Raw genomic sequence first — 227,435 nt, forward strand, 5'->3', positions numbered from 1 at the left:
AGCTGCGGAAGCTAGGAGCGCTGCGCCTCGACCTGCTTGAGGTCGGCCTCGAGAGCTACCCAGCCGAGCATCGCGCACTTGATCCGCATGACGAACTTGGAGACGCCCTGGAGCGCGACCGCGTCGCCGAGCAGTTCCTCGTCGGGATCGCCTTCGCCGCGCGCCTGGATCATCTCCCGGAATGCGTCGATGCGCGTCCGAGCCTCGTCGACGGTGAGGGCGTCGTCGCGCACCAGCTGCGACAGGATGGAGGCCGATGCCATCGAGATGGAGCACCCCTGACCCTGCCACGCCACCTGTCGGATGAGGCGGGTCTCGGGGTCGACTGAGATCGACAGATCGATCTCGTCGCCGCAGCTCGGATTGAACTCATGGTGCGACGCGGTCAACGCGGCCGCATCCGCCTCGAGTTCGCCCTTGCCGATCGGTCGCTTGGAGTGATCGAGGATCACCTCCTGGTACAACCCGTCCAGTGCACTCATGCCGAAACCTCCGCCCCGAAATACCGCTGAGCGCCGCGGAGCGCGTCGACGAAACGATCGACTTCGTCTTCGGTCGTGGTGACGTGCACGCTCGCGCGCGTACTCGACGTCAGGCCGAGCGCGCGATGCAGCGGCTGGGCGCAGTGGTGCCCGACGCGCACCCGCACCCCCTGCTCGTCGAGATACTGCCCCACATCGTGTGCATGCACGCCCTCGACCGAGACTGCGGCCAGTGCCACGCGCTGCGCCGTATCGGCCGGCCCCAGCAGGTGCAGACCCGGCGTTTCCAGGATGCCGGCGACCAGCCGCTCGACGAGTTCGTGCTCGCGTGCGGCTGCGCGGCTCATGCCGATCGCGTTCAAGAAGGAGACCGCTGCGCCCATGCCGACCGCTTGTGAAACCGGCTGCGTTCCCGGCTCGAAACGCTGCGGAGCCGGCATGAACTGCGCCGACTCCATCGTGACCTTCGTGATCGCGGAGCCGCCGGTTCGTGCCGGCGGCAGTGCGTCGAGCATCTCCGGGCGCCCGTAGAGCACTCCGATGCCGTTCGGACCGAACATCTTGTGCCCGGAGAACGCTGCGAAGTCGACGCCGAGCGCGGTGAAGTCCACGGGGATGTGGGGCACCGACTGGCAGGCGTCGAGCACGGTGACCGCCCCGACCGCGTGCGCGAGCTCGACGAGCTCCGCGACGGGTGCGACGTAGCCGGTCACATTCGAAATGTGCGCGAATGCGAACACCCTGGTGCGCTCGGTCACTGCAGCGCGCGCGTCGTCGATGGTCCAGGTGCCGTCCGCCCGCACCGGAATGTACCGCAGGCTCGCTCCCGTTCGCTTCGCGAGCCGCTGCCAGGGAATGAGGTTCGCGTGGTGCTCGGCTTCCGTGATCAGGATCTCGTCACCGGGTTCGAGTCGGAAGCGCTCACTGCCGGAGACGCCGAGACCGGCGTTCGCCTCGCCGATGCCGGTGGCGACGAGGTTGAGCGCGTCGGTCGCGTTCTCCGCCCACACGATCTGCTCGGGCGCCTCCGCTCCCACGAAGGACGCCACGGCGGCGCGAGCACCCTCGAACGCCTCGGTGGCGGCTCCGACCGCGCCGCTGGTGCCGCGATGCACTGCGGCGTTCGACGACTCGATAAACCGGCGTTCGGCGTCGAGCACCCGGCCCGGGCGCTGCGACGTGGCGGCGGAATCGAGGTAGGCGGGAGCGAACTCGAGCGCGTCTTGCGCGACGAAGTACGGGAACTCCGCGCGCAGCAGCGCGACGTCTTCGGGGGTGAGCGCGGGATGCAGCGCGAGGTCAGGCATGTTCTCCATTCTTCCACCTCTCGGGGTGGCGGTACCGGCCTGCAGTGCAACGCCGCCGAGCACCGCGCTATTCCGCGTCGAGCGTCACCGGCGCAGTGTTCGGACCGTGCCCGGCGCGATCGTCCGCTCCGCTCAGCCACCAGTTGATCGCGCCGGCCGCGAGCGCCAGCACGGCGGCCGCGAGCGGCAGCACGAGCGCCGCGCGCGTGCCGAGATCGGTCGCGACGACGCCGGTCAGGGCGGCGGCAGCCGACTGGCCCACCATGAGTCCGGAGCCGAGCATCGTCATGACGGTCGCCGAGCGGCCGACGGGACTGCGTGCGGCGCCGAAACTGTAGAGCGTCACGAGGAGCGGCCCGACGCCGATGCCCATGATCGCCAGGCTGAGCAGAATCGAGGGCACGTCGTGCGACCACTGCAGCAGCACGGCGCCAGCCACGATGCAGACCGCGAACACGGGCCACCGGGCGCGAAGCGAGAAGCGCGGGGGAAGCGCCGCGACCCCGATGGCGAAGATCGCGGAGCCCACGCCCATCGCCCCGTAGATCAGACCGGCACTCTCGGGATCGCCGCGATCCTGCATGAACGACGTGAGCGACGTGAGCATCGAGCCGAAGAACAACCCAACGGTCACGATGCCGAACACCGTCACGAGGAGCGCGGGTCGTGCGAGTTCCGACGCGGGAGCGAGCACTGCCGCGCGCTGCTCCGGGGATTGCGCGGGCGCGCTCGTCCGGTGCAGGGCGAAGGCGGTGACGAAGAGCAGCGTGAGCACGGCAGCGCCCACGATCGGCGCCCACGCGCCGATCGTGGTGGCGAGCACGCCGACGATCACCGGGCCGAACACGAAGATGACCTCGTCGGCGGCCGACTCGTAGGCGAGCACGTTCGACAGCACCCTCGGCCGCCGCTGCGCCGGCAGATCGTGCGCGACGATCGCGACGAGCCTCGAACGCGACATCGGCGACGTCTGCGGCACCGTGGCGCCGGCGAGGAATGATCCGAGGAACAGCACCCACGTCGGCAGCGGGCTGAACGCGATCCAGGCCAGGGCGCCGAGCAGTGCGCTGTTCGCGATGGCGGCGATGAGCAGTGTTGGCCGCTGCCCGTAACGGTCTGCCGCCGCGCCGATGAGGGGCCCGACGCAGGCGACGCCCAGCCCGACCATCGCCGAGTTGAGACCGCCGAGTTCAACGGAGCCGCGCGCGGAGACGACGAGCGTGAGCACGCCGATCACCATCATCGCGAACGGCAGACGCGAGACGAGGGCGAGCGGGTAGTACAGCTTCCCGGTTCGACTCAGGAGCGTGACCCCGCGGGGCGACGTGTCAGGGACCGGGTGCTCGCTCGTCTGATGCATAGCCGGCCGAGTCTAGCAGCTCGTTATGAGACGGATCCCACGGCGACTTCCTGCTCGGCGAGGAAATCGGTGAACGCCTGCGCGTCACCGGGGGAGCCCGTGAAGGGAACGCCGTCGACGACGACGAACGGCGTGCCGGTCACGGCGAGCTGCGGATCCTCAGCGCCCGGCACGGGATTGTCGAACACCCACTCGTTGAGCGCCTGGGCGAAGGGCACGAACCGCTCTGACTCGATGCACGATCGCACGTCGTCGTTCGCGCCGCCCGCCGCCTCGTCGACCGCGTCGATCAACGCACCGTTGTCGAGTCCGCCGGTCGTCTCCGCCGGCTGCACCGCCGGATCGAACAGGTGGCGGTGCACCTTCCATGCGGCTTCCGGCTGCGCTTCCGCCACGCACGCCATGGCGGCCGAGGCGCGCGACGAGTACTGGTCTGGGGAGATGCGATCGAGGAATGTCAGCGGAGTGATCTCGACCGATGCCTGGCCGCTCTCCATCAGCCGCTCGAGCGTTTCCCCGTTCGTGGTCTCGAAGACGGAGCAGGAGGGGCAGCGGTAATCGACGTACACGCGAACCGCGTGCGCCTCGGCTCCCGCCTCCTGCGGTTCGGGGGCGCCGCTGCTCGGAATCTCGGATCGGACCACGCCGTCCTGATCGAACACGATGCCTCCCGTGGCCATGTTCTCGGGCCACGACATCGGATCCTCCGAACCCTGTGGCTCGTCTGCAGCGCCGGGGGCGCCGGAATGGGAGCCGGACGGGGCGGTGATCGAGCCCGCGAGAGTCACGGCCGACACCACGCCCAGCACCAGCGCGACGAGCAGCGCGAGCGCTCCGGAGGCGAGCCCGACGACCGCCGGAGCACGGCGGCTGCGGGAGATCACACCGACGATGCCGAGCACCACCGCTGCGACGGCGAGCAGCGCTCCGAGAATCGCACCGAGACCGAAGTAGAACGCGGAGACGATCACCGTGACCAGAGCGGCGAGACCGAGCGCCATGGCTGCGATCGAGAGGTTGCCCTTGCCGCGTCGCCGCGATGCCGAGCCCGATTCGGCGTAGGGGTGGGGCGGTGCTGGCACTGGTTGCTGTGGATCGGTCATGGATTCATTCTGTCAGCAGGCCCACGCCAGGGCGCCGCACCCGCCGCACCCGCCAGGTGACGCGCGCGCATACGATTGAGGCATGATCCTTCTCGCGGCGACGCCGATCGGAAACCTCGGTGACGCCTCCGCGCGGCTCCGCAGCACCTTCGAGGAAGCGACCGTCGTGGCCGCGGAGGACACGCGTCACACCGCCCAGCTGCTCCGTCTCCTCGGAATCGAGAATCGACCGGAACTCATCGCGCTGCACGATCACAACGAGCACGAGCGGGCGGCAGCGCTCGTCGAACGCGCGCAGACTGAAGACATCGTGCTGGTGAGCGACGCCGGCATGCCGACCGTTTCCGACCCCGGGTTCCGAGTGGTGCAACTGGCCGCCGAGCGCGGGGTCCCCGTCAGTGCGATCCCCGGCCCGAGCGCGGTCATCACGGCCCTCGCCGTAGCCGGCCTCCCGACCGATCGTTTCGCCTTCGAGGGCTTCCTGCCCCGCAAATCCGGCGAGCGCGCGCGTGCCGTCAGCGCACTCGCCGCCGAACGGCGAACGCTGGTCTTCTTCGAGTCGCCCAGCCGGCTCGCGGCGTCGCTCGGCGACCTCGCCGACGCGTTCGGGGATGATCGCGCGGCGGCGGTCTGCCGCGAGCTCACGAAGCTGCACGAGGAGGTGCGGCGGGGAGGTCTGCGCGAGCTCGCCGCCTGGGCCGCAGACGGGGTGCGAGGAGAGATCGTCGTGGTGGTGAGCGGCGCGGCGTCGAGCGCTGCATCGCCCGAATCGGCGCTCGTCGAGGTGCAGGCCAGAGTGCAGGCGGGAGAGCGTCTCAAGGACGCGACTCGGGCCGTGGCCGAGGCCACCGGTCTCTCATCGCGGGAGCTGTACGCGGCCGCGCTCGCCAGCCGTCGGTGAAGCGCGGCGTCTGCGCGTCGGCTCGCGATCACAGGCGAAGGTCGGAAGCCTCCCAGCCGCCGGGCAGCGCAATGCGCCATACTCGAAACGCATTCATGGCCGCGCGCCCACCGCACCTCCTTGTGCATCGGAACGGACGCGGCTCCTCGCGACTCGAAGGACTCCTATCACCGTGAAACTGACGCGCGCCATCGCCCCTGCCGCCCTCGTTGGCGCACTGCTCCTGGTCGGCTGCTCGAGCGGCGGCGGATCGGCGAGCGCCGATGCTTCCGGCACCGATTGCCTCGCTTCCGGTTCGGCCAGTTCCAGTGTGAAGGTCTCCGGTTCGGTCGGCGAGGATCTCGAACTCACCTCGGACACCCCGGTGGAGGCTGACAAGATGCAGCGCTCCGTGCTGGAAGCGGGCGAGGGGGACGTCGTCGAGGAGGGGCAGTCGGTGCTCACATCGATGACGCTCTTCAACGGTGCCGACGGGTCGGCGCTGCAGCAGCTTCCCGCGAGCGCGATCCCGGTCGAGAAATCGGGGCTCGCCGAGTGGGCGTACGACGGTCTGCGGTGCGCCACCGCCGGCGAGCAGATCGCGCTCGCCGCTCCGTACGCCGACGTCTTCGGCGAGACGCCGCCCGAGCAGACCGGTCTCGAGAACATCACCGCCGACGACTCGCTCGTCATCGTGATGGAGTTCGGGGAGATCACCGATGCGGGCGACGCTGCCGCTGCGACGGGCGAGCCGGGAACGCTGAAGAGCGATGAGCTGCTCTCCAAGGCGGAGGGCAAGCAGGTCGCCGCGCCCGACGGGTTCCCGACGGTCAAGCTCGCCGAGGACGGCGAGCCGACGATCACCGTCCCGGACGGCCTCGAGGCACCCGACAAGCTCGAGATCGCCACGCTCGTCGAGGGCGACGGCGAAGAGGTGCAGCCGGGCGATCGCGTCTACGTGAACTACCGCGGCGTGATCTGGCGCACCGGCGAGGAGTTCGATTCGAGCTGGAGCCGCGGAGAGCCCACCGACTTCCTCACGACCCAGGTCATCGGCGGATTCCAGAAGGCCCTCGAGGGCCAGAAGGTCGGTTCCCAGGTCATCTCCGTGGTGCCGGCCGAGGACGGCGGCTACGGTGCGGCGACGCTGGAGCAGCAGGGGCATCAGGGCGACGACGTGATGGTCTTCGTGCTCGACATCCTCGGCACGGTGCACGCGGACGCGCCCGCCGAGTAGCCTGGAGCGATGAAGCGCGTCATCGTCCTCGGTTCCACCGGATCCATCGGCGAGCAGGCGCTCGACGTCATCCGCAAGCATCCTGCGAAGTATCAGGTCTCCGGCCTCATCGCAGGGACGCAGGCGGATCGCCTGCGCGAGCAGGCGGACGAGTTCAACGTCGAGCACACCGGTCTCGGCGCCGACGCCGCGGTGCAGCTCATCCGCGACGTGCAGGCGGATGTCGTGCTCAACGGCATCACCGGCTCCGTCGGGCTCGGCCCCACCATCGCCGCGCTCGAAGCCGGGCGCACGCTCGCGCTCGCGAACAAGGAATCGCTCATCGTCGGCGGCGATCTGGTGACCGGGCTCGCGGCTCCCGGGCAGATCGTTCCGGTCGATTCCGAGCACTCCGCGATCGCGCAGGCGCTGCGGTCGGGCAGCCGCGACGAGGTGCGCCGCCTCATCCTGACGGCGTCTGGCGGACCATTCCGGGGTCGCACACGCGAGCAGCTGCGCGATGTGACGCCCGCCGAGGCGATGACTCACCCCACCTGGAACATGGGCCGCGTGGTGACGACGAACTCGTCGACGATGGTGAACAAGGGGCTCGAGGTGATCGAGGCTCACCTGCTCTTCGGTGTCTCCTACGGCGATATCGAGGTCGTGGTGCACCCGCAATCGGTGGTGCACTCCATGGTGGAGTTCATCGACGGGTCGACCATCGCCCAGGCCTCGCCCCCGGACATGCGGCTGCCCATCGCACTGGGGCTGTCATGGCCGGATCGCATGGGCAATGTCGGAGTTCCGCTCGACTGGCGGTCGGCGACGGCGTGGGAGTTCGAGCCGCTCGATTCGGCCGCGTTCCCCGCCGTCGACCTCGCCAAGGAGGTCGGTCGGGCCAGACTCACGTATCCGGCGGTCTACAACGCCGTGAACGAGGAGGCGGTCGACGCGTTCCACGCCGGTCGCATCGGGTTCTTGGACATCGTCAACACCGTGCGCCGGGTGGTCGAGGCGCACGAGACGCCGGCGCAGCTCACGCTCGAGTCCCTCGCCGAGGCCGAGCGCTGGGCGCGCGAGCGCGCGCAACTGGCGATCGACGCGCGCGGGCGCTGACGCGAGCCGCAGTCGAACCGCGCTGCGACCGACGGTGATCCTGAGAAGGCCTGCGGCTTCCCCGAAACTCCCCAGCGGTGCGCAGTAGCCTGAGCGGGTGACTGAGGTACTGCTCTACGTGCTCGGCATTCTGATCTTCGTGATCGGTCTCGCCGTGTCGATCGGCCTGCACGAATTCGGGCACCTCATCCCTGCGAAGCTCTTCGGCGTCAAGGTGACGCAGTACATGCTCGGGTTCGGCCGCACCATCTGGTCGAAGCGCAGGGGCGAGACCGAGTACGGCGTGAAGATGATTCCGCTCGGCGGGTACATCGCGATGTCGGGCATGTACCCGCCGGAGCAGCCCGGCGCGGCAGCGCGGCCGTCGACCACGGGGTTCTTGAACTCGGTCGTGCAGGAGGGCGCCTCGTTCGGCAAGCCCGACGCCGAGCCCAAGCGAGGCATGGCGGCGGTGGTCGAAGACGCTCGGCTGGCGAGTGCCGAGTCGATCGATTCTGGGGAGGATCACCGCACCTTCTACCGGCTTCCCCCGTGGAAGAAGATCATCATCATGCTGGGCGGGCCGCTGATGAACCTCGTGCTGGCGTTCGTGTTCTTCGCGATCGTGCTCGTGGGGTTCGGTGTGCCGCAGAACAGCACCACGCTCGGTCAGGTCAACGAGTGCCTGGCGCCGGCGAACAGCAATGCGTCCTCGTGCAGCAGCGATGATCCGGCCGCGCCGGCCGCCGCGGCCGGACTGCGCCCCGGAGATCGCGTCATCTCGGTCGACGGGACGCGGATCACCAGCTGGGATCAGTTCCGCACGATCATCGGAGAGTCGCCGGGCGAATCGCTCTCCGTGGAGATCGAGCGCGGTGGCGCAGAGCAGACCGTCTCGTTGGAACCCGTGGTGAATACGCGGACGGTCACCGACGCCGACGGAAACGCGGTGACGCGCGCCGACGGCATGGTGCAGACCGAATCGGTCGGCATGATCGGTGCGGTTCCGGCGAGCGAGAACGTCGCGCAGCCGATCACCGCCGTGCCGGCGTTCGTCGGCGAGAACGTGCAGCGGGTCGCCGGCATCATCATCCGCATGCCCGAACGCATGGTCGACGTCTGGAACGCCGCGTTCGGCAGCGAGGCGCGCGATCCGAACGGGCCGATCAGCGTCGTGGGTGTCGGCCGCATGGCCGGGGAGATCGTCAGCCTCGACGACGCGCCGGTCGCCGCCCGTGCGCAGACGATGATCGGTCTGCTCGGCTCGCTGAACGTCGCGCTCTTCGTCTTCAATCTCGTGCCGCTCCTGCCGCTCGACGGCGGCCACGTCGTCGGCGCGGTCTACGAATGGTTGAAGCGCGGCATCGCCAGGCTGCGGCGGAAGCCGGACCCCGGGCCGATCGACACCGCCAAGATGGTGCCCGTGACGATGGCGGTGGCCATTGTGCTCGGCGCGATGACCGTGCTGCTCATCTACGCCGACCTCGTCAAGCCGGTCTCGCTCTTCGGGTAGCGCCGGACCGCGGTGCTCCGACGCCTCTGCCGGTGGGACTCGCCTCCGGCACGCAGCCTGCGCGAGTAGACTCGGCCCGTGCCAGCAGTCAATTTGGGAATGCCGCAGACCGTCGAAGTGCTCGCTCCGCGGCGTCAGTCGCGCGCCATCAAGGTCGGGTCGGTGACCGTCGGTGGGAGCGCTCCCGTCTCGGTGCAATCGATGACGACGACGCCGACCACGGACATCAACGCGACGCTGCAGCAGATCGCGGAGCTCACCGCGTCGGGCTGCGATATCGTGCGGGTCGCGTGCCCCAGCCGTGACGATGCTGAGGCGCTGCCCATCATCGCGATGAAGAGCCAGATCCCGGTCATCGCCGACATCCACTTCCAGCCGAACTACGTGTACGCCGCCATCGATGCGGGGTGCGCCGCGGTGCGTGTGAACCCGGGCAACATCCGCAAGTTCGACGATCAGGTCGGCGAGATCGCTCGGCGCGCGAAAGCCGCCGGAGTCTCACTGCGCATCGGCGTGAACGCCGGATCCCTCGACCCTCGGCTGCTCGAGAAGTACGGCAAGGCCACCCCAGAGGCCTTGGTCGAGAGCGCCGTGTGGGAGGCGTCGCTGTTCGAGGAGCACGATTTCCACGACTTCAAGATCTCCGTGAAGCACAACGATCCGATCGTGATGGTCAAGGCCTACCGCCAGCTCGCCGAGCGCGGCGACTGGCCGTTGCACCTCGGCGTGACCGAGGCGGGCCCCGCATTCCAGGGGACCATCAAGAGCGCCACGGCGTTCGGCATTCTGCTCTCCGAGGGCATCGGCGACACGATTCGCGTCTCCCTGTCGGCGCCTCCCGTCGAAGAGGTGAAGGTGGGGTTGCAGATTCTGCAGTCGTTGAACCTCCGCGAACGCAAGCTCGAGATCGTCTCCTGCCCCTCGTGCGGGCGCGCCCAGGTCGACGTGTACACGCTCGCAGAGGAGGTCACGAAGGGCCTGGAAGGCATGAGCGTGCCGCTCAGGGTCGCAGTGATGGGATGCGTGGTGAACGGGCCGGGCGAGGCGAGGGAAGCCGACCTCGGCGTCGCCTCCGGCAATGGCAAGGGGCAGATCTTCGTCAAGGGCGAGGTGATCAAGACCGTGCCCGAGAACGAAATCGTCGCGACGCTGATCGCCGAGGCGAATCGTCTGGCTGCCGAGATGCCGGCTTCCGAGGGGACGGGGACGCCAGAGGTCGTGACCGCCTAGCGCAGCGCCTCAGGCGGCGCTGACGGCGGGGCGATCGCCGGAACCGTCCGTGAGCGGCGCGAGCTCGATCGTGCCGCTCGCGACGTCCGCAGCGGTGACCCGCACGTCCACTCGGGTCCCGGCGGTGTATCCGGCAGACGCGACCTGCGCGGTGACCGCGGGGTCGTCGAGCTGCACGCGGGCGCGCTCGCCTCGGACTTCGACCACGATCGCGGGGAGCACCTCTCCGACGCGGTCTCGCAGCAGCGCGGCTTCGACGCGATCGAGCGCCTGCGATCCCAGCTGACCGGCGAGCTGATTCGATGCGCGCATCAGCGCGGGCAACTCGTCGAGCGACGCCCTGGCCCACTCCGGAATCGGCTCATCCGCGCAGATCGCGGCGCAGATCACGAGCCCCCAGCGGTCCACCAGGCGGCGGAGCGGAGCGGTGACGTGGGCGTACGGCGCGGCGATCGCGGCTTGCATCGTCTGCTCCGGAACGACGCCGTCGAACGGCGTGTAATCGGCGCCGCGGAACAACGACGCTGCTGCCTGCAGCACCCCGGGCGTCGTCGGTGACGCGTGATCGAGCTGCTGCAGGTACTCGCCGTATGTCGTGTCCGCGGGCCAGGGGTGCCCGAGGCTGGCGACCCGCGCACGAAACGCGGTGAGCGCAGCCTCGTCGGGCGCCGGCATCGTGCGCAGGATCCCGACGCCGGCATCGAGCATCATGCGACCGGCAGCCATGCCGGTGAGGAGCGAGAGCTGAGCGTTCCACTCCTCGATGGGACGCGCGAAGCTCCGCACGATGCGGTAACCGTTGGGCTCCCGCACGATCTCCTCATCCGGCATGTTCAGGCTCGCACCTCCGCGCGAGCGCTCGTGCTCGGCGCGCAGCAGGCCGACGTCGCGCAGCAGTTCGAGCAGCGGGCCGCCGGTACCAGCGTCGAGCGCGGTCTGCGCCGTCGCGTAGTCGAGTTGCGCTCGGGAACGCACGCGGGCGCGTTCGACGTCGGCGCTCGTGACAGCGCCGGACGCGTCGAGGTCGAGCTTCCATACGTACGCGACACGATCGGCGCCGGGAAGCAGTGAGGCGCGGCCCTCGCTGAGCTCCGCGGGATGGAGTGGAATACGGCCGTCCGGCAGGTACAGGGTCTGTCCGCGACGCCGTGCCTCTCGGTCGAGCGCGCCTCCCGGTCTCACGAACCCCGGGAGGTCGGCGATCGCGTAGCGCACGCGGAATCCGTCGTCGCGGTGCTCGATGTGGAAGGCCTGATCGAGGTCCTTCGCACCGGCGGGATCGAGCGTGACGAACGGAATGTGCCGGAGGTCCTCACCGGGCTCCGACGTCTCGGCGGTGCTCGCCTCCGCACGAGCGTCAGCGGGAAAGTCGGACGGCACGGCGTTGTCCGTCCGGAGCGCGGCGAGGGCGGCCGCGAGCTCGCCGTGTGCGGTCTGGGGGGAGAGATGGGCGCGCCGGTTCGGCATGCGGCCAGCCTACTGCGGTGCGCTCGTAGACTGTGAGCGTGAGGACCGGGAAGCAGCAACACTCAGAAGATGCGCAGGCCGCGGAGCTGCGCGAACGACTCGATGCAGTGATCGCCGATGCCGGCGCTTCGGGCCACCGCGGGTTGATCCGTCGCATTCTCTCGACGGGAATCGGGCTCGGCACCGACGGTGCGACGCGGCTGGATCTGAAGATCACCGCGACGGCGGTCGAGGAGATGCGAGCGGCGTTCCGACTGTTCGCTCCCTTCGTCGGCGTGCCCAAGGTGACGATTTTCGGATCGGCCCGCACCCAGTCTCACGATCCCCTCTGGGTCGGCGCCGAAGCCGCTGCCCGAGGTCTCGCGGAGTTGGGCTGGATGGTGGTGACCGGAGCCGGCCCCGGGATCATGGAGGCGGCGGCGACGGGAGCCGGACCCGAGCGATCGCTCGGCATCTCGATCCGTCTGCCGTTCGAGGAGGCTCCACTCGATGTCGCCGCCGATGACGGGCACCGCATCGCGATGAAGTACTTCTTCACGCGCAAGCTGATGCTGGTGAAGGAGTCGCGGGGCTTCATCTGCCTGCCAGGGGGGTTCGGCACGATGGACGAGACCTTCGAACTGCTGACGCTGCAGCAGACCGGCAAGATGGAACCGATGCCGATCGTGCTGCTCGATCGTGCCGGGGGCACGTACTGGCAGGGTTTCGCGCGTTTCGTCACCGAAGAGCTCGCGGGTTCCGGGCTCATCGCGGTCGACGATCTCGATCGCGTGCTCGTCACCGATTCGCCCGACGCGGCGATCGCGGAGGTGACCGGATTCTGGCGCAACTACGATTCGCTGCGCTGGCAGGGCGAACAGCTCGTGCTCCGGGTGCGCGCCGAACCGAGCGATGCGGAGCTCGATGACCTGAACGAGCGATTCTCGGGTCTGTGCGAGGTGGGGGCGATCACCGGCTCGGGGCCTCTCGCGTCGGAGATCGCCGACGACGATGCGCTCGATCTGCCGCGTCTCGTGCTCACCCCACGTCGTCGTGCGGTGGGGGATCTCTATCGACTGATTCGGGCGCTGAATGAGCTGGATTCCGCGCCACGGTGACGTGTGACCGCGGCGCGGGGCCTGCCCCGTGAGACGCGCCTCACGCTGCCACGTACTCTGCGAGGTGCTCCCCGGTGAGCGTCGCGCGTGATGCGACGAGGTCGGCTGGGCTTCCCTCGAACACGATGGTGCCGCCTTGCTGCCCGGCGCCGGGCCCGAGGTCGATGATCCAATCGGCGTGCGCCATGACGGCCTGGTGGTGCTCGATCACGATCACGCTCTTGCCGGCGTCGACGAGACGGTCGAGCAGTGCGAGCAACTGCTCGACGTCGGCGAGGTGGAGCCCGGTCGTCGGCTCGTCGAGCACGTAGACGTCTGCCTCGTCGAGCATGTGGATGGCGAGCTTGAGTCGCTGCCGCTCGCCGCCCGACAGGGTCGAGAGCGGCTGGCCGAGCTTGATGTAGCCGATACCCACGTCCACCAGGCGATCCAGAATCTTGGCCGCCTTCGGGATGCGCGTCTCCGGGGCGGAGAAGAACTGCTGCGCCTGCGCGATCGACAGGTCGAGCACCTCGGCGATGTTCTTGCCGCCGAACCTGTACTCGAGCACGGCGGCGGCGAAGCGCTTCCCCTCGCACACTTCGCACACGCTCTCCATCGTCGCCATCATGCCCAAGTCGGTGAAGATGATCCCCGCACCCTTGCACTCCGGGCAGGCACCCTCGGAGTTCGCGCTGAAGAGCGCCGGCTTCACGCCGTTGGCTTTCGCGAACGCCGTGCGCACCGGATCCAGCAGGCCCGTGTAGGTCGCCGGATTCGAACGCCGAGAACCCTTGATCGCCCCTTGGTCGACCGCGACGACGTCGTCTCGATTCGCGATGTAGTTGCCGATGAGCGTGCTCTTGCCGGAACCGGCGACACCGGTCACCGCGCACAGCACGCCGAGGGGCACATCGACATCGATGCCCCGCAGGTTGTGGCGATCAGCGCCCCTGATCTCCAGTGCAGCGCTCGAGGTGCGCACCGAATCCTTGAGCTTCGCACGATCGTCCAGATGCGTGCCGGTCAGGGTTCCCGACGCCCGCAGCGCCGCGACTGTGCCCTCGAAGCAGATCTCGCCCCCATCGATGCCCGCTCGAGGACCGAGGTCGACCACGTGATCGGCGATCGCGATCATCTCCGGCTTGTGCTCGACGACGAGCACGGTGTTGCCCTTGTCGCGCAGCTTGAGGAGCAGCTGATTCATTCGCTGGATGTCGTGCGGATGCAGGCCGATCGACGGCTCGTCGAAGACGTAGGTCGCGTCGGTGATGGGGGAGCCGAGGTGCCGAATCATCTTCGTGCGCTGGGACTCGCCGCCCGAGAGCGTGCCGGTCGGGCGGTCGAGGCTCAGGTAGCCGAGCCCGATCTGCACGAACGAGTCGAGGGTCTCGACGAGCTTCTCCACGAGCGGGGCGATGCCGGCGTCTTCGATGCCGCGCACCCACTCCGCGAGATCGGTGATCTGCATCGCGCAGACGTCGGCGATCGACTTCCCCGAGATCTTCGAGGAGCGCGCGGTCGCATTCAAGCGCGTGCCAGCGCATTCGGGGCACGCCCGGAAGACGATCGCGCGATCCACGAACGCACGAATGTGCGGCTGCATGGCCTCGCGGTCCTTCGAGAGCATCGACTTCTGGATGCGCGGGATGAGCCCCTCATAGGTGACGTTCACACCATCGGCCTTGATCTTGCGCGGCTCTTCGTGGAGCAGGAGGTGGATCTGCTCATCCGTGAAATCCCGGATCGGAGTATCCATCGGGAGCAGGGCCGCGAAGATGCGCCCGTACCAGCCGTCCATGCTGAAGCCCGGCACCTGCAGCGCGCCCGCGGCGAGCGACAGCTCAGCGTCGTAGAGCTCTTCGAGGGCGAAGTCGCTCACGGAGCCTCGTCCTTCGCAGGTGGGGCACATGCCGCCGAGGATCTCGAAGCTGCGACGCTCCTTCACCTGCTTGCCGCCCTTCTCCAGAGTGACAGCGCCCGCGCCGCTGATCGACGCGACGTTGAAGGAGAACGCGTTGGGCGAACCGATGCGGGGGCTGCCGAGCCGCGAGAAGATGATGCGGAGCATCGCGTTCACGTCGGTCGCCGTGCCCACCGTCGAACGCGGGTTCGCCCCCATGCGCTCCTGATCGACGATGATGGCGGTGGTCAGCCCTTCGAGCACGTCGACATCGGGTCGGCTCTGAGACGGCATGAAACCCTGCACGAACGCGCTGTAGGTCTCGTTGATCAGGCGCTGCGACTCTGCAGCGATCGTGCCGAACACCAGGGAGCTCTTGCCGGATCCGGAAACGCCCGTGAACACCGTGAGGCGGCGTTTGGGGAGGTCGACGCTGACGTTCTTCAGGTTGTGCTCGCGCGCGCCCCGCACACGGATGCGGTCGTGCGAATCTGCGATGTGCGTGGTGGTCATGCAGTCAGAGTAGTGGGAGCCGCCGACATCCGCGCCCCGACTTCCGCTCGGTTGCTAGGCTCGCAGCATGACCCTTCCCGAGACGTGGATCGCGCACCGTCGAGAGGACCGCGAGCTCGTGGGCTGGATCGAACCGGAAAGCGACGGCTTCACGCCCTACGACCTGCTGGGTCGCCCGCGGTCGCCCGAGCCGATCGACTGGCTCACGGCCGAGGAACTGCTCGAAGCACTCGGGATCAGGTACCTCGCGGATGCCTACGCCTTGCGCACCGAGAGCGGGGAGTGGGTCCGCGTACGCATCGTCGAGGCGTCTGCGACCGGAATCGGGGTCAAGGAAGACGACTTCGGCGACATCGGGGCCCCGGTCTCCGCGTACGGGGTGCCGTTTCCCATCGATGATCGACTCGTCCCGTTGGCGGCGGCCCCCGGCCCCGTGCGCAGTCGCTTCCTCTGATGCCGGCAGCGGAGTGGGCGCAGCGCCCGGAAACGCGGCGCCCGAGCCCCCTCGCGATTTCGGCGGCCGTCTGCGTGTGCGCCATGGCGCCCGTCTGGTTCGTGCTCCACTGGATCTGGGCAGGGATCGCCCTCGGCGTCACCGGGCTCGCGCTGGCCGCGCTCGCGAGTCGGACGCGAGACGGGCGCGCTGCGCCGCACGTCCTCATGCGGGTGGGCTTCGAGCCGGACCGGTCGCAGCGGCCGCCGTCCCTGCTGCGCGACCTGTCACTCATCGTCATGGGCCTCGGAGTCGTCCGCTTGATTCCGCTCGCCGCTCACCTCGACAACTGGTCGATGGTGAAGTTCACGCTGGCGCTCGGCGGCGCCGTCGCGCTGCCCTACGTCGTCTCGCGCTTCATCTACCGCGATCGGGCGACGAGCTTCCCCTGGCGGGGCGCCGGGTCCGCGCGGGGTGAGCGCTGGGGTCCTTATCACTGGGCGTGGCTCGTCGCCGTGATCGTGCTCGCCTGGGTGATCCTGCCCTGGTACTTCATCTCCTCAGGCGTCTACACGAACTGGCCGGTCGTCGACACCCCGGAACTCGTGGCGCGGCTCTTCGTCGGAGTGGGCGCGGTCGGCATCTGGGACGAGCTGTTCTTCATCTGCACGGTATTCGCCGTGCTGCTGCGGCACTTCCCGGTGTGGCTGGCGAATCTGCTGCAGATGGTCGTCTTCGTGTCGTTCCTCTGGGAGCTCGGGTACCGCTCGTGGGGGCCGCTGCTCACGATTCCGTTCGCACTGATCCAGGGCATCATCTACCTGCGGACCCGTTCGCTGTCATACGTGGTGACCGTGCACCTGCTCTTCGACGCGGTCGTGTTCGCCGTGCTCGTGCACGCGCACCAGCCGGCCGTCTTCGATTGGTTCCCCACGGCTCCGTAGTCGCCCGAGGGCCGGGCCCCGGTTACTCGGCCAGCAGCGACGCGATCCTGCGCACCGCGAACTCGTACCCCTGCACCCCGCAGCCCACGATGACGCATGCGGCGATGTCGGAGAGGTAGGAGTGCTGACGGAAGGCCTCGCGGGCGTGCACGTTGGAGATGTGCACCTCGGCGGTGGGCAGCGCGACGCCCGAGATCGCGTCGCGGATCGCGATCGAGGTGTGCGTGAAGGCGCCGGGGTTGATCACGATCGCCGCGCAGTCCTCGCGCGCCGCGTGAATCGCGTCGATGATCTCGCCCTCGTGGTTGCTCTGCACCGCGCGCACCTCCAGCGAGAAGTCCCGCGCCGCCCGCGTGACCAGCGATTCGACGTCGGCGAGCGTCGCCGACCCGTAGATCTCCGGCTCGCGCGTTCCGAGCAGGTTGAGGTTCGGTCCGTTCACCAGCAGGATTCGTGCGGTCATGTTGCGCTCCTTCGCTCGGCCACGGGTCGATGCAGTCGGTTCCATGCTAGCGGCGGGTCGATCCTGCTCCGCTCCCGGCCAACCTGCTCCGCTCCCGGCCCTCCCGCTTCGCGACGGCGCCATCCCGCTTTGCCCCCGGCCGCAGCCGCGACTACCGTTATGGGGTGACCGAGCAGCAGCCACTTCCGCCCAAGAGCTTCGACCCGACGACGTTCCGGGAGAAGCCCGTGTCGTTCGTGCGTCGGAGCGGCCGCATGACCCCGTCGCAGGAGCGCGCGTGGACCGACCACCATGAGAAGTACGTGCTCGACATCGCGCACGGCCCGGCGGCCACGAGCGTCGCCGATGGGGAGACCGGCGACCCGGAGCAGATCTTCGGGCGGACGGCGCCGCTCATCGTGGAGGTGGGGTCCGGGCAGGGGCATGCGATCCTGCACGCATCGCAGACCCGGCCGGACACGAACTTCCTCGCGATCGAGGTGTTCCGCGCGGGGCTGGCCCGCACCATCATCCGGGCAGAGGCGGCGGGCGTCGAGAACCTGCGCCTCGCAGAGGTGAACGCGCCGGAACTGCTCGAGAAGTACCTGCCAGCAGGCTCGGTCGACGAGATCTGGGTGTTCTTCCCGGACCCGTGGAAGAAGGTGCGGCACCACAAACGGCGCCTGGTGAATGATGACTTCGCGCGCGTGGCCCGTCGCGCGCTGCGGCCCGGCGGCGTGCTGCGGCTCGCGACGGACTGGGAGAACTACGCCGAGCACATGCGGCAGGTGCTCGATGCCGCCGAGGGCTTCGAGCGCGACTTCTCGGGGGAGTGGGCCGATCGCTTCGACGGGCGCATCCTCACCGCGTTCGAGGAGAAGGGCATCGACAAGGATCGCCGGATCCGCGACCTGACGTACCGTCGCGGGACGGCGACATCCGCGATGACTGCGACCATCGAGGAGACACCATGAGGACCGCCATGAGGCGCGGAGGAATCGTCGCGGCGGCCATCGCGCTGACGATGGGCGCGGCGGGGTGCACGGCGCTGATCCCATCGTTCACGGACGACGCCGCGCCTGCCCCGGCGCCAACGTCGCAGGCCGAGCAGAGCCTGGACGGCGCGTGCGAGACGGTGAATGCCGAATGGGGGTTCGCTCTCGACCCGTGGGTGGCCCTCGAGGCGGATACCGAGAGCAAGGATTTCGAGAGGAAGCGAACGGAGCACCAAGCGGTGATCTCCACCCTGCAAGACATCGCCGAACGCGTCGACGTTCCCGAACTGCACGACGCCCTTGACGCGTCGATCGCCGCGCATCAGCAGTACGCCGACACCATTTGGACGGGCCTCGCCGATATTCCCGAAGGGTACGTCGCCAACCCCGACGACCCTGCGAATCTCGTCCTCATTCTGGGGAAGCAGAAGAGCGCCTTCGAGCAGCAGATGTCCGATGCCGACGTGCGGCGCTACGAATTGTGCGGCGTGATGCAGAGCGGTCAAACTGCAGCGCAGGCGTGCGAGGTCGCCAATGGCGACTGGGTCGATGCCGGCCTGGTGTTCAGCGGCGCCTCCAATGCCGCGGCGAGGGGTGACGTCGCCGCGGCGCAGCTCCAGGCGGCCGACGGGCTCGCGCAGCTCACGGCGGCGCTGGCGCAGGTGACCGATCCCGAGGCTTACGCGGAGATGGCGCGCATGTATGACGCCTACGAGACCTACTACGAAGACGTGGTCACCACTCTGCTCACGGAGGAGCAGGCGCTCCAGCTCCCTGCCGACGAACTCGATGCGTACATTGCCGAAGCAGACGCAGCGTTCACCGTCTGGGACGAGGCGCTCACCGCTGGCGAGGAGCGGCTGTCGACCTACTGCGCCGGCCAGGAGTAGTTTCCGGCGCGACCGCGCGGCGGTAGCCTGGGCGGCATGAGCAACGGCAGACTCACCGACTGGGCCCGCTCCCTGGGACTGTCCACCCCGATCGTGTGCGCACCCATGGGGGGTGTCGCCGGCGGACGACTGGCCGCCGCCGTGTCGCGAGCAGGCGGGCTCGGGATGATCGGCATGGGCAGTGCGGGTTCCGTCACCGCACTCGAACGGGAGCTCGGGGCTCTCGGAGAAGGAATCGGCGCCGGAGGAGCGCCGTTCGGCATCGGGCTGGTCGCCTGGGGCATCGCGCGGGATCCCGAGCTGTTCGAGCGCGCGCTCGCCGCAGGGCCAGCGCTCGTCTCGGTGAGCTTCGGCGAATGGGGCGACGCGCACGCCGACGCGTCGTGGGTCGAACGAGTGCACGCCTCCGGTGCCATCGCCGTGACGCAGTCGGCGACGGTCGACGAGGCGATGCGCGCCGCGGCCGCCGGCGTCGATGCGATCGTCGCCCGCGGCAGGGAGGGCGGCGGTCACGGCGATCATCAGCACCCGCGGGATGCGCTGCTCGCCGAGATCATCGCCGCCGTCGACGCTCCGGTGCTCGCAGCAGGGGCGATCAGCACGTCGAGCGACGTGGCCAGGGTGCTCGACGCCGGCGCCGCGGGAGCGTGGATCGGCACCGCATTCGCCGCGTGCGAGGAGGCGCTGACCCCACCACCGGCTCGGGACGCGCTGCTCCGAGGATCCGCCGCCGACACGCTGGTCACCCGGGTCTTCGATGTGGCGCTCGAGCGGCCCTGGCCAGAGCGCTTTCCGGAGCGGCTGCTGCGCACGCCCTTCATCGATCAGTGGCATGGGCGCGAGGACGAACTCGCGGGCGACGCCGAGGCGCGCTCCGCGTTCGCGGCCGCCGCAGCGGCGGGCGATTACTCGATCGTTCCCGTCGATGCCGGCGAAGGGGTCGGGCATCTCACGCGCGTGCGATCAGCGTCGGAGGTCATCGCGAGCCTGCGCTGAGCCGTGCAGAGCGCGGCCGTCCTCGTCAGTGCCTCGTGAGGAACCCGCGCAGCAGCGCAGAGGAGCCTTCGACGTGCTCGAGCATCGCCTCCGCCGCCGACTGCGGTCGCCCGGCGAGAATCGCCGACACGATCGCTTCGTGCTGATCGTTCGAGTGCACGATGTTGGGCTGCAGCATCGGAATCGCTTCGAGCAGCGCATTGACGCGCGTGCGCAGGTTGGCGACGAGCGGTACGAGGCTCGTGGAGCCCGAGAGCTCGGCGATCAGCAGGTGGAGGCGCGAGTCGAGCCGTCGGTGATCCGCCGCTTCCGAGCTCGAGCACTCCTCCAGTGCGTGAGCGAGCGCGGCCCGCTCCTCCGCGGAGAGCTCTCGCCCTGCCGCTTCGCGCGCCGCCCCCACCTCGAGCACGCGGCGCAGCGTCGTGACGTCCTCGATCTCCGCAGCGCTCGGCAGGGTCGCGGAGCCGCCTCCCAGCGCGGAGTCCTCGGGAATGCGGTCGGCGACGAACGTGCCGCCGTACCGGCCCCGCCGAGAGACGACGTATCCGGCGTCGGCGAGCGTCGCGAGCGCCTCGCGCACCGTGTCGCGGCTCACCTTGAGCATCGTCGCCAGGTCGCGCTCCGCCGGGAGCCGCTCGCCCGGACCGATCATGCCGAGGCGGATCGATTGCAGCAGCCGCTGCATCGTCTCCTCGTACGCATTGGTGGGCCGCGCCGCCCTGATGAGCAGCTCGATGCCCTCTGCCGCTTCCATCGTGCGGCGCTCAGAGCGGCGTCGTGTACGCGCTCGTCAGCCCGCCGTCGACGAGGAAGGTGGAGGCGGTGATGAAGGAGGCGTCGTCGCTCGCCAGGAAGGCGACGGATGCGGCGAGCTCCTCCGGCTGAGCGAAGCGGCCGACGGGAACGTGCACGAGACGTCGGGCGGCGCGCTCCGGATCCTTCGCGAAGAGCTCCTGCAGCAGCGGAGTGTTCACCGGCCCGGGGCAGAGCGCGTTCACGCGGATGCCCTGCCGCGCGAACTGCACGCCGAGCTCGCGCGTCATGGCGAGCACGCCGCCCTTCGACGCGGTGTACGAGATCTGCGAGGTGGCCGAACCCATGATCGCGACGAACGAGGCCGTGTTGATGATCGATCCGGATCCCTGCGCCGTCATGTGGCGGAGCGCCGCCCGCGAGCACAGGTAGACGCTCTTGAGATTCACATCCTGCACCTTCTCCCACGCGGGCAGTTCAGTGACCTCGATCGAGTCGTCGTCGTCCGGGGAGATGCCGGCGTTGTTGAAGGCGATGTCGACCGCGCCGTACTCGCGCGCTGCCGTGTCGAAGAGATGGTTGACCTGCGCTTCGTCGGTGACGTTCACCTTGACGAAGAGGCCGTCGACTGCGGCGGCGGCCGCTGCGCCGCTCGTCTCGTCCATGTCGCCGATGACGATGCGCGCCCCTTCGGCGCGCATGCGTCGGGCAGTGGCGAGACCGATGCCGCTTCCGCCGCCGGTGATGACGGCGACCTTGCCGGCGAGGCGCTGCGTGAGGTCGATGGGGGTGATGTCGCTCATGACGGATCCTTCCTGAGGAAAGCAGGGTACAGCGTGGGAGATGCGGGGACGGGCGGGCCCGGGGTTACTCGCTCGCGAAGAACACGTTCTTCGTCTCGGTGAAATGCTCTGCCGCGTCAGGGCCGAGCTCCCGCCCGAGCCCCGACTGCTTGAAGCCGCCGAAGGGCGTCGTGTACCGCACCGACGAGTGCGAGTTGACCGAGAGGTTGCCGCCCTCGACGCCGCGGGCGACGCGGATGCCGCGGCCGAGGTCGGACGTCCAGATCGAACCGCTCAGCCCGAAATCGGAGTCGTTCGCGAGGTGCAGCGCGTCGGCCTCGTCTTCGAAGGGCAGGACCGAGACGACCGGCCCGAACACCTCCTCAGTGGCGATGCGCGAGCCTCGCTCGGGAGTGACCACCGTGGGAGCGAACCACGCGCCTGGCCCGTCCGGGCAGGAACCCCGGAACGCGACGGGCACGTCGTCGGTGAGGAAGCCGGCGACGCTCTCGCGGTGCGCCTGCGTGACGAGGGGCCCGACCTCCGTCGATTCGAGCGTCGGATCGCCGACCCGCACACCCTGCACAGCCCGTTCGAAGTGCTCCATGAAGCGGTCGTAGACGCTGCGCTGCACGAGCAGTCGGCTTCGGGCGCAGCAATCCTGGCCGGCGTTGTCGAACACCGAGTACGGCGCGGTCGCTGCGGCCCGCTCGATGTCGGCGTCGGCGAACACGATGTTCGCGCTCTTGCCGCCGAGTTCGAGCGTGACCCGCTTCACCTGATCGGCGCACCCAGCCATGATGCGCTTGCCGACCTCGGTCGACCCCGTGAAGACGACCTTGCGCACCGACGGATTCGTCACGAAGCGTTCGCCGACGACCGAGCCGCGCCCGGCCAGCACCTGGAAGAGGCCCTCCGGCAGCCCCGCTTCGAGCGCGAGCTCGCCGAGCCGCAGGCTCGTGAGCGGCGTCCACTCGGCCGGCTTCAGCACGACGGCGTTGCCCGCGGCGAGCGCCGGGGCGAAGCCCCACGAGGCGATGGTCATCGGGAAGTTCCAGGGCGTGATGACGCCCACGACGCCGAGCGGTTCGTGGAACGTGACGTTCATGCCTCCCGCGACGGGAATCTGCTGGCCGATCAGGCGCTCGGGCGAGCCGGAGTAGTACTCCAGCACGTCGCGCACGTGCCCGGCCTCCCACCGCGACTGGGTGATGGGATGACCGGAATTGGCGGTCTCGAGTTGTGCGAGGTGCTCGACGTCGGCATCCACCGCGTCGGCGAATCGTCGGAGCACGCGAGCGCGGTCGGCGGGTGCGACGGACGCCCAGTCGCGCTGAGCTCGGACCGCGTGCGCGATCGCGGCGTCGGTGGCGTCGACGTCGAGGTGGGCCACCTCGGTGACCGGGGCTCCGGTCGCGGGATTGATGACGGTGTAGCTCACGGCTGCTCCTTCGATGCGTGCTCGGATGACGGGACGGGTGACGGGATGACGCTCTCGCGCCGGGAACGGTACGTCGCCGCGGCTGAGACGAGGCCGGCGAAGAGCCGGCGATCCTCACGGTTCTCCTCTGGATGCCACTGCACGGCGACCCCGAAGGGCAGGGCGTCGATCTCGATCGATTCGATGATGCCGTCGACGGTGCGACTGGTCGCGGTGAGCCCGTCGGCGAGCGCATCGATCGCCTGGTGGTGATACAGGTGCGCGCGGGCGTTGCGGTCATCGCCGAGCAGCTCTCCGATGCGCGACCCGGCGTCGACCTCGACATCGATCTCCGTGAACACCCCCTGGCCGGCCTGGTACCGGTCGTCGCCGACGATGTCGGGGAGATGCTGGATCAGCGTGCCCCCGAGCTCGACGTTGATGACCTGCGCTCCCCGGCAGATGCCGAGCAGCGGGAGCTGCGCGTCGATGGCCGCATCGAGCAGCGCCGCCTCGAACGCGTCGCGGTCGGTGCGCGGAGCTCCGGTGCGCTCGTGGGGGTCGGCCCGGTAGCGCGCAGGATCGACGTCGGCGCCGCCCGAGAGGATGAGCCCGTCGAGCCGAGAGACGATGCCCCGAGCGACACCGGGCGCGACCGGTTGCGGGGGCAGCACGATCGCGACGCCGCCGACGTCGGTGACCGCATCGAGATACACCTGCGGGAGGAAGGAGGCCGGGACATCCCAGACCCCCGTTTGAGCCTGCTCGAGGTAGCTCGTGATGCCGATGAGCGGCGGAGCCGGCGCGTCAGAGTCGTTCGAAGCCACGGACCCGCTCCCAATCGGTGACGGCGGCGTCGTAGGCTCGCACTTCCACGCGAGCCGCATGGGTGTAGTGCTCGACCACCTCGTCGCCGAAGATGTCGCGTGCGAGCGAGGACTGCCCGAAGAGGTCGGCCGCCTCGCGCAGGGTGGTGGGTACCCGGGCGACGTCGCTCGTGTAGGCGTTGCCTCGGAGCGGCTCACCGAGTTCGAGCTGCTGCTCGATGCCCGCGAGGCCGGAGCCGAGCATGCCTGCGACGGCGAGGTACTGATTCACATCGCCCCCTGGCACGCGGTTCTCCACGCGCATGCCCTGGCCGTGCCCGACGACGCGGAGCGCGCAGGTGCGGTTGTCGTGGCCCCACGCGACCGCGGTGGGCGCGAAGCTGCCGTCGACGTAGCGCTTGTACGAGTTGATGTTGGGTGCGTAGAGCAGCGTGAACTCGCGCATCGCCGCGAGCTGCCCCGCGATGAAGTGGCGGAACGTCTGCGACATGCCGTCGGGAGCGTCGTCGTCCGCGAAGACCGGGTCTCCTGCGGTGTTGCGCAGGCTCGCGTGCACGTGGCAGCTGTTGCCCTCGCGCTCGTTGAACTTCGCCATGAACGTGATGCTCTTGCCGTGCTTCTCGGCGATCTCCTTCGATCCGCTCTTGTAGATCGAGTGGTTGTCGCACGTCGGCAGTGCGTGCGTGTAGCGGAAGGCGATCTCCTGCTGCCCGAGGTTGCACTCGCCCTTGACGCCCTCGCAGTACATGCCCGCGGCGTCCATCGAATTGCGGATGTCGCGCAGCAGCGGCTCGATCCGGGTGGAGCCCTGCAGAGCGTAGTCCGTGTTGTAGTCGCTCGCCGGAGTGAGGTCGCGGTAGCCGCTGCGCCACGCGCTGCGGTAGTCGTCGTCGAAGACGAGGAACTCGAGCTCGGTGCCGATGAAGGGCACGAGGTCGTGCGCGGCGAGGCGATCGATCTGGTGCTTCAGGATCTGGCGCGGAGACACGGAGATGGGGGAGTGGTCGCTCGCGAGCGTGAGATCGGCCATGACGAGGGCGGTTCCGGGCAACCACGGGATGCGTCGCAGCGTGTCGAGGTCTGGGATCATCGCCATGTCGCCGTAGCCGCTCTCCCAACTGGTCAGGGCGTAGCCGTCGACGGTGTTGAGCTCGACGTCGACCGCGAGCAGATAGTTGCAGCACTCGGCGCCGTGCGCCATGACGTCTTCGAGGAAGAGCCGGGCCGAGACGCGCTTGCCGACGAGGCGTCCCTGCATGTCGGTGAACGCGACGATGACCGTGTCGATCTCGCCGGCGGCGACCGCTCCGCGAAGTTCTTCGGGGGTGAGATTGCCGCTCGCGGGAATCATGTGCTCTCCTTGTGCTCGTCGTCGAGGTGAGAATGCGTGCTCCGCCTGCCCGGCGCTGCAGCGCTGAAAAGGTAGGTTTCAAGACCATTACATCATGAAGCCCGGGGCTTGATGCAAGCTTCCCGCCGCAGCCAGCGCACAAAGGTGGTTGCAAACGACCAATAGCTCGCTATAGTCGGCAGTGGCGCACCGCTCAGCCGATTCCCAGCGACGGGCATCGCAACGCAGCATCTCGTATCCATCACACCGTAGTGAAAGAGGTCGACATGGCCAAGGACACCCTGAAGGTTTCAGGTGCCACGTACACCACCGCAGAGTCGGGGTACTTCGAGAAACGCAAGCTCAAGCGATCGGCCGGCGTGTGGGGGCTCTGGGGCCTCGCCGTCGGCGCCGTGATCTCCGGCAACTTCTCCGGATGGAACTTCGGCATCGAGGCCGCCGGATTCGGCGGCATGCTCATCGCCTTCGCCATCCTCGTGGTCATGTACTACGGGCTCATCTTCTCGATCGGCGAGATGGCGGCCGCGATGCCGCACACCGGCGGCGCGTACTCCTTCGGCCGGGCGGCGCTCGGCCCGTGGGGCGGGTTCGTCACCGGTCTGGCTGAGACGATCGAGTACGTCGCCACAACCGCGGTGATCGTCTACTTCTCCGCGGGGTACGCGAACGGCGTCACCGAGGGGCTCATGGGCTTCAGCCTGCCGACGTGGCTCTGGTGGATCATCCTCTACGCCGCCTTCGTCGGCCTGAACACGGCCGGCGCGGCCATCTCACTGAAGTTCGCCATCATCGTCTCGCTCATCTCCATCGGAGTGCTCGTGCTCTTCGCCGTCATGGCGCTCGCGAGCGGAGCCATGAACTGGGGCAGCCTCTTCGACATCGAGCCCGACCCGGGCCAGAGCCTCTTCCTGCCGCACGGGGTGCTGCCGATCCTCTTCGCCATGCCGTTCGCGATGTGGCTCTTCCTCGGCATCGAGGAGCTGCCGCTCGCCGCCGAAGAATCGCACAATCCCGTGCGCGACATCCCGCGAGCCGGGCTGTGGGCTCGCGGCACGCTGATCGTCACCGGCCTGCTCGTGCTGGTGCTGAACACCGGCGTCCTGGGATCCGAGACGACGGGAGTCGCCGGCGAACCGCTGCTCGACGGCTTCCGCGCGATCCTCGGCGACGACCTCGCGTGGGTCGCCGGCCTCCTCGCACTCTTCGCGCTCTTCGGCCTCCTCGCCTCGCTGCAGGGCATCATGTTCGCCTACGGGCGCAACATGTACTCCCTGTCGCGCGCGGGTTACTACCCGCGATTCCTGTCCCTCACCGGCAAGCGCCAGACCCCGTGGGTGGCGCTGATCGCCGGCGCGCTGATCGGTCTGGCCGCGCTGATCATCGTCGAGCTCACGGGTGGAGACAGCGGCGTGGGCGGCGCGATCGTGCTCAACATCGCCGTCTGGGGCGCGGTGCTCGCGTACTTCATGCAGATGCTCTCCTTCGTCATCCTTCGACGCAAGTATCCGAACGTGAAGCGCCCGTACCTGAGCCCGTGGGGTGTGCCCGGCGCCATCATCGCCGCCGTCATCTCGGCGCTCATCTTCGTCGGCTTCCTGCTGAACGAGACCTTCCGGCCCGCCATCATCGCCATCGTCGTCGTCTACGTTCTGGGTCTGATCATCTTCGGCGTCTATACGCGCCACCGGCTCGTGCTCTCCCCAGAGGAGGAGTACGCGGTCTCGGGGGGCCTGCACGGCGATCCGCAGAGCGACGGGTACGGCGGAACGGTCGAGGATCAACTGCTCGCGATGGACGGGAGAGACGAGGATCGCTGATGCGCCGCTCGGGGCGGGCGCTCACCCGCCCCGAGCCGCTCCGGCGGCGACCGCGATGCGGCGCTGGAACGTCCGCGCCGCGATCCCGCCCCGATGCTAGAGTGAGCACACATTGTGAATACCGGCCATCAAGTTGTGGCGGGAGAGTTCAGGGCAGAACGATTCGACCCTGGCGCCGTAGGAGCAATCCCTCCCCGGGAATCTCTCAGGCCCCCGTACCGCCCCAGCACGGCAACTCTGGAAAGCAGCTGACGCGTGCGTCGGCTCACCGACGGTGCAAGGGACCCGCTCTGGCGGCGACCGAATCTCTCAGGTCCCATACAGAGCGGGGAGGATCCCAGTACATCCGCGCGTTCGCGCGCGACAGCCCTCGGAGATCCTCGTGACAGCCCTTTCCGCACCCCGCACCTTCCCCGATCGACACATCGGAGTCACCGACCCGGCGCATGTCGCGACGATGCTCGCCGAGCTCGGTTACGAGTCGCTCGACGCACTCGTCGACGATGCGGTGCCTGCCTCGATTCGCAAGTCCGAACCCCTCGACCTGCCCCAGGGCCGCAGCGAAGAAGAGATTCTCGCCGACCTCCGGGCGCTCGCCGCGAAGAACGTCGTCAAGACCCAGATGATCGGACAGGGATTCTCCGGAACGCACACCCCGCCCGTCATCCGGCGCAACGTGCTCGAGAGCCCGGCCTGGTACACCGCCTACACGCCGTACCAGCCCGAGATCTCGCAGGGGCGTCTCGAGGCGCTCCTGAACTTCCAGACGATGGTCTCCGATCTCACCGCTCTCGAGATCGCGAACGCCTCCATGCTCGACGAGTCGTCGGCCGCGGCCGAGGCCGTGCTGCTGATGCGGCGCGCCAATCGCGCGCCCGCCGCCGCACGCGCCGTGATCGACGCGAATCTCTTCCCGCAGACCATCGCGGTGATCCGCGGCCGCGCGGAAGCGCTCGACTTCGAGGTCGAAGTCGCCGACCTGTCGCAGGGGCTGCCCGAGGGCGACATCTTCGGCATCGTGCTGCAGCAGCCGGGCGACGACGGTGCCGTCGTCGATCATGCCGCAGTGATCGCAGCGGCGAAGGAGCGCGGCGCGATGGTCACGGTGATCGCCGACCTGCTCGCACTGACCCTCATCGTGCCGCCAGGGGAGCAGGGGGCCGACGTCGCCGTCGGCAACACGCAGCGTTTCGGAGTACCGCTCTTCTACGGCGGACCGCACGCGGCGTATCTCGCGGTGCGCTCAGGGCTCGAGCGGGCGCTGCCGGGCCGGCTCGTCGGCGTATCGAAAGACGCGGCCGGCCGCACCGCCTACCGTCTCGCACTGCAGACCCGAGAGCAGCACATCCGCCGTGAGAAGGCCACGAGCAACATCTGCACCGCGCAGGCACTCCTCGCCATCACCGCATCGATGTACGCCGTCTACCACGGCGCCGACGGGCTGACCGAGATCGCGACCCGAGCGCATCGACACGCGCGCACGCTCGCCGCCTCGCTCGCCGCGGCGAGCATCCCGCTCGCCGCGGAGTCATTCTTCGACACGGTGCGGGCGAGCGTGCCGGGACGGGCCGACGAGATCATCGCGACCGCGGCGGAGCACGGCGTCAATCTGCGTCGGGTCGACGCGGACACGGTGAGCGTCTCCACCGACGAGACGACCACTCCCGAGCATGTCGCGGCCGTGGTGCGCGCCTTCGGGGCCGAGATCGTCGAGGCCCCCGAGGCCGAATCGGAGCGCTTCGGCTTCGCCGCGGAACTCACGCGCACGAGCGACTTCCTGACGCACCCGATCTTCACGACCATCAACTCCGAGACCCAGATGCTGCGCTACCTGCGTCGGCTCGCAGACCGCGACCTCGCGCTCGACCGCACCATGATCCCGCTCGGTTCGTGCACGATGAAGCTCAACTCCACCGCCGAGATGGAGGCGATCTCCTGGCCCGAATTCGCCGGGATCCACCCGTACGCGCCCGAAGACCAGACGCGCGGCTGGCGCGAGCTCATCGCCGACCTCGAGGGGCGACTCGTCGAGATCACCGGCTACGCGGGCATCTCGTTGCAGCCGAACTCGGGCGCACAGGGCGAGTACGCGGGTCTCCTCGCGATCCGCGGATACCATCGCTCGCGCGGCGACGACCAGCGCACGGTGTGCCTCATCCCCGCTTCGGCGCACGGCACGAACGCTGCCTCCGCGGTGCTCGCGGGGATGCGCGTCATCGTCGTGCAGAACACCGAGACGGGGCACATCGACCTCGCCGATCTCTCGGCGAAGATCGACGCGCACCGCGACGAACTCGCCGCCATCATGATCACGTACCCCTCAACCTACGGCGTGTACGACGACGACGTGCGCGAGGTGTGCGACCAAGTGCACGAGGCGGGCGGCCAGGTCTACATCGACGGCGCCAACATGAACGCGCTCGTCGGCCTGGCCCAGCCGGGGCGATTCGGGGGCGACGTGTCTCACCTGAATCTGCACAAGACCTTCGCGATTCCGCACGGCGGCGGCGGGCCCGGCGTCGGGCCCATCGGGGTGGCCGAGCACTTGCTGCCGTTCGTGCCGAACGACCCGACGGGCACGTACTCGGTGAGCGGCGGCGTTCCCGTGGTCGCAACGCTCTTCGGCTCGGCCGGCGTGCTTCCCATCTCCTACGCCTACATCTCGATGATGGGCGCTGATGGGCTCACCCTCGCGACGAAGACGGCGCTGCTCAGCGCCAACTACATCGCCGCGAGGCTCACCGAGCATTTCCCGGTGCTCTTCACCGGGGCGACCGGGCTCGTCGCGCACGAGTGCATCCTGGACCTGCGCGCGCTCACCGCTCAGTCTGGAGTGACGGCGGAGGACGTCGCGAAGCGACTGATCGACTTCGGGTTCCACGCCCCGACGCTGGCGTTCCCCGTCCCCGGCACACTCATGGTGGAACCGACCGAGTCCGAGGACCTCGCCGAGATCGACCGGTTCATCGAGGCGATGGTGACGATCCGTGCGGAGATCGACGCGGTCATCGCAGGCAGGATCGCCGTCACCGAATCGCCGCTCCGTCTGGCGCCGCACACCGCGGAAGCGCTGATATCCGGTGCATGGGACCGCGCCTACGGCCGGGAGCAGGGCGCCTACCCGGTCGAGGCGCTCCGCATCGACAAGTACTTCCCGCCGGTCGGGCGCATCGACGGCGCCTACGGCGACCGGAACCTGATCTGCGCGTGCCCCGCGCCCGAAGCCTTCGAGAACTGAGGATGATGACCATGAGCTCCCCGAAGCGGACCGCCCTGCACGCCGAGCACGCCGAGCTCGGCGCGGCATTCACCGATTTCGGCGGTTGGGACATGCCGCTCAAGTACGGGTCCGAACTCGCCGAGCACCGCGCCGTGCGCAGCGCAGCCGGGCTCTTCGACCTCTCCCACATGGGGGAGATCCGCGTCGCCGGGCCCGATGCCGCCGTCTTCCTGAACACCGCCCTCGTCGGCAACCTCGGCGCCGTCAAGGTCGGACGGGCGAAGTACTCGCTGATCTGCGATGCCGACGGCGGGATCATCGACGATCTCATCAGTTACCGGCTCGCAGAAGACGTGTACCTCGTGGTGCCGAACGCCGGAAACACCGGCACCGTCGCGGCGGCCTTCGCCGAACGGGCGGACGGCTTCGACGTCGAGATCGAGGATCAGTCGGACGAACTCAGCCTCATTGCCGTGCAGGGTCCGAACGCCGCCGCGATCGTGCAGGCGCTCGTGCCGGAGGAACAGCGCGAACTCGCGTCGGGCATGAAGTACTACGCTGCCGAGCAGGCGGTCGTGGCCGGTCACCCCGTGCTGCTGGCCCGCACCGGGTACACCGGGGAGGACGGGTTCGAGCTCTACCTCCCCAACGCTGAAGCGGCGGATCTCTGGAACGCACTGCTCGCCGCAGGGGAGCCGCAGGGTCTGATCCCCGCGGGTCTCGCCTCGCGCGACTCGCTGCGCCTCGAAGCCGGTATGCCGCTCTACGGCAACGAGCTCAGCCGCGAGGTGACGCCCTTCGAAGCGGGTCTCGGCCCGGTCGTCTCGTTCGTCAAGCCCGAGGCGTTCGTCGGCCGCGCCGCGCTCGAGACGCGCCGGGAGCAGACCCCCGAGATGCAGCTCGTCGGTCTGCGCGGCGACGGCCGCCGCGCGGCGCGCTCCGGGTACGCAGTGCACGCGGGTGACGACGCGGTCGGGCGCGTGACCAGCGGCCAGCCGAGCCCCACGCTCGGGTACCCCGTCGCCCTCGCCTACGTCGCACCTGAGCACGCCGCTGCCGGAACGCGCCTGCAGGTCGATCTGCGCGGCAAAGCCGAGCCGTTCACCGTCGTGGACCTGCCGTTCTACCGCCGTGGCCGGTAGCGCGCGAGCGCATTCCGCAGCAGCATCCCGCATCATCCCGATTCCACCCGCACCCGACAGATAGGAACTTCGCATCATGAGCAACGTCAAGGCCGGACTCCGGTACTCCGCAGAGCACGAGTGGGTCACGAGCGACAGCCCGGCCGTCGTCGGCATCTCCGAGGTCGCCGCCGACGCGCTCGGCGAGATCGTGTACGTCGAGCTGCCCGAGGTCGGCGCCTCGATCACCGTGGGAGCCGTCGTCGGCGAGGTCGAATCGACGAAGTCGGTCTCCGAGATCTTCTCGCCGGTCGCCGGCGAGGTCGTCGAGGTGAACGAGGCCCTCGTCGCCGACCCGGCGCAGCTGAACGCCGATCCCTACGGCGCAGCGTGGCTGTTCAAGGTCGCCGTCACGGAGGAAGGGCCGCTGCTCGACGCCGAGCAGTACGCCGCCGACAACGACGCCGAGGTCTCCGGCGCCTAGGCGCACACGGAGCGCGCTCGTGGCCGTCAGCGTCTTCGACCTCTTCACGGTGGGCATCGGGCCGTCGAGTTCGCACACCGTCGGGCCGATGCGCGCCGCGAAGGAGTTCGTCGAGCGCATCGCGCGGAGCAGCGACACCGGCAGCCGCGAACTCGGCCGCATCGCCTCGCTGCGGGTCGACCTCTACGGCTCGCTCGCGGCGACCGGCCGCGGGCACGGCACGTTCACCGCGGTGCTCCTCGGGCTCGAAGGGTTCGACCCGGAGACGGTGCTCCCCGAGCAGGTGGACGCCGCGCTCGACCGCTTGGAGCGCACTGGCGAGCTGCGCGTGGGCGAGCAGTTGGGCGGAGCCCCGGCGATCCTGCGCTTCGCCGTCGGCGACATCGTGCTGCACCCCCTGACGCTGCTGCCACGGCACACCAACGGGATGCGCTTCGCCGCGGACGACGCCGCAAGCGCATCGATCGCCGACGAGACGTACTTCTCGGTGGGCGGAGGGTTCATCGTGCGCGACGGCGCCGAAGCATCGCTGCACGACCGCCTCGAGGAGCGATCGGCGCAGCAGCCGTACCCCTTCACGACGGCGGCCGAACTGCTCGCGCACGCGGAACGGGCCGGCCTCACCATCGCCGAGGTGATGCTCGCGAATGAGCGGGTGCAGCGGCCGGAAGCCGAGATCTACGCGGGCCTCGCGCACATCTGGGACGTGATGGAGGCCTGCAAGAACTCGGCGCTCGAGCGCACGGGAGTGCTCCCGGGAGGACTCGAAGTGCGACGCCGTGCGCCGGAGTGGCATCGTCGTCTCACCGAACGCGATCCGCATCGCGACCCCGTGTACTGGCAGGAGTGGATCAACCTCGTCGCGCTCGCCGTCAACGAGGAGAACGCGACCGGCGGGCGCGTCGTCACCGCCCCGACGAACGGGGCTGCGGGGATCATCCCGGCCGTGCTCTTCTACGCCACGCACTACGCGCCGGGGGCTCAGACCTGGTCCGACGCGGAACGCCAGGGCGCAGTGGCCGACTTCTTGCTCGCGGCCGGCGCGGTCGGGGTGCTCTACAAGGAGCAGGCGTCGATCTCGGGAGCCGAGGTGGGGTGCCAGGGCGAGGTCGGTTCTGCCTCGTCGATGGCTGCGGCTGGCCTCGCCCAGGTGCTCGGCGGAACGCCAGAGCAGGTGGAGAACGCCGCTGAGATCGCGATGGAGCACAACCTCGGTCTCACCTGCGATCCGATCGGCGGGCTCGTGCAGATTCCGTGCATCGAGCGCAATGCGATCGCCGCATCGAAGGCCGTCAACGCGGCGAAGATGGCGCTCATGGGCGACGGCGACCACCACGTCAGCCTCGACCAGGTCATCGCGACGATGCGCGAGACCGGGCGCGACATGAGTGACAAGTACAAGGAAACGTCGATGGGCGGGCTCGCGGTCAACGTCATCGAGTGCTGAGGCCGGCGCCCGGGAGCGGCGTCGCTCGACGGGTGCGCGAAGGGGGCGTGAATGTCGGTGGTTGCCGGTTGACTGGGGGCATGTTCTCCCTCACGATCGGCACCATCCCGGCGGAGGTGCCAGACGCGCCCGCTGATGCGGTGGCTGATGCGAGTCTGTCGCTTGGACAGGTCGTGAACCTGCTCGAGCAGATGGAGTATCGGCAGCGCGCCCTCGACGCGTTCAGGTACGAGCTCATGGCGGTCGCGGTGCAGATGGCGACCGGTGCCGCGCGTTCCGGCGCCGCGCGTTCCGGCTCCGCGCCCGCCGGCGAGAACGAGCTCGCCTACCGCTCGGTGCGGGCGGAGATCGCGACCGCGTTGAACGTGAGCGAGCGCGCAGCGGAAGCCCAGATGGGCGCGGCGTGGTCGCTGCGAAACGACTACGGGATGACGCATCAGATTCTCGCGGCTGGCGAGATCTCGGCCGCGCACGCGCGCGTGATCGCGGATGCCGGGCGACGTCTCGGCGTCGGGGCCGCTCCTGAAGTCGTCGCGAGGCGGGAGGCGTATCAGGCGGAGGTGCTCGAGTACGCGCGTCGGGAGTCGGTGAACCGGCTTCGTCCGATCGCGCGCAGGATCGCCGAGCAGTACGCCGGTGACACCCTCGACGAGCGGCACCACGAGGAGGCGCGCAGGCGTCGAGTAGTCGTGCAGGAGCGCGAGGACGGGATGTCCGATCTGCTGGCGTATCTGCCCACCGCGGAGGCGTACGCGATACACGACCGGTTGACGCGGATCGCCCGCGAAGTCGAGCGCAGCGAGCGGGCCGGGTCGGCCGAGCGGGCCGGGTCGGCCGAGCGGGCTGGACGGCATGAGCGTGACGGGGGCGCCGAGCGGGGCCAGCGGGCGGCGGCGGAATCTTCGGCGCGACGCTCGCGCGATGAGATTCGGGCCGATGCATTCACCGAACTTCTCCTCGGCTCAGACGCGAGCGCTGTGACCTCGTGTGCGAGCAGCGAAGCGATACGGGCTCGGGTGCAGGTCATCGTGCCCGTCACGGCACTCGCCCCCTCCCGCCGGAGCGCTGCTCCTGTGGCAGAGCTCGTCGGAGCGGGGCCCATCCCGCTCGCCTCTGCCAGGAACCTCGCAGCGGCGACGCCGGTGTGGGAGCGGGTGACGGTGGATGCGGAATCGGGTTCGGTGCTCCAAGTCGATCGCTACCGTCCGAGCGAAGCGATGAAGCGCCGACTCGGGGCACGCGATCAGCACTGCCGGTTCCCGGGGTGCCGTGTGCCGGTCGCGCGGTGCGATCTCGACCACACGGTCGACGCGGCCTTCGGCGGCCCGACCTCGACGGCGAACCTCGCGCACCTGTGCCGTGGCCATCACGTGCTCAAGCACCACTCCGAATGGAGCGTCGGCCAGGGCGACGACGGCGAGTTGCACTGGGCCAGCCCCACGGGCAGGCGCTACGTCGATCGACCGCCGAGCCGCGTGAGGTTCGCGCAGACCTGCCCGCCGGTCCAGCCGGTCCGGCCGGTCCCGCCGGTCCAGCCAGTCCGGCCGGCCCCGCCGGTCCAGCCGGTTCCCCCGCGCTCGCAGGGCCCGCCTCGGAATATCGAGCGCAGCGACCGCGATACACCTGATCGGCAGCCGTTCTGACCATCGATCCGCCCGGGCACGACAGGCGGTGGCTCCGATGCACGCAGCAACGGAGCGCACTGTCGCGCCCTGTAGCGCCCTGCCTCTACGATGAGTCCATGCATGGAACTCCGACGGCCGAGCGGCGCTCGCTCTCGCAGCGCCTCGACGCGCTGCCCTTCACACGCAAGCACGGCAAGGTGCTCGGCGGATCGGGCATCGGGTGGGCACTCGATGCGATGGACGTCGGACTCATCTCGTTCATCATCGCCGCGCTGGCCCAGCAGTGGGGCATCGACAAGGGCCAGAGCGGGCTGATCGCATCGATCGGGTTCGCCGGCATGGCGATCGGCGCCAGCCTCGGCGGCCTGCTCGCCGACCGCTTCGGACGTCGTCAGGTGTTCGCCGTCACCCTGCTCGTCTACGGCGTCGCGACCGGCGCGAGCGCCCTGGTCGGCGGCATCGGATTGCTGCTGGTGCTCCGGTTCTTCGTCGGACTGGGCCTGGGGGCCGAGCTCCCGGTGGCGTCGACGTACGTGAGCGAGTTCGCTCCGGCGCGTATCCGCGGTCGCATCATCGTGATTCTCGAAGCGTTCTGGGCCGTGGGGTGGACGGCTGCCGCGCTCATCGGCTACTTCGTGGTTCCCGCGTCCGACGACGGATGGCGCTGGGCGTTCGCCCTCGGCGCCGTTCCCGCGGTGTACGCGCTCATCGTGCGCTGGGGGCTTCCGGAATCCCCGCGCTGGCTCGCCGGCCGCGGGCGCACGGAGCAGGCCGAGACGATCGTTGCATCGTTCGAGAGCGCTGCGGCCTCCCGGGGCGGCAGAACCGCCGCGTCCGAGCCGGCACCTGCTCCGGCTCCCGCAGCGACACCCGATGCCGGTGGGCCCGCCGCCGCGCCGATCGCGATCTCCAGCGGCGGCCGCCTCGCGGCGCTGTGGTCGGCGGAGTTCCGCGGCCGTACGCTGTCGATCTGGGTCGTCTGGTTCTGCGTCAACTTCGCCTACTACGGCGCGTTCATCTGGATTCCGAGCATCCTCGTCGATGCGGGATTCAGTCTCGTGCGCTCGTTCGGCTTCACCCTGATCATCACCCTCGCGCAGCTTCCCGGCTACGCCGTCGCCGCATGGCTCATCGAGGTCTGGGGTCGGCGGCTCACACTGTCGGTCTTCCTCGTCGGCTCAGCCGTTTCGGCGATCGTGTTCGGCACCGTGCACGCCGAAGCGGCGATCATCGCATCAGGCATGGCGCTCTCGTTCTTCAACCTCGGCGCATGGGGCGCGCTGTACGCGGTGACGCCGGAGATCTACCCCACATCGCTGCGGGCGACGGGCGCGGGCTGGGCCGCCGGCGTGGGAAGGATCGCGTCCATCGTCGCTCCGCTGCTGGTGCCCGTGCTGCTCATCGCGGGCGGCTCGGGGCTGACATTCTCCGTGTTCGCCGTCTTCTTCGTCATCGCCGCGGGCGCCGCCTGGGGTCTCGTCGATCGCAGAGGCACAGCGCTCGACGACCGTTAGACCCGACTCACCGATAGCGTTCGCGGTAGCGAGCCCGTGCATCGCGGTGCAGGGGCACCTCGCCCGTGTCGATGAGAGTGTCGAGGGCCAGATACTGCAGCCCGACCGACCCGGTGGGCACGAGCCTCCTGGCATCATCCACGAGCACGTCGACGAGCGCACGCGCTGCATCGCGTGCGAGGTCCGCGCGACACATCAGCAGGTTCGAGATGCCGATGGTCGCGGTCGACCCCTCCGTGCCGTACACGCCAGCAGGAATGCGGGCGTCGAGGTACTCCTGCGGGTGCGCCGCGCGGAGCGGGTCGACCACATCCCCGAGATCGATCACCCGAAGCGGAGTGACCGCCGCGACGTCGGTGATCTCCGGCGTCGGAATCCCGCCCGACCAGAACAGTGCGTCGATATCGCCCGTCGCGAGAGCGGTCAGCGCGGCGGAGAGCTCCAGTTCCGTCGCCGCCGGAGCACCGCCGCCCGATGCCCGACCGGTCGCTTCGAGCAACCGTCGTGTGGTGCGCGTGCTCCCCGAACCCGGGGCGCCGATCGACACCCGTCGTCCGGCGAGATCCGCGAACGATCGGATATCGCCGGCGTCGCGCACGAGGCACTGCAGGTAATTCTGATACACCCGCCCGATGGCTGTGAAGTCGTGCGATCTCGCGCTCTCGTTCGCCGAGTCCGCGAGCGAGAGCGCGAGATCGACATCGCCGCGGGCGAGCATCTCGAGATTCTCCCCGCTGCCATGCGTCACGCGGAGCTCGAGCGCTACCCCCGAGCGATCCTGCAGCGCGGCACCGAGCAGCTCCCCGAATTGCAGGTAGGCGCCGCCGGGCTCGCCGCACGCCAGCGCGATCCGCTCAGTCCGGGCGGGCGCGCACCCGGCAAGCGCGAGAGTCCACGCGGCCGCGCCTCCGATGAGCACGGTCCGGCGGCTCAGACCCGCTTCAGGACGCCGGGTCACGCCGCACCCGCGATGATCATGATGCGGAGGCCGCCCTCGGGTGCACGATCGACGGCGACCTCTGCGTCGTTCGCCCGCGCGAGCTGCTCGACGATCGCGAGCCCGAGACCGCTGCCAGGCAATTGCGCGTGAACGGCAGCGCGCCAGAATCGCCTGCCGACGAGCGGGATCTCCGAAGAGGCGAGCCCGGGGCCGGAGTCGCTCATGACGAGCACCGTGCGCGTCCCATCGCCCTGCCCCCGCAGTTCGATGCGAAACGTCGAACCGGCGGCGTACTTCGCGGCATTGTCGGTCACGAGCTCGACCACTTCCTCGAGATCGCTCCGGCGGAAACGGACGGGGCGCGAGTCATCGTCGGCGACCACGGAGATGCGGGCGTCGGCGAGCCGCTCGCGGTGCGGGGCGATGAGGCGGGCAGCCGACGTCGTCACCAGCGCATCATCGTTCGGCCGCGGCGATGCGTCGTTCGCCGCCCCTCCGTGCCCGCTGCCGGCGGCCGTCGCACGATGCTCGGCGTTCGCGAGCGCGAGCATGCGGGCGACGGTGTGCTCCAGGCGATCCAGATCTCGTTCGATCGCCGCCACCTCGGCATCGCTGCCCGGGTCACCGAGGCCGCGCGGCAGGCCGTCGATGCGCAACCGGATGGCTGCGAGTGGATTTCGCAACTGATGCGATGCGTCGGCGACGAGACCGTGCTGCTGGTCGAGCGCGAGCTCCACGCTGCGCGCCATGCGCGCGAATGAGCGGGAGAGTCGGCGCAGTTCGGGCGGTCCAGCATCGGCGTCGAGGGCGTACTCGCGGTTCTCTGCGAGTGCGTTCGCCGCGGTGTCCAGCGAGGAGACCGGGCGCAGCACCCATCGCGTCCAGAACACCGAAGCGAGGAGCACCGCGAACAGGAGTGCCGCTCCGATGGCCACGATCGACGCCCATCCCGCTCCGACATCGCGCTGCGCGACCTGTTGATCGATGCGGAGCGCCACCGCTCCTTCGGGCGTGCGGCCGTCGAGTGTCACCGGTGCGGCGAGCGTCGCGGTTCGGGAGCTCCACGGCGTGACGGTGGCGAGATCCCGCTGCGGCACTCCGCGAAGTGCGCTGGAGATGACGGCGAAGGTCTCCGGATCGCTCGCGAAGTCGCCCGAAGCCGCGATGCGCTCGCCGGCGCCGTCGACCACGATCGCGGTTTCGCCGAACGTCTCGGTGAAGCGATCGAGGTAGCTCTCGAGCTCGCGAGCGTCTCCCGATTCGAAGGCCGGGGTCGCTCGCTGCACGATCTGCTGCAGCGCAGCGCCGCGTTGGAGCTGCAGTTCCTGCGTGCGCGACTGCGCGATCGCGGCGCCGACGGGGATGAGGATGGCCGTGACGGCCAGCACTCCGAAGAGGAACAGGGGGAGCAGCACGCGAAATCGCATCAGGGCCTCTCGAGGCGGAACCCGCGGCCTCGGATCGTGGTGATCCGAAGCATCGGCACCTTCTGCCGGATGCCCGCGAGGTGCACATCGAAGGCGCGAGAGGTTGCCGAATACGCTTCGCCCCACACGGCGTCGAGCAATCGCTGACGGCTGACGACCGCACCGACGTGTCGCGCCAGCATGGCGAGCAGTGCGCACTCCGTCGGGGTCAGCGCGATGGTGGCGCCGTCATGCAGCACCTGCCGCTCCGTCTCGTCGATGATGCAGTCGCCGAGCTCGATGCGATCGACGGCGAGTCCCGCGTAGCGGCGTGCAACGGCGGCGAGCCTGGCGAGGAGTTCGTGCAGGCGCACGGGCTTCACGAGGTAGTCGTCGGCGCCGAGCCTGAGTGCTTGCACCGTCGAGCGCTCATCTCCGCGAGCCGTGACGACGATCACGGGGATCTCGCTCAGCGCGCGCAGCTGTTCGAGGGCGGTGAGACCGTCCATGTCTTCCAGGCCGAGATCGAGCAGCACGATGTCGGCGCTCCGGTACTGCTGCAGCAGCGCGGCACCGCTCGCCACCCGGTCGCACGTGTGCCCGGCTCGGGTGAGGGCGCCGGCGAGTGCAGCGGAGACCGACGGGTCGTCTTCGGTCACCAGTACGCGCATGCCATCCAGTATGCCGCTGCCGATACCAGCCGCGAGTGTTAAGGCAGTGTTAAGAGTTTCGCTCGCGGAGGTGTCGCCGCTCGCAGAATGGACCTGCTGCTCGAACTGAGCTTCCCCCGGTTCCTCCCATGATGATTGGACTGTCAATGTCAACGTCGACAGCGACCTCACCGACCCTGCGCAGGTCGATCTCGAACACCCTCAAGGGCTCGGCGGGCAACCTCGTCGAGTGGTACGACGTCTACGTCTACTCGGTATTCGCAACGTACTTCGAGTCGCAGTTCTTCGCGGCGGACGAGAAGAACTCGTCGATCTACATCTGGGCGATCTTCGCCGTCACCTTCCTCATGCGCCCGATCGGCTCGTGGTTCTTCGGCCGCTTCGCCGATCGCCACGGGCGCCGACTGTCGCTCACCGTCTCGGTCTCGCTCATGGCTGCGTGCTCGATCCTGATCGCGCTCGCGCCGACAGCCGAATCGATCGGCGTCGGCGCGGTCGTGATCCTCGTCTTCGCACGTCTGCTGCAGGGCTTCGCGACCGGTGGGGAATACGGCACGAGCGCGACGTACATGTCCGAGACCGCCATCTCCGGTCACCGCGGGTTCCTGTCGTCCTTCCACTACGTCACGCTCGTCGGCGGGCACGTGCTCGCGCAGCTCACGCTCATGATCATGGTGCTCACGCTGCCCGAAGCAGCGATCGCCTCATGGGGATGGCGCGTCGCCTTCGTGATCGGCGGTGCGGGAGCGCTCGTGGTGATCTGGCTGCGTCGCACCATGGACGAGACCCTGGAGACCGCGACGCTCGAAGCGGTGCGCTCGGGAGCGTCCCGCGAATCCGGCTCCATGCGCGAACTGCTCGTGCACCAGTGGCGTCCGCTGCTCACCTGCTTCCTCGTCACCGCTGGCGGTACGGTGGCGTTCTACACCTACTCCGTGACCGGCCCGTCGATCGTGAAGAGCGCGTTCGCGGGGAGCGACGTGCTGGCCGGAACCGTCATCAATCTCATCGCCCTGACGATCCTCATGCTGCTCCAGCCCCTCGGCGGCTGGATCTCGGACCGCGTCGGCCGCAAGTCGCTGCTCGTCTTCTTCGGGATCGGGGGAGTGCTCTACACCTGGGTGCTCCTCACCCAGCTGCCGCAGCAGCAGAACCCGATCATCGCGTTCACGCTCCTCGTCGTCGGCTTCATCATTCTGACGGGGTACACCTCAATCAACGCGGTGGTGAAGGCGGAGCTCTTCCCGACGCACATTCGCGCGCTCGGCGTCGGGTTCGGGTACGCCCTCGCCAACTCGGCATTCGGCGGGACCGCGCCGCTGCTGTACCAAGCGGCCGGCGAGACGGATCGCGTGACCTGGTTCATCGTGTACGTGACCGCGGTGATCGCCGTGTCGCTGCTCGTGTACATCTTCGTGCTGAAGAACAAGAGCTCGAACTGGCTGGATGACGAGGCCGGGATGCGCTCTCGTGTCCGCGGTGCATCCGCCGCTCGCGCGGGCGAGATCGCAGACACCGCTTCCGCCCGCGCGTAGACTGGCCGCCTCACTCGCTGGGGAAGGAGTCGATCATGCAGCTGGCGCGCGTGCACAATCTCGCCGTCTCGCTCGACGGGTTCGGTGCGGGGGCGGACCCTTCGCTGGACGCGCCGTTCGGCCATGCTGGGATGCGACTGATGGAGTGGTTCTTTCCGACGCAGACCTTCCAGGCGCAGACCGGGCAGCGGGAACGCGTGGACGTGCAGGGGGCGAGCGATCCCGATGATCGGTATGCGAGGCTATCGTTCGTCGGGATCGGCTCCGAGATCATGGGCGCCGGTAAATTCGGCCCGCCCGGCTGGCAGCACGACCCGGCCTGGACGGGGTGGTGGGGCGATGAGCCGCCCTTCCACTCACCGGTCTTCGTCTTGACGCACACGCCTCGGCCGTCCGTGACCCGCGGCGACACCACGTTTCACTTCATGAGCGCTTCGCCCGCCGAGGCTCTGGAAGCCGCACGCCAGGCCGCCGGCGGCCTCGACGTGCGCATCGGCGGCGGCCCCACGACAGTGCGCGAGTTCCTCGCCGCCGGCCTCATCGACCACCTGCACGTGGTCCAGGTGCCGATCCTGCTCGGGCGAGGGGCGCATCTCTGGCGCGGCCTCGAAGGGTGGGAGCGCGAGTACGATGCTGTCTCGGAGACCACGCCGAGCGGGGTCACGCACCTCACGTTCACGCGGAAAGACGCCGCTCGTTAGCTATCGCCTGCGTCCCTGTCTCTCACCGCTCGCGCGCGGGGAGAGACGGGGAGAGACAGGGAGAGACGGGGAACCCAGAGCAGGTCTCGTCAGTAGTTGGAGGGCGGATCGCTTCCCGGGAACGACTCCTCGCCCCATTCGTCGGCCAGAGCGTCGTCATGCTCCCCGCGCAACCGCCGCGCCGCGCTCGATGCGCTCTCAGGCGCCTCGGAACCACCCTCCGCTGCAGCATCGGGATCGGCGGGAATGGCCGGCGTCTCATCGACGGCATCCGCGTCGGCGCCGAGCGGTGTAGCGCCGGACGGGACTGCGGCGTCCGCATCGCTGTCCTCGCCGAACACATCCCGGTCCTCCCGGAACGCGCGACTGCGGGCGTAGGCGTGCGCGGCACCGAGCATTTCGGCTTGCGCCAGCGCGCGCTCCCCGAGCTCGTCGAACACCGCGGCGTCGAGGTCGAGGTCGGCGGCGTGCTCGCTGAGCACCTGCCACAGGCCGAGCTTCCCGATCACCGCACTGCGCAGCAGTTCGAGCTCCAAGATGAGGGAGAGCGGCGAGCGCGTGAACGTGCGTCCGTTCAGCTTCAGCCTCCCGACGCGCTCACCCACCCACGACGCGGCCTGACGGTAGAAACGGCGCCGCACCTCGAGGTCGTCGATGAGGTGAGCGAGGAAGGCGCGCTCGAGCCGGAGCTCTTCGGCGAGTTCTGAGAGCCCGGCGTAGACAGGAGTGTCGATGTACGCAGCAGACATGCGCTCCATGCGCTCAGCCCCTGCGGTCGCCCCGGTCAGATGGTCGGAGAGATAGAGGCCGAACAACTCCCAGTCGAGTTCGCCGGCCTCGTTCGAGACGCCTGCGGAGGGGTCGTCCGCGGTCGCCGACGGCTCGTCGGACGTCGAGGCAGCCTCGGCGCCCGCTCCCACACGTCCGTCGAGTGACGAGAGACGCGCCTCGTCGACATCCCGAGCTCGAAGCGGCAGCGATCCCGTCCCTCGACCGTCGATCATGCCCTCGAGCAGCTCTCGCAGGGCATCCGCAGCCGAGTGCTTCGGCTGCCAGCCGAGCTCGCTCTTGGCGCGACCGTTGTCCATGTGCGGCGCCCCCAGCGCGAGGTCGAACCAGCCCGCGTCGACCGACACGATTCCGGCGCGGTACGCAGCAGTGACGAACCCGCGCACCACCGCTGTCGGAAGCTCGAAGAAGCGTCCGTGGTCGATGATGTCGGCCAGTTGTTGCGCTCCGAGCACGTCGTCGGCGCAGATGTTGAAGGCCCCAGGAGCGCGCTGCACGATCGCGGCGAGGTACGCGTCCGCCGCGTCATCGGCGTGGATCGCCTGGACGCCGCGCAAGCCCTTCGGCAATGGGAGGGCTGGCGGTTTCGCCCGACCGAGTGCCTGCACCGGGACGGCGCTTCCGAGGAAGTACCTCTGAATGGACGATGCAGCATCGCCCTGGAAGGTGAGCGCCGGTCGCATCCGCGTGATGGTGAGAGCAGGGAACTCGCGGGCGAACTCGTCGAGCACCTCCTCCTGCGCGGCCTTGTCGACGCTGTACTGCGACGACTCGATCCCGCCCCGTTCCCAATCCTCGGTGCGGAGGGACCGTGACGGATCGGCGGCATAGACGCCGACCGACGACGCGACCACGACGTGGCCGACCCCCGCCTCGGCCGCCGCGCGCAGCACGCGGCGGCTCCCATCGACGTTGACGCGGCGCAGGAGTTCGCGTTCGGCGATGGGTTGGATGAGCCATGCCAGGTGGACGACAGTGTCGACTCCGGAGAACGCCTCCCGGAGGGCTTCGACAGCCGACTCCTCTGACGAGGCCGCAGCGATGTCGATGGAAGACCATTCGCACGACGCATACGGATCCACCGTGAGATCGGGCATGCGCCGAGCGATGCCGAGCACCGACCCGACGTCCGGGGAAGCGGCGAGTGCGCGCAGCAGAGCGGTACCCGCGTTGCCCGTGGCTCCGACGACCGCTACGCGGAGCGGCTCGCTCGCGTCGTCCGCGCGGCCGGCATCGGCGGCGCTCGCCTTCGAGGGTCGCGCTCCGTTGACGGGTACTGCAGGAGTGGCCGGCACCGCGTGCGCGGCTCCGGCCGATGCATCTTGAGACTGGGGTCGTTCGGGCATTGCTGTCCTCCTCGAATCGCTCGTGTCTTCAGAATGCCTCGTCGACGACGTGGTCGACAGGGGGTTGCGTGCTCTCGTCGGAGGCGTCAAGGCCCCTGCGGCGACGATTCTCCCCCCGTAACGTCGGCAATTGCGCCGTAGATCTCATCGGCGCGGAAGGAGCGAAACTCGATGGTTGAATCCGCTATTCAGGGCCGCGTCGACGACCTCGTCGAGCGCATCGCCGAGCGTGCGTCGGATGCAGGTCGGTCTGTCGCAGTCGCCGAGTCGTTGACGGGGGGTCAACTGAGCGCGGCGTTGTCCGCGGCGCCCGACTCCGGCACCTGGTTCCACGGAGGGATCACGGCATACCATCCGGAGGTGAAGTACTCCCTCCTGGGGGCTCCGAGGGGGCCGGTGGTGACGGAACCGACGGCGGTGGCGATGGCGGAATCCGCCGTACGTCTGCTGCTGGCCGATGTCGTGGTCGCAGTGACCGGAGTCGGGGGACCGGAACCCGACGAGGGCAAGCCTGCGGGGACGGTCGTGCTCGCGATCACCGGAGGGGACTCGCCGACGAGCGTCGAGCACCTCTCGTTCTCGGGCGATCCGATCGAGGTGATGCAGAAAACCGTCGAGGCCGCCCTCGAAGCGGTACTCGGGCGCCTCGCCCCGACGGACTGAACCGGGGTCTCGCCCGTCTCGGTGCGTCGGGCACGCGGACCGCACGAGCACCGATCCAGAGCAAGAGCAACAGCGATGAGCAGAGGAGCACATGATGCGCGCAGTGACGTGGCAGGGCAAGCGGAAGATCTCGGTCGAGCAGGTGCCCGATCCGGTGATCCAGGAACCAGGGGACGCGATCGTTCGAGTGACTTCGACGGCGATCTGCGGTTCGGACCTCCACCTCTACGAGCTGTTCGGGCCGTTTCTCGACGCCGGCGACATTCTGGGCCACGAGACGATGGGCGTCGTCGAGGAGGTGGGCCCGGGCGTGACCTCATTGCAGGTGGGGCAACGGGTGGTGATCCCGTTCAACATCTCGTGCGGAGCATGCTGGATGTGCACGCGCGGCCTGCAGTCGCAGTGCGAGCGCACGCAGGTGACCGAGTACGGTTCGGGGGCGGCGCTCTTCGGCTACACGAAACTCTACGGTCAGGTGCCCGGCGGGCAGGCCGAGCTGCTTCGGGTGCCCATCGCGGACTACAACACCATCCCCGTCGGCGAGACCCTCCCGGATGAGCGCTATCTCTTCCTCAGCGACATCCTCCCGACAGCTGCGCAGGGCGTGGCCTACGCAGGAGTCGGGCGCGGAGACACGGCACTGGTGCTCGGACTCGGCCCGGTCGGTCAGTTCGCAGCGCGTCTCGCCGCGCATCGCGGGGCGCGGGTGCTCGCCGTCGACCCGGTGCCGGAACGCCGGGAGATGGCTGCACGCCACGGCATCGCCGTATGCGAGCCCGGTGACGTCGACGAGGCCGCCGTCGACTTCTCCGACGGGCGCGGGCCCGACGCCGTGATCGATGCCGTCGGCATGGAGGCGCACGGGAGCCCAGGCGTGCACGCAGCGCACACGGCCATCGGTGCACTGCCCGACGTGCTCGCGAAGCCGATGATGGAGCACGCCGGCGTCGATCGCACAGCCGCCCTGCTGCAGGGGATCGATCTGGTGCGCCGCGGCGGGACCGTCTCGATCAGCGGAGTCTACGTCGGCAACGCCGACCCGCTGCCCATGAAGACGCTGTTCGACAAGCAGATCACGATCAAGATGGGCCAGTGCAACGTGAAGCGGTGGATCGACGATCTACTGCCCCTCGTCGAACAGCACGACGACCCGCTCGGCACGGCCGATCTCACCACCCATCGGGTTCCGCTCGCGAGTGCCCCGGAGATGTACGAGCTCTTCCAGAAGAAGGAGGACGGGTGCATCAAGGTGGTGCTCGATCCGGCGGCGGACTCCGCCGATACCGGCTCGGCGCCGGGTCGTTAGAGCTTCGCGAACCGCGCGCGGAAGAAGCAGAACACCCCGTATGCCAAGAACCCTGCACCGATGAGCACGATCCAGACGGGCCCGCCCGGCAGGTCGTAGAGCGAGGTGATGGCCGAGTCGAGGGCTCCGGCCGAGCTCGAATCTCCCCGGACGCCGGCGGCGGCCAGGAGCACGGCGACGACGAGCAGGGCTCCGCCCTTGGACACGAACCCCACCGCGCCCAGGGCAGCGATCGCGTGACCGGCGCGGCCGGACGGGAGCTCCATCTGCTTCCGGAAGCTCCGGGACACGCCCATCCAGATCCAGGCGATTCCAACACCGGCCACCCCGAGGCCGACCAGGACGAGCAGGACCGTTCCGCCCGGAAGGGTGAGCAGCCCGCGGCTCGCATCGCGAGTGGTGCGGTCGGGATCGGGGCGTGCGCCGACGGCGATCGCCGTCGCGATCCCGCCCATGACGCAGAACGCGATTCCCTGCCCCCACTCGGCGAGCCGGCGCCCCCAGCGCTGCTTCCGAGAGTTGCGGCTGAGGGCGAAGCCGTCGACGATGTGGAAGATGCCGAGGGCGAAGAGGAGCAGTGCGACCGCCCAGAGGCCCGCGAGACCGAACGGAGCCTCGGCGATGGATGTGAGAGCTCCCACCTGATCGGCTTCCGCGCGGCCCTGGCGCACGACGAGGGCGATTGCGAGGACCCCGATCAGCCCGTGCACGATGCCGGTCGCCACGTACCCTCCCCGCGCCAGTGCGCGAAAGGTCGTGGTGCTCTCGGTTCTGCGAGCAGCAGATTGCAATCGGTCGTCCATGGGTCGAGGCTAACGGATCAGAGCGCACGGACCTGCGCTGCGCCGTTCGCCGCGCGTATCGTGGTCTCATGGACCATCGCATACTCGATCGCGTACCCACCGCTGCCGAACACGCTGCCCTCGCAGCAGCGGTCGGATGGCAGTCCCACTTCGATGACGAGGTGCGCGGTGCCTCGCTCGCCGCGTCCCTGGCCGGTGTTGTGTGCGTCGACGAGCACGGGTCGGTGATCGGCATGGCGCGAGCCGTGGGCGACGGACTGCAGTACGCGTACGTGCAAGACGTCGTCGTCGATCCGGAGCACGAGGGAGCGGGGATCGCGACCGATCTCGTCTCACGTCTGATCGAACTGCTGCAGCCGGAGGGTGACATCGAGCTCTTCGTCGGTCTCTTCGCGAGCGATGCCGCGGTCGGCGTGTACGAATCACTCGGATTCACCACCGATGACGCGACCGGCATGCATCGGAAGCTCCGAGGCTCCGGTTCGTGAGGAGCGCAACCCCCTCGTCCGAAATGGAAGCGTTTCCTAGGCTCGACGCATGTCAGTGAACAAGCTCAAGCTCGTAGCCACCGGTGCCATCTCGCTCGCGCTCCTCGGCGGAACCGCCGGGTGCGGCGGAGTCTCCCCGACCGAGGGCTCAGGGGAAGTGCGCGACCAGCACGACGCACCGAACGGACTCGCGGACGAAGTCGAGGAGCAGATCGATGATCGTCTCTCGAACGGCGACCCCGAAGGCGTCAGCGCGGACGAGACCGACCTTCTCGAGCAGATCGACGAGTACGAGAACGTCTCGACGGACACCATTCGCGTGCTCGTCGAGGGCGAGCTCAGCGAGGCCCAACGCGACGACCTCGCCTCCGCCGTGTTCGCCGCTACGGAGAACGACGCGCTCGGCACCGTGCTGATCGTGGATGCGACCGGTGATGAGACCGAGCACACGAGCTAACGAACAGGGACCGCGGGTGTCAAGGGGCGTGCGGGTGACTTCTGCGCGACTCTAGGCTGGCGGGATGACGCGTGAACCCGAGGCTGCCTCGCAGCCCCTCGATACGAAGCTGCGCCGCTCGGTCTCCGGCCTGCTCCTCTTCGCCTTCATCCTCGGAGATGTGCTCGGAGCCGGCATCTACGCACTCATGGGGGTGCTGTCTGCAGAGGTCGGCGGCATGCTGTGGGCACCGCTCCTGCTGGCTCTGCTGCTCGCGCTCCTCACGGCGGGCTCGTACGCGGAACTCGTCACGAAGTATCCGAAAGCGGGAGGCGCTGCCGTCTTCGCGGAGCGGGCCTTCCAGAAGCCCGTCATCTCATTCCTCGTCGGGTTCTGCATGCTCGCGGCGGGCGTCACGAGCGCTGCCGGCCTGTCCATCGCCTTCGCAGGGGAGTACCTGCACACGTTCGTGGAACTGCCGACGACGCTCGTCGCGATCCTGTTCCTGGTCGTCGTGGCCCTGCTCAACGCTCGAGGCATTCGCGAATCCCTCGGCGCCAACCTCGTGATGACGGCGATCGAGGTCAGCGGCCTCGTCATCGTCATCGTGGTGGTCGGCCTGCTCGTCGGGAACGGCGGAGGCGATCTCTCGCGAGTGGTCGAAGGGCCGGAGGGCGTCGGCACGGCGGCCGCGGTGCTCGGTGGTGCCATCATCGCGTTCTACTCCTTCGTGGGTTTCGAGACCTCGGCGAACATGATCGAGGAAGTGCGCAACCCGTCTCGAACCTACCCGAGGGCGCTCTTCGCCTCCCTCGCAGTCGCCGGGATCGTCTATGTGCTCGTCGGGCTCGCGAGCGCGATCGCCCTGCCCGCCGATGAACTCGCCGAGTCGAGCGGCCCCCTGCTCGACGTAGTGGAAGCCTCCGGCTCGCACGTGCCGTCGTGGGTGTTCAGCGCGATCGCGCTGATCGCCGTAGCGAATGGTGCATTGCTGACGATGATCATGACGAGCCGACTCGCCTTCGGGATGGCCGAGCAGGGGCTGCTCCCCGCCCAGCTGGGGCGGGTGCTGCCGAAGCGGAAGACGCCGTGGGTGGCGATCATGGCGACCACCCTCGTCGCGGCGCTGCTCACGCTGGTCGGTGACCTCGCCACGCTTGCGGAGACGGTCGTGCTGCTGCTGCTCTTCGTGTTCTTGAGCGCCAACGTGTCAGTGCTCGTCCTGCGCCGCGACCGCGTCGAGCATCAGCATTTCCGAGTGTGGACCTTCGTGCCCGTGCTCGGCATCGCCTCGTGCATCATGCTGATGACGCAGCAGAGCGGAACGGTCTGGCTCTTCGGGGCCGCCCTCGTCGGGGTCGGTGTTGTACTGCACCTGCTCGCACGCTGGAATGCACGTCGGAACGCGAGTCGGAGCGACGAAACTCCTGAGGTCAAGGCATGATGGGGTGACCGCGAACGCCGATGGAGGGGGCCGAAGATGACGTCGACGAAGAGCGCGGCTCGCGCCCCAGTCGTATCGGTGGGCCGCAGATTCGCCGTATGCGCCGCCTCCGCGGCAGTGCTGATCGCCGCCGCTGTGATCGGACAACTGGTGTTCAGTCTGAGTTTCGAACCCGATGAGCCGCTGTTCTTCTTCACGAACTTCTTCAGTTTCTTCACGATCCTGTCGAATGTGCTCGCGGTCATCGTCCTGACGGCGTCGGCCGTTGTCATATCCCTCGGGAAACGTCCCCCGCTCTGGTTCTGGGCGGTGTTCACGGCGATGTCCACCTACATGGTGACGACGGGGATCGTGTACAACGCCTTGTTGCGGGGCGTGTCGCTCGACCAGGAGTCGACTCTCGGATGGTCGAACGAGGTGCTGCACCTCATCGGGCCGCTCTTCGTTGCAGCGCTGTGGTGGTTCGCGCCAGCGCGCGCGGGGCTCTCTTGGAGGCATCTGCGCCTCGCGGCCGTATTCCCCCTTGCGTGGGGGGTCTACACGGTGCTGCGCGGCGTCGTCGTCGGCTGGTATCCCTACCCATTCATGAATCCCGCTCAGCCCGGCGGGTACGGCGCCGTACTCGGTTACATGGCTGCCATCGCCGCGGTGATCATCGGCGTCGACGCGCTGCTCGTCGGGCTGAGCCGCAGGACGCGCGAGCGCGCCTGAAGCTCAGCCCGACGACGGAGCAGTTACTCCTTCCTCAGGACATCCTGAGCCCGGCCGGCGATCTTCTCGGCCAGGTTCGGCACGTCGGTCGTGCCGTAGAAGCGCGCGTCCGGGTGCGTGGGCGGCGGCATCGGCACTCCGGCCTCCGGGGCCTCGTGGTAGCTGAACTCGCCGAGTCCATCGGGAGTCGGTCCCGATGCCCAGCTGCCCTCGCTCGCGGCCGCTCCGTCGGAGAAGTTGATGTACTGGTACGACACGTCGCGCTCCTCCTTGCTGATCGGGAAGTTGCTCGGAACCGGAAGCGATTCGACGCCCTCTTCCTGCAGTTCCGCGGCTGCCGCGAGCCACTGATTCTGGTGCATGGTGTCGCGGGCGAGCAGGAAGCCGAGCAGATCGCGCACTCCGTGGTCGTCGGTCATGTGGTAGAGCCGCGCGACCTGCACGCGCCCCTGCATCTCGGCGTTCGCATTGGCCTGGAAATCGGCGAGCAGGTTGCCGCTGCTCGTGATGAAACTGCCCTGCCACGGATTCCCGTTGCTGTCGACCGGGCGCGCGCCTGCACCGGCGACGATGCCCTGCTGCACGTCGGTGCCGCCGATGATCGCGGCCACGGTCGGATCGCTCTGCACCGCCTCATCCGTGATGCCGAGCGGCGACTTCTCGAGGAGCTGCGCGATCATCACGGCGAGCATCTCGACGTGTCCCATCTCCTCCGCGCCGATGCCGAAGACCAGGTCGCGGTACTTCCCCGGGATGTGCATGTTCCATGCCTGGAATTGATACTGCAGAGCGACCGTGATCTCGCCGTACTGCCCGCCGAGCACCTCCTGCAGCTTGCGTGCGTACACCGCGTCCGGCTTGTCCGGGCTGGCCTTGTGCTGGAGTTCCTGCCGGTGAAAATACATCGTCCGTTTCCTCTCCGTCGCCGGTCGGAGGGCCGCGGCTCGGCTCTGCTGCGACCGACGATGCCACCCAGCCCACACCGGATGCGGCGTGATCACGACGGGGTTGCAATCGGGAGAAGCGTGACGTAAACGCGGGGGCTCAGGGCGAGACGTCGAAAGCGTGCAGCCGGAGATCGTCGCTCAGTCGCGCACTCGCCAGATGACCGCGGACGCTCGTCCCTTGTTCGTCGAGCGGTGGGCTGAAGACTGCGGCGCCGAGGGCGCCGGGAGCCGAGAGCACGATGGCGCCCGAGACGCTCGACTTCGCCGGAACACCCACTTCGCGCATCCAGCGCCCGGAACCGTCGTACACGCCGCACGTCGCCATGACGGAGATGACGTCGCGCGCGACCTCTCGGGAGATGACGCGTTCGCCGGTGCACGGATTGACGCCTCCCGCTGCGAGTGTCGCTCCCATGACCGCGAGGGCTTCTGCGTCGACGAGCGTGGCGCACGCGCGGGCGTACACGGTGATCGCATCGTCCGCTTCGACACGCAGCGTCCCCTCCGAGCGCATGAGATGCGCCAGGGCGAGATTGCGGTCCCCGAGTCGCTGCTCCGCCTCGGCGATCTCCTCGTCGACGCGCAGCGACCGCCCCGCGAAGGCCGAGAGCCCCGCGGCAATGCGCTCGGCGCGGGCAGCGGCATCGTCGCCGTCGACGATCGAGCTCGTGAGGAGCGCGCCGGCGTTCACCATCGGATTCGGCGGCCGGCCGGTGCCGCTCTCGAGTTTGATCGCATCGAAGGCCTCACCCGTCGGCTCGATGCCCACCCGCTCAAGGGCGGCGCGATTCGTGTCGTGCAGCGCCAGCGCGAACACGAACGGTTTCACCGCCGACTGGATGCTGAACACCACGTCGGACTGCGCGCTCGAGCGAAGGTCGCCGTCCAGGGTGACCAGGGCGACGCCGCAGAGCCCGGGGTCGGCTTCGGCGAGCTGGGGGATGCTCTCGGTCACGGCACCGCCCCGATGGGGAAGCATCTGCTCGCGCAGTGCGTCGAGGTCGTAGCTGCGGGCGTCCGGGGCTCGGTTCATTCCTCTAGCTTGCGGGAGAGCCGGGCTCCGGAGGCTCGATCGTGCGGCGCGGCGTTGAAGCCGGTCACGGCGCCGGCGCCTGCATGCAGAAGCGTCGCTCCTCCCAGGAGAATCAGGAGGAGCGACGCTCCGGTGATGTGCGACCGCGTCAGAGCAGATCAGGATTCTTCTTGACGAACTTCTCCGCTTCTTCCTCCGTGATCGCGATGAGACCGCGCGGTGTATGCGCGAGCGAGTTGAGCGCCCGCACCCACGCTTTGCTGAGTTCCGGCTCGCGGCTCCCTGAGAAATGGAAACCGATCGAGACGTACGGCGACAACCAGACCGACAAGCGCCCATCGCCCTGGTCGTGCGGCTTGTGCCAGCTGAGGAAGAAGCACTCCTGCTTCTTCAGTTTCTGCCCGATGACGAACTGCAGGTGGGCCAGCAGTCGATCCTCGAACTCGTATTCCCGTTCCCCGTGTTTCAAATACCCCATGATCAGCAGTTTGCCAGTGGAAACAATTCACGGCAGGGCTGTCTTTGCGGCGTTGAATGTGGTACCCCGGTTCGGTCGAGCCGGCTACTTCACGGGTTCTGCGCGGAGGTTTCCGGGATAGCTGTTTCCAGTGGCTTCGGCGACGGCCAGGGTGCCGTCCTCTTTCGTCACGATCAACCCAGTCGTCGAACTCGCCGATTCCCCGAGTCGCTGCAACCACTCTTTATTGATCTCCGGTACACGGCTCCCCAGGAACTTGAACGTGAGCGTCGTCTGGGGCGAGACCCAGATCGCCGTGCGACCGTCGCCCACGCTCATGCTGTCCTTCCACGACATCAAGAACGCCTCGTCGCGCATCAGCTTCTGCACGATGATGATCTGGAGGTGCGCGAGCAGTCGGTCCTCGAAGTGGGTGGTGAGGCCGTCGTATCGAATGAATCCCATGAGCTTCTGATCCTTTCATTCCGCGACATTCGAGTGGTCGCGGGGAAGCTCGTCAAGTGTCTCAGGAAATCTGGTGCACGAAGAGCCGCGGAAGAGAAGATTACCGCTTCTCGTCCGACGTCGCGCGCGTCTGGGATCGCTCGAGTGCTCCACCGGTTCGATGAGGCGGCGGAAGGGCGAGCTCGTCGAGATGATGCGTGACCGTGTCGAGGGCATGCTGCGGCGCTTCCGCATCTCCGTCCCAGAGCCCGAGCATCGCGACTCCGTCGAGGAGTGCCCGCAATCGCCGCGCTTCGAACGCGGCGTCGCGATGAGCGTGGAACAAGCGCGCATCGACGAGGATCCCGATGGCGGCGACGCACGCGCGGTCGACCGCGGCGCTGAGCCGTTGCGCCGCGGGACGCAGCGCCTGGTCGGTGAGCGCGAGCACGCCGAGTTGCACCTGCGCGACGAACTCGAGGCGGCGCACTCCGTCCAGGGGGAGGAGCTGCGCGAGCAGCGCCTCCGCGAGCTCACGGCCCGAGAGGTCGAGGGCGGCGATTCTGGCCGTCGCGCGCTCCTCGATCAGTTCGAAGCAGTACTCGCGGAGGTCTTGCTGCGTCGGGAAGATCCTGCGCAGCGACGCGGGTGCGAGTCCGGTTTCGGCGGCGACTCCTCGTACTGAGAGGCTCGCGAGACCGTCGCGCTCGAGGATTCGCAGTGCAGCTCCGGCGATCTCCGCGGTACGCGCCTCAGTGTCGATTCTGCGGGGCATGGGTGTCAGCGTAGTGCGGTGGCAGCGTTGCGGGCGCTTTCGGCCAGAACGTGTAGCTCACCGCCCACACGAGATCGATCGCGAAGATGATGCCGAGGATGCTGAAATACCCGGAGAGCGCCTCGGTGCGTCGAGGGTCGTCGACGAGCGCGATGATCGCTCCGAGGATCACGGCGGCGACGGTCACGGCTGCGGCGGTCGTCAGCACGTCTCTCCAGCATTTGAGCGTGTAACGCAGCCCGCTCAGCTTCTCGGGGGGCGGGCCGCCGGCGAACCGGTGCTTGAATCGCGCGTCGGCCCAGACGACCATGCGCTTGCCGTAAGCGACCGAGATGCCGATGTAGATCGCTGCGAGCCCGTGCTGCCACGAGGCGGTGCCCCCGCCGAGGAGGTCGAAAGTGACCAGGGCGAGCAGGATCACGTCGATGACAGGAGCGACGATCAGCAACGCCGCACCGAGCCCCGGGCGGCGGAAGAGATAGCGTGCCGAGAGACCGGCGATGATCGCCAGCCAGAAAGCGACCTCGCAGATCACGATCGCGATCAGGATCATTCGTCTCCTCCATCTGTAGCGCTGTTCTTTGTTTGAGTACAACTGTACTCAAACAAAGGCCATCGCGTCGGGCCCTATCGCAGGTGCTGAGAAACGGTCTGCGCGGCAGGCGCAGCATGCACAGGGGAAGGCGCTCGAGGAGACCATTGCGAGGCGCCTCTCCGGCAGCTATGAATGAGCGCATGAACGACATGCACCTGCTCACATTGGCGAGCCTCACCGACCTCGTGCGTTCGCACCCGGGCCTGCACGTGCGCTACTCGGAAGGACCGGAGCATGACGCAGCGCAGCGCAGCATCGACACCGAGAGCGGGCTCGAACTCCCCGGCCTCTCAGTGAACCCGCTCGATGCCGAGCAGTGGTGGACCCGGCCCCTGGAGGACTGGCTGTCGAGGCAGCTCTGTCAGTACAGCCACCTCGCCGAGAAGAACCCCGACCGCTACGCCTGGATTCTGCGCGGAACCCACGTAGGGCGAGGCCCTGACTGCGAGCCGTTGCTCCGCGACGTTCACGCGGTCGCCACCCTCGACGACGAGCTCATCAGAGAAGCTCACGCCCACTACCGCACCCGTTTCGATGCGGGGCGCGGTCCGGAGTGAGGGCCGGTCGCACTGGCCCGGCATCGGCGGCGTCTGCGCACCATCGCTTCGATGATCTGAGAGAATCGATGCATGTCGTCGACTCGCTCCCGCATCGCCGCGCGCGGCGTCGCAGCGGCGGCGGTGTCGACCTTCGTCGCCCTGCTCTCCCACGTCGTCGGCGGTGGTGCCGTGCCTGGCGCGATGGGAATCCTCGCGCCGCTCGTGCTCTCCACGTTGGTCTGCGTCGCACTCGCGGGGCGCACGCTCTCCCTCCCTCGTCTCTCGGTTTCAGTCGCCGCGAGCCAATTCCTGTTCCACGCACTGTTCGTGCTGGGCGCATCGCGGACGAGTGAGACGACGACGAATGCTCTGCCGCATCACGCCCACGGCTTGACCGGCTCCGCCGCTGCACCCGTGATGCCCAGCGCTCATCTGGCGCACGCGGGCACGAGCATGTGGATCGCGCACGTGTGCGCTGGAGCGCTCACGGTGGCAGCGTTGTACTGCGCGGAGTCGGTGCTCGCGTCGATGGCGGTGCTCACCCGTCTGATCGTGTCGCGACTGCTTCCCGTAGCTCCCGCCACCGGCAGCCGAATCTCCGCAGCTCCGTCGCTTGCCGTCGTTCCGGACATCGCGTCGACGCTGCTTCCGCTCGGCGTGTACCCCTCGGTGACCGCCCGTCGTGGCCCACCCGTTCCCGTGCTGTTCCGCTGATCCACTCCGCCGACGCTCCGCCGCTGTGCTTCGCGCGCCTCATCGCTGCGCTGGGAGACCGCAGCCGCAGCGAATCGGGGAGTACCGTGCACCCGGAATCGTCGCGTCCGCCGCTGTGACGGCTCGCCTTCGAACGAACCGGTGCACGCGTTCCTGAACGCGCTGCTGTCTCAGACCGCACCATCGTGCGGTCGAGAACGGTGCCGCCTTCTTCGATGACCCCTGCCATCACCCGATGAGGCTCAGCCATGACCCCTACACCGTCCACTCGCCTGCCGACCACCCCGGCCCGTTCACCCCGCCGAATGCTCACGCGCCTCACGACGCTGGCGTTCGCAGCGCTGGTGATGATGCTGGGGAGTGCGAACCCCGCGTTCGCGCACGACCAATTGCTCTCCAGCGAGCCCGCCCAAGCAGCCGTGCTCGCTTCGTCCCCCGCGCAGGTCGCGCTCGAGTTCTCGGACAACGTTCTGACCGTCGGCGCCGTCATTCTGGTCGTCGATCAGGGCGGCAAGGATTGGGCGGGCGGTGCGCCGACGTTGGATGGGCCCATGGTGAGCGTGCCGATCGACGGCTCGCTCCCCGACGGCGCGTACGAAGCGCGCTGGCGAGTGGTGTCTTCCGACGGGCACCCGATCAGCGGCATCGTTCCGTTCACCGTCGGCGATGCGAAGACGGCGGAACAGACGCAGCCGGAAGAGCTTGACTCGCTCGATGCGCGCGAACCTGCGCTTCCAGCCGGCTCGGATGCGTCGGCGTCGACGAGTCTTCCGAACGAGGCATCCGAACCATCGGACTTCGGGCGGACCATCGCAATCGGAGCGGCGGGAGCCGCAAGCGCGCTGCTCGTCTTCATCGTCTGGTCACTCAGGAAACGCGGCAAGAACACTCCGTCGGATCCGTCCTCGCGACGATCCGAATCTGCAGAAACACATGAAGCACTGTGAAAGGCACTCGTATGTATACACGCACCACTCAGAACTCTCTTCTCGCACTCACTGCCGTCGCGCTCGTCGCGCTCACGGGGTGCAGTACCGCCGCATCCAACGCTCCAGAGACCTCGGCTCCTGCGGCCGGCGAGGCCGTCGTCATGGAGGACGGCTGGGTCAAAGCCGCCGATAGCGGCATGTCGGCCGCGTTCGGCGAGCTGGAGAACACCGGCTCCGATGACGTCACCGTCGTTTCGGCGAGCACGGAAGCCTCGAGCGCTCTCGAACTGCACGAAACCATCGAGAACGAGGCCGGAGAGATGATCATGCGCGAGAAGACCGACGGCTTCACCATCGAAGCAGGTGACAGCCTGTCGCTCGAACCCGGCGGCAACCATCTGATGCTCATGGATCTCACCGACCCCATCGCGGCCGGAGACGAGATCACGTTCACGCTCACCTTCTCCGACGAGTCGACGTACGAGTTCACCGTTCCGGCGAAGGACTACGCGGGCGCCAACGAGAACTACGAGGGCGACGATGCGGACGAGCACGACATGGAGATGAGCGGGGACATGGAGATGGGCGGACACTCGGAATGACCTCGGACCGTACCCCCGACACCGGGCGGACGGGCGTCAGCCGGCGGGGGCTCCTCTTCGGAGGAGCCGTCGCCGGCCTCGGCGCGGCCGCCGCCGTCGGCGCCGACGCACTGCTCAGCCGGGCGAAGCCCGGCCACGCGCCCGGGGTCGCGAGCGATACTGCGGCGTCGATCCACGGAGGCCACACAGTCGATTTCCATGGCGCTCACCAAGCAGGGATCACGACGACGCCTCAAGCGCACGCCACCTTCGTGGCGCTCGACCTGCACGACGGGACCGACCGGGATGCACTGCGACGGATGATGCAGATTCTCACCGAGGACGCGGCCAGGCTCACCCAGGGCGGGCCTGCTCTCGCTGACTCCGAACCGGAGCTCGGTGCAGTGCCGGCACGGCTCACGGTCACCTTCGGATTCGGGCCGGCGCTCGTCGCACGCGCAGCGGGACCGTCCGCGATTCCCGAGTGGCTCCGCCCCCTGCCAGCATTCACCATTGACCGTCTCGAACCGGGTTGGAGCGACGGGGACCTCCTCCTGCAGATCGCTTCCGACGATGCACTCACTGTCGCCCACGCAACGCGCATGCTCCTGAAAGACGCGCGGAGCTTCGCGTCAGTGCGGTGGACGCAAGTCGGCTTTCGTCGAGCGTTCGGTGCTGAGAAGCCGGGTACCACGATGCGGAACCTCTTCGGCCAGGTCGACGGCACCGCCAACCCCTCGCCCGAAGATCAAGACTTCGACCGTCTCGTATGGGCGACCGACGGATGGTTGGCGGGCGGTACCGGATTCGTGCTGCGGCGCACGCACATGGATCTCGACAAGTGGGATCGTCTCGATCGGAGCGGGCGGGAGCAATCGATGGGTCGCACGCTCGCGAACGGAGCCCCACTGACGGGCGTGCACGAACACGATGAGCCCGATTTCGACGCGAAGACGAACGTCGGGTTCCCCGTGATCCCGGAGTTCTCGCACATCCGACGAGCGCGCTCGGAGAACGCGGATGAACGGATCTTTCGTCGCGCCTACAACTACGATCATGCTCCATCCGGCGGCGAGATATCGGACAGCGGGTTGCTCTTCGTCTCGTTCCAAGCCGACGTGACCAAGCAGTTCGTGCCCATTCAGCGTCGTCTCGACGAACTCGACCTGTTGAACGAATGGACCACCCCAGTGGGTTCAGCCGTGTTCGCGATTCCTCCAGGGTGCAGCGAAGGCGGATATATCGGCGAGACGCTCCTCGGGTGAGGGGAGCCTGGTCGCGTTGCAAGTTCGTTCGGGCCGGAGCCCGCGGCGTAGGAATGCAGAGGCGTCCCTACTGCAACTGACCAGACCACTACTGCAGCACTCACCAGCGCTCCCGCCCATCGTGCAGCAGGCCGTAGGTTCTCAGCTGTTGTTGCCGTGCGCCATGGGAAAGGTCGATGCAGTGGATTCAGCGGTGTTGTGGAGTGAATTCGGTCCGATGGCCCTGTGGTTGGGAATCGGGTATGTCGTCGTGACCGTGATCGGCATCGGGCATACGTGCTTCAACGGGTTCGTGCTCGGCATGCACATGCCAGACGGCGTCGAGAAGAAGTCCGAGTACGACGTTCCGGCATATACGGCAACGCTTCCCTTTCATCCCTTGTACAACATCGTGGTGTGGCCGTTCATCGCGTGGGGGTACTTCCACGCTGCTCAGCCGTCAAGTATGTGGACGGCGGCGATAGGCGTCGGAATTGTCTGGACAACAGTGATTATTCTGGTCGACATTCCGGGGTGGATCTTGATCAAGCATCCGTGGTCGCTCACGTGGCGCGAGTTCTACGTCGACTACCAGCCGTGGATCACGCTGGTGTACCTGGCCATCCTCGTGAGCCCCGTGATCACAGCTTCGGTCATGACAATCGCAGCGTGAGATGAGACAGTGAGTACCTATCGCAGAAGCCTGGTCCGTGCGGAGGCGCCAAAACGATGATGGAGACGGCTTCGGCCCCGCGACGCCCCGAATTGACCCCCGATCTGAGCGGGGACGAGCTCTTGCGCTGGTACTGGCTCAAGAACGAACTGGCGGCGCTCGCGCGCACTCTCGGCATCAGCGCCAGCGGAAGCAAGGAAGTCCTGACACGGCGTCTCGTCGCCGCGCTCGACGGTGACGGCTTCACCGAGCCGACGCCGAGGAATACGGCGGGTGGCGCGCAGCTTTCGGACCCGGTCGATGCCTCGAGCATCATCCCTCGCGGTCAACGATGCAGTCAGGTCGTTCGGCGATGGTTCGTCCGGCAGGTTGGAGTGAGCTTCCACTTTGATGCGACGATGCGCGAGTTCTTCGCGCAGGGCGACGGAACTCGGACGCTGCAGGATGCGCTCGATCATTACACGGCGACTCGAGACTCGCAGCAGACGGAGATCGACCCGCAATTCGAGTACAACCGATTCACGCGCAAATGGCACACGGATCACCCGGAGACGACACGGGAGGATCTCCTGGCAGCGTGGCAGCTGTACCGCAGCCAATCGGTGGATGAGCGCGGTCGTGTCTGAGGCGTGGTGCATTATGCGCAACCGCATCCCTCGGGTACCGAATTCTCGGTGGGGGACTACTCGCCGTGTTCCGTGCGTGAGACTGGGCTCGCGGAGGCGTCGAAAATTGGTCGGCATGAGCACCGCGCCTTCGAAACCCTCGGCAGTCCCCGACACATGGAACCGCCTCCTGCAACCGTATCTGACGCATCTCGGCACGCAGGGGTCCCGAACATCGACGATCGAGACCCGGCGCCAACACCTCGAATGCCTGGCTCGCGGCATCGAAGCCGATCCGCTCGACGTGACCGAGACGCGACTCGCGCAGTGGTGCGCAGCGCAGACCTGGCGTCCCGAATCCCGTCGAGCGAGACTGACGAGCTTTCGGCTGTTCTGGCGCTGGGCGGGGAACGAGGGGCTGCTCGACGACGTCGCCATGGGGATGCCTCAGGAGCTCTGCCGAAGCTCCCCTCCCGAGCCGACACCCGATCTCGTGTACCTGCACGCGCTGCGTCGTTCAGATGCGCGAAGCCGCATGATCCTCCGTCTTGCTGCTGAAGTGGGGTTGGGCCGCAATGAGATCGCGCGCATCCACAGTGAACGCGACCTGCTGCTGCATGCCGACGGGTGCGCGCTCGCCGTCGGTGGCGTCGGAAACGGTGCTCGATACCGTCCGTTGCCGGAGGAGCTGTCGTCCGAGCTCTTCGACTCGGGGCCGGGGTGGGTGTTTCCCGGCAAGGACGGAGGCCACCTCTCGCCGCGCTGGATCAGTGCCCTCGCGACGCGAGCACTGGGGGCAGAATGGACTCTGCGATCGCTGCAGCATCGATTCGCCGTTCGCACCTGCGCAGTCGACCGCGTCGCGTTCGCACTATGACAGCTGGAGAACATCCATGAACTTCACGGTCCGTTGGCGCTCCTGGTGGCGTGGGTGGTGCACGACATCGAAGAAGCCGTCGCTTTTCCTGCCGAATGCGACAGGCTCGCGGATCGTGCCGGCATCGAGTTCCTGCGCATGGGCCGACGCCAATCCTGGGCTGCGGTCGGATTCATGGGGCTCCTCGTGGCGCCGATATGCGCGGCGGGCGTCCGCACCACTGGCCGGTCGGGGCAGTACCGGGCGGTGGTTGCGGGACTCGAGGGGCACGTGGTCACCCATGCGCTCTCGGCCGTGGCACAGCGCCGATATACGGCGGGCGTCATCACAGCTCTAACGGTGATGTGGCCCGGCGCGAGGCTCGCGCGGCGCGAACTCAGTCGCAGTGGACACCCGTTGCGGCCGCGCGACTACTTCGCGGGTGCGGCACTCTTGCTTCCGGCCGCCTTCACCAGCCAAGTGCTGGCGCGGCTCGTGCAGGAGGGGGCGCGTGCGCCACGACGACATCGTCGGAGCTCGACGAAGCGCTTCAGCGGAAGGCGTGGGTGAGGAGTTGGAAAGCGGTGCCCGTGCCGTTCCAGAGCACATGCACGGCAACCGGAACGAGGATATTGCGATTGGATACCAGGTAGGCGATCGAGAACGCCACGGCGCTTCCGACGTAGAACACCGCGAGCGGCCACTCCTGAACTGACGTCACATGCATGAGGCTGAACGGAAGGGTCGACAGTACGAACGCAAGCGGGGTGGGGAGGTGCTGCTGCAGAGACCCGAAGGGGATCTGGCGAAACACGAGCTCCTCGACGATCGGAGCGAAGAGGCCGACGACCCCGAGCAACAGCAGCGCCTGAGGGAGCGACGAGGTCGATGCGAGGAGTTCCGCGTCGATCGCCGCCTGGTTGCCGCCCGGTTCGATCCTCCCGATGATGAGTACAACGATCCCATACAGCGCTGAAGCGATGCCCATCATCCCGAGTCCGGCGAGCACCCATGCCGCAGCTCTACCCGGGCGTGCTTGTACTTCGCGCCACCCGCGTCTCCCTTCTCGTCGGAATACCCAGGTTCCGAAAGCGGCGAGCGCAATATAGAGAGCGTTCTTCACGCCGTTGAATACCTCGACCGTGACGAGAGCCTGGGCAACCTCCATCCAGATGAATAAGGCAACGTATGCGGTGAGAAAGGCCGCAATCCCTCGGGCCTGCAGCGTCGGCGGTGATCCACGGTGAGCAAGCTGCATGGAAGACCCCCGATTCTCAGTCCGTAGGACGCCCTGATTTCGCCCGCGAGAATGACGATAGTGCTGCGACCGTCGATGTTCGGCCGGACGATGGTTGTTGCGCAGATGTTCGTCATATTTGGGTATTCGACGAAGCGAAGTCGTTCACGCTGCGGGTGCGGGTGCGGGGGCGGGCTCGGCGGTCGGGTGCGGGGGTCTGCGGGTGGTGCGCCCTGCGGCGAGCCGATCCCTCGCCTGATGGGTCGCCCGACCGACTTCGACGAGTTGCGTCGCCTTCGCGAGGCCTCTGGGCTTCGTCGATACGTACATACTCTCCGCTCGATCGACGACGAACGTCTCGTGCCAGATGCCCACAGCGCCCGGTGCTTTTCGGGCCATCCGGTTGAAGCGGGTCCAGGCAGGGCGGTGCTCATGAGACGATACAGACGCGTAGGCGTAGAGCTTCTCGACCGACGACCAATACTGGATCACGGTCGGCCCGCCCTCACCGAGCAGGAGGTGGAAGCCGAGCAGCCCTGAATCGGGGTCCGCGCTGAGTTCTCGCAGCATGCGAGGCATGGCGCCGAAGACCGGCACCCAGAGGTCAGGTCGCCACCATCGGTTGATCTGCATCCCAATGTGAAAGATGACGAGTTCGCCCTCGTAGCTGTGGGTCATTCGCCCTGATGCAATTCGTGACATTCACGTTCTCCCGTCTGGATAGAGGAACTATCTATACTGGATAGCGATACTATCTCAATCAAGAGGTGAGTATGAGAATTTCGGAACTATCAGCGCGCACCGGCGTCACCGTCCCCACGATCAAGTTCTATCTGCGTGAAGGGCTCTTGCCCGAAGGGGAACGGAGTGCCCCGACGCAGTCCTCCTACGGAGAGAAGCACGTGGATCGGCTGGGCGTGATCCGCGCACTACTCGATTCTGGGGTGAGCGTCGCCGAAACCCGGCGGGTCGTCACCGTGCTCGATGCTGCACCTGCGCGTCCCGAAGCCGTTCTCGGGCAGGCACATGCTGCGGTCACGCCTCCCGGGGACGAACAACTGGACCTCGCTGAGGCCGAGCGTCTCGTCGAGGGGCTCGGCTGGGTGCCGGGGGCGTGCGACGCCGCGGTCTTGCGCGCCGTGGCGCAAGCGCTGCGAGGATTGGAGAAGGTGGGATTCGCGGTGCCCGACGCGGTGATGGCGGAGTATCTCGTAAGCATGCGAAGGATCGCGGATACCGAGATCGCTCACGTTCCCACCGAGTCTGCCGACGCTGCCGTGCGCTACGTGGTGCTCGGGTCAGTGCTGGTGGAACCATTGCTGCTGGCGCTGCGCCGCGTCGCGCAGCAGGTGAGTTCGGGGGAGCGCTTCGCTTCGGAGTCGTAGCGCGCTCATGTCGAACCGTGTGAATCGAGGCGCCCCGGCACCTGAATGGCGTGCGCTCACCGAATCGGTGGGCCCACGCCACGGCGACGGCTAGCGGCGAATGCGGCGCCTTCCGGCTACGAGGGCGCTTGCGCCGAACCCCACGGTGACAAGCGTTCCGAGAATCCAGGCGGTCATGTCGGGAGCTCCGGTCTGAGCGAGGCGCGCATCGCCCGCGTTCAGCATCGACCCATCTGCGCTACCGTCCTTCGAGTACATCGCGGGACCCTCGGCTGGCGGTGCTGCGGGCGGGGGCGCAGGTGACTCACCGGGAGGGGAGACCGGCGGGCCATTGGGCGCGTCGACCGGCGGCTCAACTGGCGGGCCCACGGGTGGATCGACGGGCGGGGTCACCGGCGGGTCCACAGGCGGGTCCACCGGCGGGTCTACCGGCGGGTCCACTGGTGGGTCTACCGGTGGGTCGACTGGCACGTCGGCCGTGCACGGGCCTCCGGTGAACGTGTTGGTGTCGAGGGACACCGTTCCGGTTCGAGCCAGGGCGCGACCTTCAATGGTCGCTCCAGTGTCAACGGTCACGGATGCCATGGCGAGAATGCTCCCGACAAAGGTGGTGTCGGTGCCGAGCGTGGCTGAGCTGCCGATCTGCCAGACGACATTGCAACTGGTAGCACCGTTGAGGAGCACGACACTGCTCGATGATGCTGTTGTGAGCGCGGAGCCAATCTGGAACACGAAGACAGCATCAGGGTCGCCTTGAGCATCCAACGTCAGCGGACCGGTGAGGCCGATGGAACTCGCGGCGTTGTACACGCCGGGAAGCAACGTGAGCCCACCGATATCGTCTGCGATGCTCACGTCTGGCGCCTGATCGGCAGCCGCATTGTAAGCAGTGACGAGGTCCTTCTGAGCTTGCGCGGAGTGCGCGTCAGCAACGTGCGGTTCGCCCGGAGCGATGCCGGGCGGGAAGCCACTGATTGCGGTTCCAGGGCTTACTCCGAGGTTCGCGTCGAGCACGCTCGGGCCAGTGTTCGTGACTGATTCCCCTCCCAGCACGGAGTAGGCGCCCGCTGTGCCGAGGTTCACCGGCGTTCCGATGGCGTATGCGGGGAGCGCGAAGCCGAGCATCCCAAGGGAACCGACGAGGGCAATTGTCGATCCCGCCCAGAGGCGAGAACCGCGACGGCGGATACGAGTAGACGTTCGATGAGCGTGTGGTCGGCTTCTCATGGAAGCTCCCAAAATTTCCTCGTATCGCGAGGCATTATCACAAAGTGTGATGCTCCTCAAGTTACAGTACGGATATCCCTTTGTATACCTCGGCGCGTAGGTGCCTGTGCAGCTGCGGTTACCGACGCGTCGTCGAGTCCTGCATGCCTCGTGCGAGCCCGCGCTTCACTTCGTGGTCGTAGCGCGCTCATGCAGCGGGGGTATCGGAGCCGCGATGCAGCTCCTGGGCGAGCATGACGATGATGCCGCTCGGGCCCCGCACGTATGTCAGCTTGTAGGTATCGGCGTAGTTCGCGACACCTCTGAGCGGATAGCAGTCATGCGTCGCCGCGATGGCCAGGGCTTCATCGATGTCATCGACGGCGAAGGCGACGCGATGCATCCCGACCTCATTCGGCAGCGTCGGCTCTGTCTCGATCGCCTGCGGGTGCAGATACTCGAAGAGTTCGAGTTGCCCGTGGCCGTCGGGCACGTCGAGGACCGCGATGCGTGCGCGGTTTCCGTCGAGGCCGACCGCAGTGTCGGCCCAGTCTCCGCTGATCGTGTCGCGACCGGCGAGCACGAGGCCGAGGTCCGTGAAGAACGAGATCGCCTCCTCGATGTCACGCACCGCGATCCCGATGTTCGCCAGTGTGATCGCCATGAACCGCAGTCTACGGAGAAGGATCGCAAGCGGAAAGCATGTCCTCCGAATTGAAGCCGCTGTGCGTCTGTACGTGAGCGAACCGAGCGGGCATGATGGGAAAACACCCATGGCGCTTGCCGCGGGCTCACGAAGGAGGACTCATGGGCATCGAAGATCTCACCGCGAAGGCAAAGGAATTCCTCGGTGACAGCCGCGTTTCGGAGGCGCTGCAGAGCGAGCAGGCCGAGAACGCGAGCGATAAGTTGCTCGAAAGCGTTGCCGATGCAGCGAACAAGGTCACGGGAGGCAAGTTCGAAGACCAGATCGAGAGCGCTCGCGAGTCGGCGGACAAAGCAATCGGCAACGAGTAGAGGCTCTTTCAGGCGGTCCGCTCTGCGAACCGGGCGGATCCCTGAACTGAGACGTGCCTCGCCTGCCTCGACGCGTTCGTCAGTCGTGCGAGGTGTCGGGGCTGGGTGAGAAGACATCCTCAATCGCGCACTCGAATGTCTCTGCGATTCGAAAGGCGAGAGGAAGGGACGGATCGAAGCGTTCCTTCTCGATCGAGATCACGGTCTGCCGCGACACCCCCAAGGCTTCGGCGAGGGTGTGCTGCGACCAGCCGCGATCAGAGCGGAGTACTGACAGCCGGTTCTTCATGCGCGTCCGCGACTCCGGGCGACGGTGTAGCGGATACTCGTGCTGAGGAAGGCGAGGATCAGCACGCCGGTGAGTGCCAGTACACCATCGATGCGCGTTCCGGTGACCGCAAGGAACGTCAGTGCGAGTCCAGTGATGGCAATGGTGTCGTGGAATGCGCCGCGCGCCGCCTCGTCGTACCACTGCGACTCCACGGACTCCTCTGGCCGCTCCAGTGCCCCCGAGAGGGTGGTGCGATCGATGATGAGCGCCCACACGAGCAGAACGTTCGGTACGAGCACGCACGCCGAGAAGATGGTCGCGAGAAGCGGCGCGGGCAGAGGGCCGCCCACGAAGCGTGCGAAGAGGAGCGCTTCGGCGACCGCCATGACGAGCCCGATCGGGGTGGCGACTGCGAGCGCCGGCAGCCGACGTGAGCCGAACCTCGTTCTGCCCCATGCGGTGCGGCGGGTGGTCGAGGACGTGCTCTCGCTCATGGGGCTCCTTCGTGGCGCGTGACCTGATGTAAAGTAAGTTTTACAGGTAAAGCTCACTTGACACAAGTGGAGTGCCTACGCGGGCGCCGTCGAACTGACGCGCTCTGAGCGCTGTACCGGCCGGGGGTCAGTAACCCCGCACAGAGACAGAGAACTTCCAGTCGATGACTCCGCGATCCGTCATGATGAAGCACTGACTCGCGCGGGTCCACGAGGAGTTCATCGTGACGCGCTTCGTGTCGCACGCCGCCTTCGAGGTGAAGTTCGTCGGGTACAGGTACGAGTACCCCGCTGCCTGTGCGGGTGTGGCGGCGGCGAACAGGCCTCCGGCCGCGAGTGCGATTGTGGCCGCAACACCGGCCAGCGTCTTCCGAGGCTTCGTAGTCATGTGATCCAGCTCCTTCGCTCGAGTACGGTGGACAGCCAGTGTATGCACGTCGATCGCATTGGCACCAGCGCGCGAGTGCGGAACCGGGGTGCAGCGGGGGACGACGGCTGCGACTCAGTGGCGCTGCGACTCGGGCTGATGCTCGAGGGCGAGCGCGGGGTTTCCGTAGATCGACTGCACCTCGGAGATCACGACGCGGTACTCGCCGAGCCACTCGCCGTAGCGCTGCTTCGCGAGGCGGTGCGTGTCCATGCCCATGAGCTGCTTGAGCGCATCCATGTCCGTCCAGTAATAGACCTCTGCGTGCAGTCCGGTGTCCTCGTTGTGCCAGGTCTCCTCTCCGAGAAATCCGGGGATCTCGCGGGCCCGGGAGGCGATCTCGCTGTCGATGCGGTGGAATTCATCGGTCAGGTTGGTCGTCTCGAAGATGAAGGTGGAACTGTATTTCGGCGTGACGGTCATGGTGTCTCCTGAGCAGTCGTCGGGGAATGATGGGTCGCAACCGGTGCGGTGTCTCGTCGGCCGTTCCGCTGCGATGCGGCGCCCGCGATGATGACGATCGCGATGCCGACCAGCTGCATGGGCGTCGGCGATTGCGCCAGCACGAGGAGGCCGATGAGAATGCCGAACGCGGGCTCGATGGAGAGCAGCGTGCCGAATGCGGTGTGGGTCATGCGTTTGAGGGCGAGCATTTCGAGACCGAATGCGATGACCGGTGTGATGAGCGCGATCCCGGCCGCTGCTGCCAGCACCCACCAGGAGAACTCGCCACCGACCACCTGCGGGAGACCGATCGGCAGTGTCGCGAGTGCCGCGATCGGAATGGTGAGCGACAGCCCGGAGATTCCGGAGAAACGGTCCCCGACGTGCTGAGTGAGCACGTTGTACAGTGCCCAGCATGCTCCGGCTGCCGCGGCGAAACCGACACCGGCGAGGTCGATGCTTCCGTGCCAGGGCTCAGTCAGCAGCACCACGCCGATGAGCGCCAGGAGTGGCCAGGCGAGGGCCTTGCGCTGCGTGCTCATGACGCCGGCGACAGTAAGCGGTCCGAGGAACTCGATGGCGACGGCGGTGCCAAGGGGAATGCGGTCGACGGCGGCGAGGAAGAACGCAGTCATGAACCCGGTCACCACACCGAGGGCGACGAGGGCGGGAAGATCGCGGGCGCGGAGCGAACGGATCGCCGGGCGGGCGATCATCCAGAGGAATGCCGCACCGAAACACATGCGGAGCCACGCGGTGCCGGCCGGGCCGACCTGATCGATCACCGGCACGGACAGAGCATTCGACAGCTGCACGGCCAGCATGGCTGCGACGGCCATCGACCACGCCGGAATGCCCTTGGGTGTGCGGAGCGCATTCATGCAGCCACCAGCCGTTTCGAGACCTGCACGTTCCCCGTACCGCTCGACAGGGCCTCGACGAGGGCGTCGCCGGCGGCATGCAGCGCCTCGTCGGAGACGGGCGCGAGGGCGTCGAGGATGAAGAGTGCCGTGCGGGTGTCGTTGGAGAGGCTCGTGCGTCGGCCCTGTCGCCAGTTCCAGCGACGGCAGGTCACACCAGCGGTGTCGCACCACACGACCTCGCCCGGATCCGGGTGTTCGAGGATCGTCTCGCCATTCACGACGGTGTCGAACGTTTCCGTGCCCGCGGCGCGCATCAGCCTCGCCGGCCCCTGGTAACGGTCGAGATCCTCTCCGCCGAGCGGAATCTGATGCAAGACCGAGATCGCGTTGGAGATGTCGGTGAGTGCATTCACGCGAGGCAGGGCGAGCTCGGCGCGGCGTGTGAGTGCCTCGAGGCTGTTTCTGGTGCGCTGCGGTTTCGCACCGAAGGCGCGGTACGCGTCTCTCCAGGACGCGACGTGCGGCAGCTCATCTGCCGAGCGTTCTGCGAGCAGATCCCGCGCACGCATCTCGGCCGCAGACACGAGTGCGTCGACGGCATCAGCGTTGTGGTCGAACGCGTCTGCGGCACTGCCGTCGACCACGAGCAGCAGCGCACGGTAGTCCGGCCGCAGGAGAAGCACGTCGGGATCGACGGCGCACGCGTGCAGGAATGCGGCGGCGTTCGTCGTCTCAGTCATGAGCGGACTCCTCTCGGTGTGCGGATCCGACACCTGGTTCGAATACCGTGAGCGAGAACCGGGTGGTAGCGCTCGTCGAATTCACGTAGGCGTGGACCACGTCACCTCGGAAGGTCAGAGCATCCCCTGTCGCCAGGTCGTACGTGATCCCCTCCGCTTCGACGGCGAGTGCACCTTCTTGCACGTGCAGCAACTCGCGGGTTCCCGCCGTGTGGGCTTCGCTGTCGTGGCGCTCATGCGGCGCCAGCGTCCAATCCCAGAGTTCGATGACGTCCGGCGGCTCCGTGCCGGCGACGAGCACCGCCCGGCCGCCGGATTCGCCGTTCCACAGCACCGCGCCCTGGCCGTTGCGCGTGTGTCTCGCCGTGCGCGGAGACGGGGGTTCGACGAGGTCTGGCAGGCCAACGCCGAGCGCGTCCGACAAGCGCAGCAGTGTGCCGATACTGGGGTTCACCGCACCCTGTTCGACGTTCACGAGCATACGACGGCTCACTCCGGCGAACTCGGCGAGCTGATCGAGGGTCCAGCTCCGACCGTTTCGCTCCTGCTTGACGCGCGCACCGATCGCCCGCGCCAAGGACTCTGCAGTCACATCCATACAGTGCATCTTAGTGCCCTAGTCGGGCAAAAATGCGACCTGGGCCCATCAGTGTCCCGGATCAGTCGACCTTGGCGTATCGGACACATCGACTAGACCGAACCGGCGCGCGGCGCAACGAGTTGAGACCGCGGGAGGAATCTGAATATGGTCAGGTATGCGCAGATTTCTGAGCCTGGCGGCGGTCGCCTGCCTGGCACTCCTCACGGGCTGTTCATCCACGATCCCCGCCGATCCGGAGGGGACGCTCGAGCGCGCCACCAACGGAACGCTCCGCGTCGGCGTCTCCGACAGTCCGCCCTGGGTCGAGACGTTCGACGATGCGAGCCCGGCCGGCACCGAACCGAAACTTGTGCAGAAGTTCGCCGAGCGCATCGATGCCGATATCGAATGGACGGAGAACGGCGAGGAGCAGCTGTTCAAGGCCCTCGAACGCGGCGAACTCGATATCGTCATCGGTGGACTGACCGACGAAACTCCGTGGATCGATTTCGGGGCTCTCACGGTTCCCTATGCTGAGCAAGAGCGCGACGGCATCGCTGAGAAGCACGTGATGGCCGTTCGCATGGGGGAGAACGCGCTGCTCGTGGCGCTCGAGGAGTTCCTGCTGGTCGAGGGGGCGACATCGTGACGACGCACTTCGGGCGCACCGAGCTTCCTCCGGCGCAGGAGGCCGCACTTCGTCGTGCGATCCGCTTCGAGTGGTACACGCTGGCATTCCTCGTGGTCGCGATCACCCTCGTGTTCCTCGTCATGGGGAGCTCGCAGGCGATGAAGGCGGCCTGGATCGAAGATCTCCTATCGCTCGCTCCACCCATCGCGTTTCTGCTCGCAGTGCGCATCGTGAACAAGCGCCCGACGGAGAAGTACCCGTACGGATTCCACCGCAGCGTCGGCGTCGCCCATCTCGTCGCCGGCGTCGCGCTGTTCGCGATGGGAGCCTTTCTCATCGTCGACTCGCTGACCGGCCTGGTCAGCGGGGAGCATCCTCCCATCGGCACGATCGTGCTGTTCGGCCAGCCGATCTGGCTCGGATGGCTCATGATGGCCGTGATGGCGCTCACCATTCCGCTTCCGATCTACTTCGGCCGCGTGAAAATGAAGCTCGCCCGAGAACTGCACGACAAAGTGCTCTACGCCGATGCCGACATGAACAAGGCGGATTGGATGACCGCTGCGGGGTCCATCGTGGGGGTCGCCGGCATCGGGATCGGCCTATGGTGGGCGGACGCGGCGGCCGCGCTCTTCATCGCCGGCAGCATTCTCTGGGACGGCATGAAGAACCTGCGGGCCGCGATCACCGACTTGATGGACACGCGGGCGACCACCTTCGACGACGACGAGCCGCATCCGGTCGCCCAGAAAGTCGACGCGTACCTGCGAGGCCTTCCGTGGACGAGCGAGGTGGGGTCCCGAGTGCGCGATCAGGGACATGTGTTCCACGTCGAAGCATTCATCGTGCCCCAGCCGGACGAGTCGCCCACGCTGCGCCAGCTGATGGAGGCGCGGGACGGGTGCATCGACATCGACTGGAAGGTGCAAGACATCGTGCTCGTTCCCATCGACGAGCTCCCCGAAGAAGTCGGCGGTTCGCGCGACGTGCGCCAATCCGAGCGCAACAAGTGAGCGCGCGTCGAGGGCCGGGTGAGCGGCCCGCACGTCGCTCCCAGACCGCCTCACCTCGAATCGCCGACGTCGTACTGAGTCATCTCGTCGACGCCGATGCGGAGCACATCGTCGCTCGGGGTGCATACGAGGCCAGCCGCTACGAGCGCGCTGATCTCTCGGGTCGCGACCTCACCGGTGTCACGTTCACCGAGTGCGAGTTCGACGGGCTCGAAGCTCACGAGACCCAGTTGCTGGGAGCGCGCGTCATCGAGTCCCGAATTCAGCGCGCGAATGCGCCGGTGCTGCGGGCCGGACGCACGACGTGGCGTGAGGTTCGCATTTCGAACTCACGGTTCGGCGCGGTCGAGATGTTCGACTCTGATCTCGAGAGCTTGCACATCTCGGAGAGCAAGCTCTCGTTCGTCAATCTGCGGGCCTCGAGGTTGCGCGACGTGCAGTTCGAGCAGTGCGTCATCGACGAACTCGACCTGGCGGAAGCGCGGGCCGAGCGCATTGCGTTCACGGGATGCTCGGTGCGCTCCCTCTGCCTCGACCACGCGCAACTGCGCGATGTCGACCTTCGCGAACTCGATCTCAGCAGTGTCAGCGGCGTCGAATCGATGCGCGGCACCATCATCTCCTTCACCCAGGCGGTCGACCTGACGAGCGCATTCGCTCAGCACCTCGGCATCACCATCGCAGACTGAAGAAGCCGTACGCTGGGCCCATGGCCTTCAGTATCCGCTTCGCGCATGCTCCGGATCTGTCTGAGATCGAGAAGGTCGAGAACGCGGCGGATCAGCTCCTCATCGATCTGCTGCGACCCGAACGCTGGGAACCGGCGCCAACGGGGGAGAGCCGGATTCGCGAGCCGGGGTACATACTGGTGGCCGAAACCGGACACGCAGCGGTCGCCGGGTTCGTGCACGTGCTGGAGACCGAGGACGGCTGCCATCTGGAGCAGCTCTCAGTCGCTCCTGCGCACATGAGGCAGGGCATCGGGCGGGCGCTCGTCACCGCTGCGATGCGCGAGGCGGCCGAACGGGGCTGCCCCACGATGTCGCTGCGCACGTACTCCGACGTACCTTGGAACGCGCCGTTCTACCAAACGATGGGATTCGCCGAGCGAGATCCCGCGACACCGTTTCAGCGGGCACTTGTCGCCGTCGAAGAGTCGCTCGACCTCGACCGCTACGGTCGGCGGGTGCTCATGATCGCGGTGCCCTCCGAAGACTCGGAGGGCACCGCGCATCGAACTTAGACGGCCGTGTATCCGCCGTCGATGAGGTAGTAGGCCCCCGTGACGAACGAGGCGTCGTCTGAGAGCAGGAACCGCACGACCTTCGCGATCTCCTCGGAGCGACCGAGCCGTCCGAGGGGGTGCTTGGCGATGAGGCCGTCCTTCACCTCGGACGGGGCTCCGGCGAGGAGCGGCGTGTCGATGTAGCCGGGGCCGACGGCGTTGATGCGGAGGCCGGCCGGGCCGTACTCGGCTGCAGCGTTCTTCGTCAGTCCGACAACCGCATGCTTCGTAGCGGTGTACGCGGAGTTGCCGGGTGCCGCGACGGCGCCGTGGATGGACGCCATGTTGACGATCGCACCCTCGCTCGCTCCTGCCTCCAGAATGGCCGGGATCTGGTAGCGCAGACCGTACGCGACTCCGCTGAGGTTGATCCCCACCACGGTGTCCCACCCGTCGATGTCGAGTTCGCCAGTCGGTGCCGAGGGTCCGCCGATGCCCGCGTTGTTGAACGCGTAGTTGAGCTTGCCGTATGTCTCGACGGCGAACTCCACCGCCTTGCGGCTGTCCTCAGCGTTCGCGGTGTCGCCCTGGATCGCCACCGCGGTCCCGTCAGCGGCCGTGATCTCGTCGGCGACGCGCTGAGCCGCGTCGAGCTTGATGTCCGTGATGACGACCTTTACGCCGTGCGCGGCAAGCTCCTTCGCGGTGGCCTCTCCAATGCCGGATCCGCCGCCCGTAACGATCGCAACCTTGTCTGCAAATGCCATGTGTTGCTCCTCTACGTCCCGATCCACGGACCGCCTGCGCGTCGGATCGCGAGACTGCGTTCGCCCGCGTGGATCGCTGCCTCCAGCTTAATGAAGAACGCGAATGTTCAGGACCCTCACCGCTTCGGCATGGGGCGTGAGGTACGTTCGAAGTGGGGGGAAGGAAAGGACTTCACTCGTGGTTTCTCACCCCAATTGCGACACCTGCACCGGCACGTGTCAGTCGCTCGACCGGACGCCCTGGTTCGGGAACCGGACACCATCGGTCGGGAAATGGGCTCTGCGGACTCTGGTGATCGGCTGGCCCATTTTCATCGCGGCTTGGTTCATCGGCGTCCCGGGCGTTGTTGCATATGCAGTATTCTTGGCGGCGTTGCTCGCCGGGCTCGTTCTGGCAGTGGTGTCGCTGGCACGCCGCGAGCGGCCGAGCTGGGCGGCTTGGACGATGGGCCTCATTGCCGCGACCCCGATCCTGCTTGCAGCTTTGGCCGCTACGTTCATGAGCATCGCCGCCGCGATGGCCGGGTATTAGCGACGGTCGCACCGATCGGGTGGCCCATCAGGGAGGGCACGGGCTCGTTCCTGCATGAGCGAACGGTATCGTCATCAGGCGCCGTGCCAGATCGCGGGGGCCCGATCCTCGTCGCTCGCGATCCCGCACGCCCCATCTAGTCAGCTGACAACCGCGGGGATACCCTGGGCACATGACCGCCAGTGATCTCGATCTCATCCCGGCCGGCACCGTGTACACGTCGGAGCAGATCACCCACTACGCCGACCCCGACACCCGAACCCTGGAACAGGCGGTCGTCGAAGCCGATGTGCTGGTGAGCGCTCCGCATGCGGGCGCGGCGATCCCCGAGGAGGTCGCCGAGTTCCTCTCACCGGAGCTCACGCGTCGCCTCCAGTACGACTTCAGCGACGTGTCGACGGCGGCGGTGGTGCGGCGATGGGCCGAGATCGATCCGCGAATCGTCGCTGTGGTGAACCCGCATCCGAGACTCGTGCGGGATCCGAATCGCCCGAAGCCCTCAGACATCCGCGCGGACCTCACAACGGCGATCGAGCGCGTGCGCAAGGCGGGACCGTGGCAGCGGGTCGACCTCACGGGTGTCGACGCGATACGACCCGTCACCTTCTCGTTCTTTCCGATTCTTCAGATTCCCGAGACCGATGCCGGGGTGCAGCGCCTGGTCGAGGCGTTCGACTCGGCTGCTGAGCAGGGACTCGGCGTCTACGAGCGCACCCGCGACGAGCTCACCGACCTGTTCCTGGCCCACGGGCTCGCGCACGGCGGATCCTTCACCCGATTGTCGTTCCACGACACGATGAACACGACGACGACGCGGGAGGGCGCCGTGTCGGTGCCGCGCGCTGAGCAGGACCGCCTCCCGGCCATCGTCGCCCTCTCGAATCGGGGAGACCATGACGGAGAGGAGCGCGATCCTGAAGATCCGCCCACGATGCGGCCCGAGGCGCTGCGAGATCTCGCTGCTGCCCATCGCGAAGGCTTCGAGAGTGCTGACCCGGCTGCCGTGCTCTTGAATCAGCCGTACCTCGGCAGCCAGGAGATCCGTGCCGACGGTGCGAAGTTCCGTCTGCTCGCGCAGGATGCGGGGGAGGCGGGCTTGCAGCTGGGAGCGGTGCAGGCGGAGTTTCTGCGGGAGTTCTTACTCGGCGCCGCGGCGACGGAGATCTTGCACGAGCCGGGAACCGAGTGGGTCACCGAGAACCGGGAGCACATCGACGCCCTCGCCTACGCGTGCAAGCGCTCCTGGGACGCGTTCCGAGACGTGCAATAGCGCGCTCTGGTCATTGAATCGCCGCTACCCACCCCACAGCGCCCCGAAGGCGGCTCCCGCAGCGATCGTCGTGGCCGCGAGCACGAGTGTCGGGACGAAGAACGAGTGGTCGACCAGCTTTGAGCCGAGCTTCGTGCTGCCGGAAGCATCGAAGTTCGCAGCCGCGATCTGCGAACCGTTCGTCGGGAGCAGATAGATGCCGGCAAATGCTCCTGCCCACATGCCTGAGAGCAGCCCCAGTGGAATGCCGGCTGCGAGGCCGATCGGCACGATGGTCCGTGTCGCCGTCGACTGGCTCGTCGTGAGGACGCATACGAGGAAGACGCCGAGCGCGAAGATCCAGGGGACGGCCGTCACGAGACCGCCGACCCCACCGGCGATGAGCTCGGTGTGCGCTCCGAGGAATGTGTCCGTCAGCCACGCGAGACCGAACAGGGCGATCGCCGACACCATGCCCGCCTTGAAGACCGTCATCGTCGGAATCTCCGACACCTTCGGGCGTGAGATCAGCAGGATCAACGTGCCAGCGACGAACATGACGATCTCGATGATCGGTGTCATCGCGATCGGATCACCCGCCGCGTCGAGCGGGCGAAGTCCTTTGAAGAGGCCGAAGACGACGATCGCTGCGACTCCCAGCAGGAAGATGGTCGCCGCGTTGCGGCCGGCGGTGGTCACCGTCACCTCGGCGCGCACCGCCTGAGCGTTGGCATGGGGAGCCGCGATGTCGCCCGCTGCGATCTTCGCCTGGATCTCGGGATCGTCGGCGATGTCCTTGCCGAGTCGATTCACCACGATGCTGGAGAGCACGATGCCCACGACAGCAGCGGGAATGGTCACCTTCAGGATGTCGACGAGTTCGAAGTTCCAAGGCGCAGTATCGGTGAGGGTGACCATCGCCGCCATCGCCGCGGAGACCGGGCTGCAGGCGAGTGCCACGCCGGTGGCCACCACCGACAACGACAACGGCCGTGATGGCCGAATTCCGTTGCGATATGCGAGATCCTGAATCACCGGAAGCAACGGGTAGAGGATGTTCGATGTGCCGGCGCCCACTGAGAAGAGGAATGAGACGAGCGGTGCGACGAGCGTGATTTGCTTCGGGTTCTTCTCGATGAGTTTCGCCGCGATTGAGACCATCCAGTCGATGCCGCCCGCCGACTGCATCATGGATGACGCGAGCACGACGACGAGCACGATCAGCAGTGCATCGACGGGCGGGTTGCCGGGTGCGAGCCGGAAGACGAAGACGAGGATCGCGACCCCCGTGCCACCCCACAGTCCGAGACCGACGCCGCTGGAGCGGGTGCCCATCACGATGCAGCCGAGCACCACCAAGAGTTGGGAGATGAACAGCACGGTTTCCATCGCAACCCCTACCTCGGCGCGCGGGTACGCGCCCTTGTGGGTCAGCGTACTGAGCGGGGAGGGAGTCTGGCCAGACTCTCACTCAAAACTCGCGAAGACCGCCCGGGGACTCGAGAACGTTCGCGCCGAGCTCTGAGCGATGATCCTCGCCGCCAACGCCGAAGGGCTGAAGCCGACCGCGATTGGCGCATCAGGGGGATTACACGCGTTCAGGTGTACCGGATCACAGCAGCCATGGAGAACCGCGAGAGCAAGCTCGAAAAGGATGCGCTCAGGGATACGTTGACCAGTACGCGCGTGGCAGCATTCCTCGTCGTGTGACTCGAATCCCCTAGCACCTCGAGTGCCTAACGCACCCTCTATCGAGAGGTCAGCCCCCTTCGTGGACGAAGTCCACTGTTCAAGAATGATGGCGTCGCCCCGGACCTCCGTGGACGCCATACATAAGCCTGGGAACGACAAGGCCACCCCTCCGAGAACGTCGGGAGGGGTGGTTTTCTGCTGCTTAGACCAGGTCAGGATTGTTCTTCGCGAACCGCTCGGCCTCTTCCTCGCTGATGGCGATCAGCCCGCGCGGAGTGTGCGCGAGCGCGTTGAGCGAACGGACCCACACTTTGCTGAGCTCTGGTTCTTTGCTCCCCGAAAAATGGAATGCCATCGTCGTATATGGGGAGATCACACGGACACGCGTCCTTCACCCTGATCGTGTGGCTTACTCCAACTGAGAAAGAAGCTTTCCTGCTTCTTGAGTTTCTGTCCGATGACCAGCTGCAAGTGCGCCAGCAGCCGGTCTTCGAACTCGTAGTCGCGTCCCCCGTGTTTGATATACCCCATGAGCGCCATTCTCGCACTCGATGCAATATTTAGCAGAAACTGTTATACCCGGGGGATCACGGGCGCGCAGACGCAAGCTCTGATCTGTCCTGGCCCGCCCGTCGCCCGCGCTCACGCTGTCCTTCCACGACATCAGAAACGCTTCCTCGCGCATGAGCTTCTGCACGATCACGATCTGCAGATGTGAGAGTAAGCGATCTTCGAAGTGCGTAATCAGGCCGTCGTACTGAATCGATCTCATAGGGGCACTGTCCATTCGTCGACGAGCGAGGGCGCGAACCATAGGCCTTGACTCCGGGCGCAGACTCTCTGCCTATTACGTACCTCACCTCTTCTAAGAATGGGGGCGTGGAGGATTCCAAGGCAGAAGACGAAAAACTCTTCCTCATGGGTGTGGCCCGGTACAACTCGCGTTGTACCGGGCCACACCCTCGCTTCTGAGAAGAGGGATCACATCCCTTCAATCAAAAGTCGTTCATTATACAGTGACCTCTGCACCACGCTGCTGACGACGACGCAGCACCAGGAACGTGCCGCCCACTGCCATCAACAAAGCCGCAAGCCCCAGGCCCGCACCGTCAGAACCCGTGACAGGCAGGCCACCCGGGTTGCGCGGGGTACCGGGCTGGCCCGGATTCGCGGGATCAACCGGAACATCGGTGGAGATCGAGATCGTCGAAGGATCCGAGGTCAGCGTCCCACCATCAGGGGTTGCGCCCGATGCGGTCGCAGTATTGGACAATTCAGCACCAACAACGAAATCTGCTGCGACCACGGTGTACGTGGCCGAGCAGGTCACGCTCTCACCTGGAGCGAGCGCGGTCTGATCTGCCGGGCAGACCACTGCGGAGAGCTCACCGTTACCCGAGAACTCGCCCTCGTTGACCGTCACGTCCGAGATGTTCACGTTGCCCGTGTTGGTCACACGGAACGAGTAGGTGACTTCCTGGCCCACGGTCGAGATCGTGGTCACGTCGGCGGTCTTCTCAATGGCGAGAGCCGGCATCGGATCCGTCTCCACGGTCACGGTCGACGGGGGAGTGGGCGGCAGCTCCGTGCCCGGGGGTACGTCACCGGTTGCGGTTGCCGTGTTCGTCAGCTCGCCTGAGTCGATGTCAGCCTGCGTGAGGGTGTAGGTCGCCATGTAGGTGACGTTCTCGCCCGGCTGCAGGACAACGTCTTCTGCGGGGTACTCGATCTCGGAGAGCTCGCCGGTGCCCGAGAACTCGGTCTCGTTCACCTGCGGGTTCGTGACCGTCACGTTGCCGGTGTTCGTAATGAGGAACGAGTACGTGATCGTCTGTCCCACAGCAGCAGCTTCAGCGTCTGCAGTCTTCACGATCTCGAGACCCGGGGTGCGCACGATCTCAACGTTCGACGTCGACGGATCCGACACGACCGGGTCGCCCGTGGGCGGGGTTCCGCCAGCGGTCGCCGTGTTGGTCAGGACCCCGCCATTGTTGACGTCATCCTGCGTGACCGTGTACTCAGCCGTGCAGATGATGAACTGACCGGCGAGCACCGTGCTGGTGGGGCAGTCGATCGGTCCGAGTTCACCTGTCCCAGAGAACTCACCTTCAGCGATCGCGACATCGTTCAGGGTGACGTTGCCGGTGTTCGTGACCAGGAAGGAATATGTCATGGTCTCGCCAGCGGTCGAGATCGTGGAGGCGTCCGCGGTCTTCGCGATGGTGAGGCCGGGGGCTGAGTCGATCGGAACTGCAGTCTCCGAGGGATCGGATGTGATCGGGTCATCGCTGCCGGGGACAGTTCCCGAGGCGGTAGCGATATTGGACACGGATCCCGCGTCGACGTCTGCTTCGGTGAGGGTGTAGCTCGCTTCGCAGAGGAGCTGTTCACCTACCGGGATGGTGGTTGCCGGACAGTCGATTGCGGACAGCTCCCCGGTGCCAGTGAAGTCGTCATCGGTGATGGTGACATCGCTGAGGGGGAGATTGCCGGTGTTGGTGACCACGAAATGATAGGTGATCTCTTGGCCGGGGGTGTAGCTGGCCGGATCGGAAGGATCGGCGGACTTCACGATCGTGATCCCGGGGACTGCCACCTCGGCGGGGGTGTTCGTCGAGGAGGGATCAGAGGTCACGGTGCCTCCCGCAGGGGAGGTGCCGGAGGAGGTCGCGGTATTGAGTACTTCGCCTGCTTCAGCCTCCGCGGAAGTGACCGTGTACACCTCATCTGCAGCACACATCGTCGATGCGCCCGGTGCGAGAGTGGTGACTGGGCAGGTGACCGCGCCGAGCTTGGCGTCGGTGATCGCGAGCTCGGTGATATCGACGTCGCCTGAGTTGGTGACGTCGAAGGTGTACTGGATCGTGTCGCCCGCGTCGGTGACGCCGTTCTCGTTCACGTCGACGGGATCGCCTGCGTTTTTCTGCAGGTACAGAGCCGGGCTTTCGAACACGACGTTTGCCTCGCCGGGCGCATTCAGCCCCGTGGTCGTGACGTTGTCAGGGCCGTTCGTGAAGGATCCCGCTTCCTCGGAGGTCACATTGACGGTGACCGTGCACGACGCCTGGCCAGCGTCAAGGTCGCCGGTGACACCGATCGACGTGGCACCAGCTGCTGCAGTCACGACACCCTCGGTGCAGGTCGTGGTCGCTGCAGAAGGCTCGGCGACGGTCAACCCTTCGGGCAGGGCGTCAGTGAACGACCAGCCCTCCTTCCCTGCCAGTTCATCGGTGTTCGTAACGGTGAACGTCAACGCAGAGGTGCCACCGGTCGGGACAACCCCGGGAGAGAAGCTCTTATCGAGCTGCGGGGTGACATCGAGGATGCGGACGTTATCGAATGCGGCATCGTTGCCGTTTCCGGATCCGTTCGCGTTGCGCATCTGAATGCCGAGGGTGGAACCCGTGAACAAGACCGAGCCGTTGGACGTGTACGTACCGACGTTGACATCGCGCGCGGCAAGCGTCCCGTACGCCGGGGCTCGCACAGTGATTCCGGAATCACACGCGTTGATGAGACCGCCAACGTTCGTAGCTGCGGCATCGGCGTCGATGAAAGCGAACTGATACAGCGGGGCCGAGACCTGGCAGTTCACGGCTGCCGTATCGACGCTCAGTGTGAGAAACCGGCCGGAGGTGGATGCGAGCGGGACGTTGTTCACAGTCTGGAACTGGACCGTGTTCTCGCCCGGGTTATTTGATGTGTAGGCCGTGACCGCGTTATTTGCTGCAGGGTCTGCGGCACCGTCGTGCGAGCCCAATGCCCATGCGAGCTGACCCAGGTTGGAGGTGAACTGCGTAGAAGCACAGTTCCCCAAAGACTGGAACGGAGCGTTCATGCTGCGGACCTGGCCGTTGCAGGCCGTCAGCCATGCAGGGTCAGCGGTGTAGCGCTCACCGTTGACACCAATGTAGTTGGCGAGGCCCAGGACGAAACGCGGGGGGATGTTCTCAAAGCGCTCCTCGAACACCACAGACGACGCCTGAGGATCACCAGGAGTACCAGGAACAGCGGCGGCAGGCGCGGTGGTAGTGGTCACCGCGGCGGCGCCAATACCGGACACCAGGAGTGCTACAGCGCCAATCGATGCCAGTGCTCGCGTTCCCCTCGGTCGCGCACCTGCCGAATGTTCAACGGAACGCTTACGCACTCCCGGCCAACGAAAACTCATTCTTGCCCCTAGCTCTTCCTCGCGCATAACAGCGATTCACGGATGAACCGCAAACGAACCGATCCTACGCGGTGGGGTCATGCGAGGGGCAGGTTGGGGCGCGATTGTTCATTTCGATGCAACATCTGTTCGTGCGCGGAAGCGGCACCCCTCGGGTATCGTGCGACCTGACGACCAGGAACACCGCGACGAACTTGGATGGTTCGCCTCGCGCGATGACTGCCGATGCCCGAGCGTCTCCGGAGCATGAAAAAGGCTCCCACCGCTGATGCGATGGAAGCCAGTGTTGCAGTGCCCCCGGAGGGAATCGAACCCCCGACCTACGGTACCGGAAACCGGCGCTCTATCCCCTGAGCTACGGAGGCGAGCATGTGCAACCCCACCAGCCTAGCGCAATTATCGGGCCGCTTCGCACCGGTGCCGTGGACTGGGCACCCCGGTGCGCCGAGTAGAATCGATCTCTGTGACGCCTCAAGAACTCTCCCAAGCTCTCGCTGATATTCTCGCCGACCTCGTCGCCGCTCGCGGTTCCGACATCTCGGTCACGGTGCAAGACACGCAGGTGGAGCGACCGAAGAATCGGGACCACGGAGACTGGGCGTCGAACGTCGCGATGAAGTTTGCGAAGCGCGTTGGGGCGAACCCGCGCGAGCTCGCTGAGGAGATCGTGGGGCGCGCCCTCGAGATCGACGGCATCGCGAAGGCCGAGGTCGCGGGCCCCGGTTTCATCAACCTCACGCTGGACGCGGCGAGCGCGGGCGAGACGGCTCGCCGCGTCGTCGAGCAGGGCGAGAACTACGGCCGCACCGATACCCTCGCGGGTCAGAACATCAATCTCGAGTTCGTCTCGGCGAATCCGACCGGCCCCCTCCATATGGGCCATACCCGCTGGGCAGCACTCGGCGATTCGACCGCTCGCGTGCTGCGCGCGGCCGGTGCACGGGTGACGAGCGAGTACTACATCAACGATGCCGGATCGCAGATGAACAAGTTCGGGCGTTCGGTCTTCGCTGCGGTGCTCGGCGAGCCGGCCCCGGAAGACGCGTACCCCGGCGCCTACATCCAGGAGCTCGGGCGCAAGGTGCGCGAGCAGCTGCCGCACATCGTGGAGCTCGCCACGAGCGATCGCGCGCGCGCTCTCGAGGAGGTGCAGGAGGCCGCCTACCAGATCCAGCTCGCGGAGATCAAGGATTCGCTCGAGCGCTTCAACGTGCACTTCGACGTCTTCTTCTCGGAGCGGTCGCTGCACGAGGACGGGCCTGACGGATCGCCGAGCCCGATCTCCTCCGCCGTCGACCGGCTGCGCGAGCAGGGGTACGTCTTCGAGGAAGACGATGCGATCTGGGTGCGCACGACCGCCTTCGGCGATGACAAGGACCGAGTCTTCACGCGCGGCAACGGGATCTACACGTACTTCGCCGCCGACGCCGCCTACTACCTGTCGAAGATGGACCGCGGGTTCGGCGAGAAGATCTATCTGCTCGGCGCAGATCACCACGGGTACATCGGTCGCTTGACCGCGATCGCGGGTGCGGCGGGCGATAACATCGAGACCGACATCTCGGTGCTCATCGGTCAGCTGGTCAACCTCGACGGAGCCCGGCTCTCGAAGCGAGCCGGCAACATCATCGAGCTCGACGACCTGCTCGAGTGGCTCGGCTCCGACGCCCTGCGCTACTGGCTCGCGCGATACCCGGCTGATTCGCCACTGTCGCTCGACGGCGAGAAGGTGCGGAGCCGCACGAACGACAACCCCGTGTTCTATGTGCAGTACGCCCATGCGCGCACGTGCGCCGTCGATCGCAACGCCGAAGCGGCGGGCATCGACCGGAGCGCCTTCGCGCCGGAGCTCCTGACGCACGCGACCGAGACCGACCTGCTCGGCAAACTGCAGCAGTACCCGGGCATCGTCGCCGGTGCCGCAGAGCTGCGCGAACCGCATCGCGTCGCCCGCTACCTCGAAGAGCTCGCCGCCGCCTACCACCGCTGGTACGACAACTGCCGCGTGATCCCGCTCGGAGACGAGCCGGTCGAAGATCTGCACCGCACCCGTCTATGGCTGAACGATGCCGCCGGCCAGGTGCTCCGCAACGGCCTCGACCTCTTGGGCGTCTCTGCGCCCGAGCGGCTCTGACCCAGGAGCCGTCGTGAGTGCGGAGCGGAACGGGTCCCGCTGGTGGACCAAGCTGATCATCGTGATCGTCGTCGTCGGGCTGCTCGCAGGTGCGGCCGAGCTGGCGCTCCGGCTGATCATTCCGGGAGTGGTCGCCGGCGCAGTGCGCTCGCAGCTGGACCTCACCGACGACCATCCGGTCGACGTGGCGCTGGGGGGATCCGCCCTGCTCAACGCGTTCCGCGGCGGAGTGGGTGATGTGACCGTCGACGTGCCGGACGCCCCGCTCGTCGAAGGGGTGCAGGCCGATGCCGCGCTGCACGCGGATCTGGTACCGTTCAACCCGACTTCGGGTGAGATCTCGGATGGGGTGGTCGAGCTTCGCCTCGACAAGGAGCAGCTCGGACCGGTCATCGAGACCGTCACTCAGGGGGTCGCTCAGTCGGGCGAGGTGCGCGACGGCGAACTCGTCGTCGGGCGCGCGCTCGAAGCATTCGGGCAGCAGGTCAATCTCTCCGCGAGATTGAGCGTTGAGGCCGTCGACGGTGCGGTCGAGATCAACCCGCTCGGGCTGCAGGCGGCGGGATTCGATTTCTCGGCGGAGCAACTCGCGCAGGCGACGGGAACACTGCTCGACCCGATTCTGCAGCCGCAGACCGTCTGCATCGCCGACCAACTCCCAGCCGGAGTCACGCTGACCGATATCGTGCTCTCGAGCACGGGAACGGTGACGATACGAGCGGACCTCGCGCCCGGCATCCTGTCGGATCCCGATCAGCGGGAGAAGGGCACCTGCGGCTGAGTCAGAGCCCGTATTCGCGCAGCGCGAGCCACGCGACGGCGCGATCGTCGGCGCGTTCGAGCGCGAGGCCGGTGAGGGCCTCGACGCGCCGAATGCGCGCGACCAGTGTCTGTCGGTGAATGCCGAGACGTGCAGCGCTGGCGCGGTGGGCGCCGTTCTCTGCGAGGAATACGCGGAGGGTGCGGGCGAGATCGCCGCTCTCGCCCGAGGGCTGGACGAGCGGTTCGAGGAGTCCGGCGAGCTGCCCCTGTGCTGCGGCTCCGAGTGCGGAGAGGACGAGTTCGACGGATGGCAGTTCGGCGTATCTCACCCCGGGCCGGCCGTCTTCGAGCGCGGCATCGAGCGCTTGATGAGCTTGCGTCGCGGTGCGCGACAGCGCGCCAACCGGAGCGGGGTCTCCGACGCCGATGTGCACGCGCATCCCCGCCACCGGGCTGAACGAACGAACTCGGTCGAGCAGTCCGGCCGCGAGATCATCGCGCACGAACCCGCGTATGTGCCCGTGGTCGGCTGCGAACACGTGCTCGGCGCCCAGCTCGTCGAACCAGCGGCGGAGCAGTCGCTCGAGGTCGATCGTGCGCGTTCGCGTACCCACCTCGAACGCTGTGAGCGTGCGCTCGTGCACGCCCCATCGATGGAGCAGCGCCTCGGCGCGCTGGCCGCCGTCGACGAGGATGTCGATGAGCGCGCCGCGGCCCAGGTGCTCGGTCAGCGTGGGATCGTGACTGCGCAACAGCAGATCGAAGAGCGCCGCTGCGAGCGACGAGAGATCGCGTGCGTGGCTCGTTCGGCTCGAACGGGTCGCGATCACGAGCGATCCTGCGAGATCCTGCTCCGAACCCACGCGGTGCAGTTGCAGCCCGTCGTGACGCACGCGTACGGGGCGCCCGAGCGCGAACGCCGCCGCGTCCGACACGTGGAGTCTTCCGGCTCCGGCACTCGCGATGACCTGGCCGTGCGCATCGAGGAGCACCGCCCACCCGTCGATGCGGCGCGCGAGTTCGGCGATGACCGCCGTCACGCCGCCACGCCGGGCGACCTGCGTGAGTACGTTCATTCCCGCCGTCACGAGACGGTCGGCTGCAGCGCGGTCATCCGCGATGAGCGCGAGCAGGCTGCTGTGCAGTGCGGTGCCGGAGAGGCGGGTCCCGAGGATCGCCGTCATGCGGTGACGAGCGAGGGCCGACCGGAGCTCGGCGTCGTCCTCCGGTGAGACGAACACCGCGCCCGGCAGCGCGATCGAGGCCGGACCCGGTGTCGTGAGAGCGGTGAGGAGGACCTCGCGGTCACCCGTCACGAGTGTCGCGTAATCGGGATTGCCGATCACGACCAACGCCTCGACATGGGCGACGCCGTCGACGGGGGTGCGCTCCGGCAGACGGGCCGTCACGCAGGTGCCGCCGACGGCGCGCCTGACGGCGGAGAGATCAAGAGCCATAGGAGGAGCGTACCAAGTGTCGGTGATGCGATCTCGAAATCGACACCTGGTGCGATGACAGGCACCCGATCGGGTCCGTAGCATCCTTACGTCGCCGGCGTGGTCGAACCTGTGCACCGCGCCCCGGCGATCCGACGAAGCGAACGAACGAAGGAGTGCAGCATGCAGGCTGTCGTGTTCCGTAACCCCGAGACCCGCGCAGAGGTCACCGAAGTCACCCTGGACGCCCCCAAGCAGGGCGAGGTCCGCGTGAAGATCGCCGCCGCAGGCGTATGCCATTCCGATCTCCATGTGAAGCGCGGTGAGTGGGATGCGCCCGCGCCGATGGTCATGGGGCACGAGGGCGCTGGCACCGTCGTCGAGCTCGGAGAAGGCGTCACATCGCTCGCCGTGGGAGACCACGTCGTGCTCAGCTGGGTGCCGCCGTGCGGAGAGTGCCGGTACTGCCTGCAGGGGCATGAGGCCCGCTGCCAGAAGGTGGTCGAGATCAACAACGCGCACGGGTCGCTGTTCGACGGCACCTCCCGCCTCAGCCGCACCGAGGACGGCGAGCCTCTGCGCCACTACCTGAGCGTCTCCTCGTTCGCCGAAGAGGTCGTCGTGCCCGTCTCCGGAGCCATCAAGGTGCGCGACGACGCACCGCTCGACGTCATCGCGGTCGTCGGGTGCGCGGTCGCCACCGGTGTGGGCGCGGTGCTCAACACCGCTGGCGTCGAGCCGGGCGCGACCGTCGCCGTCATCGGGTGCGGAGGCGTCGGCCTGAACGTCGTGCAGGGCGCGAAACTGGCGGGGGCAGAACGGATCATCGCGATCGACATCGTTCCAGAGAAGACCGCGATGGCCCTGCAATTCGGTGCAACGGACCGCATCGACGGATCACAGCGCGACGCCGTCGAGCAGCTCTTCGAGCTCCTTCCGGACGGCGCCGACTACGTGTTCGACGCGATCGGCCGCACCTCGACGACTGAGCAGGCGATCCGCATGCTCGGCCTCGGCGGCGCCGCCGTGATCGTCGGACTGCCGCCGACCGGTGCGAAAGCCTCGTTCGAGCCGCTCGTGCTCGCCGAAGCCGATCAGCGCATCCTCGGTTCGAACTACGGGTCGGTGCGCCCCTCGATCGACATCCCGGCACTCGTCGACCGGTACATGGACGGCCAGCTGAAGCTCGATCCGCTGATCTCGGGCCGTCGCCCCCTGGCCGAAGCTGCCGAGGCGCTCGACGACCTCGAGACCGGCGGCGTGCTGCGCACACTGCTCATTCCGTAAGCACCTGTTCACCCTTCGTACCACGCACTCATAGGAGAGTACTCATGACCCAAACCGCAGCACGGAAGGCCGACGCCGGCCTTCGAGAAGGGGTGATGTCTGGGCCCGAACTGGCGGCACAAGCCATCGCCAGCATCGCCCCGAGCGCCGTCATCGCCTTCACCGCCGCCTCTATCTTCCTCGGAGCCGGCAGCGGCACGATCTTCGCATTCCTGCTCGCCACCATCGTCATCCTGTGCGTGGGCTACATCGTGTCGATGTTCGCCCGCCAGCACGCTTCCGCCGGCTCGCTCTACACGTACGTGGCGAAGGGGCTCGGTCCCACTGGCGCCTTCGCAGCCGGCGTCGCCCTGCTCATCGGATCCTGGGGCATCGCCGCCGGTTCGCTCGGCGGCGCGGTTTCGTACGCCTCCGACCTGCTCCAGCTGTTCGGCGTTCCCGCGACCGGCACCGTCTGGCTGGTCGCGCTCGCCGTCGTGATCGGCGGCCTCGCGACGTTCTTCACGATCCGCGGCATTCGCATCTCGGCACGCATCTCTCTCGTGCTCGAACTGCTCTCGGTCTTCATCATTCTGGTGCTGCTCATCGCCGCGCTCGTCTGGCTCGGTCCCGAGGCGTGGGATCCGACGCAGTTCTCGTTCGAGGGCGTGCCGTTCCAGGGCGTCGCAGCCGGCATGGTGCTCGGCATTCTGGGGTTCGTCGGCTTCTCCTCCGCCGATGCGCTCGGGCGCGAGGCGCGCAATCCGCACACCGCCATTCCCCGTGCCATCATGTGGAGCGCCGTCGCCGTCGGCGTGCTCTACGTATTCGCGGCGTACACCCAGATCGCCGTCCTCGGCGACGAGCTCGGTGAGGTCGCCAGCCCGTTGCAGGCGATCAACGATCGCATCGGAATGCCCGTCTGGTTCGCACCCGTGCTCGTGTTCGGCGTCGCGGCATCGTTCTTCGCGGTCGTCGTCGCGCCGCTGAACGTCGTCGGCCGCATCCTGTACGTGATGGGGAAGGAGGGCGTCGTCGCCGAGCGGTTCGGTCGCACCCACGAGACGCATCTCACCCCGCACCGCGTCCTGCTGATCGCGGGCCCCGCGGCGATCGCGCTCGACGTCATCCTGCTCATCTCGGGCACCCATCCGATGGACATCGTGGTGTGGGTCGACACCTATGCGACCTACGGCTACATGGTGGCGTACGCGCTCGTCGCCGTCGCGGGCGTCGTCTACACCCGCCGCCGCGGAATGCGGAGCGGAATGATCACGGTGACGGCGGTCGTCGCCGTCGTCGCCATGGCGTACGTGTTCTTCGCGAACGTGTGGCCGATCCCGGCGTTCCCGATCAACGTGCTGCCATACCTGTTCGCTGCGACGATGCTGCTCGCGTTCATCCGCTTCTGGTGGCTGCGCGCGAAGCGCCCCGAGGTGCTGCAGCGGATCGGGAACACGCACACCGACATGCTCGAGGGCGTCGGCTGATCGGCTGAGCATGTATCGCGGGATGGTGCTCGAGCGCGAAAGCGGTGGGGGCACCATCCCGGTTCGCGTTCCCGGCATGCGACGGCATGGATACGTTTCAAATAGTCGACGAAAATCGCCCTCACGGGTAACATTTTCGTATGAGTACCAGTGTTGATACGAAACGTATACGTCAGTCCTTGACTTCCGATCAACTGCGAGCGTGGTCCGCCGCGCTCGCGGCCGATCCCGCAGCCCGACTGGCGATGAATGCGGTGGCGCGAACCTCGGTCGACGCGGTCGCCGTCGACCGAGCTCGGCTGCTCGCGGTGCAGCCGAGCATGTCGAATCGGCTCGACGACTGGGACGCGGCAGATCAGAAGCGGTCGGGCCGGTGCTGGTTGTTCGCGGCCCTCAACCTCCTCCGAGCCGATGCCCGCAAGCACCTTGGCGTGAAGAACTTCGAGTTCAGTCAGAATCACGCGATGTACTGGGACAAGATCGAGCGCGCGAACTTCTTCCTCGAAGACATGATCGAGCTCGCCGGGGCGGAACCGGACGACCGCGTGACCGCGTTCCTTCTCGGTAACGTGCTCGATGACGGCGGCCAGTGGAATATGGAGGTGGCGATCTTCGAGAAGCACGGCGTGGTGCCGAAGACGCTTATGCCAGAGACTGAGTCCTCCTCGAACACCTCCCGCATGAATGCGTCGCTCCGCACGCTGCTCCGCAAGGGCGCACGCCTCCTCCGCGACGCGATCGCCGACGGTGCGGTGCATGACGACATCGACGAGCTCAAACGCTCGATCCTGGCAGATGCGCACCGCATCCTGACCATTCACCTGGGCGTGCCGCCCGCGCGGTTCGAATGGCGCTGGAACGACGACGACGGCGCCTTCCACGACGGCGGTCACTTCACGCCCCGGGAGTTCCTTACGAAGTACACCGACGTCTCCCTCGCCGACTACGTATGCCTCGTCGACGATCCCCGGTCCGAGCACCCGAAGAACCACGCGCTCACCGTCGCGCATCTCGGCAACGTCGTCGGTGCTGAACCCGTGCTCTATCTCAACACCGACACCGCGACGATGAAGCGCCTCGCGGCCGAGGCGATCGTCGAGGAGGAGCCGGTGTGGTTCGGCTGCGATGTCGATCCTCATATGGAGGATAAGCAGGGCATCTGGTCGGCGGATCTCATCGACTACTCGGCGGTCTACGGTGTAGATCTCGCTACGACGAAAGAAGAGCGTGTGCGCTACGGCGATTCCGCGATGACGCATGCGATGCTCTTCACCGGTGTCGATCTCGTGGCCGGTGCACCGCGTCGTTGGCGCGTCGAGAACAGCTGGGGTACCGAGAAGTTCGACAAGGGCTTCTGCACCATGGACGACTCGTGGTTCGACGAGTACGTCTTCGAGGTCGTGGTGAGGAAAGACCGGCTTCCCGAGGAGCTTCGGGCCGCGCTCTCGGCAGCACCCATCGTGCTCGATCCATGGGACCCGATGGGTGCGCTGGCATAAACGGGCCGGTTCGGGCGGGGCTCGCGGAAGCCGCGAGTCCCACCCGATCAAGCTTGCAGCGACGCCCGGATGCGGTCGCCCACCTCGCGCATCGAGGCCAGCACCCCGTCGCGCGCATCTGCCCCGCGTCGCCAGTTCGCGAGGACGGCGTAGGCGATCCTGCGTTCCCCACTCATGACGAGACCCGCATCGGCGCGCACGTTGGAGACAGTGCCCGTCTTGTTCCACAGCCAGATTCCGCGATCGAAGAAGTAATGGGCGAGCGGGTCGAGGCCGAACGCGGAGGCGACCATCGAGAGATCCATCCCGGCCCCGAGCCAGCGCTGCAGCGTGTCAGCGGAGGCGGGGGAGAGGTCCTCGGCACGGGCGGTGCGCATGACGAACCGCACGAGTTCTTCGGCGCTCGCGTGTGAGAGCGTTCGAGGCGCCCCTGGCGGAAGCGGCCAGCGCACGACGTCGTCGAGCGCTGAGTCCACGTATCCGAGCGATCTGGTGTGCTCCTGCACCGTGTCGAGTCCGATCACCCGGCAGAGGGTGTTCGTCGCGGCGTTGTCGCTCACTGCACCGACGAGTGCGGCTGCGTCGTAGAGCGAGAGCGAATCGGCCTGGAGTAGATACCAGAGGCCGGAGTTGTCCATCCATTCGACCGGACGTCTCGTCACACGGTCCTCGAGTGACCGCGTGCCGGCGTCGGCCTCGGCGAGAAGACGATGCAGCAGGAAGACCTTGCCGATGCTTGCGGTGTCGAGCACGCGCGCCGCGTCGTGCCGGAGGAGTTCCTCTCCGGAGTCGACGTCGACTGCGAGCACCGACCATCTCGTGCCATGGGCATCAGGAAACAGGCCGCTCATCGCTTCCATTCCTCTCGGGGAAGACCTGTGACGCGCAGCCGGATCTGCTCGCCGATGTCACGCATCGCATCGAGCACCGGCGCGCGCAGATCGGAGCGCACGCCCTTCCAGTTCGCTGCAACCGCATAGGCGACCGAGCCGGCCGCGCCGCGCGCGTGACCGACGTCGACGCGCGCGAAGTCGGTGGTGCCGGTCTTGTGTCTGAGCACGATGCCCTGGTACTCCGCGTCCACATGGGCGAGCGGATCGAGCAGGAACGAGTCGGCGACCATGGAGGTGTCCGCGTTCGAAGCCAGCCAACCGAGCACCCGTTCGCTGACGGCCGCCGAATGCACGTCGCCAGCATCGAGGCGTCGCATCACGTCGGAGAGCTCGCGCGCCGTGCCGAAGGAGGGCGTCCACGGCATCTCCGGCGAGCGGTGATCGCGGATGTAATCGTGGAGGGAGGTCCGCTCGTACCCGAGAGCTGGCGCGACCGCCCGAACTCTGTCGAGTCCGCACAGGTGGATGAGCGCGTTCGTCGCCAGATTGTCACTGAAAGCGCCGACGAGGAGGGCCAAATCCTCGACTCCCAACCGTTGCGCGCACATGCGATAGAGGATTCCCGAGTCCGCCACCGCGAGGTGCGGAGGAATCTCCACAGACTCGTCGGGATCGAGAACCGCGGATTCGATGCGCCGCGCGACCTCGATGAGGAGGAAGATCTTTCCGATGCTCGCGGTCTCGCACTGCACATCGGGATCGTGCTCGAGCAGGGGGTCACCAGTAGAGGCGTCGACCACGCGGATACTCCACGTCGCCCGCGGGTCCAGTCGGGGCAGCCGCAGGGACGGGGTCATCGTTCTCGTCCGTCGACGACGAGCCGAGCAGTAGCTCCCGTCGCGTCGAGGGTGGCGTCGACGTTCAGCGGAACACTCAGAGCTTCGGGGTCGTGCCCGAACCCCTGCTCCCAGAGCACAGGAACGCCGAGGCCGCCGAGATACTCGTGCATGAGGTCGCGCACTTCATCGGGGTCGCCGCACTCGTGCCAGGAGCCGAGCACGATCCCTTCAGCCGCAGCGAGGCGCCCCGCACGCTGCAGCTGCAGCAGAAGATTATCGAGACGGTACAGGTCTTCATCGATGTCTTCGAGGAACAGAATGCCGCCTGGAGAACGTTCTGTTTCCGGCGATCCCAGCGCTGCCGCGAGCAGGCTCAGATTTCCGCCGGTGCAGCGTCCCGATGCCGCGCCAGCGACGAGCACGTCGGTCTTCGGACCCGTGAGTTCGCGATCGGCCCACGGCTCGAAGAGCCAGCGGCGGACGTCCGACCGAATGAACTCCGAATCGCGGAAGACGCCGTTGCCCGGCATCGGGCAGAAGAGACTCGGAACATCGAGGTGGACCCTGAACGCCTCGTGGAGGGCGGTGATGTCGGACGAGCCGGTGAGCAGTTTCGGTCGGCCATCGGCTCGCGCTCTGGCGGCTCGCATCTGCGTCCAGTCGATGCCGTCGAGCAGGCGCATGGCGCCGTATCCGCCGCGGAGGCAGACGACAGCGTCGACCTCTGGGTCGCACCATCCGTTGACGAGATCATCGCGGCGCGCATCGTCTTCTCCCGCGAGGTATCGGGATCGCGAGTGCCTGTCGAGCACGTGCTCGCCGACGCGAACGGTGAGCCCCCACGCCTCGTAGTAGGAGACGGCTCGTGCAAGGCTGGTTCTCGTGCTCGGCCCTGCGGGTGCGACGATCGCGACGGTGTCGCCCGGGGCGAGGGGAGCCCTGTCGAGATACGCGGTGCGAAGTTCGGTCATGCGGTTTTCTCCCTGACACTCGGCGCCGCCGCGAGCAGTTCCTTCGTGTACTCGTGCTTCGGGCGCAGGAGTACCTCCTCAGTGGGTCCTTGCTCGACGATCTCGCCGTGGTACATCACGGCGACGCGATCGGCGATGTTCCACGCCAAGCCGAGATCGTGAGTGATGACGAGAGCGGAGAGTCCGAGCCGTTGCTTCAGCGAAAGCATGAGTCCGAGGATCTCGCCGCGCACCGAGGCGTCGAGCGAAGCAACCGGCTCGTCGGCGATGAGCATCTCCGGGTGCAGAGCGAGTGCGCCGGCGATGACGACCCGCTGACGTTGACCCCCCGAGAGTTCCTGCGGGATCGCGCCGAAGAACCGCTCGGGAGGCGAGAGCTCGGCATCCACGAGGCTCTGGGCCACGCGCTCCCGTTCGTCACCCGAGATGCCCTGCACACGCAGTCCTTCCGCCACAGATTCGTACACGCTGAGCTTCGGGTTCAGCGCTGCGGATGGATCCTGCAGCACGAGCTGCACCCGTCTGCGGAAGCGTCGCAGTTGCTTTCCCTTGTCGGGCAGGGGCTCACCCGCAAAGCGGATGTCGCTTCCCTCGTCCGTCGGTTGCAGCCCCATGAGCGCTCGAGCAAGAGTGGTCTTGCCCGATCCCGATTGCCCGACAAGGGCGACGATCTCGCCGCGGTGTACGTCGAGGTCGACATCTCGTACTGCGCGCGTACCTCCGGCGCCGTGGTACGTCACATTGACTCCGCGCGCCGAGAGGAGCACCTCGTTGCTCGGCTCCGAACGGCCCGGCTCATGCGCTCCGGCGCCGTGACGAGTAACCGGTCGCATGCGCGATGCCGGGTCACCGATGACCGGGAACGCATCTGCGAGCTTGCGGGTGTACGGCTCGTTGGGCTCGGAGCAGATCATGCGCGCTTCGCCGATTTCGACGAGCTCACCATTGCGCATGATCGCGATCTGCTCGCATGCGGTTGCGAGAACCGACAGGTCGTGGCTGATCATGAGCAGTGAGATGCCACGCTCCGAGACGAGTCGGGAGATCATGTCGAGGATCTGCTTCTGCACAATCACGTCGAGAGCGGTCGTCGGTTCATCAGCGATGATGATGTCGGGCTCGCATGCGAGGGCCATCGCGATCATGACGCGCTGCTTCTGACCACCCGAGAGTTCGTGCGGAAATGCTCCCGCCTTCTCTGGCGGCAGGTCGACGATTTCGAGCAGTTCGAGCACGCGCGTCTCCCGCGCTTTGGCTGTCTTCCAGCGTTCGGTCACGTGGATCTGCAGCGCCTCGGTGATCTGAGCGCCGACCGTGTGCACCGGATTGAGCGAGTGCATCGCCCCCTGGAACACGATCGAGGCCTGAGCCCACCGCAGCGCACGCAGCTCCCCGAACCTCAGCGAAGCGACGTCGGTCTCTCCGATGAGGACTCGGCCGTCCAGACGTGCGTTCTTCGGGAGGAGACGGAGTGCGCTCATGGCGAGCGTCGATTTCCCGGATCCTGATTCTCCGGCGATTCCGAGCGTGCCCCCAGCGGGGAGTTCGAGTGACACCGACCGTACGGCCGCGATCTCTCCGCGGTCGTTGCGGCCAGAGGTGCGATAGGTGATCGATACGTTATCGAATGTCAGACCGGGCATGGCTCATCTGCTCCTGAGGGTGGGATTGACGATGTTCTCGACGGCGCGCCCCATGAGCGTGAATGCCAGCACGACCAGCACGATCGCGATGCCCGGGGTGATGACGTACCACCAGTAGCCGCTCGTGGCGGCTGAGACGTCCATGGAGTTCTTGAGGATCGTGCCCCAGGACTGAACGCGGGGGTCCCCGAGTCCGAGGAAGGCGAGCGTCGACTCGGAGATGATCGCTGAACCCACGGTGAGCGTCGTGTTCGCAAGCACGAGCGGCAGTACCCCGGGCAGCAGGTGCTTCGTGATGATGTGCCAGTGGCTTGCGCCGAGTGCCCGGGAGCGCTCGATGTAGCCGCGCGATTCGACGGTGAGGGTCTGCGAGCGCACGACTCGCGCCGTACCGGCCCACGACGTGAGACCGATCGCGATGATGATCGTGAGTACGCCGCGGCTGAGTACCGAGGAGAGCACGATCGCGAGGATGAGCGCCGGCAGAACGAGGAAGAAATCGATGAGTCGCATCAGTACGTTGCCCGCTGCGCCGGTGAAGTGGCCGGCTGCGATGCCGACGAGCGTGCCGATGACCATGGACATCGCAGTCGCTGCGAGTCCCACGAGCAGGGAGACGCGCGCGCCCCAGACCATGCGGACCCATAGTTCACGGCCCTGATGGTCCGTGCCGAGCGGATGGTCGAGCGATGGTGGGGCGAAGCGCTCCTGATCGACGAGAGTCGTCACATCGAGCATGTGCGCCGGCGCAAGGACCGGGGCGAGCACCGCGACGACTGCGATGAGCACGAGGAATCCGAGGCCGACCATTCCGGCGCGATGATGTCGGAACTGATCCCAGAAATCGTGCAGCGCGGCGCGGCGGCGCGCCCAGGCGTAGTAACGCGGAGAACGCTGTTGCTTCGGATCTGCGGTGAGCGTGGTCATGCGCGCCTCACTCTCGGGTCGAGTTGACGGTAGATGAGGTCGGCGATGAGGTTCATCGCGATGATGATCGCGGAGAACACCACGAAGGTGCCCTGCAAGAGCGGGAGGTCTGGACCCTTGATCGCCTCGAAGGTCAGCTTTCCGAGGCCGGGCCAGGAGAATACCGTCTCGACGGTCACGGCGCCCGCGATGAGTCCGCCGAGATGCATGAAGATGAGCGTGACGGTCGGGAGCAGCGCGTTCGGGACCGCGTGACGCCTGCGCACGAGGTCGTCCCGCAGCCCCTTGGCGCGGGCAGTGGTGAGGTAGTCGGCGCTCATCTCCTCGATGAGCGAGCTGCGCATCACCATGAGGTACTGCGCGTAGACCACGGCGACCATGGTGATGACCGGGAGCACCATGTGCGAGGCGATGTCGAGCGTCGCACCGAGCGCATCCGTCGGCGGGTTCGGGGAGCGCATGCCGCCCGTCGGGAACCAGTGCAATGTCCCGCCGAAGATCATCAGCAGGATGAGGCCGAGCCAGAAGGTCGGCACTGACCAGAGCACGAGCGAGGATGACGAGGCGAGACGATCGAATCGCGAGCCGTGCTTCCAGGCGGCCTTCTGGCCGAGCCACAACCCGAGGGCGATTGCGAGAATGGCGGCGGTGCCGGTGAGTAGGATCGTCGGCCAGAAGTACTGGCCGATGAGACTCGACACCGACGTCTTGTAGACGTAGCTCTCGCCGAAGTTGAGGGTGAACACGTTGACGAGGTAGTCGAAGAACTGCTGCCAGAGCGGCTTGTTCAGGCCGAACTGCTCGCGGAGCAGTTCCATCTGCTCCGGCGTCATCTGCCGTTCGCGCGCCATCGAGGCGACGGGGTCTCCGGGCAGGATCTTGAACGCGAAAAAGCCGAGCACGATCACCATGCCAAGGCTGATCGCAGCTCCGCCGAGCTTGGAGAGGACGTACTGTATCGCTGAGGTATCGCGCGGGCGTTCCTCTGCGCTCGCGCTGGTCGCTATTGCCGATGTGGACGGTGGCACCGAGTTGGTCATGAGAACTCCTGTGGATCGATCCTGGAGTGCTGCGGAGGACGCGGAGGCCGAGGCCTCCGCAGCACGAGCCGGGCCTATTCGACGTCGGCGAGGTTCTTTCGACGCATGACCATGTAGACGACGCCTCCGATGATGACGAGCAGTACGACGCCTCCGGCGATCAAGAGACCGGTGTTCGCGCCTTGATCGGACGAAGCGTCCGTTCCTTCGACGGGGGCGACTGTCAGGTAGCCCCAGTAGCCGGCCTGGTTCGCGATGATGCCGCCGTCCTCCGGCTGCAGCGTGAACCCATCGAAGCGGTCGGAGCGGTACGCTTCGAGGCCGTTGGCGTACCAGTTCGCGATCTGCACGGTGTCCGTGTAATTCATCGCGAGCATCTCCTGCACGATCTCCTGACGCTTCCCCTCATCGAGCTCCGAGCGCTGCTCCGCGTACAGCTTGTCGAATTCGGGGTTGCAGTAGCCGTCCTGCGAGGTGCCGCCGGTGCCGTCTTCACTCGTGGGAAGGTTCGCACAGGTATTGATGCCGAGTTGGTAGTCGGGGTCCGGGTTCACCGACCAGCCCGTGAAGTAGATGTCGTAATCGCCCTTCACGGAAGCCGCGCTGACGGTATCGGCATCGGACGACTCGACGTTGATCTTGATCCCGATGTCTTGCATCCATGGGACGAAGAACTCGGAGATCGATTGCTCGTTCGGTTCGCCCGCGTCAACGAGGAGACGGAGCTCGAGCTTTTGACCATCCTTCTCACGGATGCCGTCGGTGCCTTCGACCCAGCCCGCCGCATCGAGCTTCTCCTTTGCGGCTTCCGGATCGAATTCGACGATGGCCGAATCGTCGTCGGACAGGTGCCATTTGGGAAATGACGCCGGAATGAAGCTCGTGGCTGGCACGCCCTCGCCCTCGAGCACCTTGTCGAGCAGGGTCTTCGTGTCGGTGCCGAGACGGATCGCCTGTCGCACTTCGACGTCCTTGAGGGCTTCGGCACCGGTGCCGTACGGCGTGCCTTCGCGGGTCTGCATGCCCGGGTTGAGACTGAACGACTGGTAGCGGCGGCCGATGCCGGAGTGCGTCGTCACTCCTTCGACTCCCTCGAGAGCCTTGAACTGGGTCGGTGTGAGGCCAGTGACCATGTCGACGTCGCCCGCCTTCAGCGCCTGCACCTGTGCGTCTGAGTTCGTGTAGTAGACGTACTGCAGCTTGTCGACCTTCGGTGCGCCTCTCCAGAAATTCGGGTTGGCCTTGAACGCGATGGATTCGTTGGCCTGATAGCTCTCCAGCACGAAGGGGCCGGAGCCCACGACATCGGCGTCATTCTGAAATTCGGCTGGATTGTCGATCTGCTCCCAGATGTGCTTCGGCACGACCGGAATCTCTGACCCGGGGTTCGGCGCTTGTGGGGCCTTCAAGTTGATCACGACCGTGAGATCGTCGGGGGCTTCGACCGACTCGAAGCCCGAGACCAGGTTGCCGTTCGCGGTGCCGAGTTCGGGAACCGACATCATCTGGTCGTACGTGTATTTCACGTCGGCCGACGTGATCGGTTCACCGTCGGACCACTGCATGCCCTCACGGAGTGTGAACACCCACTGCGCACCGTCTTTCTCCGTGGTCCACGACTCCGCGAGACCTTCAGTGGGTGAGCCGTCCTCTGAGCTGTTCTGCACGAGCGACTCGTACATGTAGCGGATCGTGTTCGTGGGGAGCAGGTAGATCGAGATGAACGGATTGAAGTTGTCGACGAACCCCGAGGTCGCGATGCGCAACGTGCTCGCGTCTGCTGCCTCGTCAGTCGGGGCCTCGGCTAACGCGGGCGCGGCAAACGCGGTCGCTGGCGCCACGGTGAGTGCGGCGCATGCAACCGCAGCTCCCGCTGCGAGCGCGCGGAGCCGGTGTCTGCGTGGAGGAGTGTGCATCATTGCTTGGCATCCCTTCGATTTCGACCACATTCAACGCTGATGTGGGGTCGGTGCTCACCATCGAACCTCAAAACGGCATGGTGGTCAATAGATTCGTGACGTATCTTCTAAAAAGGTGTGCATCGGTATTACTCCATCATTGGGGAACGCCTGCGGCTGTGTGCCGATATGCGTAACGTATCGTTCATGGATCCGGACCGGTGTACGTTTCGGGGAGCGTGCTCACGCGGATGAGAGCAGTGCCGTGAGCAGGTCGATCCGCTCCCGAAGCGACTCCACGATGACGTGCTCATCGAGCGCATGGGCACCGCCTCCCCGCGGACCGAAACCGTCCACCGTCGGAATGCGGAGACTCCCGAGCAGGTTCGTGTCACCCGCGCCCGCTGCCGGACGCCCGTCGATCCGTTGGCCAAGGCTTGCAGCCGTGGATGCAATGGTCGCTGTCAAAGCGGCATCGGGTGCCGTGGCACGCCATGCTGGCCGGCTGCTCAGCGTCTCGACCTCGAGGCGGGAGCCGTGCCGGATCGGAGCGAGGCCGTCCAGGGCGTTCAGCACCGCAGTTTCGGACTCTCCGTCGATGAACCTCAGTCCGATTTCGGCCTCGGCGACGTCCGGAACGACGTTCGCACGGGTTCCCCCGGCAACGGTGCCGATGTTGCAGAGTACTGGCGCGGAAAGCGCGGGGTCCTCGACCAGCATGCGCACGCGCATGAGCTGATCGACGAGCTCGTCAATGGCCGAAATCCCGAGCTCGGGATCGAGCGCGGCGTGGGCGGATCGACCGACGGCTCGGATGATCACCCTCGTACTCCCGCGGCGTCCGACCTTGAGTGCCCCGTCGGGGTGCGGCGATTCAAAGCCGATGGCCGCACGTGCCCCGACCGCCTCCTGCGTGATGAGTGAGGCGGTGGTCGGGGATCCGACTTCCTCATCGCACGTGAGGATCACTCTCACCGGCATCGCCGGGGCTCCGCCGATGCGCTCGAGTGCCTCGCACATGACGGCTATGCCGCTCTTCATGTCGTAGGCGCCCGGCCCTCGGATGACGGTACCGTCGTGCGACCACGGCAACGCCTGATCGAGTGTGCCGCGCGGCCAGACGGTATCGGTGTGCCCCACGAGGAGGAGTGGATCGGGCCCGGCGCCGAAGTCGGCGAGGATGCTCGTGCCGGCATCGGTGCGAATGCGTCGAACGGCGCCGCCGATGGCGGCGAGTCGCTCGCTGAGGGGAGTCGCGATGCGCTCACTCGCTTCGGTGTCGAAGGACGGCGATTCGATTTCTACGAGCATGCGAAGAAAATCCACGACCGGATCGGTCTGGCGCGACATCCACGGCGCTGCGTTCATGTTTATGAAACGTATCCTAGGGTTGCAAGGGCCGCAAGACCCTTATAGCATCGAGCCATTCACTGATGAATCTCGTTGCATAGGAAACGTATGATGGCGCCCGGGTTGCTGACACTCACGTTCGAAACGCCCACAGCTGGCGATGCCTCTGAGACGCTTTCCGGGCGAGAGCTGCGTGGGTACGAGGAATTCAGGGCCGCAGCAGCGCTCTATGTGGACGTGTTCCAGTATCGCGCTCCTGAGTTCGCTCTCAACCCGAACCTGCTCAGCGCGCTCGCCCAAAACGGAGGATCGTCCGTCGGCGTATTCACGAGCCACGAGGAACTCGTCGGTTTCGCATACGGTTTCGCAGGGCGGGACACCGACGGAACCGAGTTCCACTACTCCCAGGCGGCGACCGTCGATCCACGGTTCCAGGGCCGTGGAGTGGGGCGCATGCTCAAGCATCTGCAAGCCGAGGTCGCCGAGCACTGGGGCCATCGCACGATGCGGTGGACATTCGATCCGCTCCTCGCGAGAAACGCGCACTTCAACTTCGATTCGCTCGGCGCATCGGGCATCGCGTACCTGCCCGATTACTACGCCCGAGCCGGCACCGATCGCATCCTGGTCGAGTGGGTGCTTGATGACCGCGGAGACCGCGAACAGACCCGGACGAGCCCCTCGAAACGTCGTGCTCCAGCCCTCGGGGTGCACGAGTGGGGCGAGATCGAAGCGGTCGACGACGCACTGTGGATCGCCTTTCCCGCGGTACCGCCAGTGCGCACCGAAGTGGCGAGCGAAATGCGGTCGCACCTCGCGGCCTCCCTCACCACGGCGATCGATTCCGGGCGTGTGCTCGTCGGATGTACGAGGATCAACGACGAGACCGCCGCCTATCTTGCGGTCCCCGATATCCGGATGGAGCAGCGATGACGAAAGAGACGCCGGCGCGCAGCGAGAGCGACCTCGACCGCACCCTGAGGTCGCCGGGAGACCGCTTCGGAGAGCGGATCCGTTCAAACCTCTCGGCCGAGAACATCCAAACACGAGTCATCGAGAGCGAGAAGCGATCGCTCCAGCGCACCCTCGACGAACTCGCAGCGAGCGGTGAGGTGCCGCAGGCCGCGGCGCTCATTCTTGGAGCCAGACGCCGTTTCATCGGCGGCGAGGGCAAGGGAGCCGCGTACGCGCAACTTTTGAACGCCGATCTCTCCGCGACCCTTTCAAACGTATTCCTGGTCGATGGGCGAGCGCTCTCTCCGATCACCGTGCTCACCGATGTGCGCGCGAGCGACGTGCTCATCGTGTTTTCGATGCGCCGGTATCGAGCTGAAACGGTGCGGCTCGGCGAGCTCTTCCATGAGGCCGGAGGTCAGCTGGTGGTCATCACCGACAGCGACGATGCGCCGCTCGCGCGCCTCGCGAGCGCGCTGATCAAAGTGCACACGGAGTCGGCCTCTTACGCGGACTCGCCCACCGCGGTGGCCGCGGTCTGCCACCTCCTCAGCACACTGACGACTGCAAGCGCAAAGGGGGCCAGACGGCGCCTCACGGTTCGCGACCAGTACGCCGCCGAACTCGCTCTCTACCTCCCCGAACACGAGCAGGAGAACGAGCGATGAAGATCGAGCGCGTGAGACTCTTCGCGCTCCGTCTGCCGCTGCTCCACAGCTTCGAGACGAGTTCGCACCGGAAGTCCGGCATCGAGCACGTGCTCGTGGAGCTCACGAGCGACTCAGGAACGACCGGTTGGGGTGAAATCGCTTCACCGAGCGACCCCTACTACTGTGCAGAGAACACGGATACTGCGTGGTACATCGCCACCAACTATCTGGTGCCGCGAGTGCTCGATACCGAATGGGACCGGCCGGAGGAGGTCGAGCGCGCGTGGTCTAACATTCGAGGGCACGAGTTCGCGAAGGCCGGATTCTCGGCGGCGGCCTGGGACCTGACCGCGAAGCACGACGGCATCTCACTCGCGCGAGCGCTCGGAGGCACACGGGATGAGATCGAGTCGGGAGTCTCGCTCGGCATCGAACGGTCAGAGCAGGATCTCCTCGCACAGGTAGGTCAGCAGCTCGACGCCGGGTACGGTCGTGTGAAGCTCAAGATCGCGCCCGGCTGGGATGTTTCCCCCGTCGCCGCCGTGCGCGACGCCTTTCCGGATATCGATCTGCATGTCGACGCAAACGGGGCGTATCCGCGCACGAGCGAGGCGCTCGAGGTGCTGCAGCGACTGGACCGGTTCTCGCTGACCATGCTCGAGCAACCTTTCGCCGCGCGTGATTTCATGGCCCATGCCGAACTGCAGCAGCGGATCGAGACGCCCATCTGCCTCGATGAGTCCGTGGTGACGGTCGCCGACCTCGAGACGATGATCCGGCTCGACGCGGGGCGCATCCTCAACATCAAGGTGTCCAGGATGGGCGGTCTCACCGAAGCGCAGAACGCGCATCGCGTCGCTGAGCAAGCCGGTATCCCGGTGTGGTGCGGGGGCATGCATGAGTTCGGGATCGGTCGCGCAGCGAACGTCGCGCTGGCATCACTGCCGAACTTCCATCTTCCCTCTGATGTCTCGGGATCGGACAAGTACTACGCGAACGATCTCATCGAGCCGCCAATTCGGGCGCGTGAAGGTCGCGTTGCGGTTCCAACGGCGGTGGGCATCGGGCACGAGGTGGATGTCGCTCGGGTCTCGGTCGACGCGAATCGCACGTTCGATTCTGCTTCGAGGGAGCTCGCGGGGGTGCCAGGGTGAATCTCCATCCAGTGATCGACGGGCACAACGATCTTGCCTGGGCTTGCAGGGAGACGCGTGCCTACTCAGTGAACGGGCTTGAGAGCGGAGCGACAGGTCTGCACACGGACCTCGCGCGCCTCGAAACAGGCGGCGTCGCGGGGCAGTTCTGGTCGGTCTGGGTTGATCCTGCACTGCAGGGAGCCGAGCAAGTCGTCGCCACCCTGGAGCAGATCGATTTCGTCCATCGATTCGTGGAGCGCTACCCCGAGCGGGCTCGTCTGACGCGCACGGCAGCCGAAGCGCGAACCGCGATGGCCGAGGGGCGCATCGCCTCCTTCATCGGCGTCGAAGGGGGTGCGCAGTTCGACGGGTCTCTTGCGGCGCTGCGGCAGTTCGCGAGGCTCGGATCTCGGTATGTCACGCTCACCTGGTCCCGCACGACCGACTGGGCCGATTCGGCGACCGATGACGCGCGGCACGGCGGCCTCACGGAATTCGGCCGAGAAGTGGTGCGCGAGATGCAACGCATCGGCCTGCTCGTCGATCTCGCGCATGTCGCACCAACGACGATGCGCGATGCGCTTGCTGTCAGCGAGCGGCCTGTGATGGTGAGTCATTCCGGTTCGCGGGCAGTGTGCGATCACCCTCGCAACGTGCCAGACGACGTACTTGCCGAGATCGGTTCGAGCGACGGTGTGATCATGGTGGCGTTCGTCCCCTCATTCCTGTCGGAGGACCGGCACGCGTGGGTGCGGGCCGGAGAGGAGGGTGATCCGCCACCGGTGGGAGTTGGAGATGTCGCCGACCATCTCGACCACATGCGAGATGTCGCGGGTGTGCATGCGGTGGGAATCGGCGCGGACTACGACGGAACCGACGCGATGCCCATCGGCCTGGGGGACGTCTCGGGCTACCCCCGGCTCTTCGAAGAGCTCGAACGACGCGGGTGGTCGGATGATGAACTCCGGGGTCTCGGTACCGACAATGTGCTCCGGGTGCTCGAAGCCTCCGACGGCGACTACCTCGACTTCCTCGCGGGCCGCGCCCCGCAGCCTCCGGCCTCCGCAATCGCCCCGGCGGTCGACCTCTCCAAGAAGAAAGCAGGATGATCTTGGTCGTGATTCCCCGTGTGCTGGTGGTAGTGAATTCTCCCGGCTCTGGACCTCGACGGCTTGCCGATTGGCTCGCGGATCGCGGCGTGGACGTCGTAGAGCGACTGGGACAGCACGGCCTCCCCAGAACGCTCGAGGGCTACCACGGACTGGTGCTGCTCGGAGGAGGATTGATGCCAGACGACTACGAGCAGGCGCCATGGTTGGGCGACGAGCGCCACCTCACCGAAGAGGCCATCGAGCGTGACGTTCCGACGCTCGGAATCTGTTTGGGCGCGCAGGTGATCGCCGACGTGGCAGGGGGAGAGGTGCGCGAGAACTTCGGGCCGAAGGAACGAGGAAGCACCGTGATCCGCTCGACCCGAGCGGGTCGTGCCGACGCCGTGCTCTCCGCGATCGGCTCAGCCGCCCCCATGATCGAGAACCATCGGGACATGATCACGAGGCTTCCCGCGGGTGCGACGCTGCTCGCGTCGAGCGATGCCGTCGAGCACCAGGCGTTCCGCATCGGGGAACACGTGCGAGGCGTGCAGTTCCACCCCGAGGCGAGCGCCGCGAACCTTGCCGGTTGGGATGATGCAGCACTCACCGGTGAGGGGTACGACATCGGCATCCTGCTGGCGGCCGCCCAGCGGGACGACGCTGAGAACACCCGTGCGAGCCATGCGCTCGTCGACGCGTTCGCTGAGGAGATCCTCGAGCGCGCTCGGGCCGAAACATGAATCGCGTCATCGACCGCACGGGCTTCGCGGAGATTCCCGCGACGTGCGCCGAGTCCGCGCTGCAGCGCGCTTTCGATCGGCACGATCTCGCGCTCGCTCCTGCCGCGCTCGCCGCAATCTTCGACCCCGAGGGCGTGATCTCGTGGAAGGCCACCGGTGAACCTCGGAGGGATGGACGGCCTGTGACGCGCGGCTCGGTGTTCCGAATCGCGTCGATGACGAAGAGCTTCCTCGCCGCAGCAGCATTGGAGCTGCGCGACCGAGGCGAGTTCGATCTCGACCGCCCGATCGACGCGTACGTACCGGGCGTGCGGTTCGACTTCGCCGGCGAGGCGGTACCCGTGACCGTCCGGCAGTTGTTGACGAACCGGTCCGGCCTCCCCGAAGACAACGCTTGGGCGGACCGTCTGCTCGGGGCTGATCCCGGGGCCATCGACGCACTCGGAGCGGCCGGCCTGCGGCTCACGGCAGAACCGGATGATCGCTACCAGTACTCCAATCTCGGAATGTCGTACGTAGGACGCGCGATCGAGGCAGTGACGGGCCACGCGGTCGAGGACGAGATCACCGAGCGCCTGCTCGAACCGCTCGGTCTCGCGCACACTCGATTCGAGCCGGCAGCGTACTCTGCGGATCGGACGCTCGCCGCCGGGTTCCGCACCTTCAACGGGGGACGCAGCTTCTCGGATGAGCCGTATGTCGGCGCGGGCGCGCTCTCGTGCATCGGAGGCCTGTTCAGCACGGTGGATGACGTTGCCCGTTGGGCCGCTTTCCTGCAATCCGCGTTCTCCGATGCCCCTCTGCACCCCGAGGTGCTCAGCGCTCGGAGCAGAAGGGAGATGCAACGCATTTCCACAGCAATACCGCTCGATGCGGAGCCGTCGGCCGAGCCGCAGCTGCCGAAACTGCAGGCGATCGGGTACGGCATGGGGCTCGTCGTGGAGCAGGATCGCCGGTTCGGGCGCATCGTGCAGCACGCGGGCGGGCTGCCTGGGTTCTCGTCTCATATGCGGTGGCATGTCCCCAGCGGTTGCGGCGTGGTCGCTTTCGGTAACTCGGATGTCTTCGGGGCGGGCGGACTCGCGACCCGTGCGCTCGCCGAAGTGCTCGAGGCGGTCGATGCGCCATCGGAGCACCTCCCCCCATGGCCGGAGACGCTCGATGCCGGGAAGCGCATCGATGATGCAGTGCGGACGGGCGAACCCCTGGACGGTCTTGCCGGCCTCTTCTCAGCGAACGTCATGCACGACCTGCCCGCAGCAGTGCGGGAGCAGAGACTCGTGCACGCACGCAGCGACGCTGGCCCGGTGTCGCTGCGGCAGCAACCGTTCGAGGAACGCGTGCTCGCGCCGCGGGGGCCCGCGGAGCTGCGCTGGCGCATCGCGTGCGCTCGCGGTTCGCTCGTTTGCGAGATCCGGCTCGTGGGTCTGCGCGGTCCCCTCGTGCAGTCATTGGCCATCGAGTGCCGCGACGTCGGCACAGCAGCGGAAGGGAGCACCATATGATCCGACATCACGTGGTCGTCGTCGGCGGCGGCCTCATTGGACTGAGCACGGCGCACGCGCTGCTGCGCGAGGGCCACAAGGTCACGATCGTCGAGAAGCGGGCACTGGGCAGCGGTGCGGCGACCGGCAACGCCGGGGAGCTGACCCCCCAGCAGGTCGCCCCGCTCGCATCGGCGAACACCGCGCGCGATGTCTTCCGCGGCGTGCTCAGCCGAAATTCGTATCTTTCGATCGATCCGCTGCAGCTGCCCCGTCTCGCCCGCTTCGGGCTCGGCTTCCTTCGCGCTGCCCGCACTGCGAATGCGAGCAGGGGAGCCGCCGCCCTCGCACAGTTCTCCGGAGGCATTCGCGCGGCCTTGCAGCGCATGGCTGACGATGGCGTCGACATCTCGGGCGGGGGTGACGGGTTCCTCATGACGTCGTCCGACGAGACGGAGTTGGATGCTGCGCATGCCGCATACCGGGAACGAGCGGAACGCGGATGGGGTGCCGGTCCGGGACCCGTACTGCGGGGCGATCAACTCCGCGCCGCGGAACCAGCGCTCCAACCGTCGGTGGTGGGCGGGTTCGTGCTGCCCGGAGAGTTCTCGCTCGATCCCGTGACCTTCGTCGCAAGTCTCGTCGAACGCGTGCGGGCGGGCGGCGCAGAGATCCGCGAAGGACTCGCCGCAATGCGCATTGGAACGGGTCCGAGCGCGAGCATTGTCTGCGCGGACGAGAACGGCGCCGAGGTCACCATCCGCGGTGACCGACTCGTGATTGCGGCGGGCGCGTGGACGACCTCGATCCTGCGCCGATCTCGGATTCGTTCCGCCCCCGTTGTCTCGGGCAAGGGATACAGCTTCACCGTGCCGGTCGACCGCATGCCGTCTTCGCTCGTGCACGCCATGGACCTCCACTGCGTCGCAATCCCGATGCACGGCCGCCTGCGCATCGTGGGCATGATGGAATTCGACGGCCACCCGGAGCGGTCGAATCCGCACCGGTTTGAGGTGCTCACCCGCGCCGCATCGCGACTCATCGCCGACGCCGATTGGTCGGCGCGCACCGATGAATGGGTCGGAGCACGGCCCATGACCGCCGATGGGCTCCCTCTGCTCGGACGCGTTCCACGGCGGCCGGATGTCATCGTCGCGGCGGGGCACAATATGCACGGACTCTCGCTCGGACCCATCACGGGTCAGATCGTTGCCGCGCTCGTCGCTGACCGGGAACCGTTCGTCGAGGGACGTCGAGTCGACCTCGCGCCCTTCGCAGTGCGACGCTGACCACACGGGCGCATGCGCATCGGCGCGTCCGTCCCGCTAAGCTGGACGGGTTCGTTCAGAGACAGGGTCTCCGTGCGCACGGCTTCAGGGGCCAATCCGGGTCCGCTCGCCATCGGCTGCCCGTTCGCGGCCCGCGAGCACGACGGACACCAGGCAGACCGACCCGAGGCAGACCGAACCCAGGAGCGACGATGGCACAGGTGAACCCCGCTGGTGCGACACCAGCCGCCGACCCGAACAGCATCGACCCGCGCGTCTTCCCCTCGTCTGCGCGTCGCGGGACCGAGTGCCGAGAGTTGCAGCTCGGCGGTGCGCGCGCGACCGAGCTCGTCGAGCAGTACGGCTCGCCGCTGTACGTGATCGACGAGGCGGCCGCCCGCGATCGGGCCAGCGAGGTCCGAGTCGCCCTCGAATCCGAGGCTGAGCGCATCGGAACGAGTGCGACCGTGTACTACGCGGGCAAGGCGTTCCTGTGCGTCGAGGTGGCGCAGTGGATGGCCGAAGAGGGCCTCGCGATCGACGTCGCGAGCGGGGGAGAGCTCGCCGTCGCGCTCGCCGCCGGAGTGGACCCGGCGCGCATCGGCTTCCACGGCAACAACAAATCGGAACGCGAGATCGCGCGTGCGGTCGAGGCGGGCGTCGGCACGATCATCATCGACAGCGAGGTCGAGACCGAGCGCATCGCGCGTGCGGCAGCGGCGGCGGATCGCCGCCAGCGCGTGCGGCTGCGCGTCAATAGCGGCGTGCACGCATCGACGCACGACTTCCTCGCGACGTCTCACGAAGATCAGAAGTTCGGTCAGCCGCTCAGCGAGGCGCCGCGACTGGTCGAGGCGATCCTCGCTCATGACAGCCTCGAGTTCGTGGGGCTCCACTGCCACATCGGCTCCCAGATCTTCGCGACCGACGGTTTCCGCGAGTCCGCCAGGCGCCTGGTGGGCGTGTACCCGGAGCTCGAGCGGATCGCCGGCCGACCGATTCCCGAGCTGAACCTCGGCGGCGGTTTCGGCATCGCCTATACGTCGGCGCAGGCGGAGCAGGCTCCCGAGGTCGCTGCCATCGCACGACAGCTCGCCGACATCGTCGCGGAGACCTGCGCTGAAGCCGGCGTATCGGTTCCGCAACTCGCGTTCGAACCGGGTCGCGCCGTCATCGGGCAGGCCGGGGTCACCCTCTACACGGTGGGAACCACGAAGCCCGTGCTGCTCGCCGGCTCCGATGCGGCGGCCGACCCAGCCGACCTGGGATTCGCCGAACGCCTCTACGTGAGCGTCGACGGCGGCATGAGCGACAACGCCAGACCCGCCCTGTACGGCGCCGACTACCAGGTCCGCATCGCGAACCGCGAGAGCGACGCCGACCCGGCGCTCGTACGGGTGGTGGGCAAGCACTGCGAGTCGGGCGACATCGTCGTGCAGCGCGACGTGATCCCGGGCGATGTGCGCGCAGGCGACACGCTCGCCGTCGCGGTCACCGGAGCCTACTGCTGGTCCCTCTCCAGCAACTACAACTACGTGCCGCGACCGCCGGTCATCGCCGTGTCGAACGGCTCCTCGCGCGTCATCGTGCGGGGCGAAACCGAGGACGAGTTGCTCGCGAAGTCCGTGATTCCGGCGCCGGTGGCCCCGGCGAACGCCGGCTGAGGATCGCCGGCCCAGAATTCTCCCGCCGTTCTCGGCGGATCGAACACGACGCACTATCAAGGAGACGAACATGAATGGTTATCGTGACCTCCGCATCGGGTTGCTCGGCTGCGGCTCGGTCGGCGCACAGGTGGCCCGGCTGATCCTGGAACACGGAGACGAGCTGGCCGCGCGCATCGGGGCGCGTCTGACGCTCGCAGGCATCGCGGTCCGCAACGTCGACGCGCCGCGCGATGTCGAGCTGCCGAGGGAGCTGTTCACGACCGACGCCGAACGTCTCGTCCAGGGCTCCGATATCGTCATCGAGCTCATGGGCGGCATCGAACCGGCCCGCACGCTGATCACGCAGGCACTGCAGGGCGGCGCCGACGTCGTCACCGCGAACAAGGCGCTCATCGCGGCGCACGGTCCCGAGCTCTCGGAAGCGGCGGAACAGGTCGGCGCACAGCTCTCGTACGAGGCGGCCGTCGCCGCGGCGATCCCGATCCTGCGCCCTCTGCGCGAAAGCCTGGCCGGTGACCACATCACCCGCGTGCTCGGGATCGTGAACGGCTCGACCAATTACATCCTCGACCGCATGGACCGATTCGGCGACAGCGCCGAAGACGCATCGCGGGTGGCGAGCGAACTGGGCTTCCTCGAAGCCGATCCGACCCTCGACGTCGAGGGCTACGACGCCGCGCAGAAAGCGACCATCCTCGCGAGCATCGCCTTCCACACCGAGGTGCCCGTCGACGCGGTGCACCGAGAGGGCATCACGCAGATCACGGCGGAGCAGATCGAAGCGGCGAAGAGCGCTGGGTACGTCATCAAGCTCCTCGCGATCGCCGAGCGGTTGCAGGCCGCTGACGGCACCGACGGAGTCTCGGCGCGCGTCTACCCCGCGCTGATCCGCCGCGACCACCCGCTCGCAGCGGTGCACGAGGGCAAGAACGCCGTGTTCGTCGAGGCGGAGGCCGCCGGCGAGTTGATGTTCTACGGCGCCGGAGCCGGCGGAGCGGAAACCGCTTCGGCGGTGCTCGGAGACCTCGTCTCCGCAGCGCGCAGGCACGTCGTCGGCGGCCCGGGCATTCCGGGGTCGCTGCATGCCGAGCTGCCGATCCTTCCCGTCGGCGAAGTGATGACGGCTTACCAGATCATGCTCGAAGTGCGCGACCAGCCAGGCGTGCTCGCGAGCATCGCGGGCATCCTCGCCGAGCGGGGAGTATCTGCCGCGAGCGTCGAGCAGACCGTCGCTCGAGGCGGGGCAGGCGACGAGCCGAGCGCGGCTCTGGTCATCGGCACGCACCGCGCGCGCGAAGCCGATCTCGCTGCGACGGTCGAAGCCCTGCGGGCCGCCGAGGTCGTCACCGCCGTGACGAGCGTGCTGCGCCTCGAGGGTCAGGCGTGAGCGCGACCGGCAGCGGGATCGGTCGCACCGTCAAGGTGCGCGTGCCCGCGACGAGCGCGAACCTGGGCCCCGGATTCGACACGCTCGGCATCGCGCTTGCGTACGGAGACGAGCTGACGGTCGTCGTGCGCGACGCGCCCGGCGCGACCGTCGAGGTCACGGGCGTCGGAGCCGGCGAGGTTCCCACCGATGAGACGAACCTCGTGGTCCGTTCCGCCGCCCACGTCTTCGCGCAACTCGGACGCCGCATGCCCGGCATCGACGTCGCCGCCACGAACCGCATTCCGCACGGGCGCGGCATGGGATCCTCCGGATCGGCCATCGTCGCCGGCGTGATGATCGCCGCCGGCCTGCTGCAGAGCGACCCCGAAGCTCCTGTCGCGCTCACCGAGGAGCAGCTGCTCGCATTCGCGACCGAACTCGAGGGGCACCCCGACAATGTCGCACCCGCGCTGTTCGGCGGACTGACCATCGCGTGGACGACGGAGCAGGGCCCGCGCTTCAAACGGCTGATGGTGCACCGCGGCGTGGCGCCGCTCGTGCTCGTGCCGAGCTTCACCATGTCGACCGAGCTCGCTCGAAGCCTGCAGCCGAAGCAGGTGCCGCATGAGGACGCCGTCTTCAACGTCTCTCGGTCGGCGCTGCTCATCGCCGCACTCACGCAGAGCCCCGAACTCCTGCTCGAGGCGACCGAGGACCGGCTGCATCAGAACTATCGCGGTGCCGCCATGCCGGCCACGCGCGACCTCATCGGCGAGCTGCGCTCAGCGGGGCATGCAGCAGTGGTCTCCGGTGCCGGCCCGTCGGTGCTCGTGCTCTCGAACGGGCCGTTGGATCGCATGCAGGCAGCGGATTTCGTGGCTGCCCATCACCCGGATTGGCGCGTGCTCACCCTGGCCGTCGATACCAAGGGTGCTACAGTTGAAACGACCCCTGCGGGAGCGGCGCTCTAGCCTCGCCCGTCGATGTCCGCTCATGCGGAACCGTGGGTCGTTATCGCACCGTGAACACATCGCACGGTGATCCCGAAGCACACATGTGCACTACCGCGGGAATGCGCGCCCACTTGCGCGTGCAGTCCCGTCGGCGTTCCGAAAGGAAGAACGTGGAATCCAACGTTGAAGACAACACCACTCCCGCACCCGAGGAAGCCGCCGCGCCGACGCGTCGCCGTGCTTCTCGTCGCGTGAGCGCCGCCGCTGGGGCTGCCGCTCCCGAGGCCGCTCCGGCTGCTGAGGCGCCCGCTGCAGCTCCGGCTGCCGAAGCGCCGGCTGCTGAGGCGCCGGCCCCTGACGCAGCGGAAGCACCCGCCGCCGCTGCGCCGAAGAAGCGCGCGACGCGCAGCCGGAAGAAGGTCGACGCGCCCGCCGATGCGACGGCGCAGGATCCGGCAGCCGAGTCGGATGCCACGGCAACGACTGCATCCTCGAGCACCGAGGCGGGCGATGCATCGAGCGCGCCGGAAGAGCAGCCAGCTGCTGCTCCGAAGAAGCGCGCGACGCGCAGCCGCAAGAAGGCTGAAGCGCCCGCCGAGCCTGCGACCGCTGCATCTGCAGACGCGAATGCCTCCGCCGATGCCGCCGCTGCCGCGACTGACGCGGCTCCGGCGCAGTCGACCGATACGGCAGCCGAAGCTCCGACTCAGGAGGCTCCTGCCAAGCGCACGCGCAGCCGCCGGGCCTCGTCAGCGACGGCCGCGGCCCAGACCGCTGCAGCAGAGACGGGTACGGGGGAGACCGGCACGCCGGAATCGCACGAGGGCGCCGCGTCGAACGCCGATGCCGCTCAGAGCAACGGCCAGCAGGCCGATTCCTCGGAGCAGTCGGATCGCGGTGAGAAGTCGGATCGCGGTGAGAAGTCGGATCGCGGCGAGCAGTCGGATCGCGCTTCGGATCGCGGCGAGAAGTCGGAGAACTCCGACGGTGAGCGGTCGGGGCGCAACCGCCGCGGCCGCGGTCGAGGCCAGAAGAACGAGAACGCGGAGTCGAACGAGCAGACCGATGCTGCCGCCTCCTCTGACGACGAGGGCAAGCAGCGCGGTTCCGGTCAGAACGGCAACGGGCCGCAGAACGGCCAGAAGAACGGCGACGCGAAGAACGGCGACAACTCGAGCCGGTCGAGCCGCACCCGGCAGCGCGACCGCAAGCGTCGCGGTCAGGGCGACGACCTCGAGCCGGAGATCACCGAAGACGACGTGCTGCTGCCGATCGCGGGCATTCTCGACGTGCTCGACAACTACGCGTTCGTGCGCACGAGCGGTTACCTCCCCGGCACGAGCGATGTCTACGTGTCGCTCGGGCAGGTCAAGAAGTACGGCCTGCGACGCGGCGACGCGGTGGTCGGAGCGATCCGTCAACCCCGTGACAACGACAGCGCGAGCCGTCAGAAGTACAACGCGATCGTGAAGATCGATACCGTCAATGGTCGACCGGTCGATGAGCAGCCGGAGGAGCGCGTCGACATCGCCGACCTCACGGCCATCTACCCCGAAGAGCGGCTGCGCTTCGAGACGACGCAGCAGGGCGTGCTCGGTCGTGCCATCGACCTCGTGGCACCGACCGGCCTGGGTCAGCGCGCAGCGCTCGTGCTTCCCGCGCACTCCGACGGCACCGCGGTGCTCGGCGAGCTCGCCGAGGCGATCAGCACGAACCGACCCGATGCGCACCTCGTGCTGCTGCTCGCGAATGCGCAGCCGGAGGAGATCACCCGGCTGCAGCGATCGGTGCGCGGTGAGGTCGTCGCCGCGAGCTTCGACCGCGGCGCCGAGGATCAGGCGATCATCGCCGAACTCGCGATCGATCGTGCGAAGCGACTCGTCGAACTCGGCCACGACGTCGTCGTACTCGTCGACTCGTTGAACCGATTCGCGCGTGCCTACGCTCAGGCCCAGCACGCGCAGAGCCGCCCGGCTCTGGACGAGATCGACGAGCTCGCACTCGCCCAGATCAAGCGTCTGCTCGCCTCGGCTCGCAACGTGGAGAACGGCGGCTCGCTCACCGTGCTCGCGACGGTGCACTCGAAGACCGGTCTCGCAGCCGACAAGCTGCTGCTGCGCGAGGTGCGCGCAGTCGTCAACAGCGAGGTGCGATTCGCGAAGTCGGCCGCCGGCCTTCCTCCGGTCGTCAAGCTCGCCGCGTCGCGTACGCGCAACCCCGAGTCGGTACTCGGTGCTGATGAGACGGCGGCGCTGGCAACGCTTCGCGCGGATCTCGGTTCCGACGGCGCGGAGGAACGACTCCGCGAGCGCCTGAGCGCGACGGCGTCGAACGCCGCGCTTCTCGCAGAGGTGCAGCGTTCGGGCGGTCTGGCCTAGTACGCACGAGCCCGCCCCGGTGATCCGGGGCGGGCTCAGTCGTCGCCGGATGCGGCGCTAGATTGGGGGCGGCGACACCATCGCAGCCGCGAGACGTTAGGAAGATACATGTTCGAACAGGTCGAAGGGCTGATCGCGGAGCACGCGCGGCTGCAGGAAGAACTCGCGGATCCCGCACTGCACGCAGACGCGTCGCGTGCGAAGAAGGTCAATCGGCGATACGCCGAGCTCAGCAAGATCAAATCGGCTCACGAGCACTGGCAGCAGGTGGGCGACGACCTCGAGGCGGCGCGCGAGCTCGCGAAAGAAGATGAGGCGTTCGCCGAGGAGGTCCCGGAGCTCGAGGCCAGCCTGGCGGAGGCTCAGGAGCGCGTGCGGCGCCTGCTCATTCCGCGCGACCCCGACGACGCCAGAGACGTCATCCTCGAGATCAAGGGCGGCGAAGGCGGCGCCGAGTCGGCCCTCTTCGGCGCCGACCTGCTGCGCATGTACATGCACTACGCGGAGTCCAAGGGCTGGAAGACGGAGATGATCGAGGCCGACGAGAGCGACCTCGGCGGGTACAAGAACGTGCAGATCGCCATCAAGGCGAACGCGGCGGATCCATCGCAGGGCGCCTGGGCGCACCTCAAGTACGAGGGAGGCGTGCACCGCGTGCAGCGCGTTCCCGTGACCGAATCGCAGGGGCGCATCCATACGTCGACGACCGGTGTGCTCGTGTACCCCGAAGTGGACGAGCCGGAGGAGGTCGGGATCAACCAGAACGATCTCAAGATCGACGTGTACCGGTCGTCGGGCCCCGGCGGTCAGTCGGTGAACACGACCGATTCGGCCGTGCGCATCACGCACCTCCCGACGGGCATCGTCGTGGCGATGCAGAACGAGAAGAGCCAGTTGCAGAACCGCGAGGCCGCGATGCGCGTGCTGCGAGCGCGACTGCTCGCGCGTCAGCAGGAGGAGGCCGCGGCAGAGGCCAGCGCGCACCGGTCGAGCCAGATCCGCACGATGGATCGGTCGGAGCGCATCCGCACGTACAACTTCCCCGAGAACCGCATCGCCGACCATCGCACCGGATACAAGGCCTACAACCTCGACCACGTGATGAACGGCGCGCTCGACGCCGTCATCGAGTCGTGCATCCGTGCCGATGAGGAGGCGCGCCTGGCCGACCTCGGACAGGAGTAGGCGCGCCAGGCCCTGGCCGTGGGCGTGGCTCTGGTCCTGGACCTGGCCCTGCCTCTCACCGAAGCACCGGGGGCCACGCGCCGAACCGCGACCCCGCAACCCGAACCGCCACCCTGCACCCTGGAGAAATCGCGCACCACAGGCCCGGGGAAGGGCAGGAGGCCGGTACGCTGAACCCATGTCAGATGCCGTGCTGCCGCTCGTCGGTCCCCTGGTCACTCTCCGCGCCCCCGGCCCGGCCGATCTCGACCCGCTCGTCGCGATTCTCGACCAGCCGGAGGTCTCGCTCTGGTGGGTGGGCTACAGCCCGCAGCGCGTGCGCGCCGAGTTCATCGACGCCCCGGACGTCGCGCGCATCATCGAGGTGGAGGGGCAGACCGCGGGGGCGATGTTCGTGCTGCGCGGGGAAGATCCCGAGTATCCGACGACGGTGATGCACCTGTTCATCGGCACCGTGTTTCGCGGGCGGCGCATCGGCGAGGAGGCGCTGGCGCTCGCCATCCGCTCCGAGTTCGCGGAGGGGATCACGCGCGTGACTCTGGACCCGAACGTGAACAACCCGGGTGCGATCCGCAGCTACGAGCGCCTGGGGTTCCAGCGTGTCGGCGTGCTCCGCGATTACCAGGTGCGACCCGGTGGGGCGCTCGAAGACGCGCTGCTGCTCGACCTCACGCGATCCGACTTTCCCGACGGCCCGCCGCTCCCGTCGCGCGCTTGAGCTCTGCCCGCGGCGGTAGCATGGCACTATGCGCGCTGCCCGTCCGATCCTTCCCTGGGTCGTCTGGGGAACCGCGGCGCTCGCCTACGCGATAGCGATCATCAACCGCTCGTCGCTCTCCGCCCTCGGTCCGGCGGCGCAGGAACACTTCGGCATCGATGCGACGACGCTGGCCTCGTTTCCGGTGATCCAGTTGCTGGTGTACGCCGGCCTGCAGATCCCTGTGGGAGTGCTGCTCGATCGCATCGGGCCGCGCGCGATGATCCTCATCGGGGGCGTGCTGATGATCGTCGGGCAGGCGGCCATGGCGACCGTACCCGAGGTGGGGCTCGCCATCGTCGCACGCGTGCTCGTGGGCGCCGGTGACGCCTGCACGTTCATCAGCGTCATGCGCATGCTGCCCGAATGGTTCTCGTTGCGGCAACTGCCGACCATCAGCCAGGCCACCGGCCTCATCGGGCAGTCGGGTCAGCTCGTCTCGGTCGTGCCGCTCGCCGTGCTCGTCGGAACCGCCGGTTGGATGGGCGGGTTCCTCGGCCTCGCCGCCGTCGGGTTGCTGGTCGTGATTCTCGGCGTCGTCGTGCTGCGAGATGCGCCCGGCCAGGAGACACTGCTCGAGCGGGTCACGGGGAGGCGGGGTCGCACGACCGAGAATGCGCGGTCGTTCGCCGACACTCGCACGGCCGCGATGGCCGCGGTGCAGCCGCCCGCGACTGAGATGATCCCCGTGATCTCCGAGGTTCGGGTGCGCGGACTGGGGTTCTGGAACCGCGCGCGGCGGCTGCTTCGACTGCCCGGCGTCAGGCTCGCGTACTGGGTGCACTTCGCCTCGCCGTTCGCAGCGAACGTGTTTCTGCTGCTCTGGGGAACCCCGTTCCTCGTCGGCGGCCTCGGGCTCGATGAGGCGGACGCGCGCGGTCTGCTCAGCCTCACCGTCATCTCTTCGATGGTGGCGAGCGTGGTGCTCGGCCCGTTGAGCTCTCGCTTCATCGAGCGCCGCGTCTGGTTCAATCTCGGCATCACCGTCGCGATCGCGCTCGTCTGGACATCGGTGATCGTCTGGCCAGGCACGCCGCCGCTCGGTCTCGTACTGGTGCTCCTGCTGATCCTGCCGCTCGGGGGACCGGCTTCGATGATCGCGTTCGAGGTGGCCCGGTCGCACACGCCTCGGAGCTACGCGGGGTTCGGCACGGGGCTCGTGAACACGGGCGGGTTCACGGCGTCGCTGCTCGTGATCCTGCTCATCGGTTTGGTGCTCGACGTGCAGGGCGCCGGATCGCCCGAGAACTACTCGCTCCACGCCTTCCAGGTGGCGTTCGCCGTGCAGATCCCGTTCTGGGCGCTGGGCATCGTCATGATCATCGTGGAGCAGCGGCGCACGAAGCGCTGGATGGACGAGAACGGACGCACGCTGCGCTGAGGGCGCCGCGTCCCGCTCAGATCACGTAGAAGTCGGCCATGTCCGGCTGCTCGATCGGGGCACCTCGCCGCGGTCGCCCCTGCGCGGGGATCCCGGTGAGCGTGGTCCACGGCGGTGCCGACCGCACGACCACGGCGTTCGAGCCGATCGCGCTGTCGTGCTGGATCTCGATGTCGCCGAGCAGTTTCGCCCCGGCGCCGATGATGACCCGGTTGCCCACGGTCGGGTGCCGCTTGCCGCGGTCATGCCCGGTGCCTCCGAGGGTGACGCCGTGGTAGATGAGCACGTCGTCGCCGATGACGGCGGTCTCGCCGATGACGACTCCCATGCCGTGGTCGATGAACAGTCGGCGGCCGATCGTGGCCCCGGGGTGGATCTCGATACCGGAGCAGAATCGGGATACCTGGGAGATGGCGCGCGGCACGAACCGCATGCCGCGCCGCCACAGCGCGTGCGACACGCGATGCCACCAGACGGCATGGAGGCCTGAATACACGAAGAACACCTCCGCCGCACTGCGCGCTGCTGGATCGTGCGCGCGGGCGGCGGAGATGTCTTCACGAATGCGGGAGAACACGCTCATCTCGTAGGGGGTGTCTGCGTCGTCAGATTCCTGCAGCCTCAGGCATCGAGGTCCTCGAAGAGCACCGTCGAGAAGTAGCGTTCACCGAAATCAGGGACGACGACGACGATCTTCTTGCCGGCGTTCTCGGGGCGCTTGGCGACCTCGGTGGCGGCCCAGACGGCGGAGCCGCCGGAGATGCCGGCGAGAATGCCCTCGTCCGTTGCGAGCGCGCGCGCCTTCGCGATGGAATCGGCGAGCGTGACGTCGATGACCTCGTCATAGACCTCGCGGTCGAGGATCGGGGGAACGAAGTTCGCGCCGAGTCCCTGGATCTTGTGGGGACCAGCGTTGCCCTCGGTGAGCAGCGGCGAGTCGATCGGCTCGACGGCGATGACCTGCACGTTCGGGTTCTGCTCCTTCAGGTACCCGCCGGCGCCGGTGATGGTGCCCCCGGTGCCGATTCCCGCGATGAAGATGTCGACCGAGCCATCGGTGTCGTTCCAGACCTCCGGCCCCGTGGTGGCGCGATGGACTGCCGGGTTCGCGGGGTTCGCGAACTGCTTCGCGAGCACAGCGCCCGGCGTGTTCGACGCGATCTCCTCGGCCTTCGCGACGGCGCCCTTCATGCCGAGGGGGCCCTCGGTGAGCACGATCTCGGCGCCGTAGGCGCGCAGCATCTTGCGGCGCTCGATGCTCATGGTCTCCGGCATGGTCAGGATCACGCGGTAGCCGCGGGCCGCGCCGACGAAGGCGAGTGCGATCCCGGTGTTGCCGCTCGTGCCTTCGACGATGGTGCCGCCGGGCTGCAGATCGCCCGACTGCTCTGCGGCGTCGATGATGGCGATGCCGATGCGATCCTTCACCGAGCCGGCCGGGTTGTAGAACTCGAGCTTCGCGAACACCTCGGCGCCCGCATCCTCCGTAACGCGGTTCAGTCGGACGAGGGGCGTGTTGCCGAACGCCTGCGTGATGTTGTCGTAGGTCCGTGCCATGGTGCTGCATCCTCCTGGGGTCGAATCGTTGCGGGCCGCTGGGGCGGCGAGGCCTCCTCAAACTATATCGATCGGTTATCCTTCGCGTTCGCAGACGTTATGCAGCAAGTCGCAGTGTGACGCCGGGCGCCAGACGGCGTCGAACGTGCGCCGCACGACGGCTCGCGACCGATGTGGGAGGGTGGAGTCATGCTTGACGAACAGGGCGTTGCCCCGACGGCGACCGCACGGGTCGATGTGCTGCTGGACGCGATGCGGCAGCGGATGCTCGCCGGGGGAATCGAGGATCCGTCGGCCGATGCCGAGCTCATCCTCGGGCACGTGCTCGGCGAGTCGCGCGGCCGGGTGCAGGCGCTGGCCGTGATGCGGGCAGAGATCACGCCTGCTGACGCGGCAGCGGCGGTGGAGCTCACGGAGGAGCGCGCCCGCCGGGTCCCGCTGCAGCACCTGACCGGCCGCGCGCCGTTCCGATCCATCGAGCTCGCGGTCGGTCCTGGAGTCTTCGTGCCGCGCCCCGAAACGGAGGTCGTCGCCCAGTTCGCGATCGATGCGCTGCAGCTGGTCCCGGATCCCGAGCCGATCGCCGTCGACCTCTGCACGGGGAGCGGCGCGCTCGCCCTGGCGATGGCGCACGAAGTCCCGAGGGCCCGGATCTGGGCGGTCGAGATGAGTCGCGAGGCCTTCGCCTGGGCGGAGCGGAACGTCGCAGAGTGGGGCGACGGTCGCGTGTCGCTGGTGCAGGGGGACGCGACCGCTCTGGAGGAGATCGCCGACCTCGCGCCGCTCGCGGGGCGCGTGCACGTACTGGTGTCGAATCCTCCATACGTGCCGAGCGGCATGGTGCCCCGCGATCCGGAAGTGCGGGATCACGATCCGCAGCTCGCGCTGTACGGGGGAGAGGACGGCCTCGACATCGTTCGGAGCATCAGTCGGTCGGCGCGCGCACTCGTCGTCTCCGGGGGAACCCTCGTGATCGAGCACGCGGAGTCGCAAGGGCGCGCGATCCGGGAGGTGCTGACCGCGGACGGCTGGCGCGCAGCCGCGACCCATCCGGATCTCACCGGGCGGGACCGGGCGACGACCGCCCTGCGATGAGAGGCCGGGCGGGCGATCCAGTCGGTCCCGTGCGCGACAGGAGTAGACTGGCGAGCTATGGCCGAGTTCTTCGATTGCTCCGATAGTTCGCAACTGCTCGCCGGTACGCGCACCGCACGGCAGGCGATCGGCCGGGGTGAACTCGTCGTGGTTCCGACCGACACGGTCTACGGCGTCGCCGCCGATGCCTTCAACCCCGATGCGGTGCAGCGCCTGCTCGACGCGAAGGGTCGCGACCGGCAGTCTCCGCCCCCGGTGCTGATTCCGAACACGGATACGCTCGCGGCCCTCGCCGCTGAGGTCGTCGCCCCCGTTCGCGCCCTGGCCGACGCGTTCTGGCCGGGCGCGCTCACGATCATCACGCAAGCCAACCCGCTCCTCAGCTGGGATCTCGGCGAGACCGGGGGCACCGTCGCGCTCCGCATCCCGCATCAGCCGCTCGCGCTCGAGTTGCTCCGTGAAACCGGGCCCCTCGCCGTCTCCTCGGCCAATCTGACCGGTCGGCCGGCGGCGCGCACGGCGGCCGAAGCGCGGGAGATGCTCGGGGACTCCGTTTCGGTCTACCTGGACGCTGGCCCGGCGGCCGGCGACGGCGTCGCATCGACGATCGTCGATGCCACGCGCCTGACCGAGGACGGCGGCGAGATCCGCATCCTGCGCGAAGGCGGCGTCTCCCGCGATCTGATCGCGGAACTGCTGCCGCAGGTCGTGTTCGGGGAGTAGCGTGCTTGCCTACGTGACGGTCGTCGCGGTCGCGGCTCTCGTCACTGCGGTCGCCTCCTGGGGAGTGCTTCGGCTGAGCCGCCGCTTCCATTGGACGCCGGAAGTGCGCGCCCGCGATGTGCACACCGCCCCGACGCCACGACTCGGCGGGGTCGCGATGTTCCTCGGGATCGTCGCAGCCTTCGCGGTCGCGAGCACCCAGCACGAGTTCGCGTCCCTCTTCGCCCAGCGCAACCAGATGTGGGCCCTGCTCGGTGCCTGCGGCATCATCGCCGTGGTCGGCGTGCTCGACGACCTGCTCGACCTCGACTGGATGATCAAGCTCGCCGCGCAGCTCGTCGCGTCCGGCATTCTCGCGTGGAGCGGCATCCAGATCGTCTCCCTGCCGTTCGGGGACACGCTGATCATCGGCTCCCCGGTGGTGAACTTCCTCCTCACCGTGTTCTTGATGACGCTGGTGATGAACGCCGTCAACTTCGTCGACGGCCTCGACGGCCTGGTCGCGGGTGTCGCGATCATCGCGAACTCGCTGTTCTTCATCTACACGCGTCTGCTCAACGACCAGATCGGGCGCGTCGACTCGGTCATCCTCGCGAGCCTCATCGCCATCGTCATCGTCGGCATCTGCGTCGGATTCCTGCCGTTCAACTGGCACCGCGCGCGGATGTTCATGGGGGACACGGGAGCGCTGCTCGTCGGACTGCTGATGGCGACGTCGACCGTGTCGGTGACCGGGCAGCTGAATCCGGCCTCCCTCGATCAGAAGCTCGTGCTCGCGAGCTACATCCCGATCATCCTTCCGATCGCCGTGCTGGCCCTGCCGCTCGCCGATTTCTCGCTCGCGGTCGCACGACGGCTGCGCGCGGGGAAGAGCCCGTTCACCGCGGACCGACTCCATCTGCACCACCGCCTGCTGGACATGGGCCACTCGCCGCTCCAAGCGGTCTGCATCTTCTACGCGGGCACGGCAGTGCTCTCGGTGGCGGTGCTGCTCGTCTTCACGACTCAGAGCTTCGTACTGCCTGCGGTCGTGCTGGGCATGGGGGGAGCGGCGACGTTCGCGCTCCTGATGTACCCGGCCCGTCGCGTCCGTGCAGCTGCGGCACGGAAGGGCTTGGTACCGTTGACGCGACGGCCCACCCGAGCCGACGCCGCCGGCGTCGATCCGCTCGCCGAGCAGGCGCCGCCGAAAGGATCCCAGAGTGAGTGATCTCGCGCAGCCGAACGAGACCGACCCTCGGCCGATGCCGTCCTCCCAGCCCGTGCTGCTGCGCGCGCTGCGGTGGGGCCTGGTCGTCACCGCGGCCCTGATCGTGGCCTTCGCGGTGATCGGGTACCTCGCGTCCGGTCAGCCGGGCCTCTGGGGCGGAGTCATCGGAACCGCGCTGGGCGGCCTCTTCCTGATGATGACGGTGGGCAGCATCGCGTTCGCGAATCGATTCATCGAGCGCGACTTCTACATCACGGCCTTCTTCGGCATCGTGCTCGGAAGCTGGGTCTTCAAATTCATCGTCTTCATCGTCGCCGTCGTCCTGCTGCGCGACGCCGAGTGGCTCGATACGCGGGTCATGTTCTTCGGCGTGATCGCGAGCGTCATCGCCTCGCTGGTGCTCGACGTCGTGGTCATCTCGCGCTCGCGCATCCCGATCATCTCGGATACCCGGCGATCCTGAACCTGTGATCACACCGTTTCGAGTTTCTTCTGGAGCGGAAAGGTTGATACACTCAAGTATGTTCCCTGCTGGGCTGGTTGCGCTGTGCCACCGCCGCCCCGGGGGCACGACCACCGTTCGACACCGTGCTGGCTGATGCCGCACCGAAGTCAGGAGAATGGCGCTGTTCGCTAACGCTATGCACCTCGTGGCCCCCGTACTTTTCGCGGCCGAAGAGGGTGAATTCCACGCGCCGACGATGGCCGAGTTCTTCCCCGACATCGTGCTCTTCGAAGGTACGCCGTTCGCGATGAACCGGATCATGCTGATCCGTGTCCTCATGATGGTCGTACTGCTGCTCCTCTTCTGGCTCGGCACTCGCCGGATGCGTGTCATCCCGACGCGCGGGCAGTCCCTTGCAGAGATGGCGCTCGATTTCGTGCGCGTCAACATCGCTGAGGACCTGCTCGGAAAGAAAGACGGACGCCGCTTCCTTCCCATCCTCACCGCCATCTTCTTCACCGTTCTGGCGTTCAACATCACGGGCATCGTCCCAGGGTTGAACATCGCGGCCAGCTCGGTCATCGGCTTCCCGCTGACGCTCGCGGCGGTCTCGTACGTGACCTTCATCTACGCGGGCATCAAGAAGAGCCCGGGCAACTTCTTCAAGAACGCGCTCTTCCCGTCAGGCGTGCCGAAGGCCATCTACATCATCGTGACGCCGATCGAGTTCGTCTCGACGTTCATCATCCGTCCGGTCACGCTCACGCTCCGACTGCTGATGAACATGCTCGTAGGCCACCTGCTCCTGGTCCTGCTCTTCGCAGCGACGCAGTTCTTCCTCTTCTCGGGCGAGGGCTTCTTCAAGCTCTTCGGCGTCGGCACGTTCGCATTCGGCGCGGCGTTCACGCTCTTCGAGATCCTCGTGGCCGTTCTGCAGGCCTACGTCTTCGCACTTCTCACCGCCGTCTACATCCAGCTCGCGCTGGCTGAAGAGCACTAACCAATCGGGTTCGGCAACCGCCGCACTCACATACGGAAGGAAACACATACCGTGTCTGTTCTCGCTGAAATCTCGGGCAACATCGCAACCGTCGGTTACGGCCTCGCTGCCATCGGACCCGCCATCGGCGTGGGTATCGTCGTCGGCAAGACCATCGAGGGTGTCGCCCGCCAGCCCGAGCTCGCCGGCCGCCTCCAGGTCCTCATGTGGATCGGTATCGCGTTCACCGAGGCGCTCGCGTTCATCGCGATCGCGACGCCGTTCATCTTCGCTGCGTAAGCCGCTTTCACCTTTCCCTAGTCTCGAAAGGGAGGCTCGATGAATAACGCAGTCTTCGTTGCAGCGGAGGAGGGCGCGAACCTCAATCCGCTCTTCCCCGCAACGTACGACATCGTGTGGTCTGCGGTCGTCTTCGCCATCATCCTCGTCGCATTCTGGAAGGTCTTCCTTCCCAAGATGCAGACGATGCTCGATGCTCGCGCAGAGGCGATCGAAGGCAACATCGCCAAAGCCGACGAGGCTCAGGCGAAGGCCGAGGCCGCACTCCAGGAATACACCGCCCAGCTCGCGAGCGCTCGGCAGGAGGCCGGCGAGATCCGCGAGTCGGCTCGTCTCGACGCGAACAAGATCGTCGCAAAGGCGAAGGAGGATGCGGTGACCGAGCAGGCACGCATCACCCACGCCGCGCAGGCGCAGATCGAGGCCGAGCGCCAGAGCGCTGTCGTCTCGCTCCGCAAGGACGTGGGCTCGCTCGCCATCGACCTCGCTTCGAGCGTGGTCGGCGAGACGCTCACCGACGACCAGAAGGCTTCGGCGCTCGTCGATCGCTTCCTGGCCGACCTCGAAGCATCCGAGAAGGCGGCTCAGTAATGGGAAGCGCGTCACGCGAAGCACTGGCCCAGGCGCGAACCGCGCTCAGGTCCGGTCTCGACACGAACGCCGGCGGTGAGCTGCTGCAAGCGGCGAGCCGGGTTGCTGAGAGCCCCGCGCTCGCAGCGGCGCTCGGCGATGCTTCGGCTCCGGCCGAGGCGAAGTCGCAGCTGGTCGAGCGACTCTTCAGCGGTCTCTCCGCTGGCGCGCGCTCAGTACTCACCGCTGCCGTTCAGGCCCGGTGGTCGAATGTCGCCGAGTTCGTCTCGGGCGTCGAAGAGCTCGGCATTCGTGCGGAAGGCGCCGTGAACCCGGCGCTCTCCGATGAGCTCCTCGCTGCGGTCGATGTGATCGATCGCAACCATGAACTGCAACTCAGCCTCGGCAGCAAGCTGGCAGACCCTGCCGGCAAGCTCGCCCTCGTGCAGCGCCTCTTCCAGGGGAAGACATCGGCTTCGGCCCTGACCGTCCTCTCGCATCTCGTCGCAAGCCCGCGCGGTCGGCGTCTCGACGCCACGCTGCGTCAGGCAGCACGCCTCGCGGCGGATGAGGCCGGCAGCGAGCTCGCAACGGTCACCGTTGCGACGCCGCTCACGGCGGAGCAGCAGCAGCGTCTGGCACGCGCACTCGAGCAGTCGGCGGGGCGCCCCGTGCGCATCACGACCGTGGTCGACCCGACTCTGGTCGGTGGAATCCGGGTGCAGATCGCCGATGACGTGATCGACGGAAGCGTTCGCGCGCGGCTCGCCGATCTCCGACAGCAGCTCGCTGCATAGCGACAACTTTTCACCCCCGGGGGCTGCGCTTCCGGAACAGACAGAGGAAACGAAATGGCAGAACTCTCAATCAGCCCGGATGAGATCCGTAACGCGCTGAAGGACTTCGCAGCGTCGTACGAGCCCACCGAGGCTGGCAAGACCGAGGTCGGCACGGTCGTCGACGCCGCTGACGGCATCGCGCACGTCGAGGGACTCCCGGGCGTGATGGCGAACGAACTGATTCGCTTCGCGGACGGCACCCTGGGTCTCGCGCAGAACCTGGAAGAGAACGAGATCGGTGTGGTGGTGCTCGGTGAGTTCACCGGCATCGAAGAGGGCCAGCAGGTCACCCGCACCGGCGAGGTGCTCTCCGTTCCCGTTGGCGAGGGCTACCTCGGCCGCGTGGTCGACCCGCTCGGCAAGCCCATCGACGGACTCGGCGAGATCACCGGAATCGAAGGCCGTCGCGCCCTCGAGCTCCAGGCTCCCGGCGTCATGCAGCGCAAGTCGGTGCACGAGCCTCTGCAGACCGGCATCAAGGCGATCGACGCCATGATCCCCGTCGGCCGTGGCCAGCGCCAGCTCATCATCGGCGACCGTCAGACCGGCAAGACCGCCCTCGCGATCGACACGATCATCAACCAGAAGGCGAACTGGGAATCGGGCGACATCTCGAAGCAGGTGCGTTGCATCTACGTCGCGATCGGTCAGAAGGGCTCGACCATCGCTTCGGTGAAGGGCGCGCTCGAAGACGCCGGAGCGATGGAGTACACGACCATCGTGGCATCCCCGGCTTCGGATCCCGCTGGCTACAAGTACCTCGCCCCCTACACCGGCTCGGCCATCGGCCAGCACTGGATGTACGCGAGCAAGCACGTCCTCATCATCTTCGACGATCTGTCGAAGCAGGCTGAGGCCTACCGCGCGGTATCGCTGCTGCTGCGTCGTCCGCCGGGGCGCGAGGCATACCCGGGTGACGTCTTCTACCTCCACTCCCGTCTGCTGGAGCGGTGCGCGAAGCTCTCCGACGAGCTGGGCGCGGGTTCGATGACCGGTCTGCCGATCATCGAGACGAAGGCCAACGACGTCTCGGCCTACATCCCGACCAACGTGATCTCGATCACCGACGGCCAGATCTTCCTGCAGTCCGACCTGTTCAACTCGAACCAGCGGCCCGCCGTCGACGTCGGCATCTCGGTGTCGCGCGTGGGCGGCGACGCTCAGGTGAAGTCGATCAAGAAGGTCTCGGGTACGTTGAAGCTCGAGCTCGCTCAGTACCGTGCGCTCGAGGCGTTCGCGATGTTCGCGTCGGATCTCGATCCGACCAGCCGCAGGCAGCTCGCCCGCGGTGCGCGCCTCACGGAGCTCCTCAAGCAGCCCCAGTACACCCCGTACCCGGTCGAAGAGCAGACCGTGTCGATCTGGGCGGGTACCAAGGGCTTCATGGATGACGTTCCGGTGGAGGACATCCTCCGCTTCGAGCGCGAGTTCCTCGACTACCTCGGACGCAACTCCGAGGTGCTGGGCACGCTCCGCACGACGAACGTCCTCGCCGACGAAACCGTCGCCGAGCTCGAAAGCCAGATCGGCAAGTTCACGAGCGAGTTCCGCACGTCGAGCGGTCAGAGCCTGGCCGAGCAGTTCGACGCGATCGACGAAGCCGAGATCCAGCAGGAGCAGCTGGTCGTCAACAAGAAGTAGGGATCAGTGGGCGGGGACGATCGTCCCCGCCCACCCCGAACCTTGATCACCAGCCAGCCCCAACCACTACAGGAGAGACATGGGAGCGCAACTTCGGGTCTACCGGCAGAAAATTCGTTCTGCCCAGACGACCAAGAAGATCACCCGTGCGATGGAGCTGATCGCGGCATCTCGCATCCAGAAGGCGAAGGCGCGCGTCGAAGCTTCGACGCCGTACACGACCGCGATCACACGCGCGGTTTCTGCCGTCGCCACGCACTCGAATTCCGACCATCCGCTGCTCACCGAGGCTGAGAAGGTCGAGCGCGCAGCGGTCGTCATCTTCACTTCGGACCGCGGCCTCGCAGGCGCCTTCAACTCGCAGGTGCTGCGCGAAGCCGAGGAGCTGAGCGAGCTGCTCCGCAGCGAGGGCAAGGACGTCGTGTACTACCTGATCGGCCGCAAGGCCCAGGGGTACTTCTCGTTCCGCCGCCGCGCCTCCGAGCGCGTGTGGACGGGCGACACCGAGAACCCGACGTTCGAGACCGGCAGCGAAGTCGCTGAAGCGCTGCTCGAGATCTTCGGGCGCCCCGCTGCTGAAGGCGGAGCGCAAGAGATCCACCTCGTCTACAACCGCCTCATCAGCATGGTCAGCCAGGTGCCGCAGGTGCACCGCCTGCTGCCCCTGCAGATCGTCGAGGGCGTAGCCGAGGCAACCGATGCACCGGAAGCCTTGTACGAGTTCGAGCCGGATGCAGACACCGTGCTCGACCGCCTGCTTCCCGCCTACATCGAGTCGCGCGTGTACAACGCGATGCTCGAATCGGCCGCAGCGAAGCATGCTGCGACGCAGAAGGCGATGAAGTCCGCAAGTGATAACGCCGACACGCTGATCCGGGATTACACCCGCCTCGCGAACAACGCGCGCCAGGCGGAGATCACCCAGCAGATTTCCGAGATCGTGGGCGGCGCTGACGCGCTGTCCGGTTAAAACAGCACGAAGAGAGAGAATCATGACCGAAACCGCCGCAGTGGCGACTGAGGCCACCAAGGTTGTCGGGCGGATCGCTCGAGTCACCGGGCCCGTCGTCGACATCGAGTTCCCCCACGATGCGATTCCCGCCGTTTACAACGCTCTCGAGACGAGCGTCGACTTCGGTGACGGCACCGCGTCCTCGAAGCTCGTTCTCGAGGTCGCACAGCACCTCGGAGACAACCTCGTCCGCGCCATCGCTCTGAAGCCCACCGACGGTCTCGTCCGTGGCCAGGAAGTGTTCGACACGGCAGGCCCCATCAGCGTGCCCGTCGGCGACATCACCAAGGGCAAGGTGTTCGACGTCTCGGGCAACGTGCTCAACCTCCCCGAGGGTGAGACCATCGAGATCACCGAGCGCTGGGGCATCCACCGCACCCCGCCGGCGTTCGACCAGCTCGAGTCGAAGACCGAGCTCTTCGAGACCGGCATCAAGTCGATCGACCTCCTCACGCCCTACGTGCAGGGTGGAAAGATCGGCCTGTTCGGCGGCGCGGGTGTCGGCAAGACCGTCCTCATCCAGGAGATGATTCAGCGCGTCGCGCAGGATCACGGCGGTGTGTCGGTGTTCGCCGGCGTCGGCGAGCGCACCCGTGAGGGCAACGACCTCATCCACGAGATGGAAGAAGCGGGCGTCTTCGACAAGACCGCGCTCGTGTTCGGCCAGATGGACGAGCCGCCGGGAACGCGTCTTCGCGTCGCCCTCTCGGCGCTGACCATGGCGGAGTACTTCCGCGATGTGCAGAAGCAGGACGTGCTGCTCTTCATCGACAACATCTTCCGCTTCACCCAGGCCGGTTCCGAGGTCTCGACGCTGCTCGGCCGTATGCCCTCCGCTGTGGGCTACCAGCCGAACCTCGCAGACGAGATGGGTGTGCTCCAGGAGCGCATCACCTCGACGCGCGGTCACTCGATCACCTCGCTGCAGGCGATCTACGTTCCCGCCGACGATTACACCGACCCGGCTCCGGCGACGACCTTCGCGCACCTCGACGCGACGACCGAGCTGTCGCGCGAGATCGCATCGAAGGGTCTCTACCCGGCGATCGATCCGCTGACGTCGACCTCGCGCATCCTCGACCCCCGCTACTTGGGCGAGGATCACTACCGCGTCGCCACCACGGTCAAGGCCATCCTGCAGAAGAACAAGGAACTCCAGGAGATCATCGCGATCCTGGGTGTCGACGAGCTCTCCGAGGAAGACAAGATCACCGTGTCGCGCGCACGTCGCATCCAGCAGTTCCTCTCGCAGAACACCTACATGGCGAAGAAGTTCACCGGTGTCGAGGGCTCGACGGTTCCGCTCAAGGAGACCATCGAGTCGTTCGATGCCATCGCCAAGGGCGAGTTCGACCACGTTGCAGAGCAGGCGTTCTTCAACGTCGGCGGCATCAACGATGTCGAGGAGAACTGGGCGAAGATGCAGAAGGATCTGGCCTAAACGATGGCGCTGAACGTGAGCGTCGTCTCGGCCGAGCGTCAGGTCTGGGCGGGTGAAGCCTCCCAGGTCATCGCGAAGACGGTCGAAGGCGAGATCGGTATCCTCAGCGGCCACGAGCCACTGCTCGCGCTTCTGGCGAAGGGCGAGGTGCGCGTGACCACCGCTGGCGGCGAGAAAGTCGCGGTCGAGGCGGAGGGCGGGTTCCTCTCGGTCGACCACGACACCATCACCATTGTCGCGGGACGCGCCACCGTAGCGTAGTCCCCAACACCAGCGAACGGCCGGTCATGCCCTCCACGGGGCACTGATCGGCCGTTCGTTCGTGCAGCGCACGAAAGGTACGCATGTTCCTCCTGCTTCCGCCGTCCGAGACGAAGCGGCCCGGCGGCGCCGGCGCGTTCGATCCAGCACGGCTCCGATTCGCTGACGAGCTCGCCGAGTTCCGACGACGCGTGCGCGAAGCGCTCGAATCGCTGAGCAGCGACGAGGCGGCGGCAGCGAAAGCGCTGAAGCTCGGGGTGAAGAACCGCTCCGAGCTCGCGCACAACCGCCGACTGGGTGAGAGCGGCGTGCTGCCGGCGATCGAGCGGTACACGGGAGTGCTGTACGACGCCCTCGAAGTCGCCACGCTCGATACGGCGTCCCGGAAGTGGCTCGACGATCACGTCGCTGTGCAGTCCGCGCTCTTCGGCCTGATCGGTGCGGGGGATGAGATCCCCGCGTACAGACTCTCCGCGAGCTCGCGCCTGCCGGAACTCGCCATGCCGCTGAAACGCCTGTGGAGCGGCGCACACGCTGCCATCTCGTGGGATGACGCCCCCGGACTGGTGCTCGATCTCCGCTCACAGGATTACGCAGCTCTCGCCCCGCTCCCGGACGGTATCGGATGGTTCCTGCATGTCGCGCAGCGCAGCGCGGACGGCGAGGTACGCGCCCTGAACCACTTCAACAAGGCGGCGAAAGGCGATCTGGTGCGGCGCCTCGCGAGCGACCAGGCCGCCGTTTCAGATATGGACGCGCTCCTCAGCTGGGGCTCGTCGGCAGGGCTCGAGCTGCACGCCGACCCCGACGAGCGGACCCTCACGCTCGTCACGCAGCTCGGTGCTCCGGGCATGACCGCATCGCGGCAAGCGGATGCAGGGTAATATGGCTCGGGTGTCTATGAGAGGGAAGCTGTGACGGCTCGCGGAGAGAACGGAGTTCGGCGACGGCTGAACTATCGTGCCGGAGGCGATCTCGAGCTCGAACTCTCGTGGTTCGCGATGACGGACGTCGGGCGCCGTCGAGAGAACAATCAGGACAGCTACGTGACGGCCCCGCCGGTGTTCGCGATCGCGGACGGGATGGGCGGTCACTCCGCCGGCGAGATCGCCTCGGCAGCGGTCGTTCGACGTCTCGCCGAACTCGGCGGCAAAGACCTGGTGAGCGAGCAGGACATCGACGAGACGCTCGGCGACGCCGTCGACGATATCGAGCTCGACGCCGGCGACACGGAGCTCGGAGCAGGCACGACGGTGACCGGAGTCGTGCTCGGCACGGATCCCGAGCCGACGTGGAAGGTCTTCAACATCGGCGACTCCCGCGTCTACCAGTACTTCAAGGGTGCGCTGAGCCAGATCACCGTGGATCACTCGGTCGTGCAGCACCTCATCGATACCGGCGCGATCACCGAGGAAGAGGCGGAGGTGCACCCGCACGCCAACGTCATCACGCGCGCCGTCGGGTTCAACGAGGCGCCCATTCCCGACTACACGTCGCTGGCGCTCATCGCGGGTCAGCGGCTGCTCATCTGCTCCGATGGCTTGACCAAGGAGCTGACCGATGTCGGCATCCAGCACTTCCTCGCGACGGAGGTCACTGCGGAGGCTGCCGCCCGCTCGCTCGTGCGGCACGCGCTCGAGAACGCGGGCCGCGACAATGTGACCGTCGTCGTCATCGATGTGCACGCGGTCGGAGATGTCGTCGACACCGGAAGCATCGAGGGATCCGGCATCGATCTCTCGGACCACACGGAGAGCGTGTGCTCCGAGGGCGACCGGAGCCGCGCTGCGGCGGCAGTGACATCGGCTCCGGTGCACACGCCGAGCCGGGATGGCCAGGACGAGGAGGACTGCGACGACGTCGAGCCCGTGATCCTCCCCGATGCGCCGAGCACGCCCCGCCCGGAAGAACGCTGAGCGCTGCGGCCCAGCGCTCGCCGAGGCGCGCCGCCGCGAGCCCCTACGAGCTCGCGACCGAGAACGACTCCTGCAGCACGGACATGACGTCGGCGATGAGTGCGTCACTCATCTTCAACGAGGGCAGGAAGCGAATCGCCTGATTGTGCACGCCGCTGCTCAGCAGCAGCACCCCCCGTTGCGCGGCCGCGTCGATGACTCGAGCGACGAGATCGGCGTCGGGTTCGAGCGTGCCGGGCTTCGTCACCTCGATGGCGAGCATCGCCCCCATGCCGCGCACCTCGGCGATCGCGGGGAAGCGTTCCTGAAGCTCGCGCAGGCCGGCCCCGAAGGAGGACTCGATGCGTCGGGCCTCGCCGAGCAGGCCGAGCGATTCGATCTGCTCGAAGACGGCCACGGCGGCCGCGCACGACACCGGATTGCCGCCGAAGGTTCCTCCGAGTCCGCCCGGCTGCGACTGGTCCATGATGTCGGCCCTGCCCGTGATCCCCGCGAGCGGCAGGCCTCCGGCGATGCCCTTGGCCGAGAGCACGATGTCGGGCACGACGCCGAACTGCTCGATCGAGAAGACCGTGCCGGTGCGCGCCATCCCCGCCTGCACCTCATCGGCGATGAAGACGATGCCGTTGGCGCGGCACCACTCGGCGAGCGCCGGGAGGAAGCCGTCGGCTGGCACGATGAAGCCGCCTTCACCCTGGATCGGCTCGACCACGAGGCATGCGAGGTCGGATGCCCCGGCCTGCTTCTCGAGGTAGGCGATCGTGCGCGAGGCGGCCTCTGCACCGGTGAGTCCGTCGTGCAACGGGTAGGAGTTCGGCGCCTTGTAGATGTCGCCGACTCGCGGGCCGTACCCGAGCGCGTACGGCGCAGCCTTGTGATTCATGCTGCTCGTGAGGAGCGTGCGACCGTGGTAGGCGTGCTCGAGCACGGCGACCCCCGGCCGTCCCGTGAACTTCCGTGCGATCTTGACGCCGTTCTCGACTGCTTCGGCCCCCGAATTCATGAGCAGTGTCTTGTACGGAGCGCTCGCCGTCGACCCCGGTACGTGTTTCGCGAGATGCTCGGCGACCTGCACGTAGGGTTCGTACGGGGTCATCGTGAAGAGCGTGTGGGTGACGTTCTGCAGCTGGGCGGTCGCCGCCGCGACGACGCGATCATCAGTGTGCCCGATCGTGGTGACGCCGATGCCGCCGCAGACGTCGATGATCTGATTGCCGTCGACATCGATGAGGATCGAGTCGTGCGCGCGCTCGATGTACACGGGGAGCACGCTGTGCACGCCGGGAGGCACGACTGCGCGTCGCCGCTCGTGGATCTCCTTCGAGCGGGGCCCGGGGATCTCGGTGCGTACGAGACGCTCTTGAGGAACTGAAGATTCGGTGCTGACGGCTACGGCGCTGGTCGCTGAACTCATGGTCTCGATCCTACTCTCGGGGCACTGCGACACCGTTTAGAGTGGGGTCATGAAGGATCTGCACGAGTACCGCGTCGGTGTCGAGTGGACGGGCAACCGCGGCTCCGGCACGAGCGGGTATCGCGCGTACGGGCGCGAGCTGCTGATCCACGCCGAAGGGAAGGCTCCGCTCGAGGGCTCGGCGGATCCCACCTTTCACGGCGACCGCGACCGGTGGAACCCGGAGGAGCTCCTCGTCACCGCGCTCGCTCAGTGCCATATGCTCTCCTACCTGCACATGGCCGTGCGCGCCGGGGTCGTCGTCGTCGCGTACAGCGACGCCGCGACCGGCGTGATGCGGCAGCAGGGGATCGGCGGAGCCTTTGAAGAGGTCATCCTGCGTCCGCGCGTCACCGTTGCCGCGTCCGGCATGGTCGACGCGGCGCGGGCGGCGCACGCAGACGCCTTCGCAGCGTGCTTCATCGCGAACTCGGTGAACTTCCCGGTGCGGCACGAGCCGGAGATCGTGGTCGCCGCGGGAGAGTGAGGCCGGGCGACGTCGCGCGACCAGCTCAGCTCCCGGTTCCCAATACAATGGAACCCATGGCCAACCCCTCCTCGTTCTACTTGACGACCCCCATCTTCTACGTCAATGACGCCCCGCACATCGGGCACGCCTACACCGAAGTGGCCGCCGATGTGCTCGCTCGCTGGCACCGCCAGGCCGGGGACGACACCTGGTTCCTCACGGGCACGGACGAGCACGGTCAGAAGATCTTGCGCACCGCGACTGCGAACGGCGTCGCACCGAAGGAGTGGGCGGACCGTCTGGTCGAGTCGGCCTGGAAGCCCCTGCTCGATCTGATCGACATCTCCAACGACGACTTCATCCGCACGACCGACGCGCGCCACGAGGCCGGCGTCGCGAAGTTCCTGCAGAAGCTGCACGACGACGGCCACGTCTACGCGGGCGAGTTCGAAGCGCTCTACTGCGTCGGGTGCGAGGAGTTCAAGCCCAAGAGCGAGATCGTCGACGGCACCGGTGAGTTCGCGGGTCAGAAGGTCTGCGCCATCCACTCCAAGCCCCTGGAGCTGCTGCAGGAGAAGAACTACTTCTTCAAGATGAGCGCCTTCCAGGATCGTCTGCTCGCGCTCTACGAGGAGCAGCCCGACTTCGTGCAACCGGCCAGCGCGCGAAACGAGGTCATCGCGTTCGTGCAGCAGGGACTCGAGGATCTCTCGATCTCCCGCACCTCGTTCGACTGGGGCATTCCGATCCCGTGGGACGCATCGCACGTCACCTACGTCTGGTTCGACGCGCTGCTGAACTACGTCACAGCCATCGGCTACGGCCAGGACGATGAGGAGTTCGCGCGCCGGTGGCCGGCGAACCATCTCGTCGGCAAAGACATCCTGCGTTTCCACGCGGTGATCTGGCCGGCGATGCTCATGGCAGCAGGGCTCGAGGTGCCCAACCACGTCTTCGCCCACGGCTGGCTCCTCGTGGGCGGCGAGAAGATGTCGAAGTCGAAGCTCACCGGCATCGCGCCGAACGAGATCACCGATACGTTCGGCTCGGACGCGTTCCGCTACTACTTCATGCGAGCGATCTCCTTCGGGCACGACGGTTCGTTCAGCTGGGAGGATCTCGCGGCACGCTACCAGGCCGAACTCGCGAACGGTTTCGGCAACCTCGCGAGCCGGGTACTCGCGATGAACGCGAAGTACTTCGAGTCCCGAGTGCCGGAGGCGGCCGACGAAGCGCCGGCGGACGAGGCGATTCGCGAACTCGCGGCATCGGCGGCAGCGCGAGCCGACGAGCGCATGGATGCGTTCGCGATCCACGAGGCGATCGCCGCGATCTGGGAGCTCGTCGACGCGCTGAACGGGTACATCACCGAGCAGGAGCCCTGGGTGCTCGCGAAGGATCCGGGGCAGCGCGCGCGTCTCGGCACCGTGCTCTACACGGCGACCGAAGGGCTGCGCGTGCTCGCCGAGCTCCTCGCTCCGGTGGTGCCGCTCGCGACCGACAAGCTGTGGGCAGCGCTCGGCGCCGAGTCCGCGCTCGGCGCACTCGACGAGCAGCCGCTCCGCGATGCGGCCGTCTGGGGCAAGCTTGCGCCGGGCACCGAGCAGCAGCCGCTCACGGTGCTGTTCCCGCGGATCGAAGCCGACGAGACGGGCAAGTGAGTCAGGCTGCTGCAGCGGTTCCCGAGGGCGGGCTCCGCAAACGCAAGTCGGACGGGCGGGACCTCACGCGGCCTGCGGCTCCGGAGCCCCTGCCGCTGCCCGTATACGACAACCACACGCACCTCGAGTTCGAGGACGGTGTGGATCAGCTCGACCCGCTCGAGTCGCTGGCGCGTGCCGCTGCAGTCGGCGTGCAGGGAGTCGTGCAGGTCGGAACGGATCTCGAGACGAGCCGGTGGAGCGCGCAACTGGCGGCGAGCGACGCGCGCGTGCTGGCCGCGGTCGCACTCCACCCGAACGAGGCGCCGCGCGTCGCTGAGCTGGGGCTGCTGCACGAGCAGCTCTCCGAGATCGCCCGGCTCGCAGCTCAGCCTCGCGTGCGCGCGATCGGCGAGACCGGGCTCGACTTCTTCAGAACGGGCGAGGACGGCCGGGACGCGCAGATCGAATCGTTCGAGGCGCACATCGAGATCGCCAAGGCGAACGGCATCGCCTTGCAGATCCACGATCGCGATGCTCACGACGAGGTCGTGGCCACCCTGATCCGCGTGGGCGCACCCGAGCGCACGGTGTTCCACTGCTTCTCGGGCGATGCGCGCCTCGCGAAGATCTGCAACGACCACGGCTGGTACGTGTCGGTGGCAGGACCCTCGACCTTCAAGAACGCGCCCGTGCTCCGCGAGGCGATCGCCGTCGCGAAGCCAGAGCTCCTGCTGATGGAGACCGACGCCCCGTTCTTGACGCCGGAACCCTATCGCGGGCGGCCGAACGCGCCGTACCTGCTGCCCTACACGGTGCGGCGCCTGGCGGAGACCCTCGAGCGCCCCCTCGATGAGGTGTGCGCGCTCATCGCCGCCAACACGGAACGCGTGTACGGATCGTGGCAGCTCGAATCAGCTGAGGCGACTTCGTGAGCGACGAGAACCGCGAAGCGCCTGCGCTGCTCGGTCCGGCGCAGGTGCGCGAGCTCGCCGAGCGACTCGGCGTGTCGCCGACGAAGAAGCTCGGGCAGAACTTCGTCATCGACCCGAACACGGTGCGCAAGATCGTGCGGCTCGCCGGCGTGCAGCGGGGGGAGCGCGTGGTGGAGATCGGACCCGGGCTCGGTTCTCTGACGCTCGGACTGACCGAAACCGGCGCGGGCGTCACCGCTGTGGAGATCGATCACCGGCTCGCCGCCGAGCTCCCGGCGACGGTGGCTGCGATGCAGCCGGAGGTCTTCGCGGATGCGGAGCGCCCGCGTCTGAGTGTGGTGCGCAGTGATGCGCTCGACGTCACCGCCGAGGATTTCGCGGCAGACGCGGCGCCCACGAAGCTCGTGGCGAATCTTCCGTACAACGTGTCGGTGCCGATCCTGATGCATCTGCTCGAATTGCTCCCCGACCTGCGCGGCGGCCTCGTGATGGTGCAGGCCGAAGTGGGGTACCGCATCGCCGCGCAGCCCGGATCGAAGGAGTACGGATCGCCGAGCGCGAAAGCGGCCTGGTACGGTCCGTGGCGCATCGCAGGCACCGTGAGCCGCAAGATCTTCTGGCCCGTGCCCGGCGTCGACTCCGTGCTCGTGGGATACGAGCGTCGAGACGAGCCTCGCGGCACCGAGGCCGAGCGGCGTCTGACCTTCGAGCTCGTCAACGCGGCATTCGCGCAGCGCCGGAAGATGCTGCGTCAAGCCCTGCAGCCGGTGCTGGGAGGGTTCGATCGCACCGTGGGCGTGATCACGGCAGCAGGGTCGAACCCCGCAGCGCGGGCGGAGGAACTCGCGATCGACGAGTTCCTCGCGATCGCCCGCGCGGCAGCCAGTGCTACGGAGTCCGGGGAGTAAGGCCGAGCGAGAGAGCGTGCAGGAGCTCGGTGAACCGCACGATGTCGCTGACGGTCCAACGTCCCATCGCGTCGCGGAGCTCGTGCTCCTTCTCGCCCCGAGTCATCGCGAGACGCTGCGTCCCGAACTCGCTCACTGAAATGCGGATCGACCGGCCGTCGCTCGGATCCGGCGCGCGGTCGATGAGGCCTCGCTCGTCGAGATCGCGGATCGTGCGGCTCATCTGCCCCTTGTCGGTGAGCAGTATCTCGGTGAGTTCGGAGAGCGTCGCACTCCCGACCCGGGAGATCGTCGTCAGCACCTTGTAGGCGCCGGGAAGCATCCCCTCGCTCACCTGCGACGCATTCGCCATCGCCGACCTGCGAAACTGAGTGAAGATGAGCTCGAACTCCCGCTCGAGCGCCTCGAAGGCCTGCGTGCGCGGGTCGCCCGCGGGGCTCCCACTGCGGTCCTCGTGCTCGGAAGCCGAGGAGGGCGCAGCGGGAGCCGCGGAAGCCGGACGCGTGGGTGACGACATGTCGCTACTTCTCCGACGGCCGGTTCGGAGCGTCGTCGTCCTCGACCACGGGGATGCCACCGGTCGCGGTCAGCACCCCCATGCCCTCCGAGGTCGACACTGTGGCGAAGTCCGCCTCAGATGCGTGCGCACGCTCGCTGTTCGTCATGCTCGTGAGCGGGGTGTTCGGCAGGAAGATGATCGCGATGAGGCTGAGCACCGCGAACGGCACGGCGATGAGGAAGGAGTGCGAGATGCCCTGCGCGTAGACGTCTTCGACGATGATCCTGATCGCGTGCGGCATCGTCGAGACCTCTGGCAGAGCCCCCGACTTCAGCTGCTGCGCGACGGCGATGCCCTCTTCGCCGAGCGACTGGACCGCGGTGGCCATCTTGCGAAGGATGGATTCCGATCCCATGAGGTCGCTCACGCGGGCCGCTAGCGCTGCGCCCATCACTGAGACGCCGATCGTGCCGCCAAGGCTGCGGAAGAACGTGACACCCGAACTGGATACGCCGATCTGCGCGGGATCCGCGGTGTTCTGCACGACGAGCACCAGGTTCTGCATCGTCATGCCGACGCCGGCGCCGAGCAGGAACATGTACAGGGAAACCAGAGCGAAGTTCGTGTCGTAATGGATGGTCGAGAGCATCGTCGAGCCGGCGATCAGCAGCACGGCCCCGACGATCAGGTACGGCTTCCACTTGCCGTACTTCGTGATGAGACCGCCGACGCCGATCGAGGCGAGCAGGAGGCCGGCGATCATGGGGATCGTCATGACGCCCGCCTGCGTCGGGGTGGCCCCGCGCGAGAGCTGCATGTACTGGCTCAGGAACACGGACGAGCCGAACATGGCGATGCCGGTGGCGATCGAGGCGACGACGGCGAGCGTGAACGTGCGGCTGCGGAAGAGCGTCAACGGTACGAGGGGCTCTTTGGAGCGCAGTTCGACGATGATGAACAGCGTCGCGGCGACGAGGGCGCCGCCGACCATCAGGATGGTCGTCAGGCTCCACCAGTCGTAGTCGCGCCCGGCATTGGTCACCCAGATGAGCAGCAGCGATACCGACACGGAGAGGAGCACGATGCCGAAGTAGTCGATGCTGGTGCGCTTGCGCGGACGCTTGGGCAGGTGCAGGGTCTTCTGCACGATGAACAGCGCTGCGACGGCGAACGGCAGTGCGACGAAGAAGTTCCATCGCCAGTTGATCGAATCGGTGATGACGCCGCCGAGCAGCGGACCGCCGACGGTCGAGAGCGCCATGACGGCCCCGAAGAGGCCCATGTAGCGTCCGCGCTCGCGCGGGCTGATGATGTCGGCCATGATGACCTGGCTGAGGGCTGCGAGTCCGCCAGCGCCGATGCCCTGCACCGCGCGGAAGGCGATCATCGTGCCGGGGTCCTGCGAGAACCCGGCCGCGGCCGTCGCGAGCACGAAGATGCCGATCGCGAGTTGGAACAGGAGCTTGCGATTGAAGAGATCGGAGAGCTTGCCCCAGACCGGCGTCGAGATCGCGGTGGTGAGTAGTGTCGCGGTGACGACCCAGGTGTACGCGGCCTGATCGCCCTTGAGGTCGTGGATGATGACGGGCAGCGAGCTCGACACGACGGTCGAGGCCAGCATGGAGACGAACATGCCGAGGAGGAGCCCTGAGAGCGCCTCGAGGACCTGGCGATGCGTCATCTTCGGCGGTTCCGTGGGTGCGGATGCGGGGAGAGACATTGGTTCCTGATTCTGTGTGCTGCGGAGTGCTGTGAGCGTGAGAGCATCGGTTGATGCAAGTCAACAGTTGACGAAGATCAACCATACCACTTGGTTGACCGTTGTCAACTAACGAACGAGTGTGACACGCACGTCCGATCGGCGCCCGCGCTTGCGCTAGCGTAGGACCATGGGTAGGAGCCGAGGGGGCCCGGTCACGGTGCGCGCGCCAGGGAAGATCAACGTGTTCTTCCGCGTGGGCGCGCTGCAGCACGACGGGTACCACGACGTGGCCTCGCTGTACCAGGCCGTGTCGCTCTTCGAAGAGGTCACCGCCGTCGCCGCCGCCGACTTCTCGATCCAGTTCGTCGGCCCCGTCGACGCCTCCGGGCTCCCGCGAGACGATTCGAATCTCGCGATCGCGGCGGCGAAGCTCTTGGCGCAGCGCACGGGATACGCGGGCGGCGTCGCGCTCACGGTGCTCAAGCGCGTGCCCATCGCCGGCGGCATGGGCGGCGGCTCCGCCGATGCGGCTGCCACGCTCGTCGCCTGCGACGAACTGTGGGGCACGGGCCTCGGCCGCGCAGGCCTCCTCCCGCTCGCCGCTGAACTGGGGGCGGACGTGCCGTTCGCGCTCGAAGGCGGTACCGCCGTCGGCACCGGACGAGGAGATGAACTCAGTCCGGCCCTCGCGAAGGGCGACTTCCACTGGGTGCTCGCGCTCTCCGACTCGGGGCTCAGCACGCCGGTCGTGTACCGGACGCTCGACGAGCACCGCGACCGTCACGCCAGCGCACTCGGCCCGCAACCCGATCTCGTGAAAGTGGAGACGGCGGTGCTGCAGGCGGTGCGCGTCGGCGATGCCGACTCCCTCGCGGACGCGATGCACAACGATCTGCAGGTCGCGGCGCTCAAGCTCGCCCCTGAGCTCACCGAGATCCTCGAACTGGGGGAGTCGCGGGGCGCCCTGGCGGGAATCGTGTCCGGATCCGGCCCGACCATCGCGTTCCTCGTCGGCACGCCGCAGGAGGCGGCCGAAGTGCGTGCGGTGCTCGGCCGGCGCGGCTTCCGGGCGCTCATCGTGTCGGGGCCCGTGCCCGGCGCGCGCGTCATCTGAGCGAGATCGCCGCGACGCTCGACATCCTGCTGATCCTCCGCGGGAATACGCGCGACCCGCTCGGCGCTGCACCGTGTGTGAATGAAACACTGCCAGCGGGCGAGACGATCCGCGTCGATATCTGGTCCGACATCGCCTGCCCCTGGTGCTATCTCGGCAAGCACCGCTTCGATGCCGCGGTGCGCGCGTTCCGCGAGCAGCACCCCGGCGTCGCAGTCGAGGTCGAGAGCCACAGCTTCGAACTCGCGCCCGACACCCCGTTGGACTTCTCCGGCAGCGAGATCGACTTCCTGGTGCGGCACAAGGGCATGCCTGCAGCGCAGGTCGAGCAGATGCTCGGGCAGATGACCGAGCTCGGCGCCACCGAGGATGTCGAGTTCCGGTTCCCAGACGTCAAGCACGCGAACACGCAGCGCGCCCACCGAGTACTGCACCTCGCACGGGATCGCGGCGTGCAGGCGGAGGTGCAGGAGCGTCTGTTCCGCGCGTACTTCGCGGAGGGCGAGAACATGTCCGACGCCGATGCGCTCGCGCGGCTCGGCGCCGAGGCGGGGCTCGACGCCGATGAGGTGCGGGCAGCGCTCGATGACGAGGCGTACGGCGAGGCGGTGCAGCGCGACATCGTGCGCGCGCGGCAGCTCGGCATCACCGGCGTTCCGTTCTTCCTGCTCGACGGGCAGTACGGGGTCTCGGGCGCGCAATCAGCAGAGGCGTTCGCGAACGTCTTCGACCAGGTGCTCGGGTTCCAGCGGGGCGACGCGCCGGCCGGCACGGTCTAGACTCGTCCACATTCAGAAGGAGCACAAGATGACTGAACAGCACCGCACCGAGACCACTGCAGGAGACGCACCGTCGGTCGGATCGGAGACGGGCCTCGAAGGCGCCGCATCGTTCGCCGACGCCGAGACGCGAGAGATCCTGAACCTGCTGGGCGACAGCGAGTCGGGCGGATCTTGCTGCGGCGGGTCGTGCTGCGCGGCCTAGAGCGATGAGGCGCGGGCTTCTCAGGCCTGCTACCCGGGCGTCTGCTCCGCATCGGGCGTCGAGGCCGGAAGGTCGTCGCAGTTCGGGGTCGCCGGCTTGCCTTCCCAGCGATCGAGCGTCCACTGCACGATCTGCGGAGTGAGCGGCGAGTCCGCCGCCACCAGGGTGTTGTGACTGAGGCCGGGGAACGTGCGGTAGTCGATGTCGACGCCGTCCGTGCAACGCGCCTCGACCCAGTCGCGCTGCATCTCCGGGCGGACGAGCGGATCCGCCCGACCCTGGGCGACGAGCACCGGGGCGGGGAACGGGCCGACAGGCGTCTGCGCCTTCAGGCGATCGCCGAACTCGCCGTTCAGCAGGCGGTCGGGGAAGATCTGGTTCGGGATCTGCGACCCCCTCAGGATCGCCGCGAGCACGTCGCTGCCGTTGAAGCACAGGGAGCGGATGTGCTCGACCGGGCCCTGTGATCCCGGCGTGAGCTGCGATCTCAGATCGAGGTCGGGGTACAGCCGCGCCCATGTCGTCGCGATGTACGCGGAGACGGTCTTGCCGGCGGCGTCGTTCTTGTCGACCTCGGCGAGCCCGAACAGGTCGGCTGCCGGCGCGAAGGCCGCGACCCCGCGCACGGTGAGCTCCGGCGCGTAGTCCTCGGCGATCTGCCCGGTCCAGAGCGCGCCCTGCCCGCCCTGCGAATGTCCCCAGACGACCGTCTCCGTCGTCGTCGTGACGGCGTCGAGCTGCTGCACGGCTCGCGAGGCGTCGAGCACATTCCGGGCCTCCGCGTCTCCGACGAGGTAGGGGTGCACGCCGCGGGTGCCGAGCCCGACGTAGTCGGACGTGACGGCGACCCAGCCGTGCTGCGCGACCATCTCGGCGAGAGCGGTACCCGCTCCGTCCGAGAACGGCGCGGCACTCATGGAGGGCGCGCACTGCGCTACGACGCCCGTCGTACCGTGAGCGATGCTGAGCAGGGGCAGCGGACGTTTCGTCGGCTCGACCGGGGCGAGCACGGTGCCGCTCGAGACGGCGGGCGTGCCGTCGGGGTGCGTGGTCGTATACAGGATCTTCCAGGCTCGCGCGCCCTCGGGCACCCCGGAGTCGAGCGGCTCGGAGCGCAGCAGTTGACCCGGGGCGCCCGGTACGTCCGCAGGCGGCGAGTAGAACGCGCCCGGCTGGGGCATCGGCGACCCTCCGAGCACGGTGCCGCTGCCCCAGGCGAGCAGCGCGGCGGCTGCGAGCGACGCGACGGCGCCCACGGTTCTGGCCCATCGACGCAGTCGCGAGGGCCGCGCACCGGTGCGGGATGCTGCATCGCGAACCGGCGCGCCGACCTCGAGCGCACCTCCGACTCGGGCGGATCGCAGCCGCACCACTGCATCCCAGATGGCGTGCAGGCCGACCGCGACCAGCCACAGTGCGAGTCCGAGCCTGAAGACTGTCAGCGTCAGCACCGGCCAGGAGAAGGCGACGACGCCGAGCACGATCGTCGCCGCACCCATGATCGCCGACGCGGCGCGGGCGTCGGCGTGCCACCCATCGCGGCCGGTGATCGCGTTCCACAGCGCGAGCGCGCCGTGCACGACGAGCGCGGCGCCGACGAGGAACGCGAGCCAGGGCGCACCCGCGTCGGGCCAGAGCGCCATCAGCGCGCCGAGCGCGACGAGCGCACCGCCGACCAGTCGCGTGAGCGAAGGGATCCGCGGCGCGCCCTTGGGTCCTCCGACCGCGGGCGAGGGGCGGAAGAACGACCCCGCCCCGACGCTGATGAGCCCGAGCCCCGTGATGATCGCGATGCCGTGCACGGTGACGGGAGCGAAGATCAGCGCCGCTCCCAGCGCGACGGCAGCAGCACCGAACAGCACTCGCGACGCGGTGCGTGAGAACCTGGATGTCACGGGCGGCCTTCCCTGGCTGGATCCGCGAGGAGCGGGTCTGACTCGATCCATCGCGCGACCGCGACATCGCCAGTGTAGTGAGACTCCTGCGGCACGACTACGCTGGGAAACATATGGCGCATTTACTGGGAGCCGAGGCCCTGCACCTCGAAGTACCGACCAAGACCGTGTTCGACTCGGTCACGCTCGGCGTGGCCGAGGGGGACCGCATCGGCATCGTCGGGCGCAATGGCGACGGCAAGTCGAGCCTGCTGATGATGCTGGCCGGTCGGCGCGAGCCCGACGGCGGCAAAGTGACGCTGCGCGGCGGGACGACGATCGGCGTGCTCGATCAAGCGGACGTGTTCGAGGCGGGCCAGACGGTGGGCCGCACGGTCGTCGGCGACCGCGAGGAGTACGAGTGGGCGAGCGACCCGCAAGCGCGCGAGGTGATCGCCGGCCTCATCTCGGACCTCGACTGGGAGGCTCCGCTCGACGCGCTCTCCGGCGGTCAGCGCCGACGGGTGGCGCTCGCGCGGCTGCTCGTGCAGCAGTACGACATCGTCTTCCTCGACGAGCCGACGAACCACCTCGACGTCGAGGGCATCGCCTGGCTCGCGAATCACCTGCAGCGCCGCTGGCCGAAGGGCCAGGGCGCACTGCTCGTCGTCACGCACGATCGGTGGTTCCTCGATGAGGTCTGCAATATGACCTGGGAGGTGCACGATCGCATCGTCGAACCGTTCGAGGGCGGGTACGCCGCGTACATCCTGCAGCGCGTCGAGCGGGACCGGCAGGCGGCGACCATCGAGCAGAAGCGGCAGAATCTCGCGCGCAAGGAGCTCGCCTGGCTGCGCCGCGGTGCGCCTGCTCGCACGTCGAAGCCCAAGTTCCGCATCGACGCGGCGAACGAGCTGATCGCAGACGTTCCCGAGATCCGGGATCGCGTGTCGCTGCAGTCGATGGCCGTCGCCCGTCTCGGGAAAGAGGTCGTCAACCTCGTCGAAGCGGGAGTCGCCTACGACGGCAGGGTGATCATCGAGGACGTCGACTGGTTGCTCGCCCCGGGTGAGCGCACGGGAATACTCGGCGTGAACGGAGCGGGCAAATCGACGCTGCTCGGCCTGATCTCCGGCACCGTCGAGCCGACGTCCGGGCGCGTCAAGCGCGGCAAGACCGTGCAGGTGGCGACCCTCACCCAGCGTCTCGACGAGCTCGAGGAGCATCTCCAGGATCCGGTGCGCAAGGTGATCGACGGCCTGCGCACGAGCTTCACCGTCGGCAGCGGATCGAAGGCCCAGGATCTCACGCCGGGTCAGCTGCTCGAGCGCATGGGCTTCACGAGCGCGCAGCTGTCGACGCCCGTGAAGGATCTCTCCGGTGGGCAGAAGCGCCGACTGCAGCTCCTGCTGATCCTGCTCAACCAGCCCAACGTGCTGATCCTCGACGAGCCGACGAACGACCTCGACACCGACATGCTGGCCGCCATGGAGGATCTGCTCGACTCCTGGCCGGGCACCCTCATCGTGGTGTCGCACGACCGGTACTTCCTGGAGCGCGTCACCGATCAGCAGTACGCCATTCTCGACCGGCACCTTCGGCACCTGCCGGGCGGTGTCGACCAGTACCTCGAACTGCGCAGTCGGGAGCAGTCGGGGTCGACGGCGTCGTCGTCCGGATCGGCATCGCAATCGACGGGGAGCACCGCGTCGCAGGCAGCCGGAGCCGCACGCAAGCCGGCGCTCGGGGGCGCGGAGCGGCGTGCCGCAGAGAAGGAGTTGTCGGCCGTCGAGCGCAAGATGGAGCGGTTGCAGCGCGATGCCGCGCAGGCGCGCACCGGCCTCGCGGCGATGGATCAGGGCGACTACACGAAGCTCAACGCCGAGATGACGAAGATCACCGCGATCGAAGACGAGGTCGCGGCCCTCGAGGAACGGTGGCTGGAGCTGTCGGGCGCGCTGGAGTAGGCGGCTCCTCGATGCACGTTCTCGATCCGCTCACCGCCGCTGACGAGCGCGCGCTCGCCGCAGTGCTCGATGAGCACTTCGACGTCGAGGCGGTGCACTGGCAGCGGCTCGGCGGCGAACTCGACATCAATTATCGAGCGACCCTTGCGGACGGAGGCGCCCGATTCGTGCGCCTCTCACCCACGCCTCTCGACGAGGCGACCTTCGCGTGGCAGAACGCCGTGCTCGAACAGCTCGAGGAGCGCCCCCTCCCGGTCGCGACCCCGGTCTTGCAGCGCGCTGCAGACGGGTCGGTCGCGAAGTCGTTCGTCGCAAGGGACGGCCGCGCGCTTCGTGCGCGGGTGACGAGCTGGGTCGCCGGCACCAGCGTCGCCGAACTCGGCGGCACCGACGCGGCATACCGCCGGAGTCTCGGAGCGCTCGCCGCCGAGGTTCCGCGCAGTCTTCACCCGCTCGCGGAACGACACGACGGCCAGAATCTGCACCACTGGATGGCTGACCGCGCGGGCGATTCGATCAGAAGCACCTGGGATGCGGTCGTCGACCCGGCACGACGGGCGCTGCTGGAGGAAGTCCTCCGCCGATTCGACGTCATCGAGCCGAAGCTCTCGACGCTCCCGCGAGCCGTCGTGCACCAGGACCTCCACGACTTCAATCTGCTCGCGGAGCGGCGTCAGGACGGCGCCGTCAGCATCATGGGCATCGTCGACTTCAACGATGCCGTCGCGACCGTGCGGATCGCCGAGCTCGCAGTTGCGGCGGCCTATGCGGCGCTGCGCCAAGGCGACGCGTTCGCGGCCTTCTCCGATGTCGTGTCGGGCTACGTCGCGCACTGCTCGCTCACGGCTGAGGAGATCGAGGTGCTGTACCCGCTCGCCGTCGCCCGACTCGCGGTGAACGCGAGCACGTGGACGCACCGGGGCCGTGAGGGCAACCGCGCCTACGCCGAGGCGCGCATGGCCGCCACCTGGCCGGCGCTCGAGCAGCTGCTCCGCGTCGCACCCGCGGAGGCCGCAGCGCGCTTCGCCGCAGAGCCGCTCCCGGAGCGCTGAGACGGGCGGCGCGGACTAGCGCGAGAGCGCGCCCGCGAGCGACTCCAGCAGCCGAGGGGCGTGCTCGTCGCCGAAGACGAGCGGAGGCCGAATCTTGAGCACGTTGGCCTGCGGCCCCGATGCGCTGATGAGCACGCGATCAGCGCGCATGCGATTGACCACGGCGGCTGCGAGAGTCGGATCCGCCACGCCCTCGTCGTCCACCACCTCGAGCGCGAAGAACAAGCCGGATCCGCGCACGGCGCCGATGCTGTCATTGGCCAGAGCGATCCCTCGCAGCTCTGAGAGCATGCGTGCGCCGAGCGCCGCCGCACGCGCGATCAGGTCTCGCTCGGTGATCTCGTCGAGCACGGCCTGGCCAGCGGCGACGCTCACGTGATTGCCGCCGAACGTGTTGAAGAACCGCATGTCGGCGCCGAAGCGGTCGAGGAGCTCGGGCCGGGAGAAGAGTGCGGCGATGGGCAGGCCGTTGCCCATGGGCTTGCCGGCGACGACGAGGTCGGGTGCGACCTCGTGCTGCGGAAAGCCCCACCAGGCGCCGGTGCGCCCGAACCCGGTCTGCACCTCGTCCGCGATGTAGAGGCCGCCCTGCGCGCGGATCTCCGTCGCCGCGCCGCGCAGCAATCCGGGCGCCGTTCCCTGCAGTCCGTCGCTCGAGAGAATCGAGTCGACGATGAGCCCGGCAGGCTCGTGGCCGCGCGATCGCAGCGCATCCGCCGCCTCGCGCACGCGCACGGCGAGCGCGGCCGCAGCCCGGTCGGGGGACTCCCGGGCGAGATCGGGCGCTGCGATGAGTTCGACATCGTCGGGTATCGGATTGTTCGGGCCGAGGCTCGGTGAGATGGCCGCCGCCGCCGCGGTCGTGCCGTGATAGGCGTGCGCCGTCGCGATGATGCCCCGGCGGCCCGTCACGTGCCGGGCGACGCGCAGCGCGAGGTCGACGGCCTCGCTGCCGGTGCAGACGAAGACGGCCTGCTCGAGACCGTGCCCCAGGAGCCCGGTGACGCGTTCGGCATAGGCGACGACCTCGTCGCCCAGATAGCGGGTGTGCGTGTTGAGTCTGCCGAGCTGGGCAGCCACGCGCTGCTGCACGATCGGGTTCGCGTGACCGACCACCGGCACATTGTTGTACGCGTCGAGGAACGCGTTGCCCTCGGCGTCGTAGAGCCACACGCCCTCGCCACGCACGAAGTGCACCGGCCGGTCGTAGAAGAGCCGGTAGGCGGCGCCCATCGCGCGGGTTCGCCGCGCGATGAGCTGCGCGTCCGCTGGCGAGAGATCGGCCGCGCGTCCCGGGTCGAAGCTGTTGGCCATGTGCATTTCGCGTGCGACGCTCATCGTGTCCCTCCTCGCCGGCCGTCCGGCAGCGGCCCCCGCCCCACTGTATCCCGCGCCCGTGAACGATCCAGTACTCCGCAGCGCACCACTCTGCCGCACAATGGAGTCATGCACGATCCGCGTTGGCTCCAGCTCATCGATCGCGTGCGCGCGGACACGCCGAGGCTGCTCGACGACTTCTTGACGGAGCTGAGCACGCACGAGGGGTACGTCGGCGACGCGGTCGCGGCAGAGGATATCGAGCGCACCGCGCGGAACGCGTTCGCGCTGTTCGCCTCGCGCCTCGCCGCTGAGGCCGGGGCGGAGGCGCCGTCGGAGTTCGCCGAGGCGCTCGGGCGACGCCGCGCGCGGCAGGGTGTGCGCGTCGAGCGCTTCATGGAAGCGGTGCGCATCAACTTCCGAGTGCTCTGGCGAGGGCTCGAACGGGCGGCCCAGCCCGACCTCACCGACGCGCTGCTGGCCCACGGCGAGCTCGTGCTCGACGTCGTCGAACGCTACGCGACGGAGGTGCAGCGCTCGTTCCTCGAGGAATCGGACTCGATGACGCAGCAGCGGCGAACGGCGAAGGAACGGGCGCGATCGAGACTGTTCTCCGGGCAGGCCGACGGCGACGAACTGGTGGCGATCGCGCACCTGCTGCGACTCTCATCGTCGGTCGAATACGAGATGCTCGCCACGACGCGCGACGGGGACCGGTTGGCGCGGGAGGTGCTCGAGAGCGGCGGCCAGTACGTCGACGACGGCGGCACGACCGTACTGCTGCGTCCACGACGCGGGCCCATCGACTGGGTCGACGCCGATCCTGCCCTCTGCGGCGGCTACCTCTCGCGCGTGGGCGGTCTCGACCGCGTCGGGCGAGCGGCGACCATCGCGATCGACCTCGCCGAGCGCGCTGACGACGGAGCGGTCTTCCGACTGCGCGACGGCTTCGCCTCGATCGCACGCGAGACGATGCTCGAGCGGGTCGACGGATTCATGCACGAACTGACCGGAGCCTTCGACTCGCTTCCCGATGCAGAGCGGGAGCGCCTCGCGGTGACGCTGCGCGCGTTCATCCGCACGGGTTCGATGCAGCGCACGGCTGAAGAGCTCTTCTTCCACCGCAACACCGTGCTCAAGCGGTTGCGCGTCTTCCAGGACCTCAGCGGCCTCGACGTCACCGTGCCGCGCGATGCCGCGATCGCGATGGTGATCCTCGACCTCTGAGGGGGTGAGACGGGTGTCCGAATGCACACGAAGCGACGACAAGCGGAGGCGATCCGACACGGATCGGCGGCGCTCCTGGACATAGCCTCGGAGCATGCGGAATGACCCGCGGCCGGTGACCTGCGCGCCGCCGGCGAGTACACCGGACCCGGAGGCCCCATGATCTCGACCACGCAGACCCAGCGCATCCTCGACGCCGTCGACGCCGCATTCGACGAGCAGGTGCGCGCGACCGCCGACCTGGTCTCCGCGCCCTCGTTGCGCGCGGACGAGGAAGCCGCGCAAGACCTCATCGAGGGGCGCATGGCCGCGCTCGGCCTCGACATCGACCGCTGGACGATCGGTTCGCCCGAACTCGAATCGCATCCCGGGTACGGGCCGTCCACCGTCGACTACTCGGGGATGACGAACGTGGTCGGAACCTACACGCCGGCGCGAGAGGCTGGCCGATCGCTGATTCTGAACGGTCACATCGACGTCGTGCCGGAGGGGCCGGAAGCGCAGTGGTCGCGCTCGCCGTGGGACGCCGAGGTGCGCGCCGGATGGATGTACGGTCGCGGCGCCGGTGACATGAAGGCCGGGCTCATCGCGAACCTGTTCGCGTTCGATGCGCTGCGCCGCGCCGGCCTGGCGCCGACCGCCCGTGTGCACCTGCAGTCCGTCGTCGAGGAGGAGTGCACCGGCAACGGTTCGCTCGCCGCACTGCTGCGCGGCTACGAAGCCGACGCCGTCATCATCTCGGAACCCGAGGAGGACGCGCTCGTCCGCGCGAACGTCGGCGTCCTGTGGTGCACCATTCGGGTGAGCGGCGAGCCGACCCATCCGCGTGAGATGGCGAACGGCTTCAACGCCATCGACGCGGCCTACGAGGTGATCGAGGCGCTTCGCGGGCTGGAGCAGGAATGGAATGCCGAGCAGTCACAGCACCGGTACTTCGAGGATCTCGATCACCCGATCAACTTCAACATCGGCGGCATCCGAGGCGGAGACTGGCCGTCGAGCGTTCCGGCGTGGTGCGAACTGAGGCTTCGCGTGGCGCTGTACCCCGGCATGGCCGCCGCGGATGCGCACGCCGCGGTCGAGCAGTGCGTGCGTGCGGCCGCGTCGGGCGCCGAGGATCGCCGCCCGTTCGACGTCGAGGTGACGCCCGACGGGTTCTACGCTGAGGGCTACGTGCTCGAACCGGGCAGCGACGCCGAGGCGGTGCTCGAGCGGACGCACCGGGCCGCGTTCGGGCGCGAACTCACCAGTTTCACCACGCCGGGCTACCTCGATGGTCGCGTGTTCGTGAACTACGGCAACACGCCGACGCTCGTGTACGGGCCGGTATCCGAGAACATCCACGGGTTCGACGAGCGCGTCAGCATCGAGTCGATTCGCCGTTGCACGCAGTCGATGGCGCTCTTCATCGCCGAATGGTGCGGGGTCGAAGAAATCGATTGAGCCGGGAGGGGCGCGTGTCGACGGTACTCGATAGCCTGGATGCAGAGCCCGCACGTGCACCGAGCGCGCGGGCGCGCAAGCTGCAGAGATCCGTGAAAGGAACCCCATGGCGTATCGAGTGCAAGGCGTTGTCGTCCGAGAGAAGAACGCCCCGGTCACCATCGAAACGGTGATCGTGCCGGACCCGGGCCCGGGTGAGGCCGTCGTCGACATTCTCACGAGCGGCGTCTGCCACACCGACCTGCACTACAAGCTGGGCGGCATCAACGACGAGTTCCCGTTCCTCCTCGGCCACGAGGCGACGGGTCGCGTCGCGGCTGTCGGCGAGGGCGTGACCGAGGTCGCAGTGGGGGATCGCGTGATCCTCAACTGGCGCGCGGTCTGCGGGCAGTGCCGCGCCTGCGCGAAAGGGCAGCCGCAGTACTGCTTCGACACGCACAACGCGAAGCAGAAGATGACGCTCGAGGACGGCACGGAGCTCTCACCAGCACTCGGCATCGGAGCGTTCATCGAGAAGACCCTCGTCGCCGCCGGCCAGTGCACGAAGATCGACGAGGAATCGGATGCCGCCGCAGTCGGACTGCTCGGCTGCGGCGTCATGGCGGGCATCGGTGCGGCGATCAACACCGGTGGCGTGCAGCGCGGCGAGTCGGTCGCGGTCATCGGCTGCGGCGGCGTGGGCACTGCGGCGATCGCCGGCGCGCAGCTGGCGGGAGCGACCACGATCATCGCCGTCGACATCGACGACGCGAAGCTCGAGCAGGCGAGGCGCTTCGGGGCGACGCACACCGTGAATTCGCGCTCCGAGGATCCGATCGAAGCGATTCGCGCGCTGACGGAGGGGTTCGGCGCCGACGTGGTGATCGATGCTGTGGGCCGTCCTGAGACGTACACGCAGGCGTTCTACGCTCGCGATCTCGCTGGCCGCGTCGTACTCGTCGGCGTACCGACGCCCGAGATGCAGCTGGAACTGCCGCTGCTCGACGTCTTCGGGCGGGGCGGATCGCTGAAGTCGTCGTGGTACGGCGACTGCCTGCCGAGCCGAGATTTCTCGATGCTCATCGATCAGTACAAGCTCGGGCGTCTCGATCTCGAAGGGTTCGTGACCGAGCGCATCGGCCTGGGCGACGTCGAGGCCGCATTCGACCGGATGCACGAGGGCACCGTGCTGCGCTCGGTGGTGGTGCTCTGATGGCCGCGCGTATCGAACGACTGGTCACGAGCGGCACGTTCTCGCTGGACGGCGGCACGTGGGACGTCGACAACAACGTCTGGATCGTCGGCGACGACTCCGAAGTGATCGTCATCGATCCCGCTCACAGCGCCGAAGCCGTGGCGGAGGCCGTCGGCGAGCGCCGCACCGTCGCGATCCTGCTCACCCACGGGCACGACGACCACATCCGTGCGGCACGCGAGACGGCCGATCGACTCCAGGCGCCGTTGCATCTGCATCCAGCCGACGCAATGCTGTGGGAGACCGTGTACGACTCGGCCCCCGATGCGGAGATCGCGGACGGCGATGTGTTTTCGGTGGCGGGCGTCGAGCTGACGGCGCTGCACACGCCCGGGCACTCGCCCGGCTCGACCTCGTTCACCGCGCCCCAGCTCGACGCGGTGTTCACCGGGGACACCTTGTTCCAGGGCGGACCCGGTGCGACCGGTCGCTCCTTCAGCGATTTCCCGTTGATCATCGAGTCGATCCGCGGAAAGCTGCTCACCCTTCCGGCTGAGACCGTGGTGCACACCGGACACGGAGACACGACGACGATCGGCGATGAGGCCCCGCACCTCGACGAGTGGATCGCGCGCGGGCACTAACAGCACTGCGAGCAGATCCGCGGACTCGCGATGCCGCGCGCGTGACGTCGTATGACGGCGGACGTCACGCGCGCGGCCGCGGTGTGATGAACTCTCGACATGAGCATCCCGCGTCTTCTCGACCACATCGTCATCGCCGGCCCCGATCTCGACGCACTCATCGAGTGGTTCGCTGACCGGACGGGGGTCACCGCCGAACGCGGAGGGGCGCACCCCACCGGCACCGCGAATGCCCTCGTTGCGCTCACGGTGGGAGAGCAACGAGGCCCGCAGTACATCGAACTCATCGGCCCTGATCCGGATCGCGAGACCGCTGCGCTCCCGACGACGTTCGCGATCGACACTCTCGACGAGCCTCGCGTGCAGGCCTACGCCGTGCACCCGCACGACATCGACGCGACGGTCGCCGCTGCCCGGGCGAGCGGGTTCGATCCCGGTGACGTCTGGGAGCTCTCCCGGCGCACCCCCGCGGGAGAGCTGCTCGAATGGCGCCTCACCGGAGCGGCGATGCACCGCCTCGACGTGCCATTCCTGATCGATTGGGGAACGACGGCGCAGCCTGGAACGGGAGAGCTGCCGACGATCGAACTCGTCTCCTTCGTCCGTGAGGAGCCGGACCCTCTGGCGGTCGACACTGCGCTCGCGGCGCTCGGCCTGGGCGACGGTGCCGCCGAGACCATCACTGGACCTCGCCCGGGGTATCGACTCGAGCTGCAGCGCGCCGATGGCGCGCTCGTGACCTGCTGACATGCCCGCCCCCCGCAGCGGTGGCGCGAACCATGCGCAAGAGGTGTACCTCGAGTACCAGCGACGTTCGAGAACCCCGCAGACGCCCCCGGGCGACGAGCCGTCGCGGTTCGCCGGAGCCGGAGCAGACGCTCACACGAAGCTGGGGCGATCCGTCGACGATCTGAGGCCTGCGCTCGAGACGCTCGCAACCCGCCTCTACGAAGCCCCCGAGATCGGCTTCGCAGAGCACGGCTCGGTGCGGGAGCTCGCCGCTGTGCTCATCCAGCACGGCGTCGAGCCCGAAGTGGGGGCGTACGGCCTCGAAACGGCCCTCCGGGCGCAAGTCGGCACCGGGAACGGGCCGCACTTCGCGATACTCGCCGAGTACGACGCGCTCCCCGGGATCGGTCACGCCTGCGGGCACAACCTGATCGCGGGCATCGCCGTCGGCGCGTTTCTCGGCGCCGCTCCGATCGTGCGTGAACTCGGCGCGACCCTCTCGCTCATCGGGACTCCGGCGGAGGAGAACGGCGGCGGCAAAGAGCACATTCTGCGAGCCGGCGGGTTCGATGAGATTCATGCCGCGGCGATGGTGCATCCGGCGGCGGGTGCGAAAGCCTCCCCGATCTGGGGTGAGCGCACCACGGGCGTGCGCCGTATCGCGGTGACGTACCGGGGCCGCGCTGCCCATGCCGCTGGGGAGCCATGGCTCGGAATCAACGCGCTCGACGCCGTCGTATCCGCATACCAGTCGGTGGCCCAGCTGCGGCAGCACATCCTCCCCATCGACCGCGTGCACGGCATCATCACCGACGGCGGTGCCGCGCCGAACGTCGTGCCGGAGCAGGCCTCAGCGCTCTTCTACGTGAGATCCGGCGAGATCGATACGTTGCGGGTGCTCACGGACCGCGTGGTCGATGCGCTGCGCGGGGCAGCGCTCGCCACCGGCACGACCGCGGAGATCGAAGTCGACCCCGTACCGCCGTATCTGCCGCTGGAGCCGAGCGTCGAGCTGATGCGCCGCTGGGCCGGAGCGCTCGGTGAGCGAGGACGAGAGACGCCGCCGTCACCCGTGGTCGCCGCGCAGGCCGGGCCGTCGACCGACATGGGAAACGTGACGCAGTTCATCCCCGCCATCCATCCGTCGATCGGGATCGGCGGTCCGGAGACGGTGCACCCCCACCACGCCGCGTTCGCCGACCAGACCGTGCAGCCATCCGCGTTCGCCGCGATGACCGATGCGGCCGCAGGACACGGTGCAGTGGCGATCGACTACCTCGCCGATGGGGCGCTGCGGGCCGCCGTCGATGCTGAGTTCGCGGCGCGCGGCGGGCGGTATCGCTGGGAGTCGTGACTCCGGGAGTCGTGGCGCTGCTGCCGCGCGCGCGGGGTGCCGTGACGCTGCTGCCGCGCGCGCGGCTGAGCGGCACCGAAAGCGCGGGGGTCTAGCGGCGCAGCTGCTCGGAGACTGCTGTCAGTACGGAATCGGGGGAACCGGTGGCGTCGTAGACCGCCACCAGGACGCGGCGCTCGCTGCTGTCGTGATCGGCCGTGAGCCAGCGCAGGTAGAGCGAAATGAGCTCGCGCAGATCCTCGGTCAGCGCGGCCGCGGCGTCCGTGGTGCGGCCGCGCAACCACGCGCGCAGTGCGGCGTTGTGGGCCGCAACGAGCGAGGCGCCGAGGGTCGACGCCACCCAGGCAGGCGCACCCGGCTGCTGCACCTCGCGGATGTAGCGGGTGAACACGCGTTCGTAGCGGTGGGTGATGACGAGCTCTCGGTCGCGGAGAGCGGGCGTGAGGCGCATGAGTTCGAACCGCAGCCGTGCGGCCTCTGGATCGCGGAGCAGGAGTCGCAGCACATCGGCTGTCGCAGAGACGAGAGCGTCCGCGGGGGTGAGGGTCGTGTCCTCGAGGGCGGCCTCGAGACGGGCGAGCGCGTGATCGTGGTCGGCGAAGATGACGTCGTCTTTGCTGCCGAAGCGTCGGAAGAACGTGCTCCGGCTCATCCCGACCGCTGCGGCGAGAGCTTCAGCCGTCGTCGCTTCGTAGCCGCGTTCCGCGAGGTGGCGGATCGCCGCGGTCGAGCTCTCCGGCGTCATTCCGGCTCCGTGCGGTGGCATGCCAAGAAACTAGCACACCGGTGACGCGGTGAAACCGAGTTCCACTCGTGAAGGCGTTACGAGCGCGGGGCGGTCGGGGTTTCGCTGTGAGGAATGGACTTGACTTGACACCGAGTGTCAGGCATGCTCGACGGCGAACGCGTCGGCGCGCGCCGTCGCAGGGAGGAACCCATGCCGAACTCGAAGCCGGTCGTCAGCCAGGGTACCGCGGAGCCCGAATATGCGCTCTGGGAACCACTCGATCCCGATGTCGCCGGAGTCTTCCGCGGCGTCTCGAGCGAGGATCTCGCATACCGGGATCGGGCTCGCGCGTTCGTGCAGGATGAGCTGCGGCCCGTCATCGCAGGCATCTGGGATCGGGCCGAGTATCCGCTCGATCTCGCGCTTCGCCTCGGCGAACTCGACCTCATGCGCGACGGCATCGACGTTCCGGGTTATCCGGAGCAGAGCCTGCTGGCCGCGAGCCTCACCATGATGGAGCTCGCGCGCGGAGATGGGTCGATCGCGACGATCGTCGGCGTGCAGGGCGGTCTCGCGCTGCGCTCGATCGCGTACTGCGGCTCCGAAGCGCAGCGCGATCGTTGGTTCGAACCGCTCGCGAGGGGCACCGAGCTCGGAGCGTTCGCACTCACCGAGCCGACGCACGGTTCGGACTCCGTCAGCTTGGAGACGAGCGCCGAAGCGGACGGAGACGAGTACGTCATCACGGGGCACAAGAAGTGGATCGGGTCGGGCAGCGTCGGTCAGGTGTCGGTGGTCTGGGCCCGAGGCGATGACGGTCAGGTGCAGGGCTTCCTGGTGCCGCAAGACGCGGAAGGATATCGGGCGACGACGATCGAGGGGAAAGTCTCGTTGCGCGCCATCTGGCAGGCGCACATCGAGCTCGACGGTGTGCGGGTGCCGGCGAGCGCGAGGATGCCGGGCGCGAACAGCTTCAAGGACACGGCCCGCGTGCTGCAGGCGACGCGCCTCGGCGTCGCCTGGTCCGCGCTCGGGCACGCCGTCGCCGTCTACGAGTCGGCCGTGCACTACGCGAAGCAGCGCGTGCAGTTCGGAAGGCCGCTCGCCGCCTCGCAGATCGTCCAGTCCCGGCTCACCGAGATGCTGAGCGGCGTGACCTCGTTGCAGTCCCTCCTCATGCAGCTCACGCGCGCGGAGGAGCGGGGTGAGCTGTCGGGGCCCGGCGCCTCGCTCGGCAAGTACACCGCCACGCGCACGGCGCGGGATCTGGCGCGGAACGCTCGCGACCTGCTCGGCGGCAACGGCATTCTGCTCGAGAATCGGGTCGCTCGCCACTTCGCCGACATCGAAGCCTTGCACACGTACGAGGGCACGGAGACGGTGCAGGCGCTCATCATCGGTCGCGACATCACGGGAATCTCCGCATTCGCCTGAGTTCAGTCCTCGAGCGGCGCTGCAACCCCGGCTGATCCCCGGGACCTCGGGGAACCGGTGGCCGGTGCGAGCGCTCCGGAGTCGAGTGCGAGCCAGAGGAGTGCGCGCTCGGTGGGGGCGTCGAGCCGCACGTCGAGATCGCGCTCGGCAGCGTGCAGGTGACTGCGCAGCGTCTGCCGGTGCACCGCGATCTGAGCGGCCGCGCGTTCGATGGCTCCGTTGGCCGCGAGGTACGCGTGCAGTGCGACGCGCGTGCGCTCGGCGAGGGCGGGATCGAGCATCTCCAGGCGCCGTCGCCATTCCGCGAACACCGGGACGGTTCTGGAGGCGTCGATCGAGGCGCTCCAGGCCTCCCGACGGCTCAGCTCGGCGTACGACACCGCGACGACGTCGCGCTCCCGGGTGCCGAGGTGCGCCCGTGCCGCTTCGGCTCGCAAGTCGAGCAGCCCGCTCGCGGGCGCGGTGCGGCTGATACCGGCTCGCCAGCTCGCGAGGTTGCCGGTCTCGTTCGCGAGGAACTGGGTGACGAGCGGCTGCACCTCCTGATGATCGGCCCCCGGGATCACGATGATGAACTCCGATCCGACGGCGCACAGCAGCGGAACCACGGTGAACTCCGCCTGATTCCACGCATTCGCGAGATGAGCCTTGAGGAGCAGGCCGGCAGCCGGCTCCTTCATGCTGGGGAGCCCCGGGTCGGGCGAGGGGCCGAGGTGCACGACCGTGCAGCGCGTGCTCGATCCGAGCAGCAGCTCGAACAACCGCGCATCGCCTTCGAGTCGCCCGGTGAGAGCCTCGGTGAGCACGCGTTCGCGGAACGAGGTCGCGGTGACGTCGCCTCGACTGCTCGTGCGCGAGTCATCGATGAAGAATGCGATCGAGCCGATCATGCCCTGCTCCAGCGGAGAGTATCGGCGCATTCGAGTGACGGCGATCGGTGCGCCTGCGGTACTCGCGATGTGCACGAAGCGTGCGCCGAGGGAGACGCTCGTCGAGCGCCGTCCGGATGCCGCGTGCCGGGAGAGCTCGCCGGAGATGGCCCGCATTTCGCCGTCCCCCAGTACCCGTCCTGCGGAGGCGGGGTCTCCGGCGGCGTCCCGCCAGACGACCGTCGCCTCGAGCTCGGCCGCAAGGGTCTCGAGTGCTTCAGTGCGCAGTCCGGGGCCCGGCGCGGCGGCAAGGCGCTGCTGCAGGTCGAGGAGACGCTGCACCTGGCTCATCTGAGCTTCCGCAATACGAGCGGAAACGTGCTCGGCGATGGCGATGTAGGGGGTGGTGAGCGGGACGCGCAGAAGCGGAAGCTGATGCTTCACGGCTGCGCTGCGCCATTCCTGCGGGATCTCCTCCACGGTGAGTCCCACTCCGAACCCGACGCCGGCGACGCCGTGCTCGCGGAGACGCCGAAACAACTCGTCCAGCGACTCCGGCGTGCGCTCGATGAGGCCGGTGGTCAGCAGCAGCACCCCTCGCGTCAGCCACGGGCTGGGATCGGTGACTTCCGCGACGTGCACCCAGGTGACCGACCGGCTCAACCAGTCGTGGCCGACGACGCAGGTGAGTGCCAACTCTTTCGCGCGGGTGAGATCGGCGAGTGTGGGGTAAGGAGCCGGTCGCGGTGCTGGCATGTGCTCCTCCTGACTCCATGCGCAAGCGCGTTCACTGTATGAGTGAGTGTATCTGCTGGTACTCACCCTCAGCGCGATTGCGGACGATGCAGTGGCCGACGATGCTGGAATCTCAGCGCATCACGACAACCAGGAGGGGTCATGCCAGCGACCGCGCGTCAGTTCGAGATCATCGGAGCGCCCTTCGACGGAGCGGCCACGCTCGGGTATCCCGGGTCCCGCTACGCACCGGATCGTATTCGTCAGCAACTCGGCTGGATCACGCAGCGCGTGGAGGCTGGATCGGTGTTCTCGCTCGAAACCGGCGAGCTGCACGATGCTCCGCTGATCATCGACGGCGGCGACGCCGACATCGTGGCCCACGACGTGCTGACGACGCTCGAGCGCACGAGTGCGCGAATCGCGCGGAGCGTGCGGTCCGGGAACGTGCCCATTCTGCTCGGGGGCGACGACTGCTTCCTGTATGCGGGCACCAAGGGGCTTCATGATGCCACCGATGGAACGGTCGGCGTGATCCACTTCGATGCGCACCTCGACGTGATGGACCGAAACGAGCAGCAGGGCACCCACAGCCAGTCCAGTGGGATGCGGCGATCGCTCGAACTCGATCGGGCGCGGACTGAGCACAGCATTCAGGTGGGGCTCCGGCACTTCAACTTCCCGTCTTCGCGGGCCTACCTGGAGAGCGCCGGCCTGGCGCGCATCACCGCGGCGGAATTCGATAGGAGCGGCACCGCAGCCGTTGTCGAACGAATTCTCGAACGCACCGCAGGCGCCGACCATGTGCATCTGAGCTTCGACATCGACGCGATCGATCCGGCGCACGCGCCGGGCGCGGGAGCCCTCGAGCCGGGCGGGATCACGTCACGGCAGGCGATCGACACGATCATGGCGCTTGCACCGCACTGCGATTCGTTCGCAGTGACCGAGGTCAACCCGATGACGGATCACCAGGACATGACCGCGACCCTCGCGGCCTATCTCTGCTATTACTTCGCCGTGTTCGGGCAACGACACAGCGACGACTGACCCGATCGAACGCGTCGATGGAGCGCGTTCGGTTTCGCATGATGAAGTGAGGGAGTGGGACGATGGCGGAACACCAAGAGCAGGTGAGCCCGGTGCTCGACACCGGGGCGGTGAACATCGTGCGCAAACGCGAGCTCGGCCGCGCGGTGCGCGGAACGTTCGTCGGCAATGTCATGGAGTGGTACGACGTCGGAGTCTTCGGCTACCTCGTCGTCACCCTCGGCCCCGTATTCCTCCCCGAGGCGAACCCTGCGACGCAGGTCATCTTCATGCTCGGCACCTTCGCGAGCACGTACCTGTTCCGACCGCTCGGCGGTCTCTTCTTCGGCTGGCTCGGGGACAAGATCGGACGCAAGCGCGTGCTGTTCATCACCCTGACCACCGTGGCGCTGGCGACGTTCCTCATCGGTCTGCTTCCCGGCTATGCCTCCATCGGCATCGCAGCGGCTGTGCTGCTGATCGTGCTGAAGATCGTGCAGGGGTTCTCCGCCGGCGGGGAGTTCACGAGCGCCGTGACCTTCATCAGTGAGTCGGCGCCCGACAAGAAGCGGGGGTTCTACGCCGCCTTCCTCGACGCGGGCAGCTATCTCGGCTTCGTGTTGGGCGCAGCGATCGTCACGGTGCTGCAGATCGCGTTCGGTCAGGAGGCGATGGTCGACGGGCTCTGGCGCGTCCCGTTCCTCATCGCTGGCCCGCTCGGCTTCGTCGCGATCTACCTCCGCATGCGCGTCGAAGAATCGCCGCACTTCACGGCGCTGCTCGCCGAGGCGGCGCCGCTCGCACGTCCGCGGGCGGATGGGCGCCCGACCCTGCGGGTGAATCCGGCGCGCGTATTCATCGCCAACTGGAAGCCGATGCTGGTGGTCGTGCTGCTCGTCGCGGCCGCGAACTCGGCCGGTTACGCGTTCACCTCGTACATGCCGACGTATCTCTCGACGGTTCTCGAGCACGATGCTGTTCAGGGCAATCTCTTCTCCCTTCCGCTCATGCTGCTCATGGCGATCTGCATGCCGTTCGTTGGAATGCTCTCCGATCGCGTGGGCCGCAAGCCTGTGCTGTTCGCAGCGTCCCTGTGGGTGATCGTTCTCAGCGTGCCGGCGTTCCACCTCATCGGCGGTGCGCAGCCGGTGGGCATCGTCTGCGGCCTCGCGCTGATCGGGCTGCCGGTCGCGCTCTACATGGGAACCCTCGCCTCGACTTATCCGGCGCTCTTCACCACGCGCTCGCGCAACACGAGCCTGGGAGTCTCGTACAACGTGTCGATCGCGCTCTTCGGAGGCACGGCCCCACTCGTGATCGACTCGTTGATCCGCGTGACCAACGACCCTCTCGCCGCGGCCTACTATCTCATCGGCATGTCCGTCGTCGGTTTCATCACCGTCTGCTTCCTGCGTGAGAGCGCCGGACAGCCGCTCGAAGGATCGGAGCCCAACGTCGAGACGGCGCTCGAGGCTCACCGCATCCATACGGCCCGAATCGCGCTGCTCGAGCGGCGCTGACGTTCAGCGGCGGCCGCGAGCTAGACGGAGGCCTCGATACCCGGGAGCAGCCTGCCGAGGATCACGGCGAGCTGCTCCCGCTCCGCGGTGTCGAGCGGGGCGAGTACGAGCTCGCGAATCTGCGCGACATGGGCGGGAGCGGAGGCGCGAAGCGCGGCGAGACCGTCGTCGGTGAGCCGCGCCGTGCGCGTGCGGCCGTCGCCGCCGCACGCGGAGCGCGCGACCCAGCCGCGCGCGACGAGCGCGTCGATGGCGTGACTCAGACGCGATCGGCTCAGCCCTGCGAGGCGGGCGATCTCGGACATCGGCGGTTGCTCGTCTCCCGGGCGGGCGAGCATGACGAGAATCGCGTAATGGGCGTGGTTGATCCCCGCGCCGTCGCGCAACGTTCGGTCGAGCGCTTGGGGGAGGAGCTGGGCGAACCTGATGGCGGGGAGCCAGGTGCGCATCTCGTCGTCGCCGAGGCGGCGGTCGGGAGCGGGTCGAGCATCGTCGCGCCCGGCTCCCCGGCCCGTCGCATCCTTCGCGGTCGCCACCGCGCTCGCCGCCGGTTCTTCCGGCTCCGGCTCCATCACGCTGCCGAGAGATCGATCGTATGCGCCGTGTGGTCGCGCTTGGATTCGAGGTACTTCCGGTTGAAGCCGGAGAGGTGCACCGACGTCGCCACACGATCGACGACCTCGATGCCGAGGGCGCCGAGCTGCTCGGCCTTATCGGGATTGTTGCTCAACAGCCGGATTCGCTCAGCGGCGACTGCGCTCAGCATCTGGGCAGCGGCCGTGTAGTCGCGCTCATCCTCCCCGCGGCCCAGCGCGACGTTCGCAGCGTAGGTGTCGAGGCCGGCGTCTTGCAGCGCGTACGCGTCGAGCTTCGCGTAGAGCCCGATCCCTCGCCCTTCCTGCCGCAGGTAGAGCAGGAAGCCGCCTTCGGCCGCGATGCGTTCGACGGCTTCGCGGAGCTGCGGGCCGCAGTCGCAGCGCTCCGAGCCGAAGACGTCACCGGTGAGGCACTCGCTGTGCAATCGCACGAGCGGTGCCGGCGGCGCGCTCGCCGCTCCGCTGACGGGCCCGGCGTCACCCGTCGGGAGGGCGCCCTGCCACTCTCCGAGGGCGAGGAGGAGGTGCTCCTTCCCGTCGACGAGCCCGTCGAAGGTGAACACGTCGGCTGCTGCGGTGTAGCCGTCGGGAAACCGGAGGGGGATGCGCACCTGGGTCCGCACCGTCGCAGCGGATGAGGCTCGATCACCCTCGCGAGTGCGTGAAATTTCAACCATGTGGGATGCAACGCGAATGCCCGGGTCCTATTCCCGGGCATTCGCAGGCGCGCGGCGCAGGAGCCGCGCCGGCGATCTACTCGTCGTCGAGCGGGTGCGGCACCGTCGGAATGGCGCCCGTGAGCGGGCGGCCATCGCGAATCAAGCGGCGCTTCCGCAGCTGCCACAGCACTGCGAGGATCGCGAACCACGCGGGCGCCGCCAGGATCGAGGGCCGGGTGTCGTCGCCGTACAGGAGCGTGCCCGCGATGAAGACGAAGAACGCGAGCACGAGCCACGGCGCGATGCGCGAGAACGGCATCTTGAACCCGGAGGAGGCGTGCCGCTCCGGGTACCGCTTCCGGTACACGATGTAGCTCACGACGATGGAGCCCCATGTGAACAGAATCAGGGTTGCGCACATCGATGAGACGAAGGTGAAGGCCGCGATGACGCCGTCGCCCGCGAACAGCAGCGGGATCGCCGCGAAGAGGAAGACGCAGGTGAAGAAGACCGAGCGCTTCGGCACCCCTCGACTGTCGGTCATCGCGAATTTGGACGGTGCGTGCCCGTCCTTCGCGAGGCCGAACAGCATTCGCGTGCCGGAGTAGAGCCCTGAGTTGGCACTCGAGGCGGCCGAGGTGAGCACGACCAGCTGGATCACCACCGCTGCGAGGCCGAATCCGGCGGTGGCGAGGGTCGCGACGAAGGGGCTCTTGTCAGGCGCGATCTCGTCCCACGGCGTGACCGCCATGATCACGGCAAGCGCACCGATGTAGAAGATCAGAATGCGAATGACTATCGAGTTGATCGCCTTGGGGAGCGTCTTCCGCGGATTCTGGGTCTCCGCAGCGGCTGTGCCCACCAGCTCGACGCCGATGAACGAGAAGATGCCCATCTGGAACCCGAGCACGAAGCCGCTGATGCCCATGGGGAACATTCCGCCGTGCGTCCAGAGATTCGTGATCGAAGCCGTCGTGCCGTCGGGGGACTGGAACTGCGTCGCCATGAGAATGACGCCGACGACGATGAGCCCGAGAATCGCGACGATCTTGATGATCGCGAACCAGAACTCGGTCTCCCCGAAGAACTTCACCGGTTGCAGATTCAGCAGCGTCAGCACCGCGGCGGTGATCAACGCCGGCACCCACGCGGGGACGTTCGGATTGAACCACTGCACGTACGCCGTGATCGCGACGATGTCGGCGACGCACGCGATCACCCAGGAGAACCAGTAGTTCCAGGAGACGAAGAACCCGGCCCACGGGCCGAGCATGTCCTTCGCGATGTCGCCGAAGGTCTTGTAGTGCAGGTTCGAGAGCAGCAGCTCGCCGAGAGCGCGCATGATGAAGAAGACGAAGAACCCGATCACCAGGTAGACGAAGATGATCGCGGGGCCCGAGACGCTGATGAGTTTGCCCGAACCGAGGAAGAGCCCGGTGCCGATCGAGCCGCCGATGGCGATGAGCTGCAGGTGACGGTTCTTCAGGCCGCGCTGCATGCCGCCGTCGGGCGCTTCAGGGGGGACCTCGTCTGGATGCTGCGAAGATGCGGTTTCGGTGCTGGTCATGACACTCCTGTGTGCAGTCCGCATTGAGATCCTCGATGCGGTGGGGTGGAAGCGGTCTGGATCGCCGTCAGGCTACGACGCGGAACGTGTCGAGCGCGGGATCGGCCGCGCCGCGCACGTACCCGGCCGGGCTGGCCGAGGTGGCGCGCAAGAAGGAAACGACCTCAGCAGAGAGTACCTCCCCTGGGAGCACGTTCGGCACACCGGGCGGATACGCCGCGAGCGCATCTGCGGAGACGCGGCCGACGGCATCCGTCGCCGAGACGACCTCGACGCCGCTGAAGAAGGCTTCGCCCAGACCCATGGCGCGCTCGCACTGCGACGGGAGGGCGATGGGCCGCTCCGGCTCGGCATCGGCCTCGGGAAGCGCTTGCAGCGCGGTGAGGAAGCGGTCGACGTCGATGGCAGACGTCGCTCCGACGAGTGCGAGCAGCGCTGAGGGGGTGGAGAGTTCGCAGTAGACGCGGTGGTCGCGCAACAGCAGGTGCTGCGCATCCCCGCCCGTGATCCCGGCGCCGCGGGTGTCGATGGCGATCTTGAGCGGATCGTTCGCGATGGCGTCCGGTCGTGCAAGCACGTCCGGCGTCGCATCGCGGTAGCGGCGATCGGCGCGCACGGCCGCGCGGATCGCTTGCGCGGAGTCGATCGCGCGTCCGACGAGATCGGGGCGTGTGGCGATGTGCATGCGCGCCTCGTCGAGCGAGGCGAGCAGGAGCGCGCTGCTCGACGTCGACTGGAAGGAGCGGACGACGCGATCGACGAGCGATTCGAGCGCCTGCGCGTGCGGACCGTGGCCGAGGTGGAGCATCGCGGATTGCGTGAGCGATCCCGCCGCTTTGTGCGTGCTGGAGATCACGAGGTCGGCACCGAGGCGCGCGGCATTGGCCGGCAGATCGGGGTGCATGCCGAAGTGGGACCCCCACGCCTCATCGACGATGAGCGGGACGCCGTGGTCGTGCGCGACGCGAGCGATGGCGGAGATGTCGGCGACGGCACCGAAATAGCTCGGCGACACGATGTACACCGATGCGCTCTCCGGGTGCTCCGCGAGCGCCTCGGCGACCTGGTCCGCGGTGACGCCGTGCGAGGCGCCGAGCCCGGCGTCGACGGAACCCTGCACGAAGTGCGGGTCGAGTCCGACGTGCGTCGCGCCGTCGATGACGCTCGAGTGCACGCTCCGCTGCATGACGACCTCGACGCCCAGGCCGCGCGCCACCGTCGTCGCCACATGGTTGCCCCCGGATGCGCCGTTCGTGACGAACCACGTGCGGCTGGCTCCCCATGCCTCGGCGGCGAGCTGCTGAGCACGCATCAGGGGGGTGACGCGGCCAGGGGTCGTGAGGTGCCAGGTCTCCTGATCGACACCGCTGAAGAGCACCGGGAAATCGATGCGCATGGCATCGGCGCCGACGAGCGCTGCGACACCGGGGGCGTTCTCCACGACCCCGTGGTGCGCTGGCACGTGCAGACGCTGCCAGTCCTGCTGGGCGAGGGAGCGGAGCGCGTCGACGTACGGCGTCTCCTGCTGGCGGGCGGCAGCGGCGGTGGGGGCCGCGTCAACGCGGCGGAGAGAATCGAGCACGCCCCTCACCATAGGCAACGCGGCACCCCTGCGGAATATCAAGTATTCACACTGCGTGACATAGTCTGTATCAGATGATCACCCTGCAGCAGTTCCGAGTGCTCCTCGCCGTGCGCCAGCACGGGAGCCTGACGCGCGCCGCTGATGCACTTCGGTACGGCGTGCCGACGGTGACGCACCACCTGCGCGCGCTCGAGGCGCATCTCGGAGCGGATCTCGTCGTGCGCGACCGCAACGGTGCGCGGCTGACCGAGCTCGGCGAACTCTTCGCGGGCGAGGTCGCCCCGGTGCTCACCCGCATCGAGCGCGCCGAGCGCGCCGTGCACGAATTGCGTGACGCGGGCGCGGTGACCATCAGGGTCGGCACGTTCTCGTCGACCGGGTCGCGCCTCATTCCCGCGGCGATCGCCGAACTGCGGCAGCGCAGCTCGGTGCGGGTCGAGGTGATCGAAGCGGAGCCCACGGAGGTCGTCGGCCTCGTGCGTGCGGGTGAGGTGCATGCCGGGCTCATCTACCACGTATCGACCGAGCCGGGATTCGTCGGCACCGACCTGGTGCAGCGCTCGCTGTTCTCCGAGCCGTACCGCGTGCTCGTGGCGAAGCGCAGCCCGCTCGCGGAACTCGACGCGCTCGACTTCGCTGATCTCGCCGAGGTCGCCTGGGTGTGCAGCCGCAGCGACGATGAAGCCTCCGACCGGGTGCTGCGACGCGTCTACCAATCGCTCGGCGTGCCCATGCGCGAGCTGATGCGCACGGACGACCTGTACATGATCCACGGACTCGTCGCCGAGGGGCTGGGCTGCGCCCTCACGACCCGGGCGGCCGTCGACGCCGACTTCGACGTCGTGCTGCGACCCGCGAAGCAGGACCTGGGGGAGCGACGTGTCTCCTTCGTCACGCGGCGCGGGCCGATGCCGGCGGCAGTCGGGTGGTTGGGGGAGATCCTCGAGCGGCTCACCGCCGCACGGCGCTAGCCGCACGAATCGCGCTCTCGGCTTCCCGGGGAGTCAGAGTCCCAGCCCCCGGATCGCCTCGCGCACGGAGACCTGAGCCTCCTCCACCGTGACCTGACCGGTGAGCCACCGGCCGGAGAGCCCCTCGACGAGGGCGGTGAGGATCAGCGCTGCCGCGGCAGGGTCGAGATCGCCTCCGCGATCCTGCACCGCTTCGGCGATGAGCTCGTGCACCGTGCGCTGCCAGGCAGCCGTCGAACGGGCCACGGCGGCTGCCTGGGCCGGTTCGAACACCGCGAGCGCCCGCAATTCGTTCCAGGCGATGGAGCCGGCGCGGATCTCGGGATCCCGGCCGAACTCCGAGCAGAGCAGGGCCGCGAGACGCGTCGCGGCGGTCGTCGCATCAGCGGAGTGGGTGGCGCGATCCGCTGCGCGTTCCGTGACGTGGTCGAGGGCCGCCTGCAGCAATCCGTCTCGGTCGCCGAAATGGTAGGCCAGCAGGCCGATCGAGACCCCCGCGGTGCTCGCGACGTCCTGCATGCGGAAGCCGCGAATCCCTGCGCGGGCGATCGTCTGCTCGCACGCGGTGAGGATGCGCTCGCGCGCGTCGTTCGTCACGTCGACTCCCTCGGATCGCGCGTCCACTTGACAGGGGCGCTGCGGCAACTGAAACTGTTTTCAGGATAGGCGCTGCATGCGGCGCCGACAAGCGCGAGCTCCGCATTGCGGACGGAAACGAGGATGTTCATGGACGAAGCGACGACCCCCTTCGAACTCATCGAGGCATCGATCTCGGACGTGCTCGACGCGCTCTCGCGCGGCGAGATCACGAGCACCTGGCTCACCGAGCGCTACCTGGCCCGCATCGAGGCCTACGATCGCGGGTCAGAGGGACTGAACTCGATCGTCGTGGCCAATCCGAATGCGTTGCGCGACGCCGCGGAGTCGGACCGTCGCTGGCGCGAGGGGCTCGCACGCCCGCTCGAAGGGGTGCCGTTCACGGTCAAGGACTCGTACATGGTCGAGGGGCTCAGCGTCGCAGCCGGGTCGCCGGCGTTCGAGCACCTCATCGCCCAGTGGGACGCCTTCACCGTGGCCCAGCTGCGGGAAGCCGGAGCGGTGCTGGTCGGCAAGACCAACATGCCTCCGATGGCGGACGGCGGAATGCAGCGCGGCGTCTACGGGAGGGCCGAGAGCCCCTACAACCCGGAGTACCTCGCAGCGGCGTACGCCTCAGGATCCTCGAACGGCTCCGGAGTGTCGACCGCAGCGAACCTCGCCGTGTTCGGCATGGGGGAGGAGACCGTCTCATCGGGCCGCAGCCCAGCGTCGAACAACGGTCTCTGCGCGTACACCCCCTCATGGGGCGTGCTCAGCATCCGGGGCAACTGGCCGCTCTTCCCGGCGAGAGACGTCGTCGTGCCGCACACGCGCTCCATGCCCGACATGCTGCGCGTGCTCGACGTGCTCGTGCGCGACGATGCCAACACTCGCGGCGACTTCTGGCGCAACCAGCAGGTCGTCGACCTGCCGAGCGCGAGTGAGCACCGGCCGGCGAGCTACCTCGACTTGAACGACCGCGAAGCGCTGCGCGGCAAGCGCTTCGCGGTGCCGGCGATGTATCTCGGCGAGGATCCCCGCTTTCCGATCGAGGTGCGCCCGTCCGTGCTCGCGCGTTTCGCAGAGGCCCGCGAGCGGCTCGAAGCGCTCGGCGCCGAGATCGTGGTCACCGATTTCCCCCTCATCGAGCAGTACGAGGGCGACCGGCCGGGCCAGGAGAACGTCGGAGCGCTCGGCGTGCTGCCCGACGGCTGGATGGACACGGAGTTCAACCACTTCCTCGCATTCGGGTGGGACGACTTCCTGAGAGCCAATGGCGATCCGAACATCCCGAACCTCGGCGCCGTCGACCCCGACACGATCTTCCCCCAGCCACCCGGCGCGCTTCCCGATCGATACGAAGAGGTCGAAGACTACGAGAACCGGTACCGCGCCACGGTGACGATGGCGCAGACGGGAATCTCCGATCCTCGAGACCGGGCCGATTTCGCCGACGGATTGCGCGCTCTCGTTCGCCTCCGCGAGCAGCTCTTCGAGTCGTGGCTCCGCGACCAACACTTCGACGGCGTGGTCTTCCCGGCGAACGCCGACGTGGGCGCGTGGAACGCCGATGTCGATCAGACGGCGGCGGATCGCGCATGGGCGAACGGCGTCTTCTTCTCGAACGGCAACTACGCGCTGCGGCACCTCGGCATTCCGACGGTGACGACGGCGATGGGCATGATGGACGACATCGGGATGCCCGTCGGCATCACGTTCGCCGGGCGTGCGTATTCGGATCCAGAACTGCTCAGGTACGCGGCGGCGTTCGAAGCGGGCGGCAGCGGCTCACTCCGGGTCGCGCCCGCGTCGACACCGGCGCTTCCCGAGGACCGCCTCGGGTAGCGCCGGTCGCGCGGGGCGTCAGCTCAGACGACGTCGCTCTCGGCCTCGCCGAGAGGCTCGGAGAGCGGGACGTACCGGTCCACGCTCAGGGCGAGCCGTCGCAGCAGTACGCCGAGACGGTCTCGCTCGGATTTCGGGATCCCGCTCAGCAGGCGCTCCTCGGAGTCGGTGAGGCGTGTGATCGCGGCGTCGACGAGCGTGAGGCCCCTGGGCATCATCTCGACGAGCACTCCGCGGCCGTCGTTCGGGTCGGTGAGGCGACGCACGAGATCGCGCTCCGCCATGCGATCGATGCGGTTCGTCATGGTGCCGCTCGACACCATCGTCTGCTGCCCGAGCAGTTTGGGGCTCTGACGGAACGGTTCGCCGCTGCGCCGCAGCGCGGCGAGTACGTCGAACTCCCACGACATGAGGCCTGAACGCTCGAATGCCTGCGCGCGGGCGCGGTCGATGTGCTTCGTCACGCGCCACATGCGGGAGAAGATCGCGAGCGGAGCGAAATCGAGATCCGGGCGCGCTGATTCCCAGTCCGCAATGATCCGGTCGACCTCGTCTTCGTGCTTCATCCCTCCATTATCGAGCCAGGGAGGCGTTGTTCGCGACCTGGCGTGGTGCGATGGGGAGCGGAGCCGTGGCAGACTAGTACGCGTGCCGAAATCGGCGCGGTCCGCCTTGGTGTAATGGCAGCACGACAGCCTTTGGAGCTGTTAGGTCCAGGTTCGAGTCCTGGGGGCGGAGCGATGGAACGAAGCATCGCTTCGGGTCGTCGCTCCGCGCGGCGCTTACGAGCGCCGTCAATGTCGGGGTAGCGCAGCTACTCTGTGTGTGGGGAGCGATGGAACGAAGCATCGCTTCGGGTCGTCGCCGAAGAAAGGACACCATGGCAGAGCACCTCGCAGTCGTCATTCTCGCAGCGGGTCAGGGAACCCGCATGAAGTCGGCGTTGCCGAAGGTGCTGCACCGCATCGGGGGGCGCTCGCTGATCGCGCACGTTCTCGACGCCGCAGCTGGACTCAATCCCACGCAGGTGGTGGCCGTGGTGCGCCACGAGCGGGATCGCGTCTCGGCAGCCATCCTCGAGCACGCGCCTGACACGGTGATCGTCGATCAGGATGAGGTGCCGGGCACGGGCCGCGCCGTGGAGCAGGCGCTCGCCGCACTCCCCGATGACTTCGATGGCTCGGTCGTCGTGCTCTCGGGCGACGCCCCACTCATCGACACCCCGACGCTCGAGGGGCTCGTCAAGGGTCACCTCGGCGGCGGTCGCGCGATGACGCTCCTCTCCGCCGTGTTCGACAACCCGACTGGCTTGGGGCGGATCCTGCGCGACGACAACGGCTCGGTGCTGGGCATCGTCGAGGAGAAGGACGCCGACGACGATCAGCGTCGGATCACCGAGATCAACGGTGGCATCTACGTCTTCTCGCGTCGGTCGCTGCAGACCGCGCTTGCGAGCATCGATACGAACAACGCGCAGGGTGAGAAGTACCTCACCGATGCGGCGGCCCGCATCCTCGTCACGGGCGGAGACGTCGAGGCCGTGGCGACCGATGATCCCTGGACGATCGCCGGCGTGAACGATCGAGCGCAACTCGCTGAGGCGGGGCGCGAGCTCAACGCGCGTATCGTGCGCGCGCATCAGCGGGCGGGCGTGACGATTCAGGATCCGACGACGACCTGGATAGACGCCGACGTCTCCATCGAACCCGACGTCGAGATCCTCCCCGGAACCTTTCTGCAGGGTGCGACATCGATCGCCACGGGCGCCGTCATCGGACCGGACTCGACGCTCGTCGACTGCGAAGTGGGCCCGGACGCCCGCATTCGCCGCAGTGAGGCAACGCTCGCGGTCTTCTCGGCCGGCGTGACCGTGGGGCCTTTCTCGTACATCCGCCCCGGCACGGAACTCGGTGCAGGCGGAAAGATCGGAGCGTTCGTCGAGACTAAGAACGCGAAGATCGGCGATGGCAGCAAGGTGCCTCACCTCAGTTACGTCGGTGATGCGACGATCGGCACCGACAGCAACATCGGCGCCGGCAGCATCTTCGCGAACTACGACGGCGTGCAGAAGCACCAGACCGTGGTGGGCGATGGTGTGCGGGTCGGCTCGAAGAATGTGCTGATCGCACCCGTTACCATTGAGGACGGCACGTACACGGCGGCCGGCACGGTCGTGCGCAAGAACGTTCCGGCCGGTTCGTTGGCGATGAACGTCTCCCCTCAGCGCAACATCGAGGGATGGGTCGCGCAGAATCGTCCCGGCACGAGCACCGCTGATGCGGCGCAGCGTGCTGCGGAGCAGGAGAAGTAACCGAGGTTTGTTGGGTATGTCAGCACCGATGAGGAGCACGCAGGGATGAGCACAATCGAGATGGCCGGGCAGAAGAAGCTCGTCCTGATCACGGGCCGGGCGTACCCCGAGCTCGCCGAGCAGGTCGCCGCGGAGCTCGGCGCCGAACTCGTGCCGACTGATTCGCGCACCTTCGCGAACGGGGAGCTCTACGCGCGCTTCGATGAGAGCGTGCGCGGGTCGGACGCATTCGTGCTGCAGTCGCACACGTTCCCCATCAACGAGTGGCTCATGGAGCAGCTCATCATGGTCGACGCGCTGAAGCGAGCCTCGGCGAAGCGCATCACCGTTGTGGCGCCCTTCTACCCGTATTCGCGTCAAGACAAGAAGGGGCGCGGTCGTGAGCCGATCTCCGCCCGCCTCGTCGCCGATCTCTTCAAGGCAGCCGGAGCCGACCGCATCATGTCGGTCGACCTCCACGCACCGCAGATTCAGGGTTTCTTCGACGGCCCCGTCGACCACCTCTTCGCGATGCCCGTGCTGCTCGAGCACTTCCGCAAGACGATCGCCCGCGACGATCTGACGGTCGTCTCTCCCGACATGGGACGCGTGCGTGTCGCCGACGTGTGGAGCGACAAGCTCGATGCGCCCCTCGCGATCATTCACAAGCGGCGCGATCCGCTGGTGCCGAACCAGGTATCGGTGCACGAGATCGTCGGTACCGTGAAGGATCGCTGGTGCGTGGTCGTCGACGACATGATCGACACGGGTGGCACGATCGCGAAGGCAGCCGAGGCGCTGAAGGCGAATGGCGCTCGCGGTGTGACGATCGCCTGCACCCACGCCATCTTCTCCGGACGTGCGATCGAGCACCTGTCGCAGGAGTTCATCGACCAGGTCGTCGTGACCGACACGCTTCCGGTGCCTGCCGAGAAGCGCTTCGACAAGCTGACGGTGCTGTCGATCGCGCCGCTCCTCGCGAAGGCGATCCACGAGGTCTTCGAGGACGGCTCCGTCACCTCCATGTTTGAGGGCGCGGCCTAGCGAAAACGCATCGCGTTTTCGGTCGGCCGCGGCGGCGCTACAGCGCCGGCCCACGGAGCGCAGCGCGGGGTGGCGGCCTAGCGAAAACGCATCGCGTTTTCGGTCGGCCGCGGCGGCGCTACAGCGCCGGCCCACGGAGCGGAGCGCGGGGTGGCGGCCTAGCGAAAACGCATCGCGTTTTCGGTCGGCCGCGGTGGCGCTACGGCGCCGGCCGCGGTGGCGCGTAGCGCCAGCCCACGGAGCGCAGCGAGGGGCGGCGGCCTAGCGAAAACGCATCGCGTTTTCGTGCGCGGAGTGGTGGAATGGGCGCATCACTGCACGGAGGAGGCCGCCATGTCCAAGTACTTGATCTCGTTTCCGAGCGACGCGATGGTGGTGTCAGACGCTGAGTTCCCGCAGGTCGTCGCCGACTCTCACGCGGTCGTGCGTGAGGCCAAATCTGCCGGTGTGTGGGTGTTCGGCGGAGGCATCGATGAAGCGGTCGCGCCTGTGAGCGTCGACGCAGACGGAACCGTGCTGCCGGGGGCCTCCCCCCAGACCCGCCCCCTCACCGGAGGGTTCACCGTGATTGAGGCTCCGTCTCGCGACGTCGCGCTCGAATGGGCGGCGCGTTTCGCTCGGGCGTGCCGATGCCCGCAGGAGGTCCGCCAGTTCGGCGACGACGCGGAGAGTTGAGACGGCGCCCACCGGCGCACCGAACCCCTACCGGAGCGCCGGGAGGGGTTCGGTGACGAGTAGCGGGTTGGCCTATTCCGGTACGACGTCCACGAGCTTCGTGCCGTACGCGCCCGGCTCGGTGCCGTGGCCGATCTGCGCGTACTGCTGCGGCGAACGCGAGCGCATAACGAGCGCCCAGACGATCCCGATGATGGCGGCGGCGAAGACGATGCCGGGCAGGAGGAACGTCGTCGCATCGGGCTCGGTCTGACCGAGCATCAGCGGGAAGTTCTGCAGGATCATGATGAAGACCCACAGCAGCGCTGCGCCTGACACCGCTGGCGCGATGACGGTGACCCAGATGCTGAGCCCGCGCCGATCACGGGCGAAGTAGCCGATCACCGCGATGGCGGTGATCGCCATGAGGAGCACGAGGCCCATGGCGCCCGTGTTCGTGAGCCACGTGAACATGGTGAGCACGGGGAAGAGGAACGCGGAGTCGCCGAGTCCTGCGGCTCCTCCGAAGACCTCGCCGCCGAGGACGAACGCGATGACGACGATGACGGCGATGACGGTCTGCGCGACGGAGCCGGCCCAGGGTGCGCCGGCTCGCGAGGTGCGTGCGAACCAGGCGGGCAGCACCCCTTCGCGGCCGAGCGAGAAGAAGTAGCGGGCGACCGCATTGTGGAAGGCCTGCAGTGAGGCGAAGAGGCTGGTCAGGAAGAGGAGCGTCATGATGTCGGAGACGATCACTCCGGTCTGATCCGTCATGAACACGAACATGAGGTCGGGGCCGAACTCCTGGGAAGAGCCGACGATCGCCGAGGGGCCGATGCCGACCGAGAAAGCCCACGCGCTGAACGCGTAGAAGATGCCGATGATGGCGATCGCCGCGTAGGTCGCGCGGGGCACGGTGCGCTTCGGATCCTTCGCCTCTTCACCGTAGATCGCCGCGCCCTCGAAGCCCATGAAGGCGGCGACGCCGAAGACCAGGATGATGCCGAGCGCCGGACCGAAGAGCGCGGTGGGGTCGAGCGCGGCTGCGGAGGCGCCCTCCGGGGCAGCCCCGAACGAGACGATGTCGAAGAGGATGACGACGAGGAACTCGAGCCCGACGAGCACGCCGAGCACCTTCGCGGAGAGATCGACGCGGTTCACGCCGAGCACGCCGACGACCACGATGCAGAGCAGGATCCACAGCCACCAGGGCGACGCGAAGCCGAACTTCGCCTCGAGGAACATGGAGAGCTGGAACCCGAAGAGGCCGTAGATGCCGACCTGCATGGCGTTGTACGAGACGAGCGCGATGAGGGAGGCGCCGACACCGAGCGGGCGCGCGAGACCCTGAGAGATGTACGCGTAGAAGGCGCCGGCGTTGGTGATGTGGCGTCCCATGGCGGTGTACCCCACGGCAAAGACGGTGAGAATCACGGCGATCAGCAGGAACCCGAGCGGCACTCCGAGCGACTCGGTAACCGCGAACGAGGTTGTGACGCCGCCGGCGATGACGGTGAGCGGCGCGGAGGCGGCGATGATCATGAGGGTGATCGCGGGGACGCCGAGTGTGCGGCGGCTCAGGCCTGGGTCGTGCTCGGCGGCGGTCGTCTCGGACCGGGGCGCGGTGCTCGGTGCGCTCATCGGGGTACTTCCTCTCACAAATGGCGGCGTTGCCGGTGCGGGGCGAGGTACGACAGCCCGCTGCGCTGACGAGTCTAAGAAGCGCGGGGCGAGAGGGGCTATGCGTGGAGCGCAGGGGACCTGGACATGCGCGCAAGGCTGTCCAGATGGATAGTCGGTGAGATGTGCGGGAGCGGGAACGGCGACGGGCCGGGGCGCACTGCGCCCCGGCCCGGATCCTGCATCAGTACTCAGAGGGTGTTGCCGAGCTTGAAGCCCTTCTCGCCCTCACTGTCGCGGGTGTACGAGAACCCGTCGGCGCCGATGGTCACGGCCATCTCGGAGCTGTCGGTGCGCGCGACGACCGGCTGCGGATTGCCGTCGAGATCGAGCACGAGCGACCCGTCGGTGTACCACGACGGCACGACCGGGTTCCCCCACCAATCGCGGCGCTGATTGTCGTGCACATCCCAGGTGACGACGGGGTTGTCGGGATCCCCGGTGTAGTAGTCCTGGGTGTACACCTCGACCCGGTGGCCGTCGGGATCGCGCAGGTAGAGGTAGAACGCGTTCGAGACGCCGTGCCGGCCCGGGCCGCGCTCGATGCTGTCCGACTTGCGCAGCGCGCCGAGCTTGTCGCAGATCGCCAGGATGTTGTGCTTCTCGTGGGTCGCGAAGCAGACGTGGTGCATGCGCGGCCCGTCACCGCCCGTCATCGCCGTGTCGTGCACCGTCGGCTTGCGGCGCATCCATGCCGCGTACACGGTGCCCTCGTTGTCCTGGATGTCCTCGGTGACGCGGAAGCCGAGGTTCTGCATGAATCCCACCGCGCGCGGCACATCGGGCGTGATCTGGTTGAAGTGGTCGAGCCTCACGAGCTCGCCCGGCACGTGCAGGTCGTAGCGCCAGGACATGCGCTCCGTGTGCTCGGTCTGATGGAAGAACTCGTAGGGGAACCCGAGCGGATCCACCACGCGCACCGAGTCGCCGATGCCTCGTACGAAGCCGTTCGGGTTGCGACGCACCTCGCAGCCGAGCTCCTCGTAGAAGGCGACGGCCAGGTCCAGATCCTCAGGAGTGCGCACGCGGTAGGAGAACGCGGCGACCGCGGCGACCGGTCCCTTGCGCAGCACGAGGTTGTGGTGGATGAACTCCTCGGTGGAACGGAGGTAGATCGCCTCGTCGTCCTCGGTCGTCACGTAGAGCCCGAGAACATCGACGTAGAATTCGCGCGATGCGGCGAGGTCGGTGACGATGAGCTCCATGTACGCGCAGCGCAGGATGTCGGGTGCGGGTGACGTCGGGGCGGCGATCGGATCGTCCGAGATGATCGGAGCCTCCTTCGTCACCCAGAATCCCGCGGACTGCTTGTCTTCTTCATTCAGTTTTGCCATGGTGTGCCTCCTTGCGATTCCCTGACGACCGGCCGGTTACGGAGCGACGACGCCGAATTTGGGCGAGTGCGCTTCGTTGAGCGTGATGTGCACGGCCTGCTGATCGGTGTAGAAATCGATGGAGCGGTAGCCGCCCTCGTGCCCGAGACCCGAGGCCTTCACGCCGCCGAACGGGGTGCGCAGGTCGCGGACGTTGTTCGAGTTGAGCCACACCATTCCCGCGTCCACCGACTGCGAGAAGTTGTGCGCGCGCTTCAGGTTCGAGGTCCAGATGTACGCGGCGAGACCGTACTTCGTGTTGTTCGCGAGCTCGAGCGCCTCCTCGTCGGTGTCGAACGGCGTGATCGCGACGACGGGCCCGAAGATCTCCTCCTGGAAGATCCGCGCGTCGGGGGAGACGTCGGCGAACACCGTCGGCGCGACGTAATTGCCGGTGGGGAATCCCTCGGGGCGCCCGCCTCCGGCGACGAGCCGGGCCTCGCCCTTGCCGATCTCGACGTAGCTCATCACCTTGTCGTAGTGCTCGGGGTGGACGAGCGCCCCGACCTCGGTCGCGGGGTCGGACGGCAGGCCGACGACCACGTTCTTGGCGCGCTCGGCGTAGCGCTCCACGAACTCGTCGTAGATATCCCGCTGCACGAGGATCCGACTGCCAGCGGTGCAGCGCTCGCCGTTCAGGCTGAAGACGCCGAACACGGTGGCGTCGAGCGCGGCTTCGAGATCGGCGTCGGCGAAGACGACCGCTGGGCTCTTCCCGCCGAGCTCCATGGAGAGGCCCTTGAGGAAGGGGGCTGCGTTGCCGAAGATCAGCGATCCCGTGCTGCTCTCTCCGGTGAAGGAGATGAGCGGGACGTCGGGGTGCTTGACCAGCGCATCGCCGGCCTCCTCGCCGAGGCCGTTGACGAGGTTGAAGACGCCGTCGGGCACTCCGGCTTCGCGGAAGATCTCCGCCCAGAGCGATGCGGAGAGAGGCGTGAACTCGGCGGGCTTGAGGACCACGGTGTTCCCCGTCGCGAGCGCGGGGCCCAGCTTCCAGGATTCGAGCATGAACGGGGTGTTCCACGGCGTGATGAGTCCGGCGACGCCGATCGGCTTGCGGTTCACGTAGTTGATCTGGCGGCCGGGCACCTTGAAGGTGTCGTCGTGCTGAGCGACGATGAGGTCGGCGAAGAAGCGGAAGTTCTCGGCAGCGCGGCGCGCCTGGCCTTTCGCCTGCGTGATCGGCAGACCGGAGTCGAAGCTCTCGAGCTCGGCGAGCTGCGCGTCGCGGGATTCCACGATGTCGGCGATCTTGTGCAGAACGCGCGAGCGCTCGCGGGGCAGGAGCTTCGGCCAGGGGCCCTCCTGGAACGCGCGCTTCGCCGCGGCGACGGCACGGTCGACATCGGCCTGCTGGCCGGCGGCGGCCTGAATGTAGTTCTCGTTGGTGACGGGATCGAGCACGTCGAACGTCTCGCCTCCCACCGAGTCGACGAATTCGCCGTCGATGAAATGGCGGATGCGGTCTGGGAGCCCTGCGGGCTTCTGGTGCGTCATGCGTTTTCCTCCAAGTGGGCCGCGGTCAGGCCGCGGGGTGCTGCTGGTGGTGATGTTCTTCGGTGTATGCGAGCACGGCGTCCAGCGTCGCCGTGCGGTGAGCGCGCGCTGCGAGTTCGATCTCGAGTGGTTCCGCTCGTCGCTCGATGAGGCGCAGGAGCTGCTCGTGCTCGTCGACGGATTCCGTTGCGCGGGCGGGAACGAAGCTGAACGACGAGTTGCGCAGTACGTTCATGCGGTTCCAGCCGCGGTGGACGAGGTCGAGGATGTGGGGGTTGGGGCACGCCTCGAAGAGCACGCTGTGGAACTCGAGATTGAGCGCGGTGAATCGCTGGGGATCGAACGCACCCGACAGCGACTCGCGCATGCGGTCGTTGATGGCGCGAGCGCGCGCGATCTGGTCGGCGGTGATGTCGGGAGCGGCGAGACCGGTCGCCGATCCTTCGACGAGCGCGAGAGTCTGCATGGTGTGCAGGTACTCCGTCTCCTTGATGAGTGCGACTTGCGCCCCCACGTTGCGCTCGAAGGTGACGAGCTGCTCCGCTTCCAGGCGCCGGATCGCCTCACGTACGGGCACCACTGACATCTCCAGCTCGGCGGCGATCGGTGCGAGCACCAGTCGGTACCCGGGCACGTACTGACCGCTGTCGATGCGCGAGCGGATCAGCCGGTACGCCTGCTCCGACTTCGATTCGACTCCCATGGGTCAGCGCTCCGCCTTCTGGGCGCGCGCGGCTTCGTACTTCGCGCGCCACTCGGCGTTCATGGGGAACAGCCCATCGACCGGGGCGCCGGCGGCGACCTGCTCGGCCACCCAGGCGTCGGCCTCCTCCTGGGCAGCGGCCTCGGCCGCGACCTCGGCGATCAGGGCCGGCGGAATCACGATGACACCGTCTCGGTCGCCCATGATGATGTCTCCCGGCTGCACCGCGGCGCCGCCGCAGCCGATGGTCACATCGACCTCCCAGGGCACATGCCTCCGGCCGAGCACGCTCGGGTGAGCGCCCTGCGAGAAGACGGGGATGTCGAACTGCTGCACCGCCGCGAAGTCGCGCACCCCGCCGTCGGTGACGATTCCGGCCGCCCCGCGCACCTGCGCGCGCAGTGCGAGCACATCTCCGACGGTGCCGGTCTCGGGCACGCCGCGAGCCTCGACGACCAGCACCTCACCCGGATTGACCGTGTCGAACGCGCGCTTCTGGGCATTGAACCCGCCCCCGTGCGCTGCGAAGAGGTCGGGGCGGAACGGGATGAAGCGGAGGGTCTTCGCGGTGCCGAGGATCGTGTCGCCCTCGTGGTTCGGGTGCACCCCGTCGATGAAGACGTCGACGTACCCGCGCTTGCGCAGGGCGGCCGAAACGGTGGCCACGGCGACGCCGTCGAGCTGGGCGCGAATGTCGTCGGTGAGAGGCGACTCCGGCCTGGACGCCTCGCCTTCGCTCTCGAGCGGAGCGGAGAGCGGTGTCGCTCGTCCGGCCTCGACGGCTGCAGCGTGCTCCTCCTCGCTGCCCCAGGCTTCGATGCGCTGCAAGTCGTCGACCTGAGGCTGGGAGCCGAAGTCTCCGAACGGGGTCGTGCCCTGGGTCACCGTGGTCACGAGCCGGCCGGTGCTCGGGGCGCCGGGAGCATTCGGGGCATCGACTTCGACCTCGACGACGTCGCCGGGCACGACGACCGAGGAGCCAGCGGGTGTGCCGGTCAGGATCACGTCACCGGTTTCGAGCGTCAGGTGCTGGGAGAGATCGGCGACGAGCTGCCCGAACGGGAACGCCAGGGTTGCGCTCGAGTCGTCCTGCACGAGCTCGCCGTTGACCCAGGTGCGCACGCGCCAGGCGTCCGCACTGATTCCTTCAGTCGGAATGGCGCGCGGGCCGATCGGGGTGTAGCCGTCGCCGCCCTTGTTGCGCAGGTTCGAGCCCTTGTCGGCCGAGCGCAGATCGTAGAGACCGAGATCGTTCGCCGCGGTGACGGCGGCGACGTGCTTCCAGCCGTCTTCGGGAGAGACGCGGCGTGCCGGCGCACCGATGACGAGCGCGATCTCGCCCTCGAACGCGAGCAGCTCGGTGCCGGCCGGGCGTTCGACGGTGCCGCCGGTCGGTGCCAGCGACGACGCCGGCTTCAGGAAGTACGACGGGTGCTTCGGCGTGCGGCCGCGCTGTGCGATCCGCGACGGGTAGTTGAGGTGCACGGCGATGATTTTTCCGGGCGTTTGGATGCCCATTTCTGCGATTCCGAATGTCATCGTGACCTCACTTCTCGGTTATATCTGAAATCGTATACGATTTGCGCCGGTTTGCCAAGGGGCGGAGCCCCCGCCGGGGCCTGCGAGCGGCGCTCTCCATTCAGTAGGAGGCGCGCTTCGACTCGTCATCGCCTCTGAAGCGCGCGACGAGTGCCTCCGTCTGTCGCGCGAGGATGGCGACGTCGGCTCCGACGGCGACAAACGATGCGCCGGCCTCGACGTACCGCTCGGCGTCTTCGGGCACGAAGGCGTTGACGCCGGCCGGCTTGCCTGCCGCGATCGCCCGTCGGATCGTGCCGAGCACCGCCTCGACCACATCGGGATGATTCTGCTGTCCGAGCAGGCCCATGGAAGCTGCGAGGTCCGACGGGCCGATGAAGATCGCATCCACGCCGTCGACCGCGAGAATCCGGTCTGCGTCGGCGACCGCCGCGGCGGATTCGATCTGAACGGTGAGGCTGATCGTCTCGTCTGCGTGCTGCAGATACTCGTCGACGCGGTTCCACCTCGCGGAGCGGGCGAGAGCCGACCCGACGCCGCGCACCCCGCGCGGCGGGTAGCGCACGGCGCGAACGATCTCCTCGGCCTGTGCCGCCGAGTCCACCATCGGAACGAGCAGGTTCTGCACGCCGAGGTCGAGGAACTGCTTGATCGTCACCGTGTCGCCGTATGGGACGCGCACGAGCGGTGCGACCGGATACGCCGACATCGCGTGCAGCTGCGCGAGCACCGACTCGAGCCCGTTGGGGGAGTGCTCGGCGTCGAGGAGCACCCAGTCGCAACCGCTGCCGGCGACGATCTCGGCCGTCACCGGGCTGCTCGCCGACGCCCAGAGGCCGATCAGGGCGCGGTCCGATGCGGCGAGTCGCTCGCGGAGCGTCTCGGGGAGACTCAGATGAAGCGGCATGTCACCGACCCCAGCTCGTGGTAGTCGGCGTGCACGGTGTCCCCGCGCTCGACCCACATGGGCTTGGTGAACGACCCAGCGAGAATGATCTCGCCCGCGTCGAGCGTCTGGCCGTGCTGCGCGAGTTTGTTCGCAAGCCAGGCCACCCCGAGTGCCGGGTGCCCGAGTACGGCACCCGCGACCCCGGAATCCTCGATCGTCTCGTTGCGGTAGAGCAGTGCTTTCGCCCAGGTGAGGTCGACCTCGTCGACCTTCACCGGACGACCGCCGAGTACCATGGCGCCCATGGCGGCGTTGTCGCTGATCGTATCGACGATGGTGCGGCCCTCGAGTTCGAGATGGGAGTTGAGGATCTCAAGCGCGGGCACCACGTAGGCCGTCGCGTCGAGCACATCGAACAGGTTGACGTTCGGCCCCGTGAGGGGTTTCGCGAGTACGAATGCGAGTTCCACTTCGATGCGCACGTTCGAGAACCTGTCGAACTCGATGGCGGCCCCTGACTCGTGCACCATGTCGTCGTGGATGACTCCGTAGTCGGGCTCGCTGATGCCGGTGGCGACCTGCATCACCTTCGAGGTGAGGCCGATCTTGCGGCCGACGAGGCGGGCCCCGGCGGCGATGCGCCGATCCGACCACTCCTTCTGAATGGCGTACGAGTCCTCGATCACCATGTCGGGGTACCGGGTGGTCAGTCGGGGGAGGATCGCGCGATCCTTGTCCGCCTGCACCAGTTCGTCTGCAATGGCTGCAATCTGCGTCTGCTCGAGCACGTGACCTCCGTTGTCTGGCGTGTGGTGTAAATCGTATACGATCTTCCGGTGCGCGCGCCAGGGTTCGCGGCGGGGCCGGGCCGCGGTGGGGCGCAGCGGTGAGCGCCGGTGCGAATCGGGTGAATCGGCGGTGGCGGTTCGGCGCCGGTTGCGTGTCGATATGACGGCGTCACTCCAGCGACGAGGAAACGCGGTAGAATAGTATGATGACCTCTTCCGAAAACGCCGCCCCCACCGAATCCGAGGGCGAGCGCACGACCTTCGCCGACCTGGGCCTTGCGCCCGAGGTTCTCCGCGCAGTGACGGATGTGGGATACGAAACGCCCTCTGCAATCCAAGCCGCCACGATCCCCACGCTCCTCGAGGGAGCAGACGTGGTCGGCCTCGCGCAGACCGGCACCGGCAAGACCGCTGCCTTCGCACTTCCGATCCTCTCCCGTATCACCCCCGGCCAGGGCGTTCCCCAGGCCCTCGTACTCGCACCTACTCGTGAACTCGCGCTCCAGGTCTGCGAGGCGTTCGAGAGCTACGCCACGCACCTGCCCGAAGTCCACCTCCTCCCCGTCTACGGCGGCCAGGCCTACGGTCAGCAGCTCTCCGCGCTGCGTCGCGGCGTGGACATCGTCGTCGGCACCCCCGGCCGCATCATGGATCACCTCAAGCGCGGTTCGCTCGACCTGACGCAGATCAAGTACCTCGTGCTCGATGAGGCCGACGAGATGCTCAAGATGGGCTTCGCAGAGGACGTCGAGACGATTCTCGCCGACACCCCGAAGGAGAAGCAGGTCGCCCTCTTCTCGGCGACCATGCCCGCCGCCATCCGTCGCATCTCGCAGCAGTACCTGAACGACCCCCGCGAGATCAAGATCCAGGGCAAGACGCAGACGAGCTCCAGCATCACGCAGCGCTACAACGTCGTCTCGTACACGCAGAAGCTCGACGCGCTGACCCGCATTCTCGAGGTCGAGGACTTCGACGGCATGATCGTCTTCACCCGCACGCGCGGTGACTCCGAGCAGGTCGCCGAGAAGCTGCGCGCTCGCGGCTACTCCGCCGCCGCCATCAACGGCGACATCCAGCAGGCGCAGCGCGAACGCACGGTGCAGGCGTTGAAGGACGGCAAGCTCGACATCCTCGTCGCCACCGACGTCGCCGCTCGCGGCCTCGACGTCGAGCGCATCAGCCACGTCATCAACTACGATCTGCCGATCGACACCGAGTCGTACGTGCACCGCATCGGCCGCACCGGCCGCGCCGGTCGCACCGGCGATGCGATCAGCTTCGTCACCCCTCGGGAACAGCGCCTGCTGAAGGCGATCGAGAAGGCGACCAAGCAGCCGCTCACGCAGATGCCGTTGCCGCAGATCGACGAGGTGAACGCAACGCGACTGTCTCGCTTCGACGACGCGATCACGTCGGCTCTCGGCGAGACCCGCCGAATCGATGCCTTCCGCGACATCATCTCCCACTACGTGCGCCACCACGACGTACCGGAGACCGACGTCGCAGCTGCGCTCGCGGTCGTCGCTCAGGGGAAGACCCCGCTGCTGCTGACCGAAGACGATGACCGCAAGTTCGAGCGCGACCGCAAGCAGGCCGCGAAGTTCCTCGAGGATTCGGGGAGCGGTCGAGGCGACCGTCCCGGCCGTGAAGATCGCGGACCGCGCGAGCGCCGCGACGACCTGCGCATGTACCGCATCGAGGTCGGGCGCCGCCAGAACGTGCAGCCCGGCCAGATCATCGGAGCGATCGCGAACGAGGGCGGGCTGACCCGCGATGACTTCGGACGCATCCAGGTGCGCGACGACTTCTCGCTCGTCGAGCTCCCGGCCAAGCTCTCCGCAGAAACGGTCGCGCGTCTCGAAGACACGCAGATCGGCGGCAAGTCGATCCAGCTCCGCGAAGACAACGGCCCGGGCCCGCGCGGCAAGGGGTTCGACGACCGCGGCGGTCGTGGAGGTCGCGATGATCGCGGCGGACGCGGCGGGTACGACCGCGGCGCGCGCGGCGGCTACGACCGCGATGACCGGGGTGGCCGTTCCGGTGGCGGCTACGGCGGAAACCGCGATGATCGCGGCGGACGCTCGGGCGGCGGCTACGGTGGCAACCGTGACGATCGCGGCGGACGCGATGGCGGGTACGGCGGAAGCCGTGACGACCGGGGCGGCCGTTCCGGTGGCGGCTACGGCGGAAACCGCGATGATCGCGGCGGACGCTCGGGCGGCGGCTACGGTGGCAGCCGTGACGATCGCGGCGGACGCGATGGCGGGTACGGTGGAAACCGTGACGGCGGCGCAGGTCGCGCCGACGGCAAGCGCAAGCCGCGCTGGTAACTGAGAAACCTGACGACAGCACCCCTGCCGCTCCACTGCACACGCGTTCTGCGCGTGCGCCGGAGCGGCAGGGGTGCTGTGCTGTGACCGGGGGCGCAGCCGGCCTCAGCCGCTGATGACGTGCGGCTCGGCGACGGCCTTCAGGCCGGCGACGCCGAACTCGCGCCCGTACCCCGACTGCTTCGCACCACCGAATGGGATCATGGGATGCAGCCCTCCGTGCGAGTTGATCCACGTGGTGCCGGCCTGCATGCGTGCGGCGACCTCGAGCGCCCGTGCGCGATCCGACGACCACACCGATGAACCCAGACCGAACTCGAGCTCATTCGCCAGCTTCACGACCTCGTCGAGATCTGAGTATCGGATGATGGGAAGGGCCGGGCCGAACTGCTCCTCCACGACCAGGTCGTTGTGCGGATCGATGTCCGCGACGAGCGTGGTCGGATAGAAGTTGCCGACCGCGTCGCGATCCGGCTCCCCGCCGAGCACGACCCGAGCCCCCGACGCCTTCGCCGACTCGACCAGGCGGTCGACTTCGTCGAACTGCGCACGGTTCTGCAGCGGGCCGAGCACGTTCTGCTCGTCGAGCCCGACGCCCATGGGCACGTTCGCCGCGAACTTCGCGAGCTCGTCCACCACCGCGTCGTAGACGGAGTCGTGCACGTAGAGCCGCTTCAGTGCGGCGCACGTCTGGCCCGTGTTGATGAAGGCCCCCCAGAAGAGATCTTCTGCGATGGCAGCGGGATCCACGTCGGGCAGCACGATGCCCGCGTCGTTGCCGCCGAGCTCGAGCGTGAGGCGCGCGACATTCGCAGCGGAGGCTTCGATGATCCGCTTGCCCACCGGGGTCGAGCCGGTGAACATGATCTTGCTGATCTTCGGGCTCCGCGTGAGCGCGTCGCCCACGGTGCGCCCGGGGCCGGCCACAATATTCAGCACGCCCTCCGGCAGGACCTGATTCATGACCGCGACCAGTGCGAGCACCGAGAGCGACGTCGTCTCGGCAGGCTTGATGACCACCGTGTTGCCCATGCGCAGCGACGGGGCGATCTGCCAGATCGAGATCATCATCGGCCAGTTCCAGGGGGAGATGGCGCCGACGACACCGAGCGGCCGGTAGTGCATCTCGGCATAGCCGGACTCGTCGTCGATGATGACCTCGACGGGGAGCGGCGTATCGGCAGCGGCGCGCGTCCACGCAACGCAGCCGCCGACCTCGAACCGGGCATTCGGGCCGTTGAGCGGCTTGCCCTGTTCCCGCGAGAGCAGCTCGGCGAGCGCCTCCGAAGCGGCTTCGATGGCGTCGGCGGCACGGTGCAGGATCGCCTGGCGCTCCGCATCGGGGAGCGCGGCCCAGGCAGGTTGCGCCGCTTCCGCGCGATCGATCGCGGCATGCAGGTCGTCGAGCCCCTCAACGGGAGCGGTGCCGATGCGTTCTCCCGTCGCCGGGTCGAAGACCTCGCGCGTCTCGCCGCCAGCAGGTGTGATGGCAGCAAGCAGGCTGTCGTAGGTGTTCATGGATCCTCCACTTCGAGTCCGGTCAGTGGCTCCAGGGTATGCGGGGGCGGGGGCCGCTGCTTGTCTGGCGAAGCAGTGCCGTTGACGATCGCGGCACACCGTCGCGCTCAAGCTCGACGCCGCGCCCCAGGGCTGGAACGCTCGAATCGTCGGTGCGGCAACGCCGCCGCGCCGTGAGAGGAGTGAACGATGTCGGCTCGGTCTACTGGAGGCGCACCGCCTCGCAGCGTCATCGTGGTGGGAGCCGGCTCCGCCGGGTCCGTAGTGGCGCGCCGTCTCGCAGACGCCGGTGTCTCGGTCACCGTGCTCGAAGCGGGCGGGGAAGACGGGAATCCAGCGATCCACGACCCTATGCGGATGGGCGAGCTCTGGCACAGCGCCGACGATTGGAACTACTACACGGTGCCGCAGCCCGGGGCGAACGGTCATCGTCTGCATCTGCCGCGCGGCAAGGTGCTCGGCGGGTCGCACTCGCTCAACGCGATGATCTGGGTGCGCTGCTCACCGCTCGACTTCGATCACTGGGCGTCTCTCGGGAACGACGGATGGGGCTGGGAGGACGTGCTGCCGGTCTATCGCGCGATCGAGAACTTCCACGGCGCAGGTGACGGCTCCGACGGGCTGCGCGGCACCGACGGGCTGCTCGACGTGACCGACGCGTATGCGCTCGCGCCGATCCAGCAGGCCATCATCGACGCGTCGGTGCAGGAAGGGCTCCCGCACAATCCCGACTACAACGGGGCCTCGCTCGACGGGGTGTCGCAGCAGCAGATCACCGTGCGCGACGGAAGACGATTCAACACGTACATGGCGTATCTCAAGCCGGTGCGGGATCGCGTGAACGTTGAAGTGGGATGCCACGTCCACGAGTTGCTCTTCGCGGACGACGACGCCGATGCGACCGGGGATCGGGCGGCGCGGCCCCGTGTCACCGGGGTCCGCTTCTCGCAGGGCGGCGAGCTGCGCGAGTTGCACGCAGACGAAGTGGTGCTCGCGGCGGGCGCGCTGGACTCGCCGCGCGTGCTGCTGCGCTCCGGAATCGGGCCCGCCGACGAGTTGGCCGAGGTCGGCATCGAGGCGCGCGTAGACCTCCCCGGAGTCGGGAAGAACCTGCACGATCATTACCTCGCGCCCGTGATCTTCGAAACCGAGCAGCCCGTCGGACCCCCGGAGGCCGGCCGATCGGTCACGCAGACCCATATCTTCTGGAAAAGCCGTGCCGAGCTCGACCGGCCCGACACGCAGCCGATCAATTTCTCAGTACCCATGTACGGAGACTTCCTCGAACCGCGCTCCGCCGACGGGTTCACGTTCATGGCAGGGCTCGTCACCCCGAAGTCCCGCGGTTCGCTCGCGCTGTCGGGGCCCGACCCCGAAGACCCGGTGATCATCGACCTGGGCGCGCTCTCCCACGACGATGACGTCGCCTCGCTCGTCGCCTCGGTGCAGCAGTGCCGACGCATCGGCCGGCAGCAGGCTCTGGCGGAGGAGTGGGGCGCCACGGAGGTCTATCCCGGGCCGGAGATCGGAGATGGGGACGACCTCGTCGACTACGTGCGCGACACGGTCGCGACGTATCACCACCAGGTCGGCACCTGCAAGATGGGGGTGGACGAGCTCGCCGTCGTCTCCCCCCGACTCGCAGTGCACGGCGTCGACGGGCTGCGCGTGATCGACGCATCGATCATGCCGCGGGTGACGACCGGCAACACGAATGCGCCGGCCGTGCTGATCGGCGAACTCGGTGCGCGGTTCCTGCTGAGCGGAGAGCGCTGAATCAGCCGGTCTCCGATTCAGGGGAGCGAACGCGCGGTGCGGAAGCCCGCGTTGCCCATCGAGGACTCTGGGGTATTCGAGGAGCGCGCCGAGTTGCGGTACCGATTGCAGTAGGAGGGGTGGCATAGGTAGCTGCCACCCCTCAGGGTGCGTCGCGTGCCGTGGTCAGGCCCGCGCGGATCGACCAGGGGTGATTCCGCATAGGTGGCGGCCGAGAATCGGTCATCGCACCATTCCCACACATTGCCCACCGTCTGCCAGAGGCCGAAACGATTCGGGGTGTAGCTGCGCACGGGAGCCGTGGCGATCCACCCATCCGCGGCCGTGTTGTGCGCCGGGAAGGTGCCCTGCCAGACATTGGCGCGCCACGTCCCGTCGCTCCCGTCGATGGGGTCGTCTCCCCATGGAAAGCGCGCCCCTGCGAGACCGCCGCGCGACGCGTACTCCCATTCGGCTTCGGAAGGCAGCCGCCTCCCCGCCCATGCGCAGTACGCCTGCGCATCATTCCAGCTGACGTGGACCACGGGGTGATCGTCGAGCCCGAGCAGCGATGATGCACGCCCTCCCGGTGTGCGCCAGGCGGCGCCGCGAACGTCGATCCACCACGGGGTGCCGGCGATCCTGCCGACGATGTCCTCGGTCGGCGCGGAGACCAGCAGATGAAAGACCGACGAGGATCCGAGCCGCTCGGCGTCCGTGATGAAGCCCGTGTCGCGCACGAAGTGCGCGAACTCCTCGTTGGTGACCGGAGTCGCGTCGATCTCGAACGCGGAGAGGCGAACGTCGTGAGTCGGTCGTTCGCCGTCTGCGGCGATCCCGTCGCCGCTGGCGTCACCCATCACGAAACGACCCGCGGGTAGCGCGCACTGTTCGATGCCGTGCGGCGTGGAGCGCGAATCGAGTGCCCCTGGCGCGCTGAGCGAAACGCCGGGCGCGCGGCTCGACGCAGCGCCTCCCGGTCCGCCGAGGGGATCTGCGCCGGCTCGCGCAGGTGCGCAGCAGCTTCGGGGTGTTGCGGGGTCAGAGGCGTCGACGCTCACGCGTTGACCTCGGCTCGCGCGAGGCCGGCGATGAGCGCGTCGAGGCTTGCTTCGAGCTTCGAATCGGTGGTCGCCTCTGGCACGAGCACCGCGAGCATCTGCCAACCGGCGTTGCGCGCCGAGATCTCCTCGACCGCGACGTCGATGTCGACGCCCGCAGCGAGCTCGCCGTCGGTCTCGGCTTCCGTGAGGAACCTGCGGATGAGGGCGCGACGCCGCATGATGTTCTCGTGGTGGATCTCCCAGAGCGCCGGATCCTGCGAGGCGAGATTCCAGAAGGAGAGGACGATCCTGGATTTCTGCGGGCCGACCTCCGTGAACGGGAGCAGTACGCGAGACATGCGTCGCAGCGCCTCGAGCCCTCGCACATGCTCGACGCGCTCGAGCGTGCGCGCGTGGGATCCGTTGAAGACGTGGAGGAACGCGGCCGTGAGCAGACTCTGCTTGTCGGGGAAGTAGCGCGAGATGGCGCCGTGCGCATATCCGGCTTCAGCGGCGATCTCGCGCATCGTGACGCGGTCGAATCCATCGCGCATGATGATCTGGGTGACAGCCTCGACGATGTGCGTGCGGCGTTCGTCGTGGTCGACGATCTTCGGCATGCGACTCCCTTCGTTGAGTCGATCCTAGGGATGCATCGCCGCTTTCTGCAGGGACCGGTCTCGGAAAAACACCATATGGAGACAAACGTTACCCGGTCGTTACTTTTCGTGAACAGCTGGAGATTATGCTTTGATCACCGCTTGGTGATTAAAACGTTCCGGTTCTCGTTCCGGCGTCGACGAAGGAGTCGTGCACATGAAGAAACTCAGAAGGTCCCTGACCGCAGTCGCGCTGCTGCCGGCCGCGGCACTCGTCCTCTCCGCGTGCTCGGGCGACGGCGCTGCAGGCGGGAGTTCCGAGGAACCTGGAGGAGTCACCACCCTGAAAGTGGCGACGATCGGCCTGACGTCAGACGGAAGCCTGCTTGCCGGCATGGAACAGGGGTTCTTCGAGGAGGAGGGGCTGCAGATCGAAACCTCCATCGTGGCGAACCCGCCAGCCGGCCTCGCTGCCGTGCAGGGGGGTCAAGTGGACGTGGCATACGCCCCGAGCATCCCCATCTTGAACGCGCTCAGCCAGGGGGTGCCGATCACCGTGATCGCTGCCGCCGACGGCTACCCGGAGGACGGGGTTCCGGCAGCGGAGGCGGAGAACGTCGACGACACCGGCCTGTACGCCAGCTCATCGAGCGGCGTCACCTCGGTGGCGGACCTCGAGGGAAAGACGATCGCGATCCCTGCGCGAAAGGCGCAGCTCGAAGTCGTGATCGCAGGTGAACTCGAGAAGGCGGGCATCGATCCGGCGACCGGCGTGAACTGGGTCGTGCTGGACTTCACCTCGGCGGTCGCCGGGCTGCAGAACGGCACCGTCGACGCCGCGGGGCTGGTCAGCCCGTTCACGACCGAAGCCGCTGAAGCGGGCAACGAGCTCATCGCATCGCCCTCGGTCGGGTTCTTCGAATCAGGGGCCACGGGCCTCTGGACGGCTGGTACGGACACCGTGGAGAAGAAGTCGGATGCGATCGCCGCGTTTCAGCGGGCCGTCGTCAAGTCGAACGCGTACGCCACCGAGCATCCTGAAGAAGTCATCCAGGCCGGTCTCGACTACACCGATTCCGAGCTGAGCATCGACGACGTGAAAACTCCGATCTGGCCGAGCGAAGTGCTTCCCGAGGACCTCGAGCGACCCAACGAGAAGATGGTGCAGCTCGGCTTTCTTCCGACGCCCGTCGATCTCGACGGCGTGATCCTGCCGATCGGTTGATCGTGCGCGCTTCTCGTACCCTGCAGCTGGTCATCGGCGCCGGCGGCGTGCTCGCCGCGCTCACCGTGTGGCAGGCCGCGGCGAGCATCGGCCCGCTCGCCGATGCTCCGCTTCCGAGCGCGAGCGAAGCGCTTGCAGCGCTGGGTGCCCTGGTACGCACCCCGGAGGTCTGGGTCGCGACGGGCGACACGCTTGTCATGGCGCTCACGGGCCTGGCCCTCGCCACCGTAGCCGGGGTGGTGCTCGGCATCGGCATCGGCGTATCACCCCTTGCCCTGCACGCGACGAGAGTGCCGCTCGAATTCCTCAAGCCCATCCCGCCGATCGTCATCCTGCCCATCGTGGTGCTGGTGCTGGGGCCGACAGCGGGGATGGGGATCTTCCTCGTCTTCATCGGGTGCTGCGTATCGATCGTCGTGCAGACTTCTGCCGGCGTCTTCGATACCGATCCGGTCGCGCGGGCGACCGGTCGTTCCTACGGGCTTCGCCCGACCGAGATCCTCGGTCGGATCGTGCTCCCGAGCGCCCTGCCGTACATCGGCACTGCGGTGCGCGTCGCCGCCCCGACCGCGCTCATCGTCGCCGTCGTCGCCGGGCTGCTCGGCGGAGGCCCCGGCCTCGGCCAGAGTCTCCTGCTCGCCCAGATCACGGGAAACCAGGCGCAGCTGTTCGCGTACGTGCTCATCCTCGGCGTGCTCGGCCTCCTGGTGCAGGGCCTCAGCCAGTGGGCGGAGCGCAGGCTGCTGCACTGGCACCCCCAGTATCGGAAGCAGGTCGTGTGATGTCGATCACGTCAACAATTCTCATCCGCACGCGAGAAGCACGCCGTCAGCGGCGGAGCGGCGTGCCGCGGTGGGTGCTCATCTCCGCGGAGGTGCTCGTCCCCGTGGTGCTGCTCGCCTGGTGGTGGATCGCGTCGTCAGGATCAACGAACACGTTCTTCCCGCCGCTGCGGGTCATCTTGGAACGCTTCGCCGCCTCCGCAGCCACCGGCGTCTTCTGGGGGGACGTCGCCTCGTCGGTCGGCAATCTCATCCTCTCGTTCGTGCTCGCGAGCGTGATCGGCGTGCTGCTCGGCGTGCTGCTGGGATCGGTCAACTGGTTGTCGTGGCTCGTCGAACCGACGATCCACTTCTTCAGAGCCATCCCTCCAGTCGCGCTGGTGCCGATCTTCGTGTCGATGATCGGGTTCGGCAACGAGACCAGGATCCTCTCCATCACCTTGTCGGCGCTGTTCCCCGTGCTCATCTCCACGATCGACGGCATCCGCTCCACGGATGCGGAGCGGCGCGCCGTCACACGCAGCTATCGTCTGGGGCGCTGGGACCGGGTGATGCGCGTCGCATTGCCGGAAGCGAGCCCTCGCATCCTCTCGGGAATGCAAGTCGCGCTGATCACGGCCTTCGTCGTCATGATCGCGAGCGAAATGCTCGGCTCATCGCAGGGACTCGGATCTCGAACGCTGCTCGCGCAGCAGTCCTTCATGATCGCCGACATGTGGGTCGGCATCCTCGTGCTGGGCGTGCTGGGATACCTCGCGACGGCGCTCCTCTCACTCTTCCGTCGGCGCGTGCTGCGCTGGTACATCGCAATTCGACAGCAGGAGAAGAACCTATGACGTCCACCGCATCCGCCTTCGCCGACGCCCCCGTCCGACTGAGCGTCGTGGGGCTTGCGAAGACGTACGAGACGAAGCAGGGGCCGGTGGAGGTGATCGCCGACCTCACCTTCGATGTCCGTGCTGCCGAGATCGCGTGCATCGTCGGCCCGTCGGGCATCGGCAAGACCACCCTGTTGAAGTGCTTGACCGGGCTCCAATCCATCACCTCGGGCTCCGCCCGCATCGACGGCGAGCCGATCGACGGACCCCCGAAGGAGATGGCGCTCGTCTTCCAGGAGTACACGCGATCCCTGATGCCGTGGTTGACGGTCGAGCGCAATGTGCTCCTTCCGCTGCGCCACCTGCGATTGTCGAAGCCAGAGCAGTCGGAGCGCATCACCTCTGCGCTCGCCGCAGTCGGTCTGGCGGGAGCGGAGTCGAAGTACCCGTGGCAGCTCTCGGGAGGCATGCAGCAGCGCGTCGCGATCGCCAGGGCGATCGCCTATCGCCCGGAAGTGCTGATTATGGATGAGCCGTTCGCGTCCGTCGACGCGCAGACGCGTTTCGAGCTCGAGGATCTCTGCATCCGCATTCGCGACGAGTTCGGCATGACCATCGTCGTGGTCACGCACGATATCGACGAGGCGGTCTACCTCTCGGACCGCGTCGTCGTCCTCGGGGAACGGCCGGCTCGCGTCACCGAGATCATCGATGTCGAGCTCGGCGCCGACCGCGATCAGATCACTACGCGCTCCCGTCCGGAGTTCGCAGCGCTGCGAACCCGCGTCTTCGAGCACATCCGAAAGGCGGGGTGACGTGGAGCACGAGCGCCGCGGGTACGAGGGGTTCGCCGGCATCGCCGCGGAGTTCGCCTCGCAGTCGACTCCGGCCTGGTCGCCGGGACGCGTCGCGCCTGGGACCGCGCCGAACGTCATCGTCATGCTCGTCGACGATTTGGGATTCAGTGATCTGGGACCGTTCGGCAGCGAGATCCCCACGCCCAACATCGACCGCGTCTCCGACCGCGGGTGGGTCTTCTCCAACTACCGCACGGCGCCCATGTGCTCCCCAGCGCGCGCGTCCTTGCTGACGGGGCTGAATCCGCATCGCGCGGGGTTCGGATTCGTCGCGCACATCGATCCGGGGTACCCGGGGTACACCTGCGAGATGCCGGCAGCAGCGCCGACGCTGGCCGAATCGCTGCGCGCGGGAGGATATGCCACGTTCATGGTCGGCAAGTGGCACCTCACGCTGGAGTCGCGACTGCACGACGCCGCTGACCGCTCCTCGTGGCCGCTGCAGCGCGGCTTCGATCGGTACTTCGGCAGTATGGACGGCTTCACCTCGCTGCATCATCCGCATCGGCTGATCCGCGACAACTCCGTCGTGGACCGCCCCGAGTTCCCACCCGGGTACTTCCTCACCGACGAACTGGTCGACGAATCGATCGCGATGATCGATGAGCTCCGGGTGAACGACACGGACAAGCCGTTCTTCCTCTACTTCGCGCACACCTCGGTGCACGGTCCCATCCAGGCGAAGCCGGCGGATATCGCCCGTCATCGTGGTCGATACGCCGCCGGGTGGAATGCGATGCGGAAGGAGCGCTTCGAACGTCAGCGGGAACTCGGCATCATTCCCGAGCACGCGGAGCTCCCAGCAGATGCGATTGCCGACGGAGACCGTATTCCGGCGTGGGACGATCTCGCCGAAACGGATCAGGCGCTGTTCGCGGCGCACATGGAGGTGTACGCCGCGGCCGTGGACGAGGTGGACCAGAGTGTGGGGCGTCTCGTCGCTCGATTGGACGAGCTGGGTGAACGCGAGAACACGATCATCGTCATCGCGAGCGACAACGGCGGCACCGCGGAAGGCGGACCGAACGGCACGCGCAGCTATTTCGCGCAGTTCGGGCAGGCGACCTCGCTTCCCACTGATTGGGTGACGGATGTGCCGCGGGATCCCGCCGAAATCGGTGGTCCGAAACTGTTCAACCAGTATCCGACGGGGTGGGCACGCGTGTCGAACACCCCGTTCCGCTCCTTCAAGTCCTCCACCTACGAGGGCGGGGTGCACGCGCCGCTGATCGTGTCGTGGCCTGCACAGTCATCTGCGGTGCGCGAACTCCGCGACCAGTTCGTGTTCGTGTCGGACCTCGCTCCCACGATTCTGGAATTGGTGGGAGTGCCCCCGCTCGCGGAGCGCAATGGCGTCGCCGCACTCGAGCCTGACGGTCGCAGCGTCGCAGAACTCCTCACGCACCGGGATGCGCCGGGACGCGAAGCGCAGTACTTCGAGTGCGTGGGGCGCCGGGCCATGGTCGATGGTGAGTGGAAGGCGCTCTCGCGCGTTCCGCCGACTCGCGACGAGGGGGCTGCAGGCGGCGCCTGGGAGCTCTACCACCTCGGCGACGATCCGACGGAGACGCGCGACCTCGCATCCCAGCGGCCGACGCAGACCGCTCAGCTCGCCGAACGCTGGCGCGCTGAGGCATGGCGGAATACGGTGTTTCCCCTCGACGACGACGGCACGTTGCAATCGGTGCGTCCGGAGACCGAGGCGCGGCTATCATCGCCGGTCTCGCTCATCCCGTTTCGTCCGCCGTTGGAGCGATTCCGCTCTGCGCGCCTCACGAACCTTCGCTCCTTCACGGTGAACGCGACCCTGCGCATCGAGGGCGACGCGGAGACGCCCGAAGCTGCCGGTGTGATCGTTGCGCACGGAGACCAGGGAGGCGGATATCTGGTCGCCATCGACCGCGATACGGTACGACTCGCCTACAACGCGTATGGAGTGATGCATCGCGCCAGCGGTCCCGGGCTCGGCCGCGGTGCCCATGAACTCGAGTTGCGCGTCGAAGAGCTCGAAGGACTGCGCTGGCGTCTCGTGGTCTCGCTCGACGGAGCCGACATCGCCGAGATTCCGAGCGTGCCGATGCTCATCGGCATGGCCCCCTTCACCGGCATCAGCGTGGGGTACGACTACGGAGGTCCGGTCGATTGGGAGCTGCATGAGCGGTGGGGCGCCTTCCGCTTCCACGGCGGGACGATCCAGCGACTGGTCTATACGCCGGGCCCTCGTTCAGCGCACGATCCGACCGAGTTGCGGCGCATCGGCGAAGCAGTCGCCGAGCTCGCCGACTGAGCGCGGTCCGTGATGCGCAGAAGATTTCCCGCAACGGTGTTCGCCGTCGGCTCTGAACCGGACGGGAGATTCTCTCTCGCGAACGAGCGCACGTTCCTGGCTTGGGTGCGCACAGCGCTCGCACTGCTCGCCGGTGGTGTGGCTCTCGACGTGCTCGGAACAGGCATGCACCCTGGGGCCCGTCTCGCGGCATCGGTCCTGCTGATTCTCGGCGGAGCGATGGTCGCGCTGCAGGCCTGGTTCGGATGGGCGCGCACCGAGCGCGCCCTGCGACTGGGCGCCGCGCTGCCCCCGGCCCTGGGCTCGCTTCCCCTGGTCGCGATCGTCGTCGCAGCGGCGCTGCTGGTGCTCGGCGGCGTGCTCCTCGCATGACGGAGCCGGCCCGCGATCCCGGCCTGCAACCCGAGCGCACCTCGCTCGCCTGGCGGCGCACGGCGTTAGCCTGCGCGACTGCGGGAATCGTCTCCATGCGCTTGCTGCAGGCGGTATTCGGAACGTGGTCGTTCGCCCTCGGCGTCACCGGGGTGGTGCTCGCCCTCGCGATCGGGATGTGGGATCGCAGACGCTGGGCGCGATCCGTGCTCGCAAGCCGGGCGCGCGCGAGCGGCGGGCCTCCCGCTGCCGTCACGCTGCTCGTGCTGGGTGCCGGCGCGGCGAGCCTCGTCTTCGTGCTCTTCGACTGACGCAGCTGCGCATCGGAACCGCCGCCATCCGCCCCACCCGATGCTGCCCGTCGCTGCGCCCGTGATCAGCTCACTCCAACGGGAACGGCTCTGCTGCGAAGGTGATCACGGTCGCGCCGCCGGTCGCGTACCGGGGCACGTCGGCGGCGACGGTCTGCCCCTCGGGCGATTCGAGCGCGGCCCGCAGGGCGTCGGCGTCGGCGAAGGTCGCTTCGAAGACCGCGAAATACGGCGATTCGGGGATCGCCAGCGAGAAGTCGATGCTGAGCACGCCGGGCAGCTGCGCACAGAGCGGCAGGTGGACGTCGCGGTAGTAGCGTTCGAATTCGGCTCGATCGGCCGGTTCGGGGTACAGCACGAGTAGTCGGTGCGTCATCATCTGCTCCAGTCCGCGGTCACGCTGCTGCGGGCCGGTGCTCGTAGACCCGACGGCCGGCGAACCATGTCTCGGTCACGGTGGTCTGGACGAGCGAGCGCGCGTCATGCGCGAACGGGTCGCGATCCAGCAGGACGAAGTCAGCGGACTTGCCCGGGGTCAGCGAGCCGGTCTCGTGCGCGAGCCCCATCGCCTCCGCCCCGTTGATCGTGAAGGCGGCGATCGCCTCCGCGAGCGAGATCGCCTGCTCGGGCCAGAGGGCACCGGGGTACGCGCCGCTCGGATCCTCGCGGGTGACGAGGCCGTGGATCCCCTCCCACGCGTTCGGAGACGGGGAGACCGGCCAGTCTGATCCGCCGGCGACGACCGCTCCCGCATCGATGAGCGCACGATTCGGTTGGATGCGATCGGCGCGGTCGCGGGGGAGCACCTCGCGAATCGCCTCCACGATGGGGCCGGGAACCCAGATGAACGGTGAGATGTCGGCGGACACACCGAGTGCCGCGAACCGCGGGATGTCGTCGGGATGCACGAACTGGCCGTGCGCGATCTGATACCGCGGCTCGGTGATTCCCTCGCCGCGCAGCACTTCGACAGCATTGAGCACCTCGTGCACCGAGGCGTCGCCGGTGCAGTGGATCTTCGCGGAGAGCCCCGCTCGAGCGACCCGGCGCAGCCAGTCGGTGAGCTCGGCAGGGTCGAGGAGGGTTTCGCCGTGGAAGTGATCGCCGTGCGCATCGTCGGGCAAGTACGGCTCGAGGAACGCGCCCGTGCGGGTCGGCGGTACGCCGTCGAGGAAGATCTTGACGAAGTCCGGGCGATGGTGCTCGGTGCGGAAGCGCTCGCCGCCGAAGACGAGGTCGTCTCCCACTTCGGCGAAGCCGAAGATCTCATCGTTGATGAGCAGGGAGCTCACGACCCAGGCGTCGAGGTCGCCGGATGCGTCGAGCGAGCGGAGCGCCTCGAGGATATGGGTGGAGACGCCAGCGTCCTGAAATGCGGTGACGCCGTACGAGTTGAGGATCTCCACTCCGCGCTGAGCCGCAGCTCGCTCTTGCTCGGCGGTGAGAGCGCCCGCAGCGGCGTGCGCTCGGGCCACGGGGAGCCCGGCAGCCTCGAGCAGCACGCCGGTCGCCCGATCGCCCGCGTTCAGGTCGGTGAGCACGCCTGCTGAGCCGGGCTCCACCCCCGCGAGTTCGAGCGCGCGAGACGATGCCCATCGGTTGTGATGCGAGTCGTCGGAGAGCATGACGGGGCGGCCGCCGGCCGCTGCATCGAGACGCTCCAGCGCCGCCGCCGTGTTCACGTCGCCGAGACGATCGCTCGCCCACGGTCCACCGACGATCCAGGCTCCGTCGGGCAGCGTTGCCGCGTGCGCGGCAACGGCTTCCAGAATGCCGTCGAGACTCGCGCCGATGGGAACGCGCAATTCGAAGAGCTCCTCTTTTCCCGCGAGGAAGTGGTGATTGTGCACATCGACCAGCCCGGGCATCACGAACGCCCCGGCGAGATCGCGGATCTCGGTGTCAGGGCCCGCCAGCGGAAGCAGATCGTCCGAGTCGCCGACCGCGACCAAGCGACCGCCCGCGACCGCGATGGCCTCGGCCCACGCCTGCTCGGGATCCACGGTGTAGACGCGGCCTCCGGTGAGAATGAGATCGGGGGGCGACAGGGTCATCGGCGACTCCGTTTCGTGAGCGTGCTGGGCCCGCAAGCCGGGGGCATCGGGCGGTCTGCCGTCAGTATCGCAGCCGTCGCCCTCACGCCGTTGACCCAGCGCGCGGCGCTCTTGACGGTGCGGGATCGATCGCCCCGGCGGTCACGATGCCGCAGCAGGATGGTCGGAAACGGGCAGCGGATCTTCCGCCGCCCAGCACTCATCGGCGACAGGGAGACCCCACATGAGCGACCAGGCACCAGCATCGCAGCGCGTCATCGTGATCACGGGCGGAGGCACCGGCATCGGAGCTGCGATCGCGAAGCGCTACGCGGACGAGGGAGCGGCGGTGGCGGTGGTCGGGCGACGCGCCGAACCGCTCGCAGAGGTCGCCGCTGCCACCGGAGCGCTCGCAGTGGTGGCCGACGCCGCCGACCGAGTCTCGGCCAGTGCAGCGATCGCGCGGATCCTCGAGCGTTTCGGCCGTATCGATGTGCTCGTCGCCAATGCGGGGGGCCACGGCTTCGCCTCCGTGGGCGAGACGAGTGACGCGGACTGGAACGCTGCGCTCACGGCGAATCTCACCACAGCGTTCGTGATGGCGCGCGAGGCGCTGCCGGCACTGACCGAGAGCGCGGCGCGGCGCGGCGGGAGCGAGATCGTCGTCGTCTCGTCGCTCGCGGGCCTCTTCGCCGGCCCGTCGGTCGCCGGCTACACCGTCGGCAAGCACGCGCTGATCGGATTGACGCGCAGCCTGGCGCGCGATTACGGGCGGGTCGGCATTCGGGTGAACGCCGTCTGCCCTGGCTGGGTGCGCACACCCATGGCCGATGCCGAGATGGATGAGTTCGCCGCCCATGCCGCGCGGATCGCGGATCGTGACGCAGGCTACGCGGCGGTCACGCGCGACGTGCCGCTCGGACGGGCCGCTGAACCGTCCGAGATCGCGTCGATCGTGCGATTCCTGGGTTCTGAAGAGTCGTCGTACATGACCGGATCCGTGCTGGTCGCCGACGGGGGCGCGCACATCGTCGATCTGCCGACTGTCGCGTTCGAGCACGCCGGAATGTAGTAGCCGCGCTGGAGCCGCGGGTCGGGCCGGGAGCGCATTGCGCGCGACCGGCCCGTCCGTCGGTCAGCCCCCCAGGTACGCGGCGCGCAGGAGCCGCGGATCCTGCTCGAGCGTTGCCGCTGGCCCCTGTGCGTGGCTGACGCGACCACTGGCGATGACCATCGCCTCATCCGCGATGCCCAGTGCGAGGTGGGTGAACTGCTCGACGAGCAGCACACCGACACCCGATTCGGCGATCTGCTGGATCACGGGGAGCAGCCGCATGAAGACGACCGGCGCCAAACCGAGCGACATCTCGTCGATGAGCAGGAATCGCGGTTTCGCGGCGAAGGCGCGAGCCAGCACCACCATCTGCTGCTCGCCGCCGGAGAGCAGCACGGACTGCGCGTCGATGCGCTTCTCGAGCTCGGGGAACGACTGCAGCACCTCTGCGAGCGCTGTTTCCGTCTTCGCCGTGAGGAGGATGTTCTCGCGCACCGTCAGTGAGGGGAAGATCGCCCGCCCCTGCTCGATGTGCGCGATGCCCGCCCGCGCTCGCTGCACCCTGCTGCGCTTCGCGATCGAGCTCCCGTCGAGTGCGATGTCTCCGGCCGAGTGCGGAATCACGCCGGAGACGGATTCGAGGAGGCTCGACTTGCCGGCACCGTTCGGGCCGACGAGCGCGAGGATCTCTCCCGAGCGCACCACGAGGTCGACATCGGAGACGACCGGGCCGGCGCCGCGGCTCACGGTCACTCCGGAAAGTCGCAGTTCGGTCATGAGCTGATCTCCGCATCTCCCATATAGGCGGCTATGACGTCGGGGGTGTCGAGCACCTCGGCAGTCGGGCCCTGCGCGATCACGCGCCCGAAGTCGAGCACGGTGAGTTCCGTGCAGACGGAGCGCACCAGATCGAGGTCGTGCTCGATCAACACGATCGCGGTGTCGAACCGCGAGGGGATCCGTGTGAGTCGGTGCCCGAACTGCACATGCTCGTCGTGCGAGAGGCCCGCCGCGGGTTCATCGAGGATCAGCACGCGCGGCCCCGCCAGCACCGCGGCGGCGACCTCGACGAGGCGCCGCGTGCCGACGTCCACGGTGGTGAGGGGCGTTTCGGGGGAGGGGCATCCGAGAAAGGCGAGCGCATCGGCAAGCTCGTCGTGATCCAGTCGGCGGCGTCCCACGAAACGCACGTACGCCTCGACCGTCAGCTGCGGGGGAACGCGATCCTGCTGGAACGTGCGGCGGAGACCGCGCCGGGCGCGCTGCGTGGGCGACAACCGGCTGATGTCGGCCCCGTCGAGGAGGGTGAGCCCCGCGTGCTGGGGAAGGAAGCCGCTGACCGCGTCGACGAACGTCGACTTCCCCGCACCGTTCGGACCGATGAGGCCCATGATGGATCGCTGGCGCACGGTGACGGCGACGTCGTCGAGCGCTTTCAGTGCGCCGAACTGCACGCCGAGGCCCGAGACCTCGAGCACCGGAGGAGCATCCGCGGGGATCGGCTGGGCGGCTTCGGGGACGGCGAACACGTCGAGCACGCTCGTTCCGACCTCCGTGACGCTTGCATGCTCGGAGTCGCGTGCTGCTCCTCGTGCGGCCGAACGACGGCGGAGCAGCCCGCGAATCCCCTCGCCGAGATTCGAGCCGCTCGTGAGGGCCTGGATGCCGAGGAGTCCGAATACAACGAACCCCCAGTCCTGCGGCACGCCCCATTTCTTCAGCAACTCGGGGACCACGACCCAGAGGATGCCGCCGAAGATGGCCATATCGATGAGGTATGCGCCGCTCATCACCGCGAGGATGTAGAGCGCCAACGACTGGAGTGGGGCGAAGCTCGAGGCGAATGGCAGCTGGACCTGCCCTGCGAGCAACCCGCCGGAGATACCGGCCAGTGCGGCACTCACGGCGAATGCTGAGAGCTTCGCTGCAGACACGCTCTGGCCGACCGCGGCGGTGCCTCGCTCTGAGAACGCCACCGCCTTCCAGCCGCTCCCCATGCGGCTGCGCTGCAGCGCGGACACGATGAGCGCGCAGATCACCATGACGACGGCGGCGAAGAAGAAGTACTCGCGATCGCTCGTGAACCCGTTCGGGCGGGCGACGGCGATGCCGTCAGATGCGCCGGGAAACTGGATCTGCACCAGCATCACATCGAACGCGGCCGCGAAGCCGAGGGTGACGACGGCGAGGTTGACACCGCGCAGTCGCAGCGCCGGGAGGCCGATCACGATGCCGGCGACGGCGCCGGCGGCTCCGCCCGCGATGAGCCACACGATGAATCCGCCCGGGGCGTCGAGGGTGTTCAGCCAGGCGACGACCCACGCGCCGATCGCGGCGAATGTGAGCTGCGACAGTGCGATGATTCCGGCCGATCCGGTGACGACGCCGAGGCCGAGCACGGCGATGATCGCGGTGAGTGCACTGATGCCGAGGAACACGTAGTACCCGGAGAGACCGACGCTGAGCGCCCAGGCGACGCCGACGCCGGCGACCGCGACGACGATGGGCAGGATCACGCGGAAGCGGTGGTTAGCGAGCCACATCCCACACCTCCTTCCGCTGCGACCACAGGAGCAGCACGACGATGAACAGGAACGGGATGAAATTGCGGACGAACGACACGGCTGGGACCTGCGCGACGATGCCGGAGATGATGCCGAGGAGCAACCCGCCCGCGACTGCGAAGTCGAGGCGTCGGAAGCCTCCGAGCAGGGCGGCGGCGGAGGCGGGGATGATCAGCATCGACAGGCTGATGGCATCGTTCGACTGGGAGGGTGCGATCACGAGGATGGTGACAGCGGAGATCGCCCCCGTCACCGCCCAGACGCCGATCGAAAGCGGTTTCGCCGCGATGCCGATGAGCTCGGCCGTCGTCGGTCGCTCAGAGAGTGCTCGGAGTTGCGTGCCGATCGTGGTGCGGGTGAGGAGCAGCGCGCAGCCGGCAGCGACGACCACGGCGATGACGACCATCACGATCGTGACCCAGCTGACGACGACGCCCGCAACGGTGAACGCCGGACCGGAGAGGATCGGCTCGAACGGCTGCGGCTTGTTGCCGAAGATGATGAACGACAGTGAGATCAGCATGAGGAGCGGAGCGACGGTCATCGCAGAGCGGAGGGTGACGGTCGCCTCCGAGAGCCAGGTCGCGGCGATCCAGCCGATCGCGCCGTTCAACGCTGCGCCGACCAGGATGCCGACGAGCGTCGCCGCCCAGACCGGGAGGCCGAGCTCGGTGGCGAACCACACCGCCGAGAACGCGGCGAACATGCCGGTCGCGGCCTGTGCGAAGTTGACGACGCGAACCAGGCGGCTCATGAGCGTGAGGGTGACCGCGAGCACGGCGTAGAGTCCACCGGACGCGAGTCCGGCCAGGGCGCCCTGCACGAGCGCGCCGCTGTTCATGCGCCGACCCCGGCGCATGAAGTGTCGAGAGTGGGGTGACGCATGTGGCTCCTTCACCGAAGTGCATTCGGAATGGTGGATCGGGAGCCCGGCGCACGAGCGGGCTCGCGCCGGACTCCCGTGATGTGCGCCGGCCGGTCCGCCGTTCGGGGACCGGCCGGTCGTCAGTTCGCCGGGAGCAGCCAATCGTCGGCCGACTTCTCCCAGGCGCGGGTGCCCGATTCGAGTACGACCGGCCACCCGCCGGGCGTGTACTCCTGCTCCGCGATCCGGTCGAACTGGTACGGGAAGGCGACCATCGGGTTCTCGATGGGCTCCATGTCGTGGAGCGCCGCGGAAACGGACTCGCGCGTGAACTCGCCGTCCATGTTCGAGAGCACCTCGACGAAGTTCATCGCCGCGAGATACCCGCCCTGGCTGAACGAGGTGAGTGCGATGTCGTTCTCCTCCATCAGCGACTTCCAGTCGGCGTTGATCTCGCTGTCCTCCGTGAACGGGTAGAACTCGGCGGGCACGTGCACGCCCTTGCCCGTCCAATCGAGCGCCGACGCGAAGTTCTCGCTGTACACGCTGGTCAGGAACAGGAAGGTGACGTCGTCCCAGCCCTGGGCCTGCGCGGCCTTCACCTGGCCGATCGCATCGGGCTCGATGCCGTTCACCGCGATCGCCGAGCAACCGGCATTCTTCGCCTTCACGATGTAGGGCGTGTAGTCCGAGCCGCCGTACGGCAGGCTGTCGTCGACGAGCAGGGGCTCCTTGCCGGTGATCTCGGTCCACTTCTCCACCCCGGCGAGATACGAGGGCTTCGTCGAACCCGCGATCTCGAGGAGCACGCAGATGTCGTCGAGACCGAGGTTCTCCGAGCCGTTGAGCAACGTGAGCGTCATGTCGTTGAACGGACCGAGATTCGCAGGCGCGATATTCGGGGAGTTGAAGCAGCCGGTGTCGACGCCGATGCCGGGCATGGACAGGACGCTCTCCTGCGCGTAGTAGTCCTGGTTCACCTCGCACTCGATGAGCGACGCGCCGCCGACGAGCGCCACGACCTCGTCACTGCCGACGAGTTCGCGTGCGGCGGCGGTCGCAGACGCCGGATCTCCCTTGTCGTCGACGGTGTTGTACTCGATCATGCGCCCGTCGATGCCGCCATCGGCGTTGACGCGATCGAAGACCGCCTGCGCCGCGGCGCTCGCCTCGGGGAAGGTCGCGGCGCCGCTGAGCGTGTTGACGGATCCGAGCTTGATCGGGGCGCCTTCGCCCCCGTCTCCTCCGCCTCCGGCGCAGCCGGAGAGCGCGAGAGCGGATGCCGCCGCGATGGCGGCGACACCGGTGATGCGTCTCTTCATGTCATGTCCTCTCGAATGGATCGTGATGCGGGAAGTGCGTGGGGGGGGGGGGGCTGGCGTCTGCTCTGCAGAGCGCTCAGACCGGCTGGACATCGGGATACGCGACGGACCCGATGGGGTAGATGTGGCCGCCGGCTCGGGAGTGCTCGGCGTCGCCGGTGCCCGTGAGCCCGAGGAAGACGCCCGTCGTGCGCAACTGGTATCCGAGATCGTGCAGCCACACGCTGGCGACCGCGATCCGGAACTCGCGGAAGCAGAAGAGGTAGAGGCCGTCGGAGAACTTCCACACGGTCGAGAGATCCATGTCTCCGTGCCCGCGCTGCACCCCTTCGACGCACTGCCATGCGTACCGCTCGCTGGAGATGTAGACGTGCTCGTACAGGTGGTGCGGGCTGTAGCGGTACAGGTTGCGCTTTCCGATCAGATCGCGTGAGGGCCCGGGTGCTTCGCCCGACGGCTCGCCGCCGTCCGTGACCGCCGCCCAGAAGGTCTGGCCCACGCGCGGCTCTCCGGCGTGATCCTCCGAACCGATGGTGGAGCGCACCACGAGCGCCCGATGCGTCGATTCGGAGAAGATCACCGTGAGTGATTCCCGCTCGAGTGATTCGAGGGGGAGGTTCACGAACACGGTGTCGGAGCGCACCCGCACCGCGTCGTACGGGTCGCGGTGCTCGTCGCCGGCGGGGAGCGAACCGTCGGCCCACCACGTCACCTGCTCGGTGCCGAAGGACAGGCGAAGCGAGGATCCGTCATCGAGTGTCAGGGCGAGCGCCGTGCCCGCGAGGCTGGCATTCGGAAGCCGGAAGGCGTCGATGCCGGCGGCGAACTCGTCGTAGCTGCGCCACTCGTTCGGATCTGCTGCGGTGATGTCGTGCGTGGTCATGGTGCCGTCACTCCTTCGTGCGCGGAGAGCGGCGAAGAGGCGGTGAGCAACGCCGAGGGCGGATGCCACCGGGCTTCGTCGCCCGTCAGGTGGCATTCACTGTACGCAGCGTCAGGGGCGTGCGGAGGCGGCTGCAGGCGGCTCGTCTGTCTCAGTCAACCGTCGTTCGCTGCGCGACAACAACGGTCACGAAACGGCCTCGAACCAGCCGGGAGTCCGGGCTAGGCGCGTCGCAGCTCGCTCGGCGAGGCGTTGAACGCCGCCTTGAACACGCGGCTGAAATGCGCGGCGTCGGTGAAGCCCCAGCGCGCGGCGATGGTCGAGACGGTCCGATCCTGCAGCACCGGATCCAGCAGATCGGCACGGCACCGCTCGAGTCGACGCTCGCGTATCCAGGTCGACACCGTGGTGTCGGCTTCGCGGAAGAGGGAATGGAGGTGTCGCGTCGAGATGTAGTGCGCGGCGGCGATGGTGCTGGGGGAGAGAGCGGTGTCGCCGAGATGCGACTCGATGTACGCCGTGATCTTCTGCAGGAGGAGCTGATGCGGATCGCGCTGCGCTGGGTCGGCGTCGAGAATGCTCGAGAACAGGGTTCCCATGAGATCGAGACTCGTGTGCGCGAGCTTGGCGCGCACGCGCCCGTCGAGGTTCGCGAGCTGCGCGGGGAACTGTGAGAGGAACGCTGTGACGACAGGCGCGAGACCGCTGTGCTCGCGTCCCAGCGACACCGCTGTGAGCTGCTCCGTGAACGGGATGGGGAGGTCGACGCGATCCTTCGGGAACATCATGATGAGGTTCCGGAACTCCTCGCCGAAGAGCAGCGAGTACGGGCGCGACGTGTCGTAGACGGAGAGGTCTCCGGGGCGCATGACGACCTCGCGCCCGTCCTGCACGAGAATGCTGCTCCCAGACAGCAGCAGGCTCACCTTGTAGTAACCGCTTCCGCCATCAGCGATGGTCTCCGGCGTGCGCTCGACGAGGTGCGGGCGTGCGACGACTTCCGTGAAGACCACGTCATCGGCGTCGGCCGACACCATCCGTGCGGAGAAGCGCCCGGCGTACTCCGTGGACACGCGCAGTGGCACGAAGGACGACGCGACCATCTGCCGGAACGCTCCGAGGTCGTCGGCACGGGTGCGCTGGGCGTTCGCAAGGGCTTCGCTCTGCGTCATTGCAGTGTTCATTCCAGGATCCCTTCGGCATCTCTGACGTTCGTGCTCGGGTTGGCGCACCCGCACCGGAGGGGTCACTGCGATGCGCACCGCTCACGGCGTGTCACTTCGAGAGGATACACCTTCAGGCTCGAACGCTCGCGAGCGATGCGTCCAAGGCGTCGAGGAGGATCGGGAGCTCCGCTTCACCGAACGCGAGCGGTGGGCGCACCTTCAGAACGCTCTGGTCCCGGCCGATCCGCGAGATCAGCACCTTGCGCGCCTTCATCTCCTCGACGACCCGCGCCGCCAGTTCGGGCGCCGGCGCTCCGTCGATCGCGAAGTCGAGACCGAGGAACATGCCCGTGCCCTTCGCGGCTCGCACGAAGTCGTAGCTGTCCGCCACACCGTCCAAGTGGGCGCGTGCGGTGCGACCGAGGGATCGGGCCCTCGCCATCATCCCGTGCTCCTCCATTTCGAGCAGCACGGCCTCGCCCACCGCGGCCGAGACCGGGTTGCCGGCGAAGGTGTTGAAGAACTCGTTGCGCGAGCCGAAGGCGTCGAGCACCGGCTCGCTCGTGACCACGGCCGACATGGGGTGGCCGTTGCCCATCGGCTTCCCCATCGTGACGAGATCGGGGGAGAGGGCCGCGAGCTCGTGGCCCCACATGTAGGATCCGGTGCGGCCGAATCCGCTCTGCACCTCGTCCGCGATGACGAGTCCGCCGGCGACGCGCACGCGCGATGCGATCTCGGGCAGGAGACCCTCGGGCACGCGGGGCATGCCCTCCGTCGAGAAGAGCGGATCGAAGAGGCACGCCGCGACTCCGAACCCCGCCTCCTGCAGCGATGCGATCGCTGCGTCCACTTCGCTCAGGGTCGCGGCGAGCACATCGGCCTCCGGCCGGGAATCCCGATCGAGGTCGGGAATGCGGATCGCGCGCACGTGGGCTCCGAGCGGCTCGCGAGTCTCCAGGCCCGTCGTCATCTCGGCGAGCGCGATGGTCGTGCCGTGGTAGCTGTAATCGGAGACGATGACTCCGGTTGCGCCGGTGAGCTGGCGCGAGATGCGCAGTGCGAGTTCGTTCGCCTCCGAACCCGAGTTGCCGAAGAAGACGCGGTCCAGGTCGTCGGCGAAGGTTGCGAGCAGACGCTCGGAGTAGTCGATCACGCGGTCGTTGAGGTACCGGGTGTGCACGTTGAGCGTCGCGGCTTGATCCGCGAGCGCGCGGACCACCCGCTCGTTCGCGTGGCCGACGTGCGGCACGTTGTTGTAGCCGTCGAGGTACCGGTCGCCCGAGGCCTCGGTGAACCAGACGCCCTTGGCGGCGACGAATTGGAGCGGTTCGCGGTAGAAGAGCGGGGAGTAGGGGCCGATGGTGCGATTGCGGCGGGCGAGCAGGTCTGCGGTGGAGGACATGGGTTCCTGTCTGTGTGTGAGCGGCGGAGGCGATGCGGGTGCGGCCGTCAATCGGCGATGAGGTCCTCGGCGAGCCGCACCACGTGCGGCAGCACGGTGCGCGCGTGCCATTCGGCAGTCGGTTCGCCGCGACGATCCGCCGACCAGCCGAGGTAGGTGAGTCCGCGAGCGAGGAGGATCGCCGGGAACACCTCGTGGTCGGCCTCGTCGAGTGGACGCACGGCCTCGTAGCCGGCGAACAGCGCGGAACGGTAGTCGGCGGCGCGCGGGTGCGGCGTGTAGAAGTAGAGCGCGGTGGCGAGGTCGAACAGGTGCCAGCCGGCCGCGAAGTCGTCGAAGTCGATGACCACCAGACCAGTCTCCGTCCGCAGCACGTTCTCGGGGGTGAGGTCGGCGTGGATCGGGCCGAATCGATGCGGAGGGGTGCCGTAGGCGGTGATCTGCTCGCGTACGCGTTCGATCGCGCGAGAGACGGTCGCGCGCTCGTCTCCCACCAGCTCGGTGAGCCCGAGAGGATCGCCCCAGGCCGGTTCGCTGCCGATCAGGCCCTCGAGGTCCCAGTCGTCGCGAGACACGGCCATCGCGTAGCCGGAGCGCTCGGTGGCGGCGTGGAGCTCCCCGATCAGGCGTCCCAGTGCGGTGAAATCGGAGGGCTCGAGATCTGCGGTGCCGGCGACCGCGGTGCGCTCGTCGCCGAACATGCCCCGGTTCGGGATCAGGCGCTGCACGTCGACCTGATGCGGCCCCACTGCGCTCTCGGCGCCGACCACGACGAAGCCGCTCCCGTCTGGCGCGGCGATGAACTCGGGCACCGCGACGCCTTCAGCGTGCAATGCGCGGACGAAGTCGAGTTCGCACCCGAGCTCCGCGTCGGAGTGGTAGCCCTGCCGGTGCACGCGCACCACGTACGGCCGATGATCGGAGTCGAATCGGTAGACGAAGTTCTCACGGTTCTTCAAGAGCTCCAGGTGCGTGGCGGCGTCGAAACCCCAGACGGTGATGGCTTCGCGGGCGAGGCCCTCGGCGATCTCGAGCGTCACGGTGGTCATCGGGGTCCTCTCGTCCGGGCGGGCCGGAATCGACGGACCACCGCAATCTGTACTCCGAGTATAGAAACTGAACGCTGCGTCCACAAGACTCGCCGGCGCCTTTGTAGACTGGTCTCCGTGAGCACAGCACCATCCGCCTCGAACGCCCCTGAGCAGTCGCCTGATCGCCGCAGCCTTCGCGAGCGGAGACAGGAGCGCACCCGCCACGAGCTCGTCGATGCGGTACTCGAGATCATCGCCGAGGGCGGCCTCCCCGACGCTACGATCGAGCGGGTGTCAGAGGTGTCGGGCATCTCCAGGGGAACCGTGTACGCGCATTATCCCGGCGGGAGGGACGCGCTGCTCCGCGATGCCTACGCCAGGCTGGGGCGCGAGCTCGTGGAGCGGACGCGCGCCGCCGCCGCCGCTGCGAACGACTGGCGGGAGAGCCTCTTGGCGCACGCGAGCGCCATGTTCGATCTCGCCGCCGATGCGCGGCTCGGGCACTTCTACAACGTGTCCGGACCGACGCTCGTCGTCGATGGGGCCGAGCGCGGCATCGGCTCGGGTGCGAGCGCGGCGATGATCGGCGACACCCTCCTCGCGGCGCAGCGCGGCGGAGCCGTCAGCGCGGAGGTCGACGCGCGGGCGACGGCGGTACTGCTCGTCGGCGCCCTCCGGGAATCGGCGATCGGCATCGCGTCGACACCGTCGGGGTCGACGACGTACTTCGCCGCGTTCACGCGCCTCATCGACGGCCTGGCCGCCGGCTGACCCTCGCCCCTCGCTCACCCCCGCAGTGAGCTGAGCAGTGCGTCGACCGCTTTGCGGGAGCGCGCTGTGCGCTTGGGCTCTCGGTCGAAATCGCCGATGAAGACATTGCCGAGTGCGGTGGAGATCACCCCCTGTGCGGCGACCTCGTGCTGCGCGGGGGTGGAACCGGGGTACGCGGCGGCGATGAAGGCGAGCAGTCGCTCCCGGGCGGACCCGTAGGCCTCGGCGAGCACCGCTGCGATGTCCTCCGATGATCGGGCGAGCTCGACGAAGGCGAGCACGATCGCGTTGTCGGAGCTCGAGCTCGCGAACTCCTCGCCGAAGAGGTAGTCGAGGGCGGGCTCGAGGGAGTCGACCCCTGGTGGGATGACGGCCGGCGCGACGTAGAAGGCGCGTGCGGCGTCGAGCAGCAGGCGATCCCGATTGCCGACGAAATGGCGTACGTGCCCGCGGGACATGCCGGCGGCGTCGGCGATGCGATCGAGCGTGGTGCCGCTGATTCCGTGGTGCGCCATCGTCGTGAGGGTCGCTTCGATGATCTGCTCGCGGCGGGCGTCGGCGACTGAGGGGCGTGCCATGCGGGGTTCCTCTCCGGGGGACGGGGCGAGTCGTATCCCCGAAGACTAACGAGTATTTCACGGAGGTAAAAATTGTCTAGTCAGACTTGACTATTTACTGGGCTCACTCGTACATTGTTCTCACCGGCACCCGCCGCAACTCGAATTCGCTCGTGCGAGAGCAGATTTCGACCCCGTCTCAAAGGAGTGACATGGCCGACTACTACCGCCTGGGCGCGGCGCCCGTGAGCGAACTCGCTCGAGAGCAGCGCGTGCGCACCCGCGACGGCGTGCACCTCGCCACAGACGTGTATCTGCCGTCCGCTGCCGACGGCACGAGAGACGACTCGCCGGGCGACACGATCCTCATCCGCCTGCCATACGACAAGAGCGGCGAGTACACCTTCATCCCGCTCGTCGCGGAGTACCTGCTGCAGCACGGCTACCGCGTCGTCGCCCAAGACGTTCGCGGCAAGTTCCGCTCCGAAGGGGTGGCCCAGCTCTTCGTCAACGAGGTGCGCGACGGCGAGGACACACTCGACTGGATCATCGCGCAGCCGTGGTCGAACGGTCGCGTCGCCATGTGGGGCGACAGCTATTACGGGTACACGCAGTGGGCCGCGGCCGCGAGCGGGCACCCCGCTCTGAAGGCGATCGCCCCGCGCGTCACGGGGACCGGCCTGGGCGAACCGGTGCACCGCGACCCCGGCGCCCGCGTGCGAGCCGTCGAGATGGGCATCACGAATCTGTACCCCCTCACGCACTTCCACGGCAACGACACCTTCCTCTGGGAGCCCGACTGGTCGCGTCGCGATTTCGAGGCGCAGGCGGAGGCCTTCCAGCAGTGGGCGGGCACCCGGTCGCGCTCCTACGACCAATGGGTGCCGCACCCGGTGACCCTGCCTCGATTCCCGAACGGCAGCGCGTTCGCGGGGCGCTCGGTGCCAGTGCTGCACACGATCGGGTGGTGGGACAACTGCGCTCCGCTCTCTTGGGAGGACGTCGCAGAGATGCAGCAGCACCCGGCGTGGGAAGCGCACCACTACCTCCGCATCGAGGCGATCGATCATGAGAGCTACCAGCTCGTCGAGGCCGAGGGCGACCGCGTGGCCGATCGCACCGAGCAGCAGATCCGAGCCATCCTGCCGCGCACGCTCGATCCCGCGTTGGAGTTCTTCGAGGTGTTCGTGCGGGGCTCCGGCACCGTCGCCGACATCCCGCGAGTCGTCTGGCAGCTGGCGGGAACGGATGAGGAGCGGATCGATCCCGTCTGGCCTCCTGCAGCATCGCGAACCGTCACACGCTACGCGACCGCCGAGGGCGGGCTCTCGCCCGAGCGCCCCGCCGCGAGCCGCGAGCGCACGTGGGTGCACGATCCGCAGGACCTCGTGCCCTCGACCGCTCCCGACGCCTTCTCATATCTGCTGCATCTGCCGGATGAGGCACCGCTCGGCGAGCGCGGAGACGTGATCGTCTTCACCGGCCCACAGCAGACGGAGGACATCGATCTCGCCGGGCAGGTGCGCACCCGCGTACGCGTGCGTTCGACGGGGCCGGTCATGGACTGCTTCGTGCGCCTGCTCGATGTCGCTCCAGACGGCACCGCGGTGCGCTTCGCGCGCGGTCAGCAGCAGCTGCTCGATGCGACCGAGGCCGAGACGCTCGACATCGATCTCGGTCAGATCGGCTATCGATTGCGGGCGGGCCACCGGCTTCGGGTGCACGTATCGAGCAGCGACTACCCCGAGTTCCTCCCGCAGCCGGGCACCGGCCGCGATCCGTGGACGGACGGTCTCGAGACCGAGCCGAACACGCAGACACTGATCATCGGGGGAGCCGACGCACTCGCGCTCGACCTCCCCGTACTGCAAGGAGCATTCGCATGAGCACCTCACCTCCCGCTTCACGCATCACACCGGCGGAAGAGCTGGCGGCGCTGCCGGCTCCCCGGCTCGAATTCGTCTTCGAGATCCGGGCGACGATCGGACCCGATCTTCACATCGGGCGCGGCGCCGACGAGCAGCTGAGCTTCACACCGGTGACCGGAGGCAGCGTGCACGGGCCAGAGTTCACCGGAGAGGTGCTGCCGGGCGGCGGGGACTGGGCCGTGGGGCGATCCGCCACCGCCCAGCTCGAGGCGCGCTACCTGATCCGCGCCGACGACGGCTCGGTCATCGACGTGCTGAACCGCGGGTACTTCAGAGCGACTCCCGACCTGATCGCGCGCATGGAGGCCGGGGAAGACCTGCCGGAGACGACGGCCGGGCTCTACTTCCGCACCGCCCCGGTGTTTCAGACGGACGCTCCCGCACACCGCTGGCTCGCGGAACACCAGTTCATCGGGCTCGCTCGCGACGACGCCGGGCAGGTCTGTATCCGCGTGTTCGTCGTTCGCTAGACCGCACCGCTCTCCTCAGCACACCCGCGGCCGGATCACCGACGATCAGGGCCGCGCCATCGAAAGGACCCACCATGTTTCGTTCCCGTGTGATCTCAGGCGCCGCGATCGGCGCCGTGGCGCTGCTCGCGCTGACCGCGTGCGCTCCGCGCGACGGCTCGTCCGGCGACACCCGCGCCAGCGTCGCGACAGCGGATCTCGTCGCGTCCACCCCGGCGGCCACGTCGCCGGTCGACGAAGTGACCTGGTCGATCGTCGAGGGCGAGCCGGCCACCCTGGATCCGGCCTCCTCAGCGAATCTCATCATTCCGAACCTGTGCGACAACCTGCTCGCACTGCAGCCGGACTTCTCGGTCGAGCCCGGAGTCGCGACGCGAGCCGAGTGGACCGATCCGACCACCTTCGTCATCGAACTGCGCGACGATGTGACGTTCTGGGACGGCACGCCGCTCACCGCGGCAGACGTCGTCTACAGCCTCGAGCGCAATCGCTCGCCCGAGTCGCAGTGGTTCGCGGCCTTCGCGCTCGTCAGCGGCATCGAGGCGACGGGGGATCGCGAGGTCACGGTCACCTTCAACGCGCCCGACTCCACATTCCGCGACGCGCTCGCCGGTGGCGGAGGAGCAGTGATGAGCGCCGCGTTCGGCGCTGAAGCCGGAGCCGATCTCGGCACGTCCGGCGGCGGACTGATGTGCACCGGCCCCTACGAGCTCGCAGACGGGGGGTGGACGCCCGGCGGCGAGATCGTCACGACGGCCAACCCCGACTACTGGAACGGTGCGCCGCTCGTCTCGACGCTCACCTACGTGTTCGTCTCCGACGCATCGACGCTCGCCACCGCGCTCACGCAGGGCGAGATCGACGGCGCCCTGAACGTGTCGCCGAGCTCCCGTGCCGCCTTCGAGGGCGACGGGGCTGGCAGTCTGATCGTCGGGCCGTCGACGGCGTCCTACAGCTTCGGGCCCGCAACGTCGGAGGGGCCCGCGGCCAATCCAGCGATCCGACGCGCGCTGAGCCTGTCGATCGACCGGGAGCAGTACATCGACACCGTGCTGAACGGGTTCGGCGAACCGCAGCGCACGATCGTGCCGCCGTTCACGTTCCACGAGCTCGCGACCGCAGACGTGTATCAGGCCGGGTACGACGCGCTCCCCGCTCCGGATGTCGACCTCGACGCGGCGAAGAAGCTCGTCGACGAGAGCGGCGAAGACCTGAGTGCGCCGCTGGTGCTGGCCGTGCCGGCAGGCGCGACGGAGTTCAAGAACACGGCGCAGATCGTGCAGAGCGCCGCGAAGCAGATCGGCGTCGACATCGAGATCAACGAGATGCAGGCCTCCGACTTCGGGGCGATGTTCTACGACCCGGCCGCTCGTGAGGGAATCGACTTCGTCGCGACCCAGGGCTACCTCGAGACCCCCGGAGTGCTCGGCTACCCGTCGCTGTTCATGCTGCCGGAGGAACTCGGCGGCGTGTTCAACTGGAGCGGCTACGCCAACGAAGAGGTCACCGCGCACATGCAGGCGGCGCGCACGGCGGCTGACGAGCAGACCGCGGCCGAGGAGTTCGTCGCGGCGCAGGAGATCTTCGCGCCCGACATGCTCCAGATCACCCTCTCGGGCGCCTACCAGTTGAGCTACGTGAACGACGATCTCACCGGCATCACCACTTCGGTCGCGGTGTACAGCAGCCCCTGGGCGCTGCACCTCGGCGGGCAGTAGTCGGCGGAGCTGCGCGGAAGGACCGACGTGAACTCTCTCCTCATACGCACCCTCGTTGGCCGGCTCGGCGGATTGCTGCTGACGCTCTTCCTGGCGAGCGTCGTGATCTACGCCGCGCTGCTCCTGACGCCAGGCGACCCCATCGCCGCGCTCGCCGGCGGCGCGAAGCCCACGCCGGAGCTCATCGTGCAGATCCGCGCCGAGTACCACCTCGACGATCCGATCTGGTCGCGCTACCTGCAATGGCTCGGAGGGGTCTTCTCGGGCGACTTCGGGCGATCCTTCGTCTACAAGACCGACGTGATGAACCTGGTGGCTCCTCGGTTCGGAGTGACGCTGCAACTCGTGCTGCTCACCGTCGTCATCATTCTCATCGCGGGCGTTGGCTCGGGCATTCTCGCCGCGACCAGGGGCCCGCGGATCGACCGGGCGGTCGGGCTGCTCACCGCACTGGGCATGGCGCTTCCGACGTTCGTGGTCGCGATCCTGCTCATCTGGATCTTCGCGAAGACGCTGGGCTGGTTCCCGGTGTACGGCGAAGGATCGGGGGGCCTCGATCGTCTCTGGCACCTGACCCTGCCCGCCTGCTCCCTCGCGGTGCTGTTCATCGCGTACATCAGCCGAGTCACGCGCAGCTCGCTGGTGGCCCAGATCCACTCGGAGCACGTCGAGACCGCGCGCGTGCGGGGCATCCCACGCGGCCGCATCTTCCGCGTCCACGTGTTCCGCAACGCGGCACCGCAGATCCTCGCGATCTCGGGCACGACCGTCGCCGGTCTGTTCGCGGCCTCGGCGATCGCGGAGCAGGCCTTCGGGCTCGGGGGCGTCGGCTCCCTGCTCACCGAGGCCGCTGCTCGCAAAGATCTTCCCGTCGTGCAGCTGGTCTCATTGCTGCTCGTGACGATCTTCGTCGTGCTCAACGCCGTCGCCGACATCGTGAGCGCACTCATCGACCCCGACAGCATCAATGCCGGGAGGGCAGCATGAGCGTCGCACAACTCGCGGGGGGCAGATCCCCGCAAGCCATCACCCGGGTCGCGCGCAAGGACTGGCTCTTCAGGAGCGCGCTCGTCGTCTTCGGCGTGGTCGCGCTCGCAGCGCTGGCCGGTCCGTGGATCGCACCGTACGATCCCGCCGAACTCTACACCGGCGACGTCAACGGCATCGGTTCGCTCGCCCACCCGTTCGGCACCGACGACGTGGGTCGTGACATCCTCTCTCGGGTGCTGGCGGGAGCCCGCACGAGCGTCATCGCGCCCATCGCGGTGGTCGCGCTCTCGACCGTGCTCGGCTCGGCGCTCGCCATCATCGCCGCGTGGTTCGGAGGAGCGGTGCGGGGCGTCATCGCACGCATCGTCGACGTGATCTTCGCGATCCCCGGCCTGGTGCTCGCCGTGCTCGCCGTGGCGATGTTCGGCAAAGGAGTCCTGGCGCCCGTCATCGCGCTGTCCATCGCGTACATTCCCGTGGTGGCTCGGCTGACCCAGACCGCGGCGTCCCGAGAACTCGGCAAGCCCTACATCGCCGCCTTGCGAGTACAGGGCGTCTCCGCCGCGGCCATCTGCTTCCGGCACCTCGTTCCCGCGCTGATCCCGGTGATCGCCGCGCAGGTGGCGGTCGGTTTCGGCTACGCGATGCTCGACCTCGCGGCGATCTCATTCCTCGGGCTCGGCGAGCAGCCTCCGGCCGCCGATTGGGGCTCCATGATCGCCGGCGGGCAAGCCGGCATCCTCGCGGGAGCCCCGGAGCAGGCGCTCTACCCGGCGGTCTTCGTCGTCGTCACCGTACTCTCCGTCAGCGTCATCGGCGCACGAATCACCACCTGGGCAGAGGAGAAGGAACGATGACTGCTCCCGTACTCGAACTCGACGCGCTCTCCATCGCGACCGCCGACCGCACGCTCGTGCACGACTGCACGCTGACCATCAGCGCAGGCGAGGCCGTCGGACTCGTCGGCGAATCCGGATCGGGGAAGACGCTCTCGGTGCGGGCCGTCGCAGGCCTGCTTCCCGGGCATTTCACCACTGGCGGAACGATCCGCCTCCTGGGCCACGACATCTCTGCGACGCCGCCGGCCGTGCTCCGAGACCTGCGGGCGAGGCGCGTCGGCATGATCTTCCAGACGCCGCGCGCCCACCTCAACCCGCTGCGCACCATCGGCGACTTCCTCACCGAAGCCCAGATCACCGTGGACGGCGTGCCCCCCGAAGCGGCGACACGCCGCGCAAGGGAGCTGCTCGACGAAGTCGGCATCACCGACGCCGGACGGCGGCTCAAGCAGTACCCCGCAGAGCTGTCGGGCGGGCTGCTGCAACGCGTCATGATCGCGGCGACGCTCGCGATGGATCCGGAGATCCTGCTCGCCGACGAGATCACGACGGCCCTCGACGTCACCACGCAGGAGGAAGTCATGGCCCTGATCGGCGACCTGCGCCGCGAACGGCAGCTGTCACTCCTGTTCATCACGCACGATCTCGCCCTCGCGGGAGCCGTGTGCGATCGAGTCGCGGTGATGCAGCGGGGCCGAACGGTCGAGACGCTCGATGCCGCGACCATGCGTCGCGACGCGCGAGAGGACTACACCCGCGTGCTCATGTCGGCCTCGCTCGGCGACACGCCGTCGCCTCCGTCCGTGAACGAGACCACCGATCCCGACGGGCTGCGGGCGGACGAGTCGGCGGTGCGCGAGGAACGCGCGGCTCCGATCCTGTCGGTGACGGGACTGCGGAAGACGTTTCGCGTGCGCAGTGCGACGGGGGGAGCTCGAGAGGAATTCGTCGCCGTCGACGATGTCGCCTTCGAACTCGCCCCGGGAGGCTGCCTCGGAATCGTCGGCGAATCAGGGTCGGGCAAATCGACGACCGCGCGCATCATCTGCGGCCTGGAGCATGCTGACGCCGGCGCGGTAACGGTCGGCGGAGCCGACTGGAGTCGGCCGGCCCGCGGCGGCGCTGAACGTCGATCTCGAGCGAAGACGGTGCAGATGGTCTTCCAGGATCCCTACCAATCGCTCGATCGCAGGCAGACCGTTCGCCAGTGCCTCGCCGAGGCGATCCGCGTGCACCGGAAGCGCGCGCCGCAATCGGAGATCGCTGCGCGCATCGGCGAGCTGGTCGACCAGGCGAGGCTCGAACCCGCGCTCCTCGACGTCAGGCCCCGGTCCCTCTCCGGAGGGCAGCGGCAACGCGTCGCCATCGCACGCGCGCTCGCCGCAGACCCCGAGATTCTCGTGCTCGATGAAGCGGTATCCGCACTCGACGTCACGACGCAGGTCGAGATACTGACGCTGCTCGACACGATCCGTCGAGAGACCGGCGTCGCGCTGCTCATGATCACGCACGATCTCACCGTGATCCGCAGGCTCTGCGACAGTGTCGTGGTGATGCGCTCGGGGCGCGTCGAGGAAGCGGGGCCGACCGGTGAGCTTCTGGACGCGCCGCGCGCCGAGTACACTCGGCTGCTGCTCGACTCCATCCCTCGCGAAGGATGGACGCCGCGGCGTCGTAGGCTCGGACGCACGTCAGCACTCCCGACCATCACCGGACCCATCGCCGCACCGGCATCGACCGGCGCGCGCTTCGAATCGAAAGGCCGTTCATGACCTCCGCACTCCTCAGCCCCGACTTCGAGTACTGCTTCGAATTGCGCGTCGCCGTCGACGACGCCGTTCCGATCGGCGGCTCCGCCCCAGGGGAGGGCCTGCACTTCGCGCCGATCTCGGGCGGCAGCTTCGCCGGGCCCCGGCTGCGCGGCGCGATCCTTCCGGGCGGCGGCGACTGGTGGACCGGGCACGGGCTCACGGTGCGCCTCGATGCCCGGTACATCATCGAAGCTGAGCTCGACGGCGGCGCTACCGCGGCCGTCGACGTCGTGAACCGCGGCATCTGGCGCACGGACGAGGCCGGTTTGGCGCGACTCGAATCGGGCGAGGACCTCGACGAGCGCGACCTCTACTACCGCACCGCGTTCGTGTTCCACACCGAGCACCCCGAACTCGAATGGCTGACGTCATCGCAGTTCATCGGATACGCGCGGCCAGAACCCGGGCACGTGGTGATCCGCGTGTTCCGACTCATCTGAGCCGCCATGAACCCCCGCAGGCCGCACCCCGCGGCGTGCCGATCAGAGACGAGATGATATGACCGACTTCGCCGACCTCTGCCTGGTATCGGGCCGCATCTTCGATGGCCGAGTGCGAACCGATCGCACCGCACTCGCGGTGCGGGGCGACCGCATCGTCGCCGTCGGCGACGATGCCAGCGTTCTCGCCCTGCGCGGGCCAGGCACCCGCATCGTGGATGCGCGAGGCGGCCTGATCACTCCGGGGTTCGTCGATGCGCACGTGCACGCCGCATTCGCAGGTGTCGAGCGGCTGAGCTGCGACTTGTCGAGCGCGCGGAATGCGGACGAGACCTTCGCGCTCATACGCGCGGCCGTCGAGGGGGCCGACGCAGCCGGAGCCGATCCCGATTCCTGGATCACCGGGGGCGGCTGGAGCCACGAGATCTTCCCGCACCCGACGCGGCACCTCCTCGACGAGATCGTCGCGGACCGTCCGGTCGCGCTCTCAGATGCCGGCCATCACACGCTCTGGGCGAACTCACGAGCGCTGGCACTCGCCGGGGTCACGCGCAACACCCCGCAACCCGCAAACGGGCGCATCGCGGTCGACGGCGATGGCGAGCCGACGGGGTACCTGAACGAGACGGCCGCCGAACTCGTCGGCCGCGTGATCCCCCCGGCCACGGACGACGAAATCGCCGCCGGGCTCCTCGACGCGCAGCAGTACCTGTGGTCCCTCGGCATCACTGGCTGGCACGAGGCCATCCTCGGGGAGTACAACGGCAAGGCCGATTGCACCGCAGCCTACCGGCGCGTGATTCACGACGGAACCCTGCCCAGCCGTGTCTCCGGCGCCCTCTGGATCGCGCCCGGACTCGAGGAGGCGGATGTGCCCGCCCTCGTCGAGCGCTTCGTGCGCCTGCGCGCCGAGAACGCTGCGGCCGGATTCGCCACGTCGACCGCCAAAGCGATGATCGACGGGGTGCCCCACGGGGGCACCGCGGCACTGCTCGAACCGTACTGCTCCCACGGCGATGGCACGGGCGACGCCGGTGCGGGCGAGCTGCACTTCAGCGAAGCCGCGGTGCATGCGTTCGTGGAGCAGCTCGATGCCGCGGGGTTCGCCCTGCATCTCCACATCATGGGGGACCGAGGCATCCGGGTCGCCCTCGACGCGGTGGAAGCGGCGCGCGCCGCGAACGGGAGCGGGCCGAGGCATCACGTCGCGCACCTGTCGATGATCCACCCCGACGACGCGAGCCGATTCGGCCCGCTCGGGCTGACCGCGAACATGCAAGCGCTCTGGGCCGCACCCGACCCGTACGTGGTGCCGATGATCGGCGAGGAGCGCATGCGCCGCGGGTACCCGTTCCGCTCCCTCGCCGACGGGGGAGCGGATCTGGCGATGGGTTCCGACTGGCCGGTATCGCCCCCGGACCCCTGGCTCGCAATGCACGTCGCGGTCAACCGGTCGCTCCCGGCCCCACCCGATGCCCATGCTGCGACTGGCGGGAGCCCGGACGTGCTCGACGCGGCTCAGGCCCTGACCCTTGCGGAGAGCCTCGCGGCGTACACGAGCGGTTCCGCGTCCCTGGTGCTCGACGCTCCCGGACGCATCCGCGTGGGCGAGCGCGCCGACATCGCCGTGGCGACGTGCGATCCGTTCACCGGGCCGATGGAGGCCGTGATCGCGACCCGCACCGCCCTCACGGTGGTAGCCGGCGAGGTCGTCTTCGCGCTCGCGCCGTAGTCGACGCACGGGGGCCGCGGTCGGCCCCCGTGCGTCCGGCGTCCGACCTATTCGGTCTCAGCCGGAACGTCGATGCCGTTCACGCGCTGAATCTCCCGCTGATACTCGGCGACAACGCTGCGCGAGACGCGGCAGTCGAGCAGGATCGTTCCATAGGCGCCCGCTTCGGTCCACGTGCGCAGAGCGTCGAGGTCCGCCAGCGTGCGCACCCGAACCCCTGTCGCGCCGAGCGCGGAGGCGACACCCGCGAAGTCCACGTCGGGGATCAGCATCGGTTCCTGATCGAGGCCTAGCTCGCCGTAGAGATGCACCTCCGCTCCGTACGCGCCGTCGTTCCACACCACGATGATGCAGCTGGACGAGGTGCGGATCGCGGTTTCGAGATCGGCGAGGGCCATGAGCCCGCCGCCGTCGCCGGTGCTGAGCACGGTCGTCGTGCCGGGGACCGCCGCAGCGACGCCCGCGACCGTCGAGAAGCCGAGGCCGATGGTCTGATAGGCGGTGCCGACCATGATCATGCGCTCCGGAGCGGCGACCGGCCAGTACATGTTCGCCCAGCCGAGGAAGTGACCTCCGTCGGTGGTCACGTGACGCTCCGCCGGCAGCAGTGCGCCGATGCGCGCGGCGACGGCGCGAGGATCGAGCCTGCCGTCTGCGCACACACCGTCGACGACACCGGTGCTGCGCTCGCGCAGTGCGCCTCCCGGTTCGAGCCCCGCGACCGTCGTGCGCCAGCCGCCCGCCGAGCTCCCCGAAACGTCGCGCACCGCCGCGATTCCCGCGAGCAACCGGTCCAGGATGTCGCGGGCATCGCCCTGCAGCAGCTGGTGCGAGATGGGACGATTCGTCCTCGGAGGGGCGACCTGCTCGGCATCGACGCGAATCACGGTGGTGCCGGCGCCGAACAGATCGCCGAACCGCATGGTGAACTGGTTCAGGCTCGCTCCGACGACGAGCGCGACGTCGGCCGTCTCGACGACGCTCATGGCCCGCTGCTGGCCGAAACCGCCGGTGACGCCGAGGTCGAACGCCGTTTCGGGGAAGATGCCTCGGCCGAGCGCCGTCGTGGAGGTCAGTGCCCCGAGCGCCGACGCGATGCTCCCGAGCTCGGCTGAGGCTCCCGACACGTGCGCGCCGTGGCCCGCGATGACGAGGGGGCGCTCGGCTTCGAGGAGGGCGACCACCGCGAGTTCGATCTGATGGTCTGCGGGACGGGAGACGGGAGCCGGGGCGGGCGAGGGAGTGGTGGGCGCCGAGGCCAGGGAGCCGGTGCTCTGCGCAGACGGCTCCGCTCCGGACACGGAGGCGGATAGGGCGGCGAGCACCGCGGGATCGGCGAGGTCGATGCCCTGCGCTTCCGCTCCAGGCGCGGATGCTGCACTGGAATCGACCGCGCCGGCGACCTCCACACCGACGAGATCGTAGGGGATGGCGAGCACGACCGGGCGCCGAACGCGCAGCGCGTAGGTCACTGCGCGTTCCACCGTCCGCGCGATGTTGGTCACCGAGAGCGTGTGCGTGCGGATGCCGAGGGCCGCCGCCAGCATCTCCTGATCCACATCCCACGGGCGCGGCCCGGCGCTCGGTGCATCTCCGACAACGACGAGCATCGGCGTGCGAGCCTGAGCCGCCTCGGCGAGCGCGGTGAGCGCATTCGTGAAACCGGCGCCGTACGTGGTGGTGGCGATGGCCAGCTCCCCGCTGACGCGCGTGTACGCGTCAGCGGCGGCGACCGTGCCGGCTTCGTGGCGCACGGCGACGTACTTGAGGCCGAGTTCGCCGAGCTGTTCGATGAGGTGGGCGTTGCCGTTGCCCATCAAGCCGAACATCAGGCGGGAGTGGGGGGCGAGTGCGGTCGCGAGTGCGCGCACCAGGGTGGTGTGAGACATGACAGGTCCTTCGGGAGGGTACTCGAAATACAGGGAACCGTGTGTGTCTCGCCGGGCGGCATCGCTCCGGCAGCAGCGCCCCTTTTTCGAGCGCCTTCCCCGGCAGGGCCGGCGGAAACCCGACCGAGCTGGACCTCTTCATCTTAGTGAGCGCACCCGCTCACCGGTAGCTCTGCGCGATCCGCTCTGCCGCTTCCTGCAGGGCGTCGACGACCTCGCCGATCGTCTCGGGGACCTTGAAATGCACGACGGCGATCGCTGCGGGGGGCTCGCCGGCGATGCGCAGCGGCACGGCGATGCCGGTGACGTCGTCGATGACCTCTGCGCGGCTGAGCGCGTAGCCCTTGCGTCGCGCCTCGCTGCCGGCCCGGCTCATCTCGGGGTCGCCGAGGTACGCTTTCCGCTCAGCGCGGGTGAGCGACGATTCGATGGCGTGGCCGGGGGCGCCGCGATGCAGCGGGTGCCGCACACCCGGGTTTCGGGCGATGGTGGCGGCGACGTTCGACGGTTCGGCGGTCACGAGGGTCACCACCTCATCCGCGTCGAGCACCGTGACGAACGTGGTCATGCCGAGCTCGTAGGCGAGCTCGGTGATCACCGGCATGGCGGCGGTGTGCAGCGCCGGGGCCACGCCGCGGGCGAGCACGGTGAGTTTCGGGCCGAGGCGGATCAGGCCGGCCTCGTCGCGCGCCACGAAGCGGTGCTGCTCGAGGGTGCGCAGGATCCGGTAGGCATTCGAGCGGTGCACCTCGAGACCTGCGGCGAGGTCGGCGATCGACATCGGGGATTCCGCCTCGGCGAGCAGTTCGAGCGCGCGCAGGCCGCGCGACAGTGTCTGGGAGCCGGCGGTCGTTCCGGCTTCGCTCGCGGAGGTCATGACTCCTATTCTGTCGGATTCTCCGGCGGTCACGTATTGCGCATGAGCGGAGACGCACATATTCTATGTGTGCAGTATTCAGACTGAGTGTTCACTTAGTGAACATGCACCGCGGCGCTGGCTGCGGCGAGTGAGGAGAAACAGTGCAGTTCCATCACCACGGGTACGTCTCGACCGATCCGCGCATCCTTCCGGCCGCTGGCGTCGGCGTCGACCGTCCCGTCGACCTGCCCGAGCAGATCGATGTGCTGATCGTCGGCTCCGGCCCCGCCGGCATCGTCACGGCGGCCCAGCTGGCCCAGTTCCCGAACGTCGTGACGCGCGTCGTCGAGCGCCGCGACGGACGGCTCGTGCTCGGTCAGGCCGATGGCATCCAAGCGCGCAGCGTCGAGACGTTCCAGGCATTCGGCTTCGCCCAGCAGATCATCCAGGAGGCGTATCGCATCACTGAGACCGACTTCTGGAGTCCGGATCCCGAGAATCCCGAGAACATCGTGCGCAGCTCCATCACGCCCGACGATCCGAAGGGCATCAGCGAGTTCCCGCACCTCATCGTCAACCAGGCCCGGGTGATCGACTACTTCGCGGAGTACGCGCGGCGCGCGCCCGCCCGAGGCGACATCGACTACGGGTACGAGTTCGTCGACCTCGAGGTGACGGGAGACGGCGACTATCCCGTCACCGTGACGCTCCGGAAGATCTCCGGGTTCACCGGCGCGGGAATCAACGCCGCGAAGGAGGGCGACGACGAGGGGGAGACCCTGGTGGTCCACGCGAAGTACGTCGTCGGCGCGGACGGCGCCCGCTCCTCGGTGCGGCGCTCGATCGGCGGGTCACTCGCCGGATCCTCGTCGCTGCACGCCTGGGGCGTCATGGACGTGCTCGCCGTGACCGACTTCCCCGACTTCCGCAAGAAGTGCATCATCCATTCGGCAGCCGGCAGCATTCTCCACATCCCGCGCGAGGGCAACCACCTGGCGCGCATCTACGTCGACCTCGGAGAGACCGATGAGCACGACGCCGGCAAGGTGCGCGGCACGTCGCTCGACGAGATCATCGCCAGGGCGAACGCGATCCTCCATCCGTACACGCTCGACGTGCGCGACGTGCCGTGGCACAGCGTGTACGAAGTGGCGCACCGCCTCACCGACCGGTTCGACGACGCTGCGACTTCGCCCGACGGCAAGGGACGCGTCTTCCTGATGGGCGATGCGTGCCACACGCACAGCGCGAAGGCCGGGCAGGGCATGAACGTCTCGATGCAGGACGGCTGGAATCTCGGGTGGAAGCTCGGGTACGTGCTCGAGGGGCGCAGCCCGGAGTCGCTGCTCAAGACCTACTCGGACGAGCGCTGGGTGACGTCGAAGAATCTCATCGACTTCGATCACCAGTGGTCGACCCTGATGGCGAAGAAGCCGGAGGAGTTCGCGTCCCCCGACGAGGTGGCCGAGTTCTACGTGCAGACCGCCGAGTTCCCCGCAGGCTTCATGACCCAGTACACCGACTCGATCCTCGTCGGGACCGATGCGCATCAGGAGCTTGCGAGCGGGTTCGCGATCGGCAAGCGTTTCAAGTCGGTGCTCACCACTCGGGTGGCCGACGCGGTCGACGTGCACCTCGGTCATCATCACCGGGCGGATGGGCGCTTCCGCATCTACGCATTCGCCGACGTCGACGGCACCAGGCTCGACGAGTGGGCGAAGTGGATGCTCGAGGCAGCCGAGTCGCCGCTCGCGCGCTTCACCCCGAAGGGTGCGGACCTCGACTCCGTGTTCGATGTGAAAGCGGTCTTCCAACAGCATCACCACGAGGTCGATATCGCGCGGGTCTCACGACTGTTCCTGCCCGCATCCGGTCCGTTCGGGCTGACGGACTACGAGAAGATCTACGCCGCCCATCCCGATGACGACATCTTCGAGGCACGGGGCGTCAGCCGTGACGGGGCCATCGTCGTCGTGCGACCCGATCAATACGTCTCGACGGTGCTGCCGCTCACCGCGACGGACGAGCTCGCGGAGTTCTTGAGCGGGACGTTCCTGCCTCAGCTCTGACGAGCCAGCTTCCGCCTCCGGCTGATGGTGGTACCCGCCCAGGTCAGCACCCAGAGCCCCACGCCGATCGCGAGGAGCAGACCGGCGATCTCGTACTGGATCCAGTCCTCGACACTCCTCGCCCAGGGGCCGACCAGGAAGAGCGACAGCGCGGCGCCGAGGATCGGGATCGCGGTCGGCGCGCGGAAGCCGCCCTCGACCCTCGGTTCTCGACGCAGCACGAGGAGTGCGATGTTGACGACGGCGAAGACGCAGAGCAGCAGGAGACCGGTCGTGCCGCCGAGTGCGCCGACGATGCCGTCATCCGAGTTCAGGTTCACGTAGACGACCAGGCCCACGGCGAGCAGGGTGCTGAAGAGGATCGCGACCCAGGGCGAGCGACGCTTCGGCAGCACCTTGCTGAGCACCTTCGGCAGTACGTCCTGCTTCGCCATGCCGTAGAGCAGGCGACTCGCCATGAGCATGTTGATGAGTGCGGTGTTGACCACTGCGAACACGGTGAGGAACGGGAAGATGGCGTCGACGGGAATGCCCGGCGCCCCGATGCGGACCACGTCGAGGAGGATGCCGGCGTCGGGGTTCTTCGGGTTGAGCAGGTCTCCTGGCGGGATGACCATGATGACGGTCACTGCCACGAGCATGTAGACGATCGCGCAGATGCCGAGGCCCGTCAGCATGATCCTGGGGAAGTCGCGCTGGGGATCCTTGCACTCCTCGACGAGGTTCACCGAATCCTCGAATCCCACCATTGCGAAGAACGCGATCGCGGTCGCCATCGTCACAGCTGCGAACGCGCCGCGGTCCCCGGGGGTCTCGAAGACGACGAGACGCGAGACGTCGCCGTTGCCCTGCGCGATCGCGATGATCCCGATGAGGATGATCACCGCCATGATCGCGATGGTCACCAGCGTGAGCACGAGATTGAACTTCACGCTCTCGCCGACGCCCCGCAGGTTGATGAGCGCGAGTACGAGGATGATGGCGATCGCCGCGAACATCGTCGCCGTGGCGTCTTGCGGTACCCCATCGAAGAACTGCCCCATGCCGATGAGGAGGTTCTTGCCCACCAGGGTGGCCGATGTCGCCGCGCTCGTGATTCCTGAGGACGCCACCGCGAAGGCGATGATGAAGGTGACGAAGTGCACTCGGAACGCCTTGTGCGCGTAGAGGGCAGCGCCCGCAGCCTGCGGGTACTTCGTGACGAGTTCGAGGTACGAGAACGCTGTGAGCGTCGCGATCACGAAGGCGAGGAGGAACGGGAGCCAGGCGACGCCCCCCACCTGACCGGCGACTCGGCCGGTGATGGCGAAGATGCCGGCGCCGATGATGTCGCCGATGATGAGGAGCAGGAGCAGCTTCGGTCCGATGACCCGTTTGAGGCCGGTGCCGTGCTCTCTCGGATCGTCGCCGATCGAAGCGACGGCCTCAGTGTTCAACTGCGCCATGATGATTCCCGTCGTGCGTCGTGGTCGTGATGACGTGCAGTCGTTCGCCGGCGCCCGCGCCCCGGGAACGATGTGCGCCTACTGTACCGCGCAGGATCGATCGCGCGGGTGCTGGGCGCGATCGAGTCGCGCGGGCACGTACTGAGGCCCCGGAATCCAGCTGGATTCCGGGGCCTCAGTACGTCGAACGCGAGTTACTTCGCGGCGAAGCGGAAGAGCTTCTTGTTCGCGAATTCGAGCATGCCCACCTTGCCGAGCTCGCGGCCGTAGCCCGACTTCTTCACGCCGCCGAAGGGCACATCCGCGCCCTCGAGGCCGGCGCCGCCGATGAAGACCATGCCGACGTCGAGCTGGTTGCCCACCTGCTCGGCGCGCTCGAGGTCGTCGCAGATGATGACGGAACCCAGGCCGTACGGCGAGGAGTTCGCGAGATCGATCGCCTCCTGGTCGCTCGAGACCTTGTAGAGCTGCGCAACCGGGCCGAACAGCTCCTGGCTGTACACGTCCATCGACGGGGTGATGTTGGTGAGGATCGACGGGGTGTAGAGGTTGCCATCGGGCGTGTTGTCGCCGACGAGCACCTCAGCGCCCTGCTCGATCGCGCCCTGCACCTGCGAGGTGAGCGTCTTCGTCGCGCCCGCCGAGGAGAGCGGGCCGAAGTCGCCGGCCTCGTAGGACTGGCCGGCGATGGCCGCCTTGTACTTCTCGGCGAACTCGTCGAACAGCGAATCGATGACGACGATGCGCTTCGAGCCGTTGCACGCCTGACCCGTGTTCTCCATGCGCCCGCCGACCGCGTGCTCGACCGCGTGATCGAGATCATCCGTGTCGAGCACCAGGAACACATCGGAGCCGCCCAGCTCGAGCACGCACTTCTTCAGCGCGCGCCCGGCCTGCTCGGCCACGATCGCGCCTGCGCGCTCCGAGCCGGTCAGCGAGACGCCCTGAATGCGATCGTCGGCGATGATGTCCTCGATCTGCTCGTGCGTCGCGAAGACGTTGACGTAGGCGCCCTTGGGGAACCCGGCGTCGAGGAAGAGCTGCTCGAGCGCGAGTGCCGACTCGGGGCACTGCGCAGCGTGCTTCAGAATGACGGTGTTGCCGAGAATGAGGTTCGGCACGGCGAAGCGCGCGACCTGATAGTAGGGGTAGTTCCACGGCATGATGCCGAGGATCACGCCCGTGCCCTGGAAGCGGAAGAAGCTCTTCAGCCCGTCCTCGACCTCGAGCTGCTCATCGGCGAGCCACTTCTCGGCGTTGGCGGCGAACGCGGCGCTGATGGCGCCCGAGAACTCGGCCTCGCCGATCGACTGATCGAGGGGCTTGCCCATCTCGCGGTTGATGATCGCGCCGAGCTCCTCCTTGCGCTCCTCGAACAGCTCCGCTGCGCGATGGGCGAGCGCTGCGCGCTCGGCGACGGTGGTCTTGCGCGACCAGTTCTGGTACGTCTCCTGCGCCGACGCGAGCGAGGCTTCGATCTCCTCGGTGGTCGCGTCGGGGTACTCGGCGACTGTCTCGCCCGTAGCCGGATTGATGACGGCGAACGTGCTCATAGGTGACTCACTCCTTAGTGATCGTCGGTGTTGTGCACGCCCAGTCTCCCACATCGGCGGTCGTGAGCACTACCGCCCGAGAGGATCGAATCATGCGAATTCACCGGGTACTCGCCGACGATTTCGGAAGTGGATCGGCGGCGGAGCTGCGGATTCCGTTGCGCTCGCGACCCGAGGCGCGATCCGTCTCAACGGGCCGCCGCACCTATAGGATGATCGCTGTCGCACCCCCGACCTCATAGAGGAGGATTCGCTTTGGCGAAACACACGCTCAGCAACGCCACCGACACCGGGCACATCCACGTCGGCAAAGGCCTGAACCAGAACGCGCTCGGAGTCGTCGGTTCGACGATCATCGGACTCGCCTCGACCGCGCCGCTCTACTCGCTGGCGGCGACGCTCGGATACGTGATTCTCGCCGTCGGCGCGCAAGCCCCGCTCGTGTTCGTCGTGGCCTGCATCCCGATGGTCTTCGCCGCGTTCGCCTATCAAGAGCTCAATCGCGAGATGCCGGACTGCGGCACGACCTTCGTCTGGGGCGCCAAGGCGTTCGGGCCGGTCACCGGATGGATCGGCGGCTGGGCCGTGGCGGTCTCCGCCGTCATGGTGCTCGCCAACGTCGGCGAGATCACCGGCAAGTACTTCTGGTTGCTGCTCGGGAACGAGGAATTCGCCGACAACCGGGTCATCGTGGTGGCGACTTCGGTGGTCTTCATGGCGCTCATGACCTTCATCAGCACGATCGGCGTGCAGATCGGCGAGAAGCTGCAGATGGTGCTCATGACCATCCAGATCGTCGCCATGCTGCTCTTCGGCGTGCTCGCCCTCGTGCACTCGCTCGACGGCAGCAACGCCGGATCCGTCGCGTTCGACTGGCAGTGGTTCAACCCGGCCGAACTCACCTCCTGGTCGGGGTTCATGGAGGCCGTGTTGCTCGCACTCTTCATCTACTGGGGCTGGGACACGTGCCTCGCGCTGAACGAGGAGACCAAGAACCCCCGTAAGACGCCGGGCCGCGCGGCGATCTCGACGATCGTCGTGCTCATCGTGCTCTACGTCGGCATCTCCGTCGCCGTCATGATGTTCGCCGGGTTCGGCGACACCGGCTTCGGTCTCACGAACGAGGCGAACCTCGACGATGTCTTCACCGTGCTCGGCGGCGCCCTCTTCGGGCCGTGGGGCTGGTTCCTGCTGCTCGGCGTCATGCTCTCGGCGGCGTCGTCGACCCAGACCACGATCCTTCCCACGGCTCGAGGCACCCTCTCGATGGCCGTCTACCGGGCGCTGCCGGCGAAGTTCGCGGATCTCCATCCGAAGTTCAAGACGCCGTGGTTCTCGACCACCGTCATGGGCGCTGCAGCCATCGTGTACTACGTCGGCATGTCCATCCTCTCGGAAGACATGCTCGCCGATTCGCTCACGTCGATGGGTCTCGCGGTCGCGCTCTACTACGCCATCACGTCGTTCGCGTGCGCCTGGTACTTCCGCGACACCCTCCGAGACAGCGCGCGCAACCTCTGGATGCGCGGCATCCTGCCCGTCCTCGGCGGGCTGATGCTCGCGTATGCCTTCGTGCAGTCGTGCATCGACATGATCAGCGTCGACTACAGCTACACCGTCATCTTCGGTATCGGCGGCGCCTTCGTCATCGGCGTCGGGGCCCTCTTGCTCGGATTCGTGCTGATGGGCATCTGGTCGCTCCGACCCGCGGCGAAGCCGTTCTTCCGCGGCGAGAGTCTGAATCGGGAGACGCCGATCCTCGTTCCGGACGAATAGCACCGGATCCGTTACGACGTCGTCACGAAGCTGCGCGACGCTCGTGACGACGTCGTAACGCGGATGGCGTGGAATACAGCCATGGGTGAGCGTCTGCAGTGGAAGAAGGTCCTGTCGATCTGGATCGGCATGTACCCGGTCAACGTCGCGACCTCGTGGGTGATCACGATGCTGCCGTGGTGGGGCGCCGTATCGCTGCCCGCACGCTCCGCGATCGTCGTCACCGTCGTCGCGCCGGTCATGTGCCTCATCATGATGCCGGCAGTGACGCGTCTGCTCGCGCCGTGGCTCCGTCGTCGTGCGGTGCACGTGCAGCGCGAGCGAGCGCTGTGCGCGCAGCTCGACGCCCTCTCCGCGGCACTCGGCGCCGACGATCCCGAGCGCTCGACGACGGCTCTCCGCTACGCTGAGAACGGCGCGCAGGGGTGGGGCGACCGGAGCCTCCGGGCGGGCCGCGGGAGGTCACCATGGAGCGTTTCGACACGATCGTCGTCGGAGCTGGAGTATCGGGTCTGACGGCAGCGCGATTCCTCGCGAGGCACGGCCAGCGAGTGGTCGTGCTCGAAGCGCGCGATCGGGTGGGCGGACGCACCTGGAGCGAGCACGCGGACGGCGTGATCACGGATATCGGAGCCTCTTGGATCCATGGGATCGATGACAATGCGCTCTACACACTGACCCGCGCCTGGAACATGCACGCGATCGAGTTCACCGTCGGCAGCTATCAGCCCGACGGTCGCCCGATCGCCACCTACGGACCGGAGGGGTCGCGGCTCGACGCCGAGACTGCTGCGAGGTTCGCCGACGATCTGCGCGCCGCAGACACGATGCTGGCCGCGATGATCGACGCAGCCCCGGATGGGTCAGCATACGCCGACGCCATCGATCGCGCTCTCGCTGAGCTCGACTGGGATGCGGAACGAGCGGCCCGCGTGCGCGAGTTCCTGCGTCACCGTTCGGAGGAGCAGTACGGCGTCGCCGCCGAGCGCCTGGACGCGCACGGCCTCGACGACGACCAGGTCGAGGGCGATGAGGTGGTGTTCCCCGGCGGATACGACGCGCTCGCACGCGGGCTCTCCGAGGGTCTCGACGTGCGCCTGGAGCACGTGGTGCGGCGCGTCGAATGGTCGGACGCGGGTGCGTCCGTGGTGACCGGGCACGGTGAGTTCGCTGCGGATCACGTCGTGGTGACGGTACCCGTCGGCGTGCTCGCATCGGAGGACTTCGTCATCGATCCCGCGCTGCCAGAGCCGGTGGCGAAGGCCCTCGCCGGATTCGAGATGAATGACTTCGAGAAGATCTTCCTGCGGTTCTCCGAGCGCTTCTGGGATGAGGACGTCTACGCCATCCGCAGGCAGGGACCTGCCGCGCTGTGGTGGCACTCCTGGTACGACCTCACCGAGCTGCACGGGGTGCCGACCCTGCTCACCTTCGCCGCGGGCCCCAGCGCTCAGGCGACTCGTGAGTGGAACGACGACGAGATCGCGTCCTCGGTGCTCGCCTCGCTCCGCGAGATCTACGGCGTCGCGGTGACCGACCCCGAAACCGTCCGCGTCTCGCGGTGGCGAGACGACCCCTACTCGCGCGGTTCATACGCTTTCATGACGCCGGGTTCCCGCACCGAGCACCACGATGTGCTCGCCACGCCGATCGGCGGAGCAGAAGGATCCGGCGGCGTGCTGCACCTGGCCGGCGAAGCGACGTGGACGGAGGATCCCGCAACCGTCACCGCCGCGCTCTACTCCGGGCACCGGGCCGCTGAGCGCATCCTCGGCCGGGCGCTCGACTTCACGGCGCTGGCTCCGGAGGCCCCGACGACGACCGCCTCCTAGTTTCGGAGGCCGGTTCAGCGGTGAGCCGCGTGCGCCGCCGTCGAGTTCGCCTCACTGCGAACCACGCGGCCCCCGCTCCCAGTGCACCCAGGAGGAGCCACGGCAGGAGCACCCCGAGCAGTACGAGTGCGCCCGATGCCGCAGCCCCCATCGATGCGAAACCGGTGAGGAGCCCCTCCCAGAAGTTGGCCGGCCCGCCACCCGGAAGCGCACTCGGCGCGCTCAGCGTCACGGTGACGGTCGCCTCGTCGACCTGGCCCTCGAGCACCTCGAGTTGGGCGCGCAATCCATCGAGTTCCTGCTGCCGCTCGGCGAGCGCGGACTCGGCCTCGATGAGCTCGCCGGTCGTCGCAGCCCCGCTCATGAGATCGGTGAGACGCTGCACTGACCGTTCGAGTGCCTCGACGCGCGCCTGCAGGTCGACGCGCTCGGCGGTGACGTCGACGGCCGAACGGCTCTGCGAGACGACCGACCCGACCCCCGCGAGTTCGGAGAACGCGTCATCGAGTCGCTGGGAGGGAACGCGCACCGTCATGCTCGCCTCGGCGTTCGCCCCGTCGCCTGAACGTTGCACATGCTCCGACTCGATCGTGCCATC

Annotated in this window: 210 protein-coding genes, 2 tRNA genes, 1 pseudogene and 1 riboswitch (2 of these 214 cut by a window edge); of the genes and pseudogenes, 124 read left to right on the forward strand and 89 right to left on the reverse strand. The window is 67.7% G+C overall.

Annotated features, from left to right (window positions below):
* Positions 1-40: the 3' end of a LysR substrate-binding domain-containing protein gene (locus JE033_RS10530; protein WP_200331464.1), read on the forward strand. The gene continues 968 nt to the left of window position 1, outside the view; the window shows 40 of its 1,008 coding nt (coding positions 969-1,008); its start codon lies off the left edge, out of view; its stop codon occupies positions 38-40.
* On the opposite strand, the gene sufU is transcribed toward JE033_RS10530, so the two are convergent.
* Genes sufU through JE033_RS10550 form a run of 4 tightly spaced genes read right to left on the reverse strand, consistent with a single transcriptional unit; the run spans position 12 to position 4,252 of the window.
* A complete protein-coding gene (gene sufU, locus JE033_RS10535; RefSeq protein ID WP_090150664.1) occupies positions 12-482 on the reverse strand; it encodes a Fe-S cluster assembly sulfur transfer protein SufU in 471 nt (156 codons plus the stop codon). The genes JE033_RS10530 and sufU overlap by 29 nt on opposite strands.
* Complete coding sequence (locus JE033_RS10540; protein WP_200331465.1) at positions 479-1,798, reverse strand: aminotransferase class V-fold PLP-dependent enzyme; 1,320 nt, start codon at positions 1,796-1,798, stop codon at positions 479-481. The genes sufU and JE033_RS10540 overlap by 4 nt, the downstream gene beginning before the upstream one ends.
* Before the next feature lie 58 nt (positions 1,799-1,856).
* Entirely contained in the window at positions 1,857-3,149 is a 1,293-nt protein-coding gene (locus tag JE033_RS10545; protein WP_200331467.1) for an MFS transporter, read from the reverse strand.
* A gap of 23 nt (positions 3,150-3,172) precedes the next feature.
* Entirely contained in the window at positions 3,173-4,252 is a 1,080-nt protein-coding gene (locus JE033_RS10550) for a thioredoxin domain-containing protein (protein WP_200331469.1), read from the reverse strand.
* Between the two features lie 82 nt (positions 4,253-4,334).
* On the opposite strand from JE033_RS10550, the gene rsmI reads away from it, so the two are divergent.
* The 5 genes from rsmI (at position 4,335) to ispG (ending at position 10,189) form a co-directional block, all read left to right on the forward strand.
* Positions 4,335-5,153 carry a 16S rRNA (cytidine(1402)-2'-O)-methyltransferase gene (gene rsmI / locus JE033_RS10555; protein ID WP_090150652.1) on the forward strand — a complete coding sequence of 273 codons (819 nt, stop codon included), beginning with the start codon at positions 4,335-4,337 and terminating at the stop codon, positions 5,151-5,153.
* Between the two features lie 172 nt (positions 5,154-5,325).
* On the forward strand, positions 5,326-6,369 hold the full coding sequence (locus tag JE033_RS10560) for an FKBP-type peptidyl-prolyl cis-trans isomerase (protein WP_200331471.1): 1,044 nt from the start codon (positions 5,326-5,328) through the stop codon (positions 6,367-6,369).
* A gap of 9 nt (positions 6,370-6,378) precedes the next feature.
* The gene (gene dxr / locus JE033_RS10565) at positions 6,379-7,467 is read left to right on the forward strand and encodes a 1-deoxy-D-xylulose-5-phosphate reductoisomerase (RefSeq protein ID WP_200331473.1); all 1,089 of its coding nucleotides are present in this window, start codon (positions 6,379-6,381) and stop codon (positions 7,465-7,467) included.
* 97 nt (positions 7,468-7,564) lie between these two features.
* Positions 7,565-8,959: a site-2 protease family protein gene (locus JE033_RS10570; RefSeq protein ID WP_200331475.1), complete on the forward strand. Its 1,395-nt coding sequence runs from the start codon at positions 7,565-7,567 to the stop codon at positions 8,957-8,959.
* 99 nt (positions 8,960-9,058) lie between these two features.
* On the forward strand, positions 9,059-10,189 hold the full coding sequence (gene ispG / locus JE033_RS10575; RefSeq protein ID WP_090150633.1) for a flavodoxin-dependent (E)-4-hydroxy-3-methylbut-2-enyl-diphosphate synthase: 1,131 nt from the start codon (positions 9,059-9,061) through the stop codon (positions 10,187-10,189).
* 9 nt (positions 10,190-10,198) lie between these two features.
* On the opposite strand, the gene JE033_RS10580 is transcribed toward ispG, so the two are convergent.
* The gene (locus JE033_RS10580; RefSeq protein WP_200331477.1) at positions 10,199-11,656 is read right to left on the reverse strand and encodes an RNB domain-containing ribonuclease; all 1,458 of its coding nucleotides are present in this window, start codon (positions 11,654-11,656) and stop codon (positions 10,199-10,201) included.
* Positions 11,657-11,694: 38 nt separating this feature from the next.
* On the opposite strand from JE033_RS10580, the gene JE033_RS10585 reads away from it, so the two are divergent.
* Positions 11,695-12,753 carry a TIGR00730 family Rossman fold protein gene (locus JE033_RS10585; protein WP_200331479.1) on the forward strand — a complete coding sequence of 353 codons (1,059 nt, stop codon included), beginning with the start codon at positions 11,695-11,697 and terminating at the stop codon, positions 12,751-12,753.
* Between the two features lie 40 nt (positions 12,754-12,793).
* On the opposite strand, the gene JE033_RS10590 is transcribed toward JE033_RS10585, so the two are convergent.
* Positions 12,794-15,148 carry an excinuclease ABC subunit UvrA gene (locus JE033_RS10590; protein WP_200331481.1) on the reverse strand — a complete coding sequence of 785 codons (2,355 nt, stop codon included), beginning with the start codon at positions 15,146-15,148 and terminating at the stop codon, positions 12,794-12,796.
* Between the two features lie 67 nt (positions 15,149-15,215).
* On the opposite strand from JE033_RS10590, the gene JE033_RS10595 reads away from it, so the two are divergent.
* A complete protein-coding gene (locus JE033_RS10595; RefSeq protein WP_200331483.1) occupies positions 15,216-15,602 on the forward strand; it encodes a hypothetical protein in 387 nt (128 codons plus the stop codon).
* On the forward strand, positions 15,602-16,525 hold the full coding sequence (locus JE033_RS10600; protein ID WP_200331485.1) for a CPBP family intramembrane glutamic endopeptidase: 924 nt from the start codon (positions 15,602-15,604) through the stop codon (positions 16,523-16,525). The genes JE033_RS10595 and JE033_RS10600 overlap by 1 nt, the downstream gene beginning before the upstream one ends.
* Before the next feature lie 22 nt (positions 16,526-16,547).
* Here the strand turns inward: JE033_RS10600 and aroQ are convergent, their stop codons facing one another.
* Entirely contained in the window at positions 16,548-16,988 is a 441-nt protein-coding gene (gene aroQ / locus JE033_RS10605; RefSeq protein ID WP_200331487.1) for a type II 3-dehydroquinate dehydratase, read from the reverse strand.
* A 164-nt stretch (positions 16,989-17,152) separates the two neighbouring features.
* On the opposite strand from aroQ, the gene trmB reads away from it, so the two are divergent.
* From trmB to JE033_RS10620, 3 genes are read left to right on the forward strand one after another with little or no spacing between them, the layout of a single operon-like run.
* Positions 17,153-17,941: a tRNA (guanosine(46)-N7)-methyltransferase TrmB gene (trmB, locus tag JE033_RS10610; protein ID WP_200331490.1), complete on the forward strand. Its 789-nt coding sequence runs from the start codon at positions 17,153-17,155 to the stop codon at positions 17,939-17,941.
* A complete protein-coding gene (locus JE033_RS10615) occupies positions 17,938-18,852 on the forward strand; it encodes a hypothetical protein (RefSeq protein WP_200331492.1) in 915 nt (304 codons plus the stop codon). The genes trmB and JE033_RS10615 overlap by 4 nt, the downstream gene beginning before the upstream one ends.
* Positions 18,853-18,888: 36 nt before the next feature.
* Positions 18,889-19,848, forward strand: coding sequence for a nitronate monooxygenase family protein (locus tag JE033_RS10620; protein ID WP_200331494.1), 960 nt, complete (start codon positions 18,889-18,891; stop codon positions 19,846-19,848).
* 25 nt (positions 19,849-19,873) lie between these two features.
* On the opposite strand, the gene JE033_RS10625 is transcribed toward JE033_RS10620, so the two are convergent.
* From JE033_RS10625 to JE033_RS10645, 5 genes are all read right to left on the reverse strand, one after another.
* Positions 19,874-20,602 carry a FadR/GntR family transcriptional regulator gene (locus tag JE033_RS10625; RefSeq protein WP_200331496.1) on the reverse strand — a complete coding sequence of 243 codons (729 nt, stop codon included), beginning with the start codon at positions 20,600-20,602 and terminating at the stop codon, positions 19,874-19,876.
* Between the two features lie 10 nt (positions 20,603-20,612).
* Positions 20,613-21,404: a 3-oxoacyl-ACP reductase gene (locus tag JE033_RS10630; RefSeq protein WP_090150619.1), complete on the reverse strand. Its 792-nt coding sequence runs from the start codon at positions 21,402-21,404 to the stop codon at positions 20,613-20,615.
* Between the two features lie 64 nt (positions 21,405-21,468).
* Positions 21,469-22,824 (reverse strand): aldehyde dehydrogenase family protein, encoded by a 1,356-nt coding sequence (locus JE033_RS10635; protein WP_200331498.1) that lies wholly within the window; start codon positions 22,822-22,824, stop codon positions 21,469-21,471.
* On the reverse strand, positions 22,821-23,630 hold the full coding sequence (locus JE033_RS10640; RefSeq protein ID WP_090150614.1) for a gamma-glutamyl-gamma-aminobutyrate hydrolase family protein: 810 nt from the start codon (positions 23,628-23,630) through the stop codon (positions 22,821-22,823). The genes JE033_RS10635 and JE033_RS10640 overlap by 4 nt, the downstream gene beginning before the upstream one ends.
* Positions 23,611-24,981: a glutamine synthetase family protein gene (locus JE033_RS10645; protein WP_200331500.1), complete on the reverse strand. Its 1,371-nt coding sequence runs from the start codon at positions 24,979-24,981 to the stop codon at positions 23,611-23,613. The genes JE033_RS10640 and JE033_RS10645 overlap by 20 nt, the downstream gene beginning before the upstream one ends.
* Positions 24,982-25,247: 266 nt before the next feature.
* Between JE033_RS10645 and JE033_RS10650 the strand changes: the two genes are divergently transcribed.
* The 7 genes from JE033_RS10650 (at position 25,248) to JE033_RS10680 (ending at position 36,209) form a co-directional block, all read left to right on the forward strand.
* Positions 25,248-26,798: an amino acid permease gene (locus tag JE033_RS10650; RefSeq protein WP_200331502.1), complete on the forward strand. Its 1,551-nt coding sequence runs from the start codon at positions 25,248-25,250 to the stop codon at positions 26,796-26,798.
* Positions 26,799-26,927: 129 nt separating this feature from the next.
* A riboswitch (glycine riboswitch) is annotated at positions 26,928-27,029 on the forward strand.
* A 151-nt stretch (positions 27,030-27,180) separates the two neighbouring features.
* Positions 27,181-30,036, forward strand: coding sequence for an aminomethyl-transferring glycine dehydrogenase (gcvP, locus tag JE033_RS10655; protein ID WP_200331504.1), 2,856 nt, complete (start codon positions 27,181-27,183; stop codon positions 30,034-30,036).
* A gap of 11 nt (positions 30,037-30,047) precedes the next feature.
* Complete coding sequence (gene gcvT / locus JE033_RS10660) at positions 30,048-31,160, forward strand: glycine cleavage system aminomethyltransferase GcvT (protein ID WP_200331506.1); 1,113 nt, start codon at positions 30,048-30,050, stop codon at positions 31,158-31,160.
* A 76-nt stretch (positions 31,161-31,236) separates the two neighbouring features.
* Entirely contained in the window at positions 31,237-31,623 is a 387-nt protein-coding gene (gcvH, locus tag JE033_RS10665) for a glycine cleavage system protein GcvH (protein WP_090150606.1), read from the forward strand.
* Positions 31,624-31,642: 19 nt separating this feature from the next.
* Positions 31,643-33,070, forward strand: coding sequence for an L-serine ammonia-lyase (locus tag JE033_RS10670; RefSeq protein WP_200331508.1), 1,428 nt, complete (start codon positions 31,643-31,645; stop codon positions 33,068-33,070).
* An 80-nt stretch (positions 33,071-33,150) separates the two neighbouring features.
* The gene (locus tag JE033_RS10675; protein ID WP_200331510.1) at positions 33,151-34,713 is read left to right on the forward strand and encodes an HNH endonuclease signature motif containing protein; all 1,563 of its coding nucleotides are present in this window, start codon (positions 33,151-33,153) and stop codon (positions 34,711-34,713) included.
* A gap of 98 nt (positions 34,714-34,811) precedes the next feature.
* Entirely contained in the window at positions 34,812-36,209 is a 1,398-nt protein-coding gene (locus JE033_RS10680; RefSeq protein ID WP_200331512.1) for an MFS transporter, read from the forward strand.
* Positions 36,210-36,216: 7 nt separating this feature from the next.
* Here JE033_RS10680 and JE033_RS10685 read toward each other — a convergent pair whose 3' ends face one another.
* Genes JE033_RS10685 through JE033_RS10695 form a run of 3 tightly spaced genes read right to left on the reverse strand, consistent with a single transcriptional unit; the run spans position 36,217 to position 39,226 of the window.
* Positions 36,217-37,167 carry a TAXI family TRAP transporter solute-binding subunit gene (locus JE033_RS10685; protein ID WP_200331514.1) on the reverse strand — a complete coding sequence of 317 codons (951 nt, stop codon included), beginning with the start codon at positions 37,165-37,167 and terminating at the stop codon, positions 36,217-36,219.
* Positions 37,164-38,576 carry a HAMP domain-containing sensor histidine kinase gene (locus JE033_RS10690; RefSeq protein ID WP_200331516.1) on the reverse strand — a complete coding sequence of 471 codons (1,413 nt, stop codon included), beginning with the start codon at positions 38,574-38,576 and terminating at the stop codon, positions 37,164-37,166. Before JE033_RS10690 ends, JE033_RS10685 begins: the two co-directional genes overlap by 4 nt.
* Complete coding sequence (locus JE033_RS10695; RefSeq protein WP_200331518.1) at positions 38,576-39,226, reverse strand: response regulator transcription factor; 651 nt, start codon at positions 39,224-39,226, stop codon at positions 38,576-38,578. The genes JE033_RS10690 and JE033_RS10695 overlap by 1 nt, the downstream gene beginning before the upstream one ends.
* A gap of 146 nt (positions 39,227-39,372) precedes the next feature.
* Here JE033_RS10695 and JE033_RS10700 point away from each other — a divergent pair, with 146 nt between their 5' ends.
* Positions 39,373-40,761 carry an MFS transporter gene (locus JE033_RS10700; RefSeq protein WP_090150585.1) on the forward strand — a complete coding sequence of 463 codons (1,389 nt, stop codon included), beginning with the start codon at positions 39,373-39,375 and terminating at the stop codon, positions 40,759-40,761.
* A gap of 35 nt (positions 40,762-40,796) precedes the next feature.
* Positions 40,797-41,462, forward strand: a complete 666-nt coding sequence (locus JE033_RS10705) for a dihydrofolate reductase family protein (RefSeq protein ID WP_200331520.1) — start codon at positions 40,797-40,799, stop codon at positions 41,460-41,462.
* An 89-nt stretch (positions 41,463-41,551) separates the two neighbouring features.
* On the opposite strand, the gene JE033_RS10710 is transcribed toward JE033_RS10705, so the two are convergent.
* Positions 41,552-43,597, reverse strand: coding sequence for an NAD-dependent epimerase/dehydratase family protein (locus tag JE033_RS10710; RefSeq protein WP_200331522.1), 2,046 nt, complete (start codon positions 43,595-43,597; stop codon positions 41,552-41,554).
* 171 nt (positions 43,598-43,768) lie between these two features.
* Here JE033_RS10710 and JE033_RS10715 point away from each other — a divergent pair, with 171 nt between their 5' ends.
* A complete protein-coding gene (locus tag JE033_RS10715) occupies positions 43,769-44,260 on the forward strand; it encodes a CinA family protein (protein WP_200331524.1) in 492 nt (163 codons plus the stop codon).
* Positions 44,261-44,354: 94 nt separating this feature from the next.
* A complete protein-coding gene (locus tag JE033_RS10720; protein ID WP_200331909.1) occupies positions 44,355-45,566 on the forward strand; it encodes a zinc-dependent alcohol dehydrogenase in 1,212 nt (403 codons plus the stop codon).
* On the opposite strand, the gene JE033_RS10725 is transcribed toward JE033_RS10720, so the two are convergent.
* A complete protein-coding gene (locus JE033_RS10725) occupies positions 45,563-46,291 on the reverse strand; it encodes a DUF1206 domain-containing protein (protein ID WP_370567947.1) in 729 nt (242 codons plus the stop codon). The two genes, JE033_RS10720 and JE033_RS10725, sit on opposite strands and share 4 nt — an antisense overlap.
* Positions 46,292-46,437: 146 nt before the next feature.
* Between JE033_RS10725 and JE033_RS10730 the strand changes: the two genes are divergently transcribed.
* The 4 genes from JE033_RS10730 (at position 46,438) to JE033_RS10745 (ending at position 49,448) form a co-directional block, all read left to right on the forward strand.
* Positions 46,438-46,857 (forward strand): GNAT family N-acetyltransferase, encoded by a 420-nt coding sequence (locus JE033_RS10730; RefSeq protein WP_090150571.1) that lies wholly within the window; start codon positions 46,438-46,440, stop codon positions 46,855-46,857.
* A 49-nt stretch (positions 46,858-46,906) separates the two neighbouring features.
* Positions 46,907-47,314: a hypothetical protein gene (locus JE033_RS10735; protein ID WP_090150568.1), complete on the forward strand. Its 408-nt coding sequence runs from the start codon at positions 46,907-46,909 to the stop codon at positions 47,312-47,314.
* A gap of 64 nt (positions 47,315-47,378) precedes the next feature.
* Positions 47,379-48,737 carry an APC family permease gene (locus JE033_RS10740; protein WP_090150565.1) on the forward strand — a complete coding sequence of 453 codons (1,359 nt, stop codon included), beginning with the start codon at positions 47,379-47,381 and terminating at the stop codon, positions 48,735-48,737.
* A 36-nt stretch (positions 48,738-48,773) separates the two neighbouring features.
* The gene (locus JE033_RS10745; protein ID WP_200331528.1) at positions 48,774-49,448 is read left to right on the forward strand and encodes a Pr6Pr family membrane protein; all 675 of its coding nucleotides are present in this window, start codon (positions 48,774-48,776) and stop codon (positions 49,446-49,448) included.
* A 23-nt stretch (positions 49,449-49,471) separates the two neighbouring features.
* Here the strand turns inward: JE033_RS10745 and JE033_RS10750 are convergent, their stop codons facing one another.
* The 6 genes from JE033_RS10750 to JE033_RS10775 form a co-directional block, all read right to left on the reverse strand.
* Entirely contained in the window at positions 49,472-50,353 is an 882-nt protein-coding gene (locus JE033_RS10750; protein ID WP_090150559.1) for a manganese catalase family protein, read from the reverse strand.
* Between the two features lie 139 nt (positions 50,354-50,492).
* Positions 50,493-51,428 carry a glutaminase A gene (glsA, locus tag JE033_RS10755; RefSeq protein WP_090150556.1) on the reverse strand — a complete coding sequence of 312 codons (936 nt, stop codon included), beginning with the start codon at positions 51,426-51,428 and terminating at the stop codon, positions 50,493-50,495.
* 148 nt (positions 51,429-51,576) lie between these two features.
* Positions 51,577-51,906: a hypothetical protein gene (locus JE033_RS10760; RefSeq protein WP_090150553.1), complete on the reverse strand. Its 330-nt coding sequence runs from the start codon at positions 51,904-51,906 to the stop codon at positions 51,577-51,579.
* Positions 51,907-51,990: 84 nt separating this feature from the next.
* Positions 51,991-52,350 carry an ATP-dependent DNA ligase gene (locus JE033_RS10765; RefSeq protein WP_200331530.1) on the reverse strand — a complete coding sequence of 120 codons (360 nt, stop codon included), beginning with the start codon at positions 52,348-52,350 and terminating at the stop codon, positions 51,991-51,993.
* Positions 52,351-52,450: 100 nt separating this feature from the next.
* The gene (locus JE033_RS10770; RefSeq protein ID WP_200331532.1) at positions 52,451-53,104 is read right to left on the reverse strand and encodes a TetR/AcrR family transcriptional regulator; all 654 of its coding nucleotides are present in this window, start codon (positions 53,102-53,104) and stop codon (positions 52,451-52,453) included.
* On the reverse strand, positions 53,082-53,657 hold the full coding sequence (locus JE033_RS10775) for a hypothetical protein (protein WP_200331534.1): 576 nt from the start codon (positions 53,655-53,657) through the stop codon (positions 53,082-53,084). The genes JE033_RS10770 and JE033_RS10775 overlap by 23 nt, the downstream gene beginning before the upstream one ends.
* A gap of 182 nt (positions 53,658-53,839) precedes the next feature.
* Here JE033_RS10775 and JE033_RS10780 point away from each other — a divergent pair, with 182 nt between their 5' ends.
* The 9 genes from JE033_RS10780 to JE033_RS10820 all read left to right on the forward strand — a co-directional run bounded on the left by JE033_RS10780 (position 53,840) and on the right by JE033_RS10820 (position 60,410).
* Entirely contained in the window at positions 53,840-54,256 is a 417-nt protein-coding gene (locus JE033_RS10780; RefSeq protein ID WP_234037430.1) for a DUF6098 family protein, read from the forward strand.
* 72 nt (positions 54,257-54,328) lie between these two features.
* Positions 54,329-54,952 carry a hypothetical protein gene (locus JE033_RS10785; protein ID WP_200331536.1) on the forward strand — a complete coding sequence of 208 codons (624 nt, stop codon included), beginning with the start codon at positions 54,329-54,331 and terminating at the stop codon, positions 54,950-54,952.
* Positions 54,953-55,200: 248 nt separating this feature from the next.
* A complete protein-coding gene (locus JE033_RS10790) occupies positions 55,201-55,899 on the forward strand; it encodes a copper resistance CopC family protein (protein WP_200331538.1) in 699 nt (232 codons plus the stop codon).
* A gap of 11 nt (positions 55,900-55,910) precedes the next feature.
* Positions 55,911-56,483, forward strand: a complete 573-nt coding sequence (locus JE033_RS10795; protein WP_200331540.1) for a copper chaperone PCu(A)C — start codon at positions 55,911-55,913, stop codon at positions 56,481-56,483.
* The gene (locus JE033_RS10800) at positions 56,480-57,727 is read left to right on the forward strand and encodes a Dyp-type peroxidase (RefSeq protein ID WP_200331542.1); all 1,248 of its coding nucleotides are present in this window, start codon (positions 56,480-56,482) and stop codon (positions 57,725-57,727) included. The genes JE033_RS10795 and JE033_RS10800 overlap by 4 nt, the downstream gene beginning before the upstream one ends.
* Positions 57,728-57,944: 217 nt before the next feature.
* Entirely contained in the window at positions 57,945-58,379 is a 435-nt protein-coding gene (locus JE033_RS10805; protein ID WP_200331544.1) for a hypothetical protein, read from the forward strand.
* 56 nt (positions 58,380-58,435) lie between these two features.
* Entirely contained in the window at positions 58,436-59,005 is a 570-nt protein-coding gene (locus JE033_RS10810; RefSeq protein ID WP_200331546.1) for a DUF6434 domain-containing protein, read from the forward strand.
* A gap of 115 nt (positions 59,006-59,120) precedes the next feature.
* Positions 59,121-59,861: a hypothetical protein gene (locus JE033_RS10815; protein WP_200331548.1), complete on the forward strand. Its 741-nt coding sequence runs from the start codon at positions 59,121-59,123 to the stop codon at positions 59,859-59,861.
* A 45-nt stretch (positions 59,862-59,906) separates the two neighbouring features.
* A complete protein-coding gene (locus JE033_RS10820) occupies positions 59,907-60,410 on the forward strand; it encodes an HXXEE domain-containing protein (protein WP_370567956.1) in 504 nt (167 codons plus the stop codon).
* On the opposite strand, the gene JE033_RS10825 is transcribed toward JE033_RS10820, so the two are convergent.
* Both JE033_RS10825 and JE033_RS10830 read right to left on the reverse strand, forming a co-directional pair.
* Positions 60,391-60,849: a CPBP family intramembrane glutamic endopeptidase gene (locus JE033_RS10825; protein WP_200331552.1), complete on the reverse strand. Its 459-nt coding sequence runs from the start codon at positions 60,847-60,849 to the stop codon at positions 60,391-60,393. The genes JE033_RS10820 and JE033_RS10825 overlap by 20 nt on opposite strands.
* A 393-nt stretch (positions 60,850-61,242) precedes the next feature.
* The gene (locus JE033_RS10830) at positions 61,243-61,779 is read right to left on the reverse strand and encodes a DUF4188 domain-containing protein (protein WP_200331554.1); all 537 of its coding nucleotides are present in this window, start codon (positions 61,777-61,779) and stop codon (positions 61,243-61,245) included.
* 71 nt (positions 61,780-61,850) lie between these two features.
* Between JE033_RS10830 and JE033_RS10835 the strand changes: the two genes are divergently transcribed.
* Positions 61,851-62,462: a MerR family transcriptional regulator gene (locus JE033_RS10835; RefSeq protein ID WP_200331556.1), complete on the forward strand. Its 612-nt coding sequence runs from the start codon at positions 61,851-61,853 to the stop codon at positions 62,460-62,462.
* Positions 62,463-62,552: 90 nt separating this feature from the next.
* On the opposite strand, the gene JE033_RS10840 is transcribed toward JE033_RS10835, so the two are convergent.
* A complete protein-coding gene (locus JE033_RS10840; protein WP_234037433.1) occupies positions 62,553-63,587 on the reverse strand; it encodes an ice-binding family protein in 1,035 nt (344 codons plus the stop codon).
* Positions 63,588-63,876: 289 nt separating this feature from the next.
* Positions 63,877-64,332 carry a VOC family protein gene (locus tag JE033_RS10845; RefSeq protein ID WP_200331560.1) on the reverse strand — a complete coding sequence of 152 codons (456 nt, stop codon included), beginning with the start codon at positions 64,330-64,332 and terminating at the stop codon, positions 63,877-63,879.
* A 143-nt stretch (positions 64,333-64,475) separates the two neighbouring features.
* Between JE033_RS10845 and JE033_RS10850 the strand changes: the two genes are divergently transcribed.
* On the forward strand, positions 64,476-64,685 hold the full coding sequence (locus JE033_RS10850; RefSeq protein WP_090150513.1) for an antitoxin: 210 nt from the start codon (positions 64,476-64,478) through the stop codon (positions 64,683-64,685).
* 79 nt (positions 64,686-64,764) lie between these two features.
* Here JE033_RS10850 and JE033_RS10855 read toward each other — a convergent pair whose 3' ends face one another.
* From JE033_RS10855 to JE033_RS10885, 7 genes are all read right to left on the reverse strand, one after another.
* Positions 64,765-64,974, reverse strand: coding sequence for a helix-turn-helix transcriptional regulator (locus tag JE033_RS10855; RefSeq protein ID WP_200331562.1), 210 nt, complete (start codon positions 64,972-64,974; stop codon positions 64,765-64,767).
* Positions 64,971-65,450 carry a hypothetical protein gene (locus tag JE033_RS10860; protein WP_200331564.1) on the reverse strand — a complete coding sequence of 160 codons (480 nt, stop codon included), beginning with the start codon at positions 65,448-65,450 and terminating at the stop codon, positions 64,971-64,973. Before JE033_RS10860 ends, JE033_RS10855 begins: the two co-directional genes overlap by 4 nt.
* Before the next feature lie 127 nt (positions 65,451-65,577).
* Positions 65,578-65,838: a hypothetical protein gene (locus JE033_RS10865; protein ID WP_090150503.1), complete on the reverse strand. Its 261-nt coding sequence runs from the start codon at positions 65,836-65,838 to the stop codon at positions 65,578-65,580.
* A gap of 114 nt (positions 65,839-65,952) precedes the next feature.
* On the reverse strand, positions 65,953-66,300 hold the full coding sequence (locus JE033_RS10870) for an antibiotic biosynthesis monooxygenase (protein WP_090150500.1): 348 nt from the start codon (positions 66,298-66,300) through the stop codon (positions 65,953-65,955).
* On the reverse strand, positions 66,297-67,202 hold the full coding sequence (locus JE033_RS10875) for a DMT family transporter (RefSeq protein WP_234037434.1): 906 nt from the start codon (positions 67,200-67,202) through the stop codon (positions 66,297-66,299). The genes JE033_RS10870 and JE033_RS10875 overlap by 4 nt, the downstream gene beginning before the upstream one ends.
* Entirely contained in the window at positions 67,199-67,924 is a 726-nt protein-coding gene (locus JE033_RS10880; protein WP_200331565.1) for a B3/4 domain-containing protein, read from the reverse strand. The genes JE033_RS10875 and JE033_RS10880 overlap by 4 nt, the downstream gene beginning before the upstream one ends.
* Positions 67,917-68,522, reverse strand: a complete 606-nt coding sequence (locus JE033_RS10885) for a helix-turn-helix domain-containing protein (RefSeq protein ID WP_200331566.1) — start codon at positions 68,520-68,522, stop codon at positions 67,917-67,919. The genes JE033_RS10880 and JE033_RS10885 overlap by 8 nt, the downstream gene beginning before the upstream one ends.
* A 157-nt stretch (positions 68,523-68,679) precedes the next feature.
* Between JE033_RS10885 and JE033_RS10890 the strand changes: the two genes are divergently transcribed.
* The 4 genes from JE033_RS10890 to JE033_RS10905 are packed head-to-tail and all read left to right on the forward strand — an operon-like array spanning position 68,680 to position 71,391.
* A complete protein-coding gene (locus tag JE033_RS10890) occupies positions 68,680-69,153 on the forward strand; it encodes a transporter substrate-binding domain-containing protein (RefSeq protein ID WP_200331567.1) in 474 nt (157 codons plus the stop codon).
* Positions 69,150-70,148 carry a cation diffusion facilitator family transporter gene (locus JE033_RS10895; protein ID WP_200331568.1) on the forward strand — a complete coding sequence of 333 codons (999 nt, stop codon included), beginning with the start codon at positions 69,150-69,152 and terminating at the stop codon, positions 70,146-70,148. Before JE033_RS10890 ends, JE033_RS10895 begins: the two co-directional genes overlap by 4 nt.
* Positions 70,145-70,837 (forward strand): pentapeptide repeat-containing protein, encoded by a 693-nt coding sequence (locus JE033_RS14945; RefSeq protein ID WP_200331569.1) that lies wholly within the window; start codon positions 70,145-70,147, stop codon positions 70,835-70,837. The genes JE033_RS10895 and JE033_RS14945 overlap by 4 nt, the downstream gene beginning before the upstream one ends.
* Positions 70,838-70,857: 20 nt before the next feature.
* Positions 70,858-71,391, forward strand: coding sequence for a GNAT family N-acetyltransferase (locus JE033_RS10905; RefSeq protein ID WP_200331571.1), 534 nt, complete (start codon positions 70,858-70,860; stop codon positions 71,389-71,391).
* On the opposite strand, the gene JE033_RS10910 is transcribed toward JE033_RS10905, so the two are convergent.
* The gene (locus JE033_RS10910) at positions 71,388-72,140 is read right to left on the reverse strand and encodes an SDR family NAD(P)-dependent oxidoreductase (RefSeq protein ID WP_200331573.1); all 753 of its coding nucleotides are present in this window, start codon (positions 72,138-72,140) and stop codon (positions 71,388-71,390) included. The two genes, JE033_RS10905 and JE033_RS10910, sit on opposite strands and share 4 nt — an antisense overlap.
* A gap of 178 nt (positions 72,141-72,318) precedes the next feature.
* Between JE033_RS10910 and JE033_RS10915 the strand changes: the two genes are divergently transcribed.
* Both JE033_RS10915 and JE033_RS10920 read left to right on the forward strand, forming a co-directional pair.
* Positions 72,319-72,672 (forward strand): hypothetical protein, encoded by a 354-nt coding sequence (locus tag JE033_RS10915; protein WP_200331575.1) that lies wholly within the window; start codon positions 72,319-72,321, stop codon positions 72,670-72,672.
* Between the two features lie 172 nt (positions 72,673-72,844).
* On the forward strand, positions 72,845-73,942 hold the full coding sequence (locus tag JE033_RS10920; protein ID WP_200331577.1) for an N-formylglutamate amidohydrolase: 1,098 nt from the start codon (positions 72,845-72,847) through the stop codon (positions 73,940-73,942).
* A gap of 24 nt (positions 73,943-73,966) precedes the next feature.
* Here JE033_RS10920 and JE033_RS10925 read toward each other — a convergent pair whose 3' ends face one another.
* From JE033_RS10925 to JE033_RS10940, 4 genes and pseudogenes are all read right to left on the reverse strand, one after another.
* Positions 73,967-75,310 (reverse strand): anaerobic C4-dicarboxylate transporter, encoded by a 1,344-nt coding sequence (locus tag JE033_RS10925; protein ID WP_090150476.1) that lies wholly within the window; start codon positions 75,308-75,310, stop codon positions 73,967-73,969.
* A 505-nt stretch (positions 75,311-75,815) separates the two neighbouring features.
* A pseudogene (locus JE033_RS10930) lies at positions 75,816-76,144 on the reverse strand (hypothetical protein).
* A 478-nt stretch (positions 76,145-76,622) separates the two neighbouring features.
* Positions 76,623-79,652 carry a DUF11 domain-containing protein gene (locus JE033_RS14950; protein ID WP_200331579.1) on the reverse strand — a complete coding sequence of 1,010 codons (3,030 nt, stop codon included), beginning with the start codon at positions 79,650-79,652 and terminating at the stop codon, positions 76,623-76,625.
* 424 nt (positions 79,653-80,076) lie between these two features.
* Positions 80,077-80,149 (reverse strand) — tRNA-Arg (locus JE033_RS10940).
* A 98-nt stretch (positions 80,150-80,247) separates the two neighbouring features.
* Here JE033_RS10940 and argS point away from each other — a divergent pair.
* Both argS and JE033_RS10950 read left to right on the forward strand, forming a co-directional pair.
* On the forward strand, positions 80,248-81,918 hold the full coding sequence (gene argS / locus JE033_RS10945; protein WP_200331581.1) for an arginine--tRNA ligase: 1,671 nt from the start codon (positions 80,248-80,250) through the stop codon (positions 81,916-81,918).
* Between the two features lie 13 nt (positions 81,919-81,931).
* Positions 81,932-82,699 carry an LmeA family phospholipid-binding protein gene (locus tag JE033_RS10950; RefSeq protein ID WP_090150447.1) on the forward strand — a complete coding sequence of 256 codons (768 nt, stop codon included), beginning with the start codon at positions 81,932-81,934 and terminating at the stop codon, positions 82,697-82,699.
* A gap of 1 nt (position 82,700) precedes the next feature.
* On the opposite strand, the gene JE033_RS10955 is transcribed toward JE033_RS10950, so the two are convergent.
* Entirely contained in the window at positions 82,701-84,137 is a 1,437-nt protein-coding gene (locus JE033_RS10955) for a CdaR family transcriptional regulator (protein ID WP_200331583.1), read from the reverse strand.
* A gap of 162 nt (positions 84,138-84,299) precedes the next feature.
* On the opposite strand from JE033_RS10955, the gene JE033_RS10960 reads away from it, so the two are divergent.
* From JE033_RS10960 to JE033_RS10970, 3 genes are all read left to right on the forward strand, one after another.
* Positions 84,300-85,403 carry an alcohol dehydrogenase catalytic domain-containing protein gene (locus JE033_RS10960; protein WP_090150441.1) on the forward strand — a complete coding sequence of 368 codons (1,104 nt, stop codon included), beginning with the start codon at positions 84,300-84,302 and terminating at the stop codon, positions 85,401-85,403.
* A 44-nt stretch (positions 85,404-85,447) separates the two neighbouring features.
* Complete coding sequence (locus tag JE033_RS10965; protein ID WP_090150438.1) at positions 85,448-86,872, forward strand: APC family permease; 1,425 nt, start codon at positions 85,448-85,450, stop codon at positions 86,870-86,872.
* 179 nt (positions 86,873-87,051) lie between these two features.
* Positions 87,052-88,371, forward strand: coding sequence for an aminopeptidase C (locus tag JE033_RS10970; RefSeq protein ID WP_234037435.1), 1,320 nt, complete (start codon positions 87,052-87,054; stop codon positions 88,369-88,371).
* Positions 88,372-88,418: 47 nt separating this feature from the next.
* On the opposite strand, the gene JE033_RS10975 is transcribed toward JE033_RS10970, so the two are convergent.
* The 8 genes from JE033_RS10975 to JE033_RS11010 form a co-directional block, all read right to left on the reverse strand.
* Positions 88,419-89,222, reverse strand: a complete 804-nt coding sequence (locus JE033_RS10975; protein WP_234037436.1) for a serine hydrolase — start codon at positions 89,220-89,222, stop codon at positions 88,419-88,421.
* Positions 89,219-90,061, reverse strand: a complete 843-nt coding sequence (locus tag JE033_RS10980; protein ID WP_200331589.1) for a serine hydrolase — start codon at positions 90,059-90,061, stop codon at positions 89,219-89,221. The genes JE033_RS10975 and JE033_RS10980 overlap by 4 nt, the downstream gene beginning before the upstream one ends.
* Positions 90,058-91,014, reverse strand: coding sequence for an LD-carboxypeptidase (locus JE033_RS10985; RefSeq protein WP_200331591.1), 957 nt, complete (start codon positions 91,012-91,014; stop codon positions 90,058-90,060). The genes JE033_RS10980 and JE033_RS10985 overlap by 4 nt, the downstream gene beginning before the upstream one ends.
* Positions 91,011-92,657 (reverse strand): ABC transporter ATP-binding protein, encoded by a 1,647-nt coding sequence (locus JE033_RS10990; protein ID WP_200331593.1) that lies wholly within the window; start codon positions 92,655-92,657, stop codon positions 91,011-91,013. The genes JE033_RS10985 and JE033_RS10990 overlap by 4 nt, the downstream gene beginning before the upstream one ends.
* A 3-nt stretch (positions 92,658-92,660) precedes the next feature.
* On the reverse strand, positions 92,661-93,584 hold the full coding sequence (locus JE033_RS10995) for an ABC transporter permease (RefSeq protein WP_200331595.1): 924 nt from the start codon (positions 93,582-93,584) through the stop codon (positions 92,661-92,663).
* Positions 93,581-94,624, reverse strand: coding sequence for an ABC transporter permease (locus JE033_RS11000; RefSeq protein ID WP_200331597.1), 1,044 nt, complete (start codon positions 94,622-94,624; stop codon positions 93,581-93,583). The genes JE033_RS10995 and JE033_RS11000 overlap by 4 nt, the downstream gene beginning before the upstream one ends.
* A 74-nt stretch (positions 94,625-94,698) precedes the next feature.
* Complete coding sequence (locus JE033_RS11005; protein WP_234037437.1) at positions 94,699-96,543, reverse strand: ABC transporter substrate-binding protein; 1,845 nt, start codon at positions 96,541-96,543, stop codon at positions 94,699-94,701.
* Between the two features lie 222 nt (positions 96,544-96,765).
* Complete coding sequence (locus JE033_RS11010; RefSeq protein ID WP_200331599.1) at positions 96,766-97,890, reverse strand: M20/M25/M40 family metallo-hydrolase; 1,125 nt, start codon at positions 97,888-97,890, stop codon at positions 96,766-96,768.
* Between the two features lie 90 nt (positions 97,891-97,980).
* On the opposite strand from JE033_RS11010, the gene JE033_RS11015 reads away from it, so the two are divergent.
* The 14 genes from JE033_RS11015 to JE033_RS11080 all read left to right on the forward strand — a co-directional run bounded on the left by JE033_RS11015 (position 97,981) and on the right by JE033_RS11080 (position 114,888).
* Positions 97,981-98,805 carry a GNAT family N-acetyltransferase gene (locus JE033_RS11015; RefSeq protein ID WP_200331601.1) on the forward strand — a complete coding sequence of 275 codons (825 nt, stop codon included), beginning with the start codon at positions 97,981-97,983 and terminating at the stop codon, positions 98,803-98,805.
* Entirely contained in the window at positions 98,802-99,494 is a 693-nt protein-coding gene (locus JE033_RS11020) for a MurR/RpiR family transcriptional regulator (RefSeq protein ID WP_200331603.1), read from the forward strand. Before JE033_RS11015 ends, JE033_RS11020 begins: the two co-directional genes overlap by 4 nt.
* Positions 99,491-100,630, forward strand: coding sequence for an o-succinylbenzoate synthase (gene menC / locus JE033_RS11025; protein ID WP_234037438.1), 1,140 nt, complete (start codon positions 99,491-99,493; stop codon positions 100,628-100,630). Before JE033_RS11020 ends, menC begins: the two co-directional genes overlap by 4 nt.
* A complete protein-coding gene (locus JE033_RS11030) occupies positions 100,627-101,721 on the forward strand; it encodes a dipeptidase (RefSeq protein WP_200331605.1) in 1,095 nt (364 codons plus the stop codon). Before menC ends, JE033_RS11030 begins: the two co-directional genes overlap by 4 nt.
* 89 nt (positions 101,722-101,810) lie before the next feature.
* The gene (locus JE033_RS11035; protein ID WP_370567948.1) at positions 101,811-102,446 is read left to right on the forward strand and encodes a type 1 glutamine amidotransferase; all 636 of its coding nucleotides are present in this window, start codon (positions 101,811-101,813) and stop codon (positions 102,444-102,446) included.
* Positions 102,443-103,951 (forward strand): serine hydrolase, encoded by a 1,509-nt coding sequence (locus JE033_RS11040; protein WP_200331607.1) that lies wholly within the window; start codon positions 102,443-102,445, stop codon positions 103,949-103,951. The genes JE033_RS11035 and JE033_RS11040 overlap by 4 nt, the downstream gene beginning before the upstream one ends.
* Positions 103,948-105,219 carry an FAD-binding oxidoreductase gene (locus tag JE033_RS11045; protein ID WP_200331609.1) on the forward strand — a complete coding sequence of 424 codons (1,272 nt, stop codon included), beginning with the start codon at positions 103,948-103,950 and terminating at the stop codon, positions 105,217-105,219. The genes JE033_RS11040 and JE033_RS11045 overlap by 4 nt, the downstream gene beginning before the upstream one ends.
* A 191-nt stretch (positions 105,220-105,410) precedes the next feature.
* Positions 105,411-106,862 (forward strand): diaminopimelate decarboxylase, encoded by a 1,452-nt coding sequence (gene lysA / locus JE033_RS11050; RefSeq protein WP_200331611.1) that lies wholly within the window; start codon positions 105,411-105,413, stop codon positions 106,860-106,862.
* A 70-nt stretch (positions 106,863-106,932) separates the two neighbouring features.
* Positions 106,933-108,252 carry a homoserine dehydrogenase gene (locus tag JE033_RS11055; RefSeq protein ID WP_090150432.1) on the forward strand — a complete coding sequence of 440 codons (1,320 nt, stop codon included), beginning with the start codon at positions 106,933-106,935 and terminating at the stop codon, positions 108,250-108,252.
* Entirely contained in the window at positions 108,249-109,205 is a 957-nt protein-coding gene (gene thrB, locus JE033_RS11060; protein WP_090150429.1) for a homoserine kinase, read from the forward strand. Before JE033_RS11055 ends, thrB begins: the two co-directional genes overlap by 4 nt.
* Positions 109,206-109,357: 152 nt before the next feature.
* On the forward strand, positions 109,358-111,565 hold the full coding sequence (locus JE033_RS11065; protein WP_200331613.1) for a transcription termination factor Rho: 2,208 nt from the start codon (positions 109,358-109,360) through the stop codon (positions 111,563-111,565).
* 108 nt (positions 111,566-111,673) lie between these two features.
* Positions 111,674-112,750 (forward strand): peptide chain release factor 1, encoded by a 1,077-nt coding sequence (prfA, locus tag JE033_RS11070; protein WP_090150424.1) that lies wholly within the window; start codon positions 111,674-111,676, stop codon positions 112,748-112,750.
* A gap of 178 nt (positions 112,751-112,928) precedes the next feature.
* Positions 112,929-113,468, forward strand: a complete 540-nt coding sequence (locus tag JE033_RS11075) for a GNAT family N-acetyltransferase (protein WP_200331615.1) — start codon at positions 112,929-112,931, stop codon at positions 113,466-113,468.
* Between the two features lie 28 nt (positions 113,469-113,496).
* Positions 113,497-114,888, forward strand: coding sequence for a nitrate/nitrite transporter (locus JE033_RS11080; protein ID WP_200331617.1), 1,392 nt, complete (start codon positions 113,497-113,499; stop codon positions 114,886-114,888).
* A 16-nt stretch (positions 114,889-114,904) separates the two neighbouring features.
* Here the strand turns inward: JE033_RS11080 and cysE are convergent, their stop codons facing one another.
* Together cysE and cysK are read right to left on the reverse strand one after the other, a co-directional pair.
* Positions 114,905-115,471 carry a serine O-acetyltransferase gene (cysE, locus tag JE033_RS11085; protein ID WP_090150415.1) on the reverse strand — a complete coding sequence of 189 codons (567 nt, stop codon included), beginning with the start codon at positions 115,469-115,471 and terminating at the stop codon, positions 114,905-114,907.
* Positions 115,472-115,509: 38 nt separating this feature from the next.
* Positions 115,510-116,445, reverse strand: a complete 936-nt coding sequence (gene cysK / locus JE033_RS11090) for a cysteine synthase A (RefSeq protein ID WP_200331619.1) — start codon at positions 116,443-116,445, stop codon at positions 115,510-115,512.
* 189 nt (positions 116,446-116,634) lie between these two features.
* Between cysK and prmC the strand changes: the two genes are divergently transcribed.
* The 14 genes from prmC (at position 116,635) to JE033_RS11160 (ending at position 128,877) form a co-directional block, all read left to right on the forward strand.
* Positions 116,635-117,540 carry a peptide chain release factor N(5)-glutamine methyltransferase gene (prmC, locus tag JE033_RS11095; RefSeq protein WP_200331621.1) on the forward strand — a complete coding sequence of 302 codons (906 nt, stop codon included), beginning with the start codon at positions 116,635-116,637 and terminating at the stop codon, positions 117,538-117,540.
* A gap of 57 nt (positions 117,541-117,597) precedes the next feature.
* Complete coding sequence (locus JE033_RS11100) at positions 117,598-118,263, forward strand: L-threonylcarbamoyladenylate synthase (protein ID WP_090150405.1); 666 nt, start codon at positions 117,598-117,600, stop codon at positions 118,261-118,263.
* Position 118,264: 1 nt separating this feature from the next.
* Positions 118,265-119,473 carry an MraY family glycosyltransferase gene (locus tag JE033_RS11105; RefSeq protein WP_200331623.1) on the forward strand — a complete coding sequence of 403 codons (1,209 nt, stop codon included), beginning with the start codon at positions 118,265-118,267 and terminating at the stop codon, positions 119,471-119,473.
* Positions 119,466-119,936, forward strand: coding sequence for a 3-oxoacyl-ACP reductase (locus JE033_RS11110; protein ID WP_200331625.1), 471 nt, complete (start codon positions 119,466-119,468; stop codon positions 119,934-119,936). Before JE033_RS11105 ends, JE033_RS11110 begins: the two co-directional genes overlap by 8 nt.
* A gap of 178 nt (positions 119,937-120,114) precedes the next feature.
* On the forward strand, positions 120,115-120,918 hold the full coding sequence (gene atpB / locus JE033_RS11115) for a F0F1 ATP synthase subunit A (protein ID WP_090150397.1): 804 nt from the start codon (positions 120,115-120,117) through the stop codon (positions 120,916-120,918).
* Between the two features lie 51 nt (positions 120,919-120,969).
* Positions 120,970-121,197, forward strand: coding sequence for an ATP synthase F0 subunit C (gene atpE, locus JE033_RS11120; protein ID WP_010157574.1), 228 nt, complete (start codon positions 120,970-120,972; stop codon positions 121,195-121,197).
* Between the two features lie 39 nt (positions 121,198-121,236).
* Positions 121,237-121,788 (forward strand): F0F1 ATP synthase subunit B, encoded by a 552-nt coding sequence (locus JE033_RS11125; protein WP_090150394.1) that lies wholly within the window; start codon positions 121,237-121,239, stop codon positions 121,786-121,788.
* On the forward strand, positions 121,788-122,564 hold the full coding sequence (locus JE033_RS11130) for a F0F1 ATP synthase subunit delta (RefSeq protein WP_090150390.1): 777 nt from the start codon (positions 121,788-121,790) through the stop codon (positions 122,562-122,564). Before JE033_RS11125 ends, JE033_RS11130 begins: the two co-directional genes overlap by 1 nt.
* A 54-nt stretch (positions 122,565-122,618) precedes the next feature.
* Positions 122,619-124,247, forward strand: coding sequence for a F0F1 ATP synthase subunit alpha (gene atpA, locus JE033_RS11135; RefSeq protein ID WP_090150388.1), 1,629 nt, complete (start codon positions 122,619-122,621; stop codon positions 124,245-124,247).
* 79 nt (positions 124,248-124,326) lie between these two features.
* Positions 124,327-125,217, forward strand: coding sequence for a F0F1 ATP synthase subunit gamma (locus tag JE033_RS11140; protein ID WP_090150385.1), 891 nt, complete (start codon positions 124,327-124,329; stop codon positions 125,215-125,217).
* A gap of 22 nt (positions 125,218-125,239) precedes the next feature.
* Positions 125,240-126,700, forward strand: a complete 1,461-nt coding sequence (gene atpD, locus JE033_RS11145; RefSeq protein ID WP_090150382.1) for a F0F1 ATP synthase subunit beta — start codon at positions 125,240-125,242, stop codon at positions 126,698-126,700.
* 3 nt (positions 126,701-126,703) lie between these two features.
* Positions 126,704-126,961, forward strand: a complete 258-nt coding sequence (locus JE033_RS11150) for a F0F1 ATP synthase subunit epsilon (RefSeq protein WP_090150378.1) — start codon at positions 126,704-126,706, stop codon at positions 126,959-126,961.
* Between the two features lie 83 nt (positions 126,962-127,044).
* The gene (locus JE033_RS11155) at positions 127,045-127,845 is read left to right on the forward strand and encodes a YaaA family protein (RefSeq protein WP_200331627.1); all 801 of its coding nucleotides are present in this window, start codon (positions 127,045-127,047) and stop codon (positions 127,843-127,845) included.
* Between the two features lie 30 nt (positions 127,846-127,875).
* Positions 127,876-128,877, forward strand: a complete 1,002-nt coding sequence (locus JE033_RS11160; RefSeq protein WP_090150372.1) for a protein phosphatase 2C domain-containing protein — start codon at positions 127,876-127,878, stop codon at positions 128,875-128,877.
* A 43-nt stretch (positions 128,878-128,920) separates the two neighbouring features.
* Here the strand turns inward: JE033_RS11160 and JE033_RS11165 are convergent, their stop codons facing one another.
* A complete protein-coding gene (locus tag JE033_RS11165) occupies positions 128,921-130,291 on the reverse strand; it encodes an aminotransferase class III-fold pyridoxal phosphate-dependent enzyme (RefSeq protein ID WP_200331629.1) in 1,371 nt (456 codons plus the stop codon).
* Positions 130,292-130,340: 49 nt separating this feature from the next.
* On the opposite strand from JE033_RS11165, the gene JE033_RS11170 reads away from it, so the two are divergent.
* From JE033_RS11170 to rsmA, 4 genes are read left to right on the forward strand one after another with little or no spacing between them, the layout of a single operon-like run.
* Positions 130,341-130,817 (forward strand): OsmC family protein, encoded by a 477-nt coding sequence (locus tag JE033_RS11170; RefSeq protein WP_200331631.1) that lies wholly within the window; start codon positions 130,341-130,343, stop codon positions 130,815-130,817.
* Between the two features lie 56 nt (positions 130,818-130,873).
* On the forward strand, positions 130,874-132,460 hold the full coding sequence (metG, locus tag JE033_RS11175) for a methionine--tRNA ligase (protein WP_200331633.1): 1,587 nt from the start codon (positions 130,874-130,876) through the stop codon (positions 132,458-132,460).
* On the forward strand, positions 132,457-133,374 hold the full coding sequence (locus JE033_RS11180) for a TatD family hydrolase (RefSeq protein ID WP_200331635.1): 918 nt from the start codon (positions 132,457-132,459) through the stop codon (positions 133,372-133,374). The genes metG and JE033_RS11180 overlap by 4 nt, the downstream gene beginning before the upstream one ends.
* Complete coding sequence (gene rsmA / locus JE033_RS11185; protein ID WP_200331637.1) at positions 133,371-134,282, forward strand: 16S rRNA (adenine(1518)-N(6)/adenine(1519)-N(6))-dimethyltransferase RsmA; 912 nt, start codon at positions 133,371-133,373, stop codon at positions 134,280-134,282. Before JE033_RS11180 ends, rsmA begins: the two co-directional genes overlap by 4 nt.
* Here the strand turns inward: rsmA and JE033_RS11190 are convergent.
* Together JE033_RS11190 and JE033_RS11195 are read right to left on the reverse strand one after the other, a co-directional pair.
* On the reverse strand, positions 134,263-134,799 hold the full coding sequence (locus tag JE033_RS11190) for a MarR family winged helix-turn-helix transcriptional regulator (RefSeq protein ID WP_090150355.1): 537 nt from the start codon (positions 134,797-134,799) through the stop codon (positions 134,263-134,265). The two genes, rsmA and JE033_RS11190, sit on opposite strands and share 20 nt — an antisense overlap.
* A gap of 4 nt (positions 134,800-134,803) precedes the next feature.
* A complete protein-coding gene (locus JE033_RS11195) occupies positions 134,804-136,462 on the reverse strand; it encodes an MDR family MFS transporter (RefSeq protein ID WP_234037440.1) in 1,659 nt (552 codons plus the stop codon).
* Positions 136,463-136,670: 208 nt separating this feature from the next.
* Between JE033_RS11195 and JE033_RS11200 the strand changes: the two genes are divergently transcribed.
* The 3 genes from JE033_RS11200 to JE033_RS11210 all read left to right on the forward strand — a co-directional run bounded on the left by JE033_RS11200 (position 136,671) and on the right by JE033_RS11210 (position 138,581).
* Complete coding sequence (locus tag JE033_RS11200; RefSeq protein ID WP_200331642.1) at positions 136,671-137,597, forward strand: 4-(cytidine 5'-diphospho)-2-C-methyl-D-erythritol kinase; 927 nt, start codon at positions 136,671-136,673, stop codon at positions 137,595-137,597.
* Between the two features lie 77 nt (positions 137,598-137,674).
* Entirely contained in the window at positions 137,675-138,376 is a 702-nt protein-coding gene (locus tag JE033_RS11205; RefSeq protein WP_090150346.1) for a DsbA family oxidoreductase, read from the forward strand.
* A gap of 28 nt (positions 138,377-138,404) precedes the next feature.
* Positions 138,405-138,581, forward strand: coding sequence for a hypothetical protein (locus JE033_RS11210; RefSeq protein ID WP_200331644.1), 177 nt, complete (start codon positions 138,405-138,407; stop codon positions 138,579-138,581).
* A gap of 29 nt (positions 138,582-138,610) precedes the next feature.
* Here the strand turns inward: JE033_RS11210 and JE033_RS11215 are convergent, their stop codons facing one another.
* Positions 138,611-140,476: a lipase family protein gene (locus JE033_RS11215; protein ID WP_370567950.1), complete on the reverse strand. Its 1,866-nt coding sequence runs from the start codon at positions 140,474-140,476 to the stop codon at positions 138,611-138,613.
* A gap of 113 nt (positions 140,477-140,589) precedes the next feature.
* Here JE033_RS11215 and JE033_RS11220 point away from each other — a divergent pair, with 113 nt between their 5' ends.
* Positions 140,590-142,422 carry an ABC-F family ATP-binding cassette domain-containing protein gene (locus JE033_RS11220; protein WP_200331648.1) on the forward strand — a complete coding sequence of 611 codons (1,833 nt, stop codon included), beginning with the start codon at positions 140,590-140,592 and terminating at the stop codon, positions 142,420-142,422.
* Positions 142,423-142,433: 11 nt separating this feature from the next.
* Entirely contained in the window at positions 142,434-143,474 is a 1,041-nt protein-coding gene (locus JE033_RS11225) for a phosphotransferase (RefSeq protein WP_200331650.1), read from the forward strand.
* Positions 143,475-143,489: 15 nt separating this feature from the next.
* Here the strand turns inward: JE033_RS11225 and JE033_RS11230 are convergent, their stop codons facing one another.
* A complete protein-coding gene (locus JE033_RS11230) occupies positions 143,490-144,812 on the reverse strand; it encodes an aspartate aminotransferase family protein (protein ID WP_200331652.1) in 1,323 nt (440 codons plus the stop codon).
* Positions 144,813-144,920: 108 nt separating this feature from the next.
* Here JE033_RS11230 and JE033_RS11235 point away from each other — a divergent pair, with 108 nt between their 5' ends.
* The 6 genes from JE033_RS11235 (at position 144,921) to JE033_RS11260 (ending at position 151,362) form a co-directional block, all read left to right on the forward strand.
* Positions 144,921-146,018 (forward strand): helix-turn-helix domain-containing protein, encoded by a 1,098-nt coding sequence (locus JE033_RS11235; RefSeq protein WP_090150297.1) that lies wholly within the window; start codon positions 144,921-144,923, stop codon positions 146,016-146,018.
* Positions 146,019-146,177: 159 nt separating this feature from the next.
* Positions 146,178-147,461 (forward strand): ArgE/DapE family deacylase, encoded by a 1,284-nt coding sequence (locus JE033_RS11240; protein ID WP_200331654.1) that lies wholly within the window; start codon positions 146,178-146,180, stop codon positions 147,459-147,461.
* A gap of 106 nt (positions 147,462-147,567) precedes the next feature.
* Positions 147,568-148,653: an S-(hydroxymethyl)mycothiol dehydrogenase gene (locus JE033_RS11245; protein WP_200331656.1), complete on the forward strand. Its 1,086-nt coding sequence runs from the start codon at positions 147,568-147,570 to the stop codon at positions 148,651-148,653.
* Complete coding sequence (locus tag JE033_RS11250; protein WP_200331658.1) at positions 148,653-149,279, forward strand: MBL fold metallo-hydrolase; 627 nt, start codon at positions 148,653-148,655, stop codon at positions 149,277-149,279. The genes JE033_RS11245 and JE033_RS11250 overlap by 1 nt, the downstream gene beginning before the upstream one ends.
* Before the next feature lie 99 nt (positions 149,280-149,378).
* Positions 149,379-150,026 (forward strand): VOC family protein, encoded by a 648-nt coding sequence (locus JE033_RS11255; protein WP_090150282.1) that lies wholly within the window; start codon positions 149,379-149,381, stop codon positions 150,024-150,026.
* A gap of 1 nt (position 150,027) precedes the next feature.
* Positions 150,028-151,362 (forward strand): amidohydrolase, encoded by a 1,335-nt coding sequence (locus JE033_RS11260; RefSeq protein ID WP_200331660.1) that lies wholly within the window; start codon positions 150,028-150,030, stop codon positions 151,360-151,362.
* Positions 151,363-151,453: 91 nt separating this feature from the next.
* Here JE033_RS11260 and JE033_RS11265 read toward each other — a convergent pair whose 3' ends face one another.
* On the reverse strand, positions 151,454-152,128 hold the full coding sequence (locus tag JE033_RS11265; RefSeq protein ID WP_200331662.1) for a TetR/AcrR family transcriptional regulator: 675 nt from the start codon (positions 152,126-152,128) through the stop codon (positions 151,454-151,456).
* A 171-nt stretch (positions 152,129-152,299) separates the two neighbouring features.
* Between JE033_RS11265 and JE033_RS11270 the strand changes: the two genes are divergently transcribed.
* A complete protein-coding gene (locus JE033_RS11270; RefSeq protein ID WP_200331664.1) occupies positions 152,300-153,523 on the forward strand; it encodes an acyl-CoA dehydrogenase family protein in 1,224 nt (407 codons plus the stop codon).
* Positions 153,524-153,525: 2 nt separating this feature from the next.
* Here the strand turns inward: JE033_RS11270 and JE033_RS11275 are convergent, their stop codons facing one another.
* Positions 153,526-155,148 carry a PucR family transcriptional regulator gene (locus tag JE033_RS11275; RefSeq protein ID WP_200331666.1) on the reverse strand — a complete coding sequence of 541 codons (1,623 nt, stop codon included), beginning with the start codon at positions 155,146-155,148 and terminating at the stop codon, positions 153,526-153,528.
* Positions 155,149-155,289: 141 nt separating this feature from the next.
* Between JE033_RS11275 and JE033_RS11280 the strand changes: the two genes are divergently transcribed.
* Both JE033_RS11280 and JE033_RS11285 read left to right on the forward strand, forming a co-directional pair.
* On the forward strand, positions 155,290-156,177 hold the full coding sequence (locus JE033_RS11280) for an arginase family protein (protein ID WP_090150270.1): 888 nt from the start codon (positions 155,290-155,292) through the stop codon (positions 156,175-156,177).
* Between the two features lie 62 nt (positions 156,178-156,239).
* The gene (locus JE033_RS11285) at positions 156,240-157,676 is read left to right on the forward strand and encodes an MFS transporter (RefSeq protein ID WP_200331668.1); all 1,437 of its coding nucleotides are present in this window, start codon (positions 156,240-156,242) and stop codon (positions 157,674-157,676) included.
* A 20-nt stretch (positions 157,677-157,696) separates the two neighbouring features.
* Here JE033_RS11285 and JE033_RS11290 read toward each other — a convergent pair whose 3' ends face one another.
* From JE033_RS11290 to JE033_RS11305, 4 genes are all read right to left on the reverse strand, one after another.
* The gene (locus JE033_RS11290) at positions 157,697-158,248 is read right to left on the reverse strand and encodes a MarR family winged helix-turn-helix transcriptional regulator (protein WP_234037495.1); all 552 of its coding nucleotides are present in this window, start codon (positions 158,246-158,248) and stop codon (positions 157,697-157,699) included.
* Positions 158,248-158,895, reverse strand: coding sequence for a GTP cyclohydrolase II (gene ribA / locus JE033_RS11295; protein ID WP_346057308.1), 648 nt, complete (start codon positions 158,893-158,895; stop codon positions 158,248-158,250). Before ribA ends, JE033_RS11290 begins: the two co-directional genes overlap by 1 nt.
* Before the next feature lie 130 nt (positions 158,896-159,025).
* Positions 159,026-160,498: an amino acid permease gene (locus JE033_RS11300; RefSeq protein WP_200331670.1), complete on the reverse strand. Its 1,473-nt coding sequence runs from the start codon at positions 160,496-160,498 to the stop codon at positions 159,026-159,028.
* A gap of 67 nt (positions 160,499-160,565) precedes the next feature.
* Positions 160,566-162,080, reverse strand: coding sequence for an aminotransferase class I/II-fold pyridoxal phosphate-dependent enzyme (locus JE033_RS11305; RefSeq protein WP_200331671.1), 1,515 nt, complete (start codon positions 162,078-162,080; stop codon positions 160,566-160,568).
* Between the two features lie 74 nt (positions 162,081-162,154).
* On the opposite strand from JE033_RS11305, the gene JE033_RS11310 reads away from it, so the two are divergent.
* On the forward strand, positions 162,155-163,054 hold the full coding sequence (locus JE033_RS11310) for a LysR family transcriptional regulator (RefSeq protein WP_176698347.1): 900 nt from the start codon (positions 162,155-162,157) through the stop codon (positions 163,052-163,054).
* Between the two features lie 33 nt (positions 163,055-163,087).
* Here the strand turns inward: JE033_RS11310 and JE033_RS11315 are convergent, their stop codons facing one another.
* Positions 163,088-163,651 carry a TetR/AcrR family transcriptional regulator gene (locus JE033_RS11315; protein ID WP_200331672.1) on the reverse strand — a complete coding sequence of 188 codons (564 nt, stop codon included), beginning with the start codon at positions 163,649-163,651 and terminating at the stop codon, positions 163,088-163,090.
* A 129-nt stretch (positions 163,652-163,780) separates the two neighbouring features.
* Between JE033_RS11315 and JE033_RS11320 the strand changes: the two genes are divergently transcribed.
* On the forward strand, positions 163,781-165,478 hold the full coding sequence (locus JE033_RS11320; RefSeq protein WP_200331673.1) for an amidase: 1,698 nt from the start codon (positions 163,781-163,783) through the stop codon (positions 165,476-165,478).
* A gap of 23 nt (positions 165,479-165,501) precedes the next feature.
* Here the strand turns inward: JE033_RS11320 and JE033_RS11325 are convergent, their stop codons facing one another.
* The gene (locus tag JE033_RS11325) at positions 165,502-166,044 is read right to left on the reverse strand and encodes a MarR family winged helix-turn-helix transcriptional regulator (RefSeq protein WP_200331675.1); all 543 of its coding nucleotides are present in this window, start codon (positions 166,042-166,044) and stop codon (positions 165,502-165,504) included.
* 100 nt (positions 166,045-166,144) lie between these two features.
* On the opposite strand from JE033_RS11325, the gene JE033_RS11330 reads away from it, so the two are divergent.
* From JE033_RS11330 to JE033_RS11345, 4 genes are all read left to right on the forward strand, one after another.
* A tRNA-Gln gene (locus JE033_RS11330) sits at positions 166,145-166,216 on the forward strand.
* Positions 166,217-166,358: 142 nt separating this feature from the next.
* Positions 166,359-167,789: a bifunctional UDP-N-acetylglucosamine diphosphorylase/glucosamine-1-phosphate N-acetyltransferase GlmU gene (gene glmU / locus JE033_RS11335; RefSeq protein ID WP_200331677.1), complete on the forward strand. Its 1,431-nt coding sequence runs from the start codon at positions 166,359-166,361 to the stop codon at positions 167,787-167,789.
* A 45-nt stretch (positions 167,790-167,834) separates the two neighbouring features.
* Positions 167,835-168,812 carry a ribose-phosphate diphosphokinase gene (locus JE033_RS11340; RefSeq protein WP_200331679.1) on the forward strand — a complete coding sequence of 326 codons (978 nt, stop codon included), beginning with the start codon at positions 167,835-167,837 and terminating at the stop codon, positions 168,810-168,812.
* A 333-nt stretch (positions 168,813-169,145) separates the two neighbouring features.
* Positions 169,146-169,487, forward strand: a complete 342-nt coding sequence (locus JE033_RS11345; protein WP_090150249.1) for a YciI family protein — start codon at positions 169,146-169,148, stop codon at positions 169,485-169,487.
* A gap of 72 nt (positions 169,488-169,559) precedes the next feature.
* On the opposite strand, the gene JE033_RS11350 is transcribed toward JE033_RS11345, so the two are convergent.
* From JE033_RS11350 to JE033_RS11380, 7 genes are all read right to left on the reverse strand, one after another.
* Positions 169,560-171,107 carry an APC family permease gene (locus tag JE033_RS11350; RefSeq protein ID WP_200331681.1) on the reverse strand — a complete coding sequence of 516 codons (1,548 nt, stop codon included), beginning with the start codon at positions 171,105-171,107 and terminating at the stop codon, positions 169,560-169,562.
* Positions 171,108-171,337: 230 nt separating this feature from the next.
* Entirely contained in the window at positions 171,338-172,480 is a 1,143-nt protein-coding gene (hpaD, locus tag JE033_RS11355; protein WP_090150243.1) for a 3,4-dihydroxyphenylacetate 2,3-dioxygenase, read from the reverse strand.
* Positions 172,481-172,516: 36 nt separating this feature from the next.
* Entirely contained in the window at positions 172,517-174,016 is a 1,500-nt protein-coding gene (gene hpaE / locus JE033_RS11360; RefSeq protein ID WP_090150241.1) for a 5-carboxymethyl-2-hydroxymuconate semialdehyde dehydrogenase, read from the reverse strand.
* Positions 174,017-174,041: 25 nt separating this feature from the next.
* Entirely contained in the window at positions 174,042-174,719 is a 678-nt protein-coding gene (locus JE033_RS11365) for a GntR family transcriptional regulator (protein WP_090150238.1), read from the reverse strand.
* Between the two features lie 3 nt (positions 174,720-174,722).
* Positions 174,723-176,258, reverse strand: coding sequence for a fumarylacetoacetate hydrolase family protein (locus JE033_RS11370; protein ID WP_200331683.1), 1,536 nt, complete (start codon positions 176,256-176,258; stop codon positions 174,723-174,725).
* 100 nt (positions 176,259-176,358) lie between these two features.
* Positions 176,359-177,165: an HpcH/HpaI aldolase/citrate lyase family protein gene (locus JE033_RS11375; protein ID WP_200331685.1), complete on the reverse strand. Its 807-nt coding sequence runs from the start codon at positions 177,163-177,165 to the stop codon at positions 176,359-176,361.
* Complete coding sequence (locus JE033_RS11380) at positions 177,150-177,935, reverse strand: fumarylacetoacetate hydrolase family protein (RefSeq protein WP_090150230.1); 786 nt, start codon at positions 177,933-177,935, stop codon at positions 177,150-177,152. Before JE033_RS11380 ends, JE033_RS11375 begins: the two co-directional genes overlap by 16 nt.
* A gap of 203 nt (positions 177,936-178,138) precedes the next feature.
* Between JE033_RS11380 and JE033_RS11385 the strand changes: the two genes are divergently transcribed.
* Complete coding sequence (locus JE033_RS11385) at positions 178,139-180,268, forward strand: DEAD/DEAH box helicase (protein WP_370567951.1); 2,130 nt, start codon at positions 178,139-178,141, stop codon at positions 180,266-180,268.
* 105 nt (positions 180,269-180,373) lie between these two features.
* On the opposite strand, the gene JE033_RS11390 is transcribed toward JE033_RS11385, so the two are convergent.
* Positions 180,374-181,786, reverse strand: a complete 1,413-nt coding sequence (locus JE033_RS11390) for an aldehyde dehydrogenase family protein (protein ID WP_200331687.1) — start codon at positions 181,784-181,786, stop codon at positions 180,374-180,376.
* A 189-nt stretch (positions 181,787-181,975) separates the two neighbouring features.
* Between JE033_RS11390 and JE033_RS11395 the strand changes: the two genes are divergently transcribed.
* On the forward strand, positions 181,976-183,562 hold the full coding sequence (locus tag JE033_RS11395; RefSeq protein ID WP_200331688.1) for a GMC family oxidoreductase: 1,587 nt from the start codon (positions 181,976-181,978) through the stop codon (positions 183,560-183,562).
* A 17-nt stretch (positions 183,563-183,579) separates the two neighbouring features.
* Here the strand turns inward: JE033_RS11395 and JE033_RS11400 are convergent, their stop codons facing one another.
* Entirely contained in the window at positions 183,580-184,437 is an 858-nt protein-coding gene (locus JE033_RS11400) for a formylglycine-generating enzyme family protein (protein WP_370567957.1), read from the reverse strand.
* A 161-nt stretch (positions 184,438-184,598) separates the two neighbouring features.
* Positions 184,599-185,204: a TetR/AcrR family transcriptional regulator gene (locus JE033_RS11405; RefSeq protein WP_090150218.1), complete on the reverse strand. Its 606-nt coding sequence runs from the start codon at positions 185,202-185,204 to the stop codon at positions 184,599-184,601.
* 196 nt (positions 185,205-185,400) lie between these two features.
* Here JE033_RS11405 and JE033_RS11410 point away from each other — a divergent pair, with 196 nt between their 5' ends.
* From JE033_RS11410 to JE033_RS11440, 7 genes are read left to right on the forward strand one after another with little or no spacing between them, the layout of a single operon-like run.
* The gene (locus JE033_RS11410) at positions 185,401-186,408 is read left to right on the forward strand and encodes an ABC transporter substrate-binding protein (protein ID WP_090150215.1); all 1,008 of its coding nucleotides are present in this window, start codon (positions 185,401-185,403) and stop codon (positions 186,406-186,408) included.
* A gap of 2 nt (positions 186,409-186,410) precedes the next feature.
* Entirely contained in the window at positions 186,411-187,190 is a 780-nt protein-coding gene (locus JE033_RS11415; RefSeq protein ID WP_090151322.1) for an ABC transporter permease subunit, read from the forward strand.
* A complete protein-coding gene (locus JE033_RS11420; RefSeq protein ID WP_200331690.1) occupies positions 187,190-188,026 on the forward strand; it encodes an ABC transporter permease in 837 nt (278 codons plus the stop codon). Before JE033_RS11415 ends, JE033_RS11420 begins: the two co-directional genes overlap by 1 nt.
* Positions 188,023-188,823 (forward strand): ABC transporter ATP-binding protein, encoded by an 801-nt coding sequence (locus tag JE033_RS11425; protein ID WP_090150209.1) that lies wholly within the window; start codon positions 188,023-188,025, stop codon positions 188,821-188,823. The genes JE033_RS11420 and JE033_RS11425 overlap by 4 nt, the downstream gene beginning before the upstream one ends.
* Before the next feature lies 1 nt (position 188,824).
* On the forward strand, positions 188,825-191,152 hold the full coding sequence (locus JE033_RS11430; protein WP_200331691.1) for an arylsulfatase: 2,328 nt from the start codon (positions 188,825-188,827) through the stop codon (positions 191,150-191,152).
* 12 nt (positions 191,153-191,164) lie between these two features.
* Positions 191,165-191,524 (forward strand): YidH family protein, encoded by a 360-nt coding sequence (locus JE033_RS11435; RefSeq protein ID WP_200331921.1) that lies wholly within the window; start codon positions 191,165-191,167, stop codon positions 191,522-191,524.
* The gene (locus JE033_RS11440) at positions 191,521-191,835 is read left to right on the forward strand and encodes a DUF202 domain-containing protein (RefSeq protein ID WP_200331693.1); all 315 of its coding nucleotides are present in this window, start codon (positions 191,521-191,523) and stop codon (positions 191,833-191,835) included. Before JE033_RS11435 ends, JE033_RS11440 begins: the two co-directional genes overlap by 4 nt.
* Positions 191,836-191,905: 70 nt before the next feature.
* On the opposite strand, the gene JE033_RS11445 is transcribed toward JE033_RS11440, so the two are convergent.
* Both JE033_RS11445 and JE033_RS11450 read right to left on the reverse strand, forming a co-directional pair.
* Positions 191,906-192,211, reverse strand: a complete 306-nt coding sequence (locus JE033_RS11445; protein ID WP_090150200.1) for an EthD family reductase — start codon at positions 192,209-192,211, stop codon at positions 191,906-191,908.
* 19 nt (positions 192,212-192,230) lie between these two features.
* Entirely contained in the window at positions 192,231-193,889 is a 1,659-nt protein-coding gene (locus JE033_RS11450) for an amidohydrolase (RefSeq protein ID WP_200331695.1), read from the reverse strand.
* A gap of 223 nt (positions 193,890-194,112) precedes the next feature.
* Between JE033_RS11450 and JE033_RS11455 the strand changes: the two genes are divergently transcribed.
* A complete protein-coding gene (locus JE033_RS11455) occupies positions 194,113-194,940 on the forward strand; it encodes an SDR family NAD(P)-dependent oxidoreductase (RefSeq protein ID WP_200331698.1) in 828 nt (275 codons plus the stop codon).
* Between the two features lie 63 nt (positions 194,941-195,003).
* Here JE033_RS11455 and JE033_RS11460 read toward each other — a convergent pair whose 3' ends face one another.
* The 8 genes from JE033_RS11460 to JE033_RS11495 form a co-directional block, all read right to left on the reverse strand.
* A complete protein-coding gene (locus tag JE033_RS11460; RefSeq protein WP_090150134.1) occupies positions 195,004-195,699 on the reverse strand; it encodes an ABC transporter ATP-binding protein in 696 nt (231 codons plus the stop codon).
* Positions 195,696-197,465: an ATP-binding cassette domain-containing protein gene (locus JE033_RS11465; RefSeq protein WP_200331700.1), complete on the reverse strand. Its 1,770-nt coding sequence runs from the start codon at positions 197,463-197,465 to the stop codon at positions 195,696-195,698. Before JE033_RS11465 ends, JE033_RS11460 begins: the two co-directional genes overlap by 4 nt.
* The gene (locus tag JE033_RS11470) at positions 197,452-198,327 is read right to left on the reverse strand and encodes a branched-chain amino acid ABC transporter permease (RefSeq protein WP_200331702.1); all 876 of its coding nucleotides are present in this window, start codon (positions 198,325-198,327) and stop codon (positions 197,452-197,454) included. Before JE033_RS11470 ends, JE033_RS11465 begins: the two co-directional genes overlap by 14 nt.
* A 164-nt stretch (positions 198,328-198,491) precedes the next feature.
* A complete protein-coding gene (locus JE033_RS11475; RefSeq protein ID WP_200331704.1) occupies positions 198,492-199,673 on the reverse strand; it encodes an ABC transporter substrate-binding protein in 1,182 nt (393 codons plus the stop codon).
* Positions 199,674-199,749: 76 nt separating this feature from the next.
* A complete protein-coding gene (locus JE033_RS11480) occupies positions 199,750-200,556 on the reverse strand; it encodes a MoaF C-terminal domain-containing protein (RefSeq protein WP_200331707.1) in 807 nt (268 codons plus the stop codon).
* 221 nt (positions 200,557-200,777) lie between these two features.
* A complete protein-coding gene (locus tag JE033_RS11485; protein WP_200331709.1) occupies positions 200,778-201,740 on the reverse strand; it encodes a helix-turn-helix domain-containing protein in 963 nt (320 codons plus the stop codon).
* A gap of 112 nt (positions 201,741-201,852) precedes the next feature.
* Positions 201,853-203,127 carry an aspartate aminotransferase family protein gene (locus tag JE033_RS11490; protein WP_200331711.1) on the reverse strand — a complete coding sequence of 425 codons (1,275 nt, stop codon included), beginning with the start codon at positions 203,125-203,127 and terminating at the stop codon, positions 201,853-201,855.
* 47 nt (positions 203,128-203,174) lie between these two features.
* Complete coding sequence (locus JE033_RS11495) at positions 203,175-204,176, reverse strand: phosphotransferase enzyme family protein (RefSeq protein WP_200331713.1); 1,002 nt, start codon at positions 204,174-204,176, stop codon at positions 203,175-203,177.
* 117 nt (positions 204,177-204,293) lie between these two features.
* Here JE033_RS11495 and JE033_RS11500 point away from each other — a divergent pair, with 117 nt between their 5' ends.
* The gene (locus JE033_RS11500; RefSeq protein ID WP_090150117.1) at positions 204,294-204,929 is read left to right on the forward strand and encodes a TetR/AcrR family transcriptional regulator; all 636 of its coding nucleotides are present in this window, start codon (positions 204,294-204,296) and stop codon (positions 204,927-204,929) included.
* A 14-nt stretch (positions 204,930-204,943) separates the two neighbouring features.
* Here the strand turns inward: JE033_RS11500 and JE033_RS11505 are convergent, their stop codons facing one another.
* Positions 204,944-205,507: a TetR/AcrR family transcriptional regulator gene (locus JE033_RS11505; RefSeq protein WP_200331715.1), complete on the reverse strand. Its 564-nt coding sequence runs from the start codon at positions 205,505-205,507 to the stop codon at positions 204,944-204,946.
* 191 nt (positions 205,508-205,698) lie between these two features.
* Between JE033_RS11505 and JE033_RS11510 the strand changes: the two genes are divergently transcribed.
* From JE033_RS11510 to JE033_RS11545, 8 genes are all read left to right on the forward strand, one after another.
* Positions 205,699-207,372, forward strand: a complete 1,674-nt coding sequence (locus tag JE033_RS11510; protein WP_200331717.1) for a CocE/NonD family hydrolase — start codon at positions 205,699-205,701, stop codon at positions 207,370-207,372.
* Positions 207,369-207,884 carry a DUF3237 domain-containing protein gene (locus JE033_RS11515; RefSeq protein WP_200331719.1) on the forward strand — a complete coding sequence of 172 codons (516 nt, stop codon included), beginning with the start codon at positions 207,369-207,371 and terminating at the stop codon, positions 207,882-207,884. Before JE033_RS11510 ends, JE033_RS11515 begins: the two co-directional genes overlap by 4 nt.
* Positions 207,885-207,958: 74 nt before the next feature.
* Positions 207,959-209,602 carry an ABC transporter substrate-binding protein gene (locus JE033_RS11520; RefSeq protein ID WP_200331721.1) on the forward strand — a complete coding sequence of 548 codons (1,644 nt, stop codon included), beginning with the start codon at positions 207,959-207,961 and terminating at the stop codon, positions 209,600-209,602.
* 27 nt (positions 209,603-209,629) lie between these two features.
* Entirely contained in the window at positions 209,630-210,589 is a 960-nt protein-coding gene (locus JE033_RS11525) for an ABC transporter permease (RefSeq protein ID WP_200331723.1), read from the forward strand.
* Positions 210,586-211,449: an ABC transporter permease gene (locus JE033_RS11530; protein ID WP_090150098.1), complete on the forward strand. Its 864-nt coding sequence runs from the start codon at positions 210,586-210,588 to the stop codon at positions 211,447-211,449. Before JE033_RS11525 ends, JE033_RS11530 begins: the two co-directional genes overlap by 4 nt.
* Complete coding sequence (locus JE033_RS11535; RefSeq protein ID WP_200331724.1) at positions 211,446-213,203, forward strand: ABC transporter ATP-binding protein; 1,758 nt, start codon at positions 211,446-211,448, stop codon at positions 213,201-213,203. Before JE033_RS11530 ends, JE033_RS11535 begins: the two co-directional genes overlap by 4 nt.
* On the forward strand, positions 213,200-213,682 hold the full coding sequence (locus JE033_RS11540; protein ID WP_090150093.1) for a DUF3237 domain-containing protein: 483 nt from the start codon (positions 213,200-213,202) through the stop codon (positions 213,680-213,682). The genes JE033_RS11535 and JE033_RS11540 overlap by 4 nt, the downstream gene beginning before the upstream one ends.
* A 58-nt stretch (positions 213,683-213,740) precedes the next feature.
* Positions 213,741-215,414: an amidohydrolase gene (locus JE033_RS11545; protein WP_200331725.1), complete on the forward strand. Its 1,674-nt coding sequence runs from the start codon at positions 213,741-213,743 to the stop codon at positions 215,412-215,414.
* A 47-nt stretch (positions 215,415-215,461) separates the two neighbouring features.
* Here the strand turns inward: JE033_RS11545 and JE033_RS11550 are convergent, their stop codons facing one another.
* Positions 215,462-217,303 (reverse strand): thiamine pyrophosphate-binding protein, encoded by a 1,842-nt coding sequence (locus tag JE033_RS11550; RefSeq protein ID WP_200331726.1) that lies wholly within the window; start codon positions 217,301-217,303, stop codon positions 215,462-215,464.
* A gap of 160 nt (positions 217,304-217,463) precedes the next feature.
* A complete protein-coding gene (locus tag JE033_RS11555; RefSeq protein ID WP_090150084.1) occupies positions 217,464-218,180 on the reverse strand; it encodes an IclR family transcriptional regulator in 717 nt (238 codons plus the stop codon).
* Between the two features lie 143 nt (positions 218,181-218,323).
* Here JE033_RS11555 and JE033_RS11560 point away from each other — a divergent pair, with 143 nt between their 5' ends.
* Complete coding sequence (locus JE033_RS11560) at positions 218,324-220,231, forward strand: FAD-dependent monooxygenase (protein WP_200331727.1); 1,908 nt, start codon at positions 218,324-218,326, stop codon at positions 220,229-220,231.
* Here the strand turns inward: JE033_RS11560 and JE033_RS11565 are convergent.
* Both JE033_RS11565 and JE033_RS11570 read right to left on the reverse strand, forming a co-directional pair.
* On the reverse strand, positions 220,222-221,676 hold the full coding sequence (locus JE033_RS11565) for an APC family permease (protein ID WP_200331728.1): 1,455 nt from the start codon (positions 221,674-221,676) through the stop codon (positions 220,222-220,224). The two genes, JE033_RS11560 and JE033_RS11565, sit on opposite strands and share 10 nt — an antisense overlap.
* A gap of 194 nt (positions 221,677-221,870) precedes the next feature.
* The gene (locus tag JE033_RS11570; protein ID WP_090150074.1) at positions 221,871-223,229 is read right to left on the reverse strand and encodes an NAD-dependent succinate-semialdehyde dehydrogenase; all 1,359 of its coding nucleotides are present in this window, start codon (positions 223,227-223,229) and stop codon (positions 221,871-221,873) included.
* Between the two features lie 255 nt (positions 223,230-223,484).
* Between JE033_RS11570 and JE033_RS11575 the strand changes: the two genes are divergently transcribed.
* The 3 genes from JE033_RS11575 (at position 223,485) to JE033_RS11585 (ending at position 226,837) form a co-directional block, all read left to right on the forward strand.
* On the forward strand, positions 223,485-225,005 hold the full coding sequence (locus JE033_RS11575) for an APC family permease (RefSeq protein WP_090150070.1): 1,521 nt from the start codon (positions 223,485-223,487) through the stop codon (positions 225,003-225,005).
* An 81-nt stretch (positions 225,006-225,086) separates the two neighbouring features.
* Positions 225,087-225,521 (forward strand): hypothetical protein, encoded by a 435-nt coding sequence (locus JE033_RS11580; RefSeq protein ID WP_200331729.1) that lies wholly within the window; start codon positions 225,087-225,089, stop codon positions 225,519-225,521.
* A complete protein-coding gene (locus JE033_RS11585; protein ID WP_200331730.1) occupies positions 225,473-226,837 on the forward strand; it encodes an NAD(P)/FAD-dependent oxidoreductase in 1,365 nt (454 codons plus the stop codon). Before JE033_RS11580 ends, JE033_RS11585 begins: the two co-directional genes overlap by 49 nt.
* Here the strand turns inward: JE033_RS11585 and JE033_RS11590 are convergent.
* A protein-coding gene (locus JE033_RS11590) for a DUF4349 domain-containing protein (RefSeq protein ID WP_200331732.1) crosses the window boundary here: on the reverse strand, positions 226,794-227,435 show its 3' portion. It continues 306 nt past the right edge of the window; the window shows 642 of its 948 coding nt (coding positions 307-948); its start codon lies beyond the right edge, outside the window; it ends in the stop codon at positions 226,794-226,796. The genes JE033_RS11585 and JE033_RS11590 overlap by 44 nt on opposite strands.

Source organism: Leucobacter sp. L43, assembly GCF_016597785.1.
In the GTDB taxonomy this organism is placed as follows: domain Bacteria; phylum Actinomycetota; class Actinomycetes; order Actinomycetales; family Microbacteriaceae; genus Leucobacter; species Leucobacter alluvii.

What these genes read in the sequence shown, in the direction of transcription:
- JE033_RS10790 (WP_200331538.1), top strand. Translation starts at nt 55,201, where the DNA reads ATGACCCCTACACCGTCCACTCGCCTGCCGACCACCCCGGCCCGTTCA.
- JE033_RS10810 (WP_200331546.1), top strand. Translation starts at nt 58,436, where the DNA reads ATGATGGAGACGGCTTCGGCCCCGCGACGCCCCGAATTGACCCCCGAT.
- JE033_RS10770 (WP_200331532.1), bottom strand. Translation starts at nt 53,104, where the DNA reads ATGCCCCGCAGAATCGACACTGAGGCGCGTACCGCGGAGATCGCCGGA.
- JE033_RS11235 (WP_090150297.1), top strand. Translation starts at nt 144,921, where the DNA reads ATGCACGATCCGCGTTGGCTCCAGCTCATCGATCGCGTGCGCGCGGAC.
- JE033_RS11260 (WP_200331660.1), top strand. Translation starts at nt 150,028, where the DNA reads ATGCCCGCCCCCCGCAGCGGTGGCGCGAACCATGCGCAAGAGGTGTAC.
- JE033_RS11530 (WP_090150098.1), top strand. Translation starts at nt 210,586, where the DNA reads ATGAGCGTCGCACAACTCGCGGGGGGCAGATCCCCGCAAGCCATCACC.
- JE033_RS10690 (WP_200331516.1), bottom strand. Translation starts at nt 38,576, where the DNA reads ATGCGATTTCGCGTGCTGCTCCCCCTGTTCCTCTTCGGAGTGCTGGCC.
- JE033_RS10650 (WP_200331502.1), top strand. Translation starts at nt 25,248, where the DNA reads ATGGCCAAGGACACCCTGAAGGTTTCAGGTGCCACGTACACCACCGCA.
- JE033_RS11475 (WP_200331704.1), bottom strand. Translation starts at nt 199,673, where the DNA reads ATGAAGAGACGCATCACCGGTGTCGCCGCCATCGCGGCGGCATCCGCT.
- JE033_RS11445 (WP_090150200.1), bottom strand. Translation starts at nt 192,211, where the DNA reads ATGACGCACCGACTACTCGTGCTGTACCCCGAACCGGCCGATCGAGCC.
- JE033_RS11325 (WP_200331675.1), bottom strand. Translation starts at nt 166,044, where the DNA reads ATGAAGCACGAAGACGAGGTCGACCGGATCATTGCGGACTGGGAATCA.
- JE033_RS11020 (WP_200331603.1), top strand. Translation starts at nt 98,802, where the DNA reads ATGACGAAAGAGACGCCGGCGCGCAGCGAGAGCGACCTCGACCGCACC.
- JE033_RS11015 (WP_200331601.1), top strand. Translation starts at nt 97,981, where the DNA reads ATGATGGCGCCCGGGTTGCTGACACTCACGTTCGAAACGCCCACAGCT.
- hpaE (WP_090150241.1), bottom strand. Translation starts at nt 174,016, where the DNA reads ATGACGCACCAGAAGCCCGCAGGGCTCCCAGACCGCATCCGCCATTTC.
- JE033_RS10700 (WP_090150585.1), top strand. Translation starts at nt 39,373, where the DNA reads ATGTCAACGTCGACAGCGACCTCACCGACCCTGCGCAGGTCGATCTCG.
- ispG (WP_090150633.1), top strand. Translation starts at nt 9,059, where the DNA reads ATGCCGCAGACCGTCGAAGTGCTCGCTCCGCGGCGTCAGTCGCGCGCC.
- cysE (WP_090150415.1), bottom strand. Translation starts at nt 115,471, where the DNA reads ATGAGCGTGTTCTCCCGCATTCGTGAAGACATCTCCGCCGCCCGCGCG.
- JE033_RS10750 (WP_090150559.1), bottom strand. Translation starts at nt 50,353, where the DNA reads ATGTATTTTCACCGGCAGGAACTCCAGCACAAGGCCAGCCCGGACAAG.
- JE033_RS11345 (WP_090150249.1), top strand. Translation starts at nt 169,146, where the DNA reads ATGTCCAAGTACTTGATCTCGTTTCCGAGCGACGCGATGGTGGTGTCA.
- hpaD (WP_090150243.1), bottom strand. Translation starts at nt 172,480, where the DNA reads ATGGCAAAACTGAATGAAGAAGACAAGCAGTCCGCGGGATTCTGGGTG.
- JE033_RS10985 (WP_200331591.1), bottom strand. Translation starts at nt 91,014, where the DNA reads ATGACCGAACTTCGCACCGCGTATCTCGACAGGGCTCCCCTCGCCCCG.
- JE033_RS11100 (WP_090150405.1), top strand. Translation starts at nt 117,598, where the DNA reads ATGGCCGAGTTCTTCGATTGCTCCGATAGTTCGCAACTGCTCGCCGGT.
- JE033_RS11340 (WP_200331679.1), top strand. Translation starts at nt 167,835, where the DNA reads ATGAGCACAATCGAGATGGCCGGGCAGAAGAAGCTCGTCCTGATCACG.
- JE033_RS10765 (WP_200331530.1), bottom strand. Translation starts at nt 52,350, where the DNA reads ATGGGATTCATTCGATACGACGGCCTCACCACCCACTTCGAGGACCGA.
- cysK (WP_200331619.1), bottom strand. Translation starts at nt 116,445, where the DNA reads ATGGCACGGACCTACGACAACATCACGCAGGCGTTCGGCAACACGCCC.
- JE033_RS10545 (WP_200331467.1), bottom strand. Translation starts at nt 3,149, where the DNA reads ATGCATCAGACGAGCGAGCACCCGGTCCCTGACACGTCGCCCCGCGGG.
- JE033_RS11405 (WP_090150218.1), bottom strand. Translation starts at nt 185,204, where the DNA reads ATGCCGAAGATCGTCGACCACGACGAACGCCGCACGCACATCGTCGAG.
- JE033_RS10860 (WP_200331564.1), bottom strand. Translation starts at nt 65,450, where the DNA reads ATGAGCGAGAGCACGTCCTCGACCACCCGCCGCACCGCATGGGGCAGA.
- JE033_RS10865 (WP_090150503.1), bottom strand. Translation starts at nt 65,838, where the DNA reads ATGACTACGAAGCCTCGGAAGACGCTGGCCGGTGTTGCGGCCACAATC.
- JE033_RS11285 (WP_200331668.1), top strand. Translation starts at nt 156,240, where the DNA reads ATGGCGGAACACCAAGAGCAGGTGAGCCCGGTGCTCGACACCGGGGCG.
- JE033_RS10815 (WP_200331548.1), top strand. Translation starts at nt 59,121, where the DNA reads ATGAGCACCGCGCCTTCGAAACCCTCGGCAGTCCCCGACACATGGAAC.
- JE033_RS11125 (WP_090150394.1), top strand. Translation starts at nt 121,237, where the DNA reads ATGAATAACGCAGTCTTCGTTGCAGCGGAGGAGGGCGCGAACCTCAAT.
- JE033_RS10720 (WP_200331909.1), top strand. Translation starts at nt 44,355, where the DNA reads ATGCGCGCAGTGACGTGGCAGGGCAAGCGGAAGATCTCGGTCGAGCAG.
- glsA (WP_090150556.1), bottom strand. Translation starts at nt 51,428, where the DNA reads ATGAACCGAGCCCCGGACGCCCGCAGCTACGACCTCGACGCACTGCGC.
- JE033_RS10955 (WP_200331583.1), bottom strand. Translation starts at nt 84,137, where the DNA reads ATGGCTCTTGATCTCTCCGCCGTCAGGCGCGCCGTCGGCGGCACCTGC.
- JE033_RS10630 (WP_090150619.1), bottom strand. Translation starts at nt 21,404, where the DNA reads ATGAGCGACATCACCCCCATCGACCTCACGCAGCGCCTCGCCGGCAAG.
- JE033_RS10840 (WP_234037433.1), bottom strand. Translation starts at nt 63,587, where the DNA reads ATGCTCGGCTTCGCGCTCCCCGCATACGCCATCGGAACGCCGGTGAAC.
- JE033_RS10680 (WP_200331512.1), top strand. Translation starts at nt 34,812, where the DNA reads ATGCATGGAACTCCGACGGCCGAGCGGCGCTCGCTCTCGCAGCGCCTC.
- JE033_RS11395 (WP_200331688.1), top strand. Translation starts at nt 181,976, where the DNA reads ATGTCGGCTCGGTCTACTGGAGGCGCACCGCCTCGCAGCGTCATCGTG.
- rsmI (WP_090150652.1), top strand. Translation starts at nt 4,335, where the DNA reads ATGATCCTTCTCGCGGCGACGCCGATCGGAAACCTCGGTGACGCCTCC.
- JE033_RS10830 (WP_200331554.1), bottom strand. Translation starts at nt 61,779, where the DNA reads ATGTCACGAATTGCATCAGGGCGAATGACCCACAGCTACGAGGGCGAA.
- JE033_RS11245 (WP_200331656.1), top strand. Translation starts at nt 147,568, where the DNA reads ATGGCGTATCGAGTGCAAGGCGTTGTCGTCCGAGAGAAGAACGCCCCG.
- JE033_RS11220 (WP_200331648.1), top strand. Translation starts at nt 140,590, where the DNA reads ATGGCGCATTTACTGGGAGCCGAGGCCCTGCACCTCGAAGTACCGACC.
- JE033_RS11555 (WP_090150084.1), bottom strand. Translation starts at nt 218,180, where the DNA reads ATGACCTCCGCGAGCGAAGCCGGAACGACCGCCGGCTCCCAGACACTG.
- JE033_RS10600 (WP_200331485.1), top strand. Translation starts at nt 15,602, where the DNA reads ATGCCGGCAGCGGAGTGGGCGCAGCGCCCGGAAACGCGGCGCCCGAGC.
- JE033_RS10695 (WP_200331518.1), bottom strand. Translation starts at nt 39,226, where the DNA reads ATGCGCGTACTGGTGACCGAAGACGACCCGTCGGTCTCCGCTGCACTC.
- JE033_RS11520 (WP_200331721.1), top strand. Translation starts at nt 207,959, where the DNA reads ATGTTTCGTTCCCGTGTGATCTCAGGCGCCGCGATCGGCGCCGTGGCG.
- JE033_RS11265 (WP_200331662.1), bottom strand. Translation starts at nt 152,128, where the DNA reads ATGCCACCGCACGGAGCCGGAATGACGCCGGAGAGCTCGACCGCGGCG.
- gcvH (WP_090150606.1), top strand. Translation starts at nt 31,237, where the DNA reads ATGAGCAACGTCAAGGCCGGACTCCGGTACTCCGCAGAGCACGAGTGG.
- atpD (WP_090150382.1), top strand. Translation starts at nt 125,240, where the DNA reads ATGACCGAAACCGCCGCAGTGGCGACTGAGGCCACCAAGGTTGTCGGG.
- JE033_RS11580 (WP_200331729.1), top strand. Translation starts at nt 225,087, where the DNA reads ATGGGTGAGCGTCTGCAGTGGAAGAAGGTCCTGTCGATCTGGATCGGC.
- JE033_RS11005 (WP_234037437.1), bottom strand. Translation starts at nt 96,543, where the DNA reads ATGATGCACACTCCTCCACGCAGACACCGGCTCCGCGCGCTCGCAGCG.
- JE033_RS11150 (WP_090150378.1), top strand. Translation starts at nt 126,704, where the DNA reads ATGGCGCTGAACGTGAGCGTCGTCTCGGCCGAGCGTCAGGTCTGGGCG.
- JE033_RS11230 (WP_200331652.1), bottom strand. Translation starts at nt 144,812, where the DNA reads ATGAGCGTCGCACGCGAAATGCACATGGCCAACAGCTTCGACCCGGGA.
- JE033_RS11550 (WP_200331726.1), bottom strand. Translation starts at nt 217,303, where the DNA reads ATGTCTCACACCACCCTGGTGCGCGCACTCGCGACCGCACTCGCCCCC.
- JE033_RS10645 (WP_200331500.1), bottom strand. Translation starts at nt 24,981, where the DNA reads ATGATTCCCGCGAGCGGCAATCTCACCCCCGAAGAACTTCGCGGAGCG.
- JE033_RS10785 (WP_200331536.1), top strand. Translation starts at nt 54,329, where the DNA reads ATGTCGTCGACTCGCTCCCGCATCGCCGCGCGCGGCGTCGCAGCGGCG.
- atpB (WP_090150397.1), top strand. Translation starts at nt 120,115, where the DNA reads ATGCACCTCGTGGCCCCCGTACTTTTCGCGGCCGAAGAGGGTGAATTC.
- glmU (WP_200331677.1), top strand. Translation starts at nt 166,359, where the DNA reads ATGGCAGAGCACCTCGCAGTCGTCATTCTCGCAGCGGGTCAGGGAACC.
- JE033_RS10615 (WP_200331492.1), top strand. Translation starts at nt 17,938, where the DNA reads ATGAGGACCGCCATGAGGCGCGGAGGAATCGTCGCGGCGGCCATCGCG.
- metG (WP_200331633.1), top strand. Translation starts at nt 130,874, where the DNA reads ATGGCCAACCCCTCCTCGTTCTACTTGACGACCCCCATCTTCTACGTC.
- JE033_RS10550 (WP_200331469.1), bottom strand. Translation starts at nt 4,252, where the DNA reads ATGACCGATCCACAGCAACCAGTGCCAGCACCGCCCCACCCCTACGCC.
- JE033_RS10975 (WP_234037436.1), bottom strand. Translation starts at nt 89,222, where the DNA reads ATGAGCGGCCTGTTTCCTGATGCCCATGGCACGAGATGGTCGGTGCTC.
- JE033_RS11570 (WP_090150074.1), bottom strand. Translation starts at nt 223,229, where the DNA reads ATGAGCACGTTCGCCGTCATCAATCCGGCTACGGGCGAGACAGTCGCC.
- JE033_RS11485 (WP_200331709.1), bottom strand. Translation starts at nt 201,740, where the DNA reads ATGAACACTGCAATGACGCAGAGCGAAGCCCTTGCGAACGCCCAGCGC.
- dxr (WP_200331473.1), top strand. Translation starts at nt 6,379, where the DNA reads ATGAAGCGCGTCATCGTCCTCGGTTCCACCGGATCCATCGGCGAGCAG.
- menC (WP_234037438.1), top strand. Translation starts at nt 99,491, where the DNA reads ATGAAGATCGAGCGCGTGAGACTCTTCGCGCTCCGTCTGCCGCTGCTC.
- JE033_RS11130 (WP_090150390.1), top strand. Translation starts at nt 121,788, where the DNA reads ATGGGAAGCGCGTCACGCGAAGCACTGGCCCAGGCGCGAACCGCGCTC.
- JE033_RS11495 (WP_200331713.1), bottom strand. Translation starts at nt 204,176, where the DNA reads ATGACCACCGTGACGCTCGAGATCGCCGAGGGCCTCGCCCGCGAAGCC.
- JE033_RS10735 (WP_090150568.1), top strand. Translation starts at nt 46,907, where the DNA reads ATGTCAGTGAACAAGCTCAAGCTCGTAGCCACCGGTGCCATCTCGCTC.
- JE033_RS11080 (WP_200331617.1), top strand. Translation starts at nt 113,497, where the DNA reads ATGCGCGCTGCCCGTCCGATCCTTCCCTGGGTCGTCTGGGGAACCGCG.
- JE033_RS10845 (WP_200331560.1), bottom strand. Translation starts at nt 64,332, where the DNA reads ATGGCGATCACACTGGCGAACATCGGGATCGCGGTGCGTGACATCGAG.
- JE033_RS11240 (WP_200331654.1), top strand. Translation starts at nt 146,178, where the DNA reads ATGATCTCGACCACGCAGACCCAGCGCATCCTCGACGCCGTCGACGCC.
- JE033_RS10780 (WP_234037430.1), top strand. Translation starts at nt 53,840, where the DNA reads ATGAACGACATGCACCTGCTCACATTGGCGAGCCTCACCGACCTCGTG.
- JE033_RS10920 (WP_200331577.1), top strand. Translation starts at nt 72,845, where the DNA reads ATGACCGCCAGTGATCTCGATCTCATCCCGGCCGGCACCGTGTACACG.
- JE033_RS11055 (WP_090150432.1), top strand. Translation starts at nt 106,933, where the DNA reads ATGAATGGTTATCGTGACCTCCGCATCGGGTTGCTCGGCTGCGGCTCG.
- JE033_RS11040 (WP_200331607.1), top strand. Translation starts at nt 102,443, where the DNA reads ATGAATCGCGTCATCGACCGCACGGGCTTCGCGGAGATTCCCGCGACG.
- JE033_RS11410 (WP_090150215.1), top strand. Translation starts at nt 185,401, where the DNA reads ATGAAGAAACTCAGAAGGTCCCTGACCGCAGTCGCGCTGCTGCCGGCC.
- JE033_RS10705 (WP_200331520.1), top strand. Translation starts at nt 40,797, where the DNA reads ATGCAGCTGGCGCGCGTGCACAATCTCGCCGTCTCGCTCGACGGGTTC.
- JE033_RS10795 (WP_200331540.1), top strand. Translation starts at nt 55,911, where the DNA reads ATGTATACACGCACCACTCAGAACTCTCTTCTCGCACTCACTGCCGTC.
- sufU (WP_090150664.1), bottom strand. Translation starts at nt 482, where the DNA reads ATGAGTGCACTGGACGGGTTGTACCAGGAGGTGATCCTCGATCACTCC.
- JE033_RS11350 (WP_200331681.1), bottom strand. Translation starts at nt 171,107, where the DNA reads ATGAGCGCACCGAGCACCGCGCCCCGGTCCGAGACGACCGCCGCCGAG.
- JE033_RS10855 (WP_200331562.1), bottom strand. Translation starts at nt 64,974, where the DNA reads ATGAAGAACCGGCTGTCAGTACTCCGCTCTGATCGCGGCTGGTCGCAG.
- JE033_RS11565 (WP_200331728.1), bottom strand. Translation starts at nt 221,676, where the DNA reads ATGGCGCAGTTGAACACTGAGGCCGTCGCTTCGATCGGCGACGATCCG.
- lysA (WP_200331611.1), top strand. Translation starts at nt 105,411, where the DNA reads ATGGCACAGGTGAACCCCGCTGGTGCGACACCAGCCGCCGACCCGAAC.
- JE033_RS11280 (WP_090150270.1), top strand. Translation starts at nt 155,290, where the DNA reads ATGCCAGCGACCGCGCGTCAGTTCGAGATCATCGGAGCGCCCTTCGAC.
- JE033_RS10715 (WP_200331524.1), top strand. Translation starts at nt 43,769, where the DNA reads ATGGTTGAATCCGCTATTCAGGGCCGCGTCGACGACCTCGTCGAGCGC.
- JE033_RS11365 (WP_090150238.1), bottom strand. Translation starts at nt 174,719, where the DNA reads ATGGGAGTCGAATCGAAGTCGGAGCAGGCGTACCGGCTGATCCGCTCG.
- JE033_RS11290 (WP_234037495.1), bottom strand. Translation starts at nt 158,248, where the DNA reads ATGGAGCCGGAGCCGGAAGAACCGGCGGCGAGCGCGGTGGCGACCGCG.
- JE033_RS10875 (WP_234037434.1), bottom strand. Translation starts at nt 67,202, where the DNA reads ATGAATGCGCTCCGCACACCCAAGGGCATTCCGGCGTGGTCGATGGCC.
- JE033_RS11195 (WP_234037440.1), bottom strand. Translation starts at nt 136,462, where the DNA reads ATGACGCATCGCCAGGTCCTCGAGGCGCTCTCAGGGCTCCTCCTCGGC.
- JE033_RS10990 (WP_200331593.1), bottom strand. Translation starts at nt 92,657, where the DNA reads ATGCCCGGTCTGACATTCGATAACGTATCGATCACCTATCGCACCTCT.
- JE033_RS11390 (WP_200331687.1), bottom strand. Translation starts at nt 181,786, where the DNA reads ATGAACACCTACGACAGCCTGCTTGCTGCCATCACACCTGCTGGCGGC.
- JE033_RS11440 (WP_200331693.1), top strand. Translation starts at nt 191,521, where the DNA reads ATGACGGAGCCGGCCCGCGATCCCGGCCTGCAACCCGAGCGCACCTCG.
- JE033_RS10800 (WP_200331542.1), top strand. Translation starts at nt 56,480, where the DNA reads ATGACCTCGGACCGTACCCCCGACACCGGGCGGACGGGCGTCAGCCGG.
- JE033_RS11490 (WP_200331711.1), bottom strand. Translation starts at nt 203,127, where the DNA reads ATGTCCTCCACCGCAGACCTGCTCGCCCGCCGCAATCGCACCATCGGC.
- JE033_RS10890 (WP_200331567.1), top strand. Translation starts at nt 68,680, where the DNA reads ATGCGCAGATTTCTGAGCCTGGCGGCGGTCGCCTGCCTGGCACTCCTC.
- JE033_RS11470 (WP_200331702.1), bottom strand. Translation starts at nt 198,327, where the DNA reads ATGAACAGCGGCGCGCTCGTGCAGGGCGCCCTGGCCGGACTCGCGTCC.
- JE033_RS11190 (WP_090150355.1), bottom strand. Translation starts at nt 134,799, where the DNA reads ATGTCGTCACCCACGCGTCCGGCTTCCGCGGCTCCCGCTGCGCCCTCC.
- JE033_RS11250 (WP_200331658.1), top strand. Translation starts at nt 148,653, where the DNA reads ATGGCCGCGCGTATCGAACGACTGGTCACGAGCGGCACGTTCTCGCTG.
- JE033_RS10960 (WP_090150441.1), top strand. Translation starts at nt 84,300, where the DNA reads ATGCAGGCTGTCGTGTTCCGTAACCCCGAGACCCGCGCAGAGGTCACC.
- JE033_RS11075 (WP_200331615.1), top strand. Translation starts at nt 112,929, where the DNA reads ATGTCAGATGCCGTGCTGCCGCTCGTCGGTCCCCTGGTCACTCTCCGC.
- JE033_RS11450 (WP_200331695.1), bottom strand. Translation starts at nt 193,889, where the DNA reads ATGACCCTGTCGCCCCCCGATCTCATTCTCACCGGAGGCCGCGTCTAC.
- JE033_RS10730 (WP_090150571.1), top strand. Translation starts at nt 46,438, where the DNA reads ATGGACCATCGCATACTCGATCGCGTACCCACCGCTGCCGAACACGCT.
- JE033_RS11000 (WP_200331597.1), bottom strand. Translation starts at nt 94,624, where the DNA reads ATGACCAACTCGGTGCCACCGTCCACATCGGCAATAGCGACCAGCGCG.
- JE033_RS11505 (WP_200331715.1), bottom strand. Translation starts at nt 205,507, where the DNA reads ATGGCACGCCCCTCAGTCGCCGACGCCCGCCGCGAGCAGATCATCGAA.
- JE033_RS11460 (WP_090150134.1), bottom strand. Translation starts at nt 195,699, where the DNA reads ATGACCGAACTGCGACTTTCCGGAGTGACCGTGAGCCGCGGCGCCGGC.
- JE033_RS11425 (WP_090150209.1), top strand. Translation starts at nt 188,023, where the DNA reads ATGACGTCCACCGCATCCGCCTTCGCCGACGCCCCCGTCCGACTGAGC.
- prmC (WP_200331621.1), top strand. Translation starts at nt 116,635, where the DNA reads ATGCTTGACGAACAGGGCGTTGCCCCGACGGCGACCGCACGGGTCGAT.
- JE033_RS11270 (WP_200331664.1), top strand. Translation starts at nt 152,300, where the DNA reads ATGCCGAACTCGAAGCCGGTCGTCAGCCAGGGTACCGCGGAGCCCGAA.
- JE033_RS11480 (WP_200331707.1), bottom strand. Translation starts at nt 200,556, where the DNA reads ATGACCACGCACGACATCACCGCAGCAGATCCGAACGAGTGGCGCAGC.
- JE033_RS11585 (WP_200331730.1), top strand. Translation starts at nt 225,473, where the DNA reads ATGGAGCGTTTCGACACGATCGTCGTCGGAGCTGGAGTATCGGGTCTG.
- JE033_RS11515 (WP_200331719.1), top strand. Translation starts at nt 207,369, where the DNA reads ATGAGCACCTCACCTCCCGCTTCACGCATCACACCGGCGGAAGAGCTG.
- JE033_RS10925 (WP_090150476.1), bottom strand. Translation starts at nt 75,310, where the DNA reads ATGGAAACCGTGCTGTTCATCTCCCAACTCTTGGTGGTGCTCGGCTGC.
- JE033_RS11210 (WP_200331644.1), top strand. Translation starts at nt 138,405, where the DNA reads ATGACTGAACAGCACCGCACCGAGACCACTGCAGGAGACGCACCGTCG.
- JE033_RS10745 (WP_200331528.1), top strand. Translation starts at nt 48,774, where the DNA reads ATGACGTCGACGAAGAGCGCGGCTCGCGCCCCAGTCGTATCGGTGGGC.
- JE033_RS10905 (WP_200331571.1), top strand. Translation starts at nt 70,858, where the DNA reads ATGGCCTTCAGTATCCGCTTCGCGCATGCTCCGGATCTGTCTGAGATC.
- JE033_RS10850 (WP_090150513.1), top strand. Translation starts at nt 64,476, where the DNA reads ATGGGCATCGAAGATCTCACCGCGAAGGCAAAGGAATTCCTCGGTGAC.
- JE033_RS11275 (WP_200331666.1), bottom strand. Translation starts at nt 155,148, where the DNA reads ATGCCAGCACCGCGACCGGCTCCTTACCCCACACTCGCCGATCTCACC.
- JE033_RS11435 (WP_200331921.1), top strand. Translation starts at nt 191,165, where the DNA reads ATGCGCAGAAGATTTCCCGCAACGGTGTTCGCCGTCGGCTCTGAACCG.
- JE033_RS11255 (WP_090150282.1), top strand. Translation starts at nt 149,379, where the DNA reads ATGAGCATCCCGCGTCTTCTCGACCACATCGTCATCGCCGGCCCCGAT.
- JE033_RS11155 (WP_200331627.1), top strand. Translation starts at nt 127,045, where the DNA reads ATGTTCCTCCTGCTTCCGCCGTCCGAGACGAAGCGGCCCGGCGGCGCC.
- JE033_RS10910 (WP_200331573.1), bottom strand. Translation starts at nt 72,140, where the DNA reads ATGGCATTTGCAGACAAGGTTGCGATCGTTACGGGCGGCGGATCCGGC.
- JE033_RS10775 (WP_200331534.1), bottom strand. Translation starts at nt 53,657, where the DNA reads ATGATCCTGATCGCGATCGTGATCTGCGAGGTCGCTTTCTGGCTGGCG.
- JE033_RS11385 (WP_370567951.1), top strand. Translation starts at nt 178,139, where the DNA reads ATGATGACCTCTTCCGAAAACGCCGCCCCCACCGAATCCGAGGGCGAG.
- JE033_RS11300 (WP_200331670.1), bottom strand. Translation starts at nt 160,498, where the DNA reads ATGACCAGCACCGAAACCGCATCTTCGCAGCATCCAGACGAGGTCCCC.
- JE033_RS10540 (WP_200331465.1), bottom strand. Translation starts at nt 1,798, where the DNA reads ATGGAGAACATGCCTGACCTCGCGCTGCATCCCGCGCTCACCCCCGAA.
- JE033_RS11045 (WP_200331609.1), top strand. Translation starts at nt 103,948, where the DNA reads ATGATCCGACATCACGTGGTCGTCGTCGGCGGCGGCCTCATTGGACTG.
- JE033_RS11165 (WP_200331629.1), bottom strand. Translation starts at nt 130,291, where the DNA reads ATGAGTTCAGCGACCAGCGCCGTAGCCGTCAGCACCGAATCTTCAGTT.
- JE033_RS11320 (WP_200331673.1), top strand. Translation starts at nt 163,781, where the DNA reads ATGGACGAAGCGACGACCCCCTTCGAACTCATCGAGGCATCGATCTCG.
- JE033_RS10995 (WP_200331595.1), bottom strand. Translation starts at nt 93,584, where the DNA reads ATGACCACGCTCACCGCAGATCCGAAGCAACAGCGTTCTCCGCGTTAC.
- JE033_RS11200 (WP_200331642.1), top strand. Translation starts at nt 136,671, where the DNA reads ATGGGTAGGAGCCGAGGGGGCCCGGTCACGGTGCGCGCGCCAGGGAAG.
- JE033_RS10595 (WP_200331483.1), top strand. Translation starts at nt 15,216, where the DNA reads ATGACCCTTCCCGAGACGTGGATCGCGCACCGTCGAGAGGACCGCGAG.
- gcvT (WP_200331506.1), top strand. Translation starts at nt 30,048, where the DNA reads ATGAGCTCCCCGAAGCGGACCGCCCTGCACGCCGAGCACGCCGAGCTC.
- JE033_RS11465 (WP_200331700.1), bottom strand. Translation starts at nt 197,465, where the DNA reads ATGTGGCTCGCTAACCACCGCTTCCGCGTGATCCTGCCCATCGTCGTC.
- prfA (WP_090150424.1), top strand. Translation starts at nt 111,674, where the DNA reads ATGTTCGAACAGGTCGAAGGGCTGATCGCGGAGCACGCGCGGCTGCAG.
- JE033_RS10870 (WP_090150500.1), bottom strand. Translation starts at nt 66,300, where the DNA reads ATGACCGTCACGCCGAAATACAGTTCCACCTTCATCTTCGAGACGACC.
- JE033_RS10590 (WP_200331481.1), bottom strand. Translation starts at nt 15,148, where the DNA reads ATGACCACCACGCACATCGCAGATTCGCACGACCGCATCCGTGTGCGG.
- JE033_RS10710 (WP_200331522.1), bottom strand. Translation starts at nt 43,597, where the DNA reads ATGCCCGAACGACCCCAGTCTCAAGATGCATCGGCCGGAGCCGCGCAC.
- JE033_RS11375 (WP_200331685.1), bottom strand. Translation starts at nt 177,165, where the DNA reads ATGCCGCTTCATCTGAGTCTCCCCGAGACGCTCCGCGAGCGACTCGCC.
- JE033_RS11420 (WP_200331690.1), top strand. Translation starts at nt 187,190, where the DNA reads ATGTCGATCACGTCAACAATTCTCATCCGCACGCGAGAAGCACGCCGT.
- JE033_RS10880 (WP_200331565.1), bottom strand. Translation starts at nt 67,924, where the DNA reads ATGACTGAGACGACGAACGCCGCCGCATTCCTGCACGCGTGCGCCGTC.
- JE033_RS10625 (WP_200331496.1), bottom strand. Translation starts at nt 20,602, where the DNA reads ATGGAAGCGGCAGAGGGCATCGAGCTGCTCATCAGGGCGGCGCGGCCC.
- JE033_RS11370 (WP_200331683.1), bottom strand. Translation starts at nt 176,258, where the DNA reads ATGACATTCGGAATCGCAGAAATGGGCATCCAAACGCCCGGAAAAATC.
- JE033_RS10760 (WP_090150553.1), bottom strand. Translation starts at nt 51,906, where the DNA reads ATGGGGTATTTGAAACACGGGGAACGGGAATACGAGTTCGAGGATCGA.
- JE033_RS11140 (WP_090150385.1), top strand. Translation starts at nt 124,327, where the DNA reads ATGGGAGCGCAACTTCGGGTCTACCGGCAGAAAATTCGTTCTGCCCAG.
- aroQ (WP_200331487.1), bottom strand. Translation starts at nt 16,988, where the DNA reads ATGACCGCACGAATCCTGCTGGTGAACGGACCGAACCTCAACCTGCTC.
- JE033_RS11510 (WP_200331717.1), top strand. Translation starts at nt 205,699, where the DNA reads ATGGCCGACTACTACCGCCTGGGCGCGGCGCCCGTGAGCGAACTCGCT.
- atpA (WP_090150388.1), top strand. Translation starts at nt 122,619, where the DNA reads ATGGCAGAACTCTCAATCAGCCCGGATGAGATCCGTAACGCGCTGAAG.
- JE033_RS11225 (WP_200331650.1), top strand. Translation starts at nt 142,434, where the DNA reads ATGCACGTTCTCGATCCGCTCACCGCCGCTGACGAGCGCGCGCTCGCC.
- JE033_RS10620 (WP_200331494.1), top strand. Translation starts at nt 18,889, where the DNA reads ATGAGCAACGGCAGACTCACCGACTGGGCCCGCTCCCTGGGACTGTCC.
- JE033_RS10835 (WP_200331556.1), top strand. Translation starts at nt 61,851, where the DNA reads ATGAGAATTTCGGAACTATCAGCGCGCACCGGCGTCACCGTCCCCACG.
- JE033_RS11540 (WP_090150093.1), top strand. Translation starts at nt 213,200, where the DNA reads ATGACCTCCGCACTCCTCAGCCCCGACTTCGAGTACTGCTTCGAATTG.
- JE033_RS10675 (WP_200331510.1), top strand. Translation starts at nt 33,151, where the DNA reads ATGTTCTCCCTCACGATCGGCACCATCCCGGCGGAGGTGCCAGACGCG.
- JE033_RS11310 (WP_176698347.1), top strand. Translation starts at nt 162,155, where the DNA reads ATGATCACCCTGCAGCAGTTCCGAGTGCTCCTCGCCGTGCGCCAGCAC.
- JE033_RS10965 (WP_090150438.1), top strand. Translation starts at nt 85,448, where the DNA reads ATGACCCAAACCGCAGCACGGAAGGCCGACGCCGGCCTTCGAGAAGGG.
- JE033_RS10980 (WP_200331589.1), bottom strand. Translation starts at nt 90,061, where the DNA reads ATGACCCCGTCCCTGCGGCTGCCCCGACTGGACCCGCGGGCGACGTGG.
- JE033_RS10740 (WP_090150565.1), top strand. Translation starts at nt 47,379, where the DNA reads ATGACGCGTGAACCCGAGGCTGCCTCGCAGCCCCTCGATACGAAGCTG.
- JE033_RS11545 (WP_200331725.1), top strand. Translation starts at nt 213,741, where the DNA reads ATGACCGACTTCGCCGACCTCTGCCTGGTATCGGGCCGCATCTTCGAT.
- JE033_RS11535 (WP_200331724.1), top strand. Translation starts at nt 211,446, where the DNA reads ATGACTGCTCCCGTACTCGAACTCGACGCGCTCTCCATCGCGACCGCC.
- JE033_RS11455 (WP_200331698.1), top strand. Translation starts at nt 194,113, where the DNA reads ATGAGCGACCAGGCACCAGCATCGCAGCGCGTCATCGTGATCACGGGC.
- JE033_RS10805 (WP_200331544.1), top strand. Translation starts at nt 57,945, where the DNA reads ATGGCCCTGTGGTTGGGAATCGGGTATGTCGTCGTGACCGTGATCGGC.
- JE033_RS10580 (WP_200331477.1), bottom strand. Translation starts at nt 11,656, where the DNA reads ATGCCGAACCGGCGCGCCCATCTCTCCCCCCAGACCGCACACGGCGAG.
- JE033_RS11010 (WP_200331599.1), bottom strand. Translation starts at nt 97,890, where the DNA reads ATGAACGCAGCGCCGTGGATGTCGCGCCAGACCGATCCGGTCGTGGAT.
- JE033_RS10885 (WP_200331566.1), bottom strand. Translation starts at nt 68,522, where the DNA reads ATGGATGTGACTGCAGAGTCCTTGGCGCGGGCGATCGGTGCGCGCGTC.
- JE033_RS11170 (WP_200331631.1), top strand. Translation starts at nt 130,341, where the DNA reads ATGAAGGATCTGCACGAGTACCGCGTCGGTGTCGAGTGGACGGGCAAC.